Raw genomic sequence first — 227,620 nt, forward strand, 5'->3', positions numbered from 1 at the left:
ACCTTCGCTACAACAGCCAGTGGAGCGATGCGTCGCTGGCGCATGCACAGAGTGAACACAAGGCCACCGCGGACTTTTTGCGTCGGTTCCGCGCGATCGATACTGCCGGCTTTTCCGATAGCGATGCGTTGAACCAGCAGCTGATGGTGCGCCAGCTCCAGGACAGCCTGCGCAGCTACGATCTGAAGCTGTACGAGATGCCGCTGGATCAGATGAGCGGTGCGCATATCGCGCTGGCCGGCTTTGTCAGCTCGATTCCGTTCGACAATACCAAGGAATACGACGATTACCTGAGCCGCCTGAAGGCCGTGCCAAAGCTGTTCGATCAGGTGACGGAGGTGGCGAAGCAGGGCTTGCGCGACAAGATGATGCCGCCGAAGTACGTGCTGGAAAAAGTGGTGGTGCAGATCGACAGCATCGAAAAATCCGCCGGCATGGACAGCGTATTCGCCGAGCCGCTGAAGCACTTCCCCAAGTCGGTATCGGCGGCTGATCAAAAGCGCCTGCACGATGCGATTCTCGCCGCCATTGATCAGGATGTGCGTCCGGCTTACAAAAAGCTTGGCGAGTTCGTCGCCAAGGATTACGCGCCGCACGGGCGCGCCGAGCCGGGTATCTGGAACCTGCCCAATGGCGATGCGATCTACCGTTTCGATGTCGAACAGATGACCACGACCAAGGAAACGCCGGAGCAGATCCACTCGCTGGGTCTGGCCGAGGTGAAGCGCATCGAAGGCGAGATGACCACCATCGCCAAGTCGCAGGGCTTTGCCGACCTGGCCAGCTTTCGCGCCTCGTTGAAAACCAATCCAAAAACGCACGCCACCTCGCGCGAGGATATCCTCAACCGCTACCGCAACTATCTGGCGCAAATGCAGCCGCAGTTGCCCAAGCTGTTCGGCCTGCTGCCGAAAACCAAGGTGGTGGTGGTGCCGGTCGAGCCGTTCCGTGAAAAGGAGGCGGCAGCGGCGGAGTATCACCAGGGTACGCCGGATGGTTCACGGCCAGGGCAGATTTTTGTCAACACCGGCGACTTCGCCAACCGCAGCATTTTGACGGTCGAGTCCACCGCGTATCACGAGGGCATCCCGGGCCATCATCTGCAGATATCGATCGCGCAGACGCTGCCGGCGCTGCCGCCGTTCCGCCAACAGGCCGGTTACACCGCCTATATCGAAGGCTGGGCGCTTTACGCCGAACAGCTTGGCAAGGACATCGGCTTCTATCAGAACCCGCTGTCGGATTATGGCCGTCTATCGGATGAGCTGCTGCGCGCCGACCGTCTGGTGCTCGACACCGGCGTGCACGACAAGCATTGGACGCGCCAGCAGATGGTCGATTTTTTCCATGCGCATTCCAGCGAGGACGAGCCGGACGTGCAGGCCGAAACCGATCGCTACATCACCTGGCCGGCCCAGGCGCTGGCTTACAAGACCGGCGAGCTGAAGATTCTCGAGCTGCGCGAGCGCGCGAAAAAAGAGCTGGGCAGCCAGTTCGATATTCGTGCGTTCCACGACGAGATCCTCAACGGCGGCGCGCTGCCGCTGGACGTGCTGGAGACGCGCGTGAATGCGTGGATTGCGTCGGTGAAAGCCGGCAAGGCCCCGGCGCATCCGGCAGCAGCGGCCGGTTGAATCGGGCGCGCTGGCCGGGTTCGACCCGGTCGGCGCTTTTGCTCGGGTCTACGGAGGAACGGTGATGAGACGTTTGCTAGTCGGCGGCATGGTCGTCTTGGTCAGTGCACTGGCGCAGCCGGCGCTCGCCGGATGGGTCTGTCAGCTCAATTCGGACGACAGCCTGAGCTGGCGCATCGCCGACCATGCGCTGAAGCTGCGTTCGGATGACGCCTCGGGCATCACGGTAACCAAGGTCAGCGCCGAGCCCGTGTGGGGCCTGCGCGAGGGCGATGTGATCGTTGCGGTAGACGATCATCCCCTGAAGCATGTCAGCGAGTTGATGAACTGCCTGCGTGCCAGCAAGCAGGCGACCGTGGTGCTGCATGTCCGACGCACGGACGCGGTGCTCACATCGAGCGTGACAGCGGCGGAATACGACCAGGTCATTTCGCCGGTGCCACCGACACCACCACCGCCGCCACCGCCTGCAATAACATCCACGCCATCTCCGCCTTCGCCACCACCTCCGCCGTCGCCGTCAAAGGACAGCGGCTGGTTTACCTACGAACACACGACCGACGATAGCCTGAGCTGGCGTAACCCCGGCCACGCGCTGCAGCTGTCGTCGAGTAAGACCACGGGCATTACGGTGACCAAGGTCGTTCCCGAGTCGCTATGGGGCCTGCAGGTCGGCGATGTGATCACGGCGACTGACGGTACGCCGGTCAAGCACGTCAGCGAATTGATGGACCGGTTTCGTGCCAGCCGGCCCGCGGCGGTGAAGCTGCAGCTGCTGCGCGACGGCGCATCCCTGGAGGTCGCTGTGGCTGCGACTGAATACGCGCACCTCATTTCCCCCGCCTCGCCCTAATCACCTAAAGTCCTTGATGAACGACATCACGCTTCGATTTCGTTGCCATCGCGGGCCAGTAGTCCGATAGTCATGCAAACCTTTGCGGCCGGAGCGGCATCTATGTCCGCATGTGCAGAAAAAAAATGACGCGTAGCGTACTCATCATCGACGACAACCCGGCCGTGGGCGAGGCGCTCTCGCTGGCTTTGTCCCTGCATGACATCCGGCCGCTCACCGCGCTGACGCCGGACGAAGGCCTGGCCATGCTGCAGCATCAGGCCATCGACGTGGTGATCCAGGACATGAACTTCACCGCCGACACCACGTCGGGCGAGGAGGGCGTGGCGCTGTTCCGGGCGATCCGCGAGCAGCATCCGGATCTGCCGGTGATCCTGCTCACGGCGTGGACGCATCTGGAAACTGCGGTAGAGCTGGTCAAGGCCGGCGCGGCGGATTATTTGGCCAAGCCGTGGGACGACAACAAGCTGATCGCCACGGTCGAAAACCTGCTCGAACTGTCCGAGTCCAATCGCGAAGTGACGCGCACGCGGCGTGAGCGCAAGCGCCGGCGCGAGGCGCTGCAAGGCAAGTACGAGCTGGATAATCTGGTGTTTGCCTCCGAGGCAATGGCGCGCACGCTGGAGCTGGCGTGCCAGGTCGCCAAGGCCGATGTGCCAGTGCTGATCACTGGCCCCAACGGCACCGGCAAGGAGCGCATCGCGGCGATCGTGCACGCCAATTCGGCCGTGCGGCGGGGGCCCTTTATTGCGGTGAACTGCGGCGCGCTGCCGGGCGAGCTGATCGAAGCCGAGTTGTTCGGCGCCGATGCGGGTGCCTACACCGGCGCCAACAAGGCGCGCGAGGGTCGCTTCGAATTGGCTGACGGCGGCACGCTGTTTCTGGACGAAATCGGCAACCTGCCGCTGCCCGGGCAGATGAAGCTGCTGCGCGTGCTGGAAACCGGCCAGTTCGAGCGGCTGGGCTCCGGCCGCACGCGGCAGGTCAAGGTGCGTGTGCTCAGCGCGACCAATGCCGATCTCAAGGCGATGATTCGCGCCGGCACCTTCCGCGAAGATTTGTATTACCGCCTCAACGTGATCGAGGTAAACCTGCCGCCACTGACCGAGCGCAGCGACGACATCCTGCCGCTGGCCGAATTCTTTCTCGACGGCCGCGCCGAGCTGGGCGATGCGGCGCGCGACGCCATGCTCAACTACCCGTGGCCGGGTAACGTGCGTGAGCTGAAGAATGCCATCGAGCGCGCGGCGCTGCTTTCGGGCAGTGGGCCGATCACACCCGAGCTGCTCAATCTGGCGCCTCATATTTCCACCGCCACGCGCAATCTCGATGAGCCGAGCCGCGAAACGGTCGAGGCGGCGCTGCACAAGGCCGATGGCGTCGTCAGCCGCGCGGCGCAGAGCCTCGGCCTCTCGCGGCAGGCGCTGTATCGACGCATGGAGCGCTACGGGCTGGCAGCGCCGGTGTGATGGCATCCGGACGGCTAAATGATGTGGCGATAGCGGCTCTATGTGCGAGGCCTGCCGCATGTGGCGCTGGCTGAACTCGCTGCGCACGCGGCTGACCCTGCTGCTGGCGCTGGCCAGCGTGGCAGGGGCGCTGATCTATGCCGGCGTGACGCAGTGGCCGCTGCCGCAGCTGCTGGTCTGGCTGCAGGCCGAACTGACGGTGAAGGATCCTGCAGCGCCGGCCGCGGCCGCCAAGGCACTGCCGGTGATCCATCTGGGCATCTATGGCGCGCTCGGCATCTGTGCGGCGCTGCTGTTGCTGTTGGCGTTCTGGCTGGCCGGCCAGGCGATGGCGCCGGTGAGTCGGCTGCTGCGCGCGCTGGAAGGTGCAGTGGCCAGTTATCGCGATGGCGATTTCAGCATCTCGATTGGCATTCATCGCCGCGATGAGCTGGGCGAATTGATCCAGATGCACAACGCGCTGGGCCAGACCCTGCGCGAGCAGCGTCAGCATCTGGCGCAGCGCGAACTGCTGCTGGACACCGTAGTGCAGAACACGCCGGTGGCCCTGGTGCTGACCGACAGCATCGGTCGGGTGGCGTACGCCAACATCGCATCCCGTCATTTGTTCAACGAGGGACGCAGCCTGCACGGGCTGGAATTTGCCCGGCTGCTGGACGGTGCGCCCGAGGCGCTGCGCCGCGCGGTGGAAGACGGCGAGGATGCGCTGCTCAGCGTGGAAATGGACGGTAGCGAGGAAACCTTCCACATCTCGCAGCGCGCGTTCCGACTGCAGGGTCGGCCGCACCGGCTGCAGCTGTTTCGGCGCATGACGCGCGAGCTGTCGCGTCAGGAAGTGGCGACGTGGAAGCGGGTGATCCGCGTGATCAGCCACGAGCTCAACAACTCGCTGGCGCCGATTTCCTCGCTCGCCCATTCCGGTGCGGAGCTGGCGCGACGTGGCAATGTCGATCGGCTGCCGGGCGTGTTCGCCACCATCAGCGAGCGCGCCAAGCATCTGCACAGCTTCATTTCCGGCTACGCCAGCTTCGCCAAGCTGCCGACGCCGCAGTCGGTCGCCGTAGAGTGGACGCCGTTCCTGGAAGGATTGTCGCTGCACTGCCACTACCGACTGGCGTCGCCCGCGCCCAAGCGGCCGGGCTATTTCGATGCGGTGCAGATCGAGCAGGTGCTGATCAACCTGATCAAGAACGCGCACGAGTCAGGCAGTGGCGAAGACGACGTCACGCTGTCGATTACCGAAGTCGGCCGCGAGCTGCGCATCGAGGTTGCCGACCGCGGCCCCGGCATGACCGACACCGTGCTGGCGCAGGCGCTGCTGCCGTTTTACTCCACCAAACGGGCCGGTACAGGACTGGGGCTGGCGCTCACTCGCGAAATTGCCGAGGCGCACGGCGGGCGTGTGCTTTTGGCCAACCGCGAAGATGGCGGCCTGCGCGTCACGCTGCTGCTGCCGCAGACGACGGTCCGGTAAACCTGCCGCGAACTCCGCAACGCGCGTAACAACAGCTCGCCTATACTGATGCCTTCGTCACGGATGGGGACAGGTCATGGGTCAGATTCTCGCGTTGGTCATCGTGGTGGTGGTGTTCATCGTCCTTTCCAGGCTGGTGCGCATCGTGCCGCAGGGTTTCGAGTGGACGGTGGAAACCTTCGGCAAATACACGCATACGCTGAGCCCGGGGCTGCATCTGCTGATTCCGATCTATCAAACGGTCGGCCGCAAGATCAATATGATGGAGCAGGTGCTCGACGTGCCCTCGCAGGACGTGATCACCAAGGACAACGCCGTGGTGCGCGTCGACGGCGTGGTGTTCTACCAGGTGCTGGATGCGTCCAAGGCCGCGTACGAAGTGTCCAATCTGGAGCAGGCCTCGCTGGCGCTGATCATGACTAATATTCGCACCGTGCTCGGTTCGATGGACCTGGACGAAAGCCTGAGCCAGCGCGACGGCATCAACGCCAAGCTGCTGCGCGTGGTGGACGAGGCGACCCATCCGTGGGGAGTGAAGGTCAACCGTATCGAGATCAAGGACATCGCGCCACCGCGCGACCTGATCGACGCGATGGCGCGGCAGATGAAGGCCGAGCGCGAAAAGCGCGCGAATATTCTCGACGCGGAAGGTTTCCGGCAGGCGGCGATTCTCAAGGCCGAAGGCGAAAAGCAGTCGGTGATCCTGGCGGCCGAGGGCGAGAAAGAAGCGGCGTTCCGCGCCGCCGAGGCGCGCGAGCGCTCCGCCGAAGCCGAAGCCAAGGCAACCACGATGGTGTCCGACGCAATCTCCGGCGGCAACGTCAACGCGCTGAACTACTTCGTCGCCAACAACTACGTCGAGGCGCTGAAAGAGATGGCCAAATCGCCGAACCAGAAAATGCTGCTGCTGCCGATCGAGGCCACCGGCATCCTCGGTTCGCTGGCGGGCATCGCCGAACTGGCGAAGGAGTCGCTGGGCCAGCAGCAGCGCTCCATCGCGCAGCCGCCCGCTTCCACGCCGTTCCAGCCGCCGCTGCGTTGAGGGTGCGGCCATGGCGTTTCCCGTGCATTACCTGTGGTGGATACTCGCGCTGCTGCTGATCGGTGGCGAGGTGCTGCTGCCGGGGTATTTTCTGCTGTGGATCGGCCTGGCTGCGGCGGCCGTTGGCGTGGTGCTGCTGGTGGTACCGCCGCTCGGACTGCTGATTCAGGCCGTGCTGTTCGCGCTGCTGGCCTTCGCCGCCTGCGTGCTCTATGCGCGCGTGCTGCGGCCGAAGCTCGACAAGAGCGAACCTGGCAGCGAAACGCTCAACCGCCGCGGCGAGCGCATGATCGGCCAGCGCTATGAGCTGATCGATCCGATCGTCAACGGCCGCGGCAAGGCGCGCGTCGGCGACGGCCAGTGGCTGGTCACCGGACCGGATCTGCCGCTGGGAAGCCTCGTCGAGGTCGTAGCCATCGACGGTACCACCCTGAAGGTACGCGCGGCGACATGAGTGCGAGTGCGGTCAGCACGGCGAGTATCCATCCGTCGTTCGCGACGACGGCGATCAGCACGCGCATCGCGTTTCTGCTCGAGTTGACGCGTCGGCTGCACCAGTACGGCACGGCCTCCCCCAGGCTGGAGATGGCGATATCGCGTTCGGCGCAACGGCTGGGATTGAGCGCCGACGTATGGTCGAGCCCCACGGCTGTCATCATTTCGTTTACCGATCTGGGGCAGGGCGAAGAGGGCGTGGCGCAGACCACCCAGGTGATGCGCCTGGCGCCGGGCGACGTGAACCTGGCGCGGCTGTGCGAGGCGGATGACATCGCCGATCAGGTGATTGACGGTGACATCGGTCTGCGCGAAGGCTTCCAGCGATTGCGCCAACTGGGGCGGCCCGATTCGCGTCGCGCGCAGGCCGCCGTGATCGCCACTTACGGACTGTCCGCCGCTTGCGTGGTGGCGCTGTTTCTGCATAGCGCCTGGCCGGATCTGCTGACTGCGGCTTTTATCGGTCTGATCATCGGCGGCATTACGGTGCTGGCGGCCAAGCGGCCGCAGCTGTCGAATGCCAGCGATGCGATCTGCGCGCTGGTGGCGACCACGGTGGCCATCGTCGTCAGCGCGTTCGTGGTACCGCTGGCGATCAAGTCGGTGGTGCTGGCCAGCCTGATCGTGCTGGTGCCGGGCATGTCGCTGACCACGGCGGTGCGCGAGATATCCAGCCAGCATCTGGTCGCCGGCATGGCGCGCATGGGCGGCGCGGTGGCGACGCTGCTCAAGCTCACCTTCGGCACGGTGGCCGCGACCACGCTGTGCGCGGCAGTGGGTATCGAACCGCGCGATTACGCGTTGCCGCCGCTGCCGGGCTGGACCGAGCTGCCGGCCCTGCTGGTCGGCGCATTCGGTTTCGCCATATTGTTTCGCGCTGCCCGCCGCGACTGGCTGATCGTGATGGGCGCGGTCATCGTCGGGTATCTCGCCACGCGCTGGGGTGGCCGGATTTCCGGCTCGCTGCCGGCAGCACCCTTCGGCGTTTTCCTCGGCGGGTTTCTGCTGAGCGCCATGGCCAATGCCTATGCGCGATACGCGCATCGTCCGGGTGCGGTGATTCGCGAGCCGGGGATTATTCTTTTGGTGCCGGGCAGCGTGGGTTTTCGCAGCATGTCGTTTCTGCTCGAGCGCGATACCTCACTGGGTATGGACACCGGTTTGCTGCTGCTGACCCTGCTGGTGTCGCTGGTCGGTGGGCTTATGTTTGGCGAATTGCTGGTTTCGCCGCGGCGATCGCTGTAAATACGAGCGGATTTTCATCGCGGCGACATAAAGCCAATGGATGCCCACAAAAAAGCGCCGGCACATGGCCGGCGTTTTTGTTGAGAACCGTGAGGCGATAATGGCCTTCGGATCCTTTCGCTGAAAAACGCCGATCAGATCGCGAGATCCTTTTCCTTCTTGCCGGCCTTCAGCGCATCGCTGAACCAGTGCGGGCGCTTGCCGCGGCCGGACCACGTCTGTGCGGGATTGGCCGGGTTGCGGTATTTCGGTGCCACTGGACTGCTGGCGCGCTTGGCTTTGCCGCGACCCTGACCAAACACTTCCTCGAAGGTGTAACCCTCTGCCTTGATCAGCGCGAGCACCTTGTCGCGCAGCTTGGTGATTTTTTCCTTGCTCAATTCATTCTGACGAATCTGCGCCTTGCTGATGAGATCCTTGAGTTGGGAGTGATTGAGGTTTTTGATATCGACGGCCATGTGGGGTTTCCGGGGTAAGGATCTCTGAGGTGAGATCGCTGGATCGATTAATTGGATACGTTTAATGGAGAGGGCGGCAGATAAACGGGGAAGCCGAACCCGGTAAATGGACTTGCACTGATGATTCTGGCTGATTTATCAAGCCGTTGTAAAGACGGATGGCCAATGACGCTGCCTTTTAAATACGCCGCTGATTATACGGTCGGGTATGAACGAATATCGCCGGATATTGAAAACAAGGCTGTTGCGGGCAATGACGCAAAAGGAAATGGCCGCGCAAGGCGGCCATTTTGATCGGTGCTGATGACGATGGCAGGTTGCCAGGAGAGCCCAAGCCGGTAGGCCAGAGCCGTGCCTGAAGGGCTGGACTAATCCAGCAGCTCGAACAGCTCGTCCTGGGTTATCGCGCGATTATCGGCGTCCTGCCGGCCGCGATATTCCAGCGTGCCGGCGGCCAGGCCGCGCTCGCTCACCACCACGCGGTGCGGGATGCCGATCAGCTCCATGTCGGCAAACATCCCGCCAGGACGCAGGCCGCGGTCGTCCAGCGCCGCTTCGATGCCACGTTCGACGAGCGACTGGTAAAGCGCTTCGGCCGCCGCGCTGACTTCCGCTAGATTCTTCGGATTGATGATGCATACCACGACGCGCCACGGCGCCATGGCGTCGGGCCAGATGATGCCGGCGTCGTCGTGCCGCTGCTCGATCGCGGCTGCCACGACGCGGCTGACGCCGATGCCGTAACAGCCCATGGACAGCACCTGCGGCTTGCCCTGGTCGTCGATGACGGTGGCCTTGAGCGCTTCGGCGTATTTCTGGCCGAGCTGGAACACGTGCCCGACTTCGATGCCGCGCGCGATGTGCAGCGTGCCTTTGCCATCCGGCGACGCGTCGCCTTCGACCGCGTTGCGCAGATCGGTCACGCGAGTAACGCGCGCATCGCGCAGCCAGTTGGCGCCGGTGTAGTGGGTGCCGTCGGCGTTGCCGCCGCAGACGAAATCGGCCAGCACGGCGGCATCGCGATCGACGATGACCGGGATGGCATCGGGCAGGCCAACCGGGCCGATAAAGCCGGGACGCGTGCCGGTGGCGGCACGGATTTCCTCTTCCGAGGCCAGCACCGATTCATCCGGCAACTCGGCCAGCTTGCCGGCCTTCACTTCGTTGATCTCGTGGTCGCCGCGCAGGCATAGCGCCACCAGACCGTCGCGTCCGCGCACCAGCAGGGTCTTGACGCACTGCTGCGGCGTCACCTGGAGAAACGCAGACACCTCGTCGATGGTCCGCTGTTTCGGTGTGTCGACGCGCTGCAGTTCGGCGCCCGGTGTGGGGCGTTCGCCGGCAGGCGCCTGCGCCTGCGCCTTCTCCATGTTGGCGGCGTAATCGGAGCCATCGGAAAACACGATGGCGTCTTCGCCCGAATCGGCCAGCACCTGAAACTCGTGGCTGGCGTTGCCGCCGATGGCACCGGTGTCAGCCTGCACCGCGCGGAAGGTCAGCCCCAATCGAGTAAAAATGCGCGTGTAGGCCTGATACATCGCGTTGTAGGTTTCGGCGAGCGATTCCTGCGTGAGATGAAACGAATAGGCGTCCTTCATCAGGAATTCGCGCGCGCGCATCACGCCGAAGCGCGGGCGGATTTCGTCGCGGAACTTGGTCTGGATCTGGTAGAAGTTGACCGGCAGCTGCTTGTAGCTTTTCAGCTCGTTGCGCGCGTAATCGGTCACCACTTCCTCGGCGGTGGGCGCGTAGCAGAATTCCTGCTCCTTGCGATCCTTGATCTTCAGCAGCTGGGGGCCGAACTTCGCCCAGCGGCCGGTTTCCTCCCACAGCTCCTTGGGCTGGATGGTTGGCATCAGCATTTCGATGGCGCCCGCGCGGTCCATTTCCTCGCGCACGACTTTCTCCACCTTGCGCAGCACGCGCAGGCCCAGCGGCGACCAGGTGTACAGGCCCGATGCCAGCCGACGGATCATGCCGGCACGCAGCATCAGCCGATGGCTGGCGATTTCGGCGTCGGCGGGGACTTCCTTGACGGTGGCCAGGTGGAATTGGCTGAGGCGCATGCGGGTGTTCCGGCGTGATGAAAGACGCCAAGTGTAGCGGCCGGCCGGCGCTACCGCTCGAAGCGGCGGCACGTAAGCCATGGCCAGCCGCTCTCACCGGCACATCATCGCCCGCCGGTATCTCCGATCATCGGGACTTATTTTGCGCAGTACTGCTGGTACTGCGCCTGCGCTACGCTGGCCTGCTGCTTGCGCGCACTGTCGTCCAGAGCGGTCTGTTTGCCGCCCTGTTGCATCACGACCGGAGCCGCACTTTTCAGCGCGGCCAGATTGGTCTGCAGCGAGGCGCAGAGTTTCGCGCGGTTTTCCGGGGTGTCGGCCACGGTGGTCGTGGTCGGCTGCGGTGCAGCGGGGGCCGCCGCTGGCACGGTCGTGCTGGCCGCCGGCGTGGCCGGCACGGACGTATCGGGCTTCACTTCCTTGAACTTGGTGGAGCTGCTTGGCGGCGGCGTCTGCGAATAATGTTCCGTGCCGCTGGCGTCTTTCCACTTGTAGACCTGAGCACCGGCGAGCGGCGCCACCAGGAGCAGCGTCAGGGCAATCATCGAACGGTGCATGGTTTTCTCCCTAAAGTGATTCGACGACAAGGATGGATCGATGTGCCTGGGCTGGACCCGAAACCGGCACGCGCTCCGGTGCACTGCCCTAGTTAACACCGTCGCGTTCCGGACTCAAGCGACCGATGGTTTACACTGCGCGCATCCTGCCACGGATTGTTTCATGAACGACGCGATGCCCGTCCGCCAGCCGCCTCATCGCGGCATTTATCTGCTGCCGAATCTGGTGACCACCGGAGCGATGTTTGCGGGCTTCTACGCGATCATTGCCAGCATCGGCGGTCGCTACACCGACGCGGCGGTGGCGGTGTTCATGGCCGCCGTACTGGACGGGCTGGATGGCCGGGTGGCGCGGCTGACCGGCACGCAGAGCGAGTTCGGCGTGCAGTATGACTCGTTGTCCGATCTGATCAGTTTCGGCATGGCGCCGGCGCTGGTGATGTACGCCTGGTCGCTGTCCACGCTGAGGGATTTCGGTCCGCTGTGGGGCAAGCTGGGCTGGGCCGCCGCTTTCATCTACGTGGCGTGCGCCGCGCTGCGTCTGGCGCGTTTCAACACCCAGGTCGGCGTGGCCGACAAGCGCTATTTCCAGGGTCTGGCCAGCCCGGCCGCGGCCGCGGTGTGCATGTCGTTCGTGTGGGTGGTCGACAAGACCGGCCTGCCGGGCAGCGAATTTTGTTTCATCACGCCGCTGGTTGCGATCGTCGTGGGTTTGCTGATGGTCAGCCGGTTTCGCTATTTCAGCTTCAAGTCGCTGCCGATGGGCGAGCGTGGCCGCGTACCGTTCGGCTGGATGGTCGGCGCGGTGTTGCTGCTCGGCCTGCTGGTGCTGGATACGGCGTGGGTACTGTTTGTGGGATTTACCGCGTACCTGCTGTCGGGACCGACCTGGACCATGTGCCGGCTGGCCGCGCACCGCCGGCGCGTTCGCCGGAGCGCAGCATGAGCGCGTCGACGCATCAGCCGGCTGCCGCGAAACAGCGCGCCCGCGTGCTGCGGGCACTGGGCGTCACGCCGTGGGTTCGTCGGGCGACGCGGGCCATGCCAATCGCCGCCGAAACCCCGCTGTCGCCGCCTGATCTGGCGGCTGGCGTCGCCTGCGTGGTGGTATTGCCCGAGAGCTGCGCGACGCGCGAGCTTGATCTGCTGGGGCGCCTGCTCAACGCCTGTGGTTCGACGCTGGCACGTGCCGCGCGGGTACGGGTCAACGCCGGTCAGCTGGCCGAGGTGCCGCATGCGCGGGCCTATCTGGTCTTTGGCGAGGCGCAGGCGCACGCGCTCGGGCGGGCTTTGTCCGCTGCTGCCATGCAGGGCGCGCAAATCGTGCTTGCCGACGAGCTGGCGCAGGTGCTGACGGCTGCCGACGCCAAACGACGGTTGTGGAGCGCGCTGCGCAATCTGCGCCGCGCGCTGGCTGCCGCGGAGCACTGAGCGATGGCGGCGGTCCTCAAGCCGGTGATCCAGGTACGTGCCATGCGCAGCGACGACCTGCCCCGGGTCAGCGAGCTGGAAGAAGCCTCGTATGAGTTTCCCTGGTCGCAAAATGTATTCGCCGACTGCCTGCGCGCGGGCCATCCCTGCTGGGTGCTGTGCGTGGACGCTCTGATCGCAGGCTACGGCATTCTCTCCACCGGCGCGGGTGAAGCGCACGTGCTCAACATCTGCATCGCCGCGGATTATCGCGGCCAAGGGCTGGGCCGGCATCTGCTGCGTCGCCTGCTGGATATCGCCCGCTGGAACGGCGCCGAGCGCGTATTCCTCGAAGTCCGGCCGTCCAATCCACTGGCCAAGACCCTGTACGAGTCGATGGGCTTCAAGGAAATCGGCAAGCGGCCGCGCTACTACCCAGCGAAGCATGGGCGCGAGGATGCGATTGTGATGGTGCTGGAGCTTGGCGCAACGCCCGGCTAGTGAGCGATGCCAGCGGCCGAGCTGCCGGATGATTTTCCCGATCGCTTGAATCGACGCCATTCAATCCATCCGCCAGCAATCAGACCCAATATGCCGGCGATAAAGCCAATGGCGATAAGCCACATATAAGTTGGACGATACGAAAACACCACGCGATGATTTCCCTGGGGCAACGACAGGCCCTGAAAGATGCCGTTCGTTTCGGTCACCGACTGCGTCTGGCCGTCGATCGACGCGCGCCAGCCCGGATAAAACGCCTCGCGGCGCAGCAGCATCGCGCTGGTGGCGCAGTTGCTGGTCAGCTCGTTTCGATTCGCCGGCCACAGCTTGCATGAGCCCGTCAGCACGTCGAAGTAGGGCTTAGGATGGGGCAGCTCATAAATCTCCATGTCGTCGCCACTGTAGACGTGAGCTGACGCCCTTGTCCCCTGCGCAAGCGGCGACGCACTTGGCGGGAGTGGTGAGCCATTGGCGGATGCAGAGGGCGGCGAGGTGAACGGACTGGTGCCCGGCGGCGTGAGCACATAGCGGATGCCCAGTTCTTCATATGCAGCTGGCCCGTGACTGCGAAACGCCGCGGGATTGTCGCCCTCATTCGTCATGCCCACGATACCGATCAGCGCTATCGGATCGGCTGCCGGATTGATATGGGCGTGAATATAGTCGACCCAGTTGCTGGGCACCGGCAGATAGTTGTAGTTGATCTGGGCCACTTTGAAAAACGCGCCGTAATTGGCCGCCAGCGGCCCGAGCGAATACACCCGATCCAGCCCGACGTGTGACTGCAGAAAAGCGATGCCGCCCTCGTGTCGCTCGATCTGGCGCACGCCGTTTCTCACCGGCAGGATGAACGCGATGCAGGCGTCGATGATCAGCAGCACTACCAAACCCTTCAGTGCACCGCGCCAGCGGTCGCGCCGCATCGTCAGCAGCAGTGCCGCTGCCATCGAAACGATCAACCACACTACGGCGACTTGGAAAAAAGGGCGATAAGAAGGAGTTTTCAGCAGAACGCCGATCAGATCCGCGGCAAGCCAGATAGCCAGCAGCACGGCGGCAACCGAGGCGATAAAGGCCAACGCGAGCCGGACGCGCGATATCGGCGCGGTTCGCTGCATCCCATCGATGGCGAGCGCTATCAGCACGACCTGCGCAAACTCCCATGAGGGAGCGCAGTAGCGGAAAAATGCGGCCGACTTGATCAGCGGGATCAGGTTGATCAGATCGCTGATCGGCCGCACGTCGAACGTCTTGGCGAAACACAGGCCCATCCAGATCAGCAGCGCGACATGCAGCAGGCGCCGGCAAAAAAACACGCTCGACAGGACGAGAAAAAGCGCCAGCGCCGTGATGTACCCGCCGATGCCACCCCAGACGTGATCCAACACATTCTGCGGATCGCTGTAGGCAGCGATGGGGCCGTACAGCCAGGGCATGAATGACTGCGCCGCGGCGGCATAAGGCAGCTTGGCGTGCGCGAAGCTGCCGTCGTGTGCGCCGACAAAAGCGCGACTCAACAATTCGGCAAAGGGAACAATCAGCGGCGCGGCGCAGAGCACGCCAAGCAGGACACCAAGAAAGATGCCGCGCGCGAATTTCAGCTTTTGCGGAGCACTCAGTCCGGGTAATCGGCTCAGCACCCACACGCCGGCAAGCAACCCGTCGATGTAGGCGGTTTCGGGAAAGCCGGCGTAGATCGACCAGGCGAGCGCAGCCGGTATCAGCAGCCAGCCTCCGCCTGCATTCACGCAGACGCGGCCGCGCAGCTGCTCCACGCCGAGCAGCAGCATCGGCAGAAAGGCGATGGGCGTCATGATCGGTGCGCCGTGCCAGCCGAAGGTGCCGTTCAACTCGAAAAGCGCGGCGCCGGAGAGTGCTGCCGTTTTCGTCAGTCCGATCCTGCGCAGCAGGGCAAACGTGCACACGCCGGCAATGATTTGCAGCAGCCATTTGACCCAGATGCCGCCATCGCGGAAATGCATCAGCAGGACGAACGGCAGGAACAGCGACGCCGGCTGGGCCTCGGCCGCCAACGGCAGCCCGACGCCGTTGTAGGCGTTCCACCAAGGCACCTGCCCCGACAACCACTGATCGGCAGACAGCTTGCCAAGCGCCTGACCCTGAAAACCCACGTTGGGATCAATCCACGGATTGCCCCAGTGATGTTTTCCGACGTCTCCTACCGAGGCGACCAGCGCCAGCGGGTCCGGTTTGAAACTGCCTGTCAGCGCAGGCAGCTGGATCAGTGTGGGAATCAGCAACAGCAGCAGCAGTGGAAGCCAGGTCCGTAGGCGGTTCGTCAGCAGTTCCATGCAATCCCCTCTGGTTGACGCGACGACGCTTTCGGTGCCGCGCGAGGACAACGTAGTCCGCATCGTGGACTACATTCTCTTGCTATCCCAGCTTCTGCGCCTGCTCGCGCAGGGCGCTGATCTGCTGGGTCCAGTCGGTGATGCGCTGGCGTTCCTGCTGTACGACTTCCGCCGGCGCGTTGGCGACGAAGCTGGCGTTGCTGAGTTTGCCCTCGCATTTTTTGATTTCGGTTTCGATGCGGGCGATTTCCTTGGTCAGTCGCGCCTTCTCGGCGCCCAGGTCGATCAGGCCGGCCAGCGGAATCAGCACCCGCAATGCGCCGACGACTGCGGCCGCCGCGGCGGGTTCGTCGGCACTGCTGTCGATCCACTGCGGCGCCTCGACACGAGCGAGGAAGCTGATCTGTGCGGCGAATTTGGCAATGCGCGAGCGATCGTTGGCGTCACCGTCGGCAAGCAACAGCGGAATAATTTTCGCCGGCGAGATGTTCATTTCCGAGCGAATGCGGCGGATGCCGCTGAGCACGTTTTTGAACCATTCGATCTCGGCGGTGGCTGCTTCGTCGCTCGCGTAATCTTCCGTGCGCGGATAGCTGCGTTCGAGGATCAGCGCCCTGGATGCTTCCGATGCAGATACGGCGGCGCTCCGCGCGGTCGCGGGCAACTCCTGCCAGATCTCCTCGGTAATGAAGGGGATGATCGGATGCAGCGCGCGCAGCACCGCCTCCAGCACCACGAGCAGGGTGCGGCGGGTGGATGTGGCGGCGGCTGCATCGTCGCCACCCAGCGCCGGCTTGGACAGCTCCAGGAACCAGTCGCAGAACTCGTTCCAGACAAACTCGTACAGCGCCTGCGCCAGATGGTCAAAGCGGTAGCTGGCAAAGTGCTGCTCGACGTCGCCGAGCGTCTGCTTGAGGCGGGTAAGAATCCAGCGCTCCGCTTCGGTGGCTGGCGCGCTGGCGGGTGCGGCGATCTCGCCTTCCGCCACGTTCATCAGCACGAAGCGCGCCGCGTTCCACAGCTTGTTGCAAAATGCCTTGTAGCCCTCGGCGCGCTTGATGTCGAAATTGATGGTGCGGCTGTAACTGGCCAGCGCGGCAAAGGTGAAGCGCAGCGCATCGGTGCCGATCGACGGAATGCCGTCGGGGTAATCCTTGCGGATCCGCTTTTCGACTTTTTCGCGCACCTGCGGAATCAGCAGCGACCTGGTCGATTTTTCCAGCAGCGGCTGCAGCTCGATGCCGTCGATCAGGTCGAGCGGATCCAGCGTATTGCCCTTGGACTTGGACATCTTCTTGCCTTCCGCATCGCGCACGATGGCGTTGATGTACACCTCGCGAAACGGAATCTGGCCGGTGAAGTACTTGGTCGCCATCACCATGCGCGCGACCCAGAAAAAGATGATGTCGAAGCCGGTGACCAGCACCGCGCTGGGCAGGAAAATTTTATCGTCCGCCCAGTTGGCGACCATCTCGCCGCGCTCGTTCTTCACTGGTCCGTTGGCAGGCCATCCCAGCGTGGAGAACGGCCACAGCGCCGAGCTGAACCACGTGTCCAGCACATCCTCATCCTGGCGCAGCGCGCCGACCGGCGGCGTGCCGGCGTTGGCGCGTGCATCAAGCTCGTCTTCGCCGACAAAGATGTTGCCCGCTTCGTCGTACCACGCCGGGATGCGGTGGCCCCACCAGAGCTGGCGGCTGATGCACCAGTCCTGGATGTTGTCCAGCCATTGTATGTACGTGCTGGTCCAGTTCTCCGGAACGAACTTGATGTCACCCGAACGCACGGCGTCGAGCGCAGGCTCGGTGATCGCCTTGCGGCCGCCCGGACGTCCATCCGTCTGGACGTCCGTCGTGAGATCGACAAACCACTGGTCGGTCAGCATCGGCTCGATGACGGCGTCGGAGCGGTCGCTGACCGGCACCTGCAGCTTGTGCGGCCTGGTTTCGACCAGCAGGCCGGCGGCATCGAGGTCGGCGAGCAGCTGCTTGCGCGCGTCGTAGCGGTCGAGGCCGCGGTACTTCGTCGGGCCGTTTTCGTTGACCTTCGCCTCAAGGGTGAAGATGGTGATCGGCGGCAGCTTGTGCCGCTGACCGATCGCGTAATCGTTGAAGTCGTGCGCCGGCGTGATCTTTACGCAACCGGTGCCGAAATCCCTGTCCACATAGTCGTCCGCAATGACCGGAATTTCGCGATCGGTAAGAGGCAGCTTCAGCATCTTGCCGATCAGATGCTGATAGCGCTCGTCATCCGGATGCACGGCCACGGCCACGTCGCCCAGCATGGTTTCCGGGCGCGTCGTTGCCACCACCAGGCTTTCGTCGCTGCCGCTGACCATGTAGCGGATCGACCACATCGACCCATCGCGCTCGACGTTATTCACTTCCAGATCGGACACCGCGGTGCCCAGCACCGGGTCCCAGTTCACCAGCCGGTTGCCGCGATAGATGAGGCCCGCGCGATACCATTCGACAAACACCTTGCGCACGGCGGCGGACAAACCCTCGTCCATGGTGAAGCGCTCACGCGACCAGTCGGCTGCGGTGCCGATGCGGCGCATCTGGTGGGTGATGGTGGAGCCGGATTCCTCCTTCCACTTCCACACGCGTTCCACGAAGGCTTCGCGGCCGAGGTCGTGGCGGGTCTGGTTTTCCACCGCGAGCTGGTTCTCGACGATTTTCTGCGTGGCGATGCCTGCATGGTCGGTGCCCACCTGCCACAGCGTGTTCATGCCGCGCATGCGCTGATAGCGCACCAGCATGTCCATCACCGTCTGCTGAAACGCGTGGCCCATGTGCAGCGTGCCGGTGACGTTCGGCGGGGGCAGCAGGATGCAGTACGGCTCGCCCCGGTTTTTATCGTCAGCGCCCGCGGGCTTGAACGCACCGCTGACTTCCCACTGTGCGTACCACTTGGACTCGATCTGGGCGGGTTCGAAACTTTTTTCCATGGGGACTCGCAGTGGCGCCTGGTTGAAGGCGCGCGGGTGGGCAACGGCAGAAATCCCATTGTACGGGGCCGGGATGGGGCTGCCAAAGCCTTCATCGATGGCACGCCCGCTTGAAGCAGCAGGCAATTTGGCAAGCGCTTGGAAGATCGGCGTTCACCCGAGGCTACGTTTGCAGCCGGGACTATAGGCATGCACGACCGCTATCGCGCTGCCTCAATGACACGGTCGCGGTAGAGCGAAACACCGTCCTGACGCCGTTTTCAACGGCATAAGCGCGCGGTTCGAGCAAAAGATTTTGACTTCAAAAGGTTTTTGCGTGCGATTAAGTTTCAAGTATTTGTCGGACATCATGGATGGTTGTTGTCGCTGGTCCACGCTGCGTGTGCTGTGGCTGCTGGTCAGCGGTGCGGTCGGCCTTGGCTCTGTAACGGGCATCTCGAATGCTCACGCCGCCATCCCCAGGCCAGAGGGATGGAGGCTGCAGTTCGGCGATGATTTCAACGGCGCCGCCAATACGCTGCCTTCGCGCGCGCGCTGGCGGTTGGATACCGGGCATCGATATCCGTCGGGGCCGCCGCAGTGGGGCACCGGTGAAATCCAGACCTATACCGCCAACAAGGCAAATGTGAGCCTGGATGGGCAGGGCCATTTGCGGATCACGCCGCTGCGCGATAAATCCGGCCACTGGACCTCGGCTCGCATCGAGACCCGGCAAGGCAACTTCAGGCCGCCCGTGCACGGTGTGCTGCGCATCGAAGCGCGCATCCAGATGCCGTACGTTGCCGACCAAGCGGCGCAGGGTTACTGGCCAGCGTTCTGGGCGCTTGGCCAGAGCTATCGAAAGGATGGTCTGTGGCCCAAGGCGGGCGAGTTCGACATCATGGAAAACGTCAACGGCATCAACAGCGTCTGGGGCATCCTGCATTGCGGCGTTTATCCCGGCGGCCCATGCGGCGAACCCGATGGCCTTGGTCGCCGCGCGTCATGCGACGACACTACCTGCCAGGCAGCGTTTCATGTCTACACCTTCGAGTGGGACCGCAGCATATCGCCGATGCAGATTCGCTGGTACGTCGACGGCAAACTCTACGATCACGTATCGCAGAACCAGCTGCCCGCGGCAACCTGGAACGAGATTACCGGGCAGGGCGGCTATTTTCTGCTGCTGAACGTCGCAATGGGCGGCGGGTTTTCGTATGCCATGGCCGGCGGCGTACCGACGCCCAATGAGAAGACCGAGCCCGGGCACCCGATGCTGGTGGATTATGTGGCGGTGTGGACGAAAGCGAGTGCTGACAAGCACTGAGTTTCAGCGACGCGATCGCATGAGCCGCCGCGAACAACGTAGGTTGGTGCTGAGCGAAGCGAAGCCCAACGGCACGTCACGAAATAGTGAATGAAGAACATTGGGCATCGCTGCACTCGGCGCCAACCTACATCGGGCTATCAATCGTTAGCACCGTTCCTGAGGTATAGCTGCGTAGGTTGGTGCTGAGCGAAGCGATGCCCAACAGCAACGTACGAGAAGCTTGCTTGCGCGAGCTTTTCTTGGCCGGGGCAAGTGGAATATTGGCTGAAGTGCGTTGGGGTTCACTTCGTTCACCGCCAACCTACGAAGCGTGGTGTTTTTCAGCTACACCGCACCGTCGATCGTCAGCACGGTGCCGGAGGTGTAGCCCGATAGCGGGCTGGCGAGAAACGCCACGGCAGCGGCAATTTCCGACGGCTTGGCGGGGCGTGCGAACGGCATGGTCTTGAACATTTCGCGCCAGCGCTCGGCGTCGCCCAGCTCGCGCTCGGCGTTGGCGCGCTGCATGGTTTCCAGGCGTTTGGTTTCCACCGGCCCGGGGTTGATGGCGACGACGCGAATGCCGTCGGCGTGGCTGCCGCGTGCGAGCGCCTTGGTGAAGGCCATCAACGCCGCATTGCCGGTGGCGCCGGCGATATAGCCCGGCGGCAGCCACTGGCCGGCGGCGCCGATCACGTTGACGATGACGCCCTGCTTGCGCTTGGCCATCATCGGATAGACCGCGCGGCTGAGCGAGATATAGCCGAACACTTTGAGATCCCACGCCTTGCGCCAGGCCTCGTCGTCGATGGCCGTGAGCGTGCCCGGCGGAATCGCGCCGGCGTTGTTGACCAGGACATCGATCTCGCCGGCCCAGTCGGCAACCGCACCGACGGCAGCATCCGTCGACAGGTCGGCTGCCATGGTTTCCACCTGCACGGGAAAACGGGCGCGCAGCGCGGTGGCTATTTCTTCCAGCGCTGCGCCGTCGCGGGCGACCAGGCGAAGGTCGCAGCCCTCGGCTGCCAGCAGTTCGGCAACGGCCTGGCCGATGCCTTTGGAACCGCCGGTGATCAGTACGCGTTTGCCGGCAAGCTGCAGATCCATGGGATGTCCTGGTAGTTAATCGAAGGCGTCGAGGTATATCAGGACGGGCGTCATCGACGGGTAAAATCGTCGGCGCGTGCTGCTGCGGAAGTCGAACTTGGTTAAAGACGATGCGGATAGTTCCCGAGCGTGCAAGGCTTCTGCCATTTGGCGAGCACCCGCCCTCATTCCAGCTTTCTCCCCGACGGGGAGAAGGGGTAAAGCGTTAGCCGCGCAGCGTTTTTCCGTAGGCGTGCACTTCATCCACCAGCACCTTCACATGCTCGGGGTCGACTTCCGGCGTGATGCCGTGGCCGAGATTGAACACGTGGCCGGGATGACGGCCGTAGCTGTCGAGCACGGCGCGCGCTTCCCGGCGGATCACGTCGGGGCCGGCGCGTAAAATCGCCGGATCGAGATTGCCCTGCAGCGCCACCCGGCCACCGACCGCGGTGCGGGCATCGGCCAGGTCTATCGTCCAGTCGACGCCAAGTGCGGTGCAGCCGGTGTCGGCCAGTGCGCCCAGATGCTGACCCGCTCCTTTGGAGAACAGCACGATCGGCAGGTCCCGGCTGTGCGGGCTGGCCTTCAATGCATCGACGACATGGGTCATATAGCGCAGTGAGAATTCGCGAAACGGCGCGGGGCCAAGCAGGCCGCCCCAGGTGTCGAACACCATCAGCGTCTGCGCGCCGGCGGCGGCCTGGGCGATGAGATAGGCCGCGACTGCCTGCGCCAGGGTGTCGAGCAGGTGGTGCGCGAGCTTCGGTTCGTTCCAGCACATCGCCTTGAGCGTGGCGAAATCCTTCGAGCCCGAGCCCTCGACCATGTAGCAGGCCAGCGTCCACGGGCTGCCGGAAAAGCCGATCAGCGGCACGCGGCCGTCGAGTTCTTTGCGGATCAAGCGCACCGCATCCATCACGTAGCGCAGCTCGGCGTCCATATCCGGCACGGCGAGCTTCTCGATGTCGCCGCGCGTGCGCACGGGATGCGCGAAGCGCGGGCCTTCGCCCTGCGTAAACGTCAGGCCCAAACCCATCGCATCGGGAATGGTCAGGATGTCGGAAAACAGAATCGCCGCGTCCAGATCGAAGCGCGCCAGCGGCTGCAGGGTGACTTCGCAGGCCAGCTCGGGATTCTGCGCCAGCGCCATAAAGCTGCCGGCGCGGCAGCGCGAGGCGCAATATTCGGGCAGGTAACGGCCGGCCTGGCGCATCACCCAGATCGGCGTGGTATCAGTCGGCTCGCGGCGCAGCGCGCGCAGGAAGCGGTCGTTCTTGAGTTCGGTCATGTCAGCGCCCGTACGGGCCTTCCAGGCCTTGCGCAAACATCACGCGGAAGCCGCGCTTGAGCTGCGCGTCGCGGGCTTTTTCGAACGCGGCAACGGCCTCGTCGCGCTCCAGATACTGCTCGCGCTTGAGCGCGGCGCGACCGCCCTGATTGCCCGATTCGCGGTACAGCGTCCAGCCGCCGAGCAGATCCTGCTCCAGCGTGATCTGGACATAGCGCGGTGCGTCGGTGTTTCCGGGCACGGTTTGCATGTAGAGGCGCATGGTTTCCCGAGGGGCGATGCGGCGAGAGAAGCCGCAAAGCCTGACATTCTAGAAGGCTGGCCGGCTGGTAGCGAGCGGGTTGATCAAGGCGATCGGCTAATACGCGTATTCGACATGCGCAACGTTGTTGTAGATCGCAATGGCTGACCACACGCAGACCAGAATGATAAGCCCCGTGACGGCGACACGGTTGCTGTCGTTCTCCAGCGCTCGGCCTCTGGGATAACGTCCCAACGTAACGACCAGCATCGTCACGCGACCGAGATTGAACAACACGAAATTCCAGACCACGGCGATGACCATGAATTTCACTACGGCGACGACGCCACCGGCAATCAGGTTTTTCATGAAGTGCTAAGCAACGGCCTGTTTTTAGCCCGTAACGGCCGCTTCAAGCGTCGCCAGTACATCGGCTTCGGCAACGCCCGAAACAATCTCCGCCCGCCCGATGCCGCGCCACAAAATCAGTCGCAGCAAACCGGCGGTATTTTTCTTGTCCAGCCGCATCAGTGCCAGCAGCTGCTGCGGATCCATGCCGGCGGGTATGGCGGTCGGGAGGCCAAGCGTGTGCAGCAGGGCGTGCAGGCGGGTGGTGTCGGCGGGTTCGCTCATGCTCAGGCGCTCGGACAGCTGCGCGGCCAGCAGCATGCCGACGGCGACGCCTTCGCCGTGCAGCAGGGTGGTGTAGTGGCCGGCGGTTTCCAGCGCGTGGCCGAAGGTGTGGCCGAGGTTGAGCAGGGCGCGCTCGCCCTGTTCGGTTTCGTCACGCGCGACCACGCCGGCCTTGTAGCGCACCTTGCGCGCGATGGCTTCGAGCAGGGTCGTGCTGTCGCGTGCGGCGAGCCGGTCGGCGTGGTGCTCCAGCCAGTGGAAGAACGGCTCGTCGCCAATCGCCGCACCTTTCACCACTTCGGCCAGACCGGCCCGGTATTCGCGGTCGGGCAGGGTGATCAGCGTATCGATATCGGCAAACACCGCGCGCGGCTGATGAAACGCGCCGACCAGATTCTTGCCGGCCGGCAGGTTGACGCCGGTCTTGCCGCCAACCGAGGAGTCGACCATCGCCAGCAGCGTCGTCGGCATCTGGATGAAATCGATGCCGCGCATCCAGCACGCCGCGGTGAAGCCGGCCATGTCGCCGATCACGCCGCCGCCCAGCGCGATGATGCACGCGTCGCGGGTGGCGCCGAGTTTCGCCAGCGCGTCCAGCGCCACGCCGATGTTGGCGAAGCTCTTGTGCGCCTCGCCATCTTCCAGCAGCAGCGACGACCAGGACAGGCCTTCGAGTCCTTTGGCCACGTGATCGAGATACAGCGGCGCAACGGTGGTGTTGCTCATCACTAGCACGTGCTTGCCGCGCAGCGCAGCGCGCCACAGCGCATGATCGGCCAGCAGGCCGCTGCCGATGGAGACGGGATAGCTGCGCTCGCCGAGCGCAACGGTAATGGTTTCGATGGCGGGAAGATTCATGCGGTCTGCTGTGAGGCGAGCGGAAGGCGCTGCCAGTAATGATCGATCAACGCGATGCTGCGTTCGGTGGCGGTGCTCACGCTGCCGTGTTCGCCCGGTACGGCAAGGTCGGCGATGTCGCGATACAGGGGTTCGCGAATCTGCGCCATCGCCTGCAGGCGCTCGTGCCGATCGGCGACCTGAAGCAATGGACGGTGATGGTCACGTTCGAGCCGCTCCAGCTGCTGCGCCACGCTGGCCTGCAGCCACACCACGTAGCCGCGTTCGATCATGTGCCTGCGGTTGAGCGCGGCCAGCACGGCGCCGGCGCCGGTGGCCATCAGCACGCCGCCGCGCTGGCTGCACTCGTCGATGGCGTCGCTCTCGCGCTGGCGAAAGCCGGCTTCGCCTTCGAGCTCGAACACGGTGCTTACATCGACGCCGCAGTGGCGCTCGATCTCCTGGTCGATATCGACGAACGGCAGTCCATAATGCACGGCAAGGCGACGCCCGATGGACGTTTTGCCGGCGCCGGTCGGGCCGATGATGAACAGGTTGTGCGACGGATTCATGGGTAAATGCTAACAGGGCGCGCGCTGGCGGCTGTAGCGAAGCGGCGATTGAGGAGGCTGCATGAGCGAACGCGTATTGGTGGCGGGCTGTGGCGACGTGGGCCTGCGCGTGGCGAAGCGGTTGCTGGCGCGGGGCGACGCGGTGTGGGCGCTGCGGCGTCGACCGCCGTCCAGCGACGATAGCGGCATCCACTGGCTCAGCGGCGATCTCACCGACGCCGACAGCCTGCGCGCGCTGCCTGGCGGCATCAGCCAGCTGGTGTATCTGCCCACGCCCGACCGGCGCGACGAGGCGGCCTATCGCGCCACTTTCGTCGACGGCCTGCGTCACGTGATGGCGGCACTCGATGACGCCACGTTGCAACGCGCGCTGTTTGTTTCCTCCAGCGCGGTATATGACGATCACGACGGCGGCTGGGTAAATGAAGCGACGCCGGTCGCACCGTACGGTTTCAATGGCAAGGTGCTGCTGGAAGCGGAGCAATGGCTGGCGATGCAGCCGGTCAGCTCGATCACCCTGCGGCTGGCGGGGCTTTATGGCCCGGGTCAGCTGCACCTGCTCGATCGCCTGCGTGCCGGCCAGGTTCGCGTGCCGCGCCAGGCGACGCACTGGGCCAATCGCATCCATACCGACGATGCTGCCGCCGCGATCGTCCACCTTCTGCAGCTGGATGATCCGCTGCCGCTTTATCTCGGCGCCGACGACACGCCGCTGCCGCTCGACGTGTTGTACGACGCGCTAGCGGCATTGATTGGCGTGGATCCGCCGCCGGACGGACCGCCGCCCGCCGGCATCGGCAGCAAGCGGCTCAGCAACGCGCGGCTGCGCGCCAGCGGCTTCGTGCCGCGCTGGCCGGATTCGCGCGAGGGCTACGCCGCCGCGTTGGCACTTTCATCGCATTGAACCGAAATGCGAGAGTAGCGAATCCCGCCGATCATCCTTTGGCCGCTGTACCCGGGAGTCCGTCGCGCGTTCGATCAGCCGTGATTGAGCGCGATCACGTGGCGGTCGTCGTCGTATTCGACGCAGCTGTCGGCCAGCGCGGGCAGCGTTGCCAGCGCGTGCCGGCTCAGGCGTTCGTAGTGCGCCAGAAAGCGCACCATCGCGTCGGCTTCCATCGCCAGCGGCGCGTGGCGCGCGAGCAGGTTCTCTTCCTGCTCGCTGCGCCAGCGGCGCACGATGTCCCAGCTCGGCGCCTGCAGCACGATCAGCGCGTCGAACTTGCGCCATAGCGGCTGGTAGCCGCGCAACTGCTTGTTGACCCAGTGGCGCCAGCTGCCGTCGGGATCCTCGACGCGCTCCAGTTCGTTGATGGGTTCGGCCAGCGCCGCCTCGCTCTGGGGCCGGATGCCCAGCGCCCAGCCCTCCACGATGACGAGCTTGGGCGGCGTGGTCGAGCGTGGCCAGCGCGAGGGCGGAATGCGCGTATCGCGGCCCTTGTCGAAACGCGGGTGCGCTACCGGCAGCCTGTCCGATGCCTTCGGCAGCGCCGCCAGCACCGACATCATCAGCTCGATCTCGTGCGTGCCCGGTACGCCGCGCGTGCGCAGCAGCGGATGCACTTGGTGGGCCAGCGCCTCGCGATCGCTGCGCGAGTAGTAGAAATCGTCCAGCGACAGCACCTCGGTGTGCCAGCCGCGCGCTTCGGCCTGGGCTTTCATCACTTTGGCCAGGGTGCTTTTGCCGCTGCCCTGCAAGCCGGACAGCCCGAGAATGTAAGGCCGGCGCGAGCGGGCAATGCGGCCGGCGTACTGGTCCAGCAGGTGGCCGGCAAGGGCCTCGTTTTGCGCGTTGCCCTCCGCCGCCGTCATGGCGCAAGGCCTGCTTTGCAACCCGCGGCGGTGACCACGCTGCGGACGCCCCACAGGATCCGGTCGCGGCAATACGCCATCACGTCACCTGCATGGACGATACGGGATAGATGACGCATTGCACTATCATGGGGGTGGTTCATCCGCGCCATGATGGCGCGAGTTGACCACGATGCAAAAGGAAAGTTTTGACCGCCATGCTCAACCCCGAAATCCTCAGTACATTTGTAAGCCTGCTGGATGAAGCCAAGGCCAGCGACGACCGTGAACCCACGGCCATGAGTCTGTCCACCGTGGACGCCTCCGGACGCATCGCCTCGCGCATCGTTCTGTTGAAGGATGTCGACGAACGCGGCTTCCGCTTTTATACCAATTACCAGAGCGACAAGGGCAGTCAGCTCGATGCGCATCCGCAGGTGGCCCTGTGCTTCCACTGGAAGCAGCTGCGCCACGGCGTCCAGGTTCGGATCGAGGGACTCGCGCGCAAGGTGCAGCCGGCCGATTCGGATGCATATTTCGCCAGCCGGCCCCGGGGCAGCCAAATCGGCGCATGGGCCTCGCTGCAATCGCAGACGCTGCCCGATCGCGACACCTTCGAGCAGCGCGTGGCTAAGTACGAAAAGGAATTCGAGGGCCGAGACGTCACCCGCCCACCGCACTGGGGTGGATTTCTGGTCGAGCCGGACATGGTCGAGTTCTGGCACGGCGCCGAGTTCCGCCTGCACGAGCGCACGCGCTGGAATCGCCACGGTCAGACCTGGACCAGCAGGCTGCTTTATCCATGAGTCGGCCGGCCTCCGTCGAGCGGGTCGCACAAAACGCATTGACGGTACCGACCCGCGGCCGCGGCTTCACCGACATCACGGCGCAAGTGGATAATCTGGTGGCCGCCAGCGGCGTGCAAATCGGCATCGCCAATATTTTCACCGCGCATACCAGCTGCTCGCTGCTGATCAGCGAAAACGCCGACCCGGCCGTGCGCCGCGATCTTGAGCGCTGGTTCGCACGCGCGGTGCCCGACGGTGATCCGTTGTTCGAGCACGACGCGGAAGGCCCGGACGATATGCCAGCGCATGTTCGTTCCGCGCTCACCGGTGTCACGCTGACCGTGCCGGTCGGCGATGGCCGCCTGCAGCTGGGCACGTGGCAGGGCATTTATTTGTGGGAACACCGCACATGTGCGCACCAGCGCAAGGTGGCGGTGACGGTGCTCGGCCAGTGAGCGCGAAACACTTGATTTTATGACTGATCGCAACGTGGCCGATTACTACCCGCAGCGCATCGTCTGCCTGACCGAAGAGCCCACCGAGGTGCTGTATGCGCTCGGCGAGGAGCATCGCATCGTCGGCATCTCCGGCTTCACCGTGCGCCCGCCGCGAGCACGCAAGGAAAAGCCGAGAGTCTCCGCCTTCACCAGCGCCAAGATCGGCGAAATCATGAAGCTGGAGCCGGATCTGGCGATCGGCTTTTCCGATATCCAGGCCGACATCGCGCGCGAGCTGATCAAATGCGGCGTCGAGGTGTGGATCAGCAACCATCGCAGCGTCGACGGCATCCTTGCCTACATCCGCCGCCTCGGCGCGATGGTTGGCGCCAGCGCGAAAGCCGAGGCATACGCGCTGCGCGCCGAGCAGCATATCGCCGATATTCGCGCCTCTGTTGCGGCGCTGCCGCGCCGGCCGAAAGTCTATTTCGAGGAATGGGACGAACCGATCATCAGCGGCATCCGCTGGGTCGCCGACATCATTGGCATCGCCGGCGGCGACGACTGCTTTCCCGAACTCGCGCGCGAACCGCTGGCCAAGCAGCGCATCCTGGCCAACGGCGACGACGTGATACGCCGTGCGCCCGATATCATCTTCGGCTCGTGGTGCGGCAAGCGCTTCCGACCTGAGAAGGTGGCGGCGCGGCCGGGTTGGGAAACCATCCCTGCGGTGATCCATGGCGATCTTTACGAGATCAAGTCACCGATCATTTTGCAGCCCGGCCCGGCGGCGTTGTTTGATGGGCTCGATGCGATTCACCGGATCATTCTTGGCTGGTCGGCGCGGCAAGGATGATCCGCGCCGAGGTGGCGCGGGTCAGTATCAGACACCGGTTTACCAGATGTGCGCGCGATCCTTTTCGTCGCGCCACATCGGCTGACCTGGCTTGACGTCAAATGCCTGGTAGAACTCGGGGATGTTCGATAGCGGCCCATTCACGCGCCACTTGGCCGGGGCGTGCACGTCGCTGAGCAGGCCGCGACGCAGCAGGGCGTCCTGCTCCTCGAAAATCCACGACAGCGCGTAGCCGAGGAAGAAGCGCTGCAACGGCGTATAGCCGGCGATCTTCTCGCCCTTCTTGTATTGCGCGGTCTTCTTGAAGGCATCCAGGCCGATCAGCACGCCGCCGAAGTCGGCCATGTTTTCGCCCAGGCTGGCGCGCCCGTTGATGTGCAGTCCCGGCAACGGTTCATAGGCGTCGAACTGCTTGACCAGCACGTCGGCGCGCTCGCCGAATTTCTTCGCGTCGTCCTTGCTCCACCAGTCCGACAGGTTGCCTTTGGCATCGAATTGGCGGCCTTCGTCGTCGAAGCCGTGGGTGATTTCATGGCCGATGGTCGATGCCGCCGCATAGCCGTAGACGACGGCATCATCGACCTCGTCGTCCTTGAAGCCGGGGATCGAAAACTGCGCGGCCGGCAGCACAATCTCATTGTTCGACGGGTTGTAGTAGGCGTTGTAGGTCTGCGGGGTCATGTCCCACTCGGCGCGGTCGACCGGCTTGCCGAATTTCGCTACGCGATCGTTGAAAGCCCAGCGCCGGGCTTTCATCTCGTTCTGCGCATAGGCGTCGCGGCCGATCTGCAGCGCGGAGTAATCCTTCCACTTGTCCGGGTAGCCCACCTTCTTGGTCACTGCGGCCAGCTTTTCGCGTGCCTTGGCCTTGGTGGCGTCGCTCATCCAGTCGAGTTTGTCGATGCGCTCGCCATAGGCCGTGCGGATCGCCTCAACCAGGTTGTTGTAGCGCTGCTTGGTCTTCTCCGGAAAGTATTCCTTGACGAAGATGCGGCCGAGGATCATGCCGATCGCGCGGTTTTCCGCGTCGAGCGTGCGCTTCCAGCGCGGTCGCTGCTCCTTCTGGCCGGTGAGCACGCGGCCGTAGAAGTCGAAATGCTCATCGTCCAGAGCCTTGCCCAGCGTCGAGGCGTATGCGTCGACCAGGTGCACGCGCAGGTACTCGCGCAGCACGGGTAACGGCGTCTGGGTGAGCAGCTTCTGCAAGCCATCGAAAAATTCGGGCTGGCCGACGATGACGTACGACGGATCAAGCTTCCAGGCATGCAGCCGCACGCTCCACGCGATGTCCGGCGTGAGCTGGCGGGTGAGGTCGGCGGGCGCCATCTTGTTGTAGTTCTTCTGCGGGTCGCGCAGGTCGGCCAACGGCCGCGAGACCTTGGCCAGCGAAGTCTCAAAAGCCATCACCTTGGTGGCGCTGTCGCTCGCCGCGGCATCGTCCTTGCCGAGCAGCTTGAACATCCGCTGCAAGTGTTCGACGTAAGCCGTCCGTGCCTTTGCCACGCCTGCCTCGGTGTTGAAGTAGTAGTCGCGGTCGGGCAGGCCCAGGCCGCCCTGTGCCAGATAGACCGCCATCACGTCGCTCTGCTTTTCGTCCTGCTGTACGCCGACGTCGAAGAACGCATCGACACCCAGCGGCTGCAGCTCGAAGGCCGCATCGAGTGCGCCCTGCACATTCGTAATCGCATCGATGCGATCAAGCTCGGGCTTCAGTGGGGTCAGGCCCTGGCGCTCGGCCAGGGCGCTGTCCATGGCCGTGCTCCAGAAGTCGCCGATCTTCTGCTCGTCGCTGCCGACGGCCGTCTGCTTCGTCGCGGCGGCGTCCTCACTGATCTTGCGCAGCTTGTCGTAGAGGTCCTCCTGCACCAGCTTGCCGATGCCCCATTCGGCCTCGGAGGCCGGAATCGGATGGCTCTTCAGCCATGCGCCGTTGGCAAAGCTGAAGAAGTCGTCACCGGGCTTTATCGCACTGTCGATATTGGCCGCGACCACGTCGGGCGTGGCCGCGGTCGAGGCTGCCATTGCGGCCGTGGCAGCGGCTGCCGTTGCCTGCGGCGCTTGCGGCGGTGCCCGGTCGCAACCGCCTGTCAAGGTGACGATCGTGGTTACCAGCAGACAGAGAGGCAGGCGATGCCGGTTAGCTTTCATGCGCAGGTTCCGTATGAATGACGGCGCATGCTAGCGCATCGGCGCCATGCCAGAGGATGGCAGGCGCCTTGACGGAAGACGGATCAGCCGATCATGGCCAGTCGGGTGCCGACATCGAGCAGCGGTGCCGCGATCAATATCCGCGCCAGCAGCAGGCCCACCATCACCACCGTCGGCGAAAAGTCGATATTTCCCGCGGTCAGCTTGCCGCGCAGCGGCTGCAGCAGGGGTTCGACAATGGCGCCCGCCAGGCGCAGCAGCGGCTGGCGCCGATCCACGGCCAGCATGCTCATGAGCGACCAGGCGAAGATCAGCACCAGATAGAACAGCAGCAGAAAATCGAGCAGCTCGGCGAAGGCCAGCAGCACCAGGCCGAGCGCGTGCGGCATCACGCCGATAATCAGAAACAGCACGAGCCGCTTCAGCAGCATGGCAAGCCACGCGAGCAGCAGCGCGGCGAGGTTGATGCGGCGCCAGTTGGGGATCACTCGGCGCACCGGTGCCAGCACCGGGTTCGTGTAGCGATAGACGAACTGGCTTAGCGGGTTGTTGAAATCGGCGCGGCAGGCTTCGGCGAGCAGCCGCACAACGAGCAGGGTGATAACGGCATCGAAGGCCAGTTCGATCAGCAGGGAAACGGCGCTCAGCAGGTAGCTCACGAGATGGTATCCAGACTGGCGGCGAGTTCAGTGCCGCGGTGGGTGGCGGCGGCGACGGCGCGCGCGACGATGCGCGGCAGTTCATCGGCAGCGAAGCTGTCCAGCGCTGCCTGGGTGGTGCCGTTGGGCGAGGTGACGCGCTGGCGCAGTACGCCGGGATCTTCGCCGCCCTCGACCAGCATGCGGCCGGCGCCAAGGCAGGTTTGTGCCGCCAGCGCGCGCGCGGTATCGCGCGGCAGGCCCTGCGCCGCGGCCGCGGCTTCGAGCGCTTCAACCAGCATGAAAAAATACGCGGGGCCGGAGCCTGACAGCGCGGTGACGGTGTCCATCAGCGTCTCGTCATCGATCCAGCGGGTGAGTCCGGCGGCGTCGAGAATGTGCTGAGCCTGCGCTTTCTGCGCCGGGCCGACCCGGTGATTGGCGCACAGGCCGGTGGCGCCGGCGCCAATCAGGGCGGGCGTGTTGGGCATGCAGCGCACGATCGGCAGGTGCGCGCCGAACCAGCGCTCGAGCTGATCCAGCCGCACGCCGGCGGCGATGGAGATCAGCAGCGGGCGGTTGCGCTGCAGGGTGTCGCGCAGCTCGGCGTGGATGGCCGGCATGATCTGCGGCTTCACCGCCAGCACGATCACTTCGGCCTCGGCGACGGCGAGCCGATTATCGGCGTAGCAGGCGACGGCGAATTCGCGGCCCAGCGCGTGACGCGCATCGGCCATCGGTTCGGCCACGCTGATGGCGGCGGCGGGCATGCCGGTTTTCAGCAGGCCGCCGATCAGGCTGCGCGCCATGTTGCCGCCGCCGATGAAGGCTAGTCGTGCCATTCAGGTTCCCTCAAAGAGCATTTGTCCAGGCCGCTACCTTACCGGAGGCGGGCCCTTGGCGATGCCTTCTTGTTGGCGTGGCGGCGACACTGAGTCGCTTTGGTCGGTTGACTTCGACGAGCTGATGGCCATCGCTGGGGTTTTACGAAAATCCTGCAAAGGGCATCGGTTATTCGCGTGGCTAGGGCGGAAAAAGACTGGCCGTACAGCCTGTTGCGCGAGTAGTATCGAACGGGCTGCAAGGGGATCGGGGTACTTCGTTGACAGACAAGCGGCGCGCGCAGGATGCGCGACGGCCGTTCATCCGTGCGAACATCATCGCCATCCGCGATGCGGCGCTTACGCCGCGCCATAAAATTCAAGTCATCCAGACGATTGGTTCAGGGGAACACATAGATGGACATTGCCGAACTGCTTGCCTTCTCGGTAAAGAACAAGGCCTCGGATTTGCACCTTTCCGCCGGGTTGCCGCCGATGATCCGCGTCGACGGCGACGTGCGCCGCATCAATATTCCCGCGCTGGAGCACAAGCAGGTGCATTCGCTGGTGTACGACATCATGTCGGACAAGCAGCGCCGCGATTACGAAGAATTCTACGAAACCGACTTCTCGTTTGAGATTCCCGGACTGGCGCGCTTCCGCGTCAACGCGTTCAACCAGAACCGCGGTGCCGGTGCGGTGTTCCGTACCATTCCGTCGGAAGTGCTAACGCTGGAAGACCTGGGCTGCCCGCCGGTGTTCAAGCAGCTGATCGAGCAGCCGCAGGGTCTGATTCTGGTGACCGGTCCGACCGGCTCGGGCAAGTCGACCACGCTGGCGGCCATGGTCGACCACATCAACAAGAACGAATACGGCCACATGCTGACGGTCGAGGACCCGATCGAATTCGTGCATACCTCGCAGAAGTGCCTGGTCAATCAGCGCGAAGTGCATCGCGACACGCTGGGCTTCAACGAAGCGCTGCGTTCGGCGCTGCGCGAAGATCCCGATTACATCCTGGTTGGCGAGCTGCGCGATCTGGAAACCATTCGCCTGGCGCTGACCGCCGCGGAAACCGGCCATCTGGTGTTCGGCACCGTGCATACCAGCTCGGCGGCCAAGACCATCGACCGCATCATCGACGTGTTCCCCGCCGGCGAAAAGCCGATGGTGCGCTCGATGCTGTCCGAGTCGCTGCGCGCGGTGGTGTCGCAGTCGCTGCTGAAGAAGGTGGGCGGCGGCCGAATCGCCGCGCACGAGATCATGGTCGGTATTCCGGCGATTCGTAACCTGATCCGCGAGGACAAGGTGGCGCAGATGTATTCGTCGATCCAGACCGGCCAGCAGTTCGGTATGCAGACGTTGGATCAGTGCCTGCAGGATCTGGTCAAGCGCGGCCTGGTGTCACGCCAGGAAGCGTCGACCTATGCGAAGAACAAGGACACCTTCAAATGAAGCGGGGAACCACCCGAGGTGGCCCGGCAGGGCATAGGGAACGGGGAACGCCGGATGCCCGGCTGATTGATGCGCGCCGCTCTGAAGTACCTATTTATCAAGATCTGAACCGAAATCACGCCGCTCGCTGCGCATTTCTTGTTCCCCATTCCCTGTTCCCCGTTGCCCGCTCCGAAGGAGCCACGCCATGAGCGATTTTGATTTCACCTCGTTCCTGAAGTTGATGGTGCACAAGAAGGCGTCCGATCTTTTCATCACGGCAGGCGTGGCGCCGTCGATGAAGGTGCAGGGCCGGATCGTGCCGATCACCCAGAGCCCGCTCAGTGTGCAACAGGCGCGCGACATGGTGCTCAATGTGATGACGCCGGGACAGCGCGAGGAGTTCGAGAAAACCCACGAATGCCAGTTCGCGATTTCGGCGCAGGGCGTGGGCCGCTTCCGCGTGTCGTGCTTCTACCAGCGCAACTGCGTCGGCATGGTGCTGCGCCGGATCGAGTCGAAGATTCCCACGCCGGAAGAACTGACCCTGCCGCCGGTGATCAAGCAGCTGGCGATGACCAAGCGCGGCATCATCATTTTCGTCGGTGCCACCGGCAGCGGTAAATCGACCTCGCTGGCGTCGATGATCGGCTACCGCAACCAGAACTCGACCGGCCACATCATCACCATCGAGGATCCGATCGAGTACGTGCACAAGCACGAGGGCTGCATCATCACGCAGCGCGAGCTCGGCATCGATACCGACAGCTGGGAAAACGCGCTGAAAAACACGCTGCGCCAGGCGCCCGATGTGATCATGATCGGCGAGGTGCGCACGCGCGAGACGATGGAACACGCGATCAACTTTTCCGAGACGGGCCATCTGTGCCTGTGCACGCTGCACGCGAACAACGCTAACCAGGCGATGGACCGCATCCTGCACTTCTTTACCGAGGATCGGCGCGAGCAGCTGCTGATGGATCTGTCGCTGAATCTCAAGGGCATCGTGGCGCAGATGCTGATCCCCACACCCGACGGCAAGGCTCGCCGCGTGGCGGTGGAAGTGCTGCTGGGCACGCCGCTGGTGCAGGATTACATCCGCCAGGGCGACCTGCACAAGCTCAAGGAAGTGATGAAGGAGTCGACCCTGCTCGGCATGAAGACATTCGACCAATCCCTGGTCGAGCTTTATCACGCCGGCGAGATATCCTACGAGGATGCGTTGCGCTACGCCGACAGCTCCAACGAAGTGCGCCTGCGCATCAAGCTGGCGCAGGGCGGCGATGCGCATACCCTGTCGCAGGGGCTGGACGGCGTGGAGCTGGAAGAAACGCGCAGCTCGCAGAATTTTGGCGGCGGCAGCAACTTGCTCAACCGCTGACGAGTGTGGGCCCTCGCGTCGATTCCAGCGCGTTTCGACACGCTGGAATCAGTGGCCGAGATGCTTGCCGAAGAAGGTGCCGATTTCTTCGAACGCTTCTTTGGTCTCGGGTAACTGATCGTCGAACTGATACTGCGCGTGCGACTCTCCCTCGAACACCTCGAGCTGGGCTTCCACGCCAGCTCGGAGCAAGTTGCGGTGCACCCTCACGGTGTTGCTCAGCAGCAGGTCGCGCGTGCCGGTCGTCAAAATCGCCGGAGGGAATCCGTGCATGTCGCCGTAGACCGGCGACAGCAGCGGGTCCTTCAGATCATGGCCGTGCGCGTAGATGACCGTGCCGGCGTCGCAGAAGCCGTCGCGGGAGACAAGCACGTTGTCGACCTTTTCATTGGTCTGGAAGCTGTCGCCGGTCTTGGTGACGTCGGACATCGGCGTACCGGGCGCAATCGCGCCAGGCACAGGTAATCCTTCGGCGCGGGCGCGCAGCACCATCTCCAGCGTGAGCGCACCACCGGCCGAGGTGCCGAAAAAGGCGATGTTCCTGGCCGGCGTGGTCTTGAGCACGTCTTTGTAGACGGCGACAGCATCATCCAGCGCCGCCGGAAAATAGGCCTCGGGCGGCATCCGGTAGTCGACCGAGATCACCTTGTAGTGACCGAATCCGGCCATCATGATGGCCTCGGTCGTGCCCGATTCGCCGGGGAACAGCACGTAGCATCCGCCGTGAACGTGGATCAGAACCTTGTCGCGATTCTCCGATGGAATCGTATCCGGCGTGACGACGAAGACCTTAACTCCTGCCATCACGGCGGGTTTGACGGATACATGCAGGCGCTGCAGCATTCCCGGAATGGTCTTTACCGCGCCGGCCGCCTGCTTGTTGGCGTAGGCGCGTGCCTCCGCACCGGTTTTCCACTGATCGTTCCAGTCGGGATTCAGCGGGCCGGCGATCAGCTTCTGCATGCCGGGACTGATGTCCGCATGCGGCACGGGCAAGCTCTTGGCGGGCTCCTGCCGCGGGCCCGGGCCATCAGCGGTCTGGGCAAACACGCTGGGCGGGGCGAGAGTAAGCGCCGCGGCCATGCCCAGGCCCATCAGGCTTCGTTGGATCGAACGACCGAGGTTCACGCTTGGGCGGACGTTGTCTGGCTGAGCGAAATCGGATGACTCGTGGTTCATGGTCGTTCCCCTATCCGAGCTGGTCGCCGCGCCCGGCACTTTCTGCCAGGGCGAGCGGTTGATGAAGCGGCAGGGGCATGCTATCGCTGCTTAAATGATTGCGCTACCAAAATTTGGAAAAAGGTTTTCCGGGCGGGTGGCCGCTTTCGGTGGCCAGGGTACGCAACCGGTTCGCACCCGTGTGAATGCTCTGGGCTTGTGGCCGTTCGGTTGACGGCGTGGATCACAAAAAAAAGGAGCCTCGCGGCTCCTTTTTTCCTACCTGTCGCGGCCGGTCGGCAGCGAGATGAGCGCAATTACATGCCGCTGCTGGAGCCCGAAGCCGACGCAGCCGAGACCGTCAGGCCCGAGGCGTCGACGCTCTTCACGCCCTTCACTTTCTTGGTCACGCGAACCACGTGCGCCTTTTCCTTGCTGCTGGTGGCTGTGCCGGTCAGGGTCACGGCGCCCTCGACCGTCGTCACCGAGATATCGGTGGACTTGATGCCCTTGGTGGTGGCGAGCACCGACTTGATCTTGGTGGTGATCAGGCCGTCAGCGGCTTTCTCCGGCACGGTCTGGTTGGAGGTCGCCGAATCCTGGGCCATGACCTGGCTAACCGGAACAGCTGCGAAGGCGACCATCAGGCCGGCGGCAATGAGGCTGCTACGAATCAGTGAATGTTTACGCATGGCTATCTCCTTGGTGGTGGAAGTCTGTCAAAGCGACAGTTGGTCGCCGTTGTTCCCGGCTTCCGTGGCGCATATGGCAACAGTCGATGCGTGAAAATGATGTGGCCGTGCCGTGCGTTGGTTCAGCAAGTGATCGAAGCCGTGATGCAAGGCGCATGGCAGTTTGCGACGTGAAGCCGTGCCAGATCTTGCTCGGCGGCGGGCAACAGAAAATTCGCGAAAAAAAACCGGAGCGCGCGGGCACCCCGGTTTTCGCGTCGCGACTGGGAGAAGGCGCTCTATTTCAACGTGGTCTGGCTGGTGATCACCATGTCGTCCGCTTCCACATGCGCCTCCGCATCAATGCTGCTGACACGTGCAGCCTGGGCTTTCATCGCATCGAACTGCGCCTTCGAGCGTGCCGCATCGGCAGCGATCTGAGCGGGGTCATCCGTGCCGGCGTCGGCGCCGTCTAGGGACGGGTCGTCATTATTCTTGGCAAGTGCGGCGGCAGTTGCGGAAAGGCTGTCGGCCTTGGCTTCCATCAGCTGCAGCCAGGTCAGATACATGGCGCCAGTCAAGTGCATGCGGCCGGTGCGGCCAGGGTCGCCGGTCGGTGCCTTCAGCGTATCGGCCAGCTGCGCGTCTTCGCCGGCGCCGATGCCGATGGCAATGGCCTTGTCGCCCAGCGCGATCCAGGCCGGCTGACCAAGCATGCTGGCCATGTCCTTGGGCAGGGCGGCCGGTGGTCCGTTGGTGGTGAGCTTCAGCTGCGCCAGCGCCGGGACCATCATCTGGCTCATCGCCAGCAGCCCGGTCGGGTTGTTGGAGCCGAGCAGGACCCGCCCGGTGAATACGGGTAAGCCGCCATCCTTCGCCGGCGTCAGCGTATCCAGGGCGATGCGCAGCCCCAGCATGTCGCCGAACGGCGGGATCGCGGCCTTTTGCATCGCCGGCCCGATCTTGGCGAAGCCGTCATTCAGGTCGGTGAGCGCAGGGCAGGTGAACGGCTTGGCGGCGACCGCATCGGCTTGCGCCGACCAGAACGTGCGCAGCTGTGCGACCGGCAGCGCAACGCTGACGTCGAACGGTGCAGTGCCGGGGCTGCCCAGGCCAGGCAGCTCCACTTTCAGTTCGGAAAACGCCTTGCTGATGTCGTCGGCCAGCGCGATGTCGAAGCGCACGTTCTGATGCCCGGTATCGAGCTGGGTGTAACCGAAGCTGATGGTCGGCACGCGCGCGGCAATTCGGGTGGCCTCGGGCGCGCAGCTGGGCGAGGTCTGCAGCTGGTTGGCGACCGGCTCGCCGGTCTTGGCCGATTCTGCCGCGGCGTGGGCCTTGATGATCGATGCGATCAGCGGATCGCTGCCGCTGATCGCCATGGGCAGTGCGCGGGTCAGGTCGAGATCGCCGACGACCCAGTTCTGATAGCCCTTGGCCTTGGCCAGCGCGGCCAGACGGCCGTCGTCCTGCAGGCTTTTTTCAGGGCGGTCAAGGCCGAGCGCCTGACGCAGCAGCGCCGGTGCCGCGTCGGCCGGCAGCAGCGTCAGTACAGCCTGCTTGCCCACCATGGCCAGAATGGCCTGAGTGCCCGAAGCGGCAAAGGTGTACCTGCGATAGCTTTGTGCGCCGACGCTGGCGACATCGAGCTTTTTGCCGTAGGCAGTTTCCAGTCGGCCGACGAAACCGTCGAAAGCTTTCGGATCACTCAGGCCGATGCGCAGCACCGGCGACAGGCCGATACCGTAGAGCGCGGAATAGCCCTTGAGGTCGAGGCCGGCATTCTGGGCAAACGTCTCGATCGTCTTGCCGTTGAATTCGGCCGCCAGCGCGTGCATCAGCCGGGCGCCATCGGGATCCTTCTTGGCCATCTGATCGGCGGCGGCGTTGAGCTGCGCCAGCTGCGAAGGCAGCTGCATATCGGCCTGCGTCAGCAGCGCCTTGCGCGTGTCGTCGTCCAGCACGTCCAGATTGGCTACCACGTACGGCGTGTCGGCCGGCGCAAAGGCCAGCGGCGCGTCCTTGTCCTTGTGCGCGCAAGCTGCCAGCGCGAAGCCGGCGAAGCCCAGCGCGATGAAGCGCGTCGTCGATCGCATGATCATCCCCAGTGTTTATGAGTGTCGCGGGCACATTATGCCGCGTTGCGGGTTGCCGCGGTGCGGCAATTTAACGATAAGTTTGCGATCGCCCACCGGGACGCTCTGGGTCGCCCGGACGACCTGGCTAGCGCGCCAGCAGCTCGCTCAGCACGGCCATGCGCACGAATACGCCGTTGCCGACCTGCTCGAGGATGCGGGACTGGGCGCCGTCGGCCACGTCCGAGGCGATCTCGATGCCCCGGTTGATCGGACCGGGATGCATGACCAGGCAGCCTTTTGCTGCCAGGGCGAGGCGCCGCTGGTCCAGGCCGTAGTGGCTGAAATAGGCCGCTTCGTCGGGCAGGTCGATCGCCGCCATGCGCTCCTTCTGCAGGCGCAGGGTGATCACCGCATCGGCGCCCTCAATCGCCTCGTCGAAGTTGTCGACGTAGTGAACCCTGGGAAATTCCTCGGCCGACGGCATCAGCGTGGAGGGTCCGCAAACGCGGATCTCCCTGGTGCCCAGCGCGCTGAGCGCATGGATGTCCGAGCGCGCCACGCGCGAGTGCTTGATGTCGCCGCAGATCACCACGACCAGATTCTCGAAGTCCGGCCGGTGCTGGCGAATGGTCAGCACGTCGAGCAGTCCTTGGGTCGGATGCGCCCGATTGCCGTCGCCGGCGTTGATCACCGACACGCCGCTCATCGCGTGCCGTACCAGTTCGTCAGGCGTGCCGGACTGCTTGTGCCGCACCACGATCGCATCCAGATGCATCGCCTCAAGCGTGTGCAGCGTGTCGAACAGCTCCTCTCCCTTGCTGGTGGAGGAAAACCCGATATCGAAGTTGACCACGTCGGCGCCAAGACGGCGCGCGGCCAGCTCGAACGAGGTGCGCGTGCGCGTGGACGGTTCGAAGAAAAGGTTCAGCACCGTGCGCCCGCCCAGCACGTTGAGCTTGCGCGTGCCGTGCGCGCAGGCGTCGCGCAGCGCTTCGGCGCGGTCGAGCAGGCGCTCGATCGTGTCGCGCGGCATGTTTTCCAGCGTGGTGAGATGGCGCAGGCGTGGGCTCATGGCGTCGGTTCTGAGAGTGGGATGGAGTGTCAGTGATCGACTGCGGGCGAGACGGGCGACTCGATCAGCCAGCGCTCGACAATGACTGCAGCCGCTTCGGCATCGATATGGGCCGCGTCGCGTCGGCGCTTGAGGCCGGCGGCGCGCGCTTCGGCGAAACGATGGGCGGCGTCCTGCGAGCTATGCCGCTCGTCGACGAACGCGACCGGCAGGCCGTAGCGTTTCTGCAGCTGCTCGGCAAAGCGTCGCGCCGCGCGGCTGGCCGGCTGTTCGCCGCCGTCCAGCGTCAGCGGCAGGCCGACGACCAAGGTGTCCGGCAGCCATTCCTTTTGCAGCGCGTCGATACGCTGCCAGTCGGGCTCGCCGTCGCGCACGGTGATGGTGGTCAGCGCGCGTGCGCTGGCGGTAAACGGATTGCCGACGGCCACGCCAGTGAGCTTGCTCCCCACATCGAAGCCGAGCACACAGCTCATGCGTGGCCCGCGTAGCTGGAGAGCTGTCGCGGGTCGACGCCGACCAGGCCGGCCGCGGCGCTCCAGCGATCTTCCAGCGGCGTGTCGAACACGACGCTGTCGCTGGCCTCGGCGGTGAGCCAGGCGTTGGCCATCAGCTCCTGCTCGAGCTGGCCAGCCTCCCAGCCGGCGTAGCCCAGCGCCATCACGGCCTGGCTGGGGCCTTCGCCCGCCGCCATGGCAACCAGGATGTCGCGTGAGGTCGTGACCGACCATGCTGCGTTGATGCGATAGCTCGACTCCCAGGCACCGTGCTCGCGGTGAAGCACGAAACCGCGCTCCTGCTGCACGGGGCCGCCGATCAATACCGGCGCGTCCGCCAGATCGCTGTCCGGGCACTCCAGCTTCATCTGCGCCAGCACGTCGCCGAAACGGTATTCCGACAGCTGGTTCACCAGCAGGCCAACCGCGCCGCCTTCGTCGTGCTGACAGAGCAAGGCGACGCCGCGCGAAAACGGCGGGTCGACCAGGCCCGGCATGGCGATCAGAAAATGGCCGGTGAGGATGTGGGGGACGACGGTGCTCATGGCCTCATTGTAAGCACGTCGCGCGCGTCGTGCCTCAGCGTGTCTGCAGCACGTTGCTGGGCTGGAACTGCCAGGTGCGGGTGATATTGAGTTCGTCGATCTTCTCGCCGCTTTGCGGTGCCGGCGGAAACGGCGCGGCCAGGCGCACGATGCGTTCGGCGGCGAGGTCGAGCAGTTTTTCGCCGGAGCTGTGGATCACCTCGATGCTCTTGATGCTGCCATCGAGCCGCAGCACCACCGTAAGCAGCACGTCGCCGTGCAGGCCGCGCCGGCGCGCCTCCTCCGGGTAATTGAGGTTGCCCACCCGCTCGACGCGGTCGGCCCAGCCGCGCATGTATGCCGCGTAGGCGTATTCCTTCGTGTTGGCGGTCAGGAACTTGATCTTCGGTCGCTTGGCGTACGCCACTTTTTTGCGATTGAGCTCGGCGGAGAGTTTGGCAATGTCCTGCTCGGTCTGTGACTCGGTGGCGGTGGCAGCGTCCTGCGGATCGATCCGTTTTTGCGCGGTGTCGCTGTCGACGCTGAAGTCGGTCCTGCCGCTCGTCGTGACCATGCGGGTGGGGGTGGCGTCCCGCGGCTGCGCAACGGCCGCCGCAACGGCCGCGGCCGCCGTGCCCTCGTTCGGCTGCGGTAAGGGGCCGGAAAAAAGGTCGGACGGACGCGCGGCCTTGTCGTTCTGGCCGCCGCCGCTGTTGTTGGCCTGGGCCAGAAAGTCCGCCTTGTCCGGCGCTTCCTGGTTGGCCACGTTGACCAGGGTCACGTCCAGCGTCGGCAGGCTTGGTTTCAGCTTGGCGAAATGGAAGGTAATGCCGAGCAGCAGCACGCCGTGCAGCAGCAGCGAAAACAGCAGCGTGGCGCTGATCGGGTTGGGCGCCTCGCCGACCACTCGCCCGGAGCCGGTCGGCTGAAGCACGGCAGTGGCAGGCTGACTCACGCGGCGCGATGTCCCGAAACGCGCTGCTCGATGACGTCGAACAGCTGGCCGGCAATATTAAGCCCGAACTGCGCGTCCAGTTCGCGCACGCAGGTCGGCGATGTGACGTTGATCTCGGTCAGGTAATCGCCGATCACATCAAGCCCGACGAACAGCAGGCCGCGCCGACGCAGCTCCGGCGCGACCTGCTCGACAATCCAGCGGTCACGCGCGGACAACGGCACGCCTTCACCGCGACCGCCCGCCGCGAGATTGCCGCGAAATTCGTTGCCCTGGGGAATGCGCGCCAGCGCATACGGTACCGGCTCGCCGTCGATCACCAGAATGCGCTTGTCGCCGGCGGTGATCTCGGGAATGTATTTTTGCGCGATCGTCAGCTGCCGCCCCTCGCCGTGTGGACCGCCGGCGAGCAGCGTTTCCAGCATGGAATTCAGATTGCTGTCGCCGGCCTTGACGCGGAAGATGCCGCGCCCGCCCATGCCGTCCAGCGGCTTGAGTACCACCTCGCCGTGCTCGGCGGTGAAGCGGCGCAGTTCGGCCGCGTCGCGCGACACCAGCGTCGGCACGATGCACTGCGGAAACTGCAGCGCGAACAGCTTTTCGTTGCAGTCGCGCAGCGACTGCGGGTCGTTCACCACCATCACGCCGCCGCTCTGGGCCAGCTCCAGCACCATGCTGTCGTAGATGAACTGGGCGTCCACCGGCGGATCCTTGCGCATCAGCACCACGTCGATCTCGCGCAGGTCGCGCCACTGCGCCTCGCCCAGCGTGTACCAGTCCTTCGGGTCGTCGCGCACGGTGAGCGGGGCGGCGCGCACCCATGGCGCACCGTCACGCAGCGCCAGGTCGCCCTGCTCGAAATAGTGCAGCGTGTGCCCGCGTCGCTGGGCCTCCAGCAGCATGGCCAGGCTGGTGTCCTTGGCGACCTTGATCGCGCCGATGGGGTCCATCAGCACGGCGACCGATAGGGTCATGGTGATTCTCCGTCATGCTCAAATGCGGGTTCAAAAAATGTCCGGCGACAGATCGACGGCTCGGCCGGGTGATTCGTCAGACCGACATCATCAGGTGCGATGGTCGCCGACACGAACCATGGCGACAAGCTCGATCCGGTCGGAACTGTCGCCACGGGCCCGATGGTGCCAATATAGGTCACGTTGTGCGCGTTGCCTGTTGAGTCTGCGCGATTATTGCTTGACAGTCTCGAGGGGCAGGCAGTACACAACGTGGCTTATCAAGCGCCGCCGCAGAGCGGACCTCGATACATTGGGTTTCGTGATTTCCGACACGTGCGAACGACGGCACATTAGTTGCTTGTCCTTGTGATTGACCTGAGCTCGCGCGAGTTCCGGGGGGAGTAGTGAATTTGAACGTTAGTGCTAATGACTTGACCGGTCTCAAGGTCATGGTGATCGACGACTCGAAAACCATCCGGCGCACGGCGGAAACCCTGCTGGCGAAGGAAGGTTGCGACGTGGTGACGGCAGTGGACGGGTTCGAGGCGCTGGCCAAGATCTCCGACCAGAAGCCGGCGATCATTTTCGTCGACATCATGATGCCGCGGCTCGATGGTTATCAGACCTGCGCGCTGATCAAGAACAATCCGCAGTTCCGCGGCACGCCGGTGATCATGCTGAGCTCGAAAGACGGCCTGTTCGACAAGGCGCGCGGGCGCATCGTGGGCGCGGAGCAATACCTGACCAAGCCGTTCACCCGTGACGAGCTGCTTGGTGCCATTCATCGTCATGTCGTGCCTGCAAGCCGCTAACTGCAGATTCTAAGGGGAACCTGTGGCCAATATTCTCATCATCGACGATTCACCGACCGACGTGCGCGTGTTCACCACGCTGCTTGAGCGTGCCGGTCATCAGGTCGTTGCCGTCAACAGCGCCGAAGAAGGCATCGAACGGGCGCGGGCCGACGTGCCGGGCCTGGTGATCATGGATGTGATCATGCCCGGCATGAACGGTTTTCAGGCCACGCGCACGCTCACCCGCGATCCGATCACGGCAGCGGTGCCGATCGTCATGATCACGACCAAGTCGATGGAAACGGACCGGGTCTGGGGTCTGCGTCAGGGTGCGCGCGCGTTCATCACCAAGCCGGTGAATGAAAAAGAGCTGCTGACCTGCATCAACGACCTGCTGCCGGGTGCCGCATGAACCAGCCTGTCTCCCGCATGCCGATCGTCAACCAGACGCCTTTCGAAATTCTGGCGAGCTACGAGCGGCTGTCGCTGGCGCATGCCTCGGACACGCGCGACAAGCTGGAAGCGCCGGGCCTGTGGCGCGGCATCGGCTTTCGCGTTGGCGCGCGCCTGCTGGTCAGCGGCATCGACGAGATCAACGAGCTGCTGGCGGTGCCGGCGCTTACGCCGGTGCCAGGTACCCAGCCATGGCTGCTCGGGGTGGCCAACGTGCGCGGCAATCTGGTCCCGGTCGTCGATTTTTCCCGGTTTCTTTTCGGCGAGCGCACCCAGCTTTCCGATCGTACCCGCCTGCTGATCGTGCGACAGGGCAACGGCAGTGTGGCCTTGCTCGTCGATGAAGTGTTCGGCCAGCGTACGGTTGACGAAGAGCAGCGGCGTGATGCGGTGCGCGAAGAGGATCCCCGCCTGACGCGCTTCGTCGAAAATCGTGTCGGCGAGCAGCAGCTGGGCATCTTCAGCATGAATCGGTTGGTACGCGCACCGGATTTTCGCCAGGCCGCGGCCTGATCATCCAGACGCAGATCGAACAAGAAGGGCCGGCGCCCGCTGTGGCCGGAATGGTTTAGCAAGTCCCGCTTCGGTGCCCGCCCAATAATGCGGCGCCGATCGGGTCAGGTCAGACGGACGAGGTGAACATGAGCAGTGCCGGGAACGTTGCTAGGGAACGGGGTTATGCCGTTTATATTGTCCTGCTTGTGGTTTCGATTGGTTTCGCGGCGCTCGATTTCGGTCTGCTGAATCAGAAGAACAGCGAAGACCGACAGGCCATCGCGCTTACCACGCAGATTCAGGTGCTGTCGCAGCAGACGGCGAAATCCGCGCTGGAAGCGGCCAATGGCAATGCCGAGTCGTTCAACGAGCTCGCCGCCAACCGCAACTCGATCGATTCGGCCGTGCAGCGCCTGATCAAGGGCGATACGCATACCGGCATGCCGGCGTACGACGACAAGAACACCACGCTGACCGGCCGCGCCGTGATCGCGCTGAGCGATTCGTGGAAGCAGCTCGACGGCGACATCGGCAAGATCCTGTCGAACAAGGCGCTTGTTACCGACTCGGGCGTGCGTGCCAATACGCTGGCGCAACAGATGCCGCTGCTCAACTCGAGCATGGAGCAGGTGGTCAACATTCTGCAGCAGCACAACGGCAGCTCCGATCAGATGCTGGGCACGTCGCGCCAGATGCTCTCCGGTGACCGCATCATTCGACGCGTGCAGGAAGTGCTGCAGGGCGGCGACAACGCGCAGTCGGCTGCGGACGGCCTGGCCCGCGATGCGCAGCTGTACGGCAACGTGCTGAAGGGTCTGCTCGAAGGCAATGCGGAAAGCGGGGTCAAGCCGATCGGCGACGCCAACGCGAAAAAGATTCTTTCCGACATGACCGACAGCTGGAACAAGCTGTCCGATCCGCTGGCCAAGCTGGTTGCCGCCGCGGGCAACCTGGCCGACGTGAAGCACGCCGGCAACCAGGCCTCGCTGGATTCGCAAACCGTGCTGCTGCGCGCCAACGACCTGTCCGAGCAGGTCGGCAAGCTGCCGCTGCGCCGGCTGTTCCCGAACGTGTGGTGGGGCCTGTTCGGCGCCATCGCCGCGGTGGTCTTCGCCGTCGCGCTGGTGTTCACCCTGGTCGCCGATCAGCGCCGCCGCTTCGCCAGCAGCGCCGAGCTCAACCAGCGTAACCAGGAGGCGATCATGCGCCTGCTGGACGAAATGGGCTCGCTCGCCGAAGGTGACCTGACGGTAAAAACCACGGTGTCCGAAGACATTACCGGCGCCATCGCCGATTCGGTGAACTACGCTATCGACGAGCTGCGCTCGCTGGTAACGACGATCAACGAGACCTCCGAACAGGTGTCTTCGTCCGCACAGGAAACCCAGACCACCGCGCGCCATCTGGCCGATGCGGCCGAGCAGCAGGCGCAGCAGATCAGCTCGGCAACGTCAGCGATCAACCAGATCGTGAGCTCGATGGATATCGTGTCGAAAGATTCCGCCGAGTCGGCCGACGTGGCCGAACGCTCGGTGGAAATCGCCTCGCGCGGCGCCGAAGTGGTGCGCGAAACGATCTCGGGCATGGACTCCATTCGCGACCAGATCCAGGAAACCTCCAAGCGCATCAAGCGGCTGGGTGAGTCCTCGCAGGAGATCGGCTCGATCGTGGAACTGATCAACGACATCGCCGAACAGACCAACATCCTGGCGTTGAACGCGGCCATCCAGGCGGCCTCGGCCGGTGAAGCCGGTCGCGGTTTCGCGGTGGTGGCGGACGAAGTGCAGCGATTGGCCGAACGCTCGACCAGCGCCACCAAGCGAATCGAAACGCTGGTGCAGACCATTCAGTCCGATACCAACGAGGCGGTGAACTCGATGGAACAGACCACCGCCGAGGTGGTCGCCGGCGCACGCCTGGCGGAGGACGCCGGTAGCGCGCTGGGCGATATCGAGCGCGTTTCGCATGACTTGTCCGCGCTGATTCAGAGCATATCTTCGGCGGCACGCGCGCAGTCCGCCGCGGCCACCGATGTCTCGGTATCGATGAACGCAATTCAGGAAATCACGTCGCAGACCTCGCAGGGCGCGAGCCAGACGGCCGACTCGATCGGTACGTTGGCGCAGCTGGCCAGCGATCTGCGCCGCTCGGTGGCGCATTTCAAGTTGCCTGGTTGATCAAACGAGTTGATCGAGCTAGTTGACCGATCTATCCGTCGCGCTGATCGCAGCGCGATGAATACAAGCACAGGACGGGGGGCATGCTCGTCGGTTGCGTAACGTGTTGTTGGGCAATCGTTGAGAGAGGCGCATGAGACTTCAAGACCACATCGATTTCACCACGCTGCAGTGGGTCAAGCCGGAGCTCGACGAGACGCTGTCGACCGCGCGTGAGGCGCTGGCGACGTACGTCGAGCATCCGACCCAGCGCGATGCCATGCGCTCGTGCGCCGATCACCTGCACCAGGTGCGTGGCACCCTGCAGATGGTCGAGCTGTACGGCGCCGCGCAGGTCACGGCGGAAATGGAAACGCTGGCGGTGGCGCTGCTGCAGGATCAGGTCACTCACCGCGAAGAAGCCTACGCCTCGCTGATGCGCGGTTTGATGCAGCTGCCCGATTATCTGGAGCGCCTGTCGAGCGGCCATCGCGATGTACCGGTGGTGCTGCTGCCGCTGCTGAACGATCTGCGCGCCAGCCGCGAGCTGCCGGCGCTGACCGAATCGGCGATGTTCCACCCGAACCTGGATGCGTTCCTGCCCGAGCAGGCGCCCGCCGCCATGAGCGAGTCGTATGCCGAAGCGCATCGCGGCGAGCTGGTGGATCTGCGCCTGCGCTTTCAGCAGCAGCTGCTGAGCTGGTTCCGTGGACAGGATGCCGCGCAGCAGCTGCTGGGCATGCGCACCACGCTGCTGGCGATCGCCTCGCGCTGCTACCACGTGCACGGGCGTCGGCTGTGGTGGATTTCCGCCGGCGTGCTCGAAGGTCTCGAGCATGGCATGTTGAAAAGCTTTGCCGGTGAAATCCGTCAGCTCATCGGCAAGGTCGATCGCAGTATCCGTCAGCTGATCGAGCAGGGCGAAATCAGCCTACGCGGCGGCGATGCCGACGACGTCTGCTGCAAGATGCTGTACATCGTGGCGCAGTCGAAAGAGCGCAGCCCCTTGATGGAACAGCTGCGTATCACCTACGCGCTGGACAGCCTGCTGCCCGACGCCGCCGAACTGGAGCACGCACGTGGCTCGATGGCCGGCCACAACCGCGCCTTGCTCGACTCGGTGTCGCGCGCGCTGAAGGACGATCTGCTGCGCGTCAAGGAAGCACTCGATCTCTTCCTGCGCCAGGATGATGCGGACCCGTCGCAACTGACGTCGCAGAGTGAAGTGCTCGAGCGCGTCGCCGATACGCTCGGCATGCTGGCGCTGAACGTGCCGCGCCGTGTGGTGATCGAGCAGCGACGCGTGCTCGACGAAATCGCCACGCGCCTGCGCAAGTCCGACGAAGAAACCCTGCTCGATGTCGCCGGCGCGCTGCTGTATGTCGAGTCGTCGCTGGACGACCACATCGAAAGTCTGGGCTCCGAAGACGGAACGGAAGCCGCCGAAGCGGTGCAGGGTCTGCCACGCAGCGAAGCACTTGGTGTGGTTACCGCGCTGATGCAGGAGGCGATCACCAACACCGGCAACGTCAAGGGCGCGATCATTGCCTTCGTCGAGTCCGGCTGGGAGCACAGCTATCTGGCGATTGCGCCGGCCCTGATGGGCGAGGTGGCTGGCGCACTGCGCATGCTTTCCGCGCCGCGTCCGGCCGATCTGGCCGAGGGCGTTGGCCGTTTCGTGGCCGAAGAGCTGCTGATCGATCGGCGCGTGCCTTCCGGCGCGCAGATGGATCATCTGGCCGACGCGCTGGCTGCACTGGAGTATTACCTGGAAGCCGCGCGCGAACATCGCGGCGGCCTTGATCACATCCTCGACGTCGCCGAGCACAGCCTCGGCCTGCTCGGTTACTGGCCGCTGCCTGCCGCGCGCGCATTGCCGCTGCCGGCGTTGGCGGATGCCTTCGAAACGACGGCCGCGGAGCACGATGCCGGCCTGTCGATCGACGCGCCGGTGTCCGACGATGCGTTTGCGCACGAAGCACATCCTGAACTCACCGAATCGGTCCGCATGCTGCCGGGCGATGATCTTGGCCATCTGTTTGTCGGTGAAAGCGAGCAGCCCGCGACTCCCGCCCACAATCTCGACGGCCTGCGTCTGGCGGAGACCGAGACGACGGCAACGCCGCTGTCGGAGACCGCTGGCGCTGCGGATCCGGACGGCGACTGGATCGAAATCGAGGAAGAGGAGTTCGAAGAGCTGCCGGTGCGCGATGCGCTGGCTGGCAAAACCACGTTCAACCCCGAGGCGGAGGGCATCGACGACGATATTCGCGAGATCTTCCTGGAAGAAATGCAGGAAGAGATCGACAGCCTGCGCAGCGGCGAAAAAGTCTGGCTGGCCGAGCCGACCCAGCTCTCTTCGCTGATCACCTTGCGCCGGTCGTTCCACACGCTCAAAGGTTCCGGTCGGCTGGTCGGCGCCGGCGTGCTCGGCGAATTCGCCTGGAAGGTCGAGGACATGCTCAACCGGGTGCTCGACAGCACCATCGAGCCGCACGAGGGCGTGCAGGCTGTCGTGCATCATGCGATCGCCGCGCTGCCGGAACTGCTGGCCGCACTCAAAGGAGAGGGTGAACCAACGGCGCCGCTCAGCGCGATCATGCAGACCGCGGAAGAAGTGGCCGGCGGTCAGCTGACCCATGTGGAAGATCACCTGTCGACCGCTACGGAGATCGTTCGCCGCGTGGTGCGTCGACGCATTCCGCGCTCGCAGGCGGCCGCCGATGCGGTACCGGAAGCCAGCCTCACCGAGGGACATACCGCCGCCGACAATCTCGCGGCAGGCGATGCGCCGACGCCGTTCGAGCCAAATATCTCGATGCCCGAGATGCCGCCGGTGGATCCGGTGCTGCTGGAAATCCTGCGCAGCGAAGTGGCGCAGTATCTCCACACGATCCGTGGCGCCATCCAGCGCAGCGACATCGAGCTGCCGATCGGCGAAGACCTGCTGCGCGCCGTGCACACGCTGCATGGCGCCATCGCGATGGTTGATATCCAGCTGCTGACCCAGCTGCTGTCGCCGCTGGAAAGCCTGTTCAAGCGCCTGCGCGCGCTGAATACCGCGCTGCCGTCCGAAGGCGTGCGCATGCTCGAGCAGACGGTCGATCTGGTCGACCACGTGATGGGCCAGTTTGACGTGGAGCACCCGCATCTGCCCAATGCCGACGTCCTCACGGCGCAGATCACCGCGCTGCGCGACCGCTATCCGGAATCGCAGGTTGCGCACGTGGTCTACGAACGGCAGGCGGAAGAGGAATCTGCGGTCGAAAGCCACGCGACCGAAGGACACGCGGAAAAGTCGGAAGAGCCGGTCGATCACGCCGACGCCGAGGCGCCGCTGGAATCCGCGCACGTCGACGTATCGAGCAACGACGCCGAATTCGATCCCGCGCCGCAGGTTAAGCACGACGAACTTGGTGAAACTGCTGCAGGCTACGCCGCCGAACTGACCCCTGCGGAGTCGGCCACGGAAGCCGAGCCGGAAGCCGTCGCGCAGGTCCATCCCGACGACGCGCGTCACGCCGAGCTGGCTGCGGAAATGGTCGCCGCGCTGGGCGCGTTCGAACCGGAAGTGGCTGCCGCCGAGCGCGCTGCCGCCGAGCAGCTGGTCGCCGAAAAGGCCGCTGCCGAGCGCGCGGCAGCGGAGCAGCTGGCTGCCGAACAGGCTGCCGCCGAGCAGGCCGCCCTCGACAAGCTCGCGGCCGAACACGCTGCCGAACTGGCCGCGCAGCAGGCTGCAGACGAAATCGCTGCCGAATTGCTCGCTTCCGAAAAGCGCGATACCGAAGCACGCGCGGCCGAGGACGCCGCTGCCGCCAAGCAGGCGGAGGCAGTCGCCGCTGCTCAACACGTCGAAGCGGCTGCCGACGCCAGGCATGTCGAAGAGGCCGATGCTCCCCATCAGCCGGTCGAGGCGCCTGCCGAGCGGGCGCAAGAAAATGCCGCCGCGAACGACACACCGATGGTTCAGGACGAGGTTTATGCTCTGGCCGGCTCCGGTCATATCGACGCGGATCTGCTCGAAGTATTCATCGACGAGGCGCGCGAAATCCTCGATCACGCTGACGGCGTGATGGCGCAGTGGCACGATGCGCCAAGCGAACTGTCGTACGTCGCGGAGCTCCAGCGGGACCTGCACACCCTCAAGGGCGGCGCGCGTATCGCGGGCCTGATGGGCGTGGGCGACCTTACCCATGCCGTCGAGACGCTGCTGGAAAAACCCATCCGCGATCCGGCCAAGACCGGTCCGCTGATCGGCGCGCTGGAGACGGCCTTCGACCGGCTGCACAAGCAGGTGCAGTCGGTATCGCTGGGTCAGACCGTCGACTATCCGCAGGACATGATCAATCAGCTGCTGGCGCTGGCCGGCGAGACAAATCTGTCCGACGACGCCAACTCGATCAACGACGCCGCGCCGCATGGACGAAGCACCAGCGCGCTGGTGTTCCCGACGGCGCCTGCGGCGACGATGCCGGAACATCTGCCCGATCTGCCCGACCTCTTGCCGGAAGTGGAAGAAGAGGTGCGCTCCTCGCAGGAGCAGATCCGCGTTCGCGCCGATCTGCTCGACAGCCTGGTCAACCACGCCGGCGAAGTGGCGATCTACCGCTCGCGGCTGGAACAGCAGGTGGCCGGCTATCGCTTCAACCTGGTGGAACTCGAACAGACCGTGTCGCGTCTGCGCAGCCAGCTGCGCATGCTGGAAATTGAAACCGAGGCGCAGATCATCGCGCGCTTCCAGCGCGAGCATCGCGAAGCGGGCCTGACCGTGTTCGATCCGCTTGAGCTCGATCGTTACTCGCAGCTGCAGCAGTACTCACGCGCGCTGGCCGAGTCGGTCTCGGATCTGGTGTCCATTCAGACCCTGCTCGACGAGCTCACCCGGCAGGCGGAAACGCTGCTGATCCAGCAGTCCCGCGTCAGTACCGAGCTGCAGGACGGCCTGCTGCGCACGCGCATGCTGCCGTTCGACACGATGGTGCCGAACCTTCGCCGCACGTTGCGCCAGGCGGCGCAGGAAGACGGCAAGAGCGCACAGCTCTACGTGGACGGTGCGCACGGCGAAATGGACCGCAACCTGCTCGACCGCATCAAGGCGCCGTTCGAGCACATGCTGCGCAACGCGATCGCCCACGGCATCGAATCGCCCGACGAGCGTCGCGCCGCCGGCAAGCCCAGCGAAGGCGCGGTGCATATCCGCGTCGCCCGTGAAGCCACCGAGGTGGTGATCCGCGTCAGCGACGACGGCCGCGGACTGGATCGCGAGGCCATTCTCAAGCGCGGCATCGAGCGCGGCCTGCTGCGTGCCGACACCAAGCCGACCGACAACCAGCTGCTGTCGCTGATCACGCAGCCGGGCTTCTCCACCGCCAGCACGGTGACCCAGCTGGCCGGCCGCGGCGTCGGCATGGACGTGGTCGCCAACGAGATCAAGCAGCTCGGCGGTTCGCTGTCGATCGAATCCGAAGCGGGTAAGGGCAGCGTGTTCGTGCTGCGCCTGCCGTTCACCCTTGCGGTGACGCAGGCCATCCTGGTTCGCATCGGTGAGGCGACGTTCGCCATTCCGATGACCTCGGTACAGGGCGTGGCGCGCGTCAGTCCCGAGGACCTGGCGGCTCGCCTGGCGGACGAAGAGCCGACCTTCCAGTACGGCAACGAGGAATACGGCATCCACGATCTGGCCGAACTGCTGGGCCTGCCGCCCGGCCTGCCGGCCGAAGGCGAACAGCAGCCGCTGCTGCTGACCCGTGCCGGCGATTTGCGTGCCGCGATCCGCATTGACGCGGTGCTTGGCTCGCGCGAAATCGTGGTCAAGTCGGTCGGCCCGCAGATAAGTTCGGTGCCCGGCCTGCTCGGCGCCACCATCATGGGCGACGGCTCGGTGCTGATCATTCTCGATCTGGCCCCGCTGGTGCGTCACGGCATCACGCGGCGTCAGCATCGCATCGCCGACGGTTTGAGCGCCGTGCAAGCACCGGTAATCGAGGAGGTGCGGGTGCGGCCGCTGGTCATGGTGGTCGATGATTCGATCACCATGCGCAAGGTCACTGGCCGCGTGCTCGAGCGTCATGAGTACGACGTCAGCACGGCGAAGGACGGCATCGATGCGATCGAGAAGCTGCACGAGCGCGTGCCGGATCTGATGCTGCTCGATATCGAAATGCCGCGGATGGACGGCTACGAGCTGGCCACGCACATGAAGGCCGACCCGCGGCTGCGCGACGTGCCGATCATCATGATCACCTCGCGCAGCGGCGACAAGCATCGCCAGCGCGCCTTCGACATCGGCGTCGATCGCTACCTCGGCAAGCCGTATCAGGAAGCGGAGCTGCTGGTGCAGATCAGCGAGGTGCTTGAGCAGCGTGTCGGAGCCGAATCATGAGTCAGGCCGCACCGGCGGTTGCCCTGTTGTTTGATGACGTCGAGCTGGGTGGACATTTGCGCGATGCGCTGAGCGAGCGCGGCGCACGTATCGTCCACGAGGGCGGCATGGCCAGCCTCACCCGCGATCTGCTGCAGCGGGTCGGCGCGCAGGTGCTCGTCGTCAATCTGGACGACTCGGCGGACGACGCGCTGGATCGTCTATACGAAGTCATCGACGGCAACCAGACGCGGGTAGTCTTCAACGATGCGCAGGCCAGCCGTGCGCTGACCGGCTGGGACCGCGCCCGCTGGGCCCGTCACCTCGCCGTCAAGGTGCTGGAGATGGGTGATCTCGATCCGCCTCGGCCCGAGCATGCGCGCGGCGTCGAGGTGATCAACAGCGACGTGCTGGAGGCCGCCATCGCCAGGGAAGCGGCGGCGGAGTTCAAGCCCGCCCCTGCGCCTGATCTGCACGAGGACGCCGACGCTCGATTCGCGGCACCGAGCGCAGAACACGAACATGAAGCCGTCGCGCCGCAGACCCCGGCGTTCGCGCCCGAACAGTCGGCTTCGACCGACGATGACACGTTGCGCGAACCTGCCGCCAGCGAGCAGTCGGAAGATCTGGCCGCGGAGCTGGAGGCGTTGCTGGCAGCAGGCGATCTGTCGGTGGAAGAAGAGGAGCCGACCGGCTCCGGTTTGCGCTTCACCGGCGACGAGGAGCTGCCGCCGCTGCACGATGGCCATTTCGGCCCGCCCGCCGGCGCCCAGGACGAGGCGGATATGGCCGAATCGCCAGGTGCGTTTCACGTCGCCGCGGCCGACAAAGCGCTCGACCCTGGCAGCGTGACGCCACCGGTGTTCCAGCTCGATCATCTGGAGTTGGCGCCCCTCACCGATACAACGGTTGCGTCGATTTCTGCCGCGGCCGCACAGCAGATTCCGGTCGACGCGCTGGCGGCGCAGGTACGTGCACCGGACAGCTGGTCGCTGCTCGACGAAGAGGACGCGCCGGCTTCCACCGAGCAAGCTGCCGCAGCGGATTTCGGCATTCACAAGGTCAGCGCGGCGGATTTTCTCGCGCCTGACGCCGAACACGCCGATGCGGACGACGAGGCGATAATGAGTCTGCAGCTGATCTCGATGGAAGAAGCCGTTGCGCCGACCGCTTTCGAAGAAGCCGAGGCATTTCGCGCCAACAGCCTCAGCCAGATCGTGCTGCTCGGTGCAGCGGCCGGCAGCACCGACTCGGTGTGCGGCTTTCTGTCGGCGCTGCCGCCCACCAGCCGGTTGGCCTTTGTGCTGACCCAGCATCTGGGTGAGACCCCGGTCGATACGTTGGTCGATGCACTGGCGCAGCATTCGTCGCTGCCGGTGCGCGCGGCCAAGCACGGCGCCCGGGCCAAGGTCGGTGAAGTGCTGGTCGTACCGGCAGGGCAGCAGCTCATCCTGATCCGCGACGGCAGCATCGAGTTGATGCCCAACGGCGCCAACGCGGCGCAGGGTCCGTCGATCGACGCCAGCTTCAGCATGGCCGCCAATGTATTCGGTCGCGACGCGCTGGCCATCGTCTTCGCCGGTCGCGGTACCGACGCCGTCGCCGGCGCGCAGGCGGTGCATGATCGCGGCGGCAAGGTCTGGGTGGAGTCGTCGGCCAATGAACATTCCGCCGACATGGTCAGCGGCATATCCGCCGAACGGTTGGTCAGTTTTTCCGGTACGCCCCACGAGCTGGCGGCGCATCTGATCGAGGTGTTTCCATGAGTGAAGAACAGCCGCTGCCCCGTGAAATCCGCTGCGTTCTGGTGCCGGTAAGCAACCTGCGCCTGTTGCTGCCCAATGCCACCGTTGCCGAAGTCATTACCTACAGCAAACCTGAGCCGGTAGATCACGCACCGGAATGGCTGCTGGGCCGCATCGCCTGGCGTGGCTGGCGGGTGCCGCTGGTGTCGTTTGTCCAGTTGTCCGGGAGCGAGGCGGGTGACAGCGAAGCCAGCGTGCGTGTGGCCGTGCTCAAGGCGCTGGGCGGCAATCCGAAACTGCCGTTTATCGCGATGCTGACCCAGGGCTTTCCGCGCCTGACCACGCTCAACGCCGAGTTGATCATCCCGACCCACGACGGTACGCCGCTGCCGCCGGGCGTGCGCGCGCAGGTGCTGGTGCGCGATGACGTGGCCATGATTCCCGATCTGGAGTGGCTCGAAGCGGAGCTGCTGAGCCTGCTCGACGACACCGACCTAACCGAAGCGCCCGTGGCGCACGACGCCTCCGAGTGGTCCGGCACCGGCGGCTGATTCAACCGCCGCGTCAGGCGTCCCCGTGGATCGCCTGAAGTGCCGCCAGCGCTGCCAGTCCGGCGGTTTCGGTACGGAGAATTCGGGGGCCGAGGCGCAGTCCTTCAAACCTGGCCGCATGCAGCGCACGGATGTCGCGCTCGCCCAAACCGCCTTCCGGGCCCACGACCAGTACACCGCCGGCAGCGCTGAACTGCAGCTCGCGCGTCGATCTGGCCGCTTCGGGGAGCAGCGCCAGCCGCAGGGCGCCATCGTCGGCCAGCTCGTCCGCCCACTTCGCCAACGGCACGGCGGCGGCAATATCCGGTACGCGCGCACGGCCGCTTTGCTCGCAGGCGCTGGCGGCCACGCCGCGCCAGTGCAGCAGGCGCTTTTCGGAGCGCGCGGCGTCCAGTTTCACCTCCGAGCGCTCGGTCAGCAGCGGCACGATGCGCGCGATGCCGAGCTCGGTCGCCTTCTGCACGATCAGGTCCATCTTGTCGCCGCGCGCCACGCCTTGCGCGAGCGTCAACTTCAGCGGTGACTCGTTGCACAGGGCGAGCCTCGCGTCGATCCGGACGCTTACCTCGCGTTTGCCCACAGCGAGAATGGTGGCGGCGTAGTCGCAGCCGTCGCCGTTGAACAGCGTCAGCGGGTCGCCGGCCGCCAGCCGCAGCACGCGCACGGCGTGCTCCCCGGCCTGTGCCGGCAGCGGCAGCTCGGCGCCTACCGTCAAGGGTTGATCGAGATGAAGTCGGATCGTTCGCATGGAGCTTTCGCAAGACAAAAAAGCAGCATAGCCGAGCCGGCAGGTGCTGCCGAATGCGCGGCAAATCTGAATGTCAGCGAGATGAGCGAATGCATTTTGTTGCAGGCGCAGCCTGAGCGGCGCAGCATGCGGTGACGTATTCCGTGAGTGCTGTCGAGGTTTCGCCATGTCTCATTCAATGATTGCAACATCGGCCCTTTCGAAGCGCCTCTTTTTCGCTCTCGCGCTATCAGCGGGTGTGCTGTCGGCAGCGACAGCGCAGAGTTCGCCATCGGCGCCGCCGGCGGCCAGCTCATCGGATCAGGCCTCCACGACCTCAAAAAAGACCGGCGCCGACCATCGGCTGATCCGGCCCGGCGATCGCACCTGCCTGCGCAGTACCGGTAGCCTCATCCCGCCGAAAAATGGCGACTGCCTGCCCGTGGCCGGGCGCAGCTACAGCCACGACGAGTTGCGCAATACGGGCGCGATCGACAACGCGCACGCGCTGCAGATGCTCGATCCCAGCATCAGCCTCGGGCACTGAGGGCTTTAGCCCGCTACGGCTATCTCGATGCCGGCGACCGCCGCATCGACCAGCCGATCGATATCCGCTTCGGTGACGACGTACGGCGGCATGAAATAGACCACGTTGCCCAGCGGTCTGAGCACGACGCCGCGTTTCAACCCATCGATGTACACGCGCATTCCGCGCCGGTCCGCCGCCGCAAACGGCCGGCGGCTGGCCTTGTCGGCCACCATCTCGACAGCGGCGATCATGCCGGTCTGGCGCACGTCGCCGACGTTCGGATGGTCGCGCAACGGCGCCAGCCGCCTGGCCAAGTGTGCGGACAGCTGGCGATTGCGTTCCAGCACCGGCTCGTCGCGGAATATCGCCAGCGTTTCCAGCGCCACGCGGCAGGCCAGCGGGTTGCCGGTATAGCTGTGCGAATGCAGAAACGCCTTGCCCGCGTTGTACTCGGCATAGAACGCCTGATAGATCGCATCGGTGGTGAGCACCGCCGATAGCGGCAGAAATCCCGCCGTCAGTCCTTTCGACAGGCACATGAAATCGGGCGCCGTCGCGGCCTGCTCGCAGGCGAACAGCGTGCCGGTGCGGCCGAAGCCAACCGCGATTTCATCGGCGATGAAATGCACGGCGAACTCGTCGCACAGCGCGCGCAGGCCGCTGAGATAGCTGGGGTGATACATGCGCATGCCGCCGGCACACTGCACCAAGGGTTCGACGATCACGGCGCAGGTTTCATGCGCGTGGCGTTCGAGCAGGGCGCGCAGTTCCAGCAGTCGGCGCGCGGCGATCTGCTCGGGGCTCTCGCCGGGCTCGCCCTCGTACGTATCGGGCGACGGCGCAAGAAACGGCGTCAGCAGCAGCGGCGCATAGGTCTTGCGGTACAGCGCCACATCGCTCACGGACAGCGCGCCCAGCGTTTCGCCGTGATAGCTGCCGGTCAGCGCAATGAAACGGGTCTTTTCGCCGTGGCCCTGATTGAGCCAGTAGTGAAAGCTCATCTTCAGCGCGACCTCGATCGCCGCCGAACCGTTGTCGGCCAGGAATACGCGATCGAGCCCGGGCGGCGTGATGCGCACCAGCTCTTCGGCCAGCGCAATGGCCGGCTCGTGCGTGAAGCCGGCGAAGATCACGTGCTCCAGCGTGCGCGCCTGATCGGCGAGCGCGGCCGCGATGCGCGGGTTGGCGTGGCCGAACAGGTTGGTCCACCACGAGCTGATGCCGTCGAGGTAGCGCTTGCCGTCGGCATCGATCAACCAGGCGCCGTCGCCGCGCACGATCGGCACCATCGGCACGCCGGCGATGTCGTGATCGTGCATCTGCGTGCAGGGATGCCACAGGTGTTTGAGGTCGCGCGCGGCGAGCGCGGCATTGCTGCTTGTCGAGTCAGTCATCCGGCTATCATCGACGCTGCGCGCGGGGCGCTCAAGTCCAGCGGTGAATACGGTCGGGTGGGTACGCTTGAGAATTGGCTTGACAATCGGCTTGAGAATCGGCGCTTGAAGACGCTGCACAAATGCCTGATCGCCCTGGGCTTGCTGGTGCTGATCGCACTGGTGCTGGTGTGGTTTTTGCCCGCCAGCCTGGCGATGCTGTGGATCGCGCCGCAGCTGCACGGCGTGCGTCTGCAGCAGGTTGGCGGGCTGCTGTGGGACGGTCATGCCGATCAGGTCACGACCAGCGACGGGAAGGTGCTGGGCAGGCTGAGCTGGCAGCTGTCGCGCTCGGCCCTGCTGGGAAAAGCCCAGCTGCGGCTCGATTTCATTGGCCCGCAGCTGGATTTTTCCGGAGCCATGCGCAAACTGCCGCAGGGCCAGGTCGAATGGCGCGACGTGCACGCACGCCTGGATCTGTCGCTGCTCGATACCTATGCGGCAAAGCTGCCGCAGGGCCAACAGCCGGGCGGCGAACTGCAGCTCAGCGTCGCGCACGCGCTGCTGCAGGCCGGCTGGCCGCTGGAGCTGCAGGCGAATACGCAGTGGTCGAATGCATCCATCAAAACGCGCGGGAGCGATATCGCCCTGGGCGCGTTACAACTGCAGGCGCGGGCGCAGAACGGCGTGATCTCGGCGCAGCTGCATGACGATGGCCATGGCCCGCTGCAGGCCGACGGCCAACTTCAGCTGAGCCCGCTGGGCTGGCGACTGGACGCGACCTTGCTGCCTCAGCAGACTGACGCAGCGTTGCGCCACTGGCTGGGCCAGTTCGGTCAGCCGGACGGCAGCGGCGCGCTGCATATTCAACGAAGTGGCGGTATGGCTATGGGCCTGCCGCCGCCGACATCCGACGGGACGCCCCACTGATCATGCCATCCGATACCGTAACCAAGGCCATGGCGGCCGCGCGCGAAGCGGCCGCCGCAGCCGCAGAAATCATCCGGCATTACTGGCATCGCGGCGTCGAGATCGAGATCAAGTCCGACGCCACGCCGGTAACCATTGCCGATCGCGAGGCCGAGCAGGCCATTCGGAAAATTCTGCAGGCCGCGTTGCCGGAGGCGGCGATCTACGGCGAGGAGTTTGGTCTGGAAGGCCAGCGCGGCGGCCTGCTGTGGCTGGTCGATCCGCTCGATGGCACCAAGAGCTTCGTGCGCCGCACGCCGTTCTTTTCGACCCAGATCGCGCTGATGGACGGTGACGAGCTGGTGCTCGGCGTATCCAGTGCGCCGATCTATGGCGAGACCATGTGGGCCAGCCGGGGCGAGGGCGCGTGGCTCGACGGTGAGCGCGTCAGTGTTGCGGATACGAGCGCGATCAGTCAGGCGTCGATCTCCACCGGCAACGTCAAGACGCTCACCGCCGACGCGCGCTGGGATGCGCTCGGCCAGCTGATCCGCGACAGCAACCGCATCCGCGGCTACGGCGATTTCTGTCACTACCATCTGCTGGCGCGCGGGAGCCTCGATCTGGTGATCGAGTCGGACGTCAACATTCTCGACATCGCGGCGCTGGTGGTGATCGTACGTGAGGCGGGCGGCGTGTTTGCCGATCTGGACGGCGGTCCGATCACGCTGGATACGCGCAGCGTGCTGGCCGGCACGCCGGCTATTCATGCCCTGGCGCTGGATCGATTGCGTAGTCGTTGACGCTTGCGGGAGATGAGTCGCCTTTGCAAGCGCTCAGTTCGATTTGCTTAGCAAGCCGCTGCTCTGCATGGCCTGCACCCGCACCCGTTCACCGCCATGAAAGCTGCTGGTCAGCAGCTGCTGCAATGCAGCCTGCTGCTGTACGCTGGTGAGCGTGCTGTCAGCCTGAATGGCCTGACTCTGTTGCGTGTAGGCATCGAGTCTCGCCTGCCACTGCGCGCGGCCTTGGTCGAGCTGCTGCAGGCGATCGGCGGCGGCAGCGCCAAATAATTGCGCGCGTTCGGCGTGGCGAGTGGCGGCATCGGTTTGCGCGGCGTCAAAAGCGTCGGTCTGTGCCTGCACCGTCGTGCCTAGGGCCAGCTGCGCCTGCGCTTCCTGCTCGGCCGCCGGCAGTGCGGCATCGAGCGCCTGAAGTCGCATTGCCTTTTCAGCTGGCGAGAGGCGGGCATCGGACTGGATGGCCAGCCGCTGCAGCGATTGCTGCTGCCGACGCTGCTCGTCACCGTAAAACGCTTCGGCCGTTTCATCGCCCAGCATTTGCCGCCGCAGTGCGATGGCCTGCGCCAGCTGCTGATCCATCGACAGGCCGGGCTGGTTGGCCAGCGCTACCGCGGCCTCCTGGTAGCGCGTGTATCGATCGAAGCTCGCCATCACTTCGTCGATCAGCGGCGGATCGAGTTGCCGATGCAGCAGGTCGTCGTGCAGCAGGCTGCGAATGCCGGCGAGATCCGTTTCGCCCAGAAGCACGAGGTAATAGTCGAACAGATGGCGCAAGGCCATATCCGGTTTGAGATGGCCGCCAAAGCCCACGCTCACGCCACCGTCGGGCTCCGTGCCGCGCAGGGATCCGTTTTTGAGTACAAAGTGCGGATCACGCCATCGGGACCCCGCGACCTGCGCAGGCGATTCGCCGGGCGACGAACCGTCCCGCTCTGCGGAGTGCACGGTTGGAGCGACCGTAGACGACTGCACCGCATCTATTTCAGCGGTGCTGTGGCGCGCCAGCAGCACCGCACAGACCAGCGCCGCCGCGCCGAGCATCCAACCAAGGCGGCGGCGTGACGTCAAAGGCCCAGACCTTTCAGCCGATTGGCCTGGTCGCGGTAAACGGCCACGGGATCGGACGAAAACACGCCGCGCAAACCGAGCAGCTGGTTCACCTCGTCCAGGTGATTCCAGCCATAGTTGTCTCGAATCACCGTGCCCCAGTGGCTGGAGCACTGTCCGACCAGACCATCGTTGGTCGTGCCTTTGAAAAACAGGCTGCCGACGCCAAGCAGCGCGTCGGTCGGATCGAGCACATTGGTCAGCACCGACGCGCCGCCGGACGAGTAATAGCGGATGCCATTGACCACCGCCGCGCCCGAGCCGCACGTCGACGTCGGCATGCCGGCGGGAAACTGCGCGTTGAATTGCGCCGCGCCGCCGCTGGAAAGCTGGGTCAGCGCGGCGATCGCGTTTTGCGGATTGTTGCCGCCGGAGAACGTGTCGATCAGGTTGGCCAGCGCCGTCGTGAACGCCACCGCCAGCGCGCGCTGCGGCGTGCCAGCTGGCGCCAGCGTGAGAATGCCGTCGGCGACCGCGCTGCCGGTATGCGGCGTGCCGAACGTGCTGACCGAGGCGACCAGATCCGGCCGCACGGCCGCGGCATAGCGAACGTCGAGACCGCCCTGGCTGTGGCCGATCAGATTGAATTTGCTGTAGCCATAAACCGCCTGCAGGTTTTCCAGCTGGGCCACGAGCTGGTTACCACGGGTGATGTCGTTGCCGAGCTGGCTGAGCTCGACCACGTAGACGGTTGCCCCGCCGCTGCGCAGCCCGTCGGTGATGCCGTAGAAGTAGTCGATGCTGCCAAACAGCTGATCGAAGCCGAACAGGCCGTGCACCAGCACGATCGGATAACGCGTCTGGGTGTAACCGCTGCTGCTGGCTGTAGTGTTTTTGGCACCCGCCGATGCGGCGAATGAAAGAAGCAAAACAATCAACATCGACTGCAAGGCAAGACGTAGCGTACGCATGCAATTCCCCTCTGGATGGATGTCAGTCAGACCTCACGGCCACCGCATCGCTGCCCCCGGCAATCTGTCAGCATCAGCGTCCGTACGCCGGAGTATCCATTCGGCCACTTTCGTGGTCAAACAAAAAATCCATGGATATCCGTGATTTAGATGTTGCGTCGCAAGGTAAGCCGGCGGGAGAACCGGCGTCTTTCCTCTCGATACGCGGCGGCCGGGCGATGTGCATACGCACACGTCCCGGGCGAGCAATCTTTCGCGCCAGCCGCGTTTGTCGCGGCGCGCGGCGGCGCATTTCGCCGACAGCAGGCTAGAATGATCCGATGCGCAAACCACCCATCATCCATGCCACGCGAGACATCGCGAACAGCCATTTCCTGCGCGCCGAACAGCTCGATCTGGAGTTTTCCAACGGGGAACGGCGCACCTACGAGCGGCTGAAAAGCAGCGGGCTCGGTGCGGTGATCATCGTGCCGATGCGCGACGATGACACCGTGCTGCTGGTGCGCGAATACGGTGCCGGCGTCGGCCGCTACGAGCTGGGGCTGCCAAAGGGGCGTCTGGATCGGGATGAAACCGCCGAGCAGGGCGCCGATCGCGAACTGAAGGAGGAAGTCGGTTACGGCGCGCGCAAGCTCACACTGCTGCACAACCTTTCGCTGTCGCCGTCGTACATGACGCACATGGCGCACGTGGTGCTGGCGCAGGATCTCTATGCCGAGCGGCTGGTGGGCGACGAGCCGGAAGAACTCGACGTGGTGCCGTGGAAGATGTCCGAGCTGCATACGCTGATCGGCCGCGACGACGTCACCGAAGGCCGCTCGATCGCGGCTCTGTTCATGGCCCGCGAATACCTCGCCGGCCGCTTCAAGCGTCAGTGAGTCGGCGCATGAGTGTATTTCGATGAGTGCCGAACCCGCGTTTGCGCGGCAGATCGGCGAGATCGCGCGCGCTGCCGGCGAAGCGATCATGGCCATCTACCGTAGCGACTTTTCGGTGCAGACCAAGGCCGATGCGTCGCCGCTTACCGCCGCCGACCTGGCTGCGCAACAGGTGATCCTGGATGGGCTGGCGAAGCTCGACCCCGCGCTGCCGATCGTGTCGGAAGAGGCCAAGGCGCTGGCCTGGTCGCAGCGTCAGCACTGGACGCGCTACTGGCTGGTCGATCCGCTTGACGGCACGCGCGAGTTCGTCAAACGCAACGGCGAGTTCACCGTCAACATCGCGCTGATCGACGATCGGCATACGGTGCTTGGCGTGGTACTGGCGCCGGTCACCGGCGAGCTGTATATCGCCGAGCAGGGCAAGGGTGCATGGCTGCAGGCGCAGGCCGGCGGCGAATGGCAGCGCATTCACGCGCGCGCGCTGGCACAGCCGCCGGTGCTGGCCGGCAGCCGCTCGCACGGCAGCGAGCAGACCGCCATGCTGCAGACCTTGTTAGGCCAAGACCATCAGCTCGTGCCGCTCGGTTCGTCGCTGAAGTTCTGCCTGATCGCGCGCGGCGACGCGGACGTCTACCTGCGCCTGGGCCTGACCAGCGAATGGGATACGGCGGCGGCGCAGTGCGTATTGCAGGAAGCCGGCGGCGCGGTGCTCGATCTGCACGGCAAACCGTTTACCTACAACCGCGGCGAGTCGCTGCTCAATCCCGAATTCATTGCCGTTGGCGATACCCGCGTGGACTGGGCCGCGCGCCTGCGCAGCACCGGCTACGTGTAATCGGCAGCGCGCCATCACGACTCACCGAAGCAGATTGCGATGACCGAAACGACGCGCTACAGCCTCGACGACCTGCTGGCGATCATGGCGCGGCTGCGCGATCCCGACAGCGGATGCCCGTGGGATGTGAAGCAGGATTTTGCATCCGTCGCGCCCTACACGCTGGAAGAAGCCTACGAAGTCGTCGACGCGATCGACCGCGGCGACTGGGACGATCTGCGCGACGAACTGGGCGATCTGCTGCTGCAGGTGGTTTTTCACGCGCAGATGGCCAAGGAAAAGGGCCTGTTCGACTTTGCCGACGTGGCGGATGCGATCAGCCGCAAGATGACGCGCCGCCATCCGCACGTCTTTGGCGACACACCATTTGTCGACGACGCCGCGCGCAAACAGGCGTGGGAAGACATCAAGACGGCCGAGCGCATGGCCAAGGGAGCACCGGCGGACGACAGCGCGCTGGCCGGCATTTCCTCGGGCCTGCCGGAATGGCAGCGTGCGCGCAAATTGCAGGAGCGCGCCGCCGGCACGGGATTCGACTGGCCCGAGCCGTCGTCAGTGCTGGCCAAACTGGCCGAGGAAGTGGACGAGGTGCGCGCCGAGTTCGCTGCGGGCGCGGACACGGCGCGGCTGGAAGACGAGATTGGCGACGTGCTGTTCGTGATGGTGAATCTGGCGCGCCACGCCAAGGTCGATTTCTCACGCGCGCTGCGGCACGCGAACGCCAAGTTCGAGCGGCGCTTCCGCCAAATGGAGGTGCTGGCCGCCGCCGATGGCCAGCATTTCGCACGGCAGGATCTTGCCGCTCAAGAGGCGCTCTGGCAGCGCGCCAAGGCGATCGAGCGGGAGTGATGATGCGATTCATCGGGAATTTCACGCTGCCGCGCACGGCCACGGCACACCGCTGACACGCAGGCGTGCAACCTTTCCGTGTCCGGTGGCATCCTACAGGCCTTGCCTCATCACGGATTTCACCATGCGCCGTTTCTTTATCGCTGTTCTTTTGCTGGCCCCGCTATCGGCCTTCGCGGCGGCGCCGTGCAAATACCAGGCGCCGCGCAACATGCAGATCAACCTGGCCGGTGTCAAAGCGGTGCAGATCGAAGTGCATAGCCACAACCTGCACCTGATCGCCAATAACGCGGTGCAGAAGCTGATGATTACCGGCCACGCCTGCACGTCGGACAACGCGGTGCTAAACAGCCTGCAGGTCAGCCAGAAGCTCGCCGGTGATCAGCTTCTGATCGACATCGGCGCCGACAGTCAGGCGCCGTCGAATATTTTCGGCAGCTCCTATGCGTATCTGGATATCAACCTGCAGCTGCCCGCGCGCATGCCGGTAACGCTGGGGCTGGGCTCGGGCAACGCTACCGTCAACGGCGTGCAGCAGCTGCAGAGCCACGTGAACTCCGGTGATCTGCACGTACGCCATGTCGCGGGCAAATACACCGCCAGCCTGGGCGCCGGCGACATCGACGCCAACGACATCGGCAGCCTGGAGCTGACGTCGGTCGGTTCGGGCGACGTCAAGATCGAAGGCATCAAGGGCGACGCGAAGATCGGCAGCATCGGTTCGGGCGACGTCATGCTGCGCAAGGTCGCTGGCAGCGTGCATGCCGATACGCTGGGTTCGGGCGATCTCGGCGTCAAGGATGTCGGCGGCAGCTTCAGCCTCGGTGCGATGGGCAGCGGCGACGTCACCCATGCGCGCGTCAAGGGCAAGCTGAGCCTGCCGCGCGACGACGACTGAGCCGGTTCAGCGTCAGCCCAGAAGTCGCCACGCCAGATAAACCAGCGGTGCGCTGACCAGCAGAAACGGAATCGATACCAGATGCAGCAGCCGCAGCCCGTGTGGCTGCTTGGCCAGGCGCAGCGCGATCAGGTTGGCCAATGAGCCAATCGCCAGGCCGAACCCGCCGACATTCACCGCCACCGCCAAACCGATTGCGTCGGGCGCTCGGTCCAGCAGCAGCACGGTGGCCGGCACGTTGCTGATCAGCTGCGAAGCGAGAATGCCGCCGACGAACACGGTCAGCGGCTGTTTGAAATCGAATTGATCCATCGCGTGCCTGATCAGCGGCAGCTGCGCGAAGTGGCCCAGCCCCAGAAAGATCGCGGCAAACGTCACCAGCAGCAGCCAGTCGATGCGCGCCAGGGTGGCGCGCGCCAAAAGCGCAAAAAGCACGAGCAGCGCGACGGCGCCCAGCGGTGCTTGGTCGTATTCCATAACCACGACCATGCCGGCCAGAGCGACCATCGATGCTATGCCCAGTCGCCGCGAAATCGTTTGGCCGTCCATTTTTTTCCTGCTCAGCTCGATGCTGTCGCCAGGCAGCCAAAGCAGGGTGAATGCGGCGAGCAAGGCAAACATCACGATGGCGGCCGGCAGCATCGCCACGACAAAATGCAGGAACGGCATTTTTGCGTGTTGCCACAGCAGCAGATTCTGCGGGTTGCCGATCGGGCTCAGCGTGGAGCCTGCGTTCACCGCCAGTGCCTCCAGCACCACCATGCGCAGCACGGGCAGGTTGGACATGCCGCCAATGGCTACGGTCAACGGCACGATCAGGAACAGGCTTACGTCATTGGTCAGCACTATCGACAGTATCGCCGTGGCAACCACCAGCAGCAGGCCAAGCCCGCGCAGCGAATGCGCGCGCGCCACCACGCCGGCGGCTGCGCGCTGCACCAGGCCGCTGTCGCGTATGCCTTGAATGGCGATCAGCAAGCCCATCAGGCCGGCCAGCGTGGGCAGCTGCAGCCAGCGGTGATAGCTGGACAGCGGCTGCGGATCGATCAGCGCCAGCAGAATCGTCAGCGTGCCGAAGACCAGCAGCAGCCACTCGCTTTTCAGTTTTTTGCGCCACGAAAACGGCGCGTCGTTCGAACCTTCAGCCTCACTCATGCGACGGTATTCCGGCAGCCAGGTCTTTCATCACCATCCGCTCAGTCCTTCGATCTGGTACAGCTTCTGCCAGCTGGGGCGCGCGCGGATCAGTCCGGCAAGGTGATTCAATGCGGGCCATTCGCTGACCGGCCGCGGCATGTTGCGCGACCAGCGCATCAGCATGGCCAGCAGCAGGTCCGCGCCGGAAAACTCTGCGCCGAGCAGGTAAGGCCCCGCGTTTTGCAGATGCGCTTCGAGTCGATCCCACACTGCTTCGATTTTGTTCTGCAGCGCCGTACTTATCGCCGGATCGTGCTCGTGACCGCCCAGCTCGGCCGGATAAAACCACAGCCGATACGTCGACATCAGCGTGTTGCTGAGATACACGATCCACTGCGTCCAGGCATCGTGCGCCGGCGTGCCGATCGCTGGCGCCAGCGTCGACTCCGGATGACGCTCGGCCAGAATCATCAGCAGCGCGGCAGACTCGGTCAGCGCGCGCCCATCAATCACCAGCGTGGGCACGACGCCACTGGCGTTGAGCTTCAGATATTCGGCGCTGTGCTGTTCGTCCGCTTCGAAATTGACCAGGCGCAGTTCATGCGGCGCACCGATTTCCAGCAGCGCCAGATGCACGACCATGCTGGCGGTGCCGGGCGAGTAGTAGAGCGTATACATGCGTGCTTCCCGTGTGCTGCGCTGATCGTCAAGAACAAAACATCCGGCAGCAGTGTACCTATCCCTCGCGAAGCAAACGCATAGGCGAGGTCTGCGTGACCTTGCGCGTGCCGGCCAGTCCTAGCAGCATCACCACGAGCGCCGCGCCGAGTGCGCCCAGCGCCAGCGGCCACAGCGGCGGTACGAAGCCGTCGATATGAAATACCGCTTGGCCCATCCACAGGCCCGCACCGGCGGCGCCCAGGGCGGCCGTGAGTCCGGCGACAAGGCCGAGCAGGGCGAACTCGCAGGCCGCCGCCGCGCGCAGCTGGTTGCGCCGCGCGCCGAGCGTGCGCAGAAGCGCGGCTTCGTGCCGGCGTTCGGCCGCGCTGGCGGCCAGCGCTGCGGAAAGCACCAGCGCGCCGGCGAGCAGGCTGAAGCCGAGTATCCAGCGCACCGCATTGCCCACGCGATCGACAATCTCGCGCACGCGGTCCAGCAGCGCGTCCACGTCGATAAGGCTGAGGTTGCTGTATGTACGCGACAGCTGCGCCAGCTGGGTCGCCTGCGTGCGCGGCAGATAGAAGCTGGCCAGCCAGGTATGTGGCAGGCTGCTGGCGTGATCGGGATCGAGCAGCAGGAAGAAATTGACCCGGAACGAGCTCCAGTCGACCTTGCGGATACTGCCGACCGTCGCATCGAGGTTGCCTTCGCCGACGTTGAAGCTCAGCGTGTCGCCGACTTTCAGGGAAAACATGTCGCGCCACATCGTATCGATCGAGACCACGGCCTGCGCCGGATGCGCGGACGGCCACTGGCCCGCAACGATCTGGTTGGCCGGCGGCAGATCGCTGGCCCACGACAGGCGCAGCTGGCGGTCAGCCGAATCCTTCGAGCGTTCGTCGGGGAATTTGATCGAGTCAACCGGCTTGCCGTTGATCGCCGTGAGCTTGCCCACCGCCAGCGGCGCCATGTTGAGCTTGTTGCCGCCGATGGCGGCGAGCGCTTTGTCGAAGCCGGCGCGCTGGTCGTCCTGCAGGTTCAGCGCGAACCAGTTCGGGGTGTCGCTGGGCAACTCCTGCCGCCAGCCCTGCAACAGCGACGGCGCCACAACGGCGAGCAGCAGCAGCGCGCACAGGCCGAGGCTGAGTGCCGTGGCCTGGATCAGGCTCAGCGTGCGCCGCCGCGCCAGCGCGGCAAGCCCGAGCCGCAGCGCGGGGTGCGCGCCCGGCGCCACACGGCGTGCAATGAACAGCAGCAGCGCCGCCAGCAGGGCGGCCACGACGGCCACGCCAAACAGACTGGCGGCGAGAATGCTGGCCAGCTGTACCGATCCGCTCTGCGTCCAGATCAGTGCCAGCGCCACCACTAGCGGAATCAGATACAGCGCATCGAAGCGCCGCACGCGCCGCTCCATGCTTTGACGAAACACCGCCACCGGCGGCACTTCGGCCAGCCGCGCCAGCGGCGGCAGGGCAAAGCCGATCAGCACGGCGATGCCCATCGCCGCCGCAGCGAACGACGGGCCGATCGGCAGCACGGTCGGCACGCTTCCGAACAGCTGGCTGGCAAACGCCCAGGCGAGCTGGGACAGCCCCAGTGCGAGGAGCAGGCCAACTGCCGCGGCCGGAATGGCCAGCGCGGCCAGCGTGTAGACCAGCAGCCCAAGCACGCGCTTGCGCGAAGTGCCAAGCGCGCGCAGCAACGCCACTTCGGCGGTCTTGCGCCGCGCGTAGCGCTGCGCCGCCAGCGCAATGGCCACGCCGGCCAGCAGCGCCGACAGCAGCGCGGTCAGCCGCAAAAACGCGCCGGCCCGATCGAACGCCGTGCGCATGCGCTCCTGCGTCTGTTCGGTGGTGATCAGCTCGGCGCCCTGCGGCAGTTTTGTCGACTGCACCCAGTCGCGCCAGCTCTGCACGGCGGACGGGTCGCCGGCCAACAGCAGGCGATGGCGCGCGCGGCTGCCGACGCCGAGCAGGCCGGCCTGTTCGGCGTCGGTGAGGCTCATCAAGGCGCGCGGCGCCAGCGCGAACAGCTCGCCGCCGTCGGGCTGGCGCAGCAGTTCGGCGGCGATGGTCAGCTGGCGTCCGCCGAGCTGCAGCGTCTGGCCGACCTTGAGGTTCAGCGCCACCAGCGCGCGATGATCGAGATACACGCTGCCGGCCGGCGGCGCGTGCCCGATGTGCGAATGACCGGCAGCGTCGCCAAGCTCCAGCGTGCCGCGCAGCGGGTAGTGCTGGTCGCTGGCCTGCACGTCGAGCAGCTGGGTTTTCTGGTTGGCAAAGGCGACGCTGGGAAAGCTGGCGTTGACCGTGGCGTTCAAACCGCGCTGGCGCGCTTCGTTGGCGAACGTGTCGGGCAGGTCCTGCGGCGATTCGATGCCGATATCGCCACCGATCAGTTCGGCGGCGCTGGCCAGCATGCCGCGTTCGATCCGGGTCGACAGCGTGGCGACCACGCCGAGTGCGACCACGGCCAGCACCAGCGACGCGGCCAGCGTGCGCAGCTCCGGCAGGTGCCATTCGCGGCGCACGGTGCGCAGGGCGAGTAAAAACAGCTTCATGCGCGAGCGCCCGCGGCGCTGGCCGGATCCGATGCAAGCACGACGCGGCCCTCTTCCAGCTCAATGCGGCGATCGCAGCGCGCCGCCAGCGTGGCGTCGTGCGTGACCAGCACCAGCGTGGTGTGGTGATCGCGATTCAGCGCGAACAGCATGTCGCAGATGTGGTGGCCGGTGCGCTGGTCGAGGTTGCCGGTGGGCTCGTCGGCAAACAGCACGCGCGGGCTGTGCACAAAGGCGCGGGCGATCGCCACGCGCTGCTGCTCGCCGCCGGAGAGCTGGGCTGGATAATGCCTGCGGCGTGCGCCGAGGCCCACTGCTTCAAGTGCTGCGCGTGCGCGAGCGCGCGCATCGCTGCTGCCTTCGAGCTCCAGCGGCAGCATCACGTTCTCTTCGGCGGTCAGCGCGGGCAGCAGATGAAACGACTGGAACACGAAGCCGACCAGACGCCGGCGCAGATCCGCGCGCGCCTCTTCGTCCATCCGCTCCAGCGCGTTGCCGTCGAGGATGATGCTGCCGCTGTTCGGCGTATCCAGCCCGGCGAGCAGGCCCAGCAGGGTGGTCTTGCCCGAGCCCGACGCGCCGACGATGGCGAAGCTTTCTCCGGGCTGAATCTGCAGGCTGACGTTCTGAAGGATGTCGAGCTTTCCCTCGGGACCGTTGACCGACTTGCTAACATCGCGGGTCTCTAGAAGCGCGCGGGAAGAATCAGTCATGCGTCGATGCCTTGGTTGGATGATGTGTTGCGGGCTGTTGCTGGGTGGTGCGGGCCAAGCGGTAGCGCAGGCGGCGAAAGCGCCAGCCGTAAAAACCGTACTGGTGCTGGGTGACTCGCTTTCGGCCGCACACAACATACCGATCGAGTCCGGCTGGGTGTCGCTGCTGGATGCACGCCTTTCGAAGATGGTGCCGAAGGCGACCGCGGTCAATGCCAGCATCAGCGGTGAAACGTCGCTGAGCGGTCGCAATCGTTTACCGGCGCTGCTGCAGAAATATCATCCCTCGGTGCTTGTGATCGAACTGGGAGCAAACGACGGCCTGCAGGGACTGTCGTTGCCTGCGTTGAAGGACAATCTCGCCGCGATGATCGATCTGGCGCAGAAGGCGAAAATTCGCGTTCTGCTGCTGGGTATCGAGCTGCCGGTGAACTACGGCCCGCAGTATCGCGACGGCCTGCGCGCCGTCTATGCGGATCTGGCGAAAGCCAAACATAACGCCTTGGTGCCGTTTCTCCTCGAAGGTGTAGCGATGGATTCCGCGAAAATGCAGGAGGACGGCCTGCATCCCGTGGCGAGCGCCGAACCGCAGGTGCTTGACCTCGTCTGGCAGCAGCTTGGCCCGCTGCTGAAGTGATTCCGGCCACCCGCATCGGTCGAAGCGGCAGGAGCATTTGCTTGCCCGCGCGTTGATTCACGTTCCGATCACCGTAGGGGCGTTTAATCTCCGGCCTTCACATTTGTGAAGCTCCACGAGACCGAAGCCAGAGCAATGAGGACACGATATGACCGTACATGAAGATCAAGCCGGCCTGATTCTGCTGGTCGAAGACAACCGCCAGATTGCCGAGATGGTCGGCGAGTTCCTCGAGCGCCGCGGCTACTCGGTGGATTACGCCGCCGACGGCGTGAGCGGCCTGCACCTTGCTGTCTCCAACAGCTACGACGTGATCGTGCTCGACCTCATGCTTCCGGGTCTGGATGGTCTGGAGGTTTGCCGCAAGCTGCGCAAGGAGGCGAAGAAGTCGACGCCGGTGCTAATGCTCACCGCGCGCGACACGCTGGATGACAAGCTGGTCGGCCTGGAAGCCGGTGCCGACGATTATCTGGTGAAACCGTTCGAAGTTCGCGAGCTCGAAGCCCGCCTGCGTGCGCTGATTCGCCGCGACCGTCGTCAGGTGTCGACCGAAATACTCACCGTCGGCGACATGACGCTCGACACCGCCACGCTGCGTCTGACTCGCGAAGGTCAGGAGCTGACCGTGTCGCCGATTGGGCTGAAGCTGCTGGCGATCCTGATGCGCGAATCGCCGCGCGTGGTCAGCCGACGCGATATCGAGCGCGAAATCTGGGGCGACACGCTGCCCGATTCAGACACGCTTCGCTCGCACCTGTACAACCTGCGTCGCGTCATCGACAAACCCTTCGCACAGCCCCTGTTACACACGATCCATTCGGCGGGTTATCGTCTCGCCGAACTGGAGTCGGAGGTGGCATCGTCCACGCAGTCGGCTTGATGCCTATTTTGGCATGCCCACGATGGTCAATTAGATGACAAGCAAGGCCGACGCCGTACCAACGTTCCGCACCGGCGCCTTCAAGCGCCGGATTGCGTGGGTGTTTACGCTGCAGATGGTTGCGGTGGTAATCACCTGCGTGATGGGTGCTTACAACGTCGCGCCGCTGGCCGCGGTGCTGGCGGTCATCGTGATCGTTATCGCGCTGGGGTTTATGGCTACGCAGCGGGAGTGGCGTCCGATCAGCTCGCTGGCGATGGCGATCGCCACCTGGGACGAGTCCGGCGGCGACTCGGATTCTCTCAGTCCTGACAAGCTTGCACGCGGCACCGATGCGGACATTGCCCAGCTGCACAAGGGCCTGCACGGTCTGTTGAGCCGCATTTCCGATTACAACCAGCGCGAGCGCAACTTCACCCGCGACGCCAGCCACGAGCTGCGCAGCCCGCTTACCGTGATCAAGATGTCGATCGACATGCTGGCCGACGAGGAAAACCTCAGCGACTTCGGCGAGCGCTCGGTGCGCCGTATCCAGCGCGCCACGCGCGAGATGGAGACGGTGGTCGATGCCCTGCTGATCCTTGCACGCGAAGCCGACACCGGCGTGGACAGCGAGCGTTTCGTGGTCAACGACGTGCTGGTGCATGAGCTCGACGCCGCGCGCATGCTGCTCGCGGGTCGACCGATCGAACTCGAACTGGAAGAGCCCGCACGCTTTGCCCTGCAGGGTTCACGCCGCGTGTTTTCGGTGCTGTGCTGGCAACTGATCCGCAATGCCTGTCAGCAGACCGAACAGGGACGCGTCGTGATCACCGTGCTGCCCGGTGCGGTGACGGTGAGCAACCACGCCGATCCGAACCCCGCCAGCGTCGCCGCACATCCGGTGCGCGTGTTCGGCGCCGACAGACATGGTTTCGAGCTGGCCATCGCGCAGCGGATCAGCGACCGGTTCTCCTGGCCGCTGGAGCTGCAGACGAAGCCGGGGCAGGAAAACGTCGCGCGCATCCGTTTCCCGAAGCCCTTGCCTGCGGAACCCGTCGAAGCCTGAGCAGCACGCCTCGCTGCGCGTGCCGTCTACACGCGCAGTGATCTTGTGGTGGCTTAGCGCTGCAAGTCCGGGGCAACGGTGAAACTACAACCGGTCTTCTGCTTCACCTCGTCAACGGTCACGCCGTCGTTCAACTCGATCAGCGTCAGCCCCTGACCTTTGGCGACTTCGAACACGCACAGGTCGGTGATGATCAAATCGACCACCTGCTTGCCGGTGAGCGGCAGCTCGCACGCCTCGCGGATTTTCGGCGTGCCGTCTTTGGCGTTGTGTTCCATCAGCACCACCACGCGCTTCACGCCGCTGACCAGATCCATCGCGCCGCCCGGACCTTTGACCATCTTGCCCGGCACCATCCAGTTGGCCAGATCGCCGGTGGCAGAGACTTCAAGCCCACCGAGAATCGACAGGTCGATATGGCCGCCACGTATCATCGCGAACGAATCGGCGCTGGAGAAAAAGCTCGAGCCCGGCAGGGTGGTGATGGTCTGCTTGCCGGCGTTGATCAGGTCGGGATCGACATTCGCCTCGTCGGGAAACGGGCCGATGCCGAGCAGGCCGTTTTCCGACTGCAGCGTGACGTCGATGCCATTGGGAATGAAGTTGGCCACCAGGGTCGGAATGCCGATGCCCAGATTGACGTAGAAGCCGTCGCGCAGTTCTTTGGCGGCACGCTTGGCCATCGCCGTGCGCACCGGGCTTTCCTTGCCGGTGTTGGCGCCGGCCACTGTACGGAATTCGATACGCTTCTCGTATTTCTCGCCCTGGATGATGCGGTCGACGTAGATGCCCGGCACGTGGATGTTGTCCGGATCGAGCTCACCCACGGCAACCAGATGCTCGACCTCGGCCACGCAGACCTTGCCGCAGGTGGCGATCATCGGATTAAAGTTGCGTGCGGTTTCGCGAAACAGAAGATTGCCGTGTGCGTCGCCCTTCCACGCCTTGACGATCGACAGGTCGGCATGGATCGCTTCCTCCAGCACGTACTCCTTGTCGCGGAATAACTTGGTCTCCTTGCCCTCGGCCAGCTTGGTACCGAAACCGGTGCGCGTGTAGAAACCGGGAATGCCCGCGCCGCCGGCGCGCAGCTTCTCGGCCAGCGTGCCCTGCGGCGTCAAATGCAGCTCCAGCTCGCCGGCCAGTACCTGACGCTCGAACTCCTTGTTTTCGCCCACGTACGAGGCGTAAACGCGCTTCACCTGATGTGTCTTCAGCAGTGGACCCATGCCGAAGTCGTCCACGCCGGCGTTGTTGCCGACAATGGTCAGCTCCTTGGTGCCGGCAGCGAGCAGCGCGCCGATCAGGTTCTCCGGAATACCGCACAGGCCAAAACCGCCGGCGGCGATGGTCATGCCATCAACCAGTAGTCCTTCGAGGGCGGCTGCCGCCGTTGCAAACACCTTGTCCATTGCCGGTTCCTGCAGTTGAGTCAGCTGCCTAGGATACGACGGATTGATCGGTGGTCAGTGGAGTCTTTCCGGATATGGGGTGAGCAGAAGTTTTCGTGGTCGGCCCCCGACGTTCAGTCTTCCCGCTCCGGTCTCTCACGCACAGGATGTTTGCTCAGCTTGCGCTGCAGGGTGCGGCGATGCATGCCGAGGCGGCGGGCGGTTTCGGAGATGTTGCCGTCGCATTCGGTGAGCACGCGCTGGATGTGTTCCCACTCGAGTCGGCGCAGAGCGAGTGGCGCTTCGGGCGCGTCGGGCGGATCGCTTTCCTCACCATCGGCGTTGTCGCCGTCGAGCAGGGCGCGGACGACGGCGTCGGCGTCTACCGGCTTGGCCAGGTAGTCATGTGCGCCGCGCTTGATCGCTTCCACGGCGGTAGCGATCGAGGCGTAGCCGGTCAGCAGAAGCACGCGGATATCGGGTACCAGCGCGTGCAGTTCGGGAATCAGGCGCAGGCCGTTTTCCTCGCCCAGCTTGAGATCGAGCACGCAGTAGCGCGGATGGTGCCGGCGTGAGAGCGCGCGCGCTTCATCGAAGTTGGTAGCGGTGAGCACTTCGAATCCGCGCGAGGCCAGCGCCCGCGCCAGCACGCGCACGAAAGTGGCGTCATCGTCGATCAGCAGCAGAGGCCGGGTGATCGTTGCGGGGGCCAACGCAGCGGTGCCCGATGCGGCGGCGTTCGGTGCGAGGTTGGCGGAATCATTCATGGCGTCGCTTCTTTCAGGCGGATCAGTGCCTATTGTGTACTTATGTGGCGTCGCTTTCACGTCGTCGCCCTCATCACCCAGGCAAAACAGCCATTCAGCGGTCGGCGATCACCGCCAGCGGCAGGCGCAGGCACATCTCCGCGCCGTGTTCGGTGTTGCCGGCGATCAGCTCGCCGTTGAGGCGCTCGGCGGTGGCTTCTGCCAAAGCAAGGCCAATACCCAGGCCGGTCTGCTTCTGCGAATCGCCGATCAGGGCCAGTTCGCCGGTGACGGCAAAGCCCGGGCCGTTGTCGCGCACGCACAGCTGCAGCCAGCTGCCCTCACGCACCACGATCAGCGCGACCAGCTGCGAATTGCGGCTGGCAGAGGCGTCCGCCGCGTTGTTGAGCAGGTTGAGCAGCGCGTGCCGCAGGCCGGGCGGGGTGCGCAGCACGGTGCGCGCGGTATTGTCGTCCAGCACCAGCGAAACATCCGCTTCCGGCCGCAGCAGCTGGAAGCGCTCCAGGCAGCCGTGGATGAACTGGGCGACCGTCAATCGCTCCGGTTCCTGCGACAGCTGCGCCTTGCCGAAGGCGACCATCTCCCGAAGAATTGTGCGGCAGCGGTTGACCTGATCCTGCAGCAGCAGCAGATCTTCGGACAGAAGCTGGTCGGCCGCGTAGTCGCGGCGCAGCTCCGGCAGCAGGGTCAGCATGGTCGACAGCGGCGTGTTGAGTTCGTGCGCCGCGCCGGCCGCCTGTGTGGCAATGGCCAGAATGCCCTCATCGCGCAGCGCACGCTCGCGCACCCGCTGCACCTCGGTCTGCTGCAGGCGCAGGGCGTGCGATAGCCGGTTGATGAAAAAGCCGAGCAGCAGCGCGCTGATCAGCAGGTTCACGCCGGTGCCGGCCTCATTCAATGTGAGGCGGCCGTGCGCGTTGTCGTGCATCGGCATCGGCAATGCAACGTGCCAGTTCAGCAAAATCACGTACACGATGCCCGCCAGCGCAGACACTGTCAGCAGCGCTCGTGCTGATAACGCCGCGGCGCTCAGCGCAATGGGAACCAGCAATAGCGTGATGAATGGGTTGCTCGCGCCGCCGGTGAAATACAGCAGGTAGCCGAGCACCAGCATGTCTGCGGCAACATGGCCGACCGTTTCCCACTCGCGCATCGGCGAGGGCTGGCTCAGACGCCACGCCGCAAACACCGCAAACACGGCCAGCAGGCCCACGCCGACCAGCAGCGGCAGGAGTGGAATTTGCAGATGCAGCCACCACGCGCAGAAAAGCACGGCGACGCTCTGCCCGGCAATGGCGCAGATGCGCAACCACGCCAGCATGCGCGTGAGTGCGTATGGGCCGATGCGCTGGGCTGGACGTCGCGTCATGGCTTCCTCTTAAAGGGTGCGGCGTCCGGCAGAACCCGCCGCGCGAGCGGCGGGCGGGTCGGGCATCAGGCGCGGTTGTCGAACTCTTCGCTGTGAACGGCGGGCAGCGGATGATGGTTGACCGCCGGGTCGGAATGGCTGGCCGAGAGCCGGTTCATGATCGGCAGCATGACCAGCGCGATCACCACGCAGGCGATGCCGACAAAGCCGAGCTTGTTGAACAGGCTCACGTAGATCGCCAGCGACTGAACCGGATCGGTGATGTTGTCGGGGATATGCGCCGCGTTGGCTACCATGCTGCCCAGATACTGCGACAGGCCGACGGCGACGTAGTATGCACCCATCATGAAGCCGCCCATGCGCGAGGGCACGTAGCGCGCGATCATCGCCAGCCCCAGGCCACTGACCAGCATTTCACCCAGCGAGTACCAGCCGTAGCCCCATACCATCGTCCACGACGACACCTGACCATTGACCGCCGAGTGCGCGCCCAGGCCGTACATGAAAAATCCGACCGCGACGGCGGCGAAGCCCAGCGCAAATTTGAACGCGATGGACGGGTCCTTGCCGACGCGGCCGAGCGTGTTGTAGATCAGCACGAGAATCGGGCTGAGGATCACGATCCAGATGGCGTTGAGGTTCTGGAACTGCTCCGGAATCCAGGTGAAAAGGTGCGTGCCGAACAGGTCGAACGACAAGTTCACGTTGTGCTGTGCAAATAGGTTCAGCGACGTCGCCATCTGCGAGTAGAAGATGAAGAAGAAGATCGTCTGTACCGTCAGCACCAGCGCGGCGATCAGACCGGCGCGCTCGTTCTTCTGGCTGCTGCGGATCAGGTGCGCGAACACAAACAGAATGATCACGCCGGCGGTATACACGCAGGCTCTGGCGACCGCCTGGCTCTGCAGGATGAAGGCGACGACGAAGACCAGCACGATGCCTGCCGCGAAAACGGGCAGAGCGCGGCGAAGATCCATCGGGCGCTCATCTGCCGGCGAGCCGATATGCGCCAGCGCGCGGCGCATGAACACGTAATTGATCAGGCCCAGGATCAGGCCGATCGAGCAGACGCCGAAGGCCGTATGCCAGCCCATGTCGTCGCCGTACTTCGCGCTGACCACGTTGCGAATCCACGGCGTCAGCGTCATCGAGATCATCGAGCCGATGTTCACCGCCATGTAGTAGATGGTGAACGCACTGTCGATGCGGGTTTCGTCGCCCTCGTAAATCTTGCGCACCAGGTTGCCCGCGTTCGGCTTGAAGAAACCGTTGCCGACGACGATGACGCCCAGCGCGCAATACACCATGTACGGGTTGTTGGTGGGAATCCACAGCATCGCGTAGCCCAGCGCCAGCACGGTGGCACCGATTAGCATGGTGCGGCGCGTGCCGAGCAGCTTGTCGCCGACCCAGCCGCCGATGGCGGGCGTGGCGTAAATCAGTGCAGCCGCTGCGCCCCAGACCAGGTTGGCCTTGGTGTCGACGAAGCCGAGCTTCTTCATCAGGAAGGTGACCATCAGCACCTGCATGCCGTAGAAGCCGAAGCGCTCCCACATTTCAATCAGGAAGACGGCGCTGAAGGAGCGGTTTTGCGAAACGGGCGGATTCTGAAGTGCCATGGAGTTTCCGTGCGTGATTCGAATACGTGGTTCTGGCCCCGGCGCTGCCGCGGCATCCCCTGTGCGAAGCGACCTTGGGACGAATTACATCCGCCGAAGCGTAACCCATTCGCCATTTTGACGTCGCAGCACTGCAGCATGCGTATGTATGACCGGCACGCGCCTGTACGGGCTTGCTCCCGCGGGCCCGCGCCCTGCGGCGAATCGTGTGCTTCGACGCTTGTGGCATCATTGGGTGCTGCCTTTATTGACTAAAGCGGGGCCGATTCGCCGCTCGCCGCCTCTAAGAACCGCTGGAACCAGGGACCGTATGTGTCGTCACGTTGATCTTTGCGCTCACCGCTTCGCGCCCAGCGCTTGCCGGGGTGACCGACGCCAGGGGCCTTTGGCGGGGCGCCCGCACTGTCGAGCCGTCGCCGTTTCGCTCCCCCTGGTCGAGGTCGACTGATGGCGGCCGAGGGGTTTCGCGGTCCCCGGCAGCTCTGGATGGCTTTCCAGTGGTCGATGAAGGGCTTCCGCGCGGGCTGGCGGCACGAGGCGTCATTTCGGCTAGAGGCGTGCCTTGCCATCGCGCTGATTCCGCTCGGCCTGTGGCTGGGCAACGGCGCGCTGGAGAAGCTGGCGCTGGTGTTTCCGCCGATGCTGGTGCTGTCGGCCGAGCTGCTCAACTCGGCCATCGAGGCGGTGGTCGACAAGGTCAGTCCCGAATTCCATGAGCTGGCCGGCCGTGCCAAGGACATGGGCTCGGCGGCGGTCTTCGTGCTGCTGGTGCTGGTCGTGCTGAGCTGGGGTTTGATCCTGCTGCCGCGCTGGTTCTGACTGGCGCAGCCGCCTGCAACCGGTTTCGGCAATCCCGGCGCAGCAATTTATTGCGTCTGCGCAGCAGGGGTGCTGCAATGGTGCCCTATCCGGAACGGGAAATTTTCGATGAAAACCTTGCGCGCACTCGTGCTTTTGCTGGTCCTCGGCGGCCTCTCGGGCTGCGGCTACAACGCCATGCAGCGGCAGGACGAGGCGGTCAAGCAGGCCTGGTCCGAAGTGCTGAACCAGTACCAGCGGCGCGCCGATCTGGTGCCGAACCTGGTCAATACGGTGAAGGGCTACGCGCAGCACGAAGAAAAGGTCTTCGTCGAGGTGACCAACGCGCGCGCCAAGGTCGGTAGCCTGCAGGTCAATGCCGACACGATTAACGATCCGGAAAAGCTGAAGCAGTTCCAGGCCGCGCAGGGCGAGCTGGGCGGCGCGCTGTCGCGGCTGATGGTGGTCAGCGAAAACTATCCGCAGCTGAAGGCCGACGGTCTGTTCCAGAACCTGCAGGCGCAGCTCGAAGGCACCGAAAACCGGGTGACCGTGGCGCGGAACCGCTACATCCAGTCGGTGGCCGACTACAACTCGATGATCCGCACGTTTCCGAACAACCTCACCGCCAAAATGTTTGGCTATACGATCAAGCCGAATTTCAGCGTGGACAACGAGAAGGCCATTTCCACGGCGCCCACCGTGGACTTTGGCGGCAGCACGCCAGCGCCCGCCGCTTCGGCACATTGACCATGCACCGGCGGCTGTCGCGCCTGCTGTGGATAGCGGCGATGTCGCTGCTGTCGCCGGTTTTGCTGCACGCGGCCGATGCGCCGGCGCCCCAGCTCACCCGTCACGTCACCGACCTCACCGGCACGCTCAGCGCGCAGCAGGTCGATCAGCTGGATGCGCAGCTGGTATCGCTGGAAAAGACCAAGGGCGCCCAGCTCGTGGTGCTGATGGTCGGCACCACCGAGCCGCAGGACATCGAGGCTTACTCGCTGGCCGTGGCCGAGGCCAACAAGATCGGCCGCAAGGGAACCGATGACGGCGTGCTGCTGCTGGTAGCCAAGAACAATCGGCATGTGCGCATCGAAGTGGGCTATGGGCTGGAAGGCGCGATTCCCGATGCCGCCACGGCGCGCATCATCCGCGAATACATCGCGCCGAAATTCCGCAGCAACGATTATTTCGGCGGTATCAGCGACGCGGTCGGTGCGCTGACCCAGCTGATCAACGGCGAGCCGCTGCCGCCGCCGGTGCAGGGCAATGAAGAGCCGCAGCGCCGCGGTCTGGGGCTGCAGCATGGTCTGGTGATGGGTCTGTTTCTGGCGCTGTTTCTGCGCAGCGTGCTCGGTCGTGCCAGTGGCTGGGTGCGGGCGCCGATCGGCGCGCTGGTAACCGGCGGCCTGCTGTGGCTGCTGGTGTCGACCGGCGCCGGCATTATCGGCGCGCTGATGGGCGGCATTCTCATGCTGCTGCCGGGCGGCGGTGGCGGCGGCTTTATCGGCGGCGGTGGTTGGGGTGGATTTGGCGGCGGTGGGTTCGGCTCCGGCGGTGGCGGCGGCAGCTTTGGCGGCGGTGGCTTCAGCGGCGGCGGCGGCAGTTTCGGCGGCGGCGGTTCGTCGGGGAGCTGGTGATGGCGAGATTGCAGCGGCTGCTCACCAACCTGTTCGGCCCGTGGTTCGCCATTCGCCGGCGTTTTCCCGAGCCGCTGCTGGAGGAGATGACTGCGGCTATCGCCGACGGGGAACGCAGCCATCTGGGCGAAGTGCGGTTTGCGGTCGAGTCCCGGTTGTCGCCCTGGACGGTGCTTGAAGGCGTCGACGCCGAGCTGCGCGCACGCCAGGTGTTCGGCCAGCTTCAGGTCTGGGATACCGAGCACAATACCGGCGTACTGTTCTATGTGCTGATGGCCGAAAAGCGCATCGAGATCGTCGCCGACCGCGGCATTGCCAGGTGCGTTGCGCAGTCCGAATGGGACGAAATCTGCGCCGGTATGCGCGACAACTACGCCAGCGGACGCTGGCGGCAAGGCAGCCTGGCCGGCATCGCTGCCGCCCACGCGCTGCTGCGGCGTCACTTTCCCATTGACGGCAGGGAAAATCCCGACGAGCTGCCGGATCGACCGGTACTGCTCTGATGCCGAACAAAATGGCCGACCCTAGCGCGGCCATTTTGTTCGGCATCAACGATGCGCTCAGGCGCCCTTGCCTATGTATTTTTCCAGAAACGCCTGCAGTCGAGTGTAGAGCTCGATGTTGTTTTTCTCGTCGTAGAAACCGTGGCCCTCGCCGGGCTTGCTCATCCATTCATACTGTTTGTGGGCTGCATCGAGAGCGGCGCGCATCGCTTTCGCCTGGGCGAACGGCGCGCGCTGGTCGTCCTCACCGTGGATCAAAAACACCGGTACATTGATCTGATCGGCCAGCTTGTCCGGCGAGTTGGCTGCGAGGTCGGCGGGGTCATCCCCCATTTCAACACGCAGTGCGTTGCGACCGAGCTCGCTCTCCTGGGTGTCGCCTTTCGTGTATCGCATGGCCATGTCGTAGATGCCGGCATAGCCGACCGCGCACTTGAACATGCCAGGTGCGCGGATCACCGCCATCATGGCCGAGTAGCCGCCGAAACTGCCGCCGAACACGCAGATGCGATTTGGATCGGCATATTTCTCCCCGATCGCCCATTTCACGCCATCGATCAGGTCTTGCTGAATGCCGGTACCCCATTGGCGGTAACCGGCCCTGATGAAATCGTTGCCCCGTCCACTTGAGCCGCGAAAATTCACCTGCAGGACCAGATAGCCACGATTGGCCAGAAACTGCGCCTCGTTGTCGTAGTGCCAATCGTCCTGCACGCCGATGGGACCGCCGTGCGGCAGCAGGACCATGGGCAGATTCTTTTCGGGGGCGCCCTTTGGAAAGGTCAGGATGGCTTCCAGTTCGTTGCCACTGCTGGCCTTGAAACGGAGCGGACGTCGTTCGGCCATTTTGGCCGGGTCGATCCATGGAGCCACGTCAAAAAGCTTACGTACCTTGTAGGTGTGCGTGTCGATCAGATAGTAGGCACCCGGATCGCGGTCACTGCTGATCCCGAACAGCAGCTGGCCGCCGTCTTCGCTGTAGTTGATGAAGTGAACGGATTCACCGGGAAACTTCAGGCTGAGGGCCATGTGCAGCTTTGCGTCATCCATATTGGGGTCGATGTAGCTGACCTTGGGAAGCCCGGTGGCAGGCACCGTGGCGAAAGGCCGGTGCGGCAGCGCGGTCCATTCGATGCCGCCGATGCTGCTGGAATCGTCCTTGGCGAGAAATTTGCGGTTGCCGCCATTTTCGTCCTCTTCGACCAGGGCAGTCGGGCCACCTTCAAGGGCGTAGGTGGCATAGATGCGCTGGTGGTCGGGCGTGAAGTCGAGCGGCACAAAGCTTCGACCCATCTCCGCGGTGTTCATCTGACCCCAGCCATTGCCCTCGCGGTGATAGACGACGTATTTGTAGTCGTTATTTATGCCGTAGGCAAAGTGGGCTTTGCCGTCAGCGCCAACCATGAAGTCCATGTCGGCGACGCCGATGTTGCCGATCAGAAGACGTTTGTTGGCAGTGGCGTCGACATCGTAGAGCGAGCTCTCGCGGTCGGCGTTCCATGCATGGGTTGTCATGTAGAAGTGGTTGTTTGCCGGTTCCGGCCGGCCGTCGTATTCGGCATAACCCTCGTCATGATTTCGCGTGCCCCCGCGGCTGCCGCCGCCCTGGTAACCGTACAGGTAGTCCTGATGTTTGCCGTTGACGTCTGTGGCAATGATCTCGCCGGTCAGCACGGGCCTGTCGAGCGAGCCGAATTTCTGGCCCTTCATGATCACCAGACGGGTCGTGCTGACCCAATAGAAACTCGCCGGCAGCTCGTATTTCGGCATCTTCAGCATGCTTACCGGTGCGCTCATGTCGGAAATCTTGTAGACGACCAGCGAGTGCTGGCCGCCGTCATCATCCACGCGCAGCGCCAGATACTGTCCATCCGGCGACAGGCGCGGCAGCGACAGCTGGGCGTGTTTTGCGAAATCCTCTACCGGCAGCAGGTCTGCTGCCGCTCCCACGGCGGGTAGCAGCAAGCACAGAGCGGCCAGCAAGGCCCTCATTCTTTGAGCAAGCATCCATGTCCCCTTATGGCTGACTAAACGTAACCGTGTGCGTGGCGAATGTTTCCCCAACCCTCGCCACCATTGGCGCCGAGTCTAGTCAAGCCGGGGCACGGCTGACAATGGCGCTGCAACGAGGGTAGGCGTCCCGCTAAACTGGGCACTCACCACACCCCGGTTTGCCCATGACCCAGCCTTTTATCGTTCAGTTCAACCCGGTGGCCTTCGGCCTGGGGCCTATCCAGGTGCACTGGTACGGGCTGATGTACCTGCTGGGATTTCTGGCGGTGGCGCTTCTGGGCGAATATCGCCGTCGGCGCGGTCGACTGCCGGTGAGTCGCGAGACGCTGGGCGATCTTTTTTTCTACGGCATGATGGGTGTGATCGTCGGCGGCCGGGTCTGGTACATGCTGTTCTACTATGCGGGCGGCCCGCGCTGGATCTGGACAGAGCCGCTGGCGTTGTTCAAGGTGTGGGACGGCGGCATGAGCTTCCACGGTGGTCTGTTGGGCGTGCTGGCGGCCGGCTGGTGGTGGTCGCGTCGCCAGGGGCTGCATTTTTTCGACACCATCGACTTCGTGGCACCGCTCGTGCCCATTGGCCTGGGCCTGGGGCGACTGGGCAACTTCATCAACGGCGAGCTGTGGGGCAAGCCGACCACGCTGGCGTGGGGCATGATCTTCCCCAATGCGCGACCGGATGACGTCGCGTATGCCGAGAGTCACCCGGCCTGGCTGCCGTCGTTGCAGCAGTTTGGCGGTCTGCCGCGTCATCCGTCCGAGCTGTACGAGATGGCCCTGGAGGGTGCGGTGCTGTTTGTGGTGATCTGGCTGGTGTCGCTGAAGCCTCGGCCGCGCTATTTGATCTCGGGTCTGTTCGCCCTGCTGTACGGCTGTTTCCGCATTGCGGTGGAATTCCTGCGACTGCCGGATCCGCAGCTCGGCTATCTGGCCTTTGGCTGGGTGACGATGGGCCAGCTGCAGTCGCTGCCGCTGGTCGTCATCGGGCTATGGCTGATCATGCTGTCGCGCCGCGCGCCCACGCTGCCGCTGGCTGCCGTTCCGGCGAAGGCCTGATCATGCGTCCCTATCTCGATCTCCTGCGGCACGTGCTTGAGCACGGCACCGAGAAATCCGATCGCACCGGCACGGGTACACGCAGCGTGTTCGGCTGGCAGATGCGCTTCGATCTGGCGCAGGGTTTTCCGCTGGTAACGACGAAAAAGCTGCACCTCAAATCCATCGTGCACGAGCTGATCTGGTTCCTGCGCGGCGACACCAATATCGCCTACCTGAAAGAAAACGGCGTGCGCATCTGGGATGAATGGGCGGATGCCGACGGCAACCTGGGCCCGGTATACGGGCAGCAGTGGCGCGCCTGGCCGACGGCGGACGGTGGCGTGGTCGACCAGATCGCCTGGGTCATCGACGAGATCAAGCGCAGCCCCGATTCGCGCCGCCTGATAGTCAGCGCGTGGAACGTCGGCGAGCTGCCAAAAATGGCCTTGCTGCCGTGTCATAGCCTGTTCCAGTTCTACGTCGCCGACGCCAGGCTCAGCTGTCAGCTATACCAGCGCTCGGGCGATATTTTTCTCGGCGTGCCATTCAACATCGCCAGTTATGCGCTGCTGACGCACATGGTGGCCCAGGTATGCGGGCTGGGCGTAGGCGATTTCGTGCACACGCTGGGCGATGCCCACCTGTACAACAACCACGTCGAACAGGCGCAGCTGCAGTTAACGCGCGAGCCTCACCCGCTTCCCACGCTGCGGCTCAATCCCGAGGTGCGTTCGATCTTCGATTTTCGCTACGAGGACGTGGCGATCGAAAATTACGTCTCTCATCCGGCGATCAAGGGCGCGGTAGCCGTCTGACCGGCGCCACGGAGCCGGCAACGCGCCGGCCTGCTAAGATGCGTCGCCGCCGGCACTGACCCCCATGGTCAGGAGCCCCCACTGATCATGCTGCCCAAGGAATTTCATGGCTATTTCGTTGATTGCCGCGCTGGATGAGAACTTCGCCATTGGCCTGAAGGGAGAGCTGCCGTGGCATCTGCCCGACGATCTGCGCTGGTTCAAGCAGCTGACCACCGGCAAGAACGTGCTGATGGGTTACAACACCGCCATTTCCATCGGCCGCGCGCTGCCGGATCGCGTCAACATGGTGCTTTCGCGCCGCCATGAGGCGCCGTTTCCGGGCCAGATCACCGTGCGCTCGGTGGAGGAGGCGCTGGCGCGCACCGATCAGACCGGCCTGATGGTGATCGGCGGCGGTCAGGTATTCGCCGAGGCCTTGCCGATGGCTCGCCGCATGTATCTGACCTGGGTGAGCGCGGCGATCAACGGCGCGGATACGTTTTTCCCGGGTACGCATTTCAGCGAGTGGACTGAAGTGTCGCGCGTGCATCACAAAGCCGACGCCGAGCATGCCTATGATTTCGACATGGTCGAGTATCTGCGCAGCAACTGATCGCCGCGCCGTTTTCGTCCCGGTCGCGCAGCGCCTGCCGCCATGCATGTAATGGCTGGCCTGATGATCGATGGCGAAGGGCGCGTGCTGCTGGCCGAGCGGCCGCAGGGGAAACACCTTGCCGGCTTCTGGGAATTTCCCGGCGGCAAGCTGGAGGCGGGTGAGTTGCCAATCGATGCGCTTGCCCGCGAACTGCGCGAAGAGCTGGGCATCGAGATTCAGTCTGCCCAGCCGCTGATTCGCGTGCCGTGGACCTACGACGATCGTTGTCTCATGCTGGATGCGTGGCGCGTCGACGGGTGGCTGGGAACGCCGCAGTCGCTGGAAGGGCAGGCGCTGCAATGGTGCTATCCCATGTCGATCGATCCAGAGGGCATGACGCCGGCAGATCGGCCGATCCTGCAGGCGCTGAGGCTTCCGGCGATTTATGCGGTGACGCCTGCAGACGTGACGCTCGATCAGCGCGAGGTTTGGCTGGAGCGGATCAGTGCCGCATTCGCGCGGGGCATGCGCCTGCTGCAACTGCACCTGCCACTTTGGTCCGCCGAATCCGTTCGCGAACTCGCGCAGGATTTGTTGCCCGCCGCTCAAGCGCACCATGGGCAGCTGGTGCTCGATGGCGATATCGAGGGCGCCCGCATGTTGGGCATCGGTGTTCAGCTCGACATCCAAAACTGCACGCGTTTAACGGAACGGCCGTTGCCATGGACCCAGCTCATTGGCGTGAGTTGTCAGGATGCATCGCAACTGGCCATGGCCACCCGGATGCGAGCGGATTTTGCGACCCTGCCTTTGGACAGCAACCTTGTCACGGGTTCGGGTGTCGACCCGCGAAAAGCCTGGTCGTCCTTTCGATCGGCAGCGCAAGGCGCGTCGTTGCCTGTGTACGCCGTGGGCGAGCTCTGTCCGATGGATATGAATCAGACAAGGCGCAATGGCGCTCAGGGCATCGTGATGGCCATCGCATGGTGGTCGCGCTGAGCGCTGTGGCGTGGGCGTCAGCTGCGCCCTGGGTTCCTTCGATCCCTTTCTGCCAAGGCGAGGAATTTCCCATGCAGCTCGGCGACGGCGGCATCAAGAGACGCTTCATCGCCACTGTTGTCGATGACGTAGTCCGCCAGCGCCAGCCGCTCGGCCCGGCTGGCCTGCTGTGCCATCATGCTTCTGGCCAGCGTTTCATCGATACCGTCGCGCTTTATCAGTCTGCTTAGCTGCAGCGACTCCGGCGCATCCACCAGCAGCACGTGTCTGATCCAGCGGTAGTGGCTGATGTTTTCGGCCAGCAAGGGAATGGCCAGCAGGCAATAAGGCCCCGACTCCGCAGCAACGCGCTCGCGCAGCAGGTTGCGCACGAGAGGGTGAATAATGGCTTCCAGCACGCGTCGGGCAGCCGGTTCGCCGAACACGCGCTCGCGCATGGCGCGGCGGTCGAGCTTGCCCGTCTCGTCGAGTACGCTCGCGCCAAATGCCTCGGCGATAGCAGCGAGCCCCGGCGTCCCGGGGGCGACGACTTCGCGCGCGGACAGATCGGCATCGTGCACGTGTACGCCCAGTGCCTCGAACCGTCGGGCCACGGCGCTTTTTCCTGCCGCAACGCCACCGGTCAGTGCAATCACCAGCGTATCCATCTTCATGCTTAGCGCAGGCCGGTCATTTGCATATACGCATGGAGAAGATGATCGCCCGCCACGAACCAGACCCATCCTGCCGCGGCGATGAAGGGCCCGAACGGCATCGGTATCTGGCTGTCGCGCTTGTTCAGCACAATCAGGCTGCCGCCGACCAGTGCGCCAATCAGCGAAGACAGCAGAACAATCGGCAGCAACGCGACCGGCCCCATCCAGGCGCCGAGCGCCGCCAGCAACTTGAAGTCGCCGTAGCCCATGCCTTCCTTACCGGTCAGCAGTTTGAACAGCCAGTAGACGCTCCACAGGCTCAGATAGCCGATGGCCGCGCCGATAATCGACGAGGGCGCCGTCACATACATGGGTAGCAGCGCCAGCAACAAGCCAAGCCAAAGCAGCGGCAAAGTCAGCTGATCCGGCAGCAGCTGGGTGCGAAAATCGATGCCCGACAGCGCGATCAGCGTCCAGGTCAGCGTCAGTCCCGCCAGTGCCGGCCATGACGGGCCAAACTTCCACACGATCATCGCACTGAGCACCCCACTGAGCAATTCCACCAGCGGGTACTGGATCGAAATGGTCGCCTGGCAGTAGCGGCAGCGCCCGCGCAGCAGCAGCCAGCCGAACACAGGGATATTGTCCCGCGCCGACAACCTATGCTTGCAATGGGGGCAGTGCGACGGCTCGCGCACGATGCCGGGCGGCAGCGGCGAGGGCTCGGTTTCAAGCTCCAGCACATCGCGCGCTTCCTGCTCCCAGGCCGCGGCCATGCGCTCAGGCAGACGCAGAATCACGACGTTGAGGAAGCTGCCCACCAGCAGGCCGAGCATGCCGGCAAAAGCAATCCAGATAACCAGCGGCATGTCGGGCATAGCCTAGTCCTGACCGAAAAACGCCGCAGAGTCACCGGATCTCGGCAGCTCTGCGGCGTTTTGGAGAAGCGATTTTAGAATGTGCCGGCGAGCTTGAAGATCGGCAGATAGAGCGCGATCACGATGCCGCCCACCAGGGTGCCGAGGACCACCATGATCAGCGGTTCGAGCAGCGTGGAAAGCGTATCCACGGCGTTCTCGACTTCATCCTCGTAAAACTCGGCTACCTTGAACAGCATATTGTCCAGCGCGCCGGACTCTTCACCGATGGCGACCATCTGGACCACCATGTTGGGGAAAAGGCCGGTCTGCTTCATCGCGAGCTGCAGCTGATGGCCTACGGCAATATCTTCGCGCATCTGGCGCACGGCATCGCCGTAAACAATGCTGCCGGTAGCTCCCGCCACGGCATCGAGCGCCTCGACCAGCGGAACGCCGGCGCGAAAAGTCACGCCAAGCGTGCGAGCAAATCTCGCAATCGCCGAGTTCCGCACGATCCCCCCCATGACCGGAAGCTTCAATGCGACACGGTCCATAAAGTGGGCAAATTTCGGCGAGCGCTTTTTCGCTATGACAATGGCAGCGATGCTGCCACCGATGACACCGATGACAATCCACCAGTAACTCTGCATGAACTTCGATGAATCTACCAACAGTTGAGTTGGTGCAGGAAGCTGAGCGCCAGCATCTTCGAAGGTCTTGGCAAACACAGGCACAACAAACAGCAACATGATAAGGATGACGACAAAGACGACCGCCAGCACCATCATGGGGTAGAACAGCGCCTTCTTGATTTTCTTCTTAAGCGCTTCGGTACGTTCCTTGTACGTCGCAACGGTATCCAGCACGGTGTCCAATACGCCGGACGTTTCGCCCGCATGGACGAGGTTGCAGTAGAGCTCGTCAAACTGCACTGGATACTGGGCGAGTGCCTCATGCAGCGCCGCGCCGCCTTCGATGTTTTGCTTCACATCAAGCAGGATATTCTTGAAGCGGATGTTTTTCTGGCCGTCTGCGATGATGTCGAAGGACTGCACCATGGGCACGCCGGAAGCCATCATGGTGGCAATCTGGCGACTGAAAACGGCTACGTCAACTGGCTTTACCTTCTTGCCAGTTGCGCCAAATAAGGGTTTCGAGCGCTCCCGCACGCTTTGCGGGTTCATGCCCTGACGGCGCAGTTCTGCTTTCACGAGTGAGGCGTTCTTGGCCGGCATATCGCCTTTCATGCGCTTGCCGCGCTTGTCCAGCGCCACCCAGTCGTAGGTAGTCTGCTTGCTGACTTCGCCGCGCTGGGCACCGAGTGCGCGCGTCTTGTTTGCTGCGTTAGCCGTGGCCATGCGTGTTTTCCCCGTGGTGCAGCCCAGACCAGCCGGCGACTGATCGCCGGCGCGTTACTTCCCAATTTAGCGTACTTGTCGCATTCACATCGTGCTCGAGTGCGCTGTCTTGTCGTTCAAGTGGAGACCTAGTCCTTGGTCACCCGATCAATTTCCGCCAGGCTGGTGAAGCCGTTTTTCACCTTCAGCATGGCTGACGCGCGCAGGTCGTTGATACCCGCCGCCTTGGCCACCTCGGCAATCTGCAGCGCGTTGCCGCCCTTCAGCACGATCTTCTGGATGTCCTCGAGCATCGGCATCACTTGGTAGATGCCCACCCGGCCTTTGTAGCCTTCGTTGCAGCCATCGCAGCCCACCGCCTCGTAAATCACCATGCCGGAGTCGATATCCGCCTGGGTAAAGCCGGCCTTGAGCAGCACCTCCGGCGGCAGGTCTTGCGGCTTCTTGCAATCATGCAGGCGACGCGCCAACCGTTGGGCGATGATCAGGGTGACCGACGAGGTGATGTTGTAAGGTGCGATGCCCATGTTCATCAGACGCGCGATGGTTTGCGCGGCATCATTGGTGTGCAGCGTGGACAGCACCATGTGACCGGTCTGCGCCGCCTTGATCGCGATTTCGGCGGTTTCCAGGTCGCGAATTTCGCCGACCATGATCACGTCCGGATCCTGGCGCAGGAACGAGCGCAAGGCGCTGGCGAAGGTCATGCCGCGCTTGACGTTCTGCTGGACCTGATTGATGCCCTCGACGCGGATTTCAACCGGGTCCTCCACGGTTGAGATATTGCGCTCGGCTGTGTTGAGCATGTTCAGACCGGTGTATAGCGATACCGTCTTGCCCGAACCGGTCGGACCGGTAACCAGCACCATGCCGTAAGGCTTGTGGATGGCGTCGATATAGAGCTTTTGCTGTTCGGGCTCGTAGCCCAATTTCTCGATGCCGATCTTGGCCGACGACCCGTCTAGAATACGCAGCACGATCTTTTCGCCGAACAGCGTCGGCAACGTGCTCACGCGGAAGTCGATCGCGCGGGTCTTGGAGAGATTCAGCTTTATGCGGCCGTCCTGCGGTGTGCGCTTCTCGGCGATATCGAGTTGCGCCATGACCTTAAGGCGCGAGGAAATGCGGTTGGCCATCTTCATCGGCGGGCTGGCGACCGCTTTCAGCATGCCATCCATGCGCAGACGCACCCGGTACTGGGTCTCGAAAGGCTCGAAATGGATGTCCGAGGCGCCGCGGCGAATCGCGTCGACCAGAATCTTGTTGATGAACTTGACGACCGGGGCATCGTCGTTGGCATTCGCGTCGATGCCGGTTTGTTCGGCCTCGTCGTCACCGCCTTCGAGATCCAGGCCTTCGAGATCGCCGCCGCCCAGATCGGGCATGGTGTCCCGCATGTTGTTCAGCAGGCTTTCGATAACGCGGGTCAGCGAACCGCGCTCGACCAGAATCGGCTCCACCATGCAGTTGGAGTGGAACTTGATCTCGTCCAGCGCATGCGACTGCATGGGGTCGGCAATGCCGACGAACAGCCGCTTGCCACGACGGAACAGCGGCAGCGCCTGATGCTTGCTGATCAGGGCCTCGCTGATGACGTCCAGCGGCATATTGGCGGGGTTGATCGACGCCACATCGAGCATCGGCATGCCGAATTCCGCCGATGCGATCTGCGTGAGTTGGATGCTTTCAACGAGGTTGTGATCGAGCAGCCACGAGGCGAGGGTGGACTTGTTCTGAATACTGTCCGACATTGCCTTGCGCACGTCGGCCTCGGGCAACACGCCCTCGGAAACCAGGCGGCGCGCCATGCCAGATAGGCCTACCAGCGATGGCTGCAACTGTGATGACATGATTTCTGACCCCTTACGCGTATGTAGTTGAATCTACCGCAGTTCGGTTCTCAGGTCATCCATTACCTAACCCTCTATCACGGCCTTCTCCCCGGTGAGACAAGGGCTGTGCAAACCATCGTTCCCGACGAAGGCAGTCACGCACGGGCCACCGACTTTTCCACATGGAAGGGTGTGCCCATCCTAGCGCAGACCATTGCGCCAGATTGCAACTGCATGGCGCAATTTGCGGTGTTGAAGGTCGGCGAGCGTCCATCTGGCGGATACTGCGCGAGACCAAGTCGCGCGGCTCAGCGTATTTCCCCGCTTCAAGTTATGATCCGCTCAACCGTAGGGGAGCCTCTTTGAACCACCTGAGCATCATTTTGCCCGCCAAGAACGAGGCGCCCGCGCTGGCCACACTCCTGCCCAAGCTGCGTTCTGCTTATCCCGATGCCGAGATCATCGTAGTGGACGATGGCTCAACAGACGACACGCCGGCCATCTGTCGCAGCAATGGCGTTGAGTGCCTCTCCTCGCCGTATTCGATGGGCAATGGCGCAGCCATCAAGCGTGGCGCAAGGGCGGCGACCGGCGAAGTTCTTGTTTTTATGGATGGCGACGGCCAGCACGATCCCGCCGACATCCTGCGCCTCACGGCCCAGCTCGACCAGGGTTACGACATGGTCGTCGGCGCCCGCGACTGGAGCAGTCAGGCGGGCGTCGGACGCGGCCTGGCGAACACGCTCTACAACTGGCTCGCCAGCCACATGACTGGTCACTCGGTGCTTGACCTTACTTCCGGGTTCCGCGCAGTTCGCGCCGACAAGTTCCGCGAGTTTATCCACTTGCTGCCGAACGGGTTCAGCTATCCAACTACTAGCACCATGGCCTTTTTTCGTAGCGCGTATCCGGTGGCGTATGTGCCGATCAAGGCAGCCGAACGTATAGGCAAGAGCCACATCAAACCGCTGCGTGACGGCGTGCGTTTCCTGCTGATCATCTTCAAGATCGCTACGCTGTATTCGCCGTTAAAGCTTTTTGTACCGGCTAGCGCGTTGTTTTTCCTGTTGGGCTGCGCAAATTACGCCTGGACTTTCTTTCACGAGGGGCGGTTAACCAACGGCAGCACTCTGATGTGGAGCGCGGCGGTGATCGTGTTTTTGATCGGTTTGGTATCCGAGCAGATCACTGGTTTGATGTACCGACGCGATGTCTGACCGCGGTATTACAAATTCTGTTCCATTAGTCTTGCTGGTGACACGCAATTTTCCGCCACTGCTGGGCGGTATGGAAAAGGTCAACCTTCGTATGCTCCGTGCCCTGCAGCCTGCCTGGCGAACAGCGCTCTGTGGGCCTGACGGAAGCGGTCACTATGCGGGGTCTGCAACGGAAGTGAAGCAAAGTCGGGTGAAGCCGCTGCCGATTTTTCTGCTGGCGACCTTGTTTAAGGCGCTGCGCTTCGCCGTGTGGTGCAAGCCGGCTTGGGTCATTGCCGGGAGTGGTCTCACAGCACCTATTGCATGGGCAGCGGCGCGGCTCGCAGGCGGTAGGGCTGCGGTGTACCTCCATGGGCTCGACATCGTCGCGCCCAGCCGCGCCTATCAGTCGTTGTGGCTACCGTTGATTCGACGGTGCGACCTTGTCCTGGTGAACAGTGCAAACACAGCTGCACTAGCCCACGGCCGCGGCGTTGGCTCGGCCGTCACCCACGTGCTTCATCCGGGAACAGATTTGCCCGATCTCGATCCTGAGGCCGGAAGGGATTTTCGCCGCCAGCACGGTTTTGGATCCCGTCCACTGCTGCTTTCTGTAGGACGCCTCACTCAGCGCAAAGGTCTAGTGGAGTTTGTCAGCAAGGCTCTGCCTTCGATCGTTTCGCAGAACGCCGAAGTGCTGCTGGTTGTGATCGGCGAAGAAGCGATCGATGCGCTACACGCACGCGCGGGTTCCGAGCGAGAACGCATTCTCATTGCGGCCCGTGCTCACCGCGTTGAGGAAAACATTAGATTTCTCGGCCGCTGCGATGATGCGAGCCTCAGCGCGGCGTTTCAGGCTGCCAGCCTGCATGTTTTCCCGGTCCTCGATCTGCCCGGGGATGTGGAGGGTTTTGGCATGGTCGCATTGGAGTCAGCTGCTCATGGTTTACCCACCGTCGCTTTCAAAGTTGGCGGAGTTTCTGATGCCGTTGAGAACGGGCAGACAGGGGCGCTGATCGAAGCAGGAGACTATGTTGCTTTGGCGGCGGCGGTGACGCAGCACTTGGCGCATGCAGGGGGAAAGGCAAGCGTTGTGTCATGTCGCGCGTTTGCGGCGACGAAGACGTGGCCGCTATTCGGCGAGCGCCTGCTCGACTTGCTGGGTTCACGTCATGTCTGACCTGCCAACACATGATCAAGCGGATGGAATATCCCCGGCCAGCAATGATACCAGCCGCCAGCCGCATGCCGTGCTCGATCTTCCGTCGCGCCGCTTGAAAGGTTTGAAGATAGAGCGGTTGCTGAATCTCGCTAGCCGCACTCAACCCATTCGAATGCTTGAAGTGGGGACTGGCTCCGGCGGCATTGCCCACTACTTCGGCACGCATCCAACACTCAACTGTGAAGTGGATGCCGTGGACATCCATGACAATCTTTTGGTCACGCAAGGCTTTCGCTACCATCAGGTCAGCGACACGCAGTTGCCGTTCGCGGACGACTCCTTTGACGTAGTGCTCACCAATCACGTTATCGAACATGTTGGCGACGAGAGTGCCCAGCGCTCACATCTTGCGGAATTGAAACGCGTCATGCGACCTGATGGTGTCGGCTATCTGGCCGCACCCAATCGCTGGATGCTGGTTGAGCCGCACTACAAGCTGGCGTTTCTGAGTTGGCTTCCCCGTGCGTGGCGCACGCCTTATCTTCAACGTATGGGTAAGGGAAAATTATACGACTGCGAGCCGCTGCAAATGGGAGAGCTCGAACGGTTGCTTTTAGGCGCCGATCTGAATGGCCAAAACCTGTGCATAGACGCATTGCGACTCACGTTTGAGATCGAGCATCCAAATGCCGGGGTCACGACCTTTTTGCGGTACATGCCTGACAGGGCTTTGTCTCCCCTGCGCAGGTTGATCCCCACACTGATCTACAGCTTTCGGCGAACGTCGGCCGACATGGTACGACAACCAAACGAATGATTTCGCCATCTGATCCGGGGCATAGCAAGGCTTCGACTGATGGGCCTGGTAAGGCGCGTCTGGCGGTTGTTACTGTCACTTTTCATCCGGATTTGCGGAAGCTGGCTACGCAGCTTTCAGCCCTGCCGGTCGATGCCATTTCGTGCGTCGTGGACAATCGATCCGACGACAATGAGGTTGAGGGCATCAGGCGCATCGTCGCTGCTCGCCCGAATACGTTTCTTCTGGAAAGCAGTGAAAACCTCGGGCTGGCCGCTGCCACAAACAAGGGTGCAGCCCTGGCCGCCGAGCACGTTGGATCGCAAGGGTTGCTGCTGCTCATGGATCAGGATAGCGAGCCACAAACAGGCGCGATTGATTGTCTCGTGTCAGCCTTGCTACACGCCGAACGACACCGGCGTGTAGGTTGCGTTGGCCCGCAGCTTGTGGATGAAACTACCGGATTGCACCACGGATTCCATGCTATTCGTGGATGGCGATGGGTTCGGGTATTTCCTAATTCGGAGAGTAAGGCGCTTGTACGTTGCGCCAACCTCAACGGCAGCGGCACTTTGATGCGAATGTCTTTGTATCAGGCATTAGGTGGCCTTGATGAAAGGCTTTTCATTGATCACGTGGATACTGACTGGGCATTTAGAGTGTCTGCGGCCGGCTACGAGCTGTTGGGCATACCACCCGCGTTGTTCAAGCACAGCATGGGAGAACGGGGCATACGTTTCTGGTGGTTCGGATGGCACGTATGGCCGCAGCGTTCGCCGCAGCGGCATTACTATTTATTTCGCAATGGATGCTACTTGTTGAGCCGAACTTACGTGCCTCGCGTGTGGAAGTTCTGGGCAGTTGTCAAATTATCGCTGACCGTGCTTGTTTACCTTGCTTTTGACCCTCGCCGAAAATCGCATATGCACAACGTGGCGACCGGCGTTCGTGATGCGGGGAAACTTAAGGCGCGCCGCTGACCGTGACGTCTCAATCGACAGGCAATTTCATTCGTCGAAATGACTACTGACAATCGACACAAAGCGTTGGACTGATTCAAGGTTTCCGTTATTTACAGCACGCACGTTTTCCAGCAGCCGACCGCGGGTGTCAACTGCGTAAGGAATGTCGTCAACGCCGTACGCCAGGCCAACGCGATTGCTCTCTTCAGACACCCATTGGTCCTTGCTGACACCATCGACTGGGACCACCACCGGTATGCAGCCACACATCGCCGCATAAGCCGCATACATCGTGTAAAGGTCGTAGAAATAGCAGATCTTGCATTGATTGAATATTTCCGCCAGCTCTTGGTGAGAGTGACCGTCGACAACCCACTCGTTCCGCAGGTCAGGCAGGTCGATTCGATCCTTGCCCTTTCGAATCATGTGGCAGGTTTTTGTGCGCGCTCCCGTATTTTTCAATACGTATACGTCAAGAAACAACTCGGCGACTGTAAGCATGCCACCGTAATGCATATCGCTGCCGAGGTTGTTGAATGCATCCTGGTATGAGAAACACAAATCGCCGGAGCTGTATTTGAATTTTCCCTCATGAAACCCTGGTTTGTGCAATAGCCATCGCACGTAGCGATCAGCGCCCAATGGATTGCCGCTCACGATCTCGGGATAGACAACGATGCTGCCTTCAACGTCCGATGCTTTTGCTATGGGCGTCTCATACCGTTTGTTCGTTGAAAATGGTCCCCGATAGATTCGACTTCCAAGGTAGGCCAAAGCGGAAGGCACCGAATTGAGAGTCATATTGCTGGACAGGCGGGGCCGCCACAGTGGCCAGACTTTTGCTTCGTGCCCTATTTTGTTCAAAGTGTCGCAAAGCTTGTGCAAGACAATGGCACCGCCCGACTCGTCGCGATACCGGGATGCGTAGATAATGAATTTCTCGACGGCACTCATTGTGACGAGTCACTTTTTTGCGTGATGTCGTTGCCATGCTGACGGTCGCGCAATGTACGGACAACAGACAAGAGCTCCCGCAGAGCGTCATTTTTCGTCAAGATAGCCATCAGCAAATAAGTCGCCGCGCTGGTCAGAATGGCCGCCACCATCATCACAGTACCTGGCCTTGTCCAATGCAGGATGGACCACCCCAACGCAGCGGCTATCGTAGCCAGAACAAGCATCGGCCATTGATCCATGAGCTGAGCGAACCACCCGTAGCCAAGCAGGCGTTTGGAATAATAGGTGTTGAGCCCTGCCGAAATCAGGCCGCCCAGTAGGACCGACCACGCTATGGCCAGCGTCCCCCAGTGCGCGAAGATGAGCAAAAGCGAGATGCCGGACAATTGCTTTATGACTTCCAATCGAAAAAAGAGATCCGACCTGCCCTGGGCACTGATGGCCGCAAGATTCAACACATGCACTGGCCACAGCGCAGCCCCCAGCGCAAGTACGCTGAGAATCGGTGCGGCCGACGACCAGCGGCTTCCATAAAGCAGCGCGATAAGAGGGCGGGCGACCACGGCGATGCCGATCATGCAAGGTACAAAAAGAAAAAGCGCCATGCGCAACGACGATCTCAGTGCAGCAACGAGCTTTACTTGATCATGAGAAATGGCGGAGAACACCGGCAACCCAACTCGGCTCAATACCTGTCCCATGAACGAAGCAGGCGCAGACTGGGTGTTTTGGGCCAGCGTGTAGTACCCCAGCGCACCGGCATCAAACAGCTTGCCGATCATCAGTGACTGCAGCCGCACCGCGACAGTGTTGAGAAGTCCGGACACAAGCATGTAGCCGCCGAAGCCGAATAACCCGCGAAACGATTCGTGACGGTAGCGGCCGCGCGGGCGCCACTCCGAGTACATCCACAACAGCACTCCGCGCACTGCGATCGATGCAATGCTCTGCCAGGCCAGACTCCAGACTCCAAAGCCTTGCAGCGCCAATATGACGGCGACCACCCCGGAACAAAGTGACGCGACCACCTCGGCGCGTGCGCGGGCCTTGAAATTCAGCCGCATGGTCAACAGCGCATCGGGCACCGCGGCAAAGGCACCGAGCGGCAACACTATCGCCATCACCCGAGTCAGATCGACCAGCCTGGGTTGGTCAAAGAAGCTGGCAATGGCCGGGGCGCCGAGTGCCAGCGCCGCTGCCGCAACCACGCCAATAACCATGGTGAAAATGAAGACCGTGGTTTCGTCATCTGCGGTTGTCTCTTGGCGCTGAATCAGCGCCGCGCCAAATCCGGAATCCACCAGCAGGATGCCGATGCTGGTAAACACCAGAAGCATGGCTATCAGGCCAAAGTCGGCGGGTGTGAGCAGACGCGCCAGCACCACCATGACGACGAACTGCACGCCGTAGCGCGCAAGGATTTCAAGCGAGCTCCACCATGCGGCGTTGGCCGCGCGTCGTTCAAGATTAGACATATAAGCTCTCCCCGAGAGTTGCGGGTTCAGCCGTTGCCCACATACTCAAACAGAGCCACCCCCCAGGAAAGCCCCACGCCAAAACCCGCTGCCAGAACCAGGTCACCGCGGTTGAGATGATTCTGTTGCTCCATTAGCAGCAAAGGGATGGAGGCCGAAACGGTATTTCCAAGTTCGGCGCAATTTTGCGGAACCTGATCGTCCCTCAGTCCCATCTTGTAAGCCAACTTGCCGAGCACGAAACTGTTCGCCTGATGGAATGCAAATATCCGGATATCTTTTTTGGTAAGACTATTTGACGTCAAAGCAGCATTTATGGCTTCCGGAACCACTCGCAACGCAAATGACAGGATGCCCGGGCCGTCCATATGAATGCCGGACGCAATGTCTGTATCCGGATGGATCGCTGAGCCCCTGGCAATAAAGTTTTCGTATCCCGTTCCGTCGGAATAGCAGTGGGAGTATATAAGGCGAAGGCCGCTCCGTTCGGTCGAAAACGCGGTTGCGGTGGCGGCGTCTCCAAACAATACTCGTGTCGTGAGATCGTCTGGTCGAATCAGCCGGGTATAGCAATCGGCGTTGATAAGAACGGATTGGCGCAGTGCTCCACTTCGGATCATCGCGGCAACAAGGTGGCTGCCATAAATGAAGCCGCTGCAACCCTGATTAATATCCAGGGTGAAGCAATCCTTTCTGAAGCCAAGCAGGCCGTGTACCCGCGAAGAAACTCCCGGAATCAGGTGGTCGGGAGTCTGAGTGCAAATCAGCAGTCCGTCGAATTCGTCGACTTTGCTGTCAGCGCAAAGCAGTAGCTGCTCGGTGGCGCGCAAGGCCAAATTACTTGTGTATTCGTTTTCCAACACAACGGATCGAGTCCGCACGCCCGTCTTTTTGACGACGCGATCTATTGTAGATTCGGCGTGTCCAAGCGAAGCTGCATCATTTTTCTCAGTCCGAGAACCTAGTGCGGAGGCGATCAGATTGAGGTAAACATCAGTCATTTGGTTTGCTGTAGGCAATAACTTTGGCGGGTGAGCCAAAAACGGTGGTGTAGGGTTCAACATCCTTGATTACGACCGATCCCGCACCTACTACTGCGCCCTTCCCAATGCGAACATGTGGCAGCACGGTGGCGTTTGGATGAACTGTACAGAAATCCTCAAGGAAGCACCCACCCCCAACAAAGGCCAAAGAATTGACTGTCACAGCATTTCCGACGGTGACATCGTGCCCGATTACCGCAAAACTTTGGATCAAGACGTCCGAACCGAAAGTAACGTTATTGGATATGCTACATTTGCCGAGGAATATCGAGTTTTTCGAATTATCCAAACAGGCGAGCGTTATCAAGTCATAGTACTGAAAGTTGGTGAATTCAGCGCCACGTTGCGCGAGTAGCTCTCTAATCTTCAATCTGTCGCTGCCGTTCCCTAGACACGTTAAATAAACAGCCTCCGGAATCGGAACATGATTATCGATTCGTCCGAGAATTTCCGGGGATGATTTCGTGTCATCGATAAACCCGACTAACTCAAAGGGTGTCTGGAATGCATTCAGATTTGCGCGAATTTCACGACCCAATCCCCCGCAACCAACTAATACAAGCCGTACTGGACTCATTGGATAGTGTATCCACCGTCTACCACAAGGGTCGTTCCAGTTATAAAAGACGCGTCAGATGAGAGCAGAAACCGCACCGCGGACGCGACCTCTTCGGGACGCGCGTGCCGCTTTTGCATTGGATAACGTTGCCGATCAGCTTCGGCATCTGCTTCGGATAGCTGGCCCGCTCCTCTGACGAGCTCGGTGTCTACTACAGCTGGACAAACACAATTCACGCGAATTGAGTGGTGCGCGAGCTCTAATGCCATGACTTTCGAATAGGCAATCAAAGCGGCTTTGGATGCAGCATAGTCTGCCATCCCTTTAGAACCCACGAGATATCCGTTGATGGAAGACAAGAGCACTATTGAACCACCCTTATTCAATTTGCTCTGTTTGGCTAGCTCTGCGACGGCTGCGATAGGTGCTGTTTGGTTTATAGCTATCAACTTCTGATATTTCTCAATCGAGAAAAAACGCAGGGGATTATTCCCAACAATTCCAGCACACAGAACGACGCCGTCAAGCTTAGGGAAGGAAGAAAATGCCGCTGCATAGGCATCAAAGTCTGTGAGATCAAACGGCACTTCTGTTACACGTTCAGGTCGTTTCGCCTTCAATTCTTTCAGCCGGTCAAGATTACGGCCAATTGCAATAATATGGCAATCGTGGTCTAAAAGATCCTCACAAACCGCCAGTCCGATGCCGGAAGTTGCGCCTGTTACCAGCACATGATGCTCAGAAAACATCTCTCATTTCCTCACGGTAAAACTCATGAAATTTGCGCAACTGCCCTTCCACAACCTGCAGTTGAACATTTGCGTTTTCTTGCGATATCCCCTGACCGCAAGACTCAATTACGGCTTGATCTTCACTTTGGGCCGCAATGGTAAATTTTATCGCGTTGTCGCGTATAAACTGTCTGATTCCTGGCGTACCTTGCTGCAGCGCTGGCAATTCATATAGCGACCATTCGCTCAGCGTGATGCCTGGCTCAATTGGCGTTAGCCTATTTTGAAAACCTATAAGATTTTCTGTATTTGCAACAAACAAGTTGGGAAATACGAAAGCGTGTGAGTATCTCTTGTCGTAGGCCGGGAATAACTTGGAAGGGCTTGGGCCTTTTGGCAAGTCTCCGGTCGGGGCCATCTCATGCTGAAACACATACTCGTCGTTGAGCCAGTCGAATCGTCCGGTGCTCCGGTAGCTTTCTTTGATAAACGTGGTGCCGTGTACGAAATTTAGGTGATAGTTTTCTGCGACACTTTCGACTAGCTGTTTCCAGTTGCATTTGAACATTGTTGTGCCCGTGTGGAAGGGCTCTGACGGAGAGTCGTGTAGTCCACAGGCTGCTAGTACTTTGGGGACTTTACCAACTTCGGGTATTTGGCCATTCAATCCTACGAATATGCGGTCATTCACACTTGCGATCGGATAGGTCTGGAGATTGCAGTTGCGAATTTCGTCAAGTGCGACAAATGGAGTGTGACTTAGCTCTCCGCCTGCTCCATATCGCCACCCATGATAGCGGCACCGAAAACTCTGCTTGCCAGTGCCTAAGGGATCTAGGATGGCGCTTCGATGCAAGCAGACATTGCTGAAAGCACGAATGCCCTCTGCAGTACGCCTGACCGTAACCATCTTCTTACCAAGCTGAAAGCTTTTAAAGCAGTCAATTTCTTTGAACTCCGCCGCTGAGCCTACAAAGTAGCGTGCGTTAAAAAGCCGGTTTATCTCTTCGTCAAAGATGCCTCGGTTGGTGTAGATATTCGGATCAATAATCATCGTCCGACTCGACTATAGGCAAAACCGCACCCCGCGGAATTACGAAAATTGCGCAGCCCCACGACAGGCCGACTCCGAAACCACACACGAGCACACGCTTATCGCTTTCAAATTTATCGGCATTTGCTGAGATCGTGAGCGCCACCGACGCGGAACCCGAATTCCCGAATTTCGCCAAGCTGCCAGGAGCTTGCTCTGGCTTGAAGCCGGTCTTTTTGATGATCGTATCGTTGATCATCTTGTTCGCTTGGTGCAGTACCGCGTAGTCAATGGTAGCTGGCGTATCACCTGATTCGATCATCGTTCGCTTGATGTTGGTAGGGACTCGCGATATGGCGAAGCTGAAAATGTCTGAGCCGCGCAGAACGATGTTATCCGCGTACCGTTCTATGCCGTCGTCGCCTGCTACTTTGACTTTTGCTTCGTAGCCGAGGTGCTGACGTGATGCCGGGCCGCCCGCCGGAACGATAATGGCGTCTTTGCCTGAGCCGTCCGACATTAGTTCAAAGTAAATTGGGGGGGCATCTGGCGAAATTTCTAGTGCAGTTGCGGTCCCCGCGTCCCCGAATAACGGCCACGCACTGCGATCGTTGATGGCGCAGGTTTTGCTGGAAACATCTCCGACAAGGAGGAGTGCTCGATTTATGCCAAGCGACTGCATGAGCGACGTCACAATCGCGAGGCCGTAAGGGAAGGCCGAACAGCCGAGATTGACATCGAACGCTATACAATTCTGACTTAAGCCGAGTTTGTGTTGAAGGACGATCGACGTTGCGGGAATTGGCTGGTCGGGCGTCTGGGTAATCAAGACAAGAGCGCCAACGCTTGATCGATCCCATTGCAAATGTTCTAGCACGCGAGTTGCCGCGGCCATGCAGAGATCCGAACCGCATTGCTTCTGGTTGTTGACGATGCGCCGCTCTTTTATGCCGACTATTTTTTCGAAGCGGGCGCGTTCCTCTACGGAGAGAAATTCGTAGTCTGCCGTACGGGAGACTTTTGTTGGTACCGCCCCAGCGATTGCCCGAATGGCAATTTTGCGAACTTCGCTCATGACTTCGCCGACTTCGCCTCCACGACTTCATATAAATCTCGGATCGTATGAGTTGTGAGAATATCTTGGCCCGTAAGTACGACATCGTACTCTGTATCAGCCATGGCTATTAAGGATAGCGCATTCAATGAGTCCCAGTTTTCCATCTTCTTGTAGTCTGTTTCGGGCGTCAAAGAACTCGCGTCTGCCTCGATCGCGAACGCAAATCTCTCAACGAATGTCTCAATGTTCATTGGAACCTCTTCGGGTAAAGGACGCCTGACACGCCATGTAATAGTTTTTTTCAAGCCGTTCCGGATACTGCTGTTTAACAGTATTTGTCCAAAAACATTCGTCTATGACATTCAAATTCGTCACGGACTACGGCGCAATCGCTTACGCCATTCGTTCTTCAGCCAGTTCTTCAAATTGTAACGCCTCTTGCTGCCCACAAAAGGGTAGCGGATGGTCAGGCTCATCAATCCTATAAATGTATGAATTCTCGGGGCGCGGTTGGGAATTGCGTCGCAACGAATTGAAATCCGGTTACTACCTGCATCAGCTGTGCGATGGATGACGTCAGCCCGCATGATCAGCAGGTCGTGCACATCGAGTTCTGGAATCGTCTTGTGCTTTTCGAGATCTATATTGATCTTCCATCCCATCGTTGAGTCTAAGTAATCATCAATCGCAAACCAGTCCCCGACTTGGATATGCTCGTCCGGAAACCGGAGCCTGAACCAATCGATCGTATCTGCCTCAGCACACCTGAATCGCATGGCTCCTCGACCATGAATTTTACGGGCGAGTTCAGGATCTTGAGTTTGCAGCACATCGCTCGGAATGATTGCGAGATTCGCGAGTTGCTTCGATGGTTTGATGACAGGCATGTAGCAGATCAGCCAGTTCTTGTGATCGCCATACAGGTAGTAGCTGAAGTGATCAACGTGCCAGTTCAAAACACCGCCTCCGCCAATTTTCGGATCGCGATGCGCATCAAACGGCTTCCGGATCACCTGGAGTTCGTGCGATTTCTGGATACGGATAGCGCAGTAGCTGAAACGGTCTCGACAGATATCGATGCCTAGTTGATCCGCCACTTCTGGAATAAGGTTGTTGATCTTATTCCGGATAGCTTGCATCTGGGAGTTCGGAATTCGATTGATCACTCCATCTAGAAACTTCTCTGCGGTCGATAGATGCTCCAACAACGCAGGGGAAACATCTATATTCGACAAGAATCCGCGTACCACGGAATAGCCGGAGGTCTTCAGTTGTTTGGCAATGACGCTCGATTCCACGGATAATCCTTTTCGTCCACACGCGGCTTTGGCCGCATCTTTGAAGGGAAGCGTCTTAGTCACTCACTGCCAAGATAGTAACAATCTGGCGAACTACATCTATTGCATCACCATTCACGCTTTTGCCATTCGGCAACACTACTTGTCCTTCAGCAATTTTTTCAGTGTTCCTCAACATCAAGCCGGCGTGCGGAAATAAATCGCGGTAGGGTCTCATTTTGTGCGCCCCGGGCCAGAAGTATTTGCGCGCCAGGATATTCTCCGCTTGCAATGCAGCGACGATTTCGTCGCGCGATGCGCGATAGTCTGAACCCACCTCCATAACAACGTAATGGTGGCTGTTGCGCTCAGACGAATCATATGCAAGTACGGAAATTCCTGGGATATTCGCGAGCGCGGCGGTGTATGCCGAGTGATTACGCTTGTTTGCTGCAACGATCTCTGCGTCCCCATCGAGATTCGTTAGGCCCATTGCGGCACACACTTCAATCATCTTGCCGTTGGTGCCTGGGTGGATCACGTTGTCATAGCCACTGAATCCAAAGTTGCGCATCAGGCGCACAGCCTCCGCCAACTCGTCGTCGTTGGTTACAACTGCACCCCCTTCAAATGTGTTGAACGACTTGGTGGCGTGGAAGCTGAGTACTTCGCACGCTCCAAACCGGCCGATCGTCTGCCCTTTGTACTTGCTTCCGAAGGCGTGGGCGGCATCGAACATCAGCTTCAGCCCGTGCTCGTCGGCTATGGCCTGCAGCTCGTCAATCGGTGCGGCACGGCCCCAAACGTGTACGCCAATAATGCCGCTGGTGCGCGGCGTGATCATGCGTCGCACGGCATCGGGGTCCAGGTTGTGCGTTGTCGGATCGATGTCGGCGAATACCGGCGTGATGCCCTGCCAATGAAGTGCGTGCGCGGTGGCCACGAAGGTCCACGAAGGGATGATCACCTCGCCTTCGAGCCCCAGCGCGCGGATGGCGATTTCGAGTGCGATGGTACCGTTGCACATGGCGACGCAGTGCTTCACACCCAAGTGTGCAGCGATGCGCTGCTCGAACTCCTGCACCATCGGCCCGTTATTGGTCAGCCACTGGTTGTCCAGAATCTGGTTGACACGCTGCAAAAAGGCGTCGCGATCACCGATGTTGGGGCGACCCACATGCAGGGGTTGCTCAAACGCGGGCTGCGCGCCGTTGATGGCCAGATCGGCTCGGCTGCGAATGACTTTACTAGACACGTTGCGCGAATCCCTGAAACCAGTGGCACGGTGATTATGAAGCGTATCGCAGTCGGGTAGCATGCGGTGGAGCGACACTTCTCCGCTTGCGCGGCGGGTTCCGGCCGCCGGTCAACGCAGTTCGGGCAGTTCGCGCAGCTGCTTCAGACTTGCGTCAAGTCGGCCACCAATATCGAGAGCCTGCAGCGCGACCAGCGCGGCTTTTGCGTCGGCGATGCGGCCTTGCGCTGCCAGCATGCGCACCAGGGTAATACGGTAAGCCGGCTCGTTGGGGGCTGTTTTGACCGCATCGGCGGTCATGCTCTGGCCAAGCACATGATCGTCCAACACGTTCCAAGCGTAATCGCCGTACATCGCCAGCAGCCGCGCACTCGGATTGGGGTGCGACAACGCGGCCAGGTAGGCCTGCGTCATTCGGCTCTTGGGCAGGTCGCACTCCTGATCGCGGTCACACTGGGTCAGTGCGCCGAGTGAACTTTCATCCTGCACCGTGGATTTTCGCGCTTGCAACTTCCCGATCATCGAATCCCACCAGGCGGCCTTGAGCGGAAGATGCATGCGCGAGTTCATGAAAATCAGCGCTTGCTCCGCAAGAATGGAGGAGTTGGGCAGCGAAGCGGATTGTTCGAGGGGCGCGTAGGCCAATCGAGTGAAAACCGAGGATGGATCGTATTGAGAGTAGATGATGTAGGTGCGACCAAGCTCGTACTGAGCACGCGGAGAGTCTGGAGCGCGCGCGGCAAGCTCCCGTGCCAGGCGCAAGGGATTGCCCCAGGCATAGGCCGTAAGCGCCGTGACGGCACCCCACCACACCATCAGCAGGCCAAGCAGCACGCGGCGAGGCAGCAGGAACGTCGGCGCCGCAGCGGACTGTCTGACCGTCTCGCCGTAACCGGTTTGATCGGCTGTGCCTGGGCTGCTGCTCCTGTCGACAACGCCAGAGCGAGTGTCCGGTGATCCTGCAAGCAAGGGAATCATTCCCAGTAGCAAGCCGAAGCTTGCGAAATAATTGCGGTGCTCGTAGACCAGCTCGAGTGGGAGAATCGTGCCAGTCAAAAGATGGCAGCCAAGATAAAAGCCGATTCCCAGGGCGACAAGCGGGCGGCTGCGGCGAAACCAGACCACCGCTGCAGCCATCGCGGTCAGCAGCAGTAGGCTGCCCGCGGTTGTCCAAGGCGACATCAGACTGGTTGATATACGGAAGTTGTCGTAATAGAACGACAGGGAATCCGGCGTGGGCAGCAGCGTCCAGTGAATATAATCGACGACGACACGTGCTTCGGTGAGTAACCGGGTCTGCAAGGTAAAGTCTCGCGCAGCCCATGCGCCGGGTGCCAGCAGGCCAGGCAGCAACATGGCCAGACCCGCCATCATGGGCACAACAAGCATGGCGAAAAACAGTGCGACGATCCGGTAATCAAGGCGCCGTTGCAGCGGCAGCTTTGCCGGATTCGCCGAGGTCGTTGCCGAGGGCTGGGCCTGACGGAAACCGAAAAGCGCCCATTCGGTCAGGCAGGCATAAAGGGGGAGCATCACGGCTGTCTCCTTGGCCAGCCCGCCAACCACGGTGCACGCCGCCACGCTGACCACGCAAAGTACAAAGCCGGGGCGTCTGGATCCCGACGCGGTAGCAAGTGTTTGCGAGTGGTCGTTGGCGACCGGGGCAGCAACAGCAAGCGCGGTATCGGGGTAAAGCATGCGCCGTCTGCCGCTCAGGTAACCCAGCAAACCCAGCAAAACAAAAAGATTGGCCAGGCTTTCCATGCGTTGCACGACGTAGAGAACGCCGGTGAGATTGATCGGCAGCAGCATCCAGCCGGCGGCCATGATTGCCGCAGTGATTCCCGCGCTCTCGTCGCGAGGTGCGCCGGTTTTACGCCGCGCCACCGCCGCAAACAAAGCGTTGGCCAGAAAAAACACCAGCACACCGTTGGCGAGATGAATCACCAGATTGGTCAGCTTCATCCAGAACGGGTCGAGTCCGGTCAGCAGGTAGTTTGCCGCGAAACTCAGCGATGAGAGTGGACGCTTGAACTCGCTTGCCGGTGATGACAGCGCGGCGTTGACGAGACTGGAGGCACTGGCATGGTCCAGATGCAGGCCGGCGTTGTCCACGATGTTTGGATAGTCATCAAACAACCAGCTTCCGTAGAGACCGGGCCAATAGACCGCCGTAACCACAAGCAGGGCGAGTGCGAGCAGCACATATCCCCAGCACGTTTCCCTCTTGGCTGCGGTCATGGACTGGCCGTATTGGTCGAATGAGCAACGTCGTCCTGCAGCGTCTTGCGTAAATACACCAGTTCATCGCCCCAGTAGTTCTGTTTGCGTAATACCCACGCGTGGACGCTGGGCATGCCAAAAGCCGCAGGAGGATCCATCTGGTGAAAGCTCACGAAATAGTCCAGATGTTCCAGCCCCTTGGCAGGATAACCTGCGCTGCCCAGCGAGGCCGCCTGTTCAAATGCCATTTGAGGCCCCGGCCTGAGAGCCAGGCCCCGATTGAACCAGTCAAGAGCCTGTTGCGGCTGGTGTTGCGACAGGGCCAGCTCACCACGCAGGTGGTCCAGGTCCTGCACGCGTCCGGTGACATGCTGCAGCCTGGGGTTGCTGCTTGCCGCATCCAGCATGCCGGTGATGAAATCGGGGGTCAGACCTTTGCAGCTGTTTTTTGCAAGGTCCTCGATCGCGCCACCCAGCCAGCTGAAAATGACTGCCTCACCGCTGACAAGGTGGGCGAACGTGTGGCCTGCGAGTTTCCGGTCGTCGTCCGTCAGGCCGCCCATTGCGCAGTGCGCGCTGAGTATGTTGAGGGTGATCTGCGGATCGTCCGGGTGGTCCTTTACAGCAACCGTCAGCCGGGCAAGGGCGGCTTGCGGGTTGCCGGCAGCCATTTCGTGGTTGGCAGCGTTGGCCTGGGCGCGCGGTGATGCCGGATTCAGCGTGGCCCAGAGCAGTGCCTGCTGCTGGCTGTTACCCCACAGGTCGGCGCGCGCCCGGGTCATGCTTGCCAGTCCCGCAACAATGATCAGAAGCAGCGCCAGCTTCATTCGGCCGTAGCTGGACGGCACCGGCCGCTCGGCACCCCACAGCCATAGCGACAAGGGCCAGAACATGAGCATGGCGGCAACATAGTTCCGGTGCTCGTAGTACAGCTCCAGCGGAATAGTGCTCGACTCGATCAGCTGCGCCGCAAAGAAAAAAAGAATGGCCAGCGACCAGAACGGATACCGGCGCCGTAACTGCCACGCCACCGCCAGCAGCACGGCCAGTCCGCCAAGGGACAGTGCCGTGGTTATCGGTGACCACAGCGACGTGGAGGCGATCCATTGATCATTGAAAAGGCCGGGCGTGAAGGGACGCGGTACCCATAGAAGATCCAGATACTGAAACAGTATTCGCGGTTCGGTCATCAGCCGCTGGCCAATCGTCCAGGGGCGTGTCAGCCCGTGCATGGCCCCCGTGATGCCGACATAGATCAGATAGGACACGACAAGCGCAGCCGGTAGCCACGCCAATAGTAGGAAAAGCGTGCGGTACAGCCGCTTGTCCACGGCGTCAACGGCAATAAGCGCGCTCGTGGCGGCACGATGCTTTGACAACAGCACGTATTCGATAACCAGCGCAAAGAGCGGCAACAGCATGCCGTTGGGTTTGCTCAGCACGGCCAGCAGCGTGCAGAAAACCAGGCCGAAAACGATGCCGCCAACGCCGCGCCGTCGGTCGCCCGTGAGCAAGGCACGGCGGCCTTGCATCCAAAAAAGCAGGCCAAGCACGGTGAACGTCATGGGCAGCATGGCCTCGCGCTGCACCACGTAGAGCACCGTGGAGACCAGCAGCGGATGGATCATCCACAGCGTGGCGGCGGTGATGGCAGCGGCCCGCAAGCGGAAGCCCTGTGCGCTGGATTGTCCACCAATCGTTTGTTCGCCCAGCCGTGTCAAAAAGAGCGCCAGCAAACCACCGTTGAGCAGGTGCAAAACCAGATTGGTTCGCTTGAACGGATACGCCGCGGTTGGCCAGTTGTGGCCGTCAATGAGAAAGGTCAGCAGCGTGAGTGGTCGGCCGGTAAGGTCGGCGCCCCCCGAAGTGATGTAGCGAAAAAACGTGCTCCAGTGCGTGACCGGTCCAGAGCTGCCAAGTGCTGGCATGTTGGCAAAATCGTCGAACAGGAAATCGCCGTAAAGCCCATTTCTATATATCCACCAAACCAGCATGCCGATGAGTGGCAGACTCAGCCAATTCAACGATTTACGGCGATCAATCTGCATGGGTAAACGAATCCAAAAAAAAAGATGGACCGCGAAGCGGCCCATCTAATTATCACTGACTACTGATTTTGAAAGATTAGCGACACGAAGACGGGATGTATTTCGCCGCAAGTGTGCTCGCGGAACCCTGGCAGGTCCACGCAGTGCTACCCGCACTGAAAGTTGGGGAAAAAACCAAAGTTTTGGTGGCAATTTTGGTATTCGCCTTTGATCCATAACCCGAGCCAGTACCAGATCCCATCGCAGCAGTAATGATGCCGCCAGCACCGACCGTAACGGTCGCCACATAATTTCCGCCAATGCTGGCCGGTTGAGCGACACCTGCAAGCAGGTTGCTTGTGGGAGCAGTTCCTTTGTTCTGGTAATACTCAGATACCGCTGTCTCTGAACCGCTGGCCAGCGTCGCTGCTTCCGATACCTGGGAACGGATGATGTAGTCCTGATACGCCGGAATGGCGATCGCGGCCAGGATGGCGATGATCGCGACGACGATCATCAGCTCGATCAGGGTAAAACCTTTCTGTGTACTCTTCATAGCGATTCCTCTCGTTGAGAATAGTTAGCTAACCGTATTTGATGCCCCCGAGCCCCGGCCACACAATCCCTGATGGGACCGGTACCCCTGTCACTTCGGTCAGTAACGACCAGAAAGCTCACTTGGTCTAAAGCAGATTACGTGCCATCGCTGCGGTAATGCTCTCTAAGGCCTGTGTGAGCGGGACGCGTAGACGGCCATAAGATAAATGAAGCGTTTTTTTCGGCGGTGCGGGAGACCGTACGGCAAGGCCGAACAACGCCCCCTTGCAACGCCTACAAAATTTGTCATCTAGTGACGTTTCGCGTCAGTACTGTCTCCTTGACCGTTTGACTGCGACAGTTTTGGATTAGGATTACCTGATGCAAAAGCCTGGATCAGCGGCATGATGAGGGAAGATATCTTGCGGGCACGGTTGCCGAGCTGCAGGTCCAAGCCATTGAGCCGACGCTGGGGGTGGGGGAAAGCATCAGCGTCATGGTGCTGGCAAGTTTTGGATTGACTTTTCGGCCACCAAAGGCCGCAATGATCCTGCCACTGCTGATGGTGACACTGGTCACGTAATTGCCGTTGATGGAGCTGCTGCTGACCAAGCCGGCGGTTGGGTTGTCTGCGGGAAGCGTGCCGTGATTGGAAAAATAATCCCACACCGCCGCCTTTGCACCGCTCGAAAGCGACCATCCCTCGGTTACTTCGGCCCGGATCAGATAATCCTGATACGCAGGAATGGCAATCGCTGCAAGCAGCGCAATGATCGCCACGACAATCATCAGCTCAATCAGCGTAAAGCCGCTCGAGATCCGTTGGCGCATTGTTGAAATCTCCCCTTGATCTGCCTTGCGCAATCACGTTTCGTACCAAGTCGGGCAAGACACGTGCTGTCGGGTGCATTCAAAGGCCGGGGGCGATAGTTACCGGCCTGACAAGCTTCAGGGTGAGGCTCGCGCAAGGTTACTGCGAGAAATCCAGAAACGATTTGCAGCGGCGATGGCCGTAAAGGCCATCAGAATCTCGAACGGCCGGTAAGGAATGGAGTATCGCGGTTCCTCCTGCAAGACGCAGTAGACCGTCGTGGCAAACGCCAACAGGAAAGCCACGGCGATCAGCGGTGCCAAGCCATGGCGCGCGGGGGACGCCCAATGTCTGAAATGGGATGAGAGCGCGAGCGACAGAAGTCCGGCTGCTCCTAGCAACGTCATCAGTGGATTGAGTGACTGACAAACGGCCTCCAGTGCAATCCACAGCCGGAACGTCTTGAACGGCGAATTGACCGTGGGATAGACATAAATGTCGCCTTGCCCAAAAACGATATTCCAGTCCCAGAGCTCATGCGGTTTTTCGACGAGATACCAGAAGGCGTAACTCGCTGGCTGCTTTTCCACCTCGCCGAGAAAAGCGCCGAGGCCGTCCGGCAGGGATTTCCGTAACAGGGCGTATTGGGCATCCACGGCGCTGAGCGTGGCGCTGGCATGCTTTTTTTGAACAGCGTTCCCGAAGAACGAATCCCGGTAGGCCTGATGATAATTTGGCAATTCACCTTGGGCAAAATTTAGAAGGGCGCGATCGCGCGAAGAGTCAACGGAAGCCGGCGGCAGCTGGCTGTTGCGCAGCGCCCAGCAACCCGGTAGCAGCAGTGCGCCAATAGCTAGCGCAGCGCAGAGTGGACGCGCAGCCAGCCGCCGCCATGCAAACAACGCTGCAAGCACAACGCCAAAGGGAACTAGCACCGAGTTGGTGAGCGCGGCAGCGCCGAAGATCAAGCCACTGGAAAAGGCCCAATAATAGCTGCCGCGGCGGCATGCAATCGCAAAGGCGAGCAGTGCCGCAGCGCACAGAAAGCTCAGGAGCGTTTCGCTGAGCAGAACTCCGGTGATGCTTACGCTGTGAGGCCACACGGCCATTAAAATGCCTGCCAGGAGCGCCCAGCGACTGGCGAGCCAGAATTTCCCCAGTTGAGTGCTCAGGGCAACAGTCAGTGCACCCAGCAGCGCTTGGCAAAGCAGCACTGAGGCATACCAGATGTCCTCAGTACCAAAGGCTTTCATCAGCAATGCGAGAAAAAGGGGATAACCGGGATCACGGTAGTTGTCCGCTGTGATGGAGGCGGAACCGGGTAGGTCCTTTGCAAAGGTTCCATGCGTCAGCAGGTTCCATGCGTAGCTCACGTATTGGGTTGCGTCTCCGCGAACGGGGTGAATGACAAGCGCGGTGCTTACGTAATACCACCGGACGATCAGCGCAAGAAAAGTGAGACAGAAAAGTGAAATCGTCCAGCGCCAGCTCTGAGTGTTGTTTGAGACAGTTTCGAGCATGTTGATCAGCCGAATTCCGCAGACCGTGCAAGTATGCACTAGCAGCAACCGATCACTTCACCAGCCGCTTGCGTCTTGTGTCCCTCACACTTAACTTCATTGACTGCGTTGTCCCAGGGGAAAATTCATGAAACCGCTAGTGTAGTGCTGCATTCTGTTTGGAACTTAAGCGGTTGTTGGCGCGGATGACCTTCTGGAGGATGTCGCGCGCGCTCTTGGTCCAGATGAAAGGCTTGGGCTGGATGTTGTGGTGAGCGACGTATGCCTCGATGGCAGCCACCAGTTCGGGCACGCTGGTGAACACGCCGCGACGCAGGCGTTCGGTGGTGATGTCGCGGAAGAAACGCTCAACCATGTTCAGCCACGACGCCGAGGTCGGGGTGTAATGCATGTGGAAGCGCGGATGCTTGTCCAGCCACGCTGTCACGACCGGGTGCTTGTGCGTGGCATAGTTGTCGGCAATCAGGTGCAAGGCCTTGTCCTTGGGTGTGCGGCGGTCGATCTTCTTCAGGAACTTCAGCCACTCCATATGCGTGTGGCGCGGCTGGCACTGACCGATGACCTGGCCATCGAGCACATTGAGCGCAGCGAACAGGGTGGTGGTGCCATGACGTTTGTAATCATGCGTCATCGTCTGGGCGCGCCCCTTCTTCAGCGGCAATCCGGGCTGCGTGCGATCCAGCGCCTGTACCTGGCTTTTCTCGTCGCAGCACAGCACCAGCGCGTGCTCGGGCGGCGACATGTACAGACCGACGACATCTTCGAGTTTCTGCACGAACTGCGGGTCGCGCGAGATCTTGAAACCCCGCACGCGATGCGGCTTCAACCCGTTTGCGCGCCAGTGGCGCGAGACACTGGCGGCGCTGATGCCCAGCTCAGCGGCCATCGTGCGCGTGCTCCAATGGGTGGCTGCCGAAGGCGTGCTCTGCGTAGTCAGTTCCACCAGCCGGGCCACGTCGACCTTCGACGGGGGCGCGCCGCGCGGGCGGTCGCGCTCGATCCCGGCGAGTCGATGCTGGGCATAGCGTTCGCGCCAGCGCGCGACCTGCACCCGCCCGAGGCTCAACTGCTCTGCAATCGCCTTGTTCTGCTTGCCCTCGGCCGACAGCAAAACGATCCGGGCGCGCTGCACTAGCCGGACGCTGGTGAGCTTGGAGCGAACCAGATGGGTGAGCTCACTCTGCTCCTCCTCGCTCAGCACAATGTTGGGGGCAACTCGCACGCCATCTCTCCCGCGGGCCTCGTAGTAAAACATGAGACCGGCGGGTCGCTTATACGTTCAATCAAGATTGAAACACTACACTAGTTGCTGCTTTGGTCTTGGCGCTCACTTCAACGCCGCTGATTGCCGGTAACGTGGTCAACACGGGTCTGGTGCAAAGTCGTATACCACACCTATTTAGTATCAGCGACTTGGTCATGATGGATCGAGTCAGCGATCCGCAGCTTTCGCCGGACGGCCGTTATGCCGCGTTTGGCGTGCGCAGCACGGACTACGCGGCGAACAAGGGCGTGAATGCGGTTTATGTGCTTGATCTCTCGGCCCATGCGGACATGCCTGTGAAGGTGCTGGACGAGGCCGGCTTGGCGCGCTGGTCCGCCGATGGGCGCAGCGTGTACTTCGTGGCGCCGGCCAACGGTGTGGCGCAGCTGTGGAGGTTGGATCTGGGCGGCAAGGTTGATTTGAATCTGGCGAATCACCGCGGTCCGGTGCAGGTTAGCCATTCGGTGCTCGACATCGATGACTACAAGCTCTCGCCGGACGGCAAACGCGTGCTGCTGTCGTACGAAGTCTTTACCGATTGCGCCACCCTGGCATGCACCAAGAAGCGCATCGCCGCGCGCGACAAAGACAAGGCCAGCGGCACGCTCTATACCAAGTTGTTCGTTCGGCACTGGGATACCTGGGCCAACGGCCGGCGCAATCAGCTGTTTGTCGCCAGCTTTGACGCGAAGGGCCAGTTACCCGCCGAGCCGACCCTGCTGAGCCGCGGTGTCGATGGCGATATTCCCAGCAAGCCGTTCGGAGACGAGAGCGAATTCGCTTTCGCGCCGGATGGGCGGAGCGTCTATTTTGACGTGCGCATTGCGGGAACGAGCGAGCCGTGGTCGACCAACTTTGACGTCTATCGCGTGCCAGTGGACGCCTCGTCCGCACCGAAAAACCTCACCGCCGACAACAAGGCGTGGGACGCGTATCCGGTGCCGTCGCCCGATGGCAAGACGCTTTACTACCTGGCGATGAAAACACCCGGGTTCGAAGCCGACCGCTTCGCCATTGTGGCGCTGGATCTGGCGACGGGTGCTAGGCGCGAGGTCGATCCGCGCTGGGATCGCTCGCCGGGCAGCATGACTATCTCCGCCGACGGCAAAACGCTATACGCCACCGCCGATGACGAGGGGCAGCATCCGCTATTTGCCATCAGCACGGCGAATGGCGAAGTCACCCGGCTCTCGGGCGACGGCGCGGTAGAGGGTTATTCGCTGGCCGGCGACAAGATCCTGATGGCGCGCGACGACCTGAAGCACCCGGCGGATCTTTATCTCGCTTCCCCCACGGGCTCGCATCTCAAGCAGGTCACGCATTTCAATGCGGACGATCTGAAGAATGCCAATGTCGGTGATGTCGAGTTCTTCAAGTTTCCGGGTTGGAACAACGAAACGGTGCAGGGTTATGTGGTCAAGCCGGTCGACTATCAGCCCGGCAAGACCTATCCCGTGGCTTTCATCATTCATGGTGGCCCGCAGGGGGCGATGAACAACGAGTGGAGCTACCGCTGGAATCCTCAGACCTATGCCGGCCAGGGCTTTGCGGTAGTAACGATCAATTTTCATGGTTCGACCGGCTACGGGCAGGCCTTCACCGATGCGATCTCGGGCGACTGGGGTAGCAAGCCGCTGGATGATCTGAAACTGGGCTGGAAAGCGGCGCTGAGCAAATACAGCTTTCTCGACGGCAACCGCGCCTGCGCGCTGGGCGCCAGCTATGGTGGCTACATGACGTACTGGATTGCCGGCGTGTGGAACCAGCCGTGGAAGTGCCTGGTCGACCACGATGGCGTGTTCGACACCCGCGCGATGTATTACGACACCGACGAGTTGTGGTTCGAGGAAAAGGAAAACGGCGGCACACCGTGGGCGAATCCCGAAAACTACGAGAAATTCAATCCGGTCAATCACGTCAAGGACTGGCGCGTACCGATGCTGGTGATCCACAGCGGTAACGACTTCCGCATTCCGATTACGCAGGGGCTGGGCGCGTTTACCGCATTGCAGCGTCGCGGCATCCCCAGCGAATTCCTGACCTTCCCGGACGAGAACCACTTCGTACTCAAACCGCACAACAGCGTGCAATGGCATGACACCGTCAATGAATGGCTGAAGAAATGGACGGCCAAGGACGCGCCGGCGCCTGCAGCTCGCTGAACGGTTCGAAGCTGTCACAGCCGGACTGCTGGGCAACATCTTTGCCACGACCCCGTGCGCGAGCCGTAGTCACATAGGAGCGGGCGCTGCTACGGCAGCCTGTTGAACGGTTCGACGATGTAACCGCCGGACCGCCGGCCAACATCTTTGCCACGGCCCCGTCCGCGAGCCGGAGTCACGTAGGAGCGCACCCTGTGCGCGAAGGCTCTCTGTTTTCGCGCCACGGCAATCGCGCACAGGGTGCGCTCCTACGAAGAGCGAGCGCGTGCGGCAGCCATGTGCAGTCAAGGCGCGGGCAGTATTACGGCTGCCACGTGCAGTTCCAGTACGGGTAGTCATTCACCTGCTGCACCAGCCCGGCCCGCAGCGGGTTGGCGATGATGTACAGGGCAGCGGCGTGTATGTCCTCGTCGTGCCGTAATGCGTGATCGTGGAAGCCCCTGGCCCAGACCTCTCCATGGTGTCCTGCGCGTACCATGGCTTTGCGGATGAGCGACTTGAGTCGGTTCATCACCAGCGACAGATCATCCCGCTCGCCCAGAGCGATCAGTCCATGCCAGTGATCCGGCATCAGCACCCAGCAGATGGGGTGGCCATCGCCCCACGTCTTCGGTTCCATCATCGAGCGACAGGCAGCGCAGGCGAGTTCGGTATCGAGGAAGTGCGGTACGCGGCCAGCGGTGACGGTGGTCAACAGGTAGATATGACCGGGCAGGCTTGCGCGACCTTTGCGCAATGCCTTATGTCCCGGAGGGTATGACATTCGACGATTTTGCCGCGATGGCAAAAGCGCAACAGCAGCGCGAGGCCCGTCGGTTTGTAGGAGCGCACCTTGTGCACGATGGCATTTGCTGTTTAAGCGCAGTGCCGATCGCACAGGGTGCGCTCCTACAGCCATTTGGCCCGCTTGAGTCCGATGAACAACCCGCCAACGACAATCACGACGACGGCGATCACGGCGGGATAGGCCCATGGCTGGGCGAGTTCCGGCATGTGGGTGAAGTTCATGCCGTACCAGCTGGTGAGCAACGTGGGGGCGGCGAGCATGGCGGCCCAGCCGGCGAGTTTTTTCATCACTTCGTTCTGGCCGAAGGTGACCAGGGAGAGGTTGACGTTGATGGCGGCGGCGAGCATTTCGCGCATGGCGCTGATCGCTTCGTTGACGCGAAAAACATGATCGTAGACGTCGCGGAAATACGCGCGCAGCTCTTTGGGAATCAGGTTGGGGTGCAGCCGTGTGAGCTGGCTGATGATGTCCTGCATCGGCGCGACGGCCAGGCGCAGCGTCATCAGGTCGCGCTGCATGTTGTAGAGGCGGCGTACGGTGCTGCGTTTGAAGGTTTCGGCGAAGATGTCTTTTTCGAGCTGCTGCAATTCCTCGCGCGACGCGCGCACGATGGGCAGCAGGTTGTCGACGATGAAGTCGAGGATGCTGTAGAGCGCATAGCTAGGTCCGTGCGCCATCAGTTCGGGCGTGTGTTCGCAGGCCTTTCTTGCCGGTGCGTAGGAAAGCGACGCGCCATGGCGCACGCTGACCAGGTAGCGAGGCCCGAGAAAAATGTGGGTTTCGCCGAAGGCGAGGTTACCGTCGATCTGCTGTGCGGTCTGCACCACCAGAAACAGCGAGTCGCCATAGGTTTCAATCTTGGTGCGCTGATGGGCGGTATGCGCGTCTTCGATAGCCAGGTCGTGCAGGCAAAACTCTTCCTGCAGTTTCAGCAGAAGCGCTTCGTCGGGCTCATGCAGTCCCACCCACACAAACGTATCGGGCTTGGCCAGCACGTCGCTGATTTCATCAAGCGTCACGTCGCCGATCCGGCTACCGTCTTTTCGATAGGCGATGCAGTTGACGACCATCTTCTTTTCAGTGGATGGCGGCGCAGGCGGGGCAGGGCTCATCAAGTTCATGCGGTGCATGATGCCCGGCGCATCAAGTCAGGGCAATTGCAGCCCAGTTAAAGCGTTTTAAGCGCTGTCTTCTGACGCAGACTCCATGCGATCGCGAGCCAGGATGGCATAGCAAATAACAGCCATGGCTGATTCTGTTGTACGACGCCGGGCAGCAGGTGAAGGGCGAGAGCGGCGAGGATTGCCGCCAGTTGCAGCAACAGGATAGCTTGGATGAAACGCGATGGCGCGATGCCGCGTCGCGCACGCCAGATGGCGGGCAGCAACAAGAACGCGAACGGATTGAAGAAAAGCAGGTTGGCGTTGGCCCATGCCGAGTGATGGGTGGTGAGCGTCCACAGCACGATCAGCAGCACGCCCACCAGGCCGGCTGCGATGAGATAGGTTGATGTAAGTAACGCTTGGCCGATGGGCGACCATCGCCGGGTCGCAAGCATGCATGCCGCAAGAATAAGCCCGGCCGCCGCGAGCGGAACTCGCAGGTCGGGCGGATTTGCCGGTGGCACGTCCAACCGGTTTGGCGAGACCAGCTGTTCGCTTTGCACTAGCGGTTTGAGTCCGCCCGAGCCGTTGTCGATTTGCACGCGGTTCATCTGTTGCTGCAGCACCATCGGCAGAAAGCTTTCCTGCCAGGCGTTGAGCGGCTGATCGGCATAGGGCCCTAGTCCGAGGTCCAGCACGAGCATCAGCCACGGCTGTGCGCTCATCAGTCGCGCGGTTTGCTGACGGTAGGTCATGCCGCCGGGCTGTGCGGTCAACTGCTTCTTCAGGGCGCCACCGAGAATTTTGTCCAGTGCATCGCGCACGCGGGTAGTGCAGTTGTCGGCGTAGTAGTCGTAAGCGTAGCCGGCATTTTCGGGGCGCATGTTCCAGAGAAGAAAATCTCGCAGCGCGGCAGCCTGCTCTGCGGACAGCGCCAGATGCTGTCGCGTCACCGAACGGCCGTCCTGCGTGTAGCTGGCCTGTTCGGGCGCGCTGTATTCCGCATCCATCAGGTAATGCATGCGGCCACGAGCGAAGTTGATGAAGAAGTTCGATTCGTTGAAATCGAATACGCCGTAGTTGAAATCCACCGACTCGCCGGAGGCGCGGTCGCGCACTTCGATGGCATCGTGGCCGAAGCGTTCCCAATACGTTTCACCCGGGCCATAGGTGATCAGCGAAATGTCGAGGTTGGCGCCTGGCGCGTTGGCGACGCTGGCGTGTGCCGTCGTGACGGCAACCACGGCGAGTAGCACGAGCAACAAGAGGCGGCGGGCGGAATGCATGGGCTGACGACCAGATGGCGAATGATGAAAGAACGGAAACTACGCTGTGGTTATCGCCGCGTCGCACGCTGGGAATCCGAGGCAACCTAACTCGGACTCGCTTCAGTTTTTGCCTTGTCTCACAACGCGAAACGCCTGCACGCGGCGGTCGTCCGCTTCGGTGACGTGGAAAAGGTAAGTGCCGATGGCCACTTCCTCGCCTACCTCGGGCAAGTGGCCGAACTCCGAGGTCACCATGCCGCCGACCGTGTCGTATTCCTCGTCGGAGAAATCGGCGCCGGTGTTTTCGTTGAAATCGGCGATCGGCGTCAGTGCGCTGACGATCCAGTCGCCGCCGGGCTGTTCGTGCATCAGCTCGGGCTCGTCGTCGTCGTGCTCGTCGTCGATTTCGCCGACGATTTGCTCGAGCACGTCCTCGATGGTGATGAGGCCGGCCACGCCGCCGTATTCGTCCATCACCACGGCCATGTGATTGCGGGTAAGGCGGAACTCGGCCAGCAGCACATTCAGGCGCATCGACTCGGGAATCAGCACGGCCGGGCGCAGGATCGCCATGATGTCGAACTGGCTGGTGTCGCCGAAGGATTTCAGCAGATCCTTGGCCAGCAGGATGCCCAGGATGTCGTCCTTGTCTTCCCCGTGCACGGGGAAGCGCGAATGGCCAGATTCGACTACCACGGCAAGCATCTCGGACAGCGACGACTCGGCGGCGAGCATGACGATCTGGGCACGCGGCACCATCACATCGTCGACGCTCAGCTCGGTGACCTTGATGGCACCCTCGACCATCGTGAGGGTGTCGGCGGACAGCAACCCGTTGGTCTGGGCGGCGCGCAATTCCTCGATCAGTTCGACGCGGTTGCGTGGCTCGCCGGAAAACATGTGGCCCAGTCGGTCCCACCAACTACGGTGCGCCGGGCCGCTGGTACTGCCAGGGTCGTCGTTCATTTATCGCGTGGGTGCTGCCCGCAAGCGGGACGGTAACTCGAGTTTAGCGGAAAATTCGTGACGATTCAGCGCGATGGGTGGAACAGGCCGTGACGCGATCGTGCGGCCCGCCTTCGACTGGCTCGCCGGGCAGATGCTACAGCCGATAGGGATCGGCAATGCCCAGGCCAGCCAGGATGCGGGTCTCCAGCGCTTCCATCGCCTCGGCCTCGCTCTCCTCGATGTGATCGTAGCCGAGCACATGCAGCACGCCGTGTACGGTCAGGTGCGCCCAGTGATCTTTCGGCGGCTTGCCTTGTTCCCTGGCTTCGCGCAGCACGACGGGAGCACAGATGGCCAGATCGCCAAGCAGCGGCAGCTTGAGTTCCGGCGGAAGCTCCGCGGGAAAAGACAGCACGTTGGTCGCATAGTCCTTGCCGCGATAGTCGTTATTGAGTGCGCGGGCTTCGTCGATGTCGACGATGCGGATGGCCAGCTCGGCTGGCTTGCGATGTTTCGCGCCGCGCAAGGCCGCAGCAACCCAGCGGCGAAAGCTGGTTGATGAGGGCAGCCCGGCACGCGCCAGGCCATAGCTCAACGACACGCGGGGCTCGGGTATCGTCGCGGCGGATCGCTGCGGTGTGCGGGGAGCGAGCGGCGCTTGTTTCGGCATGTGATCGCGTGGCATTAGGTCAGGAAGCGAGGGGCGGGTTAGCCGATCCGTTCTTCGATTCGGCTTTCTCCACCTTGTCGTCAAACGCCTCATAAGCCCGCACGATCTTCGCCACCAGCGGATGACGCACGACGTCGCGCGAGGTGAAGAAGGTGAAGCTGATGCCGCTGACGTCATGCAGCACTTCGGTGGCCTGACGCAGGCCGGAGCGCACGTGACGCGGCAGGTCGACCTGGGTGACGTCGCCGGTGATCACAGCGACGGTGCCGAAGCCGATGCGAGTCAGAAACATCTTCATCTGCTCGACGGTGGTGTTCTGCGCTTCGTCGAGAATGACGTAGGAGTCATTGAGCGTGCGGCCTCGCATATAGGCGAGCGGCGCGATCTCGATGACGTTGCGCTCGATCAGTTTGGCGACTTTTTCGAAGCCGAGCATTTCGTACAGGGCGTCGTAGAGCGGGCGCAGGTACGGATCGACTTTTTGCGAGAGGTCGCCGGGCAGGAAGCCGAGCTTCTCTCCGGCTTCCACGGCGGGACGCACCAGCAGCAGGCGCTGCACGCGATTGGCTTCCAGCGCCTCGACCGCGCTGGCCACGGCCAGATAGGTCTTGCCGGTGCCGGCCGGGCCGATGCCGAAGTTGATGTCGTGGGTGGCGATGGCGTGCAGGTAGCGCGCCTGGTTGGCGCCGCGTCCCTTGATGACGCCGCGCTTCACGCGGATGGCCACTTCCTGCGTGCCTTCCGTCGATGCGTCGGTGATCGCGTCGATGCCGGATTCGGCCAGGTGCAGATGCACCTTGGCACCGTTCAACGATTCTTCTTCGGTCACCACATACAGCGCGCGCAGCACCTTCTCGCTGGCCCTGATGGCCGGACCTTCGCCGATCACCTCGAACACGCTGCCGCGGTGGTTGATCTCCACGCCCAGGCGCAGTTCGATCTGCCGCAGGTGCTCGTCGAATGGCCCGCACAGGTTGGCCAGCCGCGCGTTGTCTTCGGGGTCGAGCGCAAAATTGTTCTGCTGGGTATGGCTCTTCAGGCTGGCAGTCATAGTTCTCGGTGCATGACGTAAACGTCGGTGGATCCGTGCACAGCATGGCGAAAAGCGCCGGGCACCTGGCCGACAATCTGGAAACCGTGGCGCTGCCAAAGGCGCACGGCGGTGGTATTGCTGGAAACCACGAAGTTGAACTGCATCGCCGTGAAGCCGGCGCAGCGGGCCTGCTCCAGCGAATGCTCGCACAGCATCGAGGCAATGCCGCGGCCGCGCGCATCGGCTGCGACCATATAGCTGGCATTGGCCACGTGATCGCCCAGGCCGGGCTGATTGGGCCGCAGCTTGTAGAAGCCCAGTACCTTCCCGTCCTGTTCGGCGACGAAGCAGCGTACCGGTGGCGCCGTCCACATGGCGCGCGCGGTGTCGATGTCGAGATCGGCCGGATAGTTGTACGTGTCGCCACCGGCGATCACCGCCTGCATGATCGGCCAGACGCGAACAAATTCGTCCGCACCAATTTCCCGCAGCGCGAGGTTTTCCGTCACGAAGCCAGCGCGACCGGTGCGTCGATGGCCGGCTCATGCAGCACGATCCGGCCGCGCAGCGAATTGCTCATAGCGTCGGTGATCAGCACATCGACGAACTGGCCAATCAGCCCCGGATGGCCGGCAAAGTTGACGAAGCGCATGTTCTCGGTGCGGCCGGTCAGCTCGCTCGGATCGCGCGTGCTTGGCTTTTCCACCAGCACGCGCTGCACGCTGCCGATCATCGCGGTGCTGATTTTTTTGGCGTTTTCGTTGAGCGTGGCCTGCAGGCGCATCAGGCGCGCGTGCTTCTCCGCCGCCGGGGTCTCGTCGGCGAGATTCGCTGCCGGCGTGCCGGGGCGCGAGGAGAAGATAAACGAGAAGCTCTGGTCGAAGCCGACGTCGTCGATCAGCTTCATGGTCTTGTCGAAATCCTCGGCGGTTTCGCCGGGAAAGCCGACGATGAAATCGGACGACACGCAGATGTCCGGCCGCACCGCGCGCAGCTTGCGAATCTTCTGCTTGAACTCCAGCGCGGTGTAGCCGCGCTTCATCGCGCTGAGGATTCGATCGGAACCGGCCTGCACCGGCAGATGCAGGTAATTGGCCAGCTGCGGCACGTTGGCGTACGCCTCGATCAGCGAGTCGGAAAACTCCAGCGGATGCGAGGTGGTGAAGCGAATGCGGCCGATACCGTCGATTTGCGCGATGGCGTGGATCAGCACGGACAAATCGGCCACGCTGCCGTCGTGAGCCGGGCCGCGGTAGGCGTTGACGTTCTGGCCGAGCAGATTCACTTCGCGCACGCCCTGGGCGGCGAGCTGGGCGACCTCGACCAGCAAATCGTCGAACGGACGGCTGATTTCTTCGCCGCGGGTATAGGGCACGACGCAGTAGCTGCAGTATTTCGAGCAGCCTTCCATGATCGAGACGAAGGCGGTCGGGCCGTCGGCGCGCGGCTCGGGCAGGTTGTCGAATTTTTCGATCTCGGGGAAGCTGATGTCCACCTGCGGCCGGCCCGTGGCGCGCTGCTTTTCGATCAGCTCGGGCAGGCGGTGCAGGGTCTGCGGACCGAAGACCAGGTCGACATACGGCGCGCGCTTGACGATGGCGTCGCCTTCCTGCGAGGCCACGCAGCCGCCCACGCCGATCAGCACCGGCTTGCCGTCCTTCTTGTGCTGCTTCCAGCGGCCGAGCTGGCTGAAGACCTTTTCCTGCGCCTTCTCGCGGATCGAGCAGGTGTTGATCAGAATCACGTCCGCCTCGGACTCGTCCAGAGTCAGTTCCGCGCCATGCGACGCCGCGAGCACGTCGGCCATCTTGGCCGAGTCGTACTCGTTCATCTGACAACCGTGGGTCTTGATGAAAAGCTTCATCGAAGCTGGCTTGCCGCTCATGACAGGGGATTTACCGTGGTTCGTAGAACGAAGGCGACGGCTGCGAAACTTTTTTGCCATCGCGACGCCGCCGCAATGCGGCATCGAACCGCGCAGTTTACGCCACCGTGGGCCCCCTCGCCAGTGAACCGGCCGCGCGCTGATGGCGGGCGGCCAAGCTATAGCGCACTCAGAAGTCGACGCTGGCCGACAGCTTGATCGTGCGCGAAGCACCCTCGGTCAGGTAGCCGCCCAAGGCTGATGCCCAGTAGTTGCTGTTGCCGATATTCAGCACTGCGGCGCGGAACGTCACCTGGCGACCGTCAATGGCGGTGACGTAGCTGGCGCCCGCGTCGACCCGCGTCCAGGCGGGGATACGCAAGGTATTGGCCAGGTCGACATATTCACCGCCGGTGCGGGTCACGCCCAGGTTCAACCCCAGGCCCGTGGTGCCAGGCACCGCCCAGTCCACGCCGGCGTTGTATTGCCACTTCGGTACGCCGACCGCGGTGTTGCCGTTGTCGAGGCCACCGGCCGTCTGGGTCAGCTTGGCGTCGATGTAGCTCGCGCCGCCGATCAGTTTCAATCCACTCGTCGGCTCGCCGTAGATACTCCATTCCGCGCCGCGGTTGCGCTGTTCGCCGGCAATGCTGAAAACGCGCGTCACGCCATCGGTGATGCCGCTGGGCTGCTTGATCTGGAACAGGCTGAAGGTGCTGCCGAACGTGCCCTGGTCGTACTTGATGCCGGTTTCGAGCTGCTTCGACTTGTACGGCGCAAACACCTGGCCGACATTGGCCGAGCCGATCGGCGCTTCCGGTCCCTGCGACAAGCCCTGGATGGAATTGGCGAACAGCGAGACGTTCGGGTTGAGCTTCACCACCAGGCCGAGCACCGGTGAGGTGGCGATTTTGCGGTAATCCGCGGTCTGCATGCCGGTGGTGTAGGCATAGCCCAGGGTTTGCAGGGTCTGCCGGCGCGCACCGAGGGTCAGCAGCACCTGATCGTCGGCAAAGCCCAGCGTATCGGATAGCGCCAGGCTGTGCAGCTTGGTGCGGCCGGTCACCACCGGATCGCCGCCGCTGAAGGTGGTGGGCGGGTACGACATGGCCACATAGTCGTAGAGGTTGGTCGGCGAGGACGCGGAGAAGGTGTAGCTGACGGTCTTTTTCTGGTTCAGCGCGGAGACGCCCAGGTTGATCTTCTGGCTGACCGGGCCGGTGTCGAATGTCCCGTTGAGGCCGGCTTCGCCGCTCTGCGCGTCGTTTTGGTACGGCACGCCCAGTCGGTAAATCGAACCGTTGCCGCTGCCGTCCACGGTGGGCGAGGCGTACTCGCCGTTTTCGTTGGAATGATCGGCGCCGACGGCGACATAGCCGGTCAGGCTGGGCAGGAAATCGTACTCGGCGCGGACCAGGCCATAGGTGTCTTCCAGGCTGGAGTAGCTCCAGGGCTGGGCGTAATTCGCGCTCGCCGGCGGCGGTTTGGGCACGCCGTCGCCGCTGAGATAGACCACGCTGCGGCCCTCGTCGATGCGCTGAAGCTGATGGCTCACGTCGGCCTTGAGGCGGAACTTGTCGCCGCGGTAATCGAACGCGATGGACTGCTCGTTCGACTTGCGGCTCTCGCGGTCAATCGAGGTATCGCCATCGCGCCCGCCCAGATTGACGCGGATGCCGTACTGGTCGTTCGTGCCGAAGCGTCGGCTGACATCGAACTGGGCGCCGGCCTGGCTGTCGCTGCCGTAGTCGACGGAGGCGCGCGTCAGCGGCGCGTCCAACGCCCATTTCGGCTCCACGTTGATCGAGCCGCCGATGCCGCTACCGCCGGGCGATACGCCGTAGAGAAACGCGCTGGCGCCACGCAGCACGTCGAGCCGGCCGATGGCATCGGCGTCGACCATCTGCCGCGGGATGATGCCGTAGAGGCCGCCAAAGGTGATGTCATCGCCATTAAGCGGAAAGCCGCGCAGCACGAAGGTCTCGGCGAAATTGCCGAAGCCGTCGGCGACGCGCACCGCCGGATCGTCGGCCACCACATCGGCAATGGTGTACGCCTGATGGCTGGCGATGTAGTTCTCGGTATAGCTGGTCATCGCGAACGGCGTACTCATCACATCCTGTTCGCCCAGCACGCCCAGATTGCCGCGGCGGGCGATGTCGCCGCCGCCGAAGGTCGGCAAGCCCACGCCCTGCACATTCACCGCGTCCATCGTTTGCGCTTTCACAGGCTCATTGGCACTGCTCGTGTGGCTGGTGTTGTCGCCATCGACGGGTTGGCTTTGCGCGTGTGCGGCAAAACCGCCGGACAGCGCCATCGCCAGCAGGCTGGGCAAGACGGCGCGGCGGAGGCTGACGGAGTGACGGCTTGCCGCCTGCGGCTTGGTCGAAGTGTTCATGGTGTTCCTCAAAAAAGCGTGGGTAATAAAAGGGAGATCAGGGCGAATAGGCTCGCCGTGCCGCCGATGAAGGCCAGCCAGCGCGCGACGCGGGGGCGATACGGTTGCAGCAGAACCCAGGCGATGGCGGCCAGCATCCAGCTCGCACACCAGTCGACGCTGCCGATGTCCCAGCCGTGCCAGCGCGCGCTGATGACCCAGGCAGCCAGCGTCGCGAGCCAGCCACCGAGGCGCAGAAGGCGCGCGCGGCGAAGCGATGCTTCGGCGCCAAAGTGCTGGCGGTGATGACGCGCCACGGCGAGGCACAGCAGGGCCCAGCTCAGATAATTCAGCGCCAGCACGATCAGCCACATCATCGTCATGCGGATTTCTCCAGGGGACGATCGGCGTGCGATGAGGCCGAAGCCGCGGGGATGCGTGCATCGCGCCGGAGGCTTTTTGGCGGACGCGCGCTGAGCCAGGCCAGCCACGCAAAGCCGAGGCCCAGGGCGAAGGCGCTGGCGTCGATGCCCGCGAGTACCCAGTGATGATTGGCGATGCTGGCAGGCAGGCTGCTGCGCGGTTCGGTCAGCGCATTCAGCAGCGGCAGTGCAAGCAGCAAGGCGGCCGTCATGCCGAACAGCTCGCGCCACGGCTTGCCGCGACGCAGGCGCAGCACGGCCCATATCGCGGCGAGCAGCCACACGGCGTAAAAGCTCTGCGCTTCCCAGGCGGCCCGAGCGGTCAGGTTGTCGGGGAGCAGGCGGTTGGCCCAGAGCAGGGCGACGCTCGCCAGGGGCATGCCGGCTATAACGGCAACACTCAGCCTGCGCACCAGCCCGTAGCCGGAGCGCAGTCCGGCCTTCTCCGCCTGCCGCTGGCGCTTTTCGATCCAGACCTGCGCCGCCGTGGCGAGCATCACGCAGCCGGCGGCGCCGAGCAGAAAGTACAGCCACCGAATGGCTGCGCCGCCGAACTGCACGCGATGCAGTCCACTCAGAAACTGGTAGGTGCGATAGGCGGCCGGTGGACTCGCGCTTTCACCGCGGAAATGGCCATCGGTGCCGTCGTAGATCAGGGTGCGGCGACCGCCTGCGACCTCATCGTTGCCGGACTCCAGCGCGCTGATCGCGATCGACGCATCGTGGACATGCTCGATCTCCAGATACTGCACCGGGCCGCGCAGGCGTTGCACGGCGTCGTCGAGAACCTTGTCGAGCGAGGCCACTTGGCCTGGCGGCCGGTGCTGCTCGACCGGATGGGGCGTGCCGGACAGCGCCTCGTAATACGCCGCCAGATTGCCGCGATAGGCGATCTGCACGCCGGCGGTCATGTAGGTGGACACCATGATGATCACGCCGGTGTAGGCGATCATCAGATGGAACGGCAGGCCCAGCACGCCGGTGAGGTTATGTCCGTCCAGCCACGCTCGCTGGCCGCCGGCCTGCGGCCGGAACACAAAAAAATCCTTGAACACGCGGCGATGAATGATCACGCCGGTCACCAGCGCCAGCAGCATCAGCATGCCGGCCAGGCCCACCAGATACGCGCCGGGCGTGCCGGCCTGCAGGTTGTAGTGCAGGACGAAAAAGAAATTGCCGCCGACGGTTGGCGGAATCAGCGTTCCGTCGCGCGGATTCAGGGCGACATCGATCGTCGGTTTGCCCGGTTCGAAGACAAAGCCGTGAATCGACGGATTGCGCGTGCTGGGCGGATTGAGATAAAGCGTCTCGGCGTGCGGCGCCATCTCGCGCAAAGTGGCCGCAGCCGCATCCATCGCGACCGGCCCTGGTGCGATCCGATGCAGCGCCGGACGCATCCAGTAGTCCAGCTCCTTGTCGAAGCAGGCCAGCGTGCCGCCGAGGAAAATCGCAAACAGCACCCAGCTCACGATCAGCCCGGCCCAGGTATGCAGCCATGCCATCGATCGCACGAAGCTGCCCCTCATCGACGCGCGCTCACGGACGCATGCCGTAGTCGCGCCACGTCATGGCGAGTAAAAGCATCACGGCACCCGCCGCAAGCACGGTCCACCAGCCGCGCCACGCGCTGCGCGCGGCGAACACCCAGATCGCCACCGCCGTCCACACCACGAAACTGAGCAGGCTGGCGGTCACCGCGCGGTTGATCCGGCTCATCGGCAGCACGACGGTCAGCAGTGCCGCGCAGGCGTAGGCGACAAAGTAGCCGCCGAGCAGCGCGGCGGCCGTTCTCGATGCCACAGCCCATCGATAGCGCGCGGTTGTCGACTGGCGTCGTTTCAGTTGACCGCTGGGTGCTTCGGACATGCGTGCGTGGATTCGATAATGGAGAGGTGTCGTTCGGGCTTGCCGCGTTGTCGTCGCGAGCGCGCTCGTGGTGACGGCGCAAAGCGATCGGCCTGATGCGGGTGCGGCGGGGACGACGTGACGTTGCCGCGGTCGTGGTTGGGTTTTCCCGAAGGCGAACGCTCGAACGCAGGCGCATCGTGTGCGGCTGATCGGGCGTTGCGTGGGAAGCCTGCCCCTATTAAATAGTTATTACGAATGATTCGCAATAACTATTTTGCGTCGCCATGCCCATGACTTGGCTTGCCCGACACCTTTCGTCAGACTCGCGCTCATGAATGCCGTCGTCCGCCGGGACGAGCGCTCCGGCGCGCGATCCCGCTCAAAACGCCTGTTTGCTGCCGCCCTGATCGGCTGCCTGCTGTGGACGGGCGGCTGTTTTTTTCGGCAGGCGTTTTCGCTGGCCTACGCCGGTTCGCTGTATCACTGCACGGGCGCCAACGGAGAAGCCGTTTTCAGCAGCACGACGGCGGGATATCGCGGCTGCAAGAAGATCGCCACGTTTGCCTCGGCGCCGTCGGTGGCGCGCCCCAAGATAAAAAATCTTCCCGCCTCGCTGAATCTCGTCAGCGGATCCGTGACGACGACGGCGCGGAGTATCGCGGCCGACGGCGTCGATCCCGTTTCGTTTGAGCGGGTGGTTGCCGGCATCGAACCCGCGGGGCATGCCGCCGGCGACACGACGGCGCAACGCGCCTCGCTCGTCGGCGTGCAGGGGGCGGTGGAAACCACGGCGAAGCTGGTACTGGCGCCAGTGCCGAACACGGCTGTTGACGCCGTCGCCGCCATCCAGCCGGGTTATCACGAATCGAAAGACGCGGTGACGCCGCTGCTTGAGGTCGACAAGAACGGCAACCGCGTTCGACGCGGTTCGACGTATCGCGTGGTGCGTGCCGACGGCGTGGTCGAGTACACCAATGTGCCGCCGGCGCGACTGAAGGGCAACACGGTCACCATGCTTTTCAGCTACACCGAAATCGAAACCTGCATGGCCTGCAACCTGCACTCGCCCATTCACTGGGGCAGCACCGCCCTCAATCTCACCGCCTATGCCGATGTCATTCGCGCGGCGAGCGTCGAGTACGGCGTGGACGAAGCGTTTCTGCGCGCAATCATCCATGCCGAAAGCGCGTTCAATCCGCGCGCGCTGTCGCTCAAGGGCGCGCAGGGGCTGATGCAGCTGATGCCGGGTACGGCCAGCGACATGGGCGTGCTGGACGCGTTCGATACCAGCCAGAACATTCGCGGCGGCGCGCGCTATCTGGGCCTGCTGCTGCATGACTTCAACGGCAACGAGCAACTGGCCGCCGCGGCGTACAACGCCGGGCCCGGCGCGGTCGTGCGCTACAGCGGCGTGCCGCCCTTTGCCGAAACGCAGGTCTATGTGGAACGCGTGGGTACCTTGCGCAAGCGCTACGGCGCGGCGATCCACCCGCCGCTCACCTCGTCGACCGGGCCCGGTTGAGCGGTCCTCAGCTCACGTGGTCGGTGCGCGGCGGCACGCAAGCCTCAGCTGGTCACCACCGGCGCGGCGTTCGTCATCGCCGGACGCTGAATCAAAGTCACATCGAGATGGAACGGCGTGCCGTTGCGCAGGCCGGAAACCTCGACCGTGCTGCCGGGCTTGATGGCGGCCTCGCGCCGGCGCAGGTCGGCTGGATCGAGAATGTCATCGCTGCCGATCTTCAGCAGGATGTCGCGTGGCTGGATGCCCGCCAGAGCTGCCGGACCGCCGGGCGTGACGTCGGTGACCTGCACGCCGCGCGCTGCCGACGGCAGGCCGCTGTCGGCGGCGACCGGGACGAACGCGTAGTTGGCGCCCATCCAGCCGCGCACCACGTGCCCGCTGGCGATGATCTGATCGAGCACCTTGCGTGCGGTGGCGACCGGGATGGCAAAGCCGATGCCTTCCGCGCCGGCGGCCTTGCCGATCAGCAAGGTGTTGATGCCGATCAGCTCGCCCCGGGTGTTGATCAGCGCACCGCCGGAGTTGCCCAGGTTGATCGCTGCGTCGGTCTGGATGAAGTCCTCGGCGCTGGAGCTGTTGAGCTGGCGGCCAACCGCGCTGACGATGCCCATGGTCACGGTCTGATTGAGACCCAGCGGATTGCCGATCGCCAGCGCCACGTCGCCGGCGCGGAGCTGCTGCTTGTCGGCCATCCTGATCACCGGCAGGTTGCTGGCATCGATCCTCAGCACCGCCAGATCGGTCTCCTCGTCCGCGCCCACGAGGGTGGCCTTGGCGATGCGGCCGTCGTAAAGCAGCACCTGGATGTCGGCTGCTTCGGCGATCACATGATTGTTGGTGAGCACATAGCCCTGACCCTGCGCGCTGACAATCACGCCCGAGCCCAGGGTCTGCTCGCGATGCTGGTAGGTGGTCGGCATGCCGCCGAAAAGCTGCTGCAGCACCGGATTGTTGTACATCTTCAGAGCTTGCTCGGTGACGATCTTGTTGGCATAGATGTTCACCACCGAGGGTGCGGCGGCCGCCACCGCGTCGGCGTACGAAACCGGCGCGTTAGCGGAAGGCGCGGGGCCGGCAGGTTCCGCCACGTGCGCGACGGGCAGGCCGAAGTGCGCGCGCAGACGCTCGCCGCTGGCCGGCCAGAACAGCCCGATCACAAAGGCTACCGCCAGCCCCAGGACAACGAAGCGGGCGATGAAGGCGAGCGTGCCGGCGGCATGTTTCATGTCGAAAAGGGATTCCCGGCGGGTCGTGGCGAATGTTCGCGGCGGATCGACGTCGCCGGCTCTGCGGTTTTATTGTATGGGTGATGGCCTGACGCTACACTAACGCGATTTTTGAGGGGTCCCAAACCCCATCCCTGAAACACTTCCGGAGAGCCTGATGGCGAATGAAGTTGTCGACCACGGCCGCCGCCGTTTCCTGACAGCAGCCACTGCAGTGGTCGGGGGTGTCGGGGTCGTTTCGGTGGCGGTGCCCTTCATCAAGTCATGGGAGCCCAGCGCAAGAGCCAAGGCGGCCGGTGCTCCGGTCACCCAGTCGCTCGCCAAAATCGAGAGTGGCCAGCAGCTCATCGTCGGCTGGCGCAGCCTGCCGGTCTTTATCGTCAACCGGACCAAGGACCAGCTGGCGACCTTGCCCACGCAGGATTCGCGTCTGGTGGACCCCAAGTCCGACGGCGCCTCGGCGCAGCAGCAGCCGAAGTACGCGCAGAACGAGGCGCGCTCGATCAAGCCCGAGTGGCTGGTCATGATCGGCATCTGCACCCACCTCGGCTGTGTGCCGGGCTACGTGGGTGAAATCAAGCCCGAGCCGTTCGACCCGAACTGGAAGGGCGGCTACTACTGCCCCTGCCATCACTCGCGTTACGACATGGCCGGCCGCGTGTACCAGGGCGTGCCCGCCCCGAAGAACATGCAGATTCCGCCGTATCACTTCATCGACGATACGACGATCCAGATTGGCGTCGATCCGAAGGGAGCTGCGTAATGGCCAACGTATTGAGCAACATCGGCGACTGGGTTGGCGAACGCGCGCCGGGGCTTGCACCGTTCTATCGCAAGCACATGAGCGAATACTACGCGCCGAAGAATTTCAATCTCTGGTACTACTTCGGTGTGCTGGCGATGGTGGTGCTGGTCAACCAGATTCTCACCGGCATCTTCCTCACGATGAACTACAACCCGAGTGCGGCGGGCGCGTTCGACTCGGTGCAGTACATCATGCGCGACGTGGAGTGGGGCTGGCTGATCCGCTACATGCATTCCACCGGTGCATCGCTGTTCTTCGTGGTGGTGTTCCTGCACATGTTCCGCGGCCTGATGTACGGCTCGTACAAGAAGCCGCGCGAGATGGTCTGGCTGCTCGGCATGCTGATCTTCCTGGTGCTGATGGCCGAGGCCTTCATGGGCTACGTGCTGCCGTGGGGCAACATGTCGTTCTGGGGCGCAAAGGTCATCATCTCGCTGTTCGGTACGATTCCCTACATCGGAAACACGCTGGTCGAATGGATCATGGGCGACTTCCTGCCGGCGGACTCCACCCTCAACCGCTTCTTTGCGCTGCACGTGATCGCGCTGCCGATCGTGCTGCTGCTGCTGGTGGTGCTGCACATCTTTGCGCTGCACGAAGTGGGCTCGAACAACCCCGACGGCGTCGACATCAAACACGGGCCGAAGGGTAATCGCTGGAATGCCAACAAGCCGGCTGACGGCGTGCCGTTCCATCCTTACTACACGGTGCACGACCTGGTCGGCATCGGCTTCCTGCTGATGGTTGCCGCCTTCATCATCTTTTTTGCGCCGACCTTCGGTGGCTGGTTCCTCGAGCACGACAACTCGATCATGGCCAACAACCTGGTGACTCCGGCCGAGATCAAGCCGGTCTGGTACTTCACTCCGTTCTACGCGATCGTGCGCATGGTGCCGTCGTTCTTCGGCACCGCGGTATGGGGTGTGCTGGCGATGTTCGGCGCGATAGCCGTGCTGTTCTTCATGCCGTGGTTCGATCGTGGCCAGGTACGTTCGATCCGCTATCGCGGCACGGGATACAAGGTGGCGCTGGGACTCTTCGTGGTGGCGTTTCTGGGCCTCGGCGCAGTAGGTACCGGCATCACGGCGGAATTGATTCCGAAGCTGTTCGGTCATGTTGACCTGACCACCTGGGAAAATCTGTTCGGCCGTCTGATGACGATCATCTACTTCGGCTTCTTCCCGTTCCTGTGGGCGTATACGCACTTCGGCTGGGAAAAAACCAAGCCGGTGCCGGAGCGGGTGACCGGGCATGACTAATCCTACGATTCTCATCAAACGGCGGCCTCTGATGACGCAGCGGTATTTCACGAAGCGGCTTCTGTACGTGCTTTTCCTGGCGCTGGGCCTGCTGGCGGGCAGCATGGCGGCGCAGGCGGCGGAAGAGCCGGAGCTGATGTCGTCCGGTGCCAGCGTGCGCGATCAGGCATCGCTGCAGCGCGGCGCAAAGATGTTCTTCAACTACTGCGTCGGCTGCCACTCGTTGAAGTACGTGCGTTATTCGCGTATCGCCCAGGATCTGAACCTGTCCGAGCAGGACGTGATGCAGAACCTCAACTTCACCGGCGGCAAGTTCGACGATCAGGTGATCTCGCACATGCCGGCCGACATGGCGACCAAGTGGTTCGGCAAGGCGCCGCCGGATCTGTCGCTGGAAGTCAGCGCGAAGGGTGAGGACTGGGTTTACACCTACCTGAACTCGTTCTACCTCGATCCGCACAGCCCGATCGGCTGGAACAACACGGTGCTCCCCAACGCTGCCATGCCGTTTCCGCTGGCCGAGCTGCAGGGCCTGCAGACGGCGACGATGAAGCCGGGTACGACCGACGTTGTGGAAAAGCTGGAAATCGCGCATCCAGGCACCATGACGCCCGCGCAGTACCAGCAGTCGATGCGCGATCTGACCAGCTTCCTGCTGTACGCTTCCGAGCCCGCCGCGCTGCAGCGTGAGCACTACGGCATCTGGGTGCTGCTGTTCCTGGCGGTATTCACCTTCCTGGCGTATTTGCTCAACAAGGAATACTGGAAAGACGTCCATTAAACGTCCATTACACCCGGATGTGCATCATCCGATTGCGGCGGCCACGGGCCGCCGTCGTCGTCTCACCGATAGGGAAACGCGCATGGTTCAGAGCGCTCGCTCGCGCAACGTATTGACGTTGTACACCACAGCCGACGACATCCAGTGTCATCGGGCAAGGCTCGTGCTGGCCGCCAAGGGCGTCAGCTACGAGCGCGTTATCGTGGATCACGCCAATCCCCCGGAAGATCTGATCGATCTCAATCCGTACGTGACGACGCCCACGCTGGTCGACCGTGATCTCACGCTGTTCGACACGTCGGTGGTTTGCGAGTACCTCGACGAACGCTATCCGCATCCGCCGCTGATGCCGATCGATCCGCTGTCGCGCGCGCGCATTCGCGTCGCCGCCGTGCGCATCGAGAAAGACTGGCTTACCGAAGTGGACCTGATTCGTGCCGGAGGCAAGCCGGCCGACGCCGCGCGCAAGCGCCTGCGCGAACAGCTTCTGGCCAGCCTGCCGCTGTTCAAAGCGGCCAAGTTCTTCCTGAATCCGGAAATGAGCCTGGTCGACTGTCTGGTGGCCCCGGTGATCTGGCGCCTGCCGTGGCTGGGCGTGGATCTTGGCAGGGAAGGCAAGCCGATCATCGATTACGGCGAGCGCCTGTTCCACAGCCAGGGGTTTTCGCGCAGCATGACCGACCAGGAGAAGGCCATGCGGCCTCTCCCCGAGCAGGCATGATGAGCAACAAAGAACCTACCGCGATGAGCTCGAACCGGCCGTATTTATTGCGGGCGATTTACGACTGGATCAGTGACAACAACCTTACGCCTTACGTGCTGGTCGACGCGTTGATCGAGGGCGTTCGCGTGCCGCCGCAGGTGATCAAGAACGGGCAGGTGGTGCTTAATCTGGCGATGCGCGCCGTGGCCAATCTCGATCTGGGCAATGAGTGGATCAGCTTTTCGGCGCGTTTCTCCGGCGTGAGCCAGACGATCAATATTCCGGTGCAGGCGGTGCTCGCCCTGTACGCCCAGGAAAACGGTCAGGGGATGATGTTTCCGGCCGAGGAGGGTGGTGACAACCCGCCACCGCCGGACGTGCCGGACGACGCGCCGCCCGCACCGGGCGCGGAGCAGGGCGACAAGCCCAAGCGGGGCGCCCCGCATCTTCGCGTGGTCAAGTAACCCAGTTTTCCGATCATTGCGATTGCATCGCGACAGCGGGCGGCCGTAGCTCGACAGGTTGCCGCCAAGTTGCCGCGATAAGTTCTAGTGGAGCCGTTCGTCCGGCGGTCGACGGTCCCGGTGCAACTGCACGACATTGCTCGACGCCTTGGCCTTGGCCAGCGCGTCGGTCACGATCGACTCGGCCGATGCCAGCTTGGTTGTCGGCAGGCTGAGACCGCTTACGCTGCTGCCGATCATCCACAGCCGGCCCTGTTCGCGATCGTCGCCGTCGACGCTGACGTCGAAGGAGTAGCCGCGTTCGATCCGGCGAAGGCCGTCGATACGGCGGATGCGCAGGGCGCGCAGGCCAACGCTCTCATCGAGCAGCTGCAGTCCGTGCCGCTCGCATTCCCGGCGGGCTTCGCCCATCGCCCGTTCGCGCGCCGAGGTGAGCTTCAGCCACACCACCACGATGGCGCAAAGCACCAGCAATAGCAGCATGTCCTCGATGTCACTCATACCCGCAGTGTGTGGGCATGCCGGCTTGCACGCAAGGCGGCGGCATCTTCACCACGATGAGTCGCGCGCCAGTCAGTCCAGCCGCAGTCTCAGCGACAGGTCCACCGCGCGGACGTGCTTTGTCAGCGCGCCGACGGAAATGAAGTCCACGCCGGTTCGGGCAAACGCGGCGATGGTTTCCAGATCGACGTTGCCGGACACTTCCAGGGGTACGCGCCCGGCAGTGAACGCAACGGCCTCAATCATCAGCGGCCGTGGAAAGTTGTCCAGCATGATCCGGTCCACGCCTGCATCGATGGCCTGCGCCAGCTCGTCGAGATTTTCCACCTCGACCTCCAGCATCAGCGCCGGATGCAGGCGACGCCCGGCTTCCACCGCGGCCGCAATGCTCCCCGCTGCAATGATGTGGTTTTCCTTGACCAGAATGGCATCGTACAAACCCATGCGCTGGTTGTAGCCGCCCCCGCAGCGCACCGCGTATTTTTGCGCCACGCGCATTCCCGGCACCGTCTTGCGGGTATCCAGAAGGCGGGCACGAGTACCTGCCACTGCGGTGACATATTTGGCCGTCTGGGTGGCCGTACCGGACAGCAGCTGCAGAAAGTTCAGCGCCGTGCGTTCGGCGCTGACCAGCGCGCGCGCGCGCCCGGACAGGCGGCAGATCACGCTGCCGGGTTCGACGCGCTGACCGTCTGCCGTGTGCCATTGAATCATCACGTCAGGGTCCATCCGTCGAAAGCACGCCTCGAACCAGGGAATCCCTGCGATGACGGCACTTTCGCGGCAGGTCAGCTCGGCCTGCGCGCGGGCATGGGCCGGCAGCAGCTCGGCGGTAGCGTCGCCGGAGCCGAGATCTTCGGCAAAAGCGCGTTCGATGTCGGCCGAAATCTGTGCAGCAGGAGGCGCGTCAAACGTTGTTGCTGAACTCATCAGGCATCCGGAACGGGAGGGTTTTCAGGCTGGCTCAGACGCGTGACGATGGAGCTCATCGCCCGGTCGAACAGCGCATTGGCGGCCAGCACGGTCGCCTTGCCGTCGGCCAGCAGCACCGCGAGCTCTTCCGGCGCGTAGTCCGCCACTTTAAGGCCGCGGCGATTGACGAACAGGTAGCGGCCGGTCATCGGGCTGATCCATGACAGTTTCGCGCGCGCCATCGCCTCATCGATATGGCTGAACTCCATCCATGTCCCCGGCTGCAGTGCCTGCACCTGCTGCCACTCGGGGCTGTCCAGCGGCACCATCGCCGGCTCGGGAGCACGGCTGTCTACGCGGCTTGCATCCTGCTCGACAACGGGCTGAATACTATCGGGCATGCTCAGCATGGCGGTGTCTTCCGCGACGGACGCTGCTCCCGATTCGCCGTCGGTTTCGCCGAGCTGCTGGCGATAATAGGCGTGCAGTTGACCGAGCAGCCGCTCGATGTCCTGTTCCTGAAAAGCCACGTTGGCCAGGCCCAGACGCAGGGCGCGTTCGATACCCGGCAGCGTCTGGCGCAACTGCTGCCGGTCTTCAGCATGGATTATCGGGCGGGCGCTGGCGATGAAGTCGTCGACAAAATGCAGCGCGCTGCGGAACTCGTTCGATGCCTCGCCTTGCCGAAGCAGGGTCAGCACCAGATGGTTGGCCCAGGCACGCGCAAGAATACCGTGCACCAGCGGCGGCAGCTGTGTCTGTCCGATGCGATCGATGATTTCGCGCGCGGCGCGCCGACGTGCGAGCTCGAGTTTCTCGCGGCCGCGCGTGGACTCGGCCACGCGCTGCTCGGCCAGCTCGGAGCGGCGCTTGTTGATGTCGTGGAACTGCTGCAAGTCGACCAGCAGGCGATCGAAAATGCTCATGTCGTCGTCGAATTCGTGCAGCAGTTTCTCGACGATGACTTTGACTTTTTCATACAGCCGACGATCGCGGTCGGACTCGTCCGACCAGCCCTTGGCCTGTTCGGCCAGACCATCGAGGAGGCGACGCGCGGGATGCTGCCGATGGGCGAACATCTTGCGGTCGAGAATGGCCGCCTTGAGGTAGGGAATCTGCAGACGGGCCAGCAGCACCTGCATCTGCGCTGGCAGGTTGCGATCTTCCAGAATGAATTCGAACAGCATGCCGACCAGGTCGATGGTGTCCTCATCGATGGTGGCTACATGGCTGGGGCGCTCGCCGCGTAGCGCGCCGATCTGGTTCAGCAGCTGCGATTTCAGCTGCTGGACTTCCCGGCTCAGGTCGGCCGCATCGCGATCGGAGCTGGTTGCAGCCTGCGGCAACGGGCCGGCGCTGGCGATCTGGTTCTGCAGAACGCTGAGCGCGCCGAGCAGCTCATGCGCTGACGGCAGGGGCGCGGACGACACGATGCCTGCGCTGCCGCCATCGTGACCCGTGGCCGAACCCGCAGAAGCCGATGCCGGTGCCCGGCGCGCGCTGAACAGGGCGTGCAGCGTCTGCAGCAGGTCGTTGGGAATATCGCCGATTTCGGCGCCGGCGACTGATCGCGCCACCACGTCGTCCTCCAGTGACCTCGACACGCTGCCTGCGGCAGCCGGTGCGCGGACCACATGGTGATGGAGTTGCGGCAGGACGCCGGCTCCGACCAGCTCGTCGTTGATTTCCTGGTAGAGCTCTTCCAGCGAGGACAGCACGTACCGATCGAAGAGCTTGTAGATGATCAGCTTGACGCGCATGTCCGCGGTGAGTTCACGCAGCGCCTGGCGAAACGCCTGGGACAGGATCGCCGGAGCCACCGGATTGCTGGCGTCGTCGATCTTATGGCCGCCGCAGATCACCGACAGCCGCTGGTTGACGGCAAACAGGTCGCGAGCGAGGCGCGAATCGTTCTTGCTGATCATGCTGGTGATGGCCAGCGACTCTTCCAGCTCGTTGTCCGCCACCAGCGTTAGTTCGGCCGTGCTGCCGATGCCCGGCGAAGCCGCCGCCGAAGACGGCGATTTCGGATGGGTCAGTTCGCCCACTTCGCGGTTGATGGTGGCCAGAAAGTGGCGTTCCACCAGGGGCCGGCGCTTGCGCACGTCGCGCATGCCGTCGAAATAGTGCATCTGCGCGGCGTTGTTTTCGGCTTTTTCAGCCAGATCGAACAGGGCATCGTCCACGTGTTCGAACGCGTTACCCACCCACTGCTGCAGCCGCCGGTTGGCAATGCCGCGAACGGCGTTCAGCAGCTGGCCGACCCGCTCGCTGGAAGGATCCAGGCGTGGACCGAGGTCGACTACTTTCGAGAGGTCACTGACTTCCTTCATCGCCACGCCTTGGAGTTGCCACACGCGGTGAGAGTCGAATGGCCCGCACGAGCCTGACAATAAGCGAGGCCCGGGGGCATGTCATGCATATTTATAGCGAAACCGAGAACTGCGACACAAACGGTTCAGGCGGCCGCCGGAAAGTCGGTCAGCTGGGCGGTGCCGATGCCTTCCTCGGGCAACATCACCGGGATGCCATCCTCGACCCGGTAGATCACCTTGCCATCGGTGGTGATCAGTGCCTCGGAAATCCTTTCCCGGACAGGCGTGCCGGCGACCGAATCGACCTTGCCGGCGGCGACGGCATCGTTGAGCGCTTCGAGCTCATGCTTGCTCAGCGGCCGAACCGGAGTCTTGCTGACAGGGCAGCACAAAATATCGAGAAGACGCTTGTCCATGGCGGGTTGGCGGGGTGTGCCGGAGCAGGGGAAAGCAAGTACGATACCCGTTTTTGGACGGCCCGACCATGACATCGACAAGCAAGCCGCTGCGCGTTGGCGTGGTGATGGGCTCGCGCTCGGACTGGGAAACCATGCAGCACGCGGTCGGCGTGCTCGAAGAGCTCGACGTGCCGCACGAAGTGCGCGTCGTGTCGGCGCACCGCACGCCGGATCTGCTGTTTCGCTATGCCGAGGAAGCCGTTGCCCGCGGTCTGCACGTGATCATTGCCGGTGCCGGTGGGGCCGCGCATCTGCCGGGCATGCTGGCCGCCAAGACGCGGCTGCCGGTGCTCGGCGTGCCGGTGCAGTCCAAGGCGCTCAGCGGCATGGACTCGTTGCTGTCGATCGCGCAGATGCCGGCCGGCATCCCGGTCGGAACCCTGGCAATCGGTCGCGCAGGCGCGGTCAATGCCGGCCTGCTGGCAGTCTCCATGCTGGCCCTGCACGACGCCGCGCTTGCTGCGGCGCTGGACGCCTGGCGTGCCAGGCAGACGCAGGCGGTGCTCGATCAGCCGGACCCGCGACCATGAGCGAGCGCAAGCAGGCGGTAGTCGGCGTTCTGGGCGGTGGCCAGCTGGCGCGCATGCTGGCGCTGGCAGCGGCGCCGCTGGGCATCAAGACCCTGGTCGTTGACGGCGCCAGCGACGTCTGTGCCGGGCAGGTCGCGCCGCTGGTGGTTGCCGAATGGACCGACGCCGCCGCGCTGGAAGCGTTTGCCGGCCGGGTCGATGCGGTCACTTTCGATTTCGAAAACGTGCCGGCCGAAACCGCGCGCCGCCTGGCCGAACGGGTGGCCGTGCATCCCTCGCCGCAGGCCCTGGCCGTCGCACAGGATCGCCTGACCGAGAAAACCCTGTTTCGCGAATGCGGTCTCATGACGCCCGAGTTCATGGCCGTCGACGCGCGCGGGGATCTCGCCCGGGCACTGGCGACCATCGGCGCGCCGGCCATCCTCAAGACCCGCCGGCTCGGCTACGACGGCAAGGGCCAGTTCCGGCTCAAAGCCGTCGACGACGCCGACGCCGCGTGGGCCGCATTGGGTGATCAGGCGGCCACGCTCGGACTGATTCTGGAAGCGTTTGTGCCGTTCGAGCGCGAGCTGTCGGTGATCGCCGTACGCGGCCGCGACGGCGACTTCCGCACCTGGCCGCTTACACAGAACTGGCACGTCGACGGCGTGCTGTCGATGAGCCTGGCGCCGGCCCCGGCAATCGACGAGCTGCAGCAGCGCGCCACCGCGCTGGCAAAGACGCTGGCCGAGCGGCTGGATTATGTCGGCGTGTTTGCGCTTGAGCTGTTTGTCAAAGACGGTGAGCTGCTCGGCAACGAAATGGCGCCGCGGGTGCACAACTCCGGCCACTGGACCATCGAGGGCGCGCACACCAGCCAGTTCGAGAATCACGTGCGCGCCGTGCTCGGCCTGCCGCTGGGTGACACCGGCGCGCGCGGCCTGTCGACGATGTTCAACTGGATCGGCGATCTGCCGGAGGCTGCGCCGGTTTTACGCGCGGTCGACGGGCACTGGCACGACTACGGCAAGCAGGCACGGCCGGGACGCAAGGTTGGCCATGCCACGCTGTGTGCGCCGGATGCAAAAGAACTGGCCGCTCGCTTGACGGAGCTGGCTGATGCACTCGGACGTGGCCAGCAGGCGAGCCCGGTGGTGAAAGCGCTTCGCTGAACGCGGTTCTGCACAATCTGCACCACAAAAAAACGGAGCCGCATGGGCTCCGTTTGTTCTTGCGTAGCTGCCGGCATCAGGCCAGGTTGCTGGCCGCAAATTCCCAGTTCACCAGATTCCAGAACGCTTCCACATACTTCGGGCGTGCGTTGCGGTAATCGATGTAGTACGCGTGTTCCCACACGTCGGTGGTGAACAGCGGCTTGTCGCTGCCGGTGATCGGCGTGGCGGCATTGGACGTGTTCACGATGCCGAGCGATCCGTCCGGACGCTGCACCAGCCAGGTCCAGCCCGAGCCGAAGTTGCCGGCGGCCGATTTGCTGAACTCTTCCTTGAACTTGTCGAACGAGCCGAAGGCCTTGTCGATCGCGTCGGCCAGCTTGCCGGTCGGCGCGCCGCCGCCCTTGGGGCTCATCGAGTTCCAGTAGAACGTGTGGTTCCAGACCTGCGCGGCGTTGTTGAACACGCCGCCGGAGGACTTCTTGATGATGTCCTCAAGCTTGGCGTCGGCGAACTCGGTGCCTTCGATCAGCTTGTTGAGGTTGGTGACGTAGGTCTGGTGATGCTTGCCGTAGTGATATTCCAGCGTTTCGGCCGAGATGTTCGGCTCCAGCGCGTTCTTTTCATACGGAAGCGGGGGCAATTCAATCGCCATGGTGTGGCTCCTTAGCGGTGGCTGGGGGAGGTTTGGCCGGCGCAGCGGGCGGCGGCCAGCGGGTGACTGATACAATACTGATCTGCCTGCATTGTAAAGATGAAACGTCGACCTATGGATATCAACGAGCGAATCCGCGCCGTTCTCGCCGAACATCCCATCGTGCTTTTCATGAAGGGCACCCCGCAGTTTCCCATGTGCGGCTTCTCCAGCCGTGCGGCGAAAGCACTCACCGACGCGGGCGCCGATTTCCATGCGGTCAATATTCTGGCCGACCCGCAGCTGCGCTCCGGCCTGCCGCATTTCGCCAACTGGCCGACATTCCCGCAGCTGTTCATTCAGGGCGAGCTGATCGGAGGCTGCGATATCGTCGAAGACCTGAATGCCTCCGGCGAGCTGGCGCGCATGGCCAATGACGTTGCCGGGATAGCGAATTAATGACGCTTCCGTTTTCCCGATGGCCGGCACAGTGGACGCCCGCCGCTGACACCTTGCGCGATCGCGTGGTGCTGGTCACCGGCGCTTACGGCGGACTGGGCGCGGCCGTATCGCGCGCTGCCGCTCGCGCGGGCGCCACGGTGGTCATCACCGGCAAGCGCAAGCGTCAGCTCGAGCACCTGTATGACGCGATGCTCGCCGAAGGTTTGAGCGAGCCGGTGATCCATCCGCTCGACATGGAATCGGCCACGCCGCGCGACTACGAAAATCTGGCCGAAGGACTTGAGCGCGATCTTGGCCGACTCGATGGCATCGTGCACGCCGCGGCAAGTTTTGCCGGGCTCAGCCCGATCGCCATGCACAAGCCGGACGACTGGCTGCGCGCCCTGCACGTCAATGTTTCGGCGCCATTCGCGCTGACGCAGGCGTGCATGCCATTACTCAATCAAGCCGTCGACAGCTCGGTGGTTTTCGTTCTCGACAACCCCGATCTGCTGGCACGCGCGCACTGGGGCGCCTACGGCGTGTCGAAGGCGGCGCTGGAACGCTTCGTGGCGATTCTGCATCAGGAAAACGATGCCGGTCCCCTGCGCGTCAACGCGCTCTTGCCGACGCCGATGCGCACGGCGCTGCGGCGGCAGGCGTATTTCGGCGAGGACATCATGCAGCGCCCGCTGCCGGATGCCGCGGCCGACGCCGCCGTCTATCTGCTCGGCGCGCAGTCCGCGCAAGCGCGCGGCAAGGTGCTGGATCTTCGCGCCAACTGAAACACCCGTCGGTGCGACCGATGCGGCAACGGTTATCCTGTGGTGGCCTCAAGGGGAGTGCTGGATTATGGAAACGGAAATGACCACGTTGTCGGCGGGGATCATGCTGTTTCTGATCATGGATCCGCTGGGCAATATCCCTTTTTTTCTGAGCCTGCTGAAGGACGTGCCGCCCAAGCGCCGCCGCGCGGTGATGGTGCGCGAACTGCTGATCGCGCTGGGCGTGCTGCTGGTGTTCCTGTTCGGCGGTCAGCACATTCTCAAGCTGCTGCAGCTCAAACCCGACTCGATCAGCATCGCCGGCGGCATCGTGCTTTTTCTGATCGGCATCCGTATGGTGTTTCCGCCGGCCGACGGTGGCGGCATCTTCGGCAAGCCGGGCGAGGGCGAACCCTTTATCGTGCCGATGGCGATCCCCGGCGTGGCCGGTCCTTCGGCGATGGCGGCGCTGCTGCTGCTCACTAACACTCAGCCTGGTCGCACCGCGGACTGGGTTACCGCGCTGCTGCTGGCGTGGCTGGCCACGTCGCTGATTCTGCTCAGCGCGACCTATCTGTTCCGCTGGCTGGGCGAGAGCGTGCTCACGGCGCTGGAGCGCGTGATGGGCATGCTGCTGATTGCGCTGTCGGTGCAGATGTTCATGTCGGGCGTTGCGTCGTTCATGCACGTAAGTTTGTGAGAAAAGCAGCGCAGTAACTTCTGTTTGGCGTCCGCGTGACAGGCCCCTGTAACAATCGATCTTCAGGATGAGCCAAAACCTGAGGACACGGTCATGCTCTCCATCGAACAGACCCTCACCGAGCGGTTGCCCTGGCTCGCCCTGCATCCCAGAATCCGCCGCCCCGTCGCCGATATGCTGGGCCGGTTGGCCGACGAAGACGGTTTCAACCGCGTGCTGGACAAGGTGGGTGCGGCCGAAGGTTTCGATTTCGTCGAGCGCGTGCTCGACCTGCTCGGCACGAGTTATTACGTCAACCCGCGCGAGCGCGAAAATATTCCGGTCGATGGTGGCCTGCTGGTGGTGGCCAATCATCCGCTGGGCATGCAGGACGCGCTGGCGATGCTGCAGCTGGTCGGTTCGGTACGCAGCGACGTGCGGATTCTCGGCAACGACTGGCTGGCCGTGGTGCCGCAGCTGAAAAAGCTGCTGCTGCCTGTGAATGTGTTCGGCAAGGGCAGCGCCTCGCGACTGCGCGGCATCTATCGCGCGCTGGAGGAAGGCCAGGCGCTGATCGTGTTTCCCGCTGGGGAGGTATCGCGCGTGCGCGCCAACGGCGTGCGCGACGGTCGCTGGTCGGACGGCTTTGCGCGACTGGCTATGCGCAGGAAAGTGCCGGTGTTGCCCATCCACGTCGCCGCGCGCAATTCGGCGATGTTCTATGGCCTGTCGATGCTGGCCAAACCGCTGAGTACAGCGATGCTGCCGCGCGAGGCGGTGACGGCCGGCAGCCGACGCATCGGCTTCAGCATCGGTGCGCTGGTCGGTGCCGACGAACTGGCGCGCCGCAGCGGCGGTTCGCCCGGGCAGGCAGCGAAGCTGATGCGTCGACACGTCTACCGCGTAGGCCAGCACCGCGGACTGATTTTCGGCGGGCAGGCGCCGCTGGCCCATCCGGAGCCGGTCGATCAGGTGGCGGCCGAGTTGATGCAGTCCGAAAAGCTCGCCTATCTCGGTGACGGCAAGCAGGCGTGGCTGTTCAAGGGCGCGCTCGACAGCCCGGTAATGCGCGAGATCGGCCGCCTGCGTGAACTTACCTTTCGCAAGGTGGGCGAGGGCACCGGCACGCGCCGCGATCTCGATGTCTACGACCCGCATTACGAGCATCTGGTGCTGTGGGATACCAGGGCATTGCGCATCGTCGGCTCCTACCGGCTTGGTCACGGCGGCCGCCTGCTCGCCGAGCGCGGCATGGCCGGGCTTTACACGGCCAGCCTGTTTCATTATTCGCCAGCGTTGGAGTCACGCCTCGCGCAGGGGCTGGAGCTGGGGCGAAGCTTCGTGGCGCCGGCGTACTGGCGCTCGCGCGCGCTCGATCAGCTGTGGCAGGGGATCGGGCTTTATCTGCAGCGGCACCCGGATCTGCGCTACATGTTCGGCCCGGTCAGCATGTCGGTAACCATGCCTCGCGAAGCGCGCGAATGGATCGTCGCCGCGCATCAGTATTATTTCGGCAGACCGGGCCTGGCCGCAGCGCGTCGGCCCTTCGTCATCTCCAGCGATGTCAGCGACGGCGTACGGCAGGCCCTGCAGGGGCTCGACGCGTCGGCCGGTCTGGGCAAGCTCAAGCACCATCTGGACGCGCTGGGCGTGAGCCTGCCCGTGCTATATCGCCAGTACGTGGATCTGGTCGACGCGGACGGTGTGCAGTTTCTCGACTTTGGCGAAGATCCCGATTTTTCCGGCTGCGTCGACGGGCTGGTGATGCTGGATCTGGCCCGGCTCAAGCCGGCCAAGCGCGCGCGCTATCTGGGCAAGGCCGCTTGAGCCGGCGGGTCAAGGCTGCGGCTGCTCTCCGTATTCAGCGCATAGGGGCGATTCGAAGATTGATGGGCGGTACCGGGTCAATTTCCCGCGTCGAATGTTCATGCGATATCGGCCGCCTTCCTCGACGCTCTCCATATCTTGCGAAGCCGGAAAGTTCGTTTGTTGCCCGCGGATGCGGCTTGGAGACTCACGGCATGCGTCAAACGATCCGGAGTCGCAATATATTACGGATACGGATTGAATGAAACTTTTGTAAAGACCCTGTAAAATTCGCGTGGAATCATGCGCTTTCAGCAGCAGAAATTCCGGGAACGTGGTTGCACATCCTAATCGGGTAAACGCTTCACCGCTCGAAGTGCCTGACGATGTCGGCCTTCCAGCCAAGGCAAATCAGCATTCGCGGACTCAGACGCGATCTTTCGCGCACTGGTCAATGCCCGCATCGCGTCACGCGCAGGTGCGGGCCGCAGTAACTCATTCACGACTCAACAGGGAACTATCCAAATGAAGCGAAGCCACCTATCTGCCGCGATCGCGCTTGCCTGCGTCATGGGTTCGGGCATGGTCATGGCGCAGACGGCGACCGATCCGGCTGCCAACACGCAGGCCACGCCGCGCGTCGGCGTCTCCAGTACCTCCAACACCACCACGTCTAATGACACCAAGCGCGTGCAGGAGCTGACGGCGGTGCAGGTGAAGGGGCAGTCGCTTTCGCTCGGTGGTGGCTTGATGTCGGTGCAGACGGCACCTAAAGCTGTTTCCACGATCACCCGCGACGCCATCGTCAAGGCGGCGCCGGGTGCCACGTTCGTGCAGATGATCGACAGCATCCCCGGTGTCAATGCCTCGACCGACGATTACACCGGCCTGGCTAACGGCAACTACAGCATCCGCGGTTTCACCAGCGATGAAATCGGCACCACCGTTAACGGTGTACCGGCAAACGACAGCGGCAACTACAAGGTCTACTCGACCGAATACGGCGACAGCGAAAACTATGGCGACATCACCGTGCTGCAAGGCTATCCCGATGTGGACACGCCGATCAGCGGCGCGGCTGGCGGGTCGATCGCCTGGGCGACGATCGACCCATCGCATAAAGCCGGCGTGGATGTGAGTCAGACTTTCGGCAGCAATAGCTATGAGCGTACTTTCGTTCGCTTCAATACGGGCGACATCGGCTCGGTACGCTCGTGGTTGTCCTACTCCAATAACAAGGCCGATCTGTGGCGCGGGGCGGGTACGCAAAACGTGAACAAGGTGGATGGCAAATCGATCTGGACGATCGACGACAACAACTCGATCGCCGCATCTTTTCAATACAATCGCGAGTCCAACAACACCTATGAAAGCCTGACCAAGGCGCAGATTGCCTCAGGCGGCTACAACCAGGGATACGCCAGCGTCTTCAACGCGGCAAATCTCGGTTCGACCAGTACGACGTACTGTTCCGGTAATTCTCCCCAGAACAACGCAGCTTGCTATTACAAACTGCGTACCAACCCGTTCACCAGCGCCATGGTCAGCCTCGATGGCGAGTTCAAGCTGAGCGATGACCTTCGTCTGTCGGTGGTGCCTTACTTCTGGTACGGCAACGGCGGCGGCGGCGGCGCGGGCATTTTTACTGAATCGACGCAGCCGCTGAACTGGTACCAGTACAGCAATCAGGATCTGAACGGTAATGGCGTTGTCGGCGGCAAGAACGCCAAGGCCTTGGCGTATTCCATCAGCAATACCTACACCATGCGCCCTGGCGTCACGGTGAAGTTCAATCAGGACTTTGGCCAGAACAACAGCCTCGAATACGGCTTTTGGTACGAGCGTCCGCGCCAGGAGCAGAGTCAAGCCTATACGCCGGTGAACCCGGTGACCGGCGTGCCTTCGGACATCCAGGGGCTGTCGGATTTGATTCGTTATCCCGATGGCACCGTGCAAAAGGCTTATAACGAGTACACGGTCACGGAAACGCGCAAAGCGTTCGCCACCGATACTTGGACGCCGAACGATTTCTGGACGTTTACCGCCGGCGCGTCTTTTCTGTCCGAAAAGCGCAGCGGTTTCGATTACCAGTATCCGGGCTCGGTACGCAGCGGTTATGCAGGGTATGGCGTCGATCAAAGCAGCCAAACGTATAACAAATGGAGCCCGACGGCAGGTGCCAAGTTTCAGTTGAATGAGAAGAACCAGTTCTATTTCGGCATCGGCAAAACGTTCCGCGCACCAATCAACGGGGCAGTCCTGCAGAATGGAGCAACTATCGCTTACCTCAACGCTAATTGTCCGAAGTGTGTTCCAGCGGACAACGTCGTCAACAACAAGCCGGAAACTGCGACCACCGTCGACCTGGGTTGGCGCTATTACGACGACAGGTTCTCGGCGAGCGTCGATGCGTATGCGTCCAATCTCAACAACAAGCAGGTCAGCGGCTTCGACGAGAACACGTTCCAGTCGGTTTATATATCGATACCGAAAGTGCACATGCGCGGCCTGAACACGGAAGCCAGCTTCAAGATCACGCCCGAGTGGACTCTTTACGGCTCTTACGCTTACACCAAATCGACTTTGGAAACGGACCTCAATACCGACACCATCAACCCAGGCCCAGGTATTTCGCCAAGCAAGCTTGGCGACGGCATCTACAACACGGACGGCAAGACCTTTCTGAATACGCCAAAGAATACTGGCTATGTGCGCTTGGGCTACGACAATGGACCATTCTGGGCGAGTCTTGACGCCAAATACCGAGGTTCTATCTATGGCGACTGGTCGAACACGGAAAAAGTCGGCGGCTACACCACGCTCAATCTCAGCGCGGGCTGGCGTTTCAGTAATTTTTCCTCGTGGTTCAACAAGCCGTATATCAAGCTGAACCTCTACAACCTGGCGGACCGTCAAGCGCTTACCAACGCCAACAACATCACGGCTTTTCTCGCGTCCAATCCTAACGGCATCAAGGACGTGAACGGTACGACGCTGTATCCCACGGCGCCTTACTACTCGCTGCTGGAAGGTCGTACTGTGATGGTGACCTTTGGCGCATCGTTCTTCTGATCGAAAGCGAAGGCACACTCACGCTTGATCGAGTTGCATGAAGCAAGGCCGGCGTCTTCGGGCGCCGGCCTTTTTTTGTGCGGGCTTGACCTGGTTGCATAAGCGGACGAAGCTCCGCGGTCAATTTACTTTGAAAGTGGCGCAGGTTAGTACGCAGCTGCATGGAGAGTGATTCATATGAACGATGCAAATAGGTTGGCGCAGGGTAAATCCACGACCGTCAGCGCTCGCATTTCGCCCGTGGGCGGCCTGGACATTCTTTCCCGTAACGAAGTGGCGCGCCTGCGCGGCGCCAGCGATTCGGGCCTGCACGCGCTGCTGCGTCGGTGCGCGCTGGCGGTGCTTACGTCCGGCAGCGTCAGCGACGATCCGCGGGCGATTCTGGAGCAGTATCCGGATTTCGATATCCAGGTGCTGCAGCAGGATCGCGGCATCAAGATCGAGCTGACCAACGCGCCGGCACAGTCGTTCGTGGACGGCCAGATCATTCGCGGCATCAACGAGCTGCTGGTCGCCGTGGTGCGCGACATCGTCTACGTGTCGACCCAGCTGGAGCAGACCGGTGTCGATCTGGACTGCGCCGCGGGGCTGACCCAGGGCGTGTTCGAGATCCTGCGTAACGCACGCATTCTCAAGCCGCACATCGATCCGTGCCTGGTGGTGTGCTGGGGCGGTCATTCGATTTCGCGCGAGGAGTACGACTACACCAAGTCGGTGGGTTATCAGCTCGGCCTGCGCAACCTGGATATCTGCACAGGCTGCGGTCCCGGTGCGATGAAGGGGCCGATGAAAGGGGCCACGATCGGGCACGCCAAGCAGCGCCGCCGGCAGAATCGCTATATCGGCATCACCGAGCCGGGCATCATCGCGGCCGAATCGCCGAACCCGATCGTCAATCATCTGGTGATCATGCCGGATATCGAAAAGCGTCTCGAAGCCTTCGTGCGCATGGGCCACGGCATCATCGTGTTTCCCGGTGGCGTGGGCACGGCGGAGGAGATTCTCTACCTGCTCGGCATTCTGCTGCATCCGGACAACGCCGGTGTGCCGTTTCCGCTGATTCTCACCGGGCCGCGGCAGGCCTCGGCGTATTTCGAGCAGATCGACCGCTTCCTGCGCCTGACCCTGGGCGACGAAGTGGCGCAGCACTATCAGATCATCGTCGACGACCCCCCGGCGGTGGCGCGTGCGATGGTCAAGGGCATCGACAAGGTGCGCAAGCATCGGCTGGATACCAAGGACGCGTTCTTCTTCAACTGGGCGCTGCAGATCCAGTTTGAATTCCAGACGCCGTTCCGGCCCACGCATGAGGCCATGCGGGCGCTGCAGATCCATCGCGATCGCCCGCGGCACGAGCTGGCGGCGGATCTGCGCCGCGCGTTCTCCGGCATCGTTGCGGGCAACGTCAAGGAGGAGGGCGTCAAGGCGATCGAGCAATTCGGCCCGTTCGATATCGACGGCGACGCCGACATCATGCGCGCACTGGACAAGCTGCTACAGGCGTTCGTCGAACAGCACCGCATGAAGCTGCCCGGTGGCGCGGCCTACGTGCCTTGCTACAGGGTGCGAACGGCCTGAAAACCTGTGCCGAATCCGTCACCATCGCTTGACAGCCCGCCACACGATCTACAAACTACGCAGCTCACGCCCGAATAGCTCAGCTGGTTAGAGCACTTGACTGTTAATCAGGGGGTCGCTGGTTCGAGTCCAGCTTCGGGCGCCAGAAAAGCCAAGGCTCTGCGGAAATGCAGAGCCTTTTTCTTTGCGCGATGTGAACGTGGATTCCGGCGCAGAAACGGTGTCCTTGCTCGACCGAAACGCCCCGTGGAAATCGAGCCGTTGCAGGTCCTTGAGCTCAGCACCTTTTCATCCTGCTACAGACCACTATTCGGAGCTGCCGTGCGCAAGGGTGATGACGGTGCACTCGTCATCAGCGGCAGTCGGTCATTCCATAAAGCGCGATTTATAAGAAAAAGTAGTCGACAGGCCGCTCAATCGATCTTTTAATCTCCTTGGGCTTTGCTGATCTCGATTTTTCGAGCATTTCTCATGCGCTGTCGTGTGCTGATTGAACATCAAGCATGCTCCAGTCATTGTCGACGACGGCGCGAAGAGTCAAACGTGCCCCGTTTCGTTTCGCCAACGGAATAATTTTGAGCCAGGTCCAATGGCCTGGCTTGTTGACCCTCTCGTCGATCCACAGCGCCGCGCGTTCCGCGCGATCTTTACCCCACACGGAGACATCGATGCTTTCCTTGCAAGTGAATGGTGAATCGCATGCCGTCGATGTTCCGCCCGACATGCCGCTGCTGTGGGTGCTACGCGATGTCATCGGCCTGATGGGCACCAAGTTCGGCTGCGGTATAGCGCAGTGCGGCGCGTGCACCGTGCATCTAGATGGCCAGGCCGTGCGCTCGTGCGTGCTGCCGGTCGGGTCGATCGGCAACAAGGCGGTCACGACGATCGAAACAGTGGGACAGACGCCGAGCGGTCAGAAAATTCAGCAGGCGTGGCTGGATGTGGATGTCGTGCAGTGTGGTTACTGCCAATCCGGTCAGATCATGTCGGCGACGGCGCTGCTGGCCCGCACGCCCAATCCCACCGATGCCGATATCGATGCGGCCATGTCGGGAAACATCTGCCGCTGCGGCACCTATGTGCGCATTCGCGCGGCGATCAAGCAGGCGGCGACGGGCAAGCTGGATATTCTGCAGACGATAGTGACTTCGCCTGCTGCACCGGCGACGCCGGCGGAGGTTACGCCATGAAGCTCAAGAACAGTCCTGCCGAGGCTAGCGAAACGATCGATCTGAGCCGGCGACGCGCGATCCAGTCGGGCGGTCTGGCGGTCGCCTTTTTGTGGCTGGGCAGCACGGGCGTGGCATCCGCCATGGTCAGCGCTCGCCGCCAGCCCGGTGACGCCGCGGCCGCGCTGGCCGACGGCAACCCGCCGTTTGCGCCGAATGCCTTCGTGCGTATCGACACCGACGGCTCGATTCGCCTGGTCATGCCCAGCGTGGAGATGGGCCAGGGCATCTACACCGGTTTCAGCATGCTGCTGGCCGAAGAGCTTGGCGTCGGCATGGACCAGATCAAGGTCGAGCATTCGCCGGCCAGCGAGGAGTTGTACGGCATGCCGGCGCTGGGTGGGCAGATCACCGGCGGCTCCACCAGCACGCGCAGCGGCTGGCAGGTGCTGCGCGAAGCCGGCGCCGTGGCGCGGGTACAGCTGGTGACGGCGGCGGCGGCGCAGTGGAAGGTCGATCCGTCGACGTGCACGGTCGATCGCGCGGTGGTGCATCACGTGCCCAGCGGCCGCAGCCTCGGCTTCGGCGCCCTGGCCACGCCAGCGGGCAAGCTGCCGATGCCGGACAAGGTTCCGCCGCTGAAAGATCCAAAGGATTTTGTCCTGATCGGCAAGCCGCTGCGGCGCGTCGACTCGCCCGACAAGATCACCGGCGCCACGCAGTTCGGCCTGGACGTGAAAGTGCCGGGCATGAAGATCGCCGCGGTGAAGACCAGCCCCACCTTTGCCGGCAAGCTCGTCTCGGTTGACGACAAGGCGGCGCGCGCGATGCCGGGCGTGGTCGACGTCATTCGCATCGGCGACGCGGTGGCGGTGGTCGGCGACCACTATTGGGCCGCCAAGCAGGGGCTGGAGGCGCTGGATATCCAGTGGGATCGCGGCGTCAACGCCAACCTCACCACCCAGCAGCTGCGCGACGCGCTGGCCGACAGTGCGCTCAACGGCAAGTCGATCGTGGCGAAGGACGTCGGCAATCGTCCGGCCACAGGCACCACAATCGACGCGGTGTACCAGCTGCCGATGCTGGCGCACGCCACGATGGAGCCGCTCAACGCGACAGTTTGCGTGACGGGCGACAAGTGCGAGATCTGGACCGGCACGCAGGTGCCGACGCGCTGCGTAACGGCGGCGGCGAAGATCACCGGGCTGTCCGAAGACAAGGTGTTGCTGCACAACCAGTACCTCGGCGGCGGCTTCGGTCGGCGTCTGGAAACCGACCAGGTCGAGCAGGCCGTGGCCTTCGCCAGGCAGGTCGGCTATCCGCTGAAGGTGGTGTGGTCGCGCGAGGAGGATATTCGCCACGATCGCGTGCGGCCGATGTATCACGATCGCTTTTCCGCAGTCGTCAATGCAGACGGTCTGCCGGTCTGGTTCGGCGCGCGCACCAGCGGCGGCACCGTGCTGGGGCGCTGGGCGCCGATGGCGATGGGCAAGAACGGGCTGGACAGCGACGCGGTCGAATCGCTGGCCGAAATGCCTTACGAGATTCCCGGCATGAAGGTCGAGTGGATCCGTCACGACATGCCGCCGGGTCTGATCGTTGGCTGGTGGCGCGGCGTGGGCCCCACGCACAATCTGTTTACCGTCGAAAGCTTCATGGACGAACTGGCCCATCGCGCGGGCAAGGACCCGGTCGCCTTTCGTCGCTCCATGCTGCAGAAGAATCCCCGCACGCTCGCCTTGCTCAACCTGGCGGCGGAAAAAAGCGGCTGGGGCACGCCGCTGCCCGCACGCGTCGGGCGCGGCATTGCGCTGGGCGAGCCGTTCGGCAGCCGGGTCTGCGCCGTGGTCGAAGCCGAAGTCACGCCGCAGGGCGAGGTTCGGCTGCGCCGCGCGGTGGTGGCGCTCGACTGCGGCATCGGCATCAACGCCAGCTCGATCGAGGCGCAGGTGCAGGGTGGCCTGCTGTTCGGTCTCAGCGCCGCGATGTGGAGCAGCATCACGATCAAGAACGGCGCCGTCGAACAGCGCAACTTCAACGACTATCGCAATATGCGTATCAACGAGGCGCCGTCGGTCGAGGTGCACCGCATCGAAAACTTCGAATCGCCCGGCGGCCTGGGCGAGGTCGGAACGGCCATTGCCGCGCCGGCCCTGGCCAACGCGATCTTTGCCGCCACCGGTGTGCGTCTTTACCAGCTGCCAGTGGATCGCTCGCTGCTGGTGCAGAACGCCGATGCGCTGAAGACGGTGGTTTCTGCCGACAACGCCAACGCGGAGGGCGTCGCATGAAGCGCTTTCTCTCCATCATCGTGTTGCTGCTGGTCATCGGCGCCGTTGCCTATGTGGCGCTCAATCGCACCGATACGTCGGACGGGCAGGCGCCCGCCATCGTCGGCGCGCCGGCCAGCGCTGCAGTGCTAGCCCGCGGGGAGTACCTGACCAAGGCGGCCGACTGCATTGCCTGCCATACCGTGCCTGAAACCGGCCGACCGTTTGCCGGCGGCGTGGCATTCAAGCTGCCGTTCGGTACGATTTACTCGACCAATATCACCGCCGACGAGGCGACCGGTATCGGCAGCTGGAGCGATGACGATTTCGTCCGCGCGGTGCGCGAAGGCGTACGCAAGGGTGGCGAAAAGCTGTACCCGGCTTTTCCGTACACCTCGTATACGCAGCTGAGCCGCAGCGACGTGTTGGCGATCAAGGCCTACCTCTTCAGCCTGCCAAAAGTGGCGCAGGCGGCAACGCCGAACGATCTGGGCTTTCCGTTCAACCAGCGCTGGGCGATGGGTTTCTGGAACGCGGCGTTCTTCAAGAGTCATCGCTTCGTTGCCGACGCATCGAAGTCGCCGCAGTGGAACAGCGGCGCGTATCTGGCCACGGCGCTCGGCCACTGCGCGGAATGCCACACGCCGCGCAACCTCGGCTTTGGTCTGGAACACGGCAATGAATTGGCTGGCTATTCGCTACAGGGCTGGCGTGCCTACAACATCACCTCGGACACAGCGAATGGCATCGGCGCGTGGAGCGACACCGATATCGCCAGCTATCTGTCGACCGGGCATGCCGACGGCCGCGGTTCCGCCGCCGGCCCGATGGGCGAAGCGGTGGCGCACAGCCTGCAGTATCTGAAGCCGGAAGATACGGCCGCGCTGGTCACCTATCTGCGCAGCGTGCCGGCCCGTGAAGGTACGGATCCGATCGATATCGATCACAACGCGGCCCCCGCAGTGAAGTCGTCCGACGCAGCGCCTTTCGCTGATGCCGGCACCGCCAACCAGCAAGGCCTCAACCTGTTCGAAAGCGCCTGCGCCAGCTGCCATCAGTGGAACGGCAAGGGTCAACAGACGTCGTACGCATCGCTGCTCGGTACGCGCGGCGTGAATGACGTCAGCGGCGCCAACGTGACCCAGGTGATACTGCAGGGCGTTAAGATGCGCATCGGACAGAACGATGTCTATATGCCCGCCTTCGGCGGCGCCTATTCGGATACCGAAGTGGCGGCGCTTGCCAATTACGTGGTGGCGCATTTCGGCGACAAGAAGGGAACGGTGACGCCGAAGGATGTTGCCGATCGACGCAAGCTTTGACGCGCTGACTGCGCGAAAAGCGCAGGCAAACACCACGATTCAACAAAAGCCGGCAAGCGTGCCGGCTTTTGTTTTGCACTGTGGCGACAGTGGATCAACGTGCTTGCGCACAGCCTGCGGCCTGGTCGGCGGTCGCCGGCGCGCCCCGCACGCGACCGGAATTGGCGATTACCACGGCCAGGACACTTTCGGTACTCGACCGGCGGCAGAACAGCAGGGTGAGATTGCTGCCGCTGGCGCTGCCGTCGGGATGAAACCGCACGAAGCGCCTGCCATTGCTGCTCACTATTACCAGTTTGCCGGCGTAGCCGGAGCCCGTGTACATCGGCGCACTGTCGGGCTGATTGTCCAGATCGGCGTCACTTGCCAGCAGCCAACCGGTATCCCAGTGAACCGCTTCGCTGCAGTGCTTACCGTCGGTGGTGGGGCAAAATAACGTTTGCTTGCCGCTGGTCACCGCGGTTTCGCGCGCATGCCGCAGCGCCGACATGAAGTCGGACTGGGCGCTCTGAATCCGGCTATGGCTCAGCATCTTGCGCAGCGGTGGCGCGGCCATGCCGGCCAGTGACGCAATAATGACGAGCACCATGATCTGCTCGATCAGGCTGGCGCCGTTTTGCCGGCGTTGCGGGGGGCCAATCGGTTGCTTTCGGGCGTCGAAATGATGGTGGCCTGCCATGGCACGGCTCCTGCGTTGCCGGAGTCAGCCATGCTATCGGCGAGCCAAATGCCGCCAAGCAGCCTCTGGGTGCCAAGGCCGTGAGTGTCTGCTGACAGAGGGTGTCAGCACAGCCGATTTAAAATGCAGCCTCGAACCCCTATGTGTAGTCCATGACTGACCGATTCCAGCTCGTATCCCCGTATCAGCCTGCCGGCGACCAGCCGCAGGCCATCAAGTTGCTCAGTGAAGGCTTCGAGGCCGGCCTCGCGGCGCAGACGCTGCTGGGCGTCACGGGTTCGGGCAAGACCTACACGATCGCCAACGTCATCGAGCGCGTGCAGAAGCCGACCATCGTGATGGCGCCAAACAAGACGCTGGCGGCACAGCTCTACGGCGAGTTCAAGGAGTTTTTCCCCAATAATGCCGTGGAATACTTCGTCAGCTATTACGACTACTACCAGCCGGAAGCCTACGTGGTGGCGTCGGACACTTTCATCGAGAAGGACGCGTCGATCAACGAACATATCGAGCAGATGCGGCTGTCGGCGACCAAGGCATTGCTGTCGCGCCGGGACTCGATCATCGTAGCTACCGTGTCGGCCATCTACGGTCTCGGCAATCCGGCCGACTATCTGTCGCTGCGATTGATTCTGGCCAAGGGCGAGCGCATCGATCAGCGCAAGCTGATCCATCAGCTGACCGAGCTGCAGTACACGCGCAACGAAATGGAGCTGCGTCGAGGCACGTATCGCGTGCGCGGCGAAAGCATCGACGTGTTTCCGGCCGAATCGGAAACCGAGGCGCTGCGCATCGAGCTGTTCGACGGCGAAGTGGAAAACATGGCGCTGTTCGATCCGCTGACCGGCGAAGTCATTCGCAAGGTGCAGCGTTATACGGTGTATCCGCGTACGCACTACGCCAGCACGCGCGAGAGCGTGCTCAATGCCATCGAGACGATCAAGCTCGAGTTGAAGGATCGACTGGAGCAGCTCTACAAGGACAACAAGCTGGTCGAAGCGCAGCGGCTGGATCAGCGCACGCGTTTCGATATCGAGATGATGACCGAAGTGGGCTACTGCCAGGGCATCGAAAACTACTCGCGCCACCTGACCCGCCGCGCGCCCGGCGAGCCGCCGCCGACGCTGTTCGATTACCTGCCGGCCGATGGTCTGCTGGTGGTCGACGAGTCGCACGTAGCGGTGCCGCAGATCGGCGCCATGTTCAAGGGCGACCGCTCGCGCAAGGAAACACTGGTCGAGTTCGGCTTCCGCATGCCGTCGGCGATGGACAACCGGCCGTTGCGCTTCGAGGAGTGGGAGCAGCGCGTGCCGCGCGCGATCTACGTCTCCGCCACGCCGCGTTCGTACGAACTCGAAAAGTCGGGCGATGCGGTGGTGGAGCTGCTGGTGCGTCCGACCGGTCTGGTCGACCCCGAAGTGGAGGTGCGCCCGGTGCGGACCCAGGTGGACGATCTGCTCGGCGAGGTGCACAAGCGCGTCGCGCTGGGCGATCGCGTGCTGGTCACCACGCTGACCAAGCGCATGGCGGAAAATCTGACCGAGTACCTCAGCGAGCACGATGTAAAGGTGCGCTATCTGCATTCGGATATCGAGACGGTCGAGCGCAGCGAGATCATTCGCGATCTGCGGCTGGGCGAGTTCGACGTGCTGGTCGGCATCAACCTGCTGCGCGAGGGTCTGGACATGCCGGAGGTGTCGCTGGTAGCGATCCTCGATGCGGACAAGGAAGGCTTCCTGCGTTCGACCGGCTCGCTGATCCAGACCATCGGCCGCGCGGCACGCAACGTGCGCGGCAAGGCAATTCTCTACGGTGACACGATCACCCGTTCGATGCAGGCAGCCATCGACGAGACGGCGCGCCGCCGCGAAAAGCAGATGGCCTGGAACGAGGAGCAGGGCATCACGCCCACCACGATCGTGCGGCGTATCGCCGACATCATGGAAGGCGCGCGCAGCGAGGCCGGTAACCGACGCGGCAGTAAATCGGCCACCCGTGGCGCAAAGGCGGTAGCCGAGCCGGCGGCCGACTATTCGGCGCTGGACGCGCAGCAGGTGTCGGCCCTGCTGAAAAAGCTGGAAAGTCAGATGTACAAGCACGCGCAGAACCTGGAGTTTGAAAGCGCCGCCCAGCTGCGCGATCAGATCCACCAGCTGCGTGAAAAATCGCTGCGCTAGTGGCGGTGTGCCAGCGGCCGGGCACGTTGGTGGACCAGATGTTGTCGGGTGGCCCGCAGTCCCGTACAATTCGCGGTTCGCACGGCCTGTTCGCGGCGAAATGGGCGGTTAGCTCAGCGGTAGAGCACTTCCTTGACATGGAAGGGGTCACAAGTTCGATCCTTGTACCGCCCACCAATTCGAAACACAAAACGGCGCGACCCTCACGGTCGCGCCGTTTTCGTTTGGCAGATGCCGTTGCGATGTCTGCCGTGTTCCCGCCCGCAATCGTCTGAGCTCACATTGGCCCGGGCGCCTTTGCGCCATGCGGAGACGGCTTCATTGGGGCATGCCGGCTTTGCGTCTGCGCAGCACGGCTGGAGTGGATCGAGCATTCACCCCGCAAATGCCGCGCACACCCGGCGCGTTGCCCTGCGTGCGTCAAAAAACTCCGACTGGATGCATCCAGATGCGCGTCCGTTACGTAGCTTGTGCGCGGCTAAAAACAATGCGAGCCGGCATCGTCGATAGCCTTACTAGCGTTGGCATTAGTTTTTTGTGAAAATTGGCCGCTGATTGAGATGTATGTCACAGTTTCGGGGTGGCTCGCGACGTCAATATGTGACGCAGATCATGTTTTTCGCTGTCGAAAGTGCCGATTTTGATCAAGGGGTTGAATTAAGATTCTTATAAATATCAATATCTTATTGATAATTGGTATTGGCACAAACCGTGCTGAAAGTCCAAAAGCTGCATCCGTTTCAATCAAAGCAAAGGCCATCAATGGCCTGTCGTCCATTCGAGTCGTGGTTCAGGGGGTAATGCAATGTTGTCCAAACTTTCCGGCGCAGGCCTGGTTCTGCTTGCGGTATGCATCGCATCGCCCGCGTTCGCACAAGGCGGTCAGGTGCAGAGCAAGCTGACGGCCACTCAGGTGGTCGACGTCGACGGCAGAACGGTGGCGTGGTCGGCTGCGCAGGCGCATCCGGGTGATGTTGTGGAATATCAGGCGACCTACACCAATAGCGGCGCAACCGGTGTCGGGCATCTTTTGGCCACGATCCCCGTGCCTGCCGGCACAACCTACGTTGCCAGCAGTGCGAAGCCTGCAACCGGCGTACAGGCCTCTGTCGACGGCGTGCATTTTGCGCCGATGCCGTTGATGCACGTGGTCAAGGATGCCGATGGCAAGCCAGTGCAGAAACCGGTGCCGTTGTCCGACTACCGCGCATTGCAGTGGCAGGTCGCCACGCTGGCGGCGCATGCCGATGTGACGACGAGCTTGCAGGTTCGGATCAACGCGCCAGCGACACCGAAATAATTCAGCGCACCAGCGTCAGCGCGACATCGATCGCGGATGACGCCGGAGCGAAGGGGATTGCAGTTTCCGTTTCAACCCGGCCGTTAGTTGACCGGGGGTCAAAGCCTTGCCGCGGACGTGGCGAGTCACATTGGTTTTCTAACTTCATTAACAGGGGAAAAGCGTCATGATTGCCGCGTCCAGTTCATCCAACTCATTACGACGTCGAGGCGCGGGCAGCTTGCTGTTCGCTCTTTTGGCGTTGTGCCTGCTGATCGTAGGTAGCGGCGCCGCTTACGCGGCACCGCCTGCGGCCGGTACTTCGATCGGTAACCAGGCGTCGGCCACATATACCGACGGCTCGGGTACGTCGCGCACGGTGACCTCCAACACGGTGCAGACCGTGGTCCAGCAGGTCGCTAGCCTTACGCTGACCAGCAACGGCAACAAGTCTGCCGCGGTTGGCAGCACGGTGTATTACCCGCATACGTTGATCAACACGGGTAATGGCACGGACACCTACGCGCTGACGTCGGTTTCCGCGAGCGGCGGCACGTTTACGCCGTCCACCATCACCATCTATCCGGATGCCAATGGCACCGGCATCCCGAGCGGTCCGGCCATCACGTCGAGCGGCGCGCTTGCCGCCGGCGCGACGTTCCAGTTCATCGTTGCCGTGACCGTACCGGGTACGGCAACGTCCGGTCAGACCAACGCGCAGACCGTCACCGCGACCAGCGGTTTCAACACGACGAAGGCCGCGACCAACACCGACACAACCACGGTGACGGCCAACGCCGTGATCAGCCTGACCAAGTCGGTCAGCGCCAGCAGCGGTGCGCCGGGCAGCGGTCCGTACACCTACACGCTGACCTACACCAATACCGGCAACAGCACGGCTACCAACGTTGTGGTGACCGATACGATTCCGGCCGGTCTGACCTACCAGGCCAACTCCGGCCTGTGGAGTGTGACCGGCAGCACGCAGCTTACCAACGCCAAAGCGACTTACGGCACGGCGCCGAATACGCTGACCTACGACTACGCAGTTACCACGGCAAACACCGTGACGGCGACGTTGGCTCAGGTGCAGCCAGGCCAGTCCGGCACGATCAGTTTCACCGTCAAGGTGAACACCGGGCAGGCGCCGGGCGTTATCAACAACACGGCCAGTCTGTCGTACAGCGACGGTTCGGGCTCCACAGTCACCGGTACCTCGAACACCACGCCGTTTACCGTTACGCAGAACGCCGCCGTGACGATCACCAGCACGCCGGTGGCAACTGCCAACCCGGGTAGCACGGTGACCTTCACCAACGTGGTCACCAACACCGGCACCGGTGTGGACACCTTCAACATCACCTTGGCCAGCAGCAATTCGTTCCCGGCCGGCACGAGCTTCGTGCTGTACAAGAGCGACGGTGTGACCCCGCTGGTCGATACCAATAACGACGGCATTCCCGATACCGGTCCGCTGGCCGTCAACGCCACCTACAACGTGGTAGTGAAGGCAATCCTGCCGTCCAGCATTGCCGGCACGGGTCCGTTTGCGATCAACAAGACGGCGACCTCGACGGTCAATCCGTCCGTATCGGCCACTGTTGCCGACACGCTGACCACGGTGACTTCGGCTACCGTCGATCTCACCAACAACGCCGCGTTGGGCAAGCCTGGTGTGCTGGGCTCCGGCCCTGGTCCGGAAACCAATGCGGTTGTCAGCAACTCGCTGAACCCAGGTACGTCAACCACGTTCGTCCTGGTCACGAATAACACCAGCAGCATCGCCGACAGTTACAACCTGGCAGCGGGCAGCACGACCGGGTTCACCGGTCTGCCGGCAGGCTGGAGCGTGACATTCAAGGCCGACGGCGGTGCCGGTACCTGTGCGACCACGGGTGCAACGATCACCAACACCGGCACGGTGGCTGCGGGCGGTTCCGCGACAGTGTGCGCCATCCTGTCGATCCCGGCGTCGGGTACCAGCGTGATTGCGGGTACCACGGCGATGTACTTCCGCGCCCAGTCGCCGGCCACCGGTGCCACGGACGTGATCCACGATGCGGCCACCGTGAATGGAGTGCGTTCACTGACGTTCACGCCGAACGATACCGGCCAGGTCTATCCGGGCGGTTCGGTGGTCTACTCGCACACGCTGACCAATACCGGCAACGTGACGGAAGGCAACGGCACGGTTTCGACCGTCGCCTTCGGCACCGCCAACACGCAGTCCGGCTGGACGACTGTCGAGTACTACGACGCCAACAACAACGGCGTGCTCGACGCCACCGATCCGGTGATCAGCGGCAACCTCAACGCGGTGCTGGCATCTGGTCTCGCACCGGGTCAGTCGATCACCATCTTCGACAAGGTGCTGGCACCGTCGAACGCGACGCTGGGCCAGGTCAACACGACCTCGGTCACGCTGACCACGACCAACGGCACCAACCCCGGTACCGCGCCGGCAACCGTTGTCGCCACCGACGGCACCACGGTGATTTCCGGCAACGTGACCCTGGTCAAGCAGCAGGCGCTCGATCCGGCATGCACAGGGACCGCGAGCGGCCCCTTCAGCACAGCCACGATCACTACGGGTGCTGTGCCTGGCGCCTGCATCCTGTACCAGATCACCGTGCAGAATGCCGGCTCGGCCAATGCCACGGGCGTGACGGTGTCCGACTCGACGCCGGCTTTCACGACCGTCAGTACCGCCGCGGCGACCACCGTCGGCACCATTACCGGCCCGGTCGTGGGATCAGCGGGCAGCATCACCGCGACGATCGGCACGCTGACGCCAGGTCAGAGTGCGGTGGTTACTTTCGGCGCAAAGATTTCCCAGTAAGTAAACCCAGGAAAGAGGAGTGGGGACTCCTCTTTCCTTTCAACGACATCGACTCCGGAACCCGCTGCGGCAAAACCGCGGCGGGATTTTCGGTAGCCGACTGCGGCAATGGTCGCGCGGCAGACGCGTCAACAAATGATTCGAGGCTAATTGATTCAGCACCATGGTTTCCCTTTTTCGCCAGCTCGCCTATCGCATCACCGCCGTTCGGGCGGTATGGCTGCTGGTGACGGTTATGGCCCTGGGCATGTCGGCGCAGGCGCTGGCTTTGCCGCCGGCCAGTGGCACGATGATCAGCAACACGGCTACCGGCAGCTATGTGGACAGCGCCACAGGTATCTCGGTACGCCTTACGTCCAACACGGTCCAGACGATCGTGCAGCCGCTCGAAGCGGTGACGCTTACCAGCAGTCAGAGCGTCATGATCGCAGCGGGCAGCAATTTCGCGCTGTCGCATCAACTGAGCAATACCGGCAACACGTCGCTGACGTGTGTCATCAATTCCAGCGTGGTCGGTGGATCGTTCACCGCCACGGGTCTGAGCGTGGTTGAGGATGTCAACGGCAATGGTGTCGTTGATCCCGGAGAGCCCGTTATTCCACAAGGCGGCACGCTCGGCCTGACCCCCGGACAGCAGGTCAACCTGCTCAGCACGGGCCTTGTTCCGTCGACGGCTTCTGTCGGTCAGAACACGCAGGTGCAGATTTCGTGCGTCACCCAGCTGCAGCATGTGCATGCCAGCAACACCGATACGATCACCGTGGTAAACGGCCCGGCGGTCAGCGTGACGAAGAGCGCATCGACGCAGACGCCGACGCAGGGCTCTACCATCAGCTACACGCTGAGCGCCACCAATACCGGCAACGGTGCCGCTTCGCCGGCCCAGATCCAGGTCAACGGCGCGGCGACCAGCCTGTTCGTTCTGCGCGACGATATACCGGCGAACACGACGTTTTCCCACGCACTGCCTAGCGGCAACGCGCAGCAGCTCTATCATCGCGTGGGCGATCCCGCCAGCAGTTACGTGACCGGCCTGCCGGCATTGAACGTGGTCGATGGCGTGGCATGGGGCTTGCCCGTGCTGGCGGCTGGCGCGACGCTGACGACGCAGTTCAGCGTCACGGTCAACAGCAATGCCAGTGGCACCATCGCCAACACGGCATACGCGGATTACATGGCGCAGGGCGCGAATTTCTCCACGCCCTCGAACGCGGTCAATCTGCCGCTGCCGGCGCTGCCGCCGTCGATTTCGTTCTACAACCCCAGCTACAGCAGCACGGTGGCGCAATCGGCGCTGGGCAGTCCGCTCTACGTGCAGTTCAACGCGGCGCAGTGCAATACCGATCCCACCCGCGTGCTGACCTACCCGGTGACCCTCGTCAGTCAGCTGACCGGGGATACCGAAACGTTCCAGGGAACGGAAACCGCGGCGAACAGCGGTGTCTTTCGCGTGCTGCCCAGTGTGCCCACCGCCGACGGTGCCACGCACGTGGTCAGCTCGGGGGATCACATTCTCGAAGTGCTGCGCAACGATACGGTCATTGCCACGATCACCGGTTGCGGCGGCAACGGATCGATCAGCTCCAACCTCCTGATCGATCCTTCCGGCGTGGTGTTCGACAGCAAGTCGAATCAGCCGGTGGCCGGCACGACGGTCGAGCTTATCGACGTGACCGGCGCCGGCAACGGAGGTCAGGCCGGCGGCCCGGCCAAAGTACTGGAAGCCGACGGCAGCACCCCGGCACCGAGCACGGTCGTGACCGATTCCACGGGCGTCTATACGTTCCCGCTGGTGGCCGCCAGCACCTATCGGCTGGTTATCACGCCACCAAGCGGCTACTCCGCGCCCTCGAAACTCCCGCCGGGCCTGCTGCCGGCCGGCCGGCACGTCGATGCGAACGGATCGTACGAGCGCAACTTCGTGGTGGCGGGGCAGGCTCCGATCTCGCTCGACCTGCCTCTCGATGCAGGCGCGGCGACCACCGGGCTGTTCATCGAAAAGACCGCGTCGAAATCGATCGCGGAGATCGGCGACTTCGTCGACTACAGCGTAACGCTGAGCAACCGCAGCGGCATCGCGATGCCCGCCACGACGCTCGACGATCATCTGCCCGCCGGCTTTGCCTACGTCAAAGCGACGGCACGCCTCAACGGAAAGGTGCTGACCGACCCCGTCGGTGGCGCAGGCCCGAATCTTGTATTCGGCATTGGCAACATCGCCATCAACGGAGCGCCGGTGCTCACGTATCGTGTGCGCATTGGTCCCGGAGGCCAGTCCGGCAATGGCACCAACACGGCGCAGGCGATCAGCGGGCAGACCCGTTCCAACGTGGGCAGTGCCAAGGTGCAGGTCAGCGGTGGCGTGTTTTCCGACAGCGCCTACCTGATCGGCAAGGTCTTCGTCGACTGCAACGGCAACCACATCCAGGATGCGGATGAGCCGGGCGTTCCCGGTGTGCGCATCTACCTTGAGGATGGCACCTTTGCGGTCACCGACGGCGAAGGCAAGTACAGCCTCTACGGCCTGCTGCCGCGCACGCACGTGGCCAAGCTCGACACCACGACGCTGCCCGATGGCGCGCTGCTGGAAGTGCTGGACAATCGCAACGCCGGCGATGCGGGCAGCCAGTTCGTCGATCTGCAGAATGGCGAGCTGCACAAGACCGATTTCGCGCTGTCGACCTGCACGCCGGCGCTGCGCAAGGAAATCGCCGCCCGTCACAACGCGATGCATGACGATGCCACGGAAATCACGCAGGCGGCTCAGGCACAGCTCAGCGCCAGTTCGGTTGCCGTATCCGATCCGCGCACCCTCGCGGCGAGCGGCGTGATTGGTCTGCCGGGAAGCAACAACGGCTATGGCGGCGTGAATGGCTCGACCACCGCGTTGCCGGGTATCGGCGGTCCGGCAGGATTCGGCACGTCGTCCAATGCCACGGGCGCCACGCCGCAGGCGCCTGCCGCCACGCCATACATGCCGATGCCCGCCGCTGCGGCGGTACCCGCGGAAGCGGCGCCGAGTCACGTGCTGACCGCGCCACCGTCGCTCGAGAAGCTGTTGCCCACGCTCGATGCCACGCTTGGGTTCATCGGCCTGCATGATGGCGACGTGCTGCCCGCGGACCAGATTACGGTTCGGGTGAAAGGCCCGCTCGGTGCAAAGCTGGAGTTGAGCGTCGACGGGCATGCGATACCGTCCACCCAGGTCGGCCAGCAGAGCAGCCTCGAAAGCCACGGCGTGACGGCGTGGGAATATATCGGCGTCAATCTCGCCGAGGGCGACAACGTGCTCCAGCTGGTCGCCCGCGACAGTTTCGGCAACGCCCGCAGCCACGCGCAGATCCACGTCATCGCACCGGGCAAGCTCTCGCGCATCCAGCTCGAGCTGCCGAAAGAGGCGAAGGCCGATGGCCACACGCCGGTGAACGTGACGGTCCGTCTGTTGGACGCGCACGGCGTGCCCGTCATGGCCCGCACGGAGCTGTCGCTGGAGTCCAGCGTGGGCACATGGCAATCCCCGGATCTGGATCCCAACGAGCAGGGCACGCAGGTGTTCGTGGAAGGCGGCGTGGGTCGCTTCGCGTTGCTCCCGTTGGCCGACCCGGGCACGGCGCACCTGCGCATCAGCAGCGGGTTGCTGCACAGCGAAAGCGATCTGGTCTTCCTGCCGGATCTGCGGCCGATGATTGCGGCAGGCCTGGTCGAGGGAGCGATCAACCTGCGCAATCTCAGTCCGTCGGCGCTGTCGCCGGCGCAGAGCGGTGATGGCTTCGAGAGCGAAATTCAGGGTGCGCAGAAAAGTTTCGACCATGGCAAGGACAGTGCCAGCGCGCACACCGCGCTGTTCCTCAAGGGCAAGGTCAAGGGTTCGTATCTGCTCACGCTGGCCTATGACTCGGACAAGCCCGGCTCGACGACGCTGTTCCGCGACATCAACCCCGATTCGTACTATCCGGTTTACGGCGACTCGTCCGCGAAAGGATATGAGGCGCAGTCCACCGGCCGCCTCTACGTGCGCATCGATCACGGCACGTCCTACGCGCTGTATGGCGACTACACCACCCAGAGCGACAACCCGGCCCGCGTGCTGACCCAGTACAACCGCGCGCTCAACGGCGCGAAAACCCACGTGGAAGATGGGCGTCTGACGGTCGATGGCTTTGTCAGCGATACCAATTCCGTGCAAGTGGTCGACGTCATCCCTGCCAACGGAACGTCCGGCCCGTATCAGCTGTCGAGCATCAATGGCCTGGCCAACAGCGAGCAGGTCGACATCATCACCCGCGATCGCAACCAGCCGGCGCTGATCATCAGCGACGTGCCGATGACCCGCCTTACCGACTACGAGATCGAGCCGTACAGTGGGCAGATCCTGTTCAAGGCGCCGATTGCCTCGCTCGATGCAAACCTCAATCCGATCTTCGTGCGCATTACCTACGAAGTGGACAACGGCGGCCCGAACTTCTGGGTGGCGGGCGTCGACGCGCGTGAAAAAGTCCTGCCGTGGCTCACGCTGGGCGGCACCTACATCCATGACGGCAACCCGGCCGATCCGGCCAGCCTGCGCGGCGCGAACTTCCTGTGGAACATGGGGCCGACCACGTCGCTGGTGGGCGAGGTCGCGCAGTCCCAGTCCGAACAGTACGGCCTCGGCGATGCACGGCGTTTCGAGTTCCGCCACAGCGATCCGAGCCTGCAGGCGCGCGTCTACGCCGTGCAGTCCGACACGGGCTTCAACAATGCCAGCTCCACCGTGCTTTCCGGCGGCGCGGAATACGGCGCAAAGATCGGCTACGCGCTCACCAAGACCGATCGTCTGGTGGTGAACGCAACCAAGACCACCACCGGCCTGAGCACGGGGCAGATCGAGGACGCCTCGGTCGGCATCGAGCACAGTCTGCCGATGAACATGAAGCTCACCGGCAGCGTCCGGCATGTGTCTGCCGATCAGCAGGCATCGGCCTATTCAACCGCCGGTATCGGCGACGGCTCGGGCACCGATCAATACACCAGCGGCCTGCTTCGACTCGATGCGCCGGTGCCGAACGTGCCCAAGGCGAATGCGTTCCTGCAGTACGAAGAAGCGCTGAACGACAGCTCGCGCCGCAACGCCACGGTGGGCGCGACCTATCAGCTCGGTCCGCAGACCAAGTTCTACATCACGCACGAAACCAGCAACAGCCTGACCGACAACTTCTCGCTCAATTCGGCGCAGAACACGACCGGCGGCAGCACCGCCGGCCTCGGCACGAGCCAGCAGAGCCTCGGTGGTGTGGGCATTGGCGGCGTGGCACAGAACTACTCGACCGTGATCGGCGTCACCACGCCGTACATGACCGGTGGCCAGCTGTTCAACGAGTACCGCATCGGCGACAGCATCGACGGACGTACGGCGGAAAACGCTGTCGGCTTGCGCAACCAGTGGCATCCTCTGGAAGGCCTGGGTCTGAACGCCAGCCTGGAACAGGTGCATCCGGTGACCGGGGCGGTGACCGATGAAGCCACTGCGGTCACCGGCTCGCTGAGCTATACCGCAAGCCCGGACTGGAAAGGTTCGGCCCGCGCCGAGTGGAGCGAATCGCAAACCACGCGCACCTGGCTTGCCACGATCGGTGCCGCATTCAAGGTCAACGAAAGCGTCACGCTGCTGTCCCGCGGCCTGTACAACCGGCAGACCACGTTCGCCACCACTTCGCTGACGAACGATGGCACCACGGCGGCCATCTCGCCGCTGACCGGCCTGTACAGCGGCCCACAAACGCTGGAGCTGGCGCAGTTCGGCATGGCATACCGCCCGGTCAACAGCGATGTCTGGAATCTGCTGGCGCGCGTCGAATGGAAGCGCGATCAGGGCAACACCTTCGATTCGTTCGGAACGGACGACGTGCAGGCCGGCAGCAACGGTAGCCTGGACTATGCGGCGAAGATCCTTTCCGTGCACGTCAACTACCAGCCCACCGCCACCTGGACGCTGGACGGGCGTTATGCGGCCAAGAAGGTCAACGATTACGCCAACAGCATCACCTCGAGTTACATCGCGCAACTGATCGGCGGCCGCTCGATGTGGGACATCACCAGCAAGTGGGATGGAGGCGTGCACTACTACGCGATCTTCGGCGGCGGTCTGTCAGCGCATCAGCAGTCGATCGGTGCAGAGCTCGGTTACATCGTCGCAAAGGATCTCTGGCTCTCGCTGGGTTACAACTTCCAGGGCTTTTCCGATCAGGATCTCGCCGGTGAGGACTACACCCAGAACGGCGTGTATCTTCGCCTGCGCTTCAAGTTCGACGAGAATGTGTTCAAACCGAGCAACAACTCCACACCGCTGCCGGCCGATGCCGCGGCGTCGGCGCATTGAGCAACGTCATGAGCATCGACCACCTCATCCAGCGTGCTCGCACCAGCCTCGGCCTTTACCGCCGAGGATGGCTGGCGCTGCTGTTGCTGATGTGCGCGTTCGTCACCCTACCAGCACATGCCAACACGTGCGCGCCGGCAGCCGTGCAGGGTGCAGCGCCGGCGGACTACCAGACGTATTGCTGGCTCGATTTCACCGGTTACAGCGACAGCGCGGCACAGGCTGGACAGGCTTTCACCTTCACCCTGTCCGACGGCTCGGTGCTGAGCCTCACGCTGACCGTGTCCAGCGCCACCACGGCGACGCCGCTGCTCAAGGTGTCGGGCGTGCCGACTTACAGCGGCGCGGCCTTCGGCAATGCCGGCTTCAGCAACATTCCGGGCTCGCCCGTGTTTTACGAAGTGCAGAGCGGCTCGACGGTCACGGTGACGCTGAGCAATATTCACATCACGCCCGCCGGCGGCGGTACGTCGCCGGCTTACGCGATCATCGCCGCTGACGGCGAGTCGACCAATACCCCCGAAACGCTGACCTTCACCACCAACGGCACCGCCTGGCAGCAGGCAGCCATGCTCGCCAATACCAACGCCACCGGCCCGACCGTCGCGGGAGTAGGAACCGGCACGGTGATCGAAACCGGCACCGGCGGCGGCAATACCAACGCCTATGTCTTCGCCAGCATCGGCAATCCGACGACGGTTACCGGCGTGCTCAAGGGCAGCGGCCTGCAGGGTGCGCTGTTCGGCCTGCGCTTCGCGTCGCTCACGGCTACGTCCCAGTTCAACACCGCACGCTTGAACGCCAGCGATCAGGTCACCTATTCCATCGTCGGCAGCAACAACGCGGTGCTGAGCACAGGCACCAGCACAGGCACCGGCAGCGGTCCGTTTCCGGTCGCCAGCAAGCCGATCACCTCGTCGAGCGCCCTCACCGTGACGCAGGCCATGGCCAGCGGCAGCGTCAGCACGCTGTCCAACTACGCCACGTTGCTGACCTGCACGAACGCCGGCAGCTCGTCCACCTCGTTACCGAAAAACCTCGCGGTCAACACTTACACTTTTCCGTCGCTGGCCTATGGCGACTCGATCTCCTGCGTGTTCACCGATACGCCGTACCCGAACGTCAGCGGTCTGGTCTATAGCGACGCGAATCACAACGCCGTGGTCGACAACGGCGAGACGGGCACCGGACTGACCGGCCTGTACGTCAAGATCGCGCCGTCCTCGGGCGGTGCCTGCCAGTCACCGGCAACGTACGCGGCGGCGGTGACTGCCGCCAGCGGCGTCTTCACCGAGCCCGGCATTGCGCCCGGCACGTATTGCCTGATCGAAAGCAACAACAGCACGCTGACCGACATCACGGCGACGGCCCCTTCAGGCTGGGTGCGGACGCAGGCGCCGACGGGCATCATCAACGTCATGCAGGCATCGAATGCGCTGGTGCAGCAGAATTTCGGCCTTTTCCAGGGCACCGCGCTGTCGGCGATGGTCTTCGCCGATACCGGTGCCGGTACCGGCGGCACGCCGAACGATGGCCTGCAGAACGGATCGGAAACGGCGCTGCCGAATGTCACCGTCAACGCGGTGAGCGGCAGCAACACGGTGGCCAGCGGCGTCACCAATGGCAGCGGCACGGCGACTTTGTGGCTGCCGTCGACGCTCACCGGCACGGTCACCGTGACACCGACCGCGCCCTCCGGTTACCTCGCCACCGGCGGGACCGCCGGTTCGATCAGCGGCGCCAGTTACACCCGCCCATCGGTAAGCTTTACCTACGCCGCGGGATTGACCGGCACGATCGGCAGCTTCGGGCTTGTACCACCCAACGCGTTGGCACCCAACGGCGTCAACAGTGCGCAACCGGGCACCACGCTTTACTACCCGCATACGTTCACCGCCGCCAGCGGCGGGCAGGTGACGTTCACGACGACTGCCGTGGCCACGCCAGTCGTCAGCGGCTGGGCCGAAACGCTTTATCGCGACACCAATTGCAACGGCCAGCTCGACAGCGGCGAACCGCAGGTCACCGGCGCGATCACCGTCACCGCATCGCAGCAGGTATGCCTGATCGTCAAGGAATTCGTGCCCGGTTCCGCGCCGGTCAATGCCCAGAATGTGGTCACGCTGAAGGCGACAACGGCTTATACGAATGCCAATCCTTCGTTGACTGCCATCGTGCTGAGCACCGACACGACCACGGTGATCCAGCAAGGTGCGCTCACGCTGGCCAAGCAGGTCAACAACGTTACGCAGAACGGTAGCGCGGGCACGTCGAACAATGCGCTGCCAGGCAATGTGCTGCAGTATCAGCTCACGCTGTACAACGCGGGCAGCAAGCCGCTAACGCAGGTCGTCGTGAATGACGCGACGCCGGCCTACACCACGTTTACCTCGGCCACCTGTCCTGGTACGTCTTCACTGCCAATCGGCCTCACTGCCTGCACGCTGACTACGCAACCTGCAGTGGGCGGTCAGGGTGCGATCGTCTGGACGTTCACCGGTTCGCTGAACCCTGGTGCGCAGACAGTGGTGTCTTACCAGGTGACCGTGGCGCAATAGCACTCTGCTTGCCGTTGGCGCCGCTTGTCGCCCTGGTGCTAATTGGCCGAAAACCCCGGCGCCATCCGAGAAGATTCCCAAAGCTGCGAGGTTGCGGAAACCGGCTGCCCCTAGGCGCGTGTACGATGATGTTGCAAGATCATCGCGTCTTGCGCGCTAGGCTGGCGTCGCCGTATACCCATCTTTGGAAGACAGATCGAACCATGCAATCGATAGAAACGCTGATCAACGACGCCTTCGAACGTCGCAACGAGCTTGGCTCGACCGAAATTGAAACCCATCTGCGCCCGGCCGTGGGGCAGGTGATCGACTTGCTCGAATCCGGCGAGCGCCGCGTGGCCGAGCCCGACGGCAACGGCGGCTGGACGGTCAACCAGTGGATCAAGAAAGCCGTGCTGCTGTACTTCCGCCTCAACGACAACGTCGTGGTCGACGGCGGTGCGGCCATGGCCTTCGACAAGGTGCCGCTGCGCTTCATGCAGGGCAATAACAGCGAGCTGCAGAATCTTGGCGCGCGCGTGGTGCCCGGTGCGCTGGTGCGTCGCGGCGCGCATATCGCCAAAGATGCGGTGCTGATGCCCAGCTACGTCAACATCGGCGCCTACGTTGGCGCAGGCAGCATGGTCGATACCTGGGCCACGGTCGGCTCCTGTGCGCAGATTGGCGCGCACGTGCACCTGTCGGGCGGTGTCGGCATCGGTGGCGTGCTCGAGCCGCTGCAGGCCAACCCCACCATCATCGAAGACAACTGCTTTATCGGCGCGCGCTCCGAAGTCGTCGAGGGCGTGGTGGTGGAAAAGGGCAGCGTGATCGGCATGGGCGTGTTTCTCGGCCAGTCCACGCGCATCTACAATCGCGTCACGGGCGAGGTGAGTTACGGCCGCGTGCCCGCCGGCAGCGTGGTGGTGGCCGGCAGCCTGCCCGCAAAGGACGGCAGCCACAGCCTGTACGCCGCCATCATCGTCAAGCAAGTCGATGAAAAGACCCGCAGCAAGACCGGCATCAACGAACTACTGAGGAGCGTCGAATGAGCGTCGAACTCTATGGCCTGGAAAAGTGCGGCACCTGCGACAAGGCTCGCGCGTGGCTGGATGAGCACAAGGTCAAATACAGTTTCACCGACTACCGCGAGCACCCCATTGCGCCGGCTTCGTTGAAAAAATGGGCGAAAGAGCTGACCTGGGAAAAGCTGGTCAATCGTGCCAGCTACACCTGGCGCGATCTCACCGACACGCAAAAATCGGCCAGCACCGACGCCGACTGGCTGAAGCTGATCAAGGACTATCCCGCCCTGGTCAAGCGCCCGGTGGTGGTGAAGGGCGACAGCGTCAGCGCCGGGTTTACCGAGAAAAAGTTCAAGGAGCTGTTCGGTGGCTGAAGCGGCATCCGATGCTGTCGTCGCCGTTTACGGGCTCGACGGTACCGACATTTGCGGCAAGGCGAAGAACTGGCTCGATCGCTTCGGGCCGGATTACCGTTTCATCGATCTGCGGCGCGAGCGGCCCGAGCCGGAAGCGCTGAAAGCGTGGGCCGCTTCGCTCGGTGGCTGGGATGCGCTGGTTGATCGCAGCGGAACCGGCTGGAAAGGCCTGCTGCAGCAGCGCCGCAACCCCGGCAGCGATCCGGAGTGGACGCTGCTGATCCGCGAACACCCCGAAATTCTGCGCCAGCCGATTACGGTCACGCCCGACGGCCGCGTGGCGGTCGGCTTTACCGGCGGCACCTACGAGCGCCTGCTCGGCAAGGGCAAAGCGAAACACTGATCTGTGCAAGACGAGCAACTGACCATGAGCGACGTGCTGGACCTTACCTGTGAACTGATACGCCGCCGCTCGGTCACGCCGGATGACGCCGGATGCCAGGCGCTGATTGCCGAGCGGTTGGCGCGCGTTGGGTTCACCATCGAAAACCTGCGCTATGGCGACGTCGACAACCTCTGGGCAACCCATCGCGCCTCGGATGACGCCGGCCCGACGCTTATGTTTCTCGGTCATACCGACGTCGTGCCCAGTGGGCCGGAGTCTGCCTGGCAAAGTCCGCCGTTCGAACCGACCATAACGAATGGCCGTCTATACGGCCGCGGCGCAGCCGACATGAAAGGCTCGGTGGCGGCGATGGTGGTGGCGCTGGAGCGGTTTATCATCGCCTATCCCGATCATTTCGGTCGCGTCGGTCTGCTGATCACCAGCGACGAAGAAGGCGTGGCGATCGACGGCGTGCGCCAGGTGATCGAGCACCTTCGCGCGACTGATGAGCGCATCGAATTCTGTGTGGTGGGCGAACCGTCGGCGAAGGAGAAGCTGGGTGACCTCATCCGCGTGGGGCGGCGTGGTTCGCTGTCGGCCACGCTGACCGTACGCGGCATTCAGGGCCACGTGGCCTATCCGGAAAAAGCGCTGAACCCGATTCACGCCTTTGGTCCGGCCTTGGCCGAGCTGGCGGCCGAGCGCTGGGACGAAGGCAATGCGGACTTCCCGCCGACGTCGATGCAGGTATCCAACCTCAACGCGGGGACGGGCGCCAATAACGTGATTCCGGGCACGCTAACTGCACTGTTCAACTTCCGCTACAGCACAGCCAGCCGCGCCGACGATCTGCAGGCGCGCAGTGAGGCGATCTTTCGCAAGCACGGTCTGGACTTTCATATCGACTGGCAGCTGTCAGGCCAGCCGTTCCTCACGCCGCCCGGTGGCCGGCTGCGCGAAACCGTCGTCGCCGTGTGCCGCGATCTTTGCCAGCTCGACCCCGATCAGAGCACCGGCGGCGGCACGTCGGACGGCCGGTTCATTGCCTTGCTCGGCACGGAAGTGGTGGAGGTAGGCCCGGTCAATGCGACGATTCACAAGGTCGATGAATGCGTGGCGTTGCATGAGCTGGAGCAGCTGCCGGCGATCTACCAGGCGGTGTGCGAACGTTTGTTGGTGTGATGCCCATGATCCGCGGGCGGATGCGCGCTCCTGACCCTATCAGCGCTGGAACGGGGGGCACTGGTCGCTTTGCGGAAAACGGCCGGTGCCATGGAATAGCCCGTCACGGCCAAGCTTGACCTCGACGGTGGTCTGACTCGGCGAGCTCATGTCGATTCGTGGCCCGTCCTGGATGCAAAGCACCTTGATGCCGCCGTTGTCTTCGACGATCCGGATGCCAAACAGCCAGTGCCTTTCCGGATCGAGCGCGCGGACGCCCCCATCGACTTTGTCGAAGTCGGTGAAGCCGTACTCCTTCAGCGTATGCGCGCCGGGTCGCTGGCGCGCATAGAGCGAACTGGGAATGGACAGCACGTCCAGATGCTCGGCCACGAACAGCGCGGCATCTTCACCATGCGGCGATGACTGCGCCGCCAATGCCACCGGCCACAACGCCCAGGCGCCCAGCGCGAGCATGGGAGCGTTACCAAACTTCATCGTGTTGGCCTCGTTCGTAAAACACAACGCAGGAGATTACCGCACGGAACGCAGCAAATTTCGGATACGCAGCGCCGGCTGAGCCGGGTGTTGCCCCGTTTCGTCGATGCTGCAAAAGCTTGCGTTCTTTGCACCGCGCGGCGCGGATGGGTATAGCCGTAGTTGCTGGAATTTCATGGTGTCATCGTGCTTCCATATCATCCGCACTGGATAAAACTTGACTGAAAATGGAGTACGGCGATGTTGAGCAGCAATGGACGTGGGGCGATCTGGATGGTTAGCGCGGCTCTGCTCACCGGGTCGTTGCTGATGCTCGGTGTCACCGGTACGACGCGCGCGCAGGATGCCGCCACGCCTCCGCTCACCGACAAGCAGCTGGCCGATACGCAGTGCATCATCGGCCTGGAAAAATTTCTACCGGCGGATTACTACTATTGCCTCGCCTCGCAAAGCTACGGCGAGAAGAACTACGGCGAAGCGCAGAAGTTTTTCCACACCGCCGCATCGTGGGCCAGCAAACCAGCGCAGTACGTGCTTGGGGTGATGGCGCTCAACGGCGATCACCAGCCGGTGAATCGTCCGCTGGCACTGGCGTGGCTGGCGCTTGCTGCCGAGCGTCATACCGAGCGTTTCAATCAGGCTTACGTCGAGCTGCGCGAGCACCTATCGCCGCGCGAGCGCGCCGAGTCGGAAAAGCTGTTGCGCGATCTGCAGCCGACCTACGCCGATGCCACCGCTGCCACGCGGGCCGAGTCGCGTTATCACGACGGCATGCAGATGCTGCGCAGCAAGGGACTTGGCTCCAACTACTGCATGGAAGGCATGTTCGATACGGCGCAGCTGGCCGGCAGCACGATCGGACCAGATCAAGCCATGGCTTGCCCGCAGACAACAACGCTTGCCGTGCAGATCGACAAGAAGGCTGCGGACGTTTTCGAGGACTGGCACGGCCACGTCACGGTCGAACCGCTGCAGCCGGTGCAAGTCAAGGATGGCAAGCCGCTGCCGCCGAAAAACGGCAGCGGCTCGTAAGCGCCATCAAGTTGCACTGATCGGGTTATCGCCTTCAGGCTGCCGAGCCGGCATACGCGTTGTCGGCAAGCGCCCGTGCTCAGCGACCGTTGAATTCCGGCGCCGAACCGATGATCTCGAACACCCGCTGGCGAAACCACTCGTGCGCGCGGTCGTCGTTCTTCGACTGGTGCCAGTAGGCAAGAATCGGAATCGGCTTCAGCTTGATCGGCAGCGGCTGCACCACGATGGGCAGCAGCCGGGAGAAGCACTGCGCATACGAGCTGGGCATGGTCAGCAGGAGGTCGCTGGCGGCAGCGACCTGGCAGGCAGAGAAATAATGCTGGCAGACCAGCTGGATATCGCGCGCTCGACCGTCCTGCGCCAGCAGCACGTCCAGCGGCACGGCCTCGCCGAGCTGGGAAACCGCCACGTGCCGCGCGCCAAGGTAGTCGCTGCGCCGCAGCGCGCCGCCGGCCAGCGGGTGCTTCGCGCGCATGCCGACTACCAGCGACTCGTCGAGCAGGTGTCGGCTGCTCCATCGCGGCCCGGCCTGCAGCCGCCGATCCACCACCAGATCAATCGTGCCGGCGCTCAATTCGCGATCGACATCGGCGGCGGCGATGCGCCGGCTGACGATGTGGGCATGCGGTGCGAGCGCAGCTATCTTCACCAGCAGCGGCGGAAACACGATGGACTCCAGCACGTCGCGAAAGCCGACGGTGAAGGTCATGTCCAGTTCGTCGGCGCGAAAGCTCACGTGCATCTGCGTGGTGGCCTGCAGGCCGCGCAGGTGCAGCTGCACGCTGGCCATCACGCTGCGCGCCTTGTGCGTCGGCACCACGCGGTTGCCCTGGCGCACGAACAGCGGGTCGCCAAACAATTCACGCAGGCGGTTGAGCGAATGGGTAATCGCCGGCTGGGTCAGGTGCAGCGCACGCGCCGCCGCGCTGATGCCGCCGTGCGTGTGGATGGCGTCCAGCACGCGGAAAAGATTCAGATCCATCCGCAGGTCGGGTCGGTTCATAGGCGAGCCTCAGTCCAATCAATATGCTGCGCTGCACGATCCTGCATATTAGCTGAGCTGATGGGTGGATATAAAAGATATTCATGTCACTGATTGATGCCGACCGGCGTACGCTTGGGGAATAACCACGGCATACCTGCAGGAGAAGCCCGATGGATTTCGCTCATTCCGAACGCTCGCGCGCGCTGGCAGAAACGCTCAACCGCTTCATGCGCGACGAAATCGACCCCGCCGAAAAAATCGTCGCCGACGAGCTCACAGGCAGCGGGGATTGGCGCACATGGCACCAGCCGGCGGTGATGGAAACGCTGAAGGCCAAGGCGAAGGCGGCCGGGCTGTGGAATCTGTTTTTGTCCGAGCCCGAGTACGGCGCCGGCCTCAGCAACGTCGACTACGCGCCGCTGGCCGAGATCATGGGCCACTCGTTTATCGCGCCGGAAATCTTCAACTGCAACGCGCCGGACACCGGCAATATGGAAGTGCTGCTGCGCTACGGCTCGGACATGCACAAGTCGCGCTGGCTGAAGCCCTTGCTCGACGGCGAGATTCGCTCCGCGTTCTGCATGACCGAGCCGGACGTGGCTTCGTCCGACGCCACCAATATGCAGGCGACGGCGACGATTGACGGCGACCAGATCGTGCTGAACGGGCGCAAGTGGTGGTCCACCGGCATCGGTCATCCGCACTGCCGCGTGGTGATTTTCATGGGCCTGAGTCACCCCGATGCGCCGCCGCACCAGCGGCACACGATGGTGGTGTGCCCGCTCGATGCGCCGGGCGTCAAGGTCGAGCGTATGCTGCCGGTGTTCCACGCCTATGACGAGCCGTCCGGCCATGGCGAGGTCAGTTTTACCGATGTGCGGCTGCCGCTGGATCACGTGATACTCGGCACCGGCCGCGGTTTCGAGATCGCGCAGGGCCGGCTCGGGCCGGGCCGCATCCATCACTGCATGCGCACGATCGGCGCCTCAGAGCGCGCGCTGTCGTTGCTGTGCGAGCGCGCCGGCGCGCGCGTGGCATTTGGCAAGCCGCTGATCGAGCTGGGTGGCAACAAGGACATCGTGGCCGACCTGCGCATGGCGATCGAACAGGCGCGCCTGCTCACGCTGAAGGCGGCGTGGCTGATCGACACGCAGGGCGTGAAGGCGGCGATGAGCGAGATATCGCAGATCAAGGTGATCGTGCCGAACCTGGCGCAGAAGGCCGCCGATGCGGCCATCCAGATTCACGGCGCGGCCGGTTTGTCGAACGATTTCCCGCTCACCGCGCTGTTTGCCAACGCGCGCATCCTGCGCCTGGCCGACGGCCCGGACGAAGTGCATCGCGGCCTGATCGCCAAGCTGGAAATGCGCGCCCAGGGGGCGGCCATCGCCGCGAGGAAAGCACGATGACGGCGGCGGTGGATCAGGCGCGCAGCGTGCGCGAAGAAGATCAGCTGGATGTCGGCAAGGTCGACGCGTTCCTCAAGCAGCACGTCGAGGGCCTGCGCGGCGAGCCGACAATCTCGCAGTTTCCCGGCGGCGCATCCAACCTGACCTACCTGATCAGTTACGGCGAACGCGAACTCGTGCTGCGCCGGCCACCGGCGGGCGTGAAAGCCAAGTCCGCCCACGACATGCTGCGCGAGGCGCGCGTCATGGCGGCGTTGAAGCCGCATTACCCGCGCGTGCCGACCATCCTGGCGATCAGCGATGATGCGGCGACATTGGGCTACGACTTCTATGTAATGGAGCGCCTGCGCGGCATCATCCTGCGTCGCGATCTGCCGCCGGAACTCGGGCTGGACGCCGACGGCGTGCGCCGGCTGTGCAAGGGCTTTATCGATCGCCTGGTCGAGCTGCATCAGGTCGACGCGTCGCTGCCGGAGCTGGCCAGCCTGGGCAAGGGCGAGGGCTATATCGCGCGCCAGGTCGGCGGCTGGAGCGATCGCTGGCGCAAGGCCTTGAACGATGACACCGACGCCTGCGAAGACGTGCTCGCCTGGCTGGCCGAAAAACAGCCCGCGCGCGAAACGGCCATCTGCGTCATCCACAACGACTACCGCTTCGATAACGTCGTGCTTGATCCGGATCATCCGCTGAACATCGTCGGCGTGCTCGACTGGGAGCTTAGCACGCTGGGCGATCCGCTGATGGATCTGGGCGGCTCGCTGGGCTACTGGATACAGGCCGATGACGATCCGGTATTCCAGTCGTTCCGCCGCCAGCCGACCAACGCGCCGGGCATGCTGACGCGGCGCGAGCTGGTGGCGTACTACGGCGAACGCACCGGCTGGAACGTGGACAACTTCGAGTATTACGAAGTGTTCGGCCTGTTCCGCGTCACCGTGATCATCCAGCAGATCTACCGCCGTTTCGTGCTGGGGCAAACCACCAACCCACAGTTCGCCGGCTTCGGCCAGGCGGTGGCGTATATGAGCCACCGCTGCCGCAAGCTCATCGCCGCCTCGAGCCTCTGAGCATGGCGAGCGTGCTGCTTATTCGTCACGGGCAGGCCAGCTTCGGTACGGCCGATTACGATCGGCTTTCGGACGTCGGCCAGGAGCAGTCACGCCGACTTGGTCGCTGGTTCAGGCACGCGGGTAACGTTCCTGACCTTATTGTGGTCGGTCCACTGCGTCGGCACGTGCATACGGCGGATCTGTGCGTGGAAGCGGCCGGCGTATCGGCACCGCGCATCACGATTGCCGGGCTCGACGAATTCGATCACGAAGAAGTGCTGGCCCGCCATCGCCCCGATCTCGCTTCGCACGAGGCGCAGGTGGCCGAACTGGCGACGCACGGCGATCCGCATCGCGCATTCCAGCGCCTGTTTTCCGAAGCGGTGGCTCGCTGGACCGGCGGCGAGTTCGATCACGAATACACCCGCAGCTGGCCAGCGTTTCGCGCTGCAGTGATGGACGGCATGCAGGGGCTGGCGGCGCAGCCGGCGCGCACGATCTGGGCATTTACCTCCGGCGGACCAATCGCAGTGATCGCCAATGCGCTGGTCGGTGCGCCGATCGCCGAGGTTTTCACGCTGAGCTGGCCGCTGGTAAATACCTCGACCAGTCGCGTCTCGATCGGCCCGCAGCGCCGCAGCCTGATCAGCTACAACGCCTGGCCGCATCTGGAAGGCGCCGACGCCAAGGCGATGATCACCTATCGCTAGTTTCCGTACCTTCAAATAGACGTCCAAACTTCCAACGAATCATCCGACATCAAGGACCAACCACTCATGAGCGCTACCGAACTGTTCGACCTCTCCGGCAAGATCGCCCTCGTTACCGGCGCCAGCCGCGGCATCGGCGAGGAAATCGTCAAGCTGCTGGCGGCGCAGGGCGCGCACACCATCGTCTCCAGCCGTCGTCAGGCCGACTGCCAGACGGTGGTTGATCAGATCGTGGCGGCTGGTGGCTCGGCCGAAGCCATAGCCTGTCACATCGGCGAGATGGATCAGATCGCGGCGCTGTTCGCGGCGATCGAGGAAAAACATGGCCGGCTGGATATTCTGGTCAACAACGCCGCGACCAATCCGTACTTCGGCAGCATCCTGGATACCGAGCTGTCGATCTTCGAGAAGACCGTCGACGTGAATATCCGCGGCTATTTCTACATGTGCACCCACGGCGCCAAGCTGATGATCAAAAACGGCGGCGGCTCCATCGTCAACGTCGCCTCGATCAACGGCGTCGTGCCCGGCCATCTGCAGGGCATCTACTCGATCACCAAGGCGGCGGTGATTTCGATGACCAAGGCGTTTGCGGTGGAGTGCGCCGAAGGCGGCGTGCGCTGCAACGCGCTGCTGCCGGGCCTGACCGATACCAAGTTCGCCTCGGTACTGGTAAAAACGCCGGCGATTCTGAAGGCGGCGATGGCCCACGTGCCGATGAAGCGCGTGGCGCAGCCGTCCGAAATGGCCGGCACCGTGCTGTATCTCTCGTCGGCTGCCGCGTCGTACACGACGGGTGCGATTTTGAATGTCGACGGTGGTTACCTGTCGGTCTGATCCGTTTGGCCGTCCATCTTGCTCAGGAGTTTCCGCATGACCCACGTTTCCGCACATCGCGTCGTCGGCAAGAAAGCGTTTATCACCGGCGCCGCCGGCGGCCTCGGCGCCGCGATGGCCAAGCTGCTGGCGCGTCATGGCGCCAAGGTGTTTCTCACGGATATCGATGAAGACGCCGTGTACGAGGTGGCTACCGCGATCAATACAGAGCATGGCCACACCGTGGCCTGGTCGGCGGCGCAGAACGTGCGCGACGAAGAGCGCTGGCAGAGCGCGCTGGCCGAGGCGGATGCGGTACTCGGCGGCATCTCGGTACTTGTCAACAACGCGGGCATCGGTGCGATCGGCGGGGTGGAAAGCCTGCAGCCGAAAGAGTGGCAGCGGGTGATGGGCGTCAATCTCGACGCGGTCTATCTCGGCTGCAAATACGCGCTGCCGCTGCTGCGCCAGCATCAGCCGGGCTCGATCATCAATATTTCGTCCATGGCTGCGTTCAAGATCGATCCCGACTACACCGTCTACAACGCCTCGAAGGCGGCGGTGGCATCGCTGAGCAAGTCCGTCGCGCTGGACTGCGCGCGGCAAAAGATGGACGTGCGCTGCAATTCGATCCACCCGTCGTTTATCCGCACCGGCATCGTCGAGCCGTTCTTTCAGCAGCTCGGGGAAGAAGAGGCGATGAAGAAACTCACCCGCGGCGTGCCGATGAGACGATTGGGCGAGGTCGACGATGTGGCCTATGCCGTGCTGTATCTCGCCTCCGACGAGAGCCGCTACATCACGGCGGCCGAGCTTCGCATCGACGGCGGCGCCTCGGCCGTTTGAAACATCGGGTCCAGAGTGACCCATTTACTTCCCAAGGAAATCATCATGTCCACGATCAACCGCCAGCTGCGCCTGAAAACCCGTCCCGAGGGGCTCGTGCAGCGCGACAATTTCGATCTCGTCGGGCAGCCGCTCGAGGAGTTGAAAGACGGCGAGGTGCTGGTGCGCACGCTGTACATTTCGATGGATCCGACCAACCGCGTGTGGATGCGTGACATTCCGCAGTACATGCCGCCGGTGGCCATCGGCGAGGTGATGCGCGGCTTCGGCCTGGGCCGTGTGGTGAAGTCGCGCTCGTCGCGCTACAGCCAAAACGACCTCGTGCAGGGCCTGCTCGGCTGGCAGGACTATCTGGTTTTCCACGATAGCGCCAAGAGCTACGTGCGCCTGCCCGCCGACCCGGGTATTCCGTTGCCCACCCTGCTGGGTGCGTGCGGCATGAGCGGCATCACCGCGTTTTACGGCATGACCGATATCGCACCGGTCAAAGCCGGCGAAACGCTGGTGGTATCAGCAGCGGCCGGCTCGGTCGGCTCTATTGCGGGGCAGATCGGCAAGATCATGGGCGCGCGCGTGGTCGGCATCGCAGGCGGCGCGAACAAGTGTCGTCATCTTGTCGATGAACTCGGCTTCGATGCCGCGGTGGACTATAAATCGGAGAACTGGAAGCAGGCGCTGAAGGAAGCCACGCCCGACGGTATTCACGTCAACTTCGAAAACGTCGGTGGCGATATCATGGCGGCGGTGATGTCGCGCATGGTGATAGGCGGTCGTGTCGCGCTGTGTGGTCTGATCTCCGGTTACAACAGCGACGGCCGCGCCAGCGACAACTACAGCGTGATCATCATGAAGCGCCTTGTCGTCAGCGGCTTCCTGGTACTCGACTACACCAAGACCAAGGAAGCCGTGCACGCGCTGGCCGGCTGGATTGCCGAGGGCAAGCTCAAGGCCGAGGAAACCGTGGCCGAGGGGTTGGAGAACGCGCCTGACGTGATCAATCGCCTGTTCGACGGCAGCCACCGCGGCAAGCTGCTGTTGAAGGTGGCTTCCGATATTTGACCGTCGATTGGCGGCTAGTCACGCTTTTTGAAATGTTGGGGAAATGGAGCCGGCGGTCGAGTCGGTTTTCATCAACCGGCGGGGGCCGAAGCCTACAGGCAGGTAGCGCATCCGCCCGGATTGACACGGCGGCAAGGCTTGCACCAGCATCGGACTCCCCACGGAATGGAGAAAGGCGATGAGCACGGGCAAGCTGGTTTTTGCATTGGCGTTGTTGCTGGCCGCCTTGGTAGGCGGCCTCTACTTCGCGGACTGGCTGGTGTTGTGGATGCTCGGGCTGAAAAACGTGCCCCTGGTCTGGAATACCTGGTGGCAGTACTTCCAGGCGCTGGACCTGCCGCAGGTCGCGCCGTATGTCGGCAAGATCAAGGCCGCAGGCGCTGTCGGCTTCGGCCTGCCGCTTCTGGTCTGGGCCCTGTTGCTGATCCCGCTCTTCAAGGGCAAGGCCGAGTCCCTGCATGGCGATGCCAGCTTCGCGAAATTGTCCGATCTGAAAAAAGCCGGGCTGCTGACGCGCACTCCGCAAAGCATCCTGGTCGGCAAGTATCAGGGTCACTATCTGTGGCTGGGTGGCGCCCAGCACGTCATCACCATCAGCCCGACCCGCTCCGGTAAAACTACCAGTATCGCGATCCCGGTGCTGCTGTCCTATCTGCAGTCGATGGTTGTTCTCGACTTGAAAGGCGAGCTGTTCAAAGCCACCAGCGGCTGGCGCGAGTCGCAGGGGCAGGCCATTCGCGTGTGGGCACCGTACGACGAGGCGGGTAATACCCACCGCTTCAATCCCATGAGCACCCTGGCCGGCATGGACCCGGGCAAGCGCATCGGCGAAATTCAGACCATCGCGGCAATCCTGTATCCGGACGAGCAGGGCAAGGATCCGTTCTGGACCTCGCAGGGTCGCGCCGCGTTCACCGCGTTCGCCTCCTACCTGTTCGAGGCGTGGGACGAAGAATGCCGTCAGCTGATGACCAGCCAGGCGCCGCCGCTGGTGATGCCCGACATCAACACCTCGCCGAAATTTCCCAGCCTCGAGCGCATCCTGCGTTTCTCCAGCGGCACGGACGGCCAGAGCACCAAGGAAATGCTGCAGAACATTCTGAAAGATCCCAGCTATACGTTCGTCAGCCCGCAAACGCGCACGGTGTTCGGCAACCTCGCCGGCCTGGCCGAGCAGACCTTCTCCTCGGTGATCGCCACCATGCAGGCACCGCTGCAGCAATTCCTCAGCCCGGTGCTGGCGGCGGCCACCAACGCGACGGATATCGACATCAGCAGCCTGCGCAAGCGGCCGACGACGCTGTACGTGATCATTCCCACCAACAAGCTGGACGAGAGCAGCAAACTGCTCAACATCTTCTTCAGCACCGTCATCGGCAACAACCTCACCAAGCAGCTGGGCGAGGAGCCCGACCTGAAATACCAGATGCTGATGCTGATGGACGAGTTCACCGCCATGGGCCGCGTGGACGTATGGGCCAAGCGCATCTCCATCTCGGCCAGTTACGGCGTGCGCGACCTGTGTATCGTGCAGAGCCGAGCGCAGCTGCGTTCGGCTTACGGCGACAACGACGCGCAGAACTTCATCACCAACCACGGCGCGCAAATCGTGTTCGCGCCGCGCGAGCAGAGCGACGCCACCGAATACAGCGAAATGCTCGGCTACAAAACCATCCGCAAGCGCCACCAGAGTCGCAGCAGCGGCGGCGGGCAGCGCTCCACCGTCTCGGTCAACTACACCGAAGAAAAGCGCGCGCTGTTCCTGCCCCAGGAAATCAAGGAACTCCCCGCCGACGACGAACTGATCTTCTACGAAGGCTGCAAACCCATCCGCGCCAAGAAGAACTGGTTCTTTAAGGACAGCAACTTCAAAAAGCGGGCGAGCATCGAGCCGGCGAAGATTGCGCGAGTGCAGCCAGCATCATCGCGGGAGGTGGCGATGAATGTCGTGGAGGCAAAAAGTAACCGAGCCGCGGCGGCGTTGCGGCAATGAGGTTCGACTCATTGGAATAAGTCCGGCCAACAAAGGAGATGCATCTATGAAGCATAGGACACAACAGTATTTGAAGTTCTTCTTGGATCAACGATGAGGATGTGCTCCATGCGCATGATGAAGATTATTTTTGCGCTATGCCTGATGGTTCTGGCGCCTCATGCCTTTGCTGCTAGCTTCGATTGCAGCAAGGCCGCCACCTCCACGGAAAAACTGATCTGCAGTGACGCTGAGACGTCTGCCCTGGATACCAAGTTGCAACAAGCTTATAAGACGGCGCTTAGCGTAACTGATGCGTACGGTAAAAAGGAGTTGGCCAAAGAGCAACGTAACTGGATTCAATACACTCGGGGTATTTGTCAGGACGTGGCTTGTCTACGGCAGGTCTATACCGCTCGTATAGCCATGCTGGCGCGTAATGAAAAAAAAATCCTCGATGGCGAGGTGTACTCACACTGTGAAAAGCCAAATGATGGCAACCCTAGTGGCGGTGAATGCGTAAATGTGGTGCCCATTCGAGATCCCAACTACCGAGTTGACTCGTTCAACCGGTCGCTGACGCAGCAAAGGCAGAAGGGCCGCATTATCGGCTGCAGCCGGCTGATTGATCTGCCGGTTGGATCGGCCGGCAGTAACCATAGTTTTGGCGGCTTCTGCATCATGCAGGATGATTTGCAGCGCAATAATGTGGAGATCTGCAACGATGACATGTTCGGTCATTTTCAGCTGCAAACCGTCAGTGCGAAGGACACGTCCGACAATCATTTGATCGATTTCATCTACGCGAAATGCTACGGGGGCTAATGGCCCCTCACACGAATCAGAAAGGAGTCTGTCATGTCCGATAGCGCCACGATCACTCGCGAACAGCTGCGTACAGTTTACGTTGCCACTGAGCTGGGAGGCAAAGATGTTGACGCGAATCACTTTTCGTATGCCGGGCTTGCTAAAAGCACCTATTCATTCGGCCAGCTGCAATTCGATGTCGGCAATAACGATTTGGCTAGAGACTTTTTAAAAGCAAACGGTTTTGACGCTGCCGACATCGACGATCTTCGGTCGCATGGTGGTCTGTCCGAAAGAAAATTGGTTGCCCTCGATAACAAGCTGCAAGCAATTCCGCAGGAGAAGATCGATAAGTTTACTAACGACTATTTGGATAAAAGGGTCGCTGACGTGGGGAGCGTTATTGATCAGGTGCGCGTGCTGAAACCAGCGGCCGCCGATGCCATTGTTGGAGATAAAAAACTGCAATTAGGCATCGCCGATTACGCAAACCAGTTCGGTCACGTCGGTCCTCAGTTTGTGGGCTTTTTGGCAGGAAAGTCGGAAACCCTGAATGCGAGCGGCAAAACCATACAAGCCGGTAACCCGCGTACGCGGGAAGATATCCAGACGTTCATCAACGCCACTAGTTATGGCCAGAACCCTAAAAACTCCAGCGGTATCAAAGGCCGTGCCGACCACTTCAACGAAGCAATGGCCGAGCTCAAGCTGGGCCCTGCCGTGAAAGCTTCTACCCGTACCTCAGAAAAGGGTGGCTCAATCCTCAAGCTCGGTTCTCACGGTGAAGCCGTAGGTGCTTTACAGGCCGATCTGGCCTCTCTTGGCTATACGGATTCAAAAGGTCGACCGTTGAAGCCCGATAATAATTTTGGTCACGATACCGAAGCTGCGGTGCGCGCCTTTCAACGCGATCATGGATTGGAACAAAACGGCGTAGGTCCGAAGACGCTGCATGCCATCCAGACCGTCGTGGCGCCACTGAAACAGCACGAGTCGGGACCACTGCCGGCCGTATCTGCCATGTCTTCCTTGCCTTTTGTGCCGGGCCTCGATGATCCGCGCAATACGCTTAATCCCAACCACGGGCTTTACGAAAAATTGCAGCAGCGCATACCCGACGCCTCGGAGGAGCGCCTACTTCAGTTCACCGCTGCGTGTCATGCAAACAAAATTACAGGCGATAATCTGTCAGGGATTCATCTTGACGAAACGAATATGAAAATTGGTTTTCATGGATCGAGCTTTCTGTCCACACCAGCCACCGTCGATTTGAACACGCCGCCTCCGCAGCCCCAGCAAGCGATCCAGCAAATCCAGCAACACGATCAGCAACAGGCGCAGATGATGGGTCAGATACAGGCGCAGAACGCGCAGATCAATCAGCAGGCAGCGCAAGGATCGACGTCCGGCATGCCCGGTCTGTGATCGGCGGACGTCTCGGTCTGGGACTGTGGGCGACACGCTGCCGGATTGCGGCGAGCCGGGCTCCTGTTTTTGATCTGAGGAAGATTGCGATTAGCGGCGCCCCGTCCTGGGTCTGCCGCTGCTGGTGTTGGCTTTGCAGCTGGTTCCTAGGATCCACGCAATGACTTGGCATCGATCCGTGAGCGCAGATCGAGTTGGCTCCCGTCGTCGTGGGAAACCTTCAAATATAAGAGGGTTGATGGGATGACTGCACGCGCAGTATCGCGCGGCATTTCGGCGGGAACGCTCAAGTTCGCCGTAGAGATGATGCTCTTCGCGCTCATCGCTCATGCCATGGGCTATCTCATTCACGAATACGCCCACAGCGTTTTTGCCTGGGCTTTGGGTTGGATGAAGGAGCCGTTCGGCATCGATTACGGGCATGCGTCTGTCAACAATTTTATCTTTCTTGACGATGTCGATGACAACGTCGATTACGCCCCTATCATCGCCAGCGGTCATGGCATTAGCGCTGCTGTTATTGCGTTAGCGGGTGCGTTTGTTGGCAACGCTGCTGTGTACTTTTTGTTGTACGCGCTGCTTCGCACGAATGCCGTAGCATCTCGCGGAAGACTGACGTCATTCGTTTACTGGTTCTCGCTGATGAGCGCTGCAAACGTCTGGGGATATGTGCCTATTCGGGCTCTCACCACTCATGCCGATATAGCCACCGCGGCCAAGGGTCTCGGTATTTCTACATGGGCGCTCTTTCCGTTTCTGATCGTGCCGGGGCTTTATATCGTCTATCACTTTTTCTGCAGAAACTTTGCTGGCGTGTACGCAACCATCTCATCGGGAGAACGCAGTCGTCTCGCGACGCTTATTGCGTTTACCGCATTCTGGTACTTCTCGTTCTTTGCCGGAAACAGCGCCGTCTTAGGTAGCTACGGATTCATCGCACAGATCTTCGCCATCTTGTCTCGCTACCTGATGTTTCCGCTGGCGGTGATTTGGTTGACGTCGCGGTATGCGCGCGGTCACGGCGTTCAAAACGCCGAGTAGGATCGAGCCGCTCGATGGCCGATGAGCTTTATTGCTTCAGCAGAGTTTTCCCTATTGGGTTTCATGCGTGACTGCGGGCATGATGGGCGAACTGTTTCCCGCGACGGCTGTGCCCATGTCATCACGCTCCACCGTTGCTCCGCTTGCGCTGGCAATCGGCGCGCTATTGATCAGTATGGTCTCGTATCAATGCGGCGCGTCGCTGGCCAAGCACCTGTTTCCACAGGTGGGTGCGCAGGGCGCTACCGCTTATCGCCTCGGGCTCAGCGCTTTGCTGCTGCTGCTGTGGAAGCGGCCTTGGCGACGGTCGGTTGGGCAGCGTAACTGGCGCGTGCTGTGGGGCTACGGCCTGGCGATGGGCGCCATGAATCTTGTGTTCTACATGTCGCTGCGCACGATCCCGCTCGGTATCGCTGTTGCGCTGGAATTCACCGGGCCACTGGCGCTCGCCGTGTTCGGCTCGCGTCGCCTGATCGACTTTGTGTGGATTTTGCTGGTGGTGGCCGGGCTGGCGCTGCTGTTGCCGCTGCGCCATCAGATGCAGCCGCTGGATCCGGTTGGCGTGGTGTATGCCCTGGCTGCCGGCGTGGGCTGGGCGCTTTATATCGTGCTGGGCAAACGAGCCGGCGCCGCCTACGGTGAGGATGCGGTGACATGGGGCACGTCGATCGGTGCTCTGCTGGCCATACCATTCGGGGTCGCGCATGCCGGCAGCGCGCTGCTGTCGCCGTCGCTGCTGCCGTATGCGCTTGGCGTGGCGGTACTCAGTTCGGCACTGCCTTATTCGCTGGAGATGGTTGCGTTGACCCTGCTGCCTGCGCGCACCTTCAGCACCTTGCTGAGCTTGGAGCCGGCTGTGGCGGCCGTCGCCGGTGTTTCCCTGCTCGACGAACGACTCAGCCTGCTGCAGTGGCTGGCCATCGCAGCCATCATTGTTGCCGCCGCCGGTACGGCGTTGAGCGTGCAACGCCCCGAACTGACCGAGCCGCCATTGGCGAATTGAGTTTCGCTGACCGCTTTGCTGAGACTCTTACGCCGATCGTGTAACTGTCAGTCGAGGCCGAAGGCACATGCAACTGCCTCGCTGGGAACTAATCTATCTACCGAGCGCAGTAAACCGCCTTTTCGTGAAAGACATCGGCGCCATCAGCTATCTATTTCCGGCCGTCTATGGCCCTGCCACCGTCAACCCATATTTCTCGGCGCGTGTTTCGACTTCCGGATCGAGCGCGCGTGCGGCGGCGAGATCGGCGTTGCCGGGGTCGGTCTGGCCGCTGCGGATTTTTGCGAGGCCCAGGCCGTAGCGGGACCACGCGTTTTTCGGCATTTGCAGTATGGCTTGCTCGTAGGCCTTGATGGCATCGGGGTAGTGTCCAAGTCGCAGTTGCACCAGGCCGAGGCTGTCGAGGTAGGCCGGGTTTTCGCCGTCGCGTTTGATGGCTTTGCGGCAATCGTCCAGTGCATCGTCGAGCATCTGGTTGCTCAGGGCGCGCGCCCAGCAGCGCTCGTTGAGTGCGGAGCCGAGCAAGGCATCGCGGTTGTGCAGGCGTATCCACTCGTCGAGTAGCGGTAGTGCTGAAGTGGGTTGTCCCAGCGTGATGTAGAGGCGTGCGACGGCGCGCGACTGCGAGGAGCCGGCTGGTGCCAGCGCGCTCGCTGCTGTTACGTCCGCGAGTGCACCGGCGCGGTCCTTGTGCGCGAGGCGCAGTTCGGCACGCAGCAGCAGGGCGTCGGCATTTTTCGGGTCGAGGCTCAGCGTCTTGTCCAGATCGCCGACCGCCGCATCGTGCTGCTTGTCTGCCATGTGAGCACGTGAACGGGCGAGATAGTAGGAGGGTTCATCCGGCGCCATCTTGATGGCGGCATCCAGGTCGGCGATGGCGGCGCCAGATTCGCCGCGAGACAGGTGCGCCTGGCCGCGTAGGGCAAAATCGGACGCTGCTTTCGGTGCCGCGTCCTTGTCGCCGGCCGTATTGCCGGCATCGGCATCGGCTTTGGCGCCGTCGCTGGGCGCCTCGGCAAAGGAGAACACGCGCCCGCCGTTGTAGGTGAAGTAGGCTTTTGCCTGGCTGTTGGCGATGAACATGTGGTGGGCGAGAATAAAATCCACGCCCAGCAGCATGTCGGTACCGTCGCCGATGCGCCCGTCGATGACCTGCATCTGGCTGTGCTGGATGGTTTCGGTACCGACCGAGAACTTGTCGATGCGCACCGTCCAGGTCTTGACCCGGTGTGCGCCGATGCCATAGCTCGTGCCGCTCGTTTTGACATCCGGCGCGTTGAGGTCAATGCCGATTCGCTCGGCGGCCGGGCGGCTGAGCACGGTCGCTGCCGCGCCGGAGTCGAGCACCGCTCGCACCTCGCGGCCGTTTATCGTCACCTTGAGAAACGTGCGTCGGTCGCCGCGGCTGCCGACCGAGTCGATATCGGCAACGTTGTACTGGCCATCCTTGACCCAGTACGCCAGCACCTTTTTGGAGCAGTGTTCGGCGCTGAACAGGGTCAGTTTGCCGTGGGCCAGATCGAGTTCCAGATCGGCGGCATCGAGCAGGTTGGCGCCCAGCAGTCCGTAGCCTGTGTCGGTACCACCTACGATGAAATCGATATTCTTGAGCGTGGCGTTGAGAATGCCGAATTCTTTGACATGCGTGACCTGCGCATCCGCCGATCCACCAACGCCACCGATGCGTAGGCCAAATGGCGCAGGGAACAGCCTCAGCCCCAGCGACGACGCGTTGGCACTGGACATGGTGTTGAAGAAGGCGCCGGTGTCGAGAATGAAGCGTGTGTCATGTCCGTTGATCTTCACCATCGTGGTGGCTTTTTCGCCGGCCATTTCCACGGAGAGCGTGCCGTAGTCTTTCAGCTGGCAGCCGTCGGCCCAGGCGTGGGTGGCGAGCAGGGCGCCAATACCCAGACAACAAAAACGCAGGTTCCTCATGACGCGTGTTCTTCCTGTATGCCATGGCTTTCGAAAGGTGTCGTAGTTGACCGTGAAAGTTTGCCGCTACCGCGCGCATATTCGATGAGTGGCGCGGCGCTCGCCGTCGCCGATGCAACGAAGCCGCTGGCGGCAAACGTATTGACCAGACACGGTAGTGCGATAAGCATTAATTTCTCCCCCGAGAAGTTTGCCGTTGGCGGCTGTTTATTGCATGTCTGCCATCGGCAAAAACACTGCGCGTGCTGTCACCCCATCATCCGTTACCAGCCGGTTCGAGCACCAGGCTGTGCTGCGTGGGCCCAGGCAGCAGCGGCGTCGGTCTGCCGTTGACCCAGTCCTCGTGGCCGGCGCCGTAATAGGGCGATAGCGGGTTGTCGCTCTGGCCGCCGGGCATGTCGAGAATGCCCTGGGCCTCGTGACCCGGCGCGACGTCGAAGCGTTCGGAGGCACCGAAGCCGGGTGCGGCCACGCGCGGCATGTTGTTGTCGCCGGGCAGCGGCTGGTCGGGCATGTCGAGCTGCCGCGCCAGCCACTGGGGCAGGGCGATGGAGAGCGGATGGCGAATGTTGCTGCAATTCCTTTCGCCCCAGGTACGCGCGGCGAGGCCGCCGGGCTGTTGGCCGAGCTCGTTGGCGACGTGTGCTGCGGCTTCGACAAGCAGCGCGTGCCAGTCGCGGTACCTCGGATCGAGCAAGTTCTCCGGCTGCGTGCTGATCAGATTCCAGACCGCACCCTCGGCCGCGTTTTCGGCCGGCCAGGTGAAATCGGCATAGCGCGTCTTTATCCGTGCGACGAAGGGCGACAGCACCGCTTCGGTGACCCGCGTGCGGAAGGCGCGCACGAGGCGGTAGTCGACGCTGTCGACGTCGGCGCGGCCGCGCCAGCTGGCGGTGAGCTGGCGCAGAGTCCGCAGCGAAGGGTCTTGCGTGTCGGCCAGCGTCTTTTGCAGCAGCTGCTGCCAGCGCGTGAGCAGCACGGCACGATTGTCCAGCTGTACGTCGAGCAAGTTGTTCGGCGCGAATTTAGTCTGCGCACGCAGGTCGTCGCGAATCTGCTGCGCGCGTGCGCCCAGATCGTGGCCGCCGTTGCCGAGCAGGGCCAATGCATCGTTGCTGACGGTGCGGTTGTTGGCTGTCCACAGACGCGCATCGGCGGGATTTTCGATGCGCGGATATTGAGCTGGCGACGCCCAACCCTGCCATCCGCTGCCGGGCTTGGACCCGTCCGATGGCAGCAGCGGATCGATATGGGCGCGCAGCGGAATGCTGTTGCCGGCCACCGTCCAGCCGATATGGCCTGCGCTGTCGGCCACCACGAAATTCTGTGGCGGCATGCCGAACTGCGGCGCGAGATCGAGCGCCGCGTTGGCACTGGTGGTCTGTTCGAGCTGCATCAGTTTGACGTTGTACGCGCGAGGCTGGTCGGCGATCCATGCCAGCGCCAGCGGCGCGCCGTCGACATCGCTGGCCATGATCGGGCCCCAGCGCGTGTCCTCGACCTTCAGCACGGTGTCGGGATGGCCTTTGACGTGAATGTGTTCGTCGTGCGCTTCGATGTCGGCCCAGCCTTCGGGCACCTTGTAGCGCGTCGGGTTGGCGGGATCGCGCTGCACGCGGACCCAGTCCAGCCAGTCGCCGTAGCTGTTGGTGAAACCCCAGGCGATCTGGCCGTTGGAGCCGACGATCATCGCCGGCGTGCCGGGCAGGGTGACGCCATTGATGTCGCGCTCGCCGTTAGGCGCGCTGGCGTCGGGATAGCGCAGCCGTGCGCGAAACCAGATATTCGGCACGCGCAGGCCCAGATGCATGTCGTTGGCGATCATCGCGGCGCCGGTATCGGTAAGCGAGCCCGCTACGGCAAAGCTGTTGCTGCCCGGACGCGGTGCGTCCAGCGCCGGCAGCAGGGCGGCCGTGAGATTGGCTGGCGTCGCGACGGTGGCAAGACGATGGAGATCGAACACATCGGCGGCTGGCATGGCGGCGCGCGGCGACAGCTGATTGTCGAGCGGTGCCTCCCAGTCGGGATCGGGCGCGGTCAGAAAATCCACCAGCGGACCGGGCAGCACCGCACGCATCTGCGCCAGCCGCAGCTCGCGCTCGTTGCGGCCGTCGCCGTTCAAATCCAGGTACATGGCGGCGATCACCAGCGCGCTGTCTTCCGACCGCCACGGCTGCGGCCGGCTGTTCAACAGCAGGTATTCCCACGGCCGCACGCGCAGGTCGGCAAGGCCGGCGTTGACGCCGTCACGGTAACGGTCTAGCTGATGCTTCTGCTCCGGCGGCAGCTGCGCGTAGGCGGCTTCGACGACCGCGCGCAGGTGATGGCGGCGATGGTTGATATCCGTGGGCAGCGCGGCCGCACCCACCAGTTCGGCCAGCTCGCCGGCCGGCAGGCGGCGCATCAGGTCCATCTCGAAGAAGCGCTCCTGCGCGTGCACATAGCCCAGCGCAAAGCTTATGTCGTTGCGGTTGGTGCCCTCGATGGTCACGGTGCCTAGCGCGTCTCGGCCGACGCTGACGCTTGCACCCAGGCCGCGGAAGGAACGTTCACCCTCTAGTCGCGCGCGACTGCCGGCCAGCAGCCACCAGCTGCCGATACCGGCAAAAAGTACCAGCACGACGATTGCGACCAGCAGGCTGCGGACGATGTGCCTGCGCAGCGACCTCATTGCGCGACAAACACGGCGAAGATACCCGCGTATGGCTTCACCATGATGCTCGGTGCCCCGGCATAGCCGTCGCCGTCGACGTAGATCTGCGAAATGCTGCCGTCCAGATACAGCGCGTCGCGGCAGCCCAACTCGTCGCGAAATAGACGTCCAAACGTATGGAAGTTCACCGGCGTTTCGCTCACCGCAAAAATCACCTCGCTGGGCGTTTTGACGCAGACGCCGCTGCGCCACTTCATGCTGTCGGAGGCGTCGATGAACTGCTCGTTGAGCTTGCCGTCGATCAGCAGCATGGGGCCGGACTGGCTGGCCCACTGTGCCGGCTTCGCATCGGCCTTGAAGTCACTGCTGGTGCGCACGGCCGCGTGGCCGTCGGGATAGATCGCGAACACGCCGTTGGGCAGCAGCGAGAAATTGCCCGAGGAGGGATTGCCGTGATTGAGGTTCAGCGGCACGAGCGTCTTGCCGTTTTCGACATAAAGCCCGAGCGGGGCCGACTGCTTGTCGTAGATGCCGGCGTTGGCGGCGAACAGCAGGCGCTGCCCGTGCGCCTCGCCCCACTGGCGCAGCGCCTCGATGCTGCCAAACGGCTGCGCGCTTTGCGGATCGCGCCAGTGCAAGCTCAATTTTTCGCGCTTCAGATCGATGTGCACGACGCGATAGGTCTGCCCGTCAAACGCCAGCTCGCTGCTGTCGACAGCCTGCGCCGGCGAGGTGCAGCCGAGCAGGTTGGCCAGCAACAGAGACAGAAACCCCCGGCGCAGCAAGCGCGGGCAGGGCGGCGGGTTGGCTAAAAAAGACGAAGGCAGATAACGCATGCTCCGATGGTCGCCGGCCGGCAGGGTCTGCGCAAGTCTGGCGGCGTCGATCATTCAGCGCTTACTGCGGCATCGTGCGATATCTGCCGTTAAACTCCGGGTTTTACCGATGGCGCTCCCCATGCCTTACACCCCGATCGTGGCCACGCTGGGCTACGTGCTCTCGCCGGATCGCAGCAAGGTGCTGATGATTCATCGCAACGCGCGCCCGGATGATCAGCACCTGGGCAAGTACAACGGCCTGGGCGGCAAGATGGAGCCGGGTGAGGATATCGCCGCCTGCATGCGGCGCGAGATTTTCGAGGAGGCCGGCATCACCTGCGAATCGATGGAGCTGCGCGGCACGCTCAACTGGCCGGGCTTCGGCAAGAACGGCGAGGACTGGCTGGGCTTTATTTTTCTGATCGATAGTTACGCCGGCACGGCGTTCCAGAGCAACGACGAGGGCACGCTGGAATGGGTCGCGCGTGACCAGCTGATGTCGTTACCCATGTGGGAAGGCGACCGGCATTTTTTGCCGCTGCTGTTTGATGAGGATACGCGGCCGTTCCACGGCGTCATGCCGTATCGCGACGGGCGCATGCAGTCCTGGTCATTCACCAGGCTGTAAAAGCGGATTCTGAAGCGATTGCGCCCGCGATTAATAACCGCGGTAATTGCCGTAGCGGCCGCCGCCGAAGTGGCTCTGGTCCACGCTGATCGAAAAGCTGACGCCGCCGGACGGATGATCGCAATCGCCAAATGCCTTGGTCACGTTGATCGTGGCGCCTTCGTACGTGCTGGTGCCCAGGCCGCCACCGCTGGCTACACCGGTGCTCACCGCGCCGTGCACCTGGGCCTTGTCGTACTTCGAATCGTCACAGCGCTGGCTGTCTGCCGTGTCGTTGTCGCCCAGGCGGCCGCTGGTGTCGCCGTAATAGACGCCCGGCGTGGTGCTGATCGGCGGGTTGTTGGCTGCCGCTGCGTTATTGGCGCTGCCGTTGCGGCCAGCCGTTGCGGCGGTCGATGCCGACTTCGATGACGATGAAGAACTGGACGCCGGCGTCGCCGCGGTGCTGCTGGAGGCGGGCAGGTTGGCCGGCAGCTTCAGGTTGAGCGGCTGGGTAGAGGATTGCGCCCACGCGGAGCTCGCCAGCAGGCTGATGGCCGAGGCAAGGAATAATGGCTTGATGTTCATACGTGCTCCGGGGGCATGACGGGTACCACGCGCCGGCTGGCTCAGCGTGTACACGTCCATCTTGGAAAGCGCGGCGCGGCAGGAAGTTCCTGCCGCTGCCGCTTCACCTTAACCCGTGGTCTCGATCCGCTCGACCCGACGCAGGCCGCGCGGCAGCAGGCCACCACGCGTGGCGCGATTGCCGCCGTACTCGACCAGATCCGACCACTTGAGCGTGAGTTTACGCTGCCCGGCGTAAAGGGTGACTTCACCCTTGCCCTCGCTGACCACGGCCACGCCGGCCACGCGCTCGTCGCCGGAGGCGAGCTTGGCCTTGGGGATCTCGATCAGCTTGTTGCCCTTGCCCTTGTCCAGCTCGGGCAGCTCGGCGACCGAGAACATCAGCAGGTGGCCTTCGGTGGTGACCACCACGACGCGGTCGCGCGCGGGGTCGGCGCTGATCTGCGGGGCCAGCACCTTGGCCTTGTCGGTCAGGCTGATGATCTGCTTGCCGGCCTTGTTGCGGCCGGTGAGCGATTCGAAGCGGGTGACGAAGCCGTAGCCGAAATCGCTGGCGATGATCAGGCGGGTGTCGTTGTCGCCGGCAATCACCGCGTCGAAGCTGGCGCCGCCTGCGGGGCTGAAGCGCCCGGTCAGCGGTTCGCCGTTGCCGCGCGCCGATGGCAGGGTATGCGCCGGCGTGGAATAGCTGCGTCCGGTGGAATCGATAAACGCCACCTGCTGCGTGGTGCGCGCCTTGACGAAGGCCAGCAGGCCGTCGCCGTCGCGGTAGTTCAAGCCCTCGGCGTCGACGTCGTGGCCCTTGGCCGCGCGCGCCCAGCCCTTCTGGCTCAGCACCACGGTGACCGGTTCGCTGACCACCAGCGCGCTTTCGTCCAGCGCCTGCGCGGCGCCGCGCTGCACCAGCGGCGAGCGGCGGTCGTCACCGAACTTGGCGGCGTCGGCGCGCAGCTCGTCCTTGATCAGGCTCTTGAGTTTGGCCGGTGATTTCAGCAGCACGTTGATCTTGGCACGCTCCTCTTCGAGCTGGTCGCGCTCGGCGGTGATCTTCATCTCCTCGAGCCGGGCCAGCTGGCGCAGGCGGGTTTCGAGAATGTAGTCGGTCTGCTCCTCACTGAGCTTGAAGCGCGCCATCAGCACGTCCCTGGGCTCGTCCTCGGTGCGCACGATGCGGATCACTTCATCGAGGTTGAGGTAGGCGATGCGCAGGCCTTCCAACAGGTGCAGGCGGCGCTCGACCTTGGCCAGCCGATGCTCGAGCCGGCGCGTGACCGTGCTTGTGCGGAACACCAGCCATTCGCTGAGGATGCGCTTGAGATCCTTGACCTGCGGGCGGCCGTCCAGGCCGATCATGTTGAGATTGACGCGGAAGCTCTTTTCCAGATCGGTGGTGGCGAACAGGTGCTGCATCATCTCGTCGGCATCGACGCGACTGGACCGCGGCACGATCACCAGCCGGGTCGGGTTTTCATGATCGGACTCGTCGCGCAGATCCTCGATCATCGGCAGCTTTTTGGCGCGCATCTGCGCCGCGATCTGTTCGAGGATCTTCGACGGGCTGACCTGGTGCGGCAGCGCGGTGATGACGACGTTGCCCTCCTCGCGCTGGTACACCGCGCGGGCGCGCACTGAGCCGCCGCCGGTCTGGTACATCGTCAGCAGGTCGGCGCGCGGGGTGATGATCTCCGCCTCGGTCGGGTAGTCCGGTCCGCGCACGTGCTCGAACAGGTCGGCGACGGTGGCGTCGGGGTCGTCCAGCAGGCGGATGCAGGCGCTGGCCAGCTCGCGCAGATTGTGCGGCGGGATATCGGTGGCCATGCCCACGGCAATGCCCATCGAGCCGTTGAGCAGCACGTGCGGCACGCGCGAAGGCAGCCAGCTGGGCTCTTCCATGGTGCCGTCGAAGTTCGGCACCCAGTCGACCGTGCCCTGGCCCAGCTCACCCAGTAGCGCCTCGGCAATCGGGCTCAGGCGCGATTCGGTGTAGCGCATCGCGGCGAAGCTCTTCGGGTCGTCCGGCGAGCCGAAGTTGCCCTGGCCGTCGACCAGCGGATAGCGATACGAGAACGGCTGGGCCATCAGCACCATCGCTTCGTAGCAGGAGCTGTCGCCGTGCGGATGGAACTTGCCGATCACGTCGCCGATGGTGCGGGCGGACTTCTTCGGTTTCGCCGTGGCCGCCAGGCCCAGCTCGCTCATCGCGTAGATGATGCGCCGCTGTACCGGCTTCAGGCCGTCGCCGACGAAGGGCAGGGCGCGGTCCAGCACCACGTACATGGAATAGTCGAGGTAGGCCCGCTCGGCGTATTCCTTCAGCGGGATCTGTTCGTAATTGGCTTGCAGGTTCATGTGATGCCATCAATCGGTGGCGCGCGAATCGCGCGATCAGCCGGACGATGGTGCCAGAAACGGGTCGGTTCTTGTAGAAATGGCTGGGGCCATGGGCTGTTTGGGCTGGCCGGGAAGCGTCGCGAGAGCCCGGCGACTGAAGCGTTTGGGCCTACTCCCGCTGCGTTTGGATGCCCAGCGCTTTCAGCTGCGCCTGCACGCTGTCCGGGCCGGCCAGATGGGCTGCACCGACGGCGATGAGTACGGTGCCGGGGTGCTGCAGCAGCGCTGCGATTTTCGTGGCCCAGGCCTTGTTGCGATCGACGATCAGCGTCTTGTACAGCTCGGGTGATTGCTTGCGCACGTCGTCGTCTTCGAGGTGGGCGATGCCGTCGGTGTCGCCGTTTTTCCAGGCGGTGATCAGGCCGGTCAGCTCGCTGCTGTCCTTGTCGACGTCGTGCAGCGTGTCGCGCAGGAAATCGAGCTGCAGGGGCTGCGGCAGGTTGGCCAGAAAGCCGATCTGCTGCTCCGAGGTTTCCAGCCCGTTGACCGGCTTGCCGGCCTTGATCATCTGCGCCTGCAGCAGCTTGTCGACGCCGTGGGCCGGATCGAAACCGGCCTTGATCAGCGGTGCCATGCCGAGCGTCAGCGCCGCCAGCCATGGCCGCATCATCTCCAGCGTCTGCTCGCCGCCGGGCACGCCGGCCGTCTGCGCGGCCTTGGCCAGCGTCGTGTTTTCGGCCGCGGTCAGCTCGGCCGACAAAGGGTGTGAAGGGTCGAGCCCGTACTTCATCACCAGCGCCTGCATGTGCGCCGGGTCGTCGTCGGTCAGCTCGATGGTGAGCGAATCGCTGGCGGCCAGCGCCTTGTCCAGCGCCGGGTAGCGCCAGTCGGTATCGCTGGGCAGCAAATGCACGGTGCCGAACAGATAGACCGTGGACTGTGCGCTTTTCACCTCCCACAGCGCGGGCTGCGCCGTCGCCGGCAGGCTGACGAGTAGCGTGAAAAGGGCGGCGAGCGGGCGGACGAGCATGGTGGTCTTCATGCCTGCAGTGTCGGGGCAGGCAATGGCGGAGTTCAATCCCCCGCTGGCAAGCCGCTGGCAGTCTGTCGAGGCCAACGCCACGCGTGCCACATCACCAGGGAAGTGAGGATCACTTCCACCGCGCCGAAAAAGATATAGAACGTCCAGGCGCCGGGCATCGTGGCAAGCATGATGAGCGTGTAGAGCGCACCCATGGCGATGTTCGTCCAGCGGCTGAGGACAGGCTTCAACGCCAGCGACAGGAAGACCATCAGACCAGGTATGGCCAGCATGATGCTGGTTCCAAGCAGCACGCCTTGAGTGGTCGGACCGAGCGGCCCCATCTTTCCCGCCAGCATGCCTTGCAGCTGTCCGGGAACGTAGAGGCCGAAATAGTCGCCGTAGACGTAGCAGAACATCACGGCCGTCCACAGAGCGGACAGCGTCACCTTCACCGGTACTCTAAAATCCTCCAGCGTGCCGCGACTCGAGGGACGATTCATGCGCTCCTCCATGGTCTGGTGGTGACGGCCTGTCCCTGTCTGGTACCCACAATGATCAACCACAGGCAGATGCCGATTTCCCCGACGCTTGCGGGCAACAGGATAAAATCCGGGAGCGCGGTTTTGCCGTAGCCGGGGAGAACAAGGCTTGCACAAAAGTCGATGAGGTAGCCGAAGCCTCCCAGCATCAAAAGCGTACCGAGAGTTCGCGGAAGAAACCTTGATTTGAGGACAAGATAGCCAAACGGCAACAGCCACAGCCCCGAGAAAATCTCGGAGGCGAGCATGCCGTTGCGATAGGCCAACAGATGCATCATCACCGCTTCGCTCAACTGCACGTTTGTGAACATCTGCGATAGCGCACCGCCGCCGAGCAGCGACAGGATATCCAGCTTGTGCATCACGTTGATGATCGAGATCGGCACGCTCACGGTCACAAGCAGCACCATCAGCCCGGCGAGATTTCTGTTCACCCGGTGCAACAGTCGATACAGGGCAAGGGGCAGCAGCAGAAACGCCAGCACCATGATCAGCTCGCTGAGGGCGCCCCAGCGGAACAGCGATGCCGAGGCCGTGATGTGGGCGGCCGTCGCCAGCGGATCGGTGTGCGTATCGATCTGCGAGGGCACATAGACTAGGCTGAATATGCCGGCGATCACAACGACCAGGTACAGCAGGCCTGCGGTCCGCGCGATGCGCTTGTCTGATTCCACATCCGTGTCCTCTGGCGTCTTGATGACCAGCGCGAGGTTAGGTGGTTACGGACTCACCCGGATGTGCCTCAAGTCATGCGCATGACCGGTCAGCGCGGCACCCGATAGCCGCCAGCGACGCCGTGCGGGCTCAGCGTGAGCTGCCACAGCTGGTCGCGGCGGCTGCGGAATACCGCCGCCGAGACGGCCAGGTAATAGCGCCACATGCGACGGAAGCGTTCGTCGTAGCTGGCCGGCAGGTTGGGCCACGCGACTTCGATATTGTCGCGCCAGGCGGTCAGCGTGCGGTCGTAGTCGGCGCCGAAGTTGTGCCAGTCCTCGACGACAAACAGATCTTCCAGCGCGGCGCTGACTTCGCTGGCGGCCGGAATCATCGAGTTGGGGAAGATGTATTTCTCGATCCACGGGTCAGTTTGCGCCGGCGCGCCGTTGCTGCCGATCGTGTGCAGCAGCGAGAGGCCGTCGTCCTTCAGGCAGCGCCGCACCGTTTCGAAATAGGTGCGGTAGTTTCGACGCCCGACATGTTCGAACATGCCGATCGAATACACCGCGTCGAACGTCTCGTCGACCTCGCGATAATCCTGCAGGCGGATCTCCACCGGCAGGCCGGCGCACAACTGACGGGCGTACTCGGCCTGTTCCTGCGAGATGGTGACGCCGACGCCGGCGGTGCCGTAATGCTCCGCGGCGTACTTCAGCGCCTCGCCCCAGCCGCAGCCGATATCGAGCACACGCTGGCCCGGCTTGAGCTGCAGCTTGCGGCAGACCAGGTCAAGCTTGGCGGCCTGCGCATCGTCGAGGTTGTCGCTTGCGGCCCAGTAGCCGCAGGAGTACACCATCCGCTTGCCCAGCATGGCGTGGAACAGATCGTTGCCGAGGTCGTAGTGCACCTTGCCGACTTCGAACGCGCGCTCGCCGCGCTGCAGGTTGAGGAAGCGCGCCTTCAGATGCGCCAGCAGGGTGTCGAGCGTCTTGAGCTCCTGATCCAGCCCAGCGGTCAGCAGGCGTGTGCAAAGCGCGGGCAGGTCGTCGGCATCCCACCAGCCGTCCATATAGGATTCGCCCAGGCCCAGCGAGCCGTGCGCAAACACGCGGGCGTAGAGCCGTTCGTCGCGGACGCGCAGATCGGTGGGACGGTTGCCGTCGAGGCGGATATCGGCCAGTTCGAGCAAGGCGCTGGCGCGCTCTTTGAGAGTGTCCTGACTCATGCGTTCCTCAGGGGAGTCCGGGTGTGGTGATGCAGGTCACGGTGAAAAAGTCGCAGCGTCGCCGGCGCCCCTAGGCTTTACCGAGCACCGCAAAGCTTGCCGGCGAGCGTGCATAGACGGCGTCGACGCCGGCTTCGCTGACCATCTGCACCAGGGCGTCAGCTTGCGCGTCGCCGAGCAGGAACTCGACCTTTACCGGCAGGTTGTCGGCCAGCTCGAAGAACTGCTCCTCGTGCAATACGCCGTTGCGGCCGAAGCCGGCAGTGGCGCGAAAGACCGAGCCGCCGCCCAGGCCGTGTTTCTTGGCCTGTTCCAGCAACCATTCCGTCAGCAGCATGCCGTCGTGTTTGGTATGCGCATGGCAGTAAAAATACAGGTGTACGCCCTGCTGCAGGTTTTTTTCATTCATGGCCATCTCCTCGAATTAGTTACACCATTCATGGCAAGCTCCTCGAACTGGTTACGCCATTCATGGCAAGCTCGGGATCAGTGACGCAGCAGGCTGCGGGTGAGCGTAAGGCCGAGCACGGTCATGCTCAGCGAGCCGACCAGATGCACGGCGATGTGAGCGCTGAACCAGAAATACTGCTGCCGCATGAGCAGCAGCGTCGCCTCGGCCGAAAACGTGGAAAACGTGGTCAGGCCGCCAAGAAAACCGGTCATCACGAACAGCCGCACGGCTACCGGCAGCGCCTGGAACTGATCGAGCACGCCCAGCATGCAGCCCATGATCAGGGCGCCGATGAGGTTGGCCGCCAGCGTGCCGGGCGGCAAAGTGGGAAACAGCTGATTGAGAAAGCTGCCCAGAATCCAGCGCAGCCAGCAGCCGAGGGCGCCGCCCACGCCGACCGCAACAAACCCGGTGAAACCCATGACACGTCTCCTGACAGAAAGCCAAAATGTCCGGTTGCCGCGATCACAGGCATGCCTGCGCCGCCGGAAGCCGGTGGTGCAGGCATCATCAACCTCGTCGCTGACCTCGTTAGCTGAAGATCGTGCGTAAGGCGGTTCGTTCTGCCGCGGACTGAGACCGGACAGAACGGGAGGCATGCCATCTCCCAGGATCGTTGCTTTGATCGGTTCCGTATCCTAGTCGATATGGGCGGCGCATCGTCAAGCGAGTTGGTCGCCAGGGGTCGATATACTGAGCACCGTTTTCTCCGCGCATGGTCGATCCCGTCATGAACTCTTCCCAGCGCACCGTGCGCCGCAGCCTGCCTTGGCTGCTTGCCGCGCTGTCGATGATCGGGCCGTTTTCGATCGACGCGGTGTTTCCGGCGTTCCCGCTGATCGGCGCGCACTTCCGTGTGGACGACGCGGCGCTGCAGCAGCTGATCAGCGTGTATCTCGTCATGTATGCGTCGATGAGTCTGTTCCACGGCGCAATCTCTGACGCGATCGGCCGCAAGCCCGTGATCGCGACCGGCATGCTGGTGTATGCGCTTGCGTCGGCCGGCGCGGCGATGTCGACCTCGTTTCCCACGCTATTGGCGTGTCGCGGCCTGCAGGGCATGTGCGCCGGCGCGGGGCTGGTGGTGGGGCGCGCGATCATTCGTGACAGCCTCGAGGGCGCCGATGCGCAGCGGCTGATGTCGCGGGTGATGATGATTTTCGGCGTGGCGCCGGTGATCGCACCGATGGTCGGCGCACTGTTGCTGACGTTTGACGGCTGGCACGGCATCTTCTGGGTGCTGACGGCGTTCACCGCGCTGCTGTCGCTGGCGCTGTTGCTGCTGCTGGACGAGACGCATCCACCCTCGCGGCGCACGTCGTTTTCGCCCCGGCCGCTGCTGGCCGGATACGCGTCGTTTGGCCGAGATCGCGCGTTCTGGCCGCTGCTGATTTCCAGCTCGGTGAATTTCGCGGGGCTGTTTCTGTACATTTCGTCGGCGCCGCGCATCGTGCGCGAGCTGCTGCATCTGTCGGCGGCCGGATTCCCCTGGCTGTTCATGCCGGTGGTGTTCGGGCTGGTCGGCGGCGCATGGCTGTCGGGGCGCATGGCCGAGCGGCGCAGCGCGCGCTTTACGGTGAACCTGGGCTATGCCGCGATGCTGCTGGCGTGCGCCTTGCACATCGTTTTCGCGCTGGTGTTTCCTGAGCCGAGGCTGCCATGGTCGATGCTGCCGCTGACCCTGGAAGGCATCGGCGTGCAGCTGGCGTTCCCAACCCTGACCCTGCTCTTGCTGGACCGTTTCTCGAGCCAGCGCGGCGGCATTTCGTCGGTGCAGGCCTTTGCCAGCCTGCTGCTGTGCAGCGCCGTGGCCGGCGTGATCTCGCCGCTGCTCTCCGGCAGCATGCTGCGGCTGGCGCTGGGCGCCTCGACGCTGAGCGTGACCGGCGTGCTGTCGTGGTGGTGGTACGGCAGCGTCTGCAAACGTTCGGCCGCACTGCCGCTGGCAGCGGCCGATGCCAGCGTGACGCTGCAGGCGGAGATCGCCGAGCCGCTGTGAGTAATGATCGCGCGCGGCGAGAGTCCGGCCTTGCGCGATGGCCTTGCCCGATGGAGAACGTCAGAGCGTCGGCGACTTGTCGTGCAGCATTGCCTCGCGCACGATCGCGATCGGCGCGAAACCCTGCTGCATGAATCTGTCGTGGAACTGCTGCAGGTTGAAGTTCTTGCCTTCCTTTGCTGCCACATCCTGGCGCAGCTTCAGGATCTGCAGCTTGCCCAGCGTGTAATACAGATACGTCGGGTCGGAGGTGCCGCGCTTGGTTTCCACCTCGCCGACCGCTCGCGACTGGTAGCCCTGCTTGACGAAGAAATCGACCGCCTGATCCATCGTCATCTGGCCGGTGTGCAGCTTGATGCCGACGACAAAACGGGCGTTGCGCAGCAACGCATCCTGCAGCTGGCCGAGGCGCAGCAGCAGCTGCCGGCGTTTGTCGTTCGGGTAGACGTAAGCGGCCAGCCCTTCGTCGAGCATCATCTGCTCGCAGTAATGCGCCCAGCCTTCCACGTTGGTGGTGGCACCGAGCAACTTGCGCGAACGGTCGTCCAGCTTGTGCATCCACAGAAACTGGATGTAGTGACCCGGATAGGCCTCGTGCGTGGCGATGGCGGAGATCACCGGGTAGCTGAACTGCGCCATGAATTCTTTCGTCCGCTGGGCGGTCCAGTCGGGCTCGGGCAGCGTGACGTTGAAGTAGGCTTCCTTAGCGACCGTCTCGTACGGTCCGGGCGTATCCATGGAGGCGAAGGTAGTAGCCCGCATGAACGGCGGTGTTTCCTCGACGATTGGGCGCACGTCGGAGGGGATGGTGATGATCTGCTTGAGCTGGATAAAGCCGACCAGCTTGTCGAACGTGCCGCGGAAGGTATCGAGGATCTTGTCGGCGGCCGGATAGTCCGAGCCCAGCTCGGCCAGCACCTGCTGCGGCGTCTTGCCGGGGTCGAGCTGTTTGGCGACGTCGGCAAAGGCCTGCTGGTTCTGCTTCATGTTGGCCATGTCGATGGCCAGCAGCTGATCCAGCGGGATGTTGACCATCTCGTCGTACTTGAGCTTGTCGCGGAACGCTGCAGCGCCAATGCGGAAGTCGCCGTGCGAGCGCCGCAGCAGATCGGTCTTCAGCCAGTTCTGATAATCCTGCAGCGACTGGATCACCGCCGCGTTGCTGTCGGCGAACTGCTTTTTCAGTGCCGCATCGCTGACGTCGGTAAAGGCCGATGGCACGTCCTTCTGGAAGAACTGCACCAGGCCGGGCAGTTGCTGCAGCGCAATCTGCGTGTAGATCAGCGGCGGGTTGACCAGATTCTTGCGCGCATCGACGAGTACGGCGGGCATCAGCTTTTCGCGGGCGACCAGATCGCGCAGGCGCGTTTCCGGCGGGGCGAACTTGCGCTCCATCAGAGTGAAGGCGCTGTTGGTGATGCCGCTGGAATAGACGTCCGGATTTTTCTGCCACGGCTTTATCGTCTGCAGGGTGAGCAGAGTGCTGCGAATATTGTTCAACACAAGCTCGCGGTCGCCGCGCACCCGCTCGCCGAGTTTCGAGGCATCCACCGCCGCCACTTTCGCCTGCCACTGCTGCAGCGTTTTGATATTGGCGTCGACGCCGGCACGCGAATAGTCCTCCAGCCTGGTGTCGAAGTCGTGCAGGCCGTCGGCGGTGGCCATGGTCGGGTTGGTGGGGAAGTAGTAGCTGTCGAAATAGCTGTCCGCCAGGCGGGTGAATGCCTGGTCGGCTGCCGCCGTGGACGATGCTGCGGGGGCGGGAGTTGCCTGCGCTGCTGCGACGGAATTCCCAAAAGCCGTAACGGCAAGCGCGCCGATCAGCGCGTACGAAAGTTTGTTCATCATTCCACTCCCCGGGCAAAGGCGCCAAACAGCGCCGTGACAAAAATCAGCGGTCAACACTAGCAGGTGGCAGGGCGGCTTTTGCCGTCGGACGCCGATCGATGTTGCCGCTCAGCAGGGCAGGTCGCGTTCGGCAAGAAAATTGCGCGCGCTGCCGGCATCGCGTTCGAACCACGCGCGCGTCGAGCCCAGTCGGAACGAGTAGCCCCAGGCATCCATATCGGCCATGAGCCGTTCACGCCCGACGCCGGGCAGGCGGTCGGCCAGTACGATCTGCAGATAGCAGGTGGCGTCCTCTTCCTCGATGGAATCGGTGGCGTCGGTATGGACGTCTGGACGTCTTTCTTTCGGCAGAACGATAAGGTGGCCGGCTTCGTGCAGTAACGAGTGTACTGGCGTGTCGTCGCGCGCATAGACTGTGGTGCCGATGATGCCGGCTTCCTCGTCGCCCCAGAAGCTGCCGGGGATCGGCGTGTCGTCGGCCACGCGTTCTAGCCTCAGGCCGAAGCTGGCGAGCAGGGCCGCGGGCGCGTCGAATCCAATCTGAGCCATGCGCATCACGGTGTCAGCTGGATCGCTGCCGATCAGCTCGCTGGGTGTCTCGCCGGTAAGGGTTTGGGGATGCATGAAGTGTTGCCAGATCACAAGGCGTGCCGGACGTCAGCGCTCCGGCCCCGCTGACTTCAGCTGGCCGCGGCGTCGCTCTTGCCGGTCGCCTTGCCGTCCGGCAGAGCCACGGAAAGTTCGAGGATCTCGTGGCCGCTGTCCTGCTCCAGCTTGATGCTGATCGCTTCGATATCGACGTGGACGTATTTCTTGATCACCTCGAGCAGCTCGCTGCGCATCATTGGCAGGTAGTCGGGCGCACCGCGGTTGGAGCGCTCCTGCGCCACGATGATGCGCAGGCGTTCGCGGGCCACGTTGGCGGTGGGTTCACCCTTGCGCTTCAGGAAATCCAGAATGCCCATCGTGATCAACCTCCGAATACGCGCTGGAGAAAGCCTTTCTTCGGCACGTCGATAAAGCGCAGCGGCCGTTCTTCACCGAGGATGCGGGCCACCGTGTCGCTGTAGGCCTGGCCGGCGAGCGAATTGGCGTCGACGATCACCGGGATGCCGTTATTCGACGCAGTCAGCACGTTTTCCGATTCGGGAATCACGCCGACCACGCTGATGCCGAGAATTTCCTCGACGTCCTTTACGCTGAGCATCTCGCCGATGGCGACGCGGGCCGGGTTGTAGCGGGTCAGCAGCAGATGCTGGGTGATCGGCTTTTCGCCGCGCTCGGCGCGCCGCGTCTTGCTGGCGAGCAGGCCGAGGATGCGATCGGAGTCGCGCACCGAGGACACTTCCGGGTTGACCACGACCACGGCGTGATCGGCGAAATACATCGCCAGGTGCGCGCCCTTCTCGATGCCGGCCGGGGAGTCGCACACGACGTAGTCGAAGCCGTCCTCGGACAGGCCGTCGAGCACTTTCTCGACGCCTTCCTGGGTCAGCGCGTCCTTGTCGCGGGTCTGGCTCGCCGCCAGCACGAAAAGATTCTCGTGGCGCTTGTCCTTGATCAGCGACTGCTTGAGCGTGGCCTCGCCGTGCACGACGTTGACGAAGTCGTACACCACGCGCCGCTCGCAGCCCATGATCAGGTCGAGGTTGCGCAGGCCGACATCGAAGTCGATCACGGCGACTTTCTTGCCCGCCATGGCCAGGCCGGTGGCGAGGGAGGCGCTGGTGGTCGTCTTGCCGACGCCGCCTTTGCCGGAAGTGACGACGATAATCTCAGCAGTCAATGGCTCATCTCCGGGATATTTTTATAATTTGTTGTTGGCGTTGGTTCGCGGCCGGGTGGATTGCACCCGGATTGTCACAGTTTGGCGATCAGCAGCTTTTCACCATCAAGCCAGCATTGCACGGACTGGCCCTCGAGGTCGTCAGGAATTTGTTCAAAGACCCGATATTGCCCGGCAATGGCCACCAGTTCGGCGCGAAAGTCGGAAATGTAGATGCGCGCCTTTTCGTCCCCCTGCGCGCCGGCCATGGCGCGGCCGCGCAGGCTGCCGTAGATGTGAATATGGCCGTCGGCGATGACTTCGGCGCCGTTGGCGACCGCACCGGTGACGATCAGATCGCGGTCGCGGGCGTAAATCTGCTGGCCCGAGCGCACCGCGCCCAGGTGATGCTGGGCGCCGATCGACGTGCCGGGCGCCGGCGCCGACAGAATCGGCTCGCGCAGATCGGGCTCGGGCTGAGCGTGCTCGCGCGCTTTAGCTTTCGTGCGTGGCGCCGGCTCCTCCATGGGCGCCGCCCCTGCCACCGGCTCGTAGGCCGCGCGGAATTTGGCAATCAGCGGCAGGCCCATGCGCTTGGCCAGGGCTTCGGTCTCGCTGGTGCCGTAAGCCAGGCCGACCGGCAGCATGCCCGCGCTGCGCACGGCTTCAAGGAGGGCGTCGACGGCGCCGTCATCGGGCAGGTTCAGCAGGTGGCTGAGGTCCAGCACCACGGCAGCGCGGGCGAACATCGCCGGTGCCGAGCGCACGCGTCGCTCCAGCTCTTCGCACAGCGCTGCGGCATCGACGCGGCGCACGCGTACGCAGGCGATGCCGACCTGGCCGAAGCGCAGGTCGCAGGCCTCGGAAGTTTCCGCTTTGGCGTTCATCAGCGGGTTTCTCCGGACGATGATGTGGGACGGGGTGAGAGATTGATCGAGGACATCAGGCGCGGGCTTTCCGCCAGCCACGGCACGTCGGGCAGGCCGCCGTGATCGAGCCAGGTTTCGCGAACGTAGCTGTAGCTGGGAAGATCCTTGGCCAGCAGACTGACCTGCGGGCCGTCCTCGCCCATGCGCTGCTGGCCCACTTCCTGAAAGCCGTAGGTGCCGTGGAACAGCACGACCACGTCGTCGCGCGGCTCCAGAAACACCTCGCAGGTCATCAGCGGCACGCGTACTTCGGCGTAGCTGTTGACGTCGGAATAGAAGATGCGGCCCAGGCCGTGGCGACGGTAGGCGTTGGCGATGACGATGCGATCGATATAGACGAACTGCGGGTAATGCGCGGCGAACCAGCGGTAGTTGGTACTTTCGTAATCGCCGCCCTCGCGCAGGGCGATGACGAAGCCGGCCAGGTTCCCGTCGATCTCGGCCACGCGGAAATATTCGGCGTGATCGTGGAAGTAGCGCAGCCGGCTGGCATCCAGGGCAAGAATGGAACGTCCGGCGGTGTTGTTGAGTGCCAGTACGGCGTCCAGGTCGTGCTCGTGCACGTCGCGGATGGCAAGAGCCATGCGTTGCTCCGCAATGATGGGGTCGATAACGAGGACGGTTCCGACCCTCGTGGAGGCCGCCATTATGGCATGCGGGTGGCGGCCTTACATCCCGCGCCGCGGCAGCGCTCCGGCAGCGTCGCCACGCCTCTTTCATCCCGAGGCGGAGGCATTTTGCGCCGGCAGGCATGACTTTTTGCGCATTGCGCAAAACCCCATCACGGCCAATGATGCCGGCATGCGCTGGCCCATGTTCAATCACACCCGACTGCTCCGCTATGCGGGGTTTTTCACCTATCTGTCGGTGGGTACGCCGCTGATAACCAACTGGGCGACCGAGCGTCTGAATCAGCTGCAGCGGCCAAATTTTGCGCTGCTGCTGTGGACGCTGTGCTACCTCGTCTTTGGCTTGATGTACTGGTTGCTCACCAGCAACCTCGGCTCGCGCCGGCATCCGGTGCTGAAACTGCTCGGCCTGACATTGATGACGGCAGTGGCCGTCGCGGTGGGCTGGTACAGCCATAGCGGCCTGTCCGCGATGCTGATGGTGGTGGCGTCACTGGTGCTGCCGTGGCTGCTGCCGTTCTGGCTGGGTGTGTCCTGGCTGGTGCTGCAGCAACTGAGCCTGGTGGCGGTCTTCGTCACCTTTCCCGAGTACGACCACAGCATCGCGCTGAGCCTGCTGCAGGCGAGCATCTATCTGGGTATTTCCGTGCTGGTGTTTGTCACTTCCACCGTGGCCAGCCAGCAGGCCGAGCAGCGCGACGTGCAGCGGCGGCTCAACTCCGAACTGCGTGCCACCCGCGCGCTGCTGGCCGAATCCAGCCGCATCGCCGAGCGCATGCGCATCGCGCGCGACCTGCACGACCTGATCGGCCATCATCTCACCGCGCTCAGCCTGAATCTGGAAGTGGCCAGTCATCTCACCAACGAAGCTGCCAGTGCGCATGTGCGCAAGGCGCAGAGTACGGCAAGGCATCTGCTGGCGGACGTGCGCGAGGCGGTCAGCGAGCTGCGCCAGGACGACGCCATCGATCTGACCCAGGCCCTGCGCAGCCTCACCGATGGTGTCCCTGGATTGAGCATTCACGTGACCATGCCGCCGCGTTTCAGCGTGGAGGATCCGCGGCGCGCCCAGGTGCTGCTGCGCTGCGCCCAGGAAATCATCACCAACGCCGCCAAACATGCGGCCGCATGCAACCTGTGGCTCAATTTTGCCTATGCCGACGCCAGCCTGCTCGGCCTGCATGCGCGTGACGACGGTCGCGGGGCGGAGCAGATCGAGCCGGGCAACGGCCTGTCGGGCATGCGCGAGCGGCTGGCGGAATTCGGCGGCAGCCTGACCCTGGAAACCGGCATGAGCCAGGGTTTTGCCCTGACGATACGGCTGCCGCTGGGCGAGCACAGCGCGCTGGCGCACGCACCGACCCGCTTCGAGCCGCCCGCATTGAGCGTATCGTGACGCGCCGACAGGGCGCCGACTGCGGCGGTCGTGCAAGAATGGGCCTCGTCGACCGGGGCAGGGTCGCCGGATGGGCTGCGTCTATCGAGCATCAATCCACACGTTGTCCTGCGAGCTGCGTTCGCCGAGCTCATGGCTGTCTGAAACGTTTGTCCGAGGATTCGCGATGATTTCCGTTTGTCTCGTCGACGACCAGAATCTGGTGCGCCAAGGCGTGCGTTCGCTGCTGGATCTTTCCGAAGATATTCGGGTGATTGCCGAATGCGCCGACGGCGCCCAGGCGGTGGTGGACATTCCGCGTATCAAGCCGGACGTGGTGCTGCTGGATCTGCGCATGCCCAATATGAGCGGGCTCGAGGTGCTGCAGGCGCTGTCGGCGCGCAGCGAGCTGCCGCCCACCATTATTCTGACCACTTTCGACGACGATCAGCTGGTGCTGCAGGGCCTGAAGGCCGGCGCACGCGGCTATCTGCTGAAGGACGTGTCGCTGGAGCAACTGGTCGAAGCGGTGCGCACGGTGGCCGGCGGTGGTTCGCTGGTGGCGCCGATGGTGACGCAGCGTCTGATGGCCGGCGTGTCGCGGATGCATAACCAGTTCACCAGCCTGGAGCAGCCCGATCCGCTGACCGAGCGCGAGACCGAGATTCTGCGCCTGCTGTCCGGTGGCTACAGCAACAAGGAAATCGCCAACTCGCTGAAAGTGGCCGAGGGCACGGTGAAGAACCACGTGTCCAACATCCTGTCCAAGCTGGGGGTGCGCGACCGCACCCGCGCGGTGCTGAAGGCGCTGGAGCTGGGCATTGTCTAAGAGCCTGTTCAAAGTCTCCACGTAGCTCGCGCTGCCGCCTGGCGGCCACGGCGAGGCAACCCGCAGGGCCGGGTCTGTTTGCCCGCCATCCGGCGTCATCACTCGGTCGTGGACGGACGTCCACTCCCCGTTCTTCCTTGGTCTGCGTGCAAACAGCTCCCGGCGTGGGCCACGCGGAGACTTTGAACAGGCGCCAAGTTTCTGCGTCGGCGAACAGCTCTGCTTTCGGCCGGTATTTTGCTGCGCCGCGACGAAGTTTGCGTCGGGCCGATCGGGTTGGCACGGGCGCCGCAGCTGGGTTTGCGCGTTTCGTCGAGACGGGGAAAACGTCGTGGCGTTCAAGCGCGCGAGCAAGTAACATCCGTAAGCTCGGCATGTGCCGGACCTCGTCGTCACTGTGGCCCCACAGGTGCTGCAGCCGGCAACCCCTCTTTAGTTAGGTATGGCGTAGAGACGCTCGGAGAACTCTGGAATGATGCGTGCCCTTGAATTTCTTGTAGCCCTGGTCATCGTCGCCGTGCTCGGTGTGCTGGCCGCGGTGGTCATGCCCGGCAGTGGTCATATCGACCGCTCCCTGGTTATTGGCAAGGACATGCGTCAGGTCTACGACGTGCTCGACAACTTCCATCGCTTCCCGGATTACTCGGTGCTGCACACCTACGATCCGCAGATGGAGTTCAAATTCTCCGGCAAGGCCTACGGCCCTGGTGCGGAAGTCAGCTGGGACAGCGCCGATCCGAAAGTCGGCAGCGGCGGCCTTACCATTGCCAGCGCCACGCCGAACTTCGACAAGATCGACAGCAACACTAAGGACGCGTCCATTGTCTGGGATGTCGACAACGCCTGGCGCGGTCTGGACAAGCACTTCACCCTCGACCTGCATCGCCAGGGCAACCGCGGCCAGCTGACCGACGTGAAGTGGTCGTACGACGTGAAGTACGGTTGGAACCTGATCAACCGCATGGCCAATCTCTACATCCACGGCGATCCCGACTCGTTCATCCAGTTCAGCCTGAATAACCTGCAGAACGTGCTGGCGGCGGTGCCGAACATCGACTACAGCAAGCTGATTCCGTTCATCGCGCAGACCCAGCAGGCGCCCGTGCTGCTTGTTTCCACGCAGATTGCCCGCAAGGACGGTCTGGACGGCCTGGACGACGCCACCAAGAAGGCCATCGGCCAGATTCAGGCGGCGGCCAAGAAGCTTGGCGTCAACGTCACCGGTCCGCGCGTGCTGATTACCACCAACTACGGCGATGAGACCTTCACCTTCGACATTGCCATGCCGATCGATTCCAGCACGCTGACCGTCGGCGGCCAGAGCCAGCAGCTCACCGCCGCCACGACGCCTTCGCTGGATGCGCCGGCTGAGTCGGGCACGGCTGCGGCGCCGGCAGATGCCAACGCCGCTCCCGGCAGCCGCGACCGCTTCGGTCGTCTGGTGATCGACGGCAACGTGCGCGCCGAACTGGCGTTCGGCGGCTCGGCGCTGAAGGGCGTCTGGAACGGCACCTTCGCCGGCGTGCCGCAAGTGCGCGACATGTTGAAGGCTTATGCGCAGACCCACGGCTACAAATTTGACGACGTCGTCAATCGTTCGTACGACATCCTGGTCACGCCTGAAGTGAAGGATGCCGGCGGCAACGTCACCACGTATGCCAAGTACGAGGTCTACCTGCCGGTGACCAATGCGCCGCAGCAGACGCCGGAGCAGGAAGCCGGCATGCAGCCGCCGTCGCCGGACAGCGATTCCCCGGCTGCCGCCGCTCCGGCGGCTTCCGGCACGGCCGCGGCCCCTGCGCAGGCCACCAGCGCCGGCAAGTAAGCTCGGCAGAGGTTGGCCATCGAAAGGCTCTTCCGCTCAGGAAGAGCCTTTCGTTTTTACGGAATGGCCAGGCGGTTGACGGCTGGCCTGCGAACGCCCCGCCGGCAACGCGGTCCGATGCTGAAGCCTCTAGCGCTGGTGAGGCGGCAGGTCGCGCGCCGATGATCGTTATTACGGGCATGCGATGATTCGTCTGGAACCTCTTTTCTCGCGAACATGATCGAAACCGACCAGCTCACCCGATGCTATGGCCACCTGACCGCCGTTGATGCGCTGAGCATTCGCGTTGAGCCCGGCCAGGTGCTGGGCCTGCTCGGCCCCAACGGCGCCGGCAAGTCGACCGCCATGCGCATGATCGCCGGCTTTCTGATCCCTACGTCGGGCACCGCCCGCGTGTGCGGCTACGACGTGTCGCGCGAGCCGCTGAAGGCCAAGCGCGCGCTTGGCTATCTGCCCGAAGGCGCGCCCAGCTATGGCGAGATGACGGTGCGCGAATTTCTGCAGTTCATCGTGCGCATGCGTGGGCTCACGGCGGATGCCGCCTATCGCCGTTTCGACGAGGTGGTGCAGCGGCTGCAGCTGGAGGACGTGCTGGGACTGTGCATCGATACCCTGTCCAAGGGCCTGCGCCGGCGCGTGGGTCTGGCGCAGGCGATCCTGCATGATCCGCCGGTGCTGATGCTGGACGAACCCACCGACGGCCTCGATCCCAACCAGAAGCACGCGGTGCGGCAGCTGATCGACACGATGGCGCGCGAGCGCACGATCCTGATTTCCACGCACCTGCTGGAAGAGGTGCACGCGCTGTGCAATCGCGTGGTGATCATCGCCCGCGGCAGGCTGTTGGCCGACGCGACGCCGGCTGAGCTCGAGCAGCGGTCGCGCTATCACGGCGCGGTGTCGTTCAGCGCACCCGGCAGCGGCATGTCGCAGGAAATGCTCGGCCGCCTGCCGCAGGTGGCCTCGATCGAGGTCGACCCGCTGGACGGGCGCATCACGGTGTTTCCGAAAGTCGGCGAACGCATCCTGGAGCCGGTGGAAAGGCTGCTGCGCGAGCAGGGTCTGGAGGTATCGGAGATCCAGCTGGAGCGCGGCCGCCTCGACGAAGTGTTCCGTCAGATCACCACCCAGGACTGCGCGCGCGACGCCGCGGCCGGAGTGAGCGCATGAGTCCGATCACGGCGGTGATGCGTCGCGAACTGCGCAGCTATTTCGTGACGCCGGTGGCGTACGTGTTTCTGGTGATCTTTCTCGTGCTGGCCGGCACGCTCACGTTCTACGCCGGCGATTTCTACGAGCGCGAGCAGGCCGACCTGCAGCCCTTTTTCGTGATGCATCCGTGGCTGTATCTGATCCTGGTGCCGGCGATCACCATGCGCATGTGGGCAGAGGAGTCCAAGGGCGGCACGCTGGAGCTGCTGCTGACGCTGCCGCTGACGCTGTGGCAGGCCATGCTGGGCAAGTTTCTGGCGGCGTGGCTGTTCATCGGCCTGGCGCTGCTGCTGACTTTTCCGATCTGGATCACCGTCAATTATCTGGGTGCGCCCGACAACGGCGTCATCGCCGCCGGTTACCTGGGCAGCTGGTTGATGGCCGGCACCTTTATCGCCATCGGCGCCTGCCTGTCGGCGCTGACGCGCAGCCAGGTGGTGGCGTTCATCCTCACCGCCCTCGTGTGCGTGCTGTTGATACTCGCCGGGCAGCCGCAGGTGCTGGACTTTTTTCAGGGTGCGCTGCCACGCAAGCTGGTGCACGCCATCGCGCATCTGAGCATGCTGCAGCATTTCGACGCGATCTCGCGCGGCGTGCTGGATGTGCGCGACTTGTTGTATTTCCTGATCAGCATGATCGGCTGGCTGATCGCCGGCGTACTGCTGCTCGATCTGAAGCGGACTCGCTGAACGATGCCCGGCACCGAATCCATCCATCAGCGTTTGCGCCGAGCGTTTGCAATGCCACTACGACCCAGCCGGCGTACGGTGCTTTACGGGCTGCTGATCGTGCTGATGCTGATCTTCGCATCGCTGATCGTCACCACCAGCCGCTGGCTGCGCGCCTCGCGCATCGACCTCACGACGGACCAGCTGTATACCCTGACGCCCGGCACGCTGCATATCATCGACACGCTGCAGCGCCCGCTGAAAATCACCCTGTATTTTTCCGATCACGCGGCGCGCGACCTGCCGCAGCTGCGCAGCTACGAGCAGCGCGTCAGCGAAATGCTGCAAGAGATGGTGGCGCGTTCGCACGGCCGCATCCAGTTGCAGATCATTGATCCGGTGCCCTATTCCGACGATGAGGCCAGCGCGGAAGGCAGCGGCCTTACTGCCGCCAGTGGCGGTACCAACGGCGAGCGGATGTTTTTCGGCCTCGCCGGTACGGCGGCTGCCGCCCCTGGCGACGGCACGCCCGCCGACGCCGCCGCGGCGAGTGGCGACGCGACGGAAGAACGGCCAGTGGAGCGCGCGCTGTCTATCCCGTTTTTCGATCCGGCTCGCGAGTCGTTTCTCGAATACGACGTGGCGAAACTGCTTTACGAGTTGAACCAGTCCAGCAAGCCCGAGATCGGCGTGATCAGTTCATTGCCGATCAATGGCAATCCGGTGCTGGGCGAGCAGCCGTGGGCGGTGGTGCAGCAGCTCGGGCAGCTGTTCGATATCCGAACTCTGGATGCGGACAAGCTCAAGCAGATCGATGAAAAGATCAAGGTATTGCTGCTGATCCAGCCGCGCCACCTGTCGACCGATGCGCAGTATGCGATCGACCAGTACGTGCTGCGTGGCGGCCATCTGGCGGTCTTCGTGGACCCCGACGCCGAGCTCGACACGAGCGCCGGTGCGTCGACTCTGGTTGGCGGTGGCCAGCCCGACCAGAGTTCGAATCTGCCGAGGCTGTTCGCTGCCTGGGGCGTTGTCTTCGATCCGCAGAAAGTGGTGCTCGATCGTGCGCGCATGCTGTCGATCGAGCAGGGCGGCAGCAGTTTCAATCACCCAGCCATGCTTGGACTGGGAACGCAGGAGCTCAACCGTGACGACGTCATCACGGCCAGTCTGCAGCGCATCAACGTCTCCAATGCCGGCCATTTCGACCTGGCGCCGAACGCGCGTACCCGCCTGACGCCGCTGTTTCAGAGCAGTGCCGAGGCCGAACTGGTGTCGAGCCAGCGGGTGATGGCGGCAAGCAACGATCCGACCGAGTTGCTGCAGGATTACAAGCCGGACAACGCGCATTACGTACTGGCGGCGCGTTTGCGTGGTCCGTTTGTTTCGGCATTTCCCGAACGCGCCGGTCAGGCGGGGCATCTTGCGGCGTCTGGGCCGAACGCCGAGGTGGTGCTGGTGGCCGATACCGACATGCTGAGCGACCGGCTGTGGGTCGAGCCGCAGAATATCCTCGGTCAGACGATGCTGCGGGTGTTCGCCAACAACGGCGATTTCGTCAACAACCTCGTCGACAATCTCAGTGGATCATCGGCTCTGCTGTCTATACGCGGACGTTCGACCTCACAGCGCCCTTTCACCCGGGTGCAGGCGCTGCGCAACGTCGCCGATCAGAAGTTTCTGCAAAAGGAGCGCGAGCTGGAGCAGGAACTGGCCGAAACGCGGCGCCGTCTGGAAGAATTGCAGCCGTCCAAGGGCAGTCAGCCCAGCACCGCCACTACCGAGCAGCGGCGCGAGATCGAGCAGTTTCGGCAGCGCCAGCTGGCGATCAACAAGGAGCTGCGCGACGTGCAGCATCAGCTCAACGCGGAAATCGATCGGCTGGGCTTCCGCCTGAAGTTCATCAATATCGTGCTGGTGCCGATGCTGGTGGTTGCGTTTGGACTGCTATACGGCTGGCGTCGCTCCCGTCGCAGTCGCGAGCGCCGATGATGTCGCCGACCTTGGGCCAGGTGCTGTCGTGATCGCCACGCTCTTGAAATGGGCGGTGCCGTGGGAGTTTTCGTGGGTTTTCCTTGCGGCATTTCTCACCACGTGTGTGCTGTACGTGCGCGGCAGCCGTCGGCTCACGGTAAGCTTCAGCCGGCAGCTGGTGTTCTGGATCGGCATGGCGATCATCTATCTGTCGCTGCAGACGTATCTGGATTATTACGCCGAGCACGAGTTCTTCATGCACCGCATCCAGCAGGTGCTGCTGCATCATCTGGCGCCGCTGCTGATCGTTACGGCGTATCCGGCCAGCGTATTGCGCGCCGGTCTGCCGCTGGCGTTTCGGGTGCGCGTGCTGCGGCCGCTGCAGCGGTCGTGGCCCTGGCGCCTGGTGATGGGCGTGCTGCTGAATCCGGCGGTGGCGACGGTGCTGTTCATCGGCTTCATCCTGATCTGGCTGATTCCGTCGATGCAGACCACGGCGATGCTGGACTGGCGCGTGTATCGCTTCATGAACTGGACTATGCTGATCAGCGGCTTTGCCTACTGGTCGCTGGTGCTCGATCACCGGCCGCATCCGCCCGGTCGCATGATCGCCGGGTTACGCGTGCTGTCGCCGGCGATCACGATGACGCCGCAGATTCTGGTCGGCGCGATCGTCACGTTTTCGAAAACCGACCTCTATCCGATCTTCGAAATCTGCGGCCGCGCGTTTACCTTCAACGTGCTGACCGGGCAGATGATCGGCGGTGTGATCACATGGGTGCCTGCCGCGCTGGTGGAATCGGTCGGTAGCCTGATGGCGCTGCGTCAGTGGCTGTGGCTGTCGCGCCATGGCCGGCTGCCGCGGCGCGTGCCGCGGCAGGCGATCGTGCGGTCATCCGGCGGCGCGGCGTTGAATAAATAACCCCGAAGACTTTAGCTGCCGGCATCCACCGCATTGGCGGGGCGGGTGATGAAATCGGTGGGCAGCGTGCTGCCATCGGCAAATTTCAGGTTGATGCGAACGGTGTCGCCCGGCTTCACCGCATGCGTCGACTTCATCAGCATGAGGTGGTAACCGGCGGGCGCCAGCGTGGCCTCGCCGTGCGCGGGCACGGTTACGGAGTCGACCATGGCCATGCGGCTCATACCGCCCTCGCTGGAACTCTGGTGCAGCATCACGTCGGCGTACGCGTCGCTGCCGGCGCCTTTCAGCGCGACCGGCTGATCGCCACTATTTTCCAGCGTGACATACGCGCCGGCGGGCAGGTCGCCTGGCAGCACCCGCAGCCACGCGTGGACGGCTCGAATGTGTTCGGCCTCGGTGGCCTGGGCTGCGCCGGTCAGCAGCAGTCCGGCAGCGAGAAACAGCAGTGCCTGTCGTTTCATGTGGGGTTTCCGTTGTCGAGCAGCAGGTGCAGGTCATGCACCAGATCATCCTGCGAGTCGGCCGGCGTGGCTAGTACGCGCGCCGCGCCCTTGCTGTCGAAGACGTACATCGCCGAGCTGTGGCTGACTTCGTAATTGCCGTCCTTGCCGTCCGGTTCGCGGGTGTAGGCGGAGCGGTAGCGCTTGCTCAGCGCCTCGATGTCGCGCGGATCACCGGTCAGGCCGACGGCGCGCGGGTCGAACGCATTCACGTACGCGTGCATCACCGGCGGTGTGTCGCGGGTCGGATCCACGCTGACGAACAGGATCCTTGCCTTGTCCGCCAGCGGCCCCAGCCGCTGCATCACCACGTGCAGCTGCGCCATGGTCAGCGGGCAGACGTCGGGGCAGTGGGTGTAGCCGAAGTACAGTACGACCACTTTGCCGCGATAGTCCGCCCCGGTGACCGGCTTGCCGTGATCGTCGGTGAGCTTGAAATCGAGGTCGGGCATGTGGCCGCTGACATCGGTGAGACGGAACGGCAGCTTTTCCTCGCGCTGGCATCCGGCCAGGGTGATGAGCGCGAGCAGTAGCAAAAGCAGGGCGAAGCGCTTCGGGCGGCGGAGCTTCATGCGAGAATCCAGGCTGTTCATCCGATCAAGCATACGACACCGACGCCGGCTCGGCGTTGCCCCCTTCAAAAGGCTGCCCTCCATGCGTCAAGTCGTCCGTACCCGAATCGCCCTGCTGGCTGGAACGGCGGGCGCCAGCGCGGTGTTGCTAGGTGCTTTTGGTGCGCATGCGCTGCAGAAGATGCTCGACCCGCACAGCCTCGAGCTGTGGCATACGGCGGTGAATTATCATATCTGGCACGCGCTGGCGCTGGCCGCTGCCGTGGGCTTGGGAGCAGGCCGCAGTCGACGTGTAGCGATCATGGCCTTTGCTCTCGGCATCGTGTTGTTCAGCGGCAGCCTCTATGCACTGGCGCTGGGCGCGCCGCGCTGGACGGGAATCATCACGCCGTTCGGCGGCCTGGCGTTTATCATTGGCTGGATTGCGCTGGGACTTTCGCTGCGCTGGCATCGCGACTGACGCCGATTGCCGCGCACGAGGTCGCCGCGTCATCCCGGTGTCATGCCGCGGCGTCAGGATGGCCGCATGAACATGCATGCGCGCTCGGGAATATCAGCCTGGATACTCACCACGGCCACGCTCGCAGCACTTGTCGGGCTGGTTATGGGCGGCTTCGGCGTCGATCGCGCGGTGCCGCTGGCCGGAGCACGCTCATCGATGTCCGGCACGCTGGTGCACTGGCATGACGCGAACCATGACTGGCTGGTGGTGGGCGACGGAGAGAGTGACCAGCTGAGCATCTACAACGCCGCCGACGGCAGCCTGGTGCGGCGCGTTGCCGTGCGCCACGGCCTCAACGATGCCAATGCGCTCGCGCAGCGCGACGGCCGTTTGTTTGTCGTCGGCGACGATGGCCAGTTGGGTGAGCTGCAGCTGCCGCAGCTGCAGATGGTGGCGGTCAACGGGCCCTGAGTCACTGCTAAAGAGCGCTCGCCAGCGGCAGCGCCACATGGAGAACGAGATCGGCGCTGAAATGCGCGACCATCGCGTGCTCCAGTCCGAATTTCCAGAACAGCACGCCGGTGACGATGCCCACCAGCGCATTGAGCAAAATGATCCGCGCGACGGGCAGCGCCGAGTGAGCCATGCCGGCGGCAAACGCGCCGGGCAGATGGCCCGCACCGAACAGCAGCGCCGCCAGCAGGATAGCGGTGACAAACATCCATGGCCGAGCCTGTTGCCGGTTGAACGTCGCCAGCAGCCACACGAACAGGCTGAGAAGAAATAGCCGACACTCCACCTCTTCCACGATGCCGCCATAAAACGACGCCAGCGCGCCGCGCCACGCCCAATCCAGCGAGCGGACTGTGGTTGCCGCTGCCGGATGCGGCAACAGCAGGCTGATGGCGATGACCAGCAGCGACGCCAACACGCCGAGCACGATGGCGGCCAGCCAGCGGTGTTCGGCTGAGGGATCACGCGTTTGGTGGTAAACCCAGGCGCGCAACCACGGTGCATTCAGGCCGTAGCGAGCGCCCAGCAACAGGCCCAGCCAGCCCAGCAGCAGGCAGAGCCCCCCGGCCTGCGCCGCCTGCAGCAGCATCACGGTCCACCAGGGGTGCCGCAGCATCCCAAATTTCAACGGCATCAATGCGAGCGCATAGGGAAACAGCAGCGCGGTCGCGATAACACCGGCCAGGCCGAACCACAGCGCGAGTTTCAGATGCGGCCCGCGCGCTGGCGTGGGCATGGGCATGGGTAATGCCGGCACTGTCGAGACCATCATGGCTGCGGAAACACGTGAAAGCCGGCGATCTGGCCGGCGGGCGAACAGACCACCACGGCGTTGGCGACCTCGTCGCCGAAATGTATCGGCGTCACCACGATGTCGTTGCCGTCTTTGCGCACGAGCCGGGCATCGTCGCGAGCGCCGCGTGCGCCCCACCGGTGCGGAAGGTTCTCCCAAAAGCTTTGCAGCCTTTCCGGCGTGAGCGTTTTCATTTTTGCGTCGAAATCAGCGCCAGCGATGGCGTAATTGCCGCGATCGAGATTATCCAGCAGCTTGCTGGACGTGTTCCTGCAATCGGTGGCCTGTATGGCGCATGCGCCTGCTGCCGAAAAGAAAAAAAGCCCCGCGGAAAACCATCGGCGGTATGTCATCGAAAAACTCCTGTTGCATCGATTGGACTCAAGCGGCACGTGGCGGCTCTGGTTCCGGCGCATCCGGATAGGGCCGGTCGAGCCATCAACCAACCTCGTCGTCAGCATCGGAGGTCTTGCCGTTTTTCATGCGCCCCGCCTTGCGCAGCGCCTCCCGCAGCACGTACTCGATCTGCGCGTTGACGCTGCGCAACTCATCGTCCGACCACTGCTGCATGGCCTTCAGCACGTCGGCGCTGATGCGCAGCGGATAGGCTTTTTTCTCAGCGGCCATGCGTTCGCTGGTTTTCCCGCAGGCGCAGCAGCATCAGGAGCATCAGCAGCACCAGAGCGCAGAGGCCGCCGATAAAGATCACGTGGGCCAGATTGTCGGTGGCCAGATCGTAGAAGCCCTCATAGCGGTAAACACCGAATCCGGCCATCCATACGGTCATCGCAAAAAAGACGTTGCCGATATCTCGGCCCGCGCGCTGGCGCTTTGCTTCATCGACCTTGTTCCAGTCGACGATGCCATGCACCAGGCCCTGCGGGCCGCGCGTGCGAATCACCCAGCCGACGACGGCGACAACCATGGCGGTAAACAGCTGCATCAGCAGTTCGGAAATTGGTGTGGACATGGCCGGTCTCCTCAGCCGCTGTAGAGCGAGCCGGTATTGACCACTGGCTGGGTGCCACGTTCGCCGCACAGCACGACCAGAAGATTGCTCACCATCGACGCCTTGCGCTCCTCGTCGAGCTGCACCACGCCGCGTTTGGACAGCTGATCGAGCGCCATCTCGACCATGCTCACCGCGCCTTCGACGATCTGCGTGCGTGCGGCAATAATGGCGCCGGCCTGCTGTCGCTGCAGCATGGCCTGGGCGATTTCCTGCGCGTAGGCGAGGTGGCTGATGCGCGCCTCGACCACCTGCACGCCGGCCTTGCCCAGCCGGTTCTGGATCTCGTCGCGCAGGTGCGAGTTGATCACGTCGCCATGGCTGCGCAGCGAGGCCTTGCTGTCGTCATGCGCATCGTAGGGATAACTCTGCGCCATCTGCCGCAGCGCCGACTCGGTCTGGATGTGCACATAGTTTTCGTAGTCGTCCACGCAGAACACGGCCTCCGCGGTATCGACCACCTGCCACACGACAATGGCGCCGATCTCGATCGGATTGCCGTCGCTGTCATTGACTTTCAGCTTGCCGCTTTCGAAGTTGCGCACGCGCAGCGAGATCCGCTGCTTGCTGTAGAACGGATTGGTCCAGCGCAGGCCTTCCACGCGCACGGTGCCGGCGTACTTGCCGAACAGCTGCAGTACCTGGCCCTCGTTCGGAGCAACCTGGAAAAAGCCTTTGGCCAAAAACACCGCGACGGCAAAAATCGGTACGGCGATGGCAGGAAGCCACAGCGGCAGACCATCGTTCGCCTTGACGAAACCCCCCAATCCCATCGCCAGAAGCAGCAAACAGACAACGATCAGCGGAATGCCCGCGATCGAAAAACCCTTGCGTTCGTTCATTGGTGCGACCCTCCCTTGGAGGCATAATTAGATATCAAAGTGATATCTATCTGCAAGTGCCGCCGCGGTGGTCGATGCCTGACGAAAGCTCGACAGGCCGATCGCCACGGCGACGACTTACAATGCCGGTTTGCATACGGAGCAAGCGATGAAACCGTTCGGCACCCCTCATTCCGCCCACGCGTTGCGCGTGCTTTTGCTGGGTTCCGGCGAGCTGGGCAAGGAAGTAGCCATTGAGCTGCAGCGTTTGGCGGTGGAGGTGATTGCGGTCGACCGCTACGCCAACGCGCCGGCGATGCAGATCGCTCACCGCAGCCACGTCATCGACATGCTCGACGGCGACGCGCTGCGCGCGCTGATCGAACTGGAAAAGCCCGACCTGGTGGTGCCGGAGATAGAGGCAATCCATACGCCCACCCTGATCGCGATGGAGAAGGAAGGCCTGCATGTGATTCCCACCGCGCGCGCCGCGTGGCTGACGATGGATCGCGAGGGCATCCGCCGGCTCGCCGCCGAAGAGCTGAGGCTGCCGACTTCCCCGTATCGTTTTTGCGACAACGAGCAGCAGTATCGCGATGCCGTAGCTGCTATCGGCCTGCCGTTCGTGATCAAGCCGGTGATGAGTTCCTCGGGCAAGGGCCAGAGCGTGGTCAAGCGCGAGGACCAGCTGCAGGCGGCGTGGGATTACGCGCAGTCCGGCGGCCGCGCCGGCAAGGGGCGCGCCATCGTCGAGGGCTTTGTCGCCTTCGACTATGAGATCACCTTGCTTACCGTCCGTCACAAGAGCGGCGTGAGTTTCTGTGCGCCGATCGGCCATCGTCAGGAAGACGGCGACTACCGCGAATCGTGGCAGCCGCAGCCGATGAGCGATATCGCGCTGGCCGAAGCGCAGCGTCAGGCCGAAGCAATCACCGGCGCGCTGGGTGGTTGGGGCGTGTTCGGCGTGGAATTTTTCGTCAAGGGCGATGCGGTGATTTTTTCCGAAGTCAGCCCGCGACCGCACGATACGGGACTGGTGACGCTGATTTCGCAGGATCTGTCCGAATTTGCCCTGCATGCGCGCGCGATTCTCGGCTTGCCGATCCCGGTGATTCATCAGGCTGGGCCGTCGGCGTCGTGTGCGGTGCTGGTGGAGGGCGAGGGCGAAGCGCCGCGTTATCACGGCGTGGCCGAGGCGCTGGCCGAACCGGACACGCAGCTGCGCATCTTCGGCAAGCCGGCCGTCAAGGGACGCCGACGCATGGGCGTGACGCTGGCGCGCGCCGAGTCGGTCGAAGCGGCAATCGCGAAGGCCAAGCGAGCGGCCGGCTGCCTGCGCATCGAGCTGTAATTCCAGAAGACTCATCGATCTGCTTCCGCACGCAACGACAAAAATCTCCGCGTCGTTTGCGCGACGCCAACTTGACGAGGGACGGCTATGCAATCGACGGGCTTCGCACACTGGCTGATTGTGGTGGTGGAAATCGGCGCGGCCATCGCGCTGATGGTGCTGGCGCTGGGCGTGGTGGTGATCGCGTCGATGTGGTTTATCGACAGGAACCAGAAGGCCAATTCGGTGCTGCGCAATTTTCCGGTGGTCGGCCACTTCCGCTACTGGTTTCTGCATCTGGGCGAGTTCTTTCGCCAGTACCTGTATTCCAGCGATCGCGAGGAAATGCCGTTCAACCGGGCCGAACGTACGTGGGTTTATCGTGCGGCCAAGAACGTGGAGAACACGGCGGCTTTCGGATCCAGCCGTGACCTGCGTGCGGAGGGCGTGCCGTTTTTCGTCAACGCGCCGTTTCCCGATCTCGGCCAGGAGCACGTTGAGCCGGTGCCGGTGACGATCGGCCCTTACGCGCGTGAGCCGTATAGCCATTCGGCGTTCTTCAATATCTCGGCGATGAGCTTCGGCGCGCTGTCGGCGCCGGCGGTGCGGGCGCTGTCGCGCGGCGCGGCCAAGGCCGGCATCTGGATGGATACCGGCGAGGGAGGCCTGGCGCCGTATCACCTCGAAGGCGGCTGCGATATTGTGTTCGAGATTGGCACTGCCAAGTACGGCGTGCGCACGCCCGAGGGCGAACTGGACGACGCCAAGCTGCTGGCGATCTGCGCGCACAAGCAGGTGAAGATGGTCAGCATCAAGCTCGGGCAGGGCGCCAAACCGGGCATGGGCGGCTTGCTGCCCGGGGCCAAGGTCACCCCGGAGATCGCCGAGATTCGCGGCATTCCGGTCGGTAAGGATTCGCAGAGCCCGAACCGTCATCTGGACATCGGCAATATCCATCAGCTGCTGGACAAGATCATGCACATCCGCGAGCTCACCGGCAAGCCGGTCGGCTTTAAGGCAGTGTTCGGCGGCGTGGAGTGGATTGCGGATCTTTGCGACGAAGTGAAGAAGCGCGGCATTCAGAGCGCGCCGGATTTCATCATCGTCGACGGTTCGGAAGGTGGCACCGGTGCGGCGCCGCAGACGCTGATGGAAGGCGTGGGCCTGCCGCTGCATGAAGCGCTGCCGGCCGTACTCGACGTGCTGATCAGCAAGGGCCTGCGCGAGCGCGTCAAGGTGATCTGCTCGGGCAAGTGCATCACCGCCTACGACGTGGCGTGGGCGCTGTCGCTGGGCGCGGATTTCGTTAACTCGGCGCGCGGGTTCATGCTGGCGCTGGGCTGCATCCAGTCACTGCAGTGCAACCGCAATACCTGCCCCACCGGCATCACCACGCAGAATCCGAAACTGCAGCGCGGTCTGGTCGTCGCCGACAAGAGCGAACGCGTCTATCACTACGCCGACAACGTGATGCACGAGGTCGGCATCATTGCGCACAGCTGTGGTGTCAGCGAACCGCGCCAGCTCAACCGCAGCCATTGTCGAGTGGTGGGTAACGACGGTTTGTCCGTGCCGCTGGAAAAGCTCTATCCCTATCCGAAAGTGGACAGGCTGCCCGAAAACGCGTGATTCGTAGGTTGGGATGAGCTTAGGCGAATCCCAACATGGCTGGCGATGGCGTTGGGGTTCGCTGCGCTCATCCCAACCTGCGAAAGCCCTTACGAATGTGTCATTGCCATCCAGCTACCGTCTCTGCGAATCTCCAGCGGCTGAAAGCGGCGCTTGTAGTCCATCTTTGGATGGCCGTCTATCCAGAAGCCCAGGTACAACCACGGTATGTCGCGGCGGCGGGCCAGTTCGATCTGCTGCAGGATGGCGAGGGTGCCGAGGCTGCGCGCCGATTCGTTGGGATCGAAAAACGTATAGACGGCCGAAATGCCGTTGATGCAGACGTCGGTCACGGCGATGCCTAGCAGCCGTTCGGCCTGGCGAATTTCCAGAAACAGCGTGGGGCTCCACGGTGCGGTGAGAAATCGGCGGAAGTCGCTGGCTTCCGCGTCGTCCATGCCGCCGCCAGCGTGGCGGCTGCGCAGATAGGTCTCGTACAGCGCGTGCCGCTCGCGGTTGTAGCCGGGTATGCATTCGATGACGCTGAGGTCGGCGTTGCGCTTGAGGCAGCGGCGCTGCGAACGATCCGGCTGGAAATTCTCAACGTCGACGCGGCACGGTGTGCACGCCTGGCACTGCGGGCACTGCGGGAAATACAGGTGCCCGCCAGCGCGGCGAAAGCCTTGTTCCAGCGCCGGGCCGTAAAGTTTGTCGAGCTGCGGCGCGGCCGGATCGACCACCAGGTTTTGCGCCGTGCGCTCGGCGTAGTATCCGCACGCGTGGGGAAGCGTCTGAAACAGGCGGATGGTGGGTTCGGCGCGCATGCGTCGATTCTATGCCCGCGCGACCGCGCGAAACCATGTGGCATGGCCACATGCGGCATCACGCCGGTAGGTGCCGCTAGATGATGTGCATGTACCGCAATACCACCATCGCGCAGGCAGCAACGACGGCGACCATTACGATGCGGCGTACGCGTACGACGGTGCCGCGTCTCTGATAAGTCGGAGACGGGTTACGTACGGCCGCCAGCTCGTCGGCGTGGCGAATCACCGGTTCGATGCCGATGCTGCGCAGCAGTTCGCGGGCGCGGGTGTAGTCGTCGGCGCTGACGATCCACACCTGCGGCCAGGCCTCGCGGTCATCCGTGCGCTCGGAGTAGCTGAAGCGCTGATAGCTTGGCCGGTTCCAGTTGGAACGGTTGGTGACCCTGGCTTCGATAGCGTGCTCGTTCATCAGAGCAACCACGCGGTCGATGTTCTCTTGTCGCTGGGAGGTATAGATCTGGCGCATGCGTGCAGTGTATCAACCGCCGCGCAGGCGAATCAGTCCTTCCTGCGCGGTGGAGGCCACCAGCTGGCCGTCGCGGCTGAAGATCTGGCCGCGGGCAAAACCGCGCGCGCCCTGTGCGGTGGGGCTGTCGAAGGAGTACAGCAGCCACTCGTCCGCCCTGAACGGGCGATGGAACCACAGCGCGTGGTCGAGGCTGGCCATCTGCACGTTGTGGGTGTAATACGAAATGCCGTGCGGCAGCGTGGCGGTGCCGATCAGGTTGAAGTCCGACGCGTACGCCAGCAGCGCGCGATGCAGCGCCGGCGACTCATCCACCGGCGAGGCCACGCGAAACCAGATGTGCTGGATCGGCGGACGTTTGACCGGGTGCAGTCGATCCTGCGGCCACACGTGCCTGAACTCGATCGGCGAGTCCACGCCCAGCCACCGCTGCAGCTTGACCGGCAGCTTGGCCAGCTGATCGGCGCTCAGTGGCTGCATCGGCTCGATATCCTCCGGCGCCGGCACGTCGGGCATGGAGGACTGGTGCTCGAAGCTTTTCTCCGGAATCTGAAACGAGATCGAGCCGTTGAGAATCGGCTGGCCGTGCTGGATCGCCACCACGCGACGCGACGAGAAGGTACCCCCATCGCGCGTGCGCTCGACGCTGTAGACGATCGGCGCGTCGATATCGCCGGCGCGCAGAAAGTATGCGTGCAGCGAATGCGCCTCGCGAATGGGGTCGACGGTGTTCTGCGCGGCGGCCAGCGCCTGGCCCAGCACCTGACCGCCGAACACGAATTGCGTGCCGATGTCGCGACTCTGGCCGCGAAACAGGTTGTCTTCGAGCCGCTCGAGGTGCAGCAGGTCGACCAGTTCGGCGACGTGATTTTCCAGCATGGTGGCAACTCGTGGCGGGTGAAATGCACCAATTATAGCGGCAGCCGCCGGCTCACCTTCGACGATCGCGGGGAGCCGGGAGCTAGGGAAGGTCTGATCAACCCAACTTCGTAGGCGTCGTCAGTCTTCGGCTCGACGCACGGCCTCGGTGAGTGGCGTCCATGCGGTTAAACAGCCAATGCTCGCCGCGTTTTGGCCGCGTTTCGCTGCCAAAACGCGGCCTTCAGGCGCACCTATCTTGTCTTTGCAAGCAAATACTCGCGGGACATCCACAGGTTGCTCAACGCGAACAGCGTCAGCACCTGTGCACCGTTCTTGGCCAGACCACGATAGCGCGCCTTGACGTGACCGAATTGCCGCTTGATCACGCGGAAGGGGTGTTCGACGACAGCGCGGATCGATGCCTTGATGTGCTCGATCTGTTCGGTCAACTCGCGCAAGGTCTCATCCTCGATCGCCTTGACCTTGCTCCGCTTGGCGGCGATATACCACTGGCGCCCACGCTTGGCCTTGGCGTGGTTCTGCGCGCCGACGTAGCCGGCGTCGCCAAACACGGCGTGCTCTTTGCCGTGTGGCAGATCGCCCACCTGGGTGACATCGCCTACGTTGGCCGCTGTCGTCACCACGCTGTGAACCAGGCCAGTGGCTTCGTCCACACCAATGTGGGCCTTCATGCCGAAGTACCACTGATTCCCTTTCTTGGTCTGGTGCATCTGCGGGTCGCGCGCCTTGTCCCGATTCTTCGTCGACGACGGCGCGCCGAGAATCGTCGCGTCCACGATCGTGCCCTGCGAGAGCTTCAGCCCTTGATGGTGCAGATGCCGGTTCACCGCCTCGAAGAGCGTCTTGGCCAGCCCGTGCTTTTCCAGCAGGTGGCGGAACTTGCACACCGTCGTTTCATCCGGCGCCGGCTCGCGCCCCAGATCGATGCCCACAAACCGCCGCATCGACGCCGAGTCGTACAACGCTTCCTCCACCGCCGGATCGCTCAGCGCGTACCACTGCTGCAGAAAGTGGATGCGCAGCATGCGCTCCAAACCCACGGCCGGTCGGCCGCCGCCATCGGCGCGTGGCTTGGGGTAGAACGGCTCGATCACCGCGCACAGCTGCGACCACGGCACGACCTTGTCCATCTCCGCCAAGAACACATCGCGTCGTGTCGCCTTGCGGTGAGCTTCAAATCCTCCGTCGACTTGTGTCGCCAAGGTCAGCTGATCGGTCATCGTCTACACTCTCTCGCATCGGGTGCACGCTTCGACAACGAAGCAAAATCAGAGTTTCCCTAGGGGGACCGGGCCAGGCCGCTTTCGCGGACCACGTCGGGCCAAGGAAACAGCGGGCCGGGATCGAGCTTGCGTGATACCTCTTTCGAGGCGTCGTCGCTGGCGGGCAGGCGCGCGGTATCGAGATCCTCGTGTCCGGCGATGCGGCGCAGGTTCGGATGCTCGAGGCGCAGCTGCTGGAGCAGGGCAATCAGCGCGGCGATCTGCGCGTTGGTGTACGGCTCGGTCATGATCTGGTAGCGCGAATCCCACCAGTGCGGGTACCGGCCCAGGTTCACCAGCTCGATGCCGATCGAGTGCGGGTTGTGTCCGCGCACGTGGTTGGCGACCCGGGTAGTGGGCACGTAGCAGTAAATGCCGCCGTCGCGATCGATGTAGTAGTGGCCGCAGTTGCCGGTGCCGTTGTCATGCAGCGGCCGTTCGCCGTATTCGCGGGCGGTCGTGAGATCGGGCAGTTCGGTGCAGTGGATGACGACGGTATCCACCGCGCTGGCGTCGCGCTCGGGCAGGCGGTCGGTGTACGGCAGCGGTTGATCGTGAATGGTTGGCGTCATGCTTCCAGTCTCGCCGGAAACGCAGCCTGTTACCATGCGCAACTCGCTTATTGCAGTTTCCACGGAGTCGCCATGCGCGGCCAGATCATTCTTTCGCACGGACTCAACGCTGATCCCAGCGCTACCAAGGTCAGCCTGCTGGCGGCCCAGGCCGAAGCCCAGGGCTGGCAGACCCAGCGGCCGGATTACC

Annotated in this window: 207 protein-coding genes and 2 tRNA genes (2 of these 209 running past the window's edge); 102 read left to right on the plus strand and 107 right to left on the minus strand. The window is 63.0% G+C overall.

The window, feature by feature from the left end; translation table 11 throughout:
* The 7 genes from ACDK93_RS04995 to ACDK93_RS05025 form a co-directional block, all read left to right on the plus strand.
* Positions 1-1,634, plus strand: the 3' portion of a protein-coding gene (locus tag ACDK93_RS04995) for a DUF885 domain-containing protein (protein WP_458071487.1). The gene continues 196 nt to the left of window position 1, outside the view; 1,634 of the gene's 1,830 nt are visible here — the last part of the coding sequence; the start codon falls outside the window, past its left edge; it ends in the stop codon at positions 1,632-1,634.
* A gap of 64 nt (positions 1,635-1,698) precedes the next feature.
* Positions 1,699-2,487, plus strand: a complete 789-nt coding sequence (locus ACDK93_RS05000; RefSeq protein ID WP_458071488.1) for a PDZ domain-containing protein — start codon at positions 1,699-1,701, stop codon at positions 2,485-2,487.
* Positions 2,488-2,612: 125 nt separating this feature from the next.
* On the plus strand, positions 2,613-3,956 hold the full coding sequence (locus ACDK93_RS05005; protein WP_458071489.1) for a sigma-54-dependent transcriptional regulator: 1,344 nt from the start codon (positions 2,613-2,615) through the stop codon (positions 3,954-3,956).
* A 58-nt stretch (positions 3,957-4,014) separates the two neighbouring features.
* Entirely contained in the window at positions 4,015-5,430 is a 1,416-nt protein-coding gene (locus ACDK93_RS05010; protein ID WP_458071490.1) for a sensor histidine kinase, read from the plus strand.
* Positions 5,431-5,506: 76 nt separating this feature from the next.
* Positions 5,507-6,472, plus strand: a complete 966-nt coding sequence (locus ACDK93_RS05015) for an SPFH domain-containing protein (RefSeq protein ID WP_458071492.1) — start codon at positions 5,507-5,509, stop codon at positions 6,470-6,472.
* Positions 6,473-6,482: 10 nt separating this feature from the next.
* Complete coding sequence (locus ACDK93_RS05020; RefSeq protein WP_458071493.1) at positions 6,483-6,926, plus strand: NfeD family protein; 444 nt, start codon at positions 6,483-6,485, stop codon at positions 6,924-6,926.
* Positions 6,923-8,212 carry a threonine/serine ThrE exporter family protein gene (locus tag ACDK93_RS05025; RefSeq protein ID WP_458071495.1) on the plus strand — a complete coding sequence of 430 codons (1,290 nt, stop codon included), beginning with the start codon at positions 6,923-6,925 and terminating at the stop codon, positions 8,210-8,212. Before ACDK93_RS05020 ends, ACDK93_RS05025 begins: the two co-directional genes overlap by 4 nt.
* 134 nt (positions 8,213-8,346) lie before the next feature.
* On the opposite strand, the gene ACDK93_RS05030 is transcribed toward ACDK93_RS05025, so the two are convergent.
* Positions 8,347-8,670 carry an H-NS histone family protein gene (locus tag ACDK93_RS05030; protein ID WP_458071496.1) on the minus strand — a complete coding sequence of 108 codons (324 nt, stop codon included), beginning with the start codon at positions 8,668-8,670 and terminating at the stop codon, positions 8,347-8,349.
* Positions 8,671-8,790: 120 nt separating this feature from the next.
* Here ACDK93_RS05030 and ACDK93_RS05035 point away from each other — a divergent pair, with 120 nt between their 5' ends.
* On the plus strand, positions 8,791-8,964 hold the full coding sequence (locus tag ACDK93_RS05035; RefSeq protein ID WP_458071497.1) for a hypothetical protein: 174 nt from the start codon (positions 8,791-8,793) through the stop codon (positions 8,962-8,964).
* A 74-nt stretch (positions 8,965-9,038) separates the two neighbouring features.
* Here ACDK93_RS05035 and ACDK93_RS05040 read toward each other — a convergent pair whose 3' ends face one another.
* Together ACDK93_RS05040 and ACDK93_RS05045 are read right to left on the minus strand one after the other, a co-directional pair.
* Positions 9,039-10,736 carry a proline--tRNA ligase gene (locus tag ACDK93_RS05040; protein ID WP_458071498.1) on the minus strand — a complete coding sequence of 566 codons (1,698 nt, stop codon included), beginning with the start codon at positions 10,734-10,736 and terminating at the stop codon, positions 9,039-9,041.
* A gap of 137 nt (positions 10,737-10,873) precedes the next feature.
* A complete protein-coding gene (locus ACDK93_RS05045; RefSeq protein WP_458071499.1) occupies positions 10,874-11,293 on the minus strand; it encodes a DUF4124 domain-containing protein in 420 nt (139 codons plus the stop codon).
* Positions 11,294-11,456: 163 nt separating this feature from the next.
* Between ACDK93_RS05045 and pssA the strand changes: the two genes are divergently transcribed.
* The 3 genes from pssA to rimI are packed head-to-tail and all read left to right on the plus strand — an operon-like array spanning position 11,457 to position 13,204.
* Positions 11,457-12,239, plus strand: a complete 783-nt coding sequence (pssA, locus tag ACDK93_RS05050; protein WP_458071500.1) for a CDP-diacylglycerol--serine O-phosphatidyltransferase — start codon at positions 11,457-11,459, stop codon at positions 12,237-12,239.
* Positions 12,236-12,724 (plus strand): hypothetical protein, encoded by a 489-nt coding sequence (locus ACDK93_RS05055; RefSeq protein WP_458071501.1) that lies wholly within the window; start codon positions 12,236-12,238, stop codon positions 12,722-12,724. Before pssA ends, ACDK93_RS05055 begins: the two co-directional genes overlap by 4 nt.
* A gap of 3 nt (positions 12,725-12,727) precedes the next feature.
* Entirely contained in the window at positions 12,728-13,204 is a 477-nt protein-coding gene (gene rimI, locus ACDK93_RS05060) for a ribosomal protein S18-alanine N-acetyltransferase (RefSeq protein ID WP_458071502.1), read from the plus strand.
* On the opposite strand, the gene ACDK93_RS05065 is transcribed toward rimI, so the two are convergent.
* Positions 13,201-15,516, minus strand: a complete 2,316-nt coding sequence (locus ACDK93_RS05065; RefSeq protein WP_458071503.1) for a YfhO family protein — start codon at positions 15,514-15,516, stop codon at positions 13,201-13,203. The genes rimI and ACDK93_RS05065 overlap by 4 nt on opposite strands.
* Before the next feature lie 82 nt (positions 15,517-15,598).
* A complete protein-coding gene (locus tag ACDK93_RS05070) occupies positions 15,599-18,466 on the minus strand; it encodes a valine--tRNA ligase (protein WP_458071504.1) in 2,868 nt (955 codons plus the stop codon).
* 316 nt (positions 18,467-18,782) lie between these two features.
* On the opposite strand from ACDK93_RS05070, the gene ACDK93_RS05075 reads away from it, so the two are divergent.
* Positions 18,783-19,772, plus strand: coding sequence for a glycoside hydrolase family 16 protein (locus ACDK93_RS05075; RefSeq protein ID WP_458071505.1), 990 nt, complete (start codon positions 18,783-18,785; stop codon positions 19,770-19,772).
* A gap of 327 nt (positions 19,773-20,099) precedes the next feature.
* Here the strand turns inward: ACDK93_RS05075 and ACDK93_RS05080 are convergent, their stop codons facing one another.
* From ACDK93_RS05080 to ACDK93_RS05105, 6 genes are all read right to left on the minus strand, one after another.
* Positions 20,100-20,861 carry a short-chain dehydrogenase/reductase gene (locus tag ACDK93_RS05080; protein WP_458071506.1) on the minus strand — a complete coding sequence of 254 codons (762 nt, stop codon included), beginning with the start codon at positions 20,859-20,861 and terminating at the stop codon, positions 20,100-20,102.
* Between the two features lie 205 nt (positions 20,862-21,066).
* On the minus strand, positions 21,067-22,131 hold the full coding sequence (gene hemE / locus ACDK93_RS05085) for a uroporphyrinogen decarboxylase (RefSeq protein WP_458071507.1): 1,065 nt from the start codon (positions 22,129-22,131) through the stop codon (positions 21,067-21,069).
* Position 22,132: 1 nt separating this feature from the next.
* Positions 22,133-22,393, minus strand: a complete 261-nt coding sequence (locus ACDK93_RS05090; RefSeq protein WP_458071508.1) for a WGR domain-containing protein — start codon at positions 22,391-22,393, stop codon at positions 22,133-22,135.
* Between the two features lie 96 nt (positions 22,394-22,489).
* Complete coding sequence (locus ACDK93_RS05095) at positions 22,490-22,741, minus strand: hypothetical protein (RefSeq protein ID WP_458071509.1); 252 nt, start codon at positions 22,739-22,741, stop codon at positions 22,490-22,492.
* 24 nt (positions 22,742-22,765) lie between these two features.
* On the minus strand, positions 22,766-23,863 hold the full coding sequence (aroB, locus tag ACDK93_RS05100; protein WP_458071510.1) for a 3-dehydroquinate synthase: 1,098 nt from the start codon (positions 23,861-23,863) through the stop codon (positions 22,766-22,768).
* Positions 23,860-24,414: a shikimate kinase gene (locus tag ACDK93_RS05105; protein WP_458071511.1), complete on the minus strand. Its 555-nt coding sequence runs from the start codon at positions 24,412-24,414 to the stop codon at positions 23,860-23,862. The genes aroB and ACDK93_RS05105 overlap by 4 nt, the downstream gene beginning before the upstream one ends.
* 61 nt (positions 24,415-24,475) lie before the next feature.
* Between ACDK93_RS05105 and ACDK93_RS05110 the strand changes: the two genes are divergently transcribed.
* Positions 24,476-25,318 (plus strand): NAD-dependent epimerase/dehydratase family protein, encoded by an 843-nt coding sequence (locus ACDK93_RS05110; protein ID WP_458071512.1) that lies wholly within the window; start codon positions 24,476-24,478, stop codon positions 25,316-25,318.
* Between the two features lie 74 nt (positions 25,319-25,392).
* On the opposite strand, the gene ACDK93_RS05115 is transcribed toward ACDK93_RS05110, so the two are convergent.
* Positions 25,393-26,226 carry a kinase gene (locus ACDK93_RS05115; protein ID WP_458071513.1) on the minus strand — a complete coding sequence of 278 codons (834 nt, stop codon included), beginning with the start codon at positions 26,224-26,226 and terminating at the stop codon, positions 25,393-25,395.
* A gap of 197 nt (positions 26,227-26,423) precedes the next feature.
* Between ACDK93_RS05115 and pdxH the strand changes: the two genes are divergently transcribed.
* The 3 genes from pdxH to ACDK93_RS05130 are packed head-to-tail and all read left to right on the plus strand — an operon-like array spanning position 26,424 to position 28,286.
* Positions 26,424-27,011: a pyridoxamine 5'-phosphate oxidase gene (pdxH, locus tag ACDK93_RS05120; RefSeq protein WP_458072346.1), complete on the plus strand. Its 588-nt coding sequence runs from the start codon at positions 26,424-26,426 to the stop codon at positions 27,009-27,011.
* A complete protein-coding gene (locus tag ACDK93_RS05125; RefSeq protein WP_458071514.1) occupies positions 27,008-27,448 on the plus strand; it encodes a secondary thiamine-phosphate synthase enzyme YjbQ in 441 nt (146 codons plus the stop codon). The genes pdxH and ACDK93_RS05125 overlap by 4 nt, the downstream gene beginning before the upstream one ends.
* Before the next feature lie 19 nt (positions 27,449-27,467).
* Positions 27,468-28,286 (plus strand): cobalamin-binding protein, encoded by an 819-nt coding sequence (locus ACDK93_RS05130; protein ID WP_458071515.1) that lies wholly within the window; start codon positions 27,468-27,470, stop codon positions 28,284-28,286.
* Positions 28,287-28,325: 39 nt separating this feature from the next.
* Here ACDK93_RS05130 and ACDK93_RS05135 read toward each other — a convergent pair whose 3' ends face one another.
* The 3 genes from ACDK93_RS05135 to proC form a co-directional block, all read right to left on the minus strand.
* The gene (locus ACDK93_RS05135; RefSeq protein ID WP_458071516.1) at positions 28,326-30,434 is read right to left on the minus strand and encodes a M13 family metallopeptidase; all 2,109 of its coding nucleotides are present in this window, start codon (positions 30,432-30,434) and stop codon (positions 28,326-28,328) included.
* A gap of 83 nt (positions 30,435-30,517) precedes the next feature.
* A complete protein-coding gene (locus ACDK93_RS05140; protein WP_458071517.1) occupies positions 30,518-31,093 on the minus strand; it encodes a YggT family protein in 576 nt (191 codons plus the stop codon).
* Positions 31,090-31,914 carry a pyrroline-5-carboxylate reductase gene (proC, locus tag ACDK93_RS05145; protein WP_458071518.1) on the minus strand — a complete coding sequence of 275 codons (825 nt, stop codon included), beginning with the start codon at positions 31,912-31,914 and terminating at the stop codon, positions 31,090-31,092. Before proC ends, ACDK93_RS05140 begins: the two co-directional genes overlap by 4 nt.
* A 396-nt stretch (positions 31,915-32,310) precedes the next feature.
* On the opposite strand from proC, the gene ACDK93_RS05150 reads away from it, so the two are divergent.
* Both ACDK93_RS05150 and ACDK93_RS05155 read left to right on the plus strand, forming a co-directional pair.
* Positions 32,311-33,348, plus strand: coding sequence for a type IV pilus twitching motility protein PilT (locus ACDK93_RS05150; protein ID WP_179477465.1), 1,038 nt, complete (start codon positions 32,311-32,313; stop codon positions 33,346-33,348).
* 187 nt (positions 33,349-33,535) lie between these two features.
* Positions 33,536-34,708 carry a PilT/PilU family type 4a pilus ATPase gene (locus ACDK93_RS05155; RefSeq protein ID WP_458071519.1) on the plus strand — a complete coding sequence of 391 codons (1,173 nt, stop codon included), beginning with the start codon at positions 33,536-33,538 and terminating at the stop codon, positions 34,706-34,708.
* 48 nt (positions 34,709-34,756) lie between these two features.
* Here ACDK93_RS05155 and ACDK93_RS05160 read toward each other — a convergent pair whose 3' ends face one another.
* The 8 genes from ACDK93_RS05160 to gshB form a co-directional block, all read right to left on the minus strand.
* Entirely contained in the window at positions 34,757-35,887 is a 1,131-nt protein-coding gene (locus ACDK93_RS05160; RefSeq protein WP_458071520.1) for an alpha/beta hydrolase, read from the minus strand.
* Between the two features lie 296 nt (positions 35,888-36,183).
* Positions 36,184-36,558: a BON domain-containing protein gene (locus ACDK93_RS05165; RefSeq protein ID WP_458071521.1), complete on the minus strand. Its 375-nt coding sequence runs from the start codon at positions 36,556-36,558 to the stop codon at positions 36,184-36,186.
* 278 nt (positions 36,559-36,836) lie between these two features.
* Positions 36,837-38,633 carry a hypothetical protein gene (locus ACDK93_RS05170; RefSeq protein ID WP_458071522.1) on the minus strand — a complete coding sequence of 599 codons (1,797 nt, stop codon included), beginning with the start codon at positions 38,631-38,633 and terminating at the stop codon, positions 36,837-36,839.
* 127 nt (positions 38,634-38,760) lie between these two features.
* Entirely contained in the window at positions 38,761-39,687 is a 927-nt protein-coding gene (locus ACDK93_RS05175; RefSeq protein ID WP_458071523.1) for an aspartate carbamoyltransferase catalytic subunit, read from the minus strand.
* Positions 39,688-39,716: 29 nt separating this feature from the next.
* The gene (gene ruvX, locus ACDK93_RS05180) at positions 39,717-40,160 is read right to left on the minus strand and encodes a Holliday junction resolvase RuvX (RefSeq protein ID WP_458071524.1); all 444 of its coding nucleotides are present in this window, start codon (positions 40,158-40,160) and stop codon (positions 39,717-39,719) included.
* Entirely contained in the window at positions 40,157-40,726 is a 570-nt protein-coding gene (locus ACDK93_RS05185) for a YqgE/AlgH family protein (RefSeq protein WP_458071525.1), read from the minus strand. The genes ruvX and ACDK93_RS05185 overlap by 4 nt, the downstream gene beginning before the upstream one ends.
* A gap of 34 nt (positions 40,727-40,760) precedes the next feature.
* Positions 40,761-41,660: a TonB family protein gene (locus ACDK93_RS05190; protein WP_458071526.1), complete on the minus strand. Its 900-nt coding sequence runs from the start codon at positions 41,658-41,660 to the stop codon at positions 40,761-40,763.
* The gene (gene gshB / locus ACDK93_RS05195; RefSeq protein WP_458071527.1) at positions 41,657-42,634 is read right to left on the minus strand and encodes a glutathione synthase; all 978 of its coding nucleotides are present in this window, start codon (positions 42,632-42,634) and stop codon (positions 41,657-41,659) included. Before gshB ends, ACDK93_RS05190 begins: the two co-directional genes overlap by 4 nt.
* A 431-nt stretch (positions 42,635-43,065) precedes the next feature.
* On the opposite strand from gshB, the gene ACDK93_RS05200 reads away from it, so the two are divergent.
* From ACDK93_RS05200 to ACDK93_RS05230, 7 genes are all read left to right on the plus strand, one after another.
* Positions 43,066-43,428, plus strand: coding sequence for a response regulator (locus ACDK93_RS05200; protein WP_458072347.1), 363 nt, complete (start codon positions 43,066-43,068; stop codon positions 43,426-43,428).
* 22 nt (positions 43,429-43,450) lie between these two features.
* Positions 43,451-43,822, plus strand: a complete 372-nt coding sequence (locus tag ACDK93_RS05205; RefSeq protein WP_458071529.1) for a response regulator — start codon at positions 43,451-43,453, stop codon at positions 43,820-43,822.
* Entirely contained in the window at positions 43,819-44,376 is a 558-nt protein-coding gene (locus ACDK93_RS05210) for a chemotaxis protein CheW (protein WP_458071531.1), read from the plus strand. Before ACDK93_RS05205 ends, ACDK93_RS05210 begins: the two co-directional genes overlap by 4 nt.
* 128 nt (positions 44,377-44,504) lie before the next feature.
* Positions 44,505-46,535 (plus strand): methyl-accepting chemotaxis protein, encoded by a 2,031-nt coding sequence (locus ACDK93_RS05215; protein ID WP_458071533.1) that lies wholly within the window; start codon positions 44,505-44,507, stop codon positions 46,533-46,535.
* 133 nt (positions 46,536-46,668) lie between these two features.
* A complete protein-coding gene (locus ACDK93_RS05220) occupies positions 46,669-52,896 on the plus strand; it encodes an Hpt domain-containing protein (protein ID WP_458071534.1) in 6,228 nt (2,075 codons plus the stop codon).
* Entirely contained in the window at positions 52,893-54,641 is a 1,749-nt protein-coding gene (locus tag ACDK93_RS05225; RefSeq protein ID WP_458071536.1) for a chemotaxis protein CheB, read from the plus strand. Before ACDK93_RS05220 ends, ACDK93_RS05225 begins: the two co-directional genes overlap by 4 nt.
* Positions 54,638-55,171, plus strand: a complete 534-nt coding sequence (locus ACDK93_RS05230; RefSeq protein ID WP_458071538.1) for a chemotaxis protein CheW — start codon at positions 54,638-54,640, stop codon at positions 55,169-55,171. Before ACDK93_RS05225 ends, ACDK93_RS05230 begins: the two co-directional genes overlap by 4 nt.
* Positions 55,172-55,184: 13 nt before the next feature.
* Here the strand turns inward: ACDK93_RS05230 and ACDK93_RS05235 are convergent, their stop codons facing one another.
* Positions 55,185-55,919: a 16S rRNA (uracil(1498)-N(3))-methyltransferase gene (locus ACDK93_RS05235; protein ID WP_458071540.1), complete on the minus strand. Its 735-nt coding sequence runs from the start codon at positions 55,917-55,919 to the stop codon at positions 55,185-55,187.
* Positions 55,920-56,085: 166 nt separating this feature from the next.
* On the opposite strand from ACDK93_RS05235, the gene ACDK93_RS05240 reads away from it, so the two are divergent.
* A complete protein-coding gene (locus ACDK93_RS05240; RefSeq protein ID WP_458071541.1) occupies positions 56,086-56,445 on the plus strand; it encodes a hypothetical protein in 360 nt (119 codons plus the stop codon).
* Positions 56,446-56,450: 5 nt separating this feature from the next.
* Here ACDK93_RS05240 and ACDK93_RS05245 read toward each other — a convergent pair whose 3' ends face one another.
* Positions 56,451-57,821: an adenosylmethionine--8-amino-7-oxononanoate transaminase gene (locus ACDK93_RS05245; RefSeq protein ID WP_458071542.1), complete on the minus strand. Its 1,371-nt coding sequence runs from the start codon at positions 57,819-57,821 to the stop codon at positions 56,451-56,453.
* A 105-nt stretch (positions 57,822-57,926) separates the two neighbouring features.
* Here ACDK93_RS05245 and ACDK93_RS05250 point away from each other — a divergent pair, with 105 nt between their 5' ends.
* The gene (locus ACDK93_RS05250) at positions 57,927-58,730 is read left to right on the plus strand and encodes a type II secretion system protein N (RefSeq protein WP_458071544.1); all 804 of its coding nucleotides are present in this window, start codon (positions 57,927-57,929) and stop codon (positions 58,728-58,730) included.
* Positions 58,731-58,732: 2 nt separating this feature from the next.
* The gene (locus ACDK93_RS05255; RefSeq protein ID WP_458071545.1) at positions 58,733-59,512 is read left to right on the plus strand and encodes an inositol monophosphatase family protein; all 780 of its coding nucleotides are present in this window, start codon (positions 58,733-58,735) and stop codon (positions 59,510-59,512) included.
* A 33-nt stretch (positions 59,513-59,545) separates the two neighbouring features.
* On the opposite strand, the gene ACDK93_RS05260 is transcribed toward ACDK93_RS05255, so the two are convergent.
* Entirely contained in the window at positions 59,546-60,580 is a 1,035-nt protein-coding gene (locus tag ACDK93_RS05260) for a lipase secretion chaperone (RefSeq protein WP_458071547.1), read from the minus strand.
* The gene (locus ACDK93_RS05265) at positions 60,577-61,530 is read right to left on the minus strand and encodes a lipase family alpha/beta hydrolase (protein WP_458071549.1); all 954 of its coding nucleotides are present in this window, start codon (positions 61,528-61,530) and stop codon (positions 60,577-60,579) included. The genes ACDK93_RS05260 and ACDK93_RS05265 overlap by 4 nt, the downstream gene beginning before the upstream one ends.
* 320 nt (positions 61,531-61,850) lie before the next feature.
* On the opposite strand from ACDK93_RS05265, the gene nudE reads away from it, so the two are divergent.
* The 4 genes from nudE (at position 61,851) to ACDK93_RS05285 (ending at position 64,993) form a co-directional block, all read left to right on the plus strand.
* Entirely contained in the window at positions 61,851-62,408 is a 558-nt protein-coding gene (nudE, locus tag ACDK93_RS05270; protein WP_458071551.1) for an ADP compounds hydrolase NudE, read from the plus strand.
* Between the two features lie 22 nt (positions 62,409-62,430).
* Entirely contained in the window at positions 62,431-63,246 is an 816-nt protein-coding gene (cysQ, locus tag ACDK93_RS05275) for a 3'(2'),5'-bisphosphate nucleotidase CysQ (protein ID WP_458071553.1), read from the plus strand.
* Positions 63,247-63,285: 39 nt separating this feature from the next.
* Positions 63,286-64,095 (plus strand): nucleoside triphosphate pyrophosphohydrolase, encoded by an 810-nt coding sequence (gene mazG, locus ACDK93_RS05280; protein ID WP_458071555.1) that lies wholly within the window; start codon positions 63,286-63,288, stop codon positions 64,093-64,095.
* A 124-nt stretch (positions 64,096-64,219) separates the two neighbouring features.
* A complete protein-coding gene (locus tag ACDK93_RS05285) occupies positions 64,220-64,993 on the plus strand; it encodes a DUF4097 family beta strand repeat-containing protein (protein WP_458071556.1) in 774 nt (257 codons plus the stop codon).
* Positions 64,994-65,005: 12 nt separating this feature from the next.
* On the opposite strand, the gene ACDK93_RS05290 is transcribed toward ACDK93_RS05285, so the two are convergent.
* Genes ACDK93_RS05290 through ACDK93_RS05305 form a run of 4 tightly spaced genes read right to left on the minus strand, consistent with a single transcriptional unit; the run spans position 65,006 to position 70,063 of the window.
* On the minus strand, positions 65,006-66,148 hold the full coding sequence (locus ACDK93_RS05290; RefSeq protein ID WP_458071558.1) for an SLC13 family permease: 1,143 nt from the start codon (positions 66,146-66,148) through the stop codon (positions 65,006-65,008).
* A 30-nt stretch (positions 66,149-66,178) separates the two neighbouring features.
* A complete protein-coding gene (locus ACDK93_RS05295; RefSeq protein ID WP_458071559.1) occupies positions 66,179-66,808 on the minus strand; it encodes a glutathione S-transferase family protein in 630 nt (209 codons plus the stop codon).
* Positions 66,809-66,866: 58 nt separating this feature from the next.
* Positions 66,867-69,350 (minus strand): ABC transporter permease, encoded by a 2,484-nt coding sequence (locus tag ACDK93_RS05300; protein ID WP_458071560.1) that lies wholly within the window; start codon positions 69,348-69,350, stop codon positions 66,867-66,869.
* A complete protein-coding gene (locus tag ACDK93_RS05305; RefSeq protein WP_458071561.1) occupies positions 69,347-70,063 on the minus strand; it encodes an ABC transporter ATP-binding protein in 717 nt (238 codons plus the stop codon). Before ACDK93_RS05305 ends, ACDK93_RS05300 begins: the two co-directional genes overlap by 4 nt.
* Here ACDK93_RS05305 and ACDK93_RS05310 point away from each other — a divergent pair.
* From ACDK93_RS05310 to ACDK93_RS05320, 3 genes are all read left to right on the plus strand, one after another.
* Entirely contained in the window at positions 70,062-70,700 is a 639-nt protein-coding gene (locus tag ACDK93_RS05310; RefSeq protein WP_458071562.1) for an arylesterase, read from the plus strand. The genes ACDK93_RS05305 and ACDK93_RS05310 overlap by 2 nt on opposite strands.
* Positions 70,701-70,848: 148 nt before the next feature.
* Positions 70,849-71,580, plus strand: a complete 732-nt coding sequence (locus ACDK93_RS05315; protein ID WP_179477439.1) for a response regulator transcription factor — start codon at positions 70,849-70,851, stop codon at positions 71,578-71,580.
* Between the two features lie 34 nt (positions 71,581-71,614).
* Positions 71,615-72,628 (plus strand): sensor histidine kinase, encoded by a 1,014-nt coding sequence (locus tag ACDK93_RS05320; RefSeq protein WP_458071563.1) that lies wholly within the window; start codon positions 71,615-71,617, stop codon positions 72,626-72,628.
* Positions 72,629-72,681: 53 nt separating this feature from the next.
* On the opposite strand, the gene ACDK93_RS05325 is transcribed toward ACDK93_RS05320, so the two are convergent.
* The 4 genes from ACDK93_RS05325 to ACDK93_RS05340 form a co-directional block, all read right to left on the minus strand.
* Positions 72,682-74,040 (minus strand): 3-oxoacid CoA-transferase, encoded by a 1,359-nt coding sequence (locus ACDK93_RS05325; RefSeq protein WP_458071564.1) that lies wholly within the window; start codon positions 74,038-74,040, stop codon positions 72,682-72,684.
* 113 nt (positions 74,041-74,153) lie between these two features.
* On the minus strand, positions 74,154-74,786 hold the full coding sequence (locus tag ACDK93_RS05330; RefSeq protein ID WP_458071565.1) for a response regulator transcription factor: 633 nt from the start codon (positions 74,784-74,786) through the stop codon (positions 74,154-74,156).
* Positions 74,787-74,880: 94 nt separating this feature from the next.
* Positions 74,881-76,155, minus strand: a complete 1,275-nt coding sequence (locus ACDK93_RS05335) for an ATP-binding protein (RefSeq protein ID WP_458071566.1) — start codon at positions 76,153-76,155, stop codon at positions 74,881-74,883.
* A gap of 65 nt (positions 76,156-76,220) precedes the next feature.
* The gene (locus tag ACDK93_RS05340) at positions 76,221-77,774 is read right to left on the minus strand and encodes a peptide MFS transporter (RefSeq protein WP_458071567.1); all 1,554 of its coding nucleotides are present in this window, start codon (positions 77,772-77,774) and stop codon (positions 76,221-76,223) included.
* Between the two features lie 447 nt (positions 77,775-78,221).
* Between ACDK93_RS05340 and ACDK93_RS05345 the strand changes: the two genes are divergently transcribed.
* From ACDK93_RS05345 to ACDK93_RS05360, 4 genes are all read left to right on the plus strand, one after another.
* Positions 78,222-78,593: a diacylglycerol kinase gene (locus ACDK93_RS05345; RefSeq protein ID WP_458071568.1), complete on the plus strand. Its 372-nt coding sequence runs from the start codon at positions 78,222-78,224 to the stop codon at positions 78,591-78,593.
* Positions 78,594-78,701: 108 nt separating this feature from the next.
* Positions 78,702-79,322, plus strand: coding sequence for a LemA family protein (locus tag ACDK93_RS05350; RefSeq protein WP_458071569.1), 621 nt, complete (start codon positions 78,702-78,704; stop codon positions 79,320-79,322).
* Between the two features lie 2 nt (positions 79,323-79,324).
* Complete coding sequence (locus tag ACDK93_RS05355; protein ID WP_458071570.1) at positions 79,325-80,212, plus strand: TPM domain-containing protein; 888 nt, start codon at positions 79,325-79,327, stop codon at positions 80,210-80,212.
* Positions 80,212-80,715, plus strand: a complete 504-nt coding sequence (locus tag ACDK93_RS05360; protein ID WP_458071571.1) for a TPM domain-containing protein — start codon at positions 80,212-80,214, stop codon at positions 80,713-80,715. The genes ACDK93_RS05355 and ACDK93_RS05360 overlap by 1 nt, the downstream gene beginning before the upstream one ends.
* A gap of 57 nt (positions 80,716-80,772) precedes the next feature.
* Here the strand turns inward: ACDK93_RS05360 and ACDK93_RS05365 are convergent, their stop codons facing one another.
* Entirely contained in the window at positions 80,773-82,707 is a 1,935-nt protein-coding gene (locus ACDK93_RS05365) for an alpha/beta hydrolase family protein (protein WP_458071572.1), read from the minus strand.
* Positions 82,708-82,892: 185 nt separating this feature from the next.
* On the opposite strand from ACDK93_RS05365, the gene lgt reads away from it, so the two are divergent.
* The 4 genes from lgt (at position 82,893) to ACDK93_RS05385 (ending at position 86,156) form a co-directional block, all read left to right on the plus strand.
* Positions 82,893-83,783, plus strand: a complete 891-nt coding sequence (gene lgt, locus ACDK93_RS05370; RefSeq protein WP_458071573.1) for a prolipoprotein diacylglyceryl transferase — start codon at positions 82,893-82,895, stop codon at positions 83,781-83,783.
* 2 nt (positions 83,784-83,785) lie between these two features.
* A complete protein-coding gene (locus tag ACDK93_RS05375) occupies positions 83,786-84,580 on the plus strand; it encodes a thymidylate synthase (RefSeq protein ID WP_458071574.1) in 795 nt (264 codons plus the stop codon).
* 106 nt (positions 84,581-84,686) lie between these two features.
* Entirely contained in the window at positions 84,687-85,175 is a 489-nt protein-coding gene (locus tag ACDK93_RS05380) for a dihydrofolate reductase (RefSeq protein ID WP_179477428.1), read from the plus strand.
* A 51-nt stretch (positions 85,176-85,226) separates the two neighbouring features.
* The gene (locus tag ACDK93_RS05385; RefSeq protein WP_458071575.1) at positions 85,227-86,156 is read left to right on the plus strand and encodes a Nudix family hydrolase; all 930 of its coding nucleotides are present in this window, start codon (positions 85,227-85,229) and stop codon (positions 86,154-86,156) included.
* 17 nt (positions 86,157-86,173) lie between these two features.
* On the opposite strand, the gene coaE is transcribed toward ACDK93_RS05385, so the two are convergent.
* The 4 genes from coaE to pilB all read right to left on the minus strand — a co-directional run bounded on the left by coaE (position 86,174) and on the right by pilB (position 90,859).
* Positions 86,174-86,809: a dephospho-CoA kinase gene (gene coaE, locus ACDK93_RS05390; protein WP_458071576.1), complete on the minus strand. Its 636-nt coding sequence runs from the start codon at positions 86,807-86,809 to the stop codon at positions 86,174-86,176.
* 2 nt (positions 86,810-86,811) lie between these two features.
* A complete protein-coding gene (locus tag ACDK93_RS05395) occupies positions 86,812-87,669 on the minus strand; it encodes a prepilin peptidase (RefSeq protein WP_458071577.1) in 858 nt (285 codons plus the stop codon).
* A gap of 74 nt (positions 87,670-87,743) precedes the next feature.
* The gene (locus tag ACDK93_RS05400) at positions 87,744-89,009 is read right to left on the minus strand and encodes a type II secretion system F family protein (RefSeq protein ID WP_458071578.1); all 1,266 of its coding nucleotides are present in this window, start codon (positions 89,007-89,009) and stop codon (positions 87,744-87,746) included.
* Between the two features lie 128 nt (positions 89,010-89,137).
* On the minus strand, positions 89,138-90,859 hold the full coding sequence (pilB, locus tag ACDK93_RS05405) for a type IV-A pilus assembly ATPase PilB (protein WP_458071579.1): 1,722 nt from the start codon (positions 90,857-90,859) through the stop codon (positions 89,138-89,140).
* Between the two features lie 344 nt (positions 90,860-91,203).
* Here pilB and ACDK93_RS05410 point away from each other — a divergent pair, with 344 nt between their 5' ends.
* From ACDK93_RS05410 to ACDK93_RS05425, 4 genes are read left to right on the plus strand one after another with little or no spacing between them, the layout of a single operon-like run.
* Complete coding sequence (locus ACDK93_RS05410) at positions 91,204-92,058, plus strand: glycosyltransferase family 2 protein (protein ID WP_458071580.1); 855 nt, start codon at positions 91,204-91,206, stop codon at positions 92,056-92,058.
* Positions 92,051-93,217 (plus strand): glycosyltransferase family 4 protein, encoded by a 1,167-nt coding sequence (locus ACDK93_RS05415; RefSeq protein WP_458071581.1) that lies wholly within the window; start codon positions 92,051-92,053, stop codon positions 93,215-93,217. Before ACDK93_RS05410 ends, ACDK93_RS05415 begins: the two co-directional genes overlap by 8 nt.
* Positions 93,210-94,016 carry a methyltransferase domain-containing protein gene (locus tag ACDK93_RS05420; protein ID WP_458071582.1) on the plus strand — a complete coding sequence of 269 codons (807 nt, stop codon included), beginning with the start codon at positions 93,210-93,212 and terminating at the stop codon, positions 94,014-94,016. Before ACDK93_RS05415 ends, ACDK93_RS05420 begins: the two co-directional genes overlap by 8 nt.
* Positions 94,013-94,975 carry a glycosyltransferase gene (locus ACDK93_RS05425; protein ID WP_458071583.1) on the plus strand — a complete coding sequence of 321 codons (963 nt, stop codon included), beginning with the start codon at positions 94,013-94,015 and terminating at the stop codon, positions 94,973-94,975. The genes ACDK93_RS05420 and ACDK93_RS05425 overlap by 4 nt, the downstream gene beginning before the upstream one ends.
* Positions 94,976-95,002: 27 nt before the next feature.
* Here the strand turns inward: ACDK93_RS05425 and ACDK93_RS05430 are convergent, their stop codons facing one another.
* From ACDK93_RS05430 to ACDK93_RS05505, 16 genes are all read right to left on the minus strand, one after another.
* Complete coding sequence (locus tag ACDK93_RS05430; RefSeq protein WP_458071584.1) at positions 95,003-95,911, minus strand: hypothetical protein; 909 nt, start codon at positions 95,909-95,911, stop codon at positions 95,003-95,005.
* Positions 95,908-97,389 carry a lipopolysaccharide biosynthesis protein gene (locus ACDK93_RS05435; RefSeq protein ID WP_458071585.1) on the minus strand — a complete coding sequence of 494 codons (1,482 nt, stop codon included), beginning with the start codon at positions 97,387-97,389 and terminating at the stop codon, positions 95,908-95,910. Before ACDK93_RS05435 ends, ACDK93_RS05430 begins: the two co-directional genes overlap by 4 nt.
* A 26-nt stretch (positions 97,390-97,415) precedes the next feature.
* Positions 97,416-98,390 carry a 3-oxoacyl-ACP synthase III family protein gene (locus tag ACDK93_RS05440; RefSeq protein ID WP_458071586.1) on the minus strand — a complete coding sequence of 325 codons (975 nt, stop codon included), beginning with the start codon at positions 98,388-98,390 and terminating at the stop codon, positions 97,416-97,418.
* Positions 98,383-99,009 (minus strand): acetyltransferase, encoded by a 627-nt coding sequence (locus tag ACDK93_RS05445; protein WP_458071587.1) that lies wholly within the window; start codon positions 99,007-99,009, stop codon positions 98,383-98,385. The genes ACDK93_RS05440 and ACDK93_RS05445 overlap by 8 nt, the downstream gene beginning before the upstream one ends.
* Positions 99,006-99,740, minus strand: a complete 735-nt coding sequence (locus ACDK93_RS05450) for an SDR family NAD(P)-dependent oxidoreductase (RefSeq protein ID WP_458071588.1) — start codon at positions 99,738-99,740, stop codon at positions 99,006-99,008. The genes ACDK93_RS05445 and ACDK93_RS05450 overlap by 4 nt, the downstream gene beginning before the upstream one ends.
* Entirely contained in the window at positions 99,730-100,776 is a 1,047-nt protein-coding gene (locus tag ACDK93_RS05455) for an aromatic ring-hydroxylating oxygenase subunit alpha (protein ID WP_458071589.1), read from the minus strand. Before ACDK93_RS05455 ends, ACDK93_RS05450 begins: the two co-directional genes overlap by 11 nt.
* On the minus strand, positions 100,766-101,830 hold the full coding sequence (locus ACDK93_RS05460) for a 3-oxoacyl-ACP synthase III family protein (protein WP_458071590.1): 1,065 nt from the start codon (positions 101,828-101,830) through the stop codon (positions 100,766-100,768). The genes ACDK93_RS05455 and ACDK93_RS05460 overlap by 11 nt, the downstream gene beginning before the upstream one ends.
* Complete coding sequence (locus tag ACDK93_RS05465; protein ID WP_458072348.1) at positions 101,827-102,063, minus strand: acyl carrier protein; 237 nt, start codon at positions 102,061-102,063, stop codon at positions 101,827-101,829. The genes ACDK93_RS05460 and ACDK93_RS05465 overlap by 4 nt, the downstream gene beginning before the upstream one ends.
* A gap of 120 nt (positions 102,064-102,183) precedes the next feature.
* Entirely contained in the window at positions 102,184-103,110 is a 927-nt protein-coding gene (locus tag ACDK93_RS05470) for a hypothetical protein (RefSeq protein WP_458071591.1), read from the minus strand.
* Between the two features lie 55 nt (positions 103,111-103,165).
* Positions 103,166-104,344, minus strand: a complete 1,179-nt coding sequence (locus ACDK93_RS05475) for a DegT/DnrJ/EryC1/StrS family aminotransferase (protein WP_458071592.1) — start codon at positions 104,342-104,344, stop codon at positions 103,166-103,168.
* 111 nt (positions 104,345-104,455) lie between these two features.
* Complete coding sequence (locus ACDK93_RS05480; RefSeq protein ID WP_458071593.1) at positions 104,456-106,585, minus strand: hypothetical protein; 2,130 nt, start codon at positions 106,583-106,585, stop codon at positions 104,456-104,458.
* Complete coding sequence (locus ACDK93_RS05485) at positions 106,582-108,660, minus strand: tetratricopeptide repeat protein (RefSeq protein ID WP_458071594.1); 2,079 nt, start codon at positions 108,658-108,660, stop codon at positions 106,582-106,584. Before ACDK93_RS05485 ends, ACDK93_RS05480 begins: the two co-directional genes overlap by 4 nt.
* Positions 108,661-108,691: 31 nt before the next feature.
* Positions 108,692-109,150, minus strand: a complete 459-nt coding sequence (locus tag ACDK93_RS05490) for a pilin (RefSeq protein ID WP_458071595.1) — start codon at positions 109,148-109,150, stop codon at positions 108,692-108,694.
* Positions 109,151-109,527: 377 nt separating this feature from the next.
* Positions 109,528-109,962 carry a pilin gene (locus ACDK93_RS05495; protein WP_458072350.1) on the minus strand — a complete coding sequence of 145 codons (435 nt, stop codon included), beginning with the start codon at positions 109,960-109,962 and terminating at the stop codon, positions 109,528-109,530.
* A 117-nt stretch (positions 109,963-110,079) separates the two neighbouring features.
* Positions 110,080-111,462: a glycosyltransferase family 39 protein gene (locus tag ACDK93_RS05500; protein ID WP_458071596.1), complete on the minus strand. Its 1,383-nt coding sequence runs from the start codon at positions 111,460-111,462 to the stop codon at positions 110,080-110,082.
* A gap of 136 nt (positions 111,463-111,598) precedes the next feature.
* Positions 111,599-112,684 carry an IS630 family transposase gene (locus ACDK93_RS05505; RefSeq protein ID WP_458068577.1) on the minus strand — a complete coding sequence of 362 codons (1,086 nt, stop codon included), beginning with the start codon at positions 112,682-112,684 and terminating at the stop codon, positions 111,599-111,601.
* 197 nt (positions 112,685-112,881) lie between these two features.
* On the opposite strand from ACDK93_RS05505, the gene ACDK93_RS05510 reads away from it, so the two are divergent.
* On the plus strand, positions 112,882-114,888 hold the full coding sequence (locus tag ACDK93_RS05510; protein ID WP_458071597.1) for a prolyl oligopeptidase family serine peptidase: 2,007 nt from the start codon (positions 112,882-112,884) through the stop codon (positions 114,886-114,888).
* Positions 114,889-115,189: 301 nt separating this feature from the next.
* Here ACDK93_RS05510 and ACDK93_RS05515 read toward each other — a convergent pair whose 3' ends face one another.
* The 12 genes from ACDK93_RS05515 to ACDK93_RS05570 form a co-directional block, all read right to left on the minus strand.
* Entirely contained in the window at positions 115,190-115,624 is a 435-nt protein-coding gene (locus ACDK93_RS05515) for an REP-associated tyrosine transposase (RefSeq protein ID WP_458071598.1), read from the minus strand.
* Positions 115,625-115,776: 152 nt separating this feature from the next.
* Positions 115,777-116,796 (minus strand): magnesium and cobalt transport protein CorA, encoded by a 1,020-nt coding sequence (locus ACDK93_RS05520; RefSeq protein ID WP_458071599.1) that lies wholly within the window; start codon positions 116,794-116,796, stop codon positions 115,777-115,779.
* Positions 116,797-116,843: 47 nt separating this feature from the next.
* Positions 116,844-118,064, minus strand: coding sequence for a lipoprotein N-acyltransferase Lnb domain-containing protein (locus ACDK93_RS05525; RefSeq protein ID WP_458071600.1), 1,221 nt, complete (start codon positions 118,062-118,064; stop codon positions 116,844-116,846).
* Between the two features lie 102 nt (positions 118,065-118,166).
* Entirely contained in the window at positions 118,167-119,012 is an 846-nt protein-coding gene (locus ACDK93_RS05530) for an HlyC/CorC family transporter (protein ID WP_458071601.1), read from the minus strand.
* A 136-nt stretch (positions 119,013-119,148) separates the two neighbouring features.
* Positions 119,149-119,595, minus strand: coding sequence for an rRNA maturation RNase YbeY (ybeY, locus tag ACDK93_RS05535; protein ID WP_458071602.1), 447 nt, complete (start codon positions 119,593-119,595; stop codon positions 119,149-119,151).
* Positions 119,596-119,683: 88 nt separating this feature from the next.
* Positions 119,684-120,715, minus strand: coding sequence for a PhoH family protein (locus tag ACDK93_RS05540; protein ID WP_458071603.1), 1,032 nt, complete (start codon positions 120,713-120,715; stop codon positions 119,684-119,686).
* A complete protein-coding gene (locus tag ACDK93_RS05545) occupies positions 120,712-121,206 on the minus strand; it encodes an N-acetyltransferase family protein (RefSeq protein WP_458071604.1) in 495 nt (164 codons plus the stop codon). The genes ACDK93_RS05540 and ACDK93_RS05545 overlap by 4 nt, the downstream gene beginning before the upstream one ends.
* Complete coding sequence (gene miaB, locus ACDK93_RS05550; protein WP_458071605.1) at positions 121,203-122,582, minus strand: tRNA (N6-isopentenyl adenosine(37)-C2)-methylthiotransferase MiaB; 1,380 nt, start codon at positions 122,580-122,582, stop codon at positions 121,203-121,205. The genes ACDK93_RS05545 and miaB overlap by 4 nt, the downstream gene beginning before the upstream one ends.
* A gap of 169 nt (positions 122,583-122,751) precedes the next feature.
* Positions 122,752-124,959 (minus strand): TonB-dependent receptor, encoded by a 2,208-nt coding sequence (locus tag ACDK93_RS05555; RefSeq protein ID WP_458071606.1) that lies wholly within the window; start codon positions 124,957-124,959, stop codon positions 122,752-122,754.
* An 8-nt stretch (positions 124,960-124,967) separates the two neighbouring features.
* Entirely contained in the window at positions 124,968-125,321 is a 354-nt protein-coding gene (locus ACDK93_RS05560) for a DUF3325 domain-containing protein (RefSeq protein WP_458071607.1), read from the minus strand.
* On the minus strand, positions 125,318-126,862 hold the full coding sequence (locus ACDK93_RS05565) for a PepSY-associated TM helix domain-containing protein (protein WP_458072351.1): 1,545 nt from the start codon (positions 126,860-126,862) through the stop codon (positions 125,318-125,320). Before ACDK93_RS05565 ends, ACDK93_RS05560 begins: the two co-directional genes overlap by 4 nt.
* Before the next feature lie 34 nt (positions 126,863-126,896).
* Positions 126,897-127,226, minus strand: coding sequence for a hypothetical protein (locus ACDK93_RS05570; protein WP_458071608.1), 330 nt, complete (start codon positions 127,224-127,226; stop codon positions 126,897-126,899).
* A 313-nt stretch (positions 127,227-127,539) separates the two neighbouring features.
* Between ACDK93_RS05570 and ACDK93_RS05575 the strand changes: the two genes are divergently transcribed.
* Positions 127,540-128,730, plus strand: a complete 1,191-nt coding sequence (locus ACDK93_RS05575) for a lytic transglycosylase domain-containing protein (RefSeq protein ID WP_458071609.1) — start codon at positions 127,540-127,542, stop codon at positions 128,728-128,730.
* 44 nt (positions 128,731-128,774) lie between these two features.
* Here ACDK93_RS05575 and ACDK93_RS05580 read toward each other — a convergent pair whose 3' ends face one another.
* A complete protein-coding gene (locus tag ACDK93_RS05580; RefSeq protein ID WP_458071610.1) occupies positions 128,775-129,959 on the minus strand; it encodes a S1C family serine protease in 1,185 nt (394 codons plus the stop codon).
* A gap of 157 nt (positions 129,960-130,116) precedes the next feature.
* Here ACDK93_RS05580 and petA point away from each other — a divergent pair, with 157 nt between their 5' ends.
* The 5 genes from petA to ACDK93_RS05605 all read left to right on the plus strand — a co-directional run bounded on the left by petA (position 130,117) and on the right by ACDK93_RS05605 (position 133,971).
* Positions 130,117-130,722: a ubiquinol-cytochrome c reductase iron-sulfur subunit gene (petA, locus tag ACDK93_RS05585; protein ID WP_458071611.1), complete on the plus strand. Its 606-nt coding sequence runs from the start codon at positions 130,117-130,119 to the stop codon at positions 130,720-130,722.
* Positions 130,722-132,023, plus strand: a complete 1,302-nt coding sequence (locus ACDK93_RS05590; protein ID WP_458071612.1) for a cytochrome b — start codon at positions 130,722-130,724, stop codon at positions 132,021-132,023. The genes petA and ACDK93_RS05590 overlap by 1 nt, the downstream gene beginning before the upstream one ends.
* 31 nt (positions 132,024-132,054) lie before the next feature.
* Positions 132,055-132,804, plus strand: a complete 750-nt coding sequence (locus ACDK93_RS05595) for a cytochrome c1 (RefSeq protein ID WP_458072353.1) — start codon at positions 132,055-132,057, stop codon at positions 132,802-132,804.
* An 82-nt stretch (positions 132,805-132,886) separates the two neighbouring features.
* Complete coding sequence (locus ACDK93_RS05600) at positions 132,887-133,525, plus strand: glutathione S-transferase N-terminal domain-containing protein (RefSeq protein ID WP_458071614.1); 639 nt, start codon at positions 132,887-132,889, stop codon at positions 133,523-133,525.
* 23 nt (positions 133,526-133,548) lie between these two features.
* Positions 133,549-133,971, plus strand: coding sequence for a ClpXP protease specificity-enhancing factor (locus ACDK93_RS05605; RefSeq protein ID WP_458072354.1), 423 nt, complete (start codon positions 133,549-133,551; stop codon positions 133,969-133,971).
* An 84-nt stretch (positions 133,972-134,055) separates the two neighbouring features.
* Here ACDK93_RS05605 and ACDK93_RS05610 read toward each other — a convergent pair whose 3' ends face one another.
* The 4 genes from ACDK93_RS05610 to ACDK93_RS05625 form a co-directional block, all read right to left on the minus strand.
* Positions 134,056-134,472 (minus strand): DUF3301 domain-containing protein, encoded by a 417-nt coding sequence (locus tag ACDK93_RS05610; protein WP_458071615.1) that lies wholly within the window; start codon positions 134,470-134,472, stop codon positions 134,056-134,058.
* Positions 134,473-134,544: 72 nt separating this feature from the next.
* Positions 134,545-135,402, minus strand: coding sequence for a carboxylating nicotinate-nucleotide diphosphorylase (gene nadC / locus ACDK93_RS05615; RefSeq protein WP_458071616.1), 858 nt, complete (start codon positions 135,400-135,402; stop codon positions 134,545-134,547).
* Positions 135,402-137,717, minus strand: a complete 2,316-nt coding sequence (locus tag ACDK93_RS05620) for a DUF1631 domain-containing protein (RefSeq protein ID WP_458071617.1) — start codon at positions 137,715-137,717, stop codon at positions 135,402-135,404. Before ACDK93_RS05620 ends, nadC begins: the two co-directional genes overlap by 1 nt.
* Positions 137,718-137,842: 125 nt before the next feature.
* The gene (locus tag ACDK93_RS05625; RefSeq protein WP_458071618.1) at positions 137,843-138,115 is read right to left on the minus strand and encodes a Trm112 family protein; all 273 of its coding nucleotides are present in this window, start codon (positions 138,113-138,115) and stop codon (positions 137,843-137,845) included.
* Between the two features lie 68 nt (positions 138,116-138,183).
* Here ACDK93_RS05625 and purE point away from each other — a divergent pair, with 68 nt between their 5' ends.
* Positions 138,184-138,687, plus strand: coding sequence for a 5-(carboxyamino)imidazole ribonucleotide mutase (gene purE / locus ACDK93_RS05630; RefSeq protein WP_458071619.1), 504 nt, complete (start codon positions 138,184-138,186; stop codon positions 138,685-138,687).
* Positions 138,684-139,838: a 5-(carboxyamino)imidazole ribonucleotide synthase gene (locus tag ACDK93_RS05635; protein ID WP_458071620.1), complete on the plus strand. Its 1,155-nt coding sequence runs from the start codon at positions 138,684-138,686 to the stop codon at positions 139,836-139,838. The genes purE and ACDK93_RS05635 overlap by 4 nt, the downstream gene beginning before the upstream one ends.
* A 76-nt stretch (positions 139,839-139,914) precedes the next feature.
* On the opposite strand, the gene ACDK93_RS05640 is transcribed toward ACDK93_RS05635, so the two are convergent.
* Positions 139,915-140,493 carry a superoxide dismutase gene (locus ACDK93_RS05640; RefSeq protein WP_458071621.1) on the minus strand — a complete coding sequence of 193 codons (579 nt, stop codon included), beginning with the start codon at positions 140,491-140,493 and terminating at the stop codon, positions 139,915-139,917.
* 114 nt (positions 140,494-140,607) lie between these two features.
* Between ACDK93_RS05640 and grxD the strand changes: the two genes are divergently transcribed.
* The 7 genes from grxD to ACDK93_RS05675 all read left to right on the plus strand — a co-directional run bounded on the left by grxD (position 140,608) and on the right by ACDK93_RS05675 (position 148,957).
* On the plus strand, positions 140,608-140,931 hold the full coding sequence (grxD, locus tag ACDK93_RS05645) for a Grx4 family monothiol glutaredoxin (protein WP_458072356.1): 324 nt from the start codon (positions 140,608-140,610) through the stop codon (positions 140,929-140,931).
* Positions 140,931-141,698, plus strand: a complete 768-nt coding sequence (locus ACDK93_RS05650; protein WP_458071622.1) for an SDR family NAD(P)-dependent oxidoreductase — start codon at positions 140,931-140,933, stop codon at positions 141,696-141,698. Before grxD ends, ACDK93_RS05650 begins: the two co-directional genes overlap by 1 nt.
* A gap of 79 nt (positions 141,699-141,777) precedes the next feature.
* Positions 141,778-142,377: a YhgN family NAAT transporter gene (locus tag ACDK93_RS05655; protein ID WP_458071623.1), complete on the plus strand. Its 600-nt coding sequence runs from the start codon at positions 141,778-141,780 to the stop codon at positions 142,375-142,377.
* Between the two features lie 93 nt (positions 142,378-142,470).
* Positions 142,471-144,183: a GNAT family N-acyltransferase gene (locus ACDK93_RS05660; protein WP_458071624.1), complete on the plus strand. Its 1,713-nt coding sequence runs from the start codon at positions 142,471-142,473 to the stop codon at positions 144,181-144,183.
* A 504-nt stretch (positions 144,184-144,687) separates the two neighbouring features.
* A complete protein-coding gene (locus tag ACDK93_RS05665; protein WP_458071625.1) occupies positions 144,688-147,234 on the plus strand; it encodes a TonB-dependent receptor in 2,547 nt (848 codons plus the stop codon).
* 177 nt (positions 147,235-147,411) lie between these two features.
* On the plus strand, positions 147,412-148,812 hold the full coding sequence (gene ppnN, locus ACDK93_RS05670; RefSeq protein WP_458071626.1) for a nucleotide 5'-monophosphate nucleosidase PpnN: 1,401 nt from the start codon (positions 147,412-147,414) through the stop codon (positions 148,810-148,812).
* A 68-nt stretch (positions 148,813-148,880) separates the two neighbouring features.
* Positions 148,881-148,957 (plus strand) — tRNA-Asn (locus ACDK93_RS05675).
* 324 nt (positions 148,958-149,281) lie between these two features.
* Here the strand turns inward: ACDK93_RS05675 and ACDK93_RS05680 are convergent.
* Positions 149,282-149,470 (minus strand): hypothetical protein, encoded by a 189-nt coding sequence (locus ACDK93_RS05680; RefSeq protein ID WP_458071627.1) that lies wholly within the window; start codon positions 149,468-149,470, stop codon positions 149,282-149,284.
* Positions 149,471-149,480: 10 nt separating this feature from the next.
* Here ACDK93_RS05680 and ACDK93_RS05685 point away from each other — a divergent pair, with 10 nt between their 5' ends.
* Genes ACDK93_RS05685 through ACDK93_RS05695 form a run of 3 tightly spaced genes read left to right on the plus strand, consistent with a single transcriptional unit; the run spans position 149,481 to position 153,573 of the window.
* Positions 149,481-150,002, plus strand: a complete 522-nt coding sequence (locus tag ACDK93_RS05685; protein ID WP_458071628.1) for a (2Fe-2S)-binding protein — start codon at positions 149,481-149,483, stop codon at positions 150,000-150,002.
* Positions 149,999-152,272: a molybdopterin cofactor-binding domain-containing protein gene (locus tag ACDK93_RS05690; protein ID WP_458071629.1), complete on the plus strand. Its 2,274-nt coding sequence runs from the start codon at positions 149,999-150,001 to the stop codon at positions 152,270-152,272. Before ACDK93_RS05685 ends, ACDK93_RS05690 begins: the two co-directional genes overlap by 4 nt.
* Positions 152,269-153,573, plus strand: a complete 1,305-nt coding sequence (locus tag ACDK93_RS05695) for a c-type cytochrome (protein ID WP_458071630.1) — start codon at positions 152,269-152,271, stop codon at positions 153,571-153,573. Before ACDK93_RS05690 ends, ACDK93_RS05695 begins: the two co-directional genes overlap by 4 nt.
* Positions 153,574-153,667: 94 nt before the next feature.
* Here ACDK93_RS05695 and ACDK93_RS05700 read toward each other — a convergent pair whose 3' ends face one another.
* Positions 153,668-154,252, minus strand: a complete 585-nt coding sequence (locus ACDK93_RS05700; RefSeq protein WP_458071631.1) for a GspH/FimT family pseudopilin — start codon at positions 154,250-154,252, stop codon at positions 153,668-153,670.
* A gap of 152 nt (positions 154,253-154,404) precedes the next feature.
* Here ACDK93_RS05700 and uvrB point away from each other — a divergent pair, with 152 nt between their 5' ends.
* The 10 genes from uvrB to dapE all read left to right on the plus strand — a co-directional run bounded on the left by uvrB (position 154,405) and on the right by dapE (position 172,390).
* Complete coding sequence (uvrB, locus tag ACDK93_RS05705; protein WP_458071632.1) at positions 154,405-156,429, plus strand: excinuclease ABC subunit UvrB; 2,025 nt, start codon at positions 154,405-154,407, stop codon at positions 156,427-156,429.
* Positions 156,430-156,531: 102 nt separating this feature from the next.
* Positions 156,532-156,606: transfer RNA gene (locus ACDK93_RS05710), tRNA-Val, on the plus strand.
* Between the two features lie 628 nt (positions 156,607-157,234).
* A complete protein-coding gene (locus ACDK93_RS05715; RefSeq protein WP_458071633.1) occupies positions 157,235-157,729 on the plus strand; it encodes a hypothetical protein in 495 nt (164 codons plus the stop codon).
* A gap of 220 nt (positions 157,730-157,949) precedes the next feature.
* The gene (locus ACDK93_RS05720; RefSeq protein ID WP_458071634.1) at positions 157,950-160,547 is read left to right on the plus strand and encodes a beta strand repeat-containing protein; all 2,598 of its coding nucleotides are present in this window, start codon (positions 157,950-157,952) and stop codon (positions 160,545-160,547) included.
* A gap of 163 nt (positions 160,548-160,710) precedes the next feature.
* The gene (locus ACDK93_RS05725; protein ID WP_458071635.1) at positions 160,711-166,905 is read left to right on the plus strand and encodes a hypothetical protein; all 6,195 of its coding nucleotides are present in this window, start codon (positions 160,711-160,713) and stop codon (positions 166,903-166,905) included.
* Between the two features lie 8 nt (positions 166,906-166,913).
* Complete coding sequence (locus ACDK93_RS05730) at positions 166,914-169,463, plus strand: CshA/CshB family fibrillar adhesin-related protein (RefSeq protein WP_458071636.1); 2,550 nt, start codon at positions 166,914-166,916, stop codon at positions 169,461-169,463.
* Between the two features lie 203 nt (positions 169,464-169,666).
* Entirely contained in the window at positions 169,667-170,494 is an 828-nt protein-coding gene (gene dapD / locus ACDK93_RS05735) for a 2,3,4,5-tetrahydropyridine-2,6-dicarboxylate N-succinyltransferase (protein WP_458071637.1), read from the plus strand.
* Entirely contained in the window at positions 170,491-170,841 is a 351-nt protein-coding gene (locus ACDK93_RS05740) for a Spx/MgsR family RNA polymerase-binding regulatory protein (protein WP_458071638.1), read from the plus strand. The genes dapD and ACDK93_RS05740 overlap by 4 nt, the downstream gene beginning before the upstream one ends.
* Positions 170,834-171,226, plus strand: a complete 393-nt coding sequence (locus tag ACDK93_RS05745) for an ArsC/Spx/MgsR family protein (RefSeq protein ID WP_458071639.1) — start codon at positions 170,834-170,836, stop codon at positions 171,224-171,226. Before ACDK93_RS05740 ends, ACDK93_RS05745 begins: the two co-directional genes overlap by 8 nt.
* 24 nt (positions 171,227-171,250) lie before the next feature.
* The gene (gene dapE, locus ACDK93_RS05750) at positions 171,251-172,390 is read left to right on the plus strand and encodes a succinyl-diaminopimelate desuccinylase (RefSeq protein WP_458071640.1); all 1,140 of its coding nucleotides are present in this window, start codon (positions 171,251-171,253) and stop codon (positions 172,388-172,390) included.
* 39 nt (positions 172,391-172,429) lie between these two features.
* Here dapE and ACDK93_RS05755 read toward each other — a convergent pair whose 3' ends face one another.
* Positions 172,430-172,846 (minus strand): hypothetical protein, encoded by a 417-nt coding sequence (locus ACDK93_RS05755; protein ID WP_458071641.1) that lies wholly within the window; start codon positions 172,844-172,846, stop codon positions 172,430-172,432.
* Between the two features lie 261 nt (positions 172,847-173,107).
* On the opposite strand from ACDK93_RS05755, the gene ACDK93_RS05760 reads away from it, so the two are divergent.
* On the plus strand, positions 173,108-173,899 hold the full coding sequence (locus tag ACDK93_RS05760; RefSeq protein ID WP_458071642.1) for a hypothetical protein: 792 nt from the start codon (positions 173,108-173,110) through the stop codon (positions 173,897-173,899).
* A 79-nt stretch (positions 173,900-173,978) separates the two neighbouring features.
* Here ACDK93_RS05760 and ACDK93_RS05765 read toward each other — a convergent pair whose 3' ends face one another.
* Entirely contained in the window at positions 173,979-174,905 is a 927-nt protein-coding gene (locus tag ACDK93_RS05765) for a LysR family transcriptional regulator (RefSeq protein WP_458071643.1), read from the minus strand.
* A gap of 152 nt (positions 174,906-175,057) precedes the next feature.
* On the opposite strand from ACDK93_RS05765, the gene ACDK93_RS05770 reads away from it, so the two are divergent.
* From ACDK93_RS05770 to ACDK93_RS05820, 11 genes are all read left to right on the plus strand, one after another.
* On the plus strand, positions 175,058-176,296 hold the full coding sequence (locus ACDK93_RS05770) for an acyl-CoA dehydrogenase family protein (protein ID WP_458071644.1): 1,239 nt from the start codon (positions 175,058-175,060) through the stop codon (positions 176,294-176,296).
* Positions 176,293-177,363, plus strand: coding sequence for a phosphotransferase family protein (locus ACDK93_RS05775; RefSeq protein ID WP_458071645.1), 1,071 nt, complete (start codon positions 176,293-176,295; stop codon positions 177,361-177,363). Before ACDK93_RS05770 ends, ACDK93_RS05775 begins: the two co-directional genes overlap by 4 nt.
* A 2-nt stretch (positions 177,364-177,365) precedes the next feature.
* The gene (locus tag ACDK93_RS05780) at positions 177,366-178,055 is read left to right on the plus strand and encodes a histidine phosphatase family protein (protein ID WP_458071646.1); all 690 of its coding nucleotides are present in this window, start codon (positions 177,366-177,368) and stop codon (positions 178,053-178,055) included.
* A 66-nt stretch (positions 178,056-178,121) separates the two neighbouring features.
* A complete protein-coding gene (locus ACDK93_RS05785) occupies positions 178,122-178,892 on the plus strand; it encodes an SDR family oxidoreductase (protein WP_458071647.1) in 771 nt (256 codons plus the stop codon).
* Between the two features lie 36 nt (positions 178,893-178,928).
* Entirely contained in the window at positions 178,929-179,717 is a 789-nt protein-coding gene (locus ACDK93_RS05790) for an SDR family oxidoreductase (RefSeq protein ID WP_458071648.1), read from the plus strand.
* A gap of 45 nt (positions 179,718-179,762) precedes the next feature.
* Entirely contained in the window at positions 179,763-180,776 is a 1,014-nt protein-coding gene (locus ACDK93_RS05795; RefSeq protein ID WP_458071649.1) for an NADP-dependent oxidoreductase, read from the plus strand.
* 178 nt (positions 180,777-180,954) lie between these two features.
* Complete coding sequence (locus ACDK93_RS05800) at positions 180,955-182,769, plus strand: type IV secretory system conjugative DNA transfer family protein (RefSeq protein WP_458071650.1); 1,815 nt, start codon at positions 180,955-180,957, stop codon at positions 182,767-182,769.
* A gap of 108 nt (positions 182,770-182,877) precedes the next feature.
* The gene (locus tag ACDK93_RS05805) at positions 182,878-183,573 is read left to right on the plus strand and encodes a lysozyme inhibitor LprI family protein (protein ID WP_458071651.1); all 696 of its coding nucleotides are present in this window, start codon (positions 182,878-182,880) and stop codon (positions 183,571-183,573) included.
* 33 nt (positions 183,574-183,606) lie between these two features.
* Complete coding sequence (locus ACDK93_RS05810) at positions 183,607-184,980, plus strand: peptidoglycan-binding domain-containing protein (protein WP_458071652.1); 1,374 nt, start codon at positions 183,607-183,609, stop codon at positions 184,978-184,980.
* Between the two features lie 243 nt (positions 184,981-185,223).
* The gene (locus ACDK93_RS05815; RefSeq protein WP_458071653.1) at positions 185,224-186,021 is read left to right on the plus strand and encodes a hypothetical protein; all 798 of its coding nucleotides are present in this window, start codon (positions 185,224-185,226) and stop codon (positions 186,019-186,021) included.
* Between the two features lie 115 nt (positions 186,022-186,136).
* Positions 186,137-187,024 (plus strand): EamA family transporter, encoded by an 888-nt coding sequence (locus ACDK93_RS05820; protein WP_458071654.1) that lies wholly within the window; start codon positions 186,137-186,139, stop codon positions 187,022-187,024.
* 165 nt (positions 187,025-187,189) lie between these two features.
* Here the strand turns inward: ACDK93_RS05820 and ACDK93_RS05825 are convergent, their stop codons facing one another.
* The 3 genes from ACDK93_RS05825 to ACDK93_RS05835 form a co-directional block, all read right to left on the minus strand.
* Entirely contained in the window at positions 187,190-188,962 is a 1,773-nt protein-coding gene (locus ACDK93_RS05825) for an aspartyl protease family protein (RefSeq protein ID WP_458071656.1), read from the minus strand.
* Positions 188,963-189,218: 256 nt separating this feature from the next.
* Entirely contained in the window at positions 189,219-191,633 is a 2,415-nt protein-coding gene (locus tag ACDK93_RS05830) for a penicillin acylase family protein (protein ID WP_458071657.1), read from the minus strand.
* Complete coding sequence (locus ACDK93_RS05835) at positions 191,630-192,451, minus strand: phosphodiester glycosidase family protein (protein WP_458071658.1); 822 nt, start codon at positions 192,449-192,451, stop codon at positions 191,630-191,632. Before ACDK93_RS05835 ends, ACDK93_RS05830 begins: the two co-directional genes overlap by 4 nt.
* A 121-nt stretch (positions 192,452-192,572) precedes the next feature.
* Here ACDK93_RS05835 and ACDK93_RS05840 point away from each other — a divergent pair, with 121 nt between their 5' ends.
* Positions 192,573-193,061, plus strand: a complete 489-nt coding sequence (locus ACDK93_RS05840) for an NUDIX hydrolase (RefSeq protein WP_458071659.1) — start codon at positions 192,573-192,575, stop codon at positions 193,059-193,061.
* A gap of 30 nt (positions 193,062-193,091) precedes the next feature.
* Here ACDK93_RS05840 and ACDK93_RS05845 read toward each other — a convergent pair whose 3' ends face one another.
* From ACDK93_RS05845 to crcB, 8 genes are all read right to left on the minus strand, one after another.
* Complete coding sequence (locus ACDK93_RS05845; protein WP_458071660.1) at positions 193,092-193,628, minus strand: hypothetical protein; 537 nt, start codon at positions 193,626-193,628, stop codon at positions 193,092-193,094.
* Between the two features lie 108 nt (positions 193,629-193,736).
* Positions 193,737-195,977, minus strand: a complete 2,241-nt coding sequence (gene parC, locus ACDK93_RS05850; RefSeq protein ID WP_458071661.1) for a DNA topoisomerase IV subunit A — start codon at positions 195,975-195,977, stop codon at positions 193,737-193,739.
* A 151-nt stretch (positions 195,978-196,128) separates the two neighbouring features.
* Positions 196,129-196,989: a TraB/GumN family protein gene (locus ACDK93_RS05855; RefSeq protein WP_458071662.1), complete on the minus strand. Its 861-nt coding sequence runs from the start codon at positions 196,987-196,989 to the stop codon at positions 196,129-196,131.
* A 44-nt stretch (positions 196,990-197,033) separates the two neighbouring features.
* A complete protein-coding gene (locus ACDK93_RS05860; RefSeq protein WP_458071663.1) occupies positions 197,034-197,483 on the minus strand; it encodes a DUF6326 family protein in 450 nt (149 codons plus the stop codon).
* Positions 197,480-198,196: a DUF4386 domain-containing protein gene (locus ACDK93_RS05865; protein WP_458071664.1), complete on the minus strand. Its 717-nt coding sequence runs from the start codon at positions 198,194-198,196 to the stop codon at positions 197,480-197,482. Before ACDK93_RS05865 ends, ACDK93_RS05860 begins: the two co-directional genes overlap by 4 nt.
* Before the next feature lie 89 nt (positions 198,197-198,285).
* A complete protein-coding gene (gene cfa / locus ACDK93_RS05870; RefSeq protein ID WP_458071665.1) occupies positions 198,286-199,404 on the minus strand; it encodes a cyclopropane fatty acyl phospholipid synthase in 1,119 nt (372 codons plus the stop codon).
* A 70-nt stretch (positions 199,405-199,474) separates the two neighbouring features.
* Positions 199,475-199,813: a DUF190 domain-containing protein gene (locus tag ACDK93_RS05875; RefSeq protein WP_458071666.1), complete on the minus strand. Its 339-nt coding sequence runs from the start codon at positions 199,811-199,813 to the stop codon at positions 199,475-199,477.
* Between the two features lie 77 nt (positions 199,814-199,890).
* Entirely contained in the window at positions 199,891-200,277 is a 387-nt protein-coding gene (gene crcB / locus ACDK93_RS05880; RefSeq protein ID WP_458071667.1) for a fluoride efflux transporter CrcB, read from the minus strand.
* A 308-nt stretch (positions 200,278-200,585) separates the two neighbouring features.
* Between crcB and ACDK93_RS05885 the strand changes: the two genes are divergently transcribed.
* Positions 200,586-201,854: a multidrug effflux MFS transporter gene (locus ACDK93_RS05885; protein WP_458071668.1), complete on the plus strand. Its 1,269-nt coding sequence runs from the start codon at positions 200,586-200,588 to the stop codon at positions 201,852-201,854.
* A gap of 60 nt (positions 201,855-201,914) precedes the next feature.
* Here the strand turns inward: ACDK93_RS05885 and ACDK93_RS05890 are convergent, their stop codons facing one another.
* The 6 genes from ACDK93_RS05890 to ACDK93_RS05915 form a co-directional block, all read right to left on the minus strand.
* Positions 201,915-203,699 (minus strand): DUF885 domain-containing protein, encoded by a 1,785-nt coding sequence (locus ACDK93_RS05890; RefSeq protein ID WP_458071669.1) that lies wholly within the window; start codon positions 203,697-203,699, stop codon positions 201,915-201,917.
* A gap of 111 nt (positions 203,700-203,810) precedes the next feature.
* Entirely contained in the window at positions 203,811-204,326 is a 516-nt protein-coding gene (locus ACDK93_RS05895; protein ID WP_458071670.1) for a hypothetical protein, read from the minus strand.
* A gap of 56 nt (positions 204,327-204,382) precedes the next feature.
* A complete protein-coding gene (gene minE / locus ACDK93_RS05900) occupies positions 204,383-204,667 on the minus strand; it encodes a cell division topological specificity factor MinE (protein WP_458071671.1) in 285 nt (94 codons plus the stop codon).
* 5 nt (positions 204,668-204,672) lie between these two features.
* The gene (gene minD, locus ACDK93_RS05905) at positions 204,673-205,488 is read right to left on the minus strand and encodes a septum site-determining protein MinD (protein ID WP_184601448.1); all 816 of its coding nucleotides are present in this window, start codon (positions 205,486-205,488) and stop codon (positions 204,673-204,675) included.
* Positions 205,489-205,562: 74 nt separating this feature from the next.
* Entirely contained in the window at positions 205,563-206,354 is a 792-nt protein-coding gene (gene minC, locus ACDK93_RS05910) for a septum site-determining protein MinC (RefSeq protein WP_458071672.1), read from the minus strand.
* Positions 206,354-206,980: a GNAT family N-acetyltransferase gene (locus tag ACDK93_RS05915; RefSeq protein ID WP_458071673.1), complete on the minus strand. Its 627-nt coding sequence runs from the start codon at positions 206,978-206,980 to the stop codon at positions 206,354-206,356. Before ACDK93_RS05915 ends, minC begins: the two co-directional genes overlap by 1 nt.
* Positions 206,981-207,197: 217 nt before the next feature.
* On the opposite strand from ACDK93_RS05915, the gene ACDK93_RS05920 reads away from it, so the two are divergent.
* The 7 genes from ACDK93_RS05920 (at position 207,198) to ACDK93_RS05950 (ending at position 215,830) form a co-directional block, all read left to right on the plus strand.
* On the plus strand, positions 207,198-208,421 hold the full coding sequence (locus ACDK93_RS05920) for a sensor histidine kinase (protein ID WP_458071674.1): 1,224 nt from the start codon (positions 207,198-207,200) through the stop codon (positions 208,419-208,421).
* 166 nt (positions 208,422-208,587) lie between these two features.
* Positions 208,588-209,229, plus strand: a complete 642-nt coding sequence (locus ACDK93_RS05925) for a response regulator (RefSeq protein WP_458071675.1) — start codon at positions 208,588-208,590, stop codon at positions 209,227-209,229.
* A gap of 472 nt (positions 209,230-209,701) precedes the next feature.
* A complete protein-coding gene (locus ACDK93_RS05930) occupies positions 209,702-211,054 on the plus strand; it encodes a polyketide cyclase (protein WP_458071676.1) in 1,353 nt (450 codons plus the stop codon).
* Positions 211,055-211,270: 216 nt separating this feature from the next.
* On the plus strand, positions 211,271-212,224 hold the full coding sequence (locus ACDK93_RS05935; RefSeq protein ID WP_458071677.1) for an ABC transporter ATP-binding protein: 954 nt from the start codon (positions 211,271-211,273) through the stop codon (positions 212,222-212,224).
* Positions 212,221-212,955, plus strand: coding sequence for an ABC transporter permease subunit (locus tag ACDK93_RS05940; RefSeq protein WP_458071678.1), 735 nt, complete (start codon positions 212,221-212,223; stop codon positions 212,953-212,955). The genes ACDK93_RS05935 and ACDK93_RS05940 overlap by 4 nt, the downstream gene beginning before the upstream one ends.
* 51 nt (positions 212,956-213,006) lie before the next feature.
* Entirely contained in the window at positions 213,007-214,926 is a 1,920-nt protein-coding gene (locus ACDK93_RS05945) for a Gldg family protein (protein WP_458071679.1), read from the plus strand.
* Positions 214,927-214,954: 28 nt separating this feature from the next.
* Positions 214,955-215,830, plus strand: coding sequence for a cytochrome c oxidase assembly protein (locus ACDK93_RS05950; protein WP_458071681.1), 876 nt, complete (start codon positions 214,955-214,957; stop codon positions 215,828-215,830).
* Between the two features lie 11 nt (positions 215,831-215,841).
* On the opposite strand, the gene ACDK93_RS05955 is transcribed toward ACDK93_RS05950, so the two are convergent.
* Together ACDK93_RS05955 and ACDK93_RS05960 are read right to left on the minus strand one after the other, a co-directional pair.
* Positions 215,842-216,294 carry a copper chaperone PCu(A)C gene (locus tag ACDK93_RS05955; RefSeq protein WP_458071682.1) on the minus strand — a complete coding sequence of 151 codons (453 nt, stop codon included), beginning with the start codon at positions 216,292-216,294 and terminating at the stop codon, positions 215,842-215,844.
* Positions 216,291-216,905 carry an SCO family protein gene (locus tag ACDK93_RS05960; RefSeq protein WP_458071683.1) on the minus strand — a complete coding sequence of 205 codons (615 nt, stop codon included), beginning with the start codon at positions 216,903-216,905 and terminating at the stop codon, positions 216,291-216,293. The genes ACDK93_RS05955 and ACDK93_RS05960 overlap by 4 nt, the downstream gene beginning before the upstream one ends.
* An 82-nt stretch (positions 216,906-216,987) precedes the next feature.
* On the opposite strand from ACDK93_RS05960, the gene ACDK93_RS05965 reads away from it, so the two are divergent.
* Together ACDK93_RS05965 and ACDK93_RS05970 are read left to right on the plus strand one after the other, a co-directional pair.
* Complete coding sequence (locus ACDK93_RS05965) at positions 216,988-217,365, plus strand: DUF423 domain-containing protein (protein WP_458071684.1); 378 nt, start codon at positions 216,988-216,990, stop codon at positions 217,363-217,365.
* A 66-nt stretch (positions 217,366-217,431) separates the two neighbouring features.
* The gene (locus ACDK93_RS05970) at positions 217,432-217,818 is read left to right on the plus strand and encodes a hypothetical protein (RefSeq protein ID WP_458071685.1); all 387 of its coding nucleotides are present in this window, start codon (positions 217,432-217,434) and stop codon (positions 217,816-217,818) included.
* Positions 217,819-217,825: 7 nt separating this feature from the next.
* On the opposite strand, the gene ACDK93_RS05975 is transcribed toward ACDK93_RS05970, so the two are convergent.
* Genes ACDK93_RS05975 through ACDK93_RS05995 form a run of 5 tightly spaced genes read right to left on the minus strand, consistent with a single transcriptional unit; the run spans position 217,826 to position 220,504 of the window.
* Positions 217,826-218,602, minus strand: coding sequence for a CPBP family glutamic-type intramembrane protease (locus ACDK93_RS05975; RefSeq protein WP_458071686.1), 777 nt, complete (start codon positions 218,600-218,602; stop codon positions 217,826-217,828).
* 26 nt (positions 218,603-218,628) lie between these two features.
* On the minus strand, positions 218,629-219,114 hold the full coding sequence (locus ACDK93_RS05980) for a hypothetical protein (RefSeq protein ID WP_458071687.1): 486 nt from the start codon (positions 219,112-219,114) through the stop codon (positions 218,629-218,631).
* The gene (locus ACDK93_RS05985) at positions 219,092-219,280 is read right to left on the minus strand and encodes an Arc family DNA binding domain-containing protein (protein ID WP_458071688.1); all 189 of its coding nucleotides are present in this window, start codon (positions 219,278-219,280) and stop codon (positions 219,092-219,094) included. Before ACDK93_RS05985 ends, ACDK93_RS05980 begins: the two co-directional genes overlap by 23 nt.
* Positions 219,270-219,623, minus strand: coding sequence for a hypothetical protein (locus ACDK93_RS05990; protein ID WP_458071689.1), 354 nt, complete (start codon positions 219,621-219,623; stop codon positions 219,270-219,272). Before ACDK93_RS05990 ends, ACDK93_RS05985 begins: the two co-directional genes overlap by 11 nt.
* A gap of 11 nt (positions 219,624-219,634) precedes the next feature.
* Positions 219,635-220,504, minus strand: coding sequence for an SPFH domain-containing protein (locus ACDK93_RS05995; RefSeq protein ID WP_458071690.1), 870 nt, complete (start codon positions 220,502-220,504; stop codon positions 219,635-219,637).
* Positions 220,505-220,652: 148 nt separating this feature from the next.
* Here ACDK93_RS05995 and purT point away from each other — a divergent pair, with 148 nt between their 5' ends.
* Entirely contained in the window at positions 220,653-221,834 is a 1,182-nt protein-coding gene (gene purT / locus ACDK93_RS06000) for a formate-dependent phosphoribosylglycinamide formyltransferase (RefSeq protein WP_458071691.1), read from the plus strand.
* An 87-nt stretch (positions 221,835-221,921) separates the two neighbouring features.
* On the plus strand, positions 221,922-223,442 hold the full coding sequence (locus tag ACDK93_RS06005) for an FMN-binding glutamate synthase family protein (protein WP_458071692.1): 1,521 nt from the start codon (positions 221,922-221,924) through the stop codon (positions 223,440-223,442).
* A gap of 89 nt (positions 223,443-223,531) precedes the next feature.
* Here ACDK93_RS06005 and ACDK93_RS06010 read toward each other — a convergent pair whose 3' ends face one another.
* The 5 genes from ACDK93_RS06010 to ACDK93_RS06030 all read right to left on the minus strand — a co-directional run bounded on the left by ACDK93_RS06010 (position 223,532) and on the right by ACDK93_RS06030 (position 227,430).
* Complete coding sequence (locus ACDK93_RS06010; protein ID WP_458071693.1) at positions 223,532-224,245, minus strand: arginyltransferase; 714 nt, start codon at positions 224,243-224,245, stop codon at positions 223,532-223,534.
* Positions 224,246-224,321: 76 nt separating this feature from the next.
* On the minus strand, positions 224,322-224,714 hold the full coding sequence (locus ACDK93_RS06015) for a hypothetical protein (RefSeq protein WP_458071694.1): 393 nt from the start codon (positions 224,712-224,714) through the stop codon (positions 224,322-224,324).
* 12 nt (positions 224,715-224,726) lie between these two features.
* Complete coding sequence (gene tesB, locus ACDK93_RS06020) at positions 224,727-225,593, minus strand: acyl-CoA thioesterase II (protein WP_458071695.1); 867 nt, start codon at positions 225,591-225,593, stop codon at positions 224,727-224,729.
* A gap of 233 nt (positions 225,594-225,826) precedes the next feature.
* Positions 225,827-226,816 (minus strand): IS5 family transposase, encoded by a 990-nt coding sequence (locus tag ACDK93_RS06025; RefSeq protein ID WP_458071696.1) that lies wholly within the window; start codon positions 226,814-226,816, stop codon positions 225,827-225,829.
* A gap of 59 nt (positions 226,817-226,875) precedes the next feature.
* Positions 226,876-227,430, minus strand: a complete 555-nt coding sequence (locus tag ACDK93_RS06030) for an N-acetylmuramoyl-L-alanine amidase (RefSeq protein WP_458071697.1) — start codon at positions 227,428-227,430, stop codon at positions 226,876-226,878.
* Positions 227,431-227,502: 72 nt separating this feature from the next.
* Here ACDK93_RS06030 and ACDK93_RS06035 point away from each other — a divergent pair, with 72 nt between their 5' ends.
* On the plus strand, positions 227,503-227,620 hold the beginning of the coding sequence (locus ACDK93_RS06035) for an alpha/beta hydrolase (protein WP_458071698.1). It continues 410 nt past the right edge of the window; 118 of the gene's 528 nt are visible here — the first part of the coding sequence; the start codon lies at positions 227,503-227,505; the stop codon falls past the right edge of the window.

It is taken from the genome of Rhodanobacter sp. BL-MT-08, from assembly GCF_054161255.1.

Bases quoted from the DNA above. Each gene is read 5' to 3' on its own strand.
- ACDK93_RS05000 (WP_458071488.1), top strand. From the start codon at position 1,699: ATGAGACGTTTGCTAGTCGGCGGCATGGTCGTCTTGGTCAGTGCACTG.
- ACDK93_RS05005 (WP_458071489.1), top strand. From the start codon at position 2,613: ATGACGCGTAGCGTACTCATCATCGACGACAACCCGGCCGTGGGCGAG.
- ACDK93_RS05010 (WP_458071490.1), top strand. From the start codon at position 4,015: ATGTGGCGCTGGCTGAACTCGCTGCGCACGCGGCTGACCCTGCTGCTG.
- ACDK93_RS05015 (WP_458071492.1), top strand. From the start codon at position 5,507: ATGGGTCAGATTCTCGCGTTGGTCATCGTGGTGGTGGTGTTCATCGTC.
- ACDK93_RS05020 (WP_458071493.1), top strand. From the start codon at position 6,483: ATGGCGTTTCCCGTGCATTACCTGTGGTGGATACTCGCGCTGCTGCTG.
- ACDK93_RS05025 (WP_458071495.1), top strand. From the start codon at position 6,923: ATGAGTGCGAGTGCGGTCAGCACGGCGAGTATCCATCCGTCGTTCGCG.
- ACDK93_RS05030 (WP_458071496.1), bottom strand. From the start codon at position 8,670: ATGGCCGTCGATATCAAAAACCTCAATCACTCCCAACTCAAGGATCTC.
- ACDK93_RS05035 (WP_458071497.1), top strand. From the start codon at position 8,791: ATGATTCTGGCTGATTTATCAAGCCGTTGTAAAGACGGATGGCCAATG.
- ACDK93_RS05040 (WP_458071498.1), bottom strand. From the start codon at position 10,736: ATGCGCCTCAGCCAATTCCACCTGGCCACCGTCAAGGAAGTCCCCGCC.
- ACDK93_RS05045 (WP_458071499.1), bottom strand. From the start codon at position 11,293: ATGCACCGTTCGATGATTGCCCTGACGCTGCTCCTGGTGGCGCCGCTC.
- pssA (WP_458071500.1), top strand. From the start codon at position 11,457: ATGAACGACGCGATGCCCGTCCGCCAGCCGCCTCATCGCGGCATTTAT.
- ACDK93_RS05055 (WP_458071501.1), top strand. From the start codon at position 12,236: ATGAGCGCGTCGACGCATCAGCCGGCTGCCGCGAAACAGCGCGCCCGC.
- rimI (WP_458071502.1), top strand. From the start codon at position 12,728: ATGGCGGCGGTCCTCAAGCCGGTGATCCAGGTACGTGCCATGCGCAGC.
- ACDK93_RS05065 (WP_458071503.1), bottom strand. From the start codon at position 15,516: ATGGAACTGCTGACGAACCGCCTACGGACCTGGCTTCCACTGCTGCTG.
- ACDK93_RS05070 (WP_458071504.1), bottom strand. From the start codon at position 18,466: ATGGAAAAAAGTTTCGAACCCGCCCAGATCGAGTCCAAGTGGTACGCA.
- ACDK93_RS05080 (WP_458071506.1), bottom strand. From the start codon at position 20,861: ATGGATCTGCAGCTTGCCGGCAAACGCGTACTGATCACCGGCGGTTCC.
- hemE (WP_458071507.1), bottom strand. From the start codon at position 22,131: ATGACCGAACTCAAGAACGACCGCTTCCTGCGCGCGCTGCGCCGCGAG.
- ACDK93_RS05090 (WP_458071508.1), bottom strand. From the start codon at position 22,393: ATGCGCCTCTACATGCAAACCGTGCCCGGAAACACCGACGCACCGCGC.
- ACDK93_RS05095 (WP_458071509.1), bottom strand. From the start codon at position 22,741: ATGAAAAACCTGATTGCCGGTGGCGTCGTCGCCGTAGTGAAATTCATG.
- aroB (WP_458071510.1), bottom strand. From the start codon at position 23,863: ATGAATCTTCCCGCCATCGAAACCATTACCGTTGCGCTCGGCGAGCGC.
- ACDK93_RS05105 (WP_458071511.1), bottom strand. From the start codon at position 24,414: ATGAATCCGTCGCACAACCTGTTCATCATCGGCCCGACCGGCGCCGGC.
- ACDK93_RS05110 (WP_458071512.1), top strand. From the start codon at position 24,476: ATGAGCGAACGCGTATTGGTGGCGGGCTGTGGCGACGTGGGCCTGCGC.
- ACDK93_RS05115 (WP_458071513.1), bottom strand. From the start codon at position 26,226: ATGACGGCGGCGGAGGGCAACGCGCAAAACGAGGCCCTTGCCGGCCAC.
- pdxH (WP_458072346.1), top strand. From the start codon at position 26,424: ATGCTCAACCCCGAAATCCTCAGTACATTTGTAAGCCTGCTGGATGAA.
- ACDK93_RS05125 (WP_458071514.1), top strand. From the start codon at position 27,008: ATGAGTCGGCCGGCCTCCGTCGAGCGGGTCGCACAAAACGCATTGACG.
- ACDK93_RS05130 (WP_458071515.1), top strand. From the start codon at position 27,468: ATGACTGATCGCAACGTGGCCGATTACTACCCGCAGCGCATCGTCTGC.
- ACDK93_RS05135 (WP_458071516.1), bottom strand. From the start codon at position 30,434: ATGAAAGCTAACCGGCATCGCCTGCCTCTCTGTCTGCTGGTAACCACG.
- proC (WP_458071518.1), bottom strand. From the start codon at position 31,914: ATGGCACGACTAGCCTTCATCGGCGGCGGCAACATGGCGCGCAGCCTG.
- ACDK93_RS05150 (WP_179477465.1), top strand. From the start codon at position 32,311: ATGGACATTGCCGAACTGCTTGCCTTCTCGGTAAAGAACAAGGCCTCG.
- ACDK93_RS05155 (WP_458071519.1), top strand. From the start codon at position 33,536: ATGAGCGATTTTGATTTCACCTCGTTCCTGAAGTTGATGGTGCACAAG.
- ACDK93_RS05160 (WP_458071520.1), bottom strand. From the start codon at position 35,887: ATGAACCACGAGTCATCCGATTTCGCTCAGCCAGACAACGTCCGCCCA.
- ACDK93_RS05165 (WP_458071521.1), bottom strand. From the start codon at position 36,558: ATGCGTAAACATTCACTGATTCGTAGCAGCCTCATTGCCGCCGGCCTG.
- ACDK93_RS05170 (WP_458071522.1), bottom strand. From the start codon at position 38,633: ATGCGATCGACGACGCGCTTCATCGCGCTGGGCTTCGCCGGCTTCGCG.
- ACDK93_RS05175 (WP_458071523.1), bottom strand. From the start codon at position 39,687: ATGAGCCCACGCCTGCGCCATCTCACCACGCTGGAAAACATGCCGCGC.
- ruvX (WP_458071524.1), bottom strand. From the start codon at position 40,160: ATGAGCTGTGTGCTCGGCTTCGATGTGGGGAGCAAGCTCACTGGCGTG.
- ACDK93_RS05185 (WP_458071525.1), bottom strand. From the start codon at position 40,726: ATGAGCACCGTCGTCCCCCACATCCTCACCGGCCATTTTCTGATCGCC.
- gshB (WP_458071527.1), bottom strand. From the start codon at position 42,634: ATGACCCTATCGGTCGCCGTGCTGATGGACCCCATCGGCGCGATCAAG.
- ACDK93_RS05200 (WP_458072347.1), top strand. From the start codon at position 43,066: ATGGTGATCGACGACTCGAAAACCATCCGGCGCACGGCGGAAACCCTG.
- ACDK93_RS05210 (WP_458071531.1), top strand. From the start codon at position 43,819: ATGAACCAGCCTGTCTCCCGCATGCCGATCGTCAACCAGACGCCTTTC.
- ACDK93_RS05215 (WP_458071533.1), top strand. From the start codon at position 44,505: ATGAGCAGTGCCGGGAACGTTGCTAGGGAACGGGGTTATGCCGTTTAT.
- ACDK93_RS05220 (WP_458071534.1), top strand. From the start codon at position 46,669: ATGAGACTTCAAGACCACATCGATTTCACCACGCTGCAGTGGGTCAAG.
- ACDK93_RS05225 (WP_458071536.1), top strand. From the start codon at position 52,893: ATGAGTCAGGCCGCACCGGCGGTTGCCCTGTTGTTTGATGACGTCGAG.
- ACDK93_RS05230 (WP_458071538.1), top strand. From the start codon at position 54,638: ATGAGTGAAGAACAGCCGCTGCCCCGTGAAATCCGCTGCGTTCTGGTG.
- ACDK93_RS05235 (WP_458071540.1), bottom strand. From the start codon at position 55,919: ATGCGAACGATCCGACTTCATCTCGATCAACCCTTGACGGTAGGCGCC.
- ACDK93_RS05240 (WP_458071541.1), top strand. From the start codon at position 56,086: ATGTCTCATTCAATGATTGCAACATCGGCCCTTTCGAAGCGCCTCTTT.
- ACDK93_RS05245 (WP_458071542.1), bottom strand. From the start codon at position 57,821: ATGACTGACTCGACAAGCAGCAATGCCGCGCTCGCCGCGCGCGACCTC.
- ACDK93_RS05255 (WP_458071545.1), top strand. From the start codon at position 58,733: ATGCCATCCGATACCGTAACCAAGGCCATGGCGGCCGCGCGCGAAGCG.
- ACDK93_RS05265 (WP_458071549.1), bottom strand. From the start codon at position 61,530: ATGCGTACGCTACGTCTTGCCTTGCAGTCGATGTTGATTGTTTTGCTT.
- nudE (WP_458071551.1), top strand. From the start codon at position 61,851: ATGCGCAAACCACCCATCATCCATGCCACGCGAGACATCGCGAACAGC.
- cysQ (WP_458071553.1), top strand. From the start codon at position 62,431: ATGAGTGCCGAACCCGCGTTTGCGCGGCAGATCGGCGAGATCGCGCGC.
- mazG (WP_458071555.1), top strand. From the start codon at position 63,286: ATGACCGAAACGACGCGCTACAGCCTCGACGACCTGCTGGCGATCATG.
- ACDK93_RS05285 (WP_458071556.1), top strand. From the start codon at position 64,220: ATGCGCCGTTTCTTTATCGCTGTTCTTTTGCTGGCCCCGCTATCGGCC.
- ACDK93_RS05290 (WP_458071558.1), bottom strand. From the start codon at position 66,148: ATGAGTGAGGCTGAAGGTTCGAACGACGCGCCGTTTTCGTGGCGCAAA.
- ACDK93_RS05295 (WP_458071559.1), bottom strand. From the start codon at position 66,808: ATGTATACGCTCTACTACTCGCCCGGCACCGCCAGCATGGTCGTGCAT.
- ACDK93_RS05300 (WP_458071560.1), bottom strand. From the start codon at position 69,350: ATGAAGCTGTTTTTACTCGCCCTGCGCACCGTGCGCCGCGAATGGCAC.
- ACDK93_RS05310 (WP_458071562.1), top strand. From the start codon at position 70,062: ATGCGTCGATGCCTTGGTTGGATGATGTGTTGCGGGCTGTTGCTGGGT.
- ACDK93_RS05305 (WP_458071561.1), bottom strand. From the start codon at position 70,063: ATGACTGATTCTTCCCGCGCGCTTCTAGAGACCCGCGATGTTAGCAAG.
- ACDK93_RS05315 (WP_179477439.1), top strand. From the start codon at position 70,849: ATGACCGTACATGAAGATCAAGCCGGCCTGATTCTGCTGGTCGAAGAC.
- ACDK93_RS05320 (WP_458071563.1), top strand. From the start codon at position 71,615: ATGACAAGCAAGGCCGACGCCGTACCAACGTTCCGCACCGGCGCCTTC.
- ACDK93_RS05325 (WP_458071564.1), bottom strand. From the start codon at position 74,040: ATGGACAAGGTGTTTGCAACGGCGGCAGCCGCCCTCGAAGGACTACTG.
- ACDK93_RS05330 (WP_458071565.1), bottom strand. From the start codon at position 74,786: ATGAATGATTCCGCCAACCTCGCACCGAACGCCGCCGCATCGGGCACC.
- ACDK93_RS05335 (WP_458071566.1), bottom strand. From the start codon at position 76,155: ATGACGCGACGTCCAGCCCAGCGCATCGGCCCATACGCACTCACGCGC.
- ACDK93_RS05340 (WP_458071567.1), bottom strand. From the start codon at position 77,774: ATGGCACTTCAGAATCCGCCCGTTTCGCAAAACCGCTCCTTCAGCGCC.
- ACDK93_RS05345 (WP_458071568.1), top strand. From the start codon at position 78,222: ATGGCGGCCGAGGGGTTTCGCGGTCCCCGGCAGCTCTGGATGGCTTTC.
- ACDK93_RS05350 (WP_458071569.1), top strand. From the start codon at position 78,702: ATGAAAACCTTGCGCGCACTCGTGCTTTTGCTGGTCCTCGGCGGCCTC.
- ACDK93_RS05355 (WP_458071570.1), top strand. From the start codon at position 79,325: ATGCACCGGCGGCTGTCGCGCCTGCTGTGGATAGCGGCGATGTCGCTG.
- ACDK93_RS05360 (WP_458071571.1), top strand. From the start codon at position 80,212: ATGGCGAGATTGCAGCGGCTGCTCACCAACCTGTTCGGCCCGTGGTTC.
- ACDK93_RS05365 (WP_458071572.1), bottom strand. From the start codon at position 82,707: ATGAGGGCCTTGCTGGCCGCTCTGTGCTTGCTGCTACCCGCCGTGGGA.
- lgt (WP_458071573.1), top strand. From the start codon at position 82,893: ATGACCCAGCCTTTTATCGTTCAGTTCAACCCGGTGGCCTTCGGCCTG.
- ACDK93_RS05375 (WP_458071574.1), top strand. From the start codon at position 83,786: ATGCGTCCCTATCTCGATCTCCTGCGGCACGTGCTTGAGCACGGCACC.
- ACDK93_RS05380 (WP_179477428.1), top strand. From the start codon at position 84,687: ATGGCTATTTCGTTGATTGCCGCGCTGGATGAGAACTTCGCCATTGGC.
- ACDK93_RS05385 (WP_458071575.1), top strand. From the start codon at position 85,227: ATGGCTGGCCTGATGATCGATGGCGAAGGGCGCGTGCTGCTGGCCGAG.
- coaE (WP_458071576.1), bottom strand. From the start codon at position 86,809: ATGAAGATGGATACGCTGGTGATTGCACTGACCGGTGGCGTTGCGGCA.
- ACDK93_RS05395 (WP_458071577.1), bottom strand. From the start codon at position 87,669: ATGCCCGACATGCCGCTGGTTATCTGGATTGCTTTTGCCGGCATGCTC.
- ACDK93_RS05400 (WP_458071578.1), bottom strand. From the start codon at position 89,009: ATGGCCACGGCTAACGCAGCAAACAAGACGCGCGCACTCGGTGCCCAG.
- pilB (WP_458071579.1), bottom strand. From the start codon at position 90,859: ATGTCATCACAGTTGCAGCCATCGCTGGTAGGCCTATCTGGCATGGCG.
- ACDK93_RS05415 (WP_458071581.1), top strand. From the start codon at position 92,051: ATGTCTGACCGCGGTATTACAAATTCTGTTCCATTAGTCTTGCTGGTG.
- ACDK93_RS05420 (WP_458071582.1), top strand. From the start codon at position 93,210: ATGTCTGACCTGCCAACACATGATCAAGCGGATGGAATATCCCCGGCC.
- ACDK93_RS05425 (WP_458071583.1), top strand. From the start codon at position 94,013: ATGATTTCGCCATCTGATCCGGGGCATAGCAAGGCTTCGACTGATGGG.
- ACDK93_RS05430 (WP_458071584.1), bottom strand. From the start codon at position 95,911: ATGAGTGCCGTCGAGAAATTCATTATCTACGCATCCCGGTATCGCGAC.
- ACDK93_RS05435 (WP_458071585.1), bottom strand. From the start codon at position 97,389: ATGTCTAATCTTGAACGACGCGCGGCCAACGCCGCATGGTGGAGCTCG.
- ACDK93_RS05440 (WP_458071586.1), bottom strand. From the start codon at position 98,390: ATGACTGATGTTTACCTCAATCTGATCGCCTCCGCACTAGGTTCTCGG.
- ACDK93_RS05445 (WP_458071587.1), bottom strand. From the start codon at position 99,009: ATGAGTCCAGTACGGCTTGTATTAGTTGGTTGCGGGGGATTGGGTCGT.
- ACDK93_RS05450 (WP_458071588.1), bottom strand. From the start codon at position 99,740: ATGTTTTCTGAGCATCATGTGCTGGTAACAGGCGCAACTTCCGGCATC.
- ACDK93_RS05455 (WP_458071589.1), bottom strand. From the start codon at position 100,776: ATGATTATTGATCCGAATATCTACACCAACCGAGGCATCTTTGACGAA.
- ACDK93_RS05460 (WP_458071590.1), bottom strand. From the start codon at position 101,830: ATGAGCGAAGTTCGCAAAATTGCCATTCGGGCAATCGCTGGGGCGGTA.
- ACDK93_RS05465 (WP_458072348.1), bottom strand. From the start codon at position 102,063: ATGAACATTGAGACATTCGTTGAGAGATTTGCGTTCGCGATCGAGGCA.
- ACDK93_RS05480 (WP_458071593.1), bottom strand. From the start codon at position 106,585: ATGACCGCAGCCAAGAGGGAAACGTGCTGGGGATATGTGCTGCTCGCA.
- ACDK93_RS05485 (WP_458071594.1), bottom strand. From the start codon at position 108,660: ATGGGCCGCTTCGCGGTCCATCTTTTTTTTTGGATTCGTTTACCCATG.
- ACDK93_RS05490 (WP_458071595.1), bottom strand. From the start codon at position 109,150: ATGAAGAGTACACAGAAAGGTTTTACCCTGATCGAGCTGATGATCGTC.
- ACDK93_RS05495 (WP_458072350.1), bottom strand. From the start codon at position 109,962: ATGCGCCAACGGATCTCGAGCGGCTTTACGCTGATTGAGCTGATGATT.
- ACDK93_RS05500 (WP_458071596.1), bottom strand. From the start codon at position 111,462: ATGCTCGAAACTGTCTCAAACAACACTCAGAGCTGGCGCTGGACGATT.
- ACDK93_RS05510 (WP_458071597.1), top strand. From the start codon at position 112,882: ATGATGGATCGAGTCAGCGATCCGCAGCTTTCGCCGGACGGCCGTTAT.
- ACDK93_RS05520 (WP_458071599.1), bottom strand. From the start codon at position 116,796: ATGAACTTGATGAGCCCTGCCCCGCCTGCGCCGCCATCCACTGAAAAG.
- ACDK93_RS05525 (WP_458071600.1), bottom strand. From the start codon at position 118,064: ATGCATTCCGCCCGCCGCCTCTTGTTGCTCGTGCTACTCGCCGTGGTT.
- ACDK93_RS05530 (WP_458071601.1), bottom strand. From the start codon at position 119,012: ATGAACGACGACCCTGGCAGTACCAGCGGCCCGGCGCACCGTAGTTGG.
- ACDK93_RS05540 (WP_458071603.1), bottom strand. From the start codon at position 120,715: ATGACTGCCAGCCTGAAGAGCCATACCCAGCAGAACAATTTTGCGCTC.
- miaB (WP_458071605.1), bottom strand. From the start codon at position 122,582: ATGAGCGGCAAGCCAGCTTCGATGAAGCTTTTCATCAAGACCCACGGT.
- ACDK93_RS05555 (WP_458071606.1), bottom strand. From the start codon at position 124,959: ATGAACACTTCGACCAAGCCGCAGGCGGCAAGCCGTCACTCCGTCAGC.
- ACDK93_RS05560 (WP_458071607.1), bottom strand. From the start codon at position 125,321: ATGACGATGATGTGGCTGATCGTGCTGGCGCTGAATTATCTGAGCTGG.
- ACDK93_RS05565 (WP_458072351.1), bottom strand. From the start codon at position 126,862: ATGGCATGGCTGCATACCTGGGCCGGGCTGATCGTGAGCTGGGTGCTG.
- ACDK93_RS05570 (WP_458071608.1), bottom strand. From the start codon at position 127,226: ATGTCCGAAGCACCCAGCGGTCAACTGAAACGACGCCAGTCGACAACC.
- ACDK93_RS05575 (WP_458071609.1), top strand. From the start codon at position 127,540: ATGAATGCCGTCGTCCGCCGGGACGAGCGCTCCGGCGCGCGATCCCGC.
- ACDK93_RS05580 (WP_458071610.1), bottom strand. From the start codon at position 129,959: ATGAAACATGCCGCCGGCACGCTCGCCTTCATCGCCCGCTTCGTTGTC.
- petA (WP_458071611.1), top strand. From the start codon at position 130,117: ATGGCGAATGAAGTTGTCGACCACGGCCGCCGCCGTTTCCTGACAGCA.
- ACDK93_RS05590 (WP_458071612.1), top strand. From the start codon at position 130,722: ATGGCCAACGTATTGAGCAACATCGGCGACTGGGTTGGCGAACGCGCG.
- ACDK93_RS05595 (WP_458072353.1), top strand. From the start codon at position 132,055: ATGACGCAGCGGTATTTCACGAAGCGGCTTCTGTACGTGCTTTTCCTG.
- ACDK93_RS05600 (WP_458071614.1), top strand. From the start codon at position 132,887: ATGGTTCAGAGCGCTCGCTCGCGCAACGTATTGACGTTGTACACCACA.
- ACDK93_RS05605 (WP_458072354.1), top strand. From the start codon at position 133,549: ATGAGCTCGAACCGGCCGTATTTATTGCGGGCGATTTACGACTGGATC.
- ACDK93_RS05610 (WP_458071615.1), bottom strand. From the start codon at position 134,472: ATGAGTGACATCGAGGACATGCTGCTATTGCTGGTGCTTTGCGCCATC.
- nadC (WP_458071616.1), bottom strand. From the start codon at position 135,402: ATGAGTTCAGCAACAACGTTTGACGCGCCTCCTGCTGCACAGATTTCG.
- ACDK93_RS05620 (WP_458071617.1), bottom strand. From the start codon at position 137,717: ATGAAGGAAGTCAGTGACCTCTCGAAAGTAGTCGACCTCGGTCCACGC.
- ACDK93_RS05625 (WP_458071618.1), bottom strand. From the start codon at position 138,115: ATGGACAAGCGTCTTCTCGATATTTTGTGCTGCCCTGTCAGCAAGACT.
- purE (WP_458071619.1), top strand. From the start codon at position 138,184: ATGACATCGACAAGCAAGCCGCTGCGCGTTGGCGTGGTGATGGGCTCG.
- ACDK93_RS05635 (WP_458071620.1), top strand. From the start codon at position 138,684: ATGAGCGAGCGCAAGCAGGCGGTAGTCGGCGTTCTGGGCGGTGGCCAG.
- ACDK93_RS05640 (WP_458071621.1), bottom strand. From the start codon at position 140,493: ATGGCGATTGAATTGCCCCCGCTTCCGTATGAAAAGAACGCGCTGGAG.
- grxD (WP_458072356.1), top strand. From the start codon at position 140,608: ATGGATATCAACGAGCGAATCCGCGCCGTTCTCGCCGAACATCCCATC.
- ACDK93_RS05650 (WP_458071622.1), top strand. From the start codon at position 140,931: ATGACGCTTCCGTTTTCCCGATGGCCGGCACAGTGGACGCCCGCCGCT.
- ACDK93_RS05655 (WP_458071623.1), top strand. From the start codon at position 141,778: ATGACCACGTTGTCGGCGGGGATCATGCTGTTTCTGATCATGGATCCG.
- ACDK93_RS05660 (WP_458071624.1), top strand. From the start codon at position 142,471: ATGCTCTCCATCGAACAGACCCTCACCGAGCGGTTGCCCTGGCTCGCC.
- ACDK93_RS05665 (WP_458071625.1), top strand. From the start codon at position 144,688: ATGAAGCGAAGCCACCTATCTGCCGCGATCGCGCTTGCCTGCGTCATG.
- ppnN (WP_458071626.1), top strand. From the start codon at position 147,412: ATGAACGATGCAAATAGGTTGGCGCAGGGTAAATCCACGACCGTCAGC.
- ACDK93_RS05685 (WP_458071628.1), top strand. From the start codon at position 149,481: ATGCTTTCCTTGCAAGTGAATGGTGAATCGCATGCCGTCGATGTTCCG.
- ACDK93_RS05690 (WP_458071629.1), top strand. From the start codon at position 149,999: ATGAAGCTCAAGAACAGTCCTGCCGAGGCTAGCGAAACGATCGATCTG.
- ACDK93_RS05695 (WP_458071630.1), top strand. From the start codon at position 152,269: ATGAAGCGCTTTCTCTCCATCATCGTGTTGCTGCTGGTCATCGGCGCC.
- ACDK93_RS05700 (WP_458071631.1), bottom strand. From the start codon at position 154,252: ATGGCAGGCCACCATCATTTCGACGCCCGAAAGCAACCGATTGGCCCC.
- uvrB (WP_458071632.1), top strand. From the start codon at position 154,405: ATGACTGACCGATTCCAGCTCGTATCCCCGTATCAGCCTGCCGGCGAC.
- ACDK93_RS05715 (WP_458071633.1), top strand. From the start codon at position 157,235: ATGTTGTCCAAACTTTCCGGCGCAGGCCTGGTTCTGCTTGCGGTATGC.
- ACDK93_RS05725 (WP_458071635.1), top strand. From the start codon at position 160,711: ATGGTTTCCCTTTTTCGCCAGCTCGCCTATCGCATCACCGCCGTTCGG.
- ACDK93_RS05730 (WP_458071636.1), top strand. From the start codon at position 166,914: ATGAGCATCGACCACCTCATCCAGCGTGCTCGCACCAGCCTCGGCCTT.
- dapD (WP_458071637.1), top strand. From the start codon at position 169,667: ATGCAATCGATAGAAACGCTGATCAACGACGCCTTCGAACGTCGCAAC.
- ACDK93_RS05740 (WP_458071638.1), top strand. From the start codon at position 170,491: ATGAGCGTCGAACTCTATGGCCTGGAAAAGTGCGGCACCTGCGACAAG.
- dapE (WP_458071640.1), top strand. From the start codon at position 171,251: ATGAGCGACGTGCTGGACCTTACCTGTGAACTGATACGCCGCCGCTCG.
- ACDK93_RS05755 (WP_458071641.1), bottom strand. From the start codon at position 172,846: ATGCTCGCGCTGGGCGCCTGGGCGTTGTGGCCGGTGGCATTGGCGGCG.
- ACDK93_RS05760 (WP_458071642.1), top strand. From the start codon at position 173,108: ATGTTGAGCAGCAATGGACGTGGGGCGATCTGGATGGTTAGCGCGGCT.
- ACDK93_RS05765 (WP_458071643.1), bottom strand. From the start codon at position 174,905: ATGAACCGACCCGACCTGCGGATGGATCTGAATCTTTTCCGCGTGCTG.
- ACDK93_RS05770 (WP_458071644.1), top strand. From the start codon at position 175,058: ATGGATTTCGCTCATTCCGAACGCTCGCGCGCGCTGGCAGAAACGCTC.
- ACDK93_RS05775 (WP_458071645.1), top strand. From the start codon at position 176,293: ATGACGGCGGCGGTGGATCAGGCGCGCAGCGTGCGCGAAGAAGATCAG.
- ACDK93_RS05780 (WP_458071646.1), top strand. From the start codon at position 177,366: ATGGCGAGCGTGCTGCTTATTCGTCACGGGCAGGCCAGCTTCGGTACG.
- ACDK93_RS05785 (WP_458071647.1), top strand. From the start codon at position 178,122: ATGAGCGCTACCGAACTGTTCGACCTCTCCGGCAAGATCGCCCTCGTT.
- ACDK93_RS05790 (WP_458071648.1), top strand. From the start codon at position 178,929: ATGACCCACGTTTCCGCACATCGCGTCGTCGGCAAGAAAGCGTTTATC.
- ACDK93_RS05795 (WP_458071649.1), top strand. From the start codon at position 179,763: ATGTCCACGATCAACCGCCAGCTGCGCCTGAAAACCCGTCCCGAGGGG.
- ACDK93_RS05800 (WP_458071650.1), top strand. From the start codon at position 180,955: ATGAGCACGGGCAAGCTGGTTTTTGCATTGGCGTTGTTGCTGGCCGCC.
- ACDK93_RS05805 (WP_458071651.1), top strand. From the start codon at position 182,878: ATGCGCATGATGAAGATTATTTTTGCGCTATGCCTGATGGTTCTGGCG.
- ACDK93_RS05810 (WP_458071652.1), top strand. From the start codon at position 183,607: ATGTCCGATAGCGCCACGATCACTCGCGAACAGCTGCGTACAGTTTAC.
- ACDK93_RS05815 (WP_458071653.1), top strand. From the start codon at position 185,224: ATGACTGCACGCGCAGTATCGCGCGGCATTTCGGCGGGAACGCTCAAG.
- ACDK93_RS05820 (WP_458071654.1), top strand. From the start codon at position 186,137: ATGTCATCACGCTCCACCGTTGCTCCGCTTGCGCTGGCAATCGGCGCG.
- ACDK93_RS05825 (WP_458071656.1), bottom strand. From the start codon at position 188,962: ATGAGGAACCTGCGTTTTTGTTGTCTGGGTATTGGCGCCCTGCTCGCC.
- ACDK93_RS05830 (WP_458071657.1), bottom strand. From the start codon at position 191,633: ATGAGGTCGCTGCGCAGGCACATCGTCCGCAGCCTGCTGGTCGCAATC.
- ACDK93_RS05835 (WP_458071658.1), bottom strand. From the start codon at position 192,451: ATGCGTTATCTGCCTTCGTCTTTTTTAGCCAACCCGCCGCCCTGCCCG.
- ACDK93_RS05840 (WP_458071659.1), top strand. From the start codon at position 192,573: ATGCCTTACACCCCGATCGTGGCCACGCTGGGCTACGTGCTCTCGCCG.
- ACDK93_RS05845 (WP_458071660.1), bottom strand. From the start codon at position 193,628: ATGAACATCAAGCCATTATTCCTTGCCTCGGCCATCAGCCTGCTGGCG.
- parC (WP_458071661.1), bottom strand. From the start codon at position 195,977: ATGAACCTGCAAGCCAATTACGAACAGATCCCGCTGAAGGAATACGCC.
- ACDK93_RS05855 (WP_458071662.1), bottom strand. From the start codon at position 196,989: ATGCTCGTCCGCCCGCTCGCCGCCCTTTTCACGCTACTCGTCAGCCTG.
- ACDK93_RS05860 (WP_458071663.1), bottom strand. From the start codon at position 197,483: ATGAATCGTCCCTCGAGTCGCGGCACGCTGGAGGATTTTAGAGTACCG.
- cfa (WP_458071665.1), bottom strand. From the start codon at position 199,404: ATGAGTCAGGACACTCTCAAAGAGCGCGCCAGCGCCTTGCTCGAACTG.
- ACDK93_RS05875 (WP_458071666.1), bottom strand. From the start codon at position 199,813: ATGAATGAAAAAAACCTGCAGCAGGGCGTACACCTGTATTTTTACTGC.
- crcB (WP_458071667.1), bottom strand. From the start codon at position 200,277: ATGGGTTTCACCGGGTTTGTTGCGGTCGGCGTGGGCGGCGCCCTCGGC.
- ACDK93_RS05885 (WP_458071668.1), top strand. From the start codon at position 200,586: ATGAACTCTTCCCAGCGCACCGTGCGCCGCAGCCTGCCTTGGCTGCTT.
- ACDK93_RS05890 (WP_458071669.1), bottom strand. From the start codon at position 203,699: ATGAACAAACTTTCGTACGCGCTGATCGGCGCGCTTGCCGTTACGGCT.
- ACDK93_RS05895 (WP_458071670.1), bottom strand. From the start codon at position 204,326: ATGCATCCCCAAACCCTTACCGGCGAGACACCCAGCGAGCTGATCGGC.
- minE (WP_458071671.1), bottom strand. From the start codon at position 204,667: ATGGGCATTCTGGATTTCCTGAAGCGCAAGGGTGAACCCACCGCCAAC.
- minC (WP_458071672.1), bottom strand. From the start codon at position 206,354: ATGAACGCCAAAGCGGAAACTTCCGAGGCCTGCGACCTGCGCTTCGGC.
- ACDK93_RS05915 (WP_458071673.1), bottom strand. From the start codon at position 206,980: ATGGCTCTTGCCATCCGCGACGTGCACGAGCACGACCTGGACGCCGTA.
- ACDK93_RS05920 (WP_458071674.1), top strand. From the start codon at position 207,198: ATGCGCTGGCCCATGTTCAATCACACCCGACTGCTCCGCTATGCGGGG.
- ACDK93_RS05925 (WP_458071675.1), top strand. From the start codon at position 208,588: ATGATTTCCGTTTGTCTCGTCGACGACCAGAATCTGGTGCGCCAAGGC.
- ACDK93_RS05930 (WP_458071676.1), top strand. From the start codon at position 209,702: ATGATGCGTGCCCTTGAATTTCTTGTAGCCCTGGTCATCGTCGCCGTG.
- ACDK93_RS05935 (WP_458071677.1), top strand. From the start codon at position 211,271: ATGATCGAAACCGACCAGCTCACCCGATGCTATGGCCACCTGACCGCC.
- ACDK93_RS05940 (WP_458071678.1), top strand. From the start codon at position 212,221: ATGAGTCCGATCACGGCGGTGATGCGTCGCGAACTGCGCAGCTATTTC.
- ACDK93_RS05945 (WP_458071679.1), top strand. From the start codon at position 213,007: ATGCCACTACGACCCAGCCGGCGTACGGTGCTTTACGGGCTGCTGATC.
- ACDK93_RS05955 (WP_458071682.1), bottom strand. From the start codon at position 216,294: ATGAAACGACAGGCACTGCTGTTTCTCGCTGCCGGACTGCTGCTGACC.
- ACDK93_RS05960 (WP_458071683.1), bottom strand. From the start codon at position 216,905: ATGAAGCTCCGCCGCCCGAAGCGCTTCGCCCTGCTTTTGCTACTGCTC.
- ACDK93_RS05965 (WP_458071684.1), top strand. From the start codon at position 216,988: ATGCGTCAAGTCGTCCGTACCCGAATCGCCCTGCTGGCTGGAACGGCG.
- ACDK93_RS05970 (WP_458071685.1), top strand. From the start codon at position 217,432: ATGAACATGCATGCGCGCTCGGGAATATCAGCCTGGATACTCACCACG.
- ACDK93_RS05975 (WP_458071686.1), bottom strand. From the start codon at position 218,602: ATGCCCATGCCCACGCCAGCGCGCGGGCCGCATCTGAAACTCGCGCTG.
- ACDK93_RS05980 (WP_458071687.1), bottom strand. From the start codon at position 219,114: ATGCTGACGACGAGGTTGGTTGATGGCTCGACCGGCCCTATCCGGATG.
- ACDK93_RS05985 (WP_458071688.1), bottom strand. From the start codon at position 219,280: ATGGCCGCTGAGAAAAAAGCCTATCCGCTGCGCATCAGCGCCGACGTG.
- ACDK93_RS05990 (WP_458071689.1), bottom strand. From the start codon at position 219,623: ATGTCCACACCAATTTCCGAACTGCTGATGCAGCTGTTTACCGCCATG.
- ACDK93_RS05995 (WP_458071690.1), bottom strand. From the start codon at position 220,504: ATGAACGAACGCAAGGGTTTTTCGATCGCGGGCATTCCGCTGATCGTT.
- purT (WP_458071691.1), top strand. From the start codon at position 220,653: ATGAAACCGTTCGGCACCCCTCATTCCGCCCACGCGTTGCGCGTGCTT.
- ACDK93_RS06005 (WP_458071692.1), top strand. From the start codon at position 221,922: ATGCAATCGACGGGCTTCGCACACTGGCTGATTGTGGTGGTGGAAATC.
- ACDK93_RS06010 (WP_458071693.1), bottom strand. From the start codon at position 224,245: ATGCGCGCCGAACCCACCATCCGCCTGTTTCAGACGCTTCCCCACGCG.
- ACDK93_RS06015 (WP_458071694.1), bottom strand. From the start codon at position 224,714: ATGCGCCAGATCTATACCTCCCAGCGACAAGAGAACATCGACCGCGTG.
- tesB (WP_458071695.1), bottom strand. From the start codon at position 225,593: ATGCTGGAAAATCACGTCGCCGAACTGGTCGACCTGCTGCACCTCGAG.
- ACDK93_RS06025 (WP_458071696.1), bottom strand. From the start codon at position 226,816: ATGACCGATCAGCTGACCTTGGCGACACAAGTCGACGGAGGATTTGAA.
- ACDK93_RS06030 (WP_458071697.1), bottom strand. From the start codon at position 227,430: ATGACGCCAACCATTCACGATCAACCGCTGCCGTACACCGACCGCCTG.